General features: G+C 69.4%; 211 protein-coding genes, 3 tRNA genes, 1 pseudogene and 1 riboswitch (1 of these 216 only partly in view). Of the genes and pseudogenes, 112 read left to right on the top strand and 103 right to left on the bottom strand.

Going from position 1 to position 225,975, the window contains the following annotated elements:
* On the top strand, positions 1–187 hold a 187-nt coding region (locus tag KYX17_RS23580; RefSeq protein WP_243229951.1), incomplete at its 5' end, for a hypothetical protein.
* A gap of 48 nt (positions 188–235) precedes the next feature.
* The gene (gene rpoC, locus KYX17_RS23585) at positions 236–4,111 is read left to right on the top strand and encodes a DNA-directed RNA polymerase subunit beta' (protein WP_243229961.1); all 3,876 of its coding nucleotides are present in this window, start codon (positions 236–238) and stop codon (positions 4,109–4,111) included.
* A 168-nt stretch (positions 4,112–4,279) separates the two neighbouring features.
* On the opposite strand, the gene KYX17_RS23590 is transcribed toward rpoC, so the two are convergent.
* Complete coding sequence (locus KYX17_RS23590; protein ID WP_243229963.1) at positions 4,280–4,915, bottom strand: hypothetical protein; 636 nt, start codon at positions 4,913–4,915, stop codon at positions 4,280–4,282.
* Positions 4,916–4,984: 69 nt separating this feature from the next.
* On the opposite strand from KYX17_RS23590, the gene KYX17_RS23595 reads away from it, so the two are divergent.
* From KYX17_RS23595 to KYX17_RS23640, 10 genes are all read left to right on the top strand, one after another.
* Entirely contained in the window at positions 4,985–5,908 is a 924-nt protein-coding gene (locus KYX17_RS23595) for a PfkB family carbohydrate kinase (protein WP_243229975.1), read from the top strand.
* Between the two features lie 86 nt (positions 5,909–5,994).
* Positions 5,995–6,079: transfer RNA gene (locus tag KYX17_RS23600), tRNA-Tyr, on the top strand.
* A 128-nt stretch (positions 6,080–6,207) separates the two neighbouring features.
* Positions 6,208–6,702, top strand: a complete 495-nt coding sequence (locus KYX17_RS23605; RefSeq protein WP_243229976.1) for an FBP domain-containing protein — start codon at positions 6,208–6,210, stop codon at positions 6,700–6,702.
* Between the two features lie 58 nt (positions 6,703–6,760).
* Positions 6,761–7,555 carry an enoyl-CoA hydratase/isomerase family protein gene (locus tag KYX17_RS23610; RefSeq protein WP_243229978.1) on the top strand — a complete coding sequence of 265 codons (795 nt, stop codon included), beginning with the start codon at positions 6,761–6,763 and terminating at the stop codon, positions 7,553–7,555.
* Between the two features lie 80 nt (positions 7,556–7,635).
* A complete protein-coding gene (locus tag KYX17_RS23615; protein ID WP_243229981.1) occupies positions 7,636–8,847 on the top strand; it encodes a hypothetical protein in 1,212 nt (403 codons plus the stop codon).
* The gene (locus KYX17_RS23620; protein ID WP_243229982.1) at positions 8,844–9,650 is read left to right on the top strand and encodes an inositol monophosphatase family protein; all 807 of its coding nucleotides are present in this window, start codon (positions 8,844–8,846) and stop codon (positions 9,648–9,650) included. Before KYX17_RS23615 ends, KYX17_RS23620 begins: the two co-directional genes overlap by 4 nt.
* 194 nt (positions 9,651–9,844) lie before the next feature.
* Positions 9,845–11,158: a M23 family metallopeptidase gene (locus tag KYX17_RS23625; RefSeq protein WP_243229984.1), complete on the top strand. Its 1,314-nt coding sequence runs from the start codon at positions 9,845–9,847 to the stop codon at positions 11,156–11,158.
* A gap of 51 nt (positions 11,159–11,209) precedes the next feature.
* A tRNA-Thr gene (locus KYX17_RS23630) sits at positions 11,210–11,281 on the top strand.
* A 35-nt stretch (positions 11,282–11,316) separates the two neighbouring features.
* A tRNA-Met gene (locus tag KYX17_RS23635) sits at positions 11,317–11,390 on the top strand.
* A gap of 206 nt (positions 11,391–11,596) precedes the next feature.
* Positions 11,597–11,812 (top strand): AlpA family transcriptional regulator, encoded by a 216-nt coding sequence (locus KYX17_RS23640; protein ID WP_243229986.1) that lies wholly within the window; start codon positions 11,597–11,599, stop codon positions 11,810–11,812.
* Between the two features lie 45 nt (positions 11,813–11,857).
* Here KYX17_RS23640 and KYX17_RS23645 read toward each other — a convergent pair whose 3' ends face one another.
* Positions 11,858–12,076: a hypothetical protein gene (locus KYX17_RS23645; RefSeq protein ID WP_243230910.1), complete on the bottom strand. Its 219-nt coding sequence runs from the start codon at positions 12,074–12,076 to the stop codon at positions 11,858–11,860.
* A gap of 80 nt (positions 12,077–12,156) precedes the next feature.
* Between KYX17_RS23645 and KYX17_RS23650 the strand changes: the two genes are divergently transcribed.
* Entirely contained in the window at positions 12,157–12,642 is a 486-nt protein-coding gene (locus tag KYX17_RS23650; RefSeq protein WP_243229996.1) for a hypothetical protein, read from the top strand.
* Between the two features lie 226 nt (positions 12,643–12,868).
* Here KYX17_RS23650 and KYX17_RS23655 read toward each other — a convergent pair whose 3' ends face one another.
* Positions 12,869–13,498: a GntR family transcriptional regulator gene (locus KYX17_RS23655; RefSeq protein WP_243229998.1), complete on the bottom strand. Its 630-nt coding sequence runs from the start codon at positions 13,496–13,498 to the stop codon at positions 12,869–12,871.
* 89 nt (positions 13,499–13,587) lie between these two features.
* Between KYX17_RS23655 and KYX17_RS23660 the strand changes: the two genes are divergently transcribed.
* The 7 genes from KYX17_RS23660 (at position 13,588) to KYX17_RS23690 (ending at position 20,337) form a co-directional block, all read left to right on the top strand.
* Complete coding sequence (locus tag KYX17_RS23660; RefSeq protein ID WP_243230001.1) at positions 13,588–14,427, top strand: phosphoenolpyruvate hydrolase family protein; 840 nt, start codon at positions 13,588–13,590, stop codon at positions 14,425–14,427.
* Between the two features lie 43 nt (positions 14,428–14,470).
* A complete protein-coding gene (locus KYX17_RS23665) occupies positions 14,471–14,950 on the top strand; it encodes a cupin domain-containing protein (protein ID WP_243230013.1) in 480 nt (159 codons plus the stop codon).
* Between the two features lie 353 nt (positions 14,951–15,303).
* The gene (locus tag KYX17_RS23670) at positions 15,304–16,515 is read left to right on the top strand and encodes a sugar ABC transporter substrate-binding protein (protein WP_243230016.1); all 1,212 of its coding nucleotides are present in this window, start codon (positions 15,304–15,306) and stop codon (positions 16,513–16,515) included.
* On the top strand, positions 16,499–18,064 hold the full coding sequence (locus KYX17_RS32365) for a GMC family oxidoreductase (protein ID WP_243230018.1): 1,566 nt from the start codon (positions 16,499–16,501) through the stop codon (positions 18,062–18,064). Before KYX17_RS23670 ends, KYX17_RS32365 begins: the two co-directional genes overlap by 17 nt.
* Positions 18,061–18,573 carry a nuclear transport factor 2 family protein gene (locus KYX17_RS23680; RefSeq protein ID WP_243230020.1) on the top strand — a complete coding sequence of 171 codons (513 nt, stop codon included), beginning with the start codon at positions 18,061–18,063 and terminating at the stop codon, positions 18,571–18,573. Before KYX17_RS32365 ends, KYX17_RS23680 begins: the two co-directional genes overlap by 4 nt.
* Positions 18,570–19,520, top strand: coding sequence for a carbohydrate ABC transporter permease (locus KYX17_RS23685; protein WP_243230022.1), 951 nt, complete (start codon positions 18,570–18,572; stop codon positions 19,518–19,520). The genes KYX17_RS23680 and KYX17_RS23685 overlap by 4 nt, the downstream gene beginning before the upstream one ends.
* Positions 19,507–20,337 carry a carbohydrate ABC transporter permease gene (locus KYX17_RS23690; protein WP_243230023.1) on the top strand — a complete coding sequence of 277 codons (831 nt, stop codon included), beginning with the start codon at positions 19,507–19,509 and terminating at the stop codon, positions 20,335–20,337. The genes KYX17_RS23685 and KYX17_RS23690 overlap by 14 nt, the downstream gene beginning before the upstream one ends.
* Here KYX17_RS23690 and KYX17_RS32370 read toward each other — a convergent pair.
* The 6 genes from KYX17_RS32370 to KYX17_RS23720 are packed head-to-tail and all read right to left on the bottom strand — an operon-like array spanning position 20,330 to position 25,421.
* Positions 20,330–21,265, bottom strand: a complete 936-nt coding sequence (locus tag KYX17_RS32370) for a DMT family transporter (protein WP_243230025.1) — start codon at positions 21,263–21,265, stop codon at positions 20,330–20,332. The two genes, KYX17_RS23690 and KYX17_RS32370, sit on opposite strands and share 8 nt — an antisense overlap.
* Positions 21,262–22,512: a Tm-1-like ATP-binding domain-containing protein gene (locus KYX17_RS23700; protein WP_243230026.1), complete on the bottom strand. Its 1,251-nt coding sequence runs from the start codon at positions 22,510–22,512 to the stop codon at positions 21,262–21,264. Before KYX17_RS23700 ends, KYX17_RS32370 begins: the two co-directional genes overlap by 4 nt.
* Before the next feature lie 9 nt (positions 22,513–22,521).
* Positions 22,522–23,643, bottom strand: coding sequence for a Gfo/Idh/MocA family protein (locus KYX17_RS23705; RefSeq protein WP_243230028.1), 1,122 nt, complete (start codon positions 23,641–23,643; stop codon positions 22,522–22,524).
* A gap of 46 nt (positions 23,644–23,689) precedes the next feature.
* A complete protein-coding gene (locus KYX17_RS23710) occupies positions 23,690–24,469 on the bottom strand; it encodes an amidohydrolase family protein (RefSeq protein ID WP_243230039.1) in 780 nt (259 codons plus the stop codon).
* A complete protein-coding gene (locus KYX17_RS23715; RefSeq protein WP_243230042.1) occupies positions 24,466–25,113 on the bottom strand; it encodes an NADPH-dependent F420 reductase in 648 nt (215 codons plus the stop codon). The genes KYX17_RS23710 and KYX17_RS23715 overlap by 4 nt, the downstream gene beginning before the upstream one ends.
* Positions 25,110–25,421: an antibiotic biosynthesis monooxygenase family protein gene (locus tag KYX17_RS23720; RefSeq protein ID WP_243230044.1), complete on the bottom strand. Its 312-nt coding sequence runs from the start codon at positions 25,419–25,421 to the stop codon at positions 25,110–25,112. Before KYX17_RS23720 ends, KYX17_RS23715 begins: the two co-directional genes overlap by 4 nt.
* Before the next feature lie 217 nt (positions 25,422–25,638).
* Here KYX17_RS23720 and KYX17_RS23725 point away from each other — a divergent pair, with 217 nt between their 5' ends.
* The 3 genes from KYX17_RS23725 to KYX17_RS23735 are packed head-to-tail and all read left to right on the top strand — an operon-like array spanning position 25,639 to position 28,775.
* Positions 25,639–26,946 (top strand): sugar ABC transporter substrate-binding protein, encoded by a 1,308-nt coding sequence (locus KYX17_RS23725; RefSeq protein WP_243230046.1) that lies wholly within the window; start codon positions 25,639–25,641, stop codon positions 26,944–26,946.
* Positions 26,939–27,892, top strand: coding sequence for a carbohydrate ABC transporter permease (locus KYX17_RS23730; RefSeq protein ID WP_243230047.1), 954 nt, complete (start codon positions 26,939–26,941; stop codon positions 27,890–27,892). Before KYX17_RS23725 ends, KYX17_RS23730 begins: the two co-directional genes overlap by 8 nt.
* A 7-nt stretch (positions 27,893–27,899) precedes the next feature.
* Positions 27,900–28,775: a carbohydrate ABC transporter permease gene (locus tag KYX17_RS23735; RefSeq protein ID WP_243230049.1), complete on the top strand. Its 876-nt coding sequence runs from the start codon at positions 27,900–27,902 to the stop codon at positions 28,773–28,775.
* 3 nt (positions 28,776–28,778) lie between these two features.
* Here the strand turns inward: KYX17_RS23735 and KYX17_RS23740 are convergent, their stop codons facing one another.
* From KYX17_RS23740 to KYX17_RS23790, 12 genes and pseudogenes are all read right to left on the bottom strand, one after another.
* A complete protein-coding gene (locus tag KYX17_RS23740; RefSeq protein ID WP_243230051.1) occupies positions 28,779–29,804 on the bottom strand; it encodes a LacI family DNA-binding transcriptional regulator in 1,026 nt (341 codons plus the stop codon).
* A 100-nt stretch (positions 29,805–29,904) separates the two neighbouring features.
* Positions 29,905–30,669, bottom strand: coding sequence for a triose-phosphate isomerase (locus tag KYX17_RS23745; RefSeq protein ID WP_374208985.1), 765 nt, complete (start codon positions 30,667–30,669; stop codon positions 29,905–29,907).
* On the bottom strand, positions 30,669–31,139 hold the full coding sequence (locus KYX17_RS23750; RefSeq protein WP_243230067.1) for a ribose-5-phosphate isomerase: 471 nt from the start codon (positions 31,137–31,139) through the stop codon (positions 30,669–30,671). Before KYX17_RS23750 ends, KYX17_RS23745 begins: the two co-directional genes overlap by 1 nt.
* Before the next feature lie 62 nt (positions 31,140–31,201).
* Complete coding sequence (locus KYX17_RS23755) at positions 31,202–31,921, bottom strand: hypothetical protein (RefSeq protein WP_243230070.1); 720 nt, start codon at positions 31,919–31,921, stop codon at positions 31,202–31,204.
* A gap of 437 nt (positions 31,922–32,358) precedes the next feature.
* Positions 32,359–33,120, bottom strand: a complete 762-nt coding sequence (locus KYX17_RS23760; RefSeq protein WP_243230878.1) for an SOS response-associated peptidase family protein — start codon at positions 33,118–33,120, stop codon at positions 32,359–32,361.
* Positions 33,035–33,712: a hypothetical protein gene (locus tag KYX17_RS32375; RefSeq protein WP_243230082.1), complete on the bottom strand. Its 678-nt coding sequence runs from the start codon at positions 33,710–33,712 to the stop codon at positions 33,035–33,037. Before KYX17_RS32375 ends, KYX17_RS23760 begins: the two co-directional genes overlap by 86 nt.
* Positions 33,709–34,281: a helix-turn-helix transcriptional regulator gene (locus KYX17_RS23770; RefSeq protein WP_243230084.1), complete on the bottom strand. Its 573-nt coding sequence runs from the start codon at positions 34,279–34,281 to the stop codon at positions 33,709–33,711. Before KYX17_RS23770 ends, KYX17_RS32375 begins: the two co-directional genes overlap by 4 nt.
* A gap of 58 nt (positions 34,282–34,339) precedes the next feature.
* Positions 34,340–35,380: a PIN domain-containing protein gene (locus tag KYX17_RS23775; protein ID WP_308220946.1), complete on the bottom strand. Its 1,041-nt coding sequence runs from the start codon at positions 35,378–35,380 to the stop codon at positions 34,340–34,342.
* 61 nt (positions 35,381–35,441) lie between these two features.
* Positions 35,442–35,954 carry a hypothetical protein gene (locus KYX17_RS23780; protein WP_243230098.1) on the bottom strand — a complete coding sequence of 171 codons (513 nt, stop codon included), beginning with the start codon at positions 35,952–35,954 and terminating at the stop codon, positions 35,442–35,444.
* A gap of 125 nt (positions 35,955–36,079) precedes the next feature.
* Entirely contained in the window at positions 36,080–36,727 is a 648-nt protein-coding gene (locus tag KYX17_RS32455; RefSeq protein WP_374208986.1) for an IS3 family transposase, read from the bottom strand.
* Between the two features lie 219 nt (positions 36,728–36,946).
* Positions 36,947–37,264 (bottom strand): transposase, encoded by a 318-nt coding sequence (locus tag KYX17_RS32460; protein ID WP_374208987.1) that lies wholly within the window; start codon positions 37,262–37,264, stop codon positions 36,947–36,949.
* Positions 37,265–37,345: 81 nt separating this feature from the next.
* Positions 37,346–38,502, bottom strand: a pseudogene (locus KYX17_RS23790) (IS3 family transposase).
* Between the two features lie 85 nt (positions 38,503–38,587).
* Here KYX17_RS23790 and KYX17_RS23795 point away from each other — a divergent pair.
* Positions 38,588–38,758, top strand: coding sequence for a hypothetical protein (locus tag KYX17_RS23795; protein ID WP_243230100.1), 171 nt, complete (start codon positions 38,588–38,590; stop codon positions 38,756–38,758).
* A gap of 382 nt (positions 38,759–39,140) precedes the next feature.
* Here the strand turns inward: KYX17_RS23795 and KYX17_RS23800 are convergent, their stop codons facing one another.
* Complete coding sequence (locus tag KYX17_RS23800) at positions 39,141–40,145, bottom strand: LacI family DNA-binding transcriptional regulator (protein WP_243230102.1); 1,005 nt, start codon at positions 40,143–40,145, stop codon at positions 39,141–39,143.
* 246 nt (positions 40,146–40,391) lie between these two features.
* Between KYX17_RS23800 and KYX17_RS23805 the strand changes: the two genes are divergently transcribed.
* The 6 genes from KYX17_RS23805 (at position 40,392) to KYX17_RS23830 (ending at position 46,280) form a co-directional block, all read left to right on the top strand.
* A complete protein-coding gene (locus KYX17_RS23805; protein ID WP_243230111.1) occupies positions 40,392–41,669 on the top strand; it encodes an ABC transporter substrate-binding protein in 1,278 nt (425 codons plus the stop codon).
* On the top strand, positions 41,666–42,619 hold the full coding sequence (locus tag KYX17_RS23810; RefSeq protein WP_243230113.1) for a carbohydrate ABC transporter permease: 954 nt from the start codon (positions 41,666–41,668) through the stop codon (positions 42,617–42,619). The genes KYX17_RS23805 and KYX17_RS23810 overlap by 4 nt, the downstream gene beginning before the upstream one ends.
* Positions 42,620–42,627: 8 nt before the next feature.
* Complete coding sequence (locus KYX17_RS23815; protein WP_243230122.1) at positions 42,628–43,458, top strand: carbohydrate ABC transporter permease; 831 nt, start codon at positions 42,628–42,630, stop codon at positions 43,456–43,458.
* A 54-nt stretch (positions 43,459–43,512) separates the two neighbouring features.
* Positions 43,513–44,910: a glycosyl hydrolase family 32 gene (locus tag KYX17_RS23820; RefSeq protein WP_243230123.1), complete on the top strand. Its 1,398-nt coding sequence runs from the start codon at positions 43,513–43,515 to the stop codon at positions 44,908–44,910.
* A 141-nt stretch (positions 44,911–45,051) separates the two neighbouring features.
* Positions 45,052–45,378, top strand: coding sequence for a putative quinol monooxygenase (locus KYX17_RS23825; RefSeq protein ID WP_243230125.1), 327 nt, complete (start codon positions 45,052–45,054; stop codon positions 45,376–45,378).
* Positions 45,375–46,280 (top strand): carbohydrate kinase, encoded by a 906-nt coding sequence (locus KYX17_RS23830; protein WP_243230127.1) that lies wholly within the window; start codon positions 45,375–45,377, stop codon positions 46,278–46,280. The genes KYX17_RS23825 and KYX17_RS23830 overlap by 4 nt, the downstream gene beginning before the upstream one ends.
* Positions 46,281–46,724: 444 nt before the next feature.
* Here KYX17_RS23830 and KYX17_RS23835 read toward each other — a convergent pair whose 3' ends face one another.
* The 7 genes from KYX17_RS23835 to KYX17_RS23865 all read right to left on the bottom strand — a co-directional run bounded on the left by KYX17_RS23835 (position 46,725) and on the right by KYX17_RS23865 (position 53,821).
* A complete protein-coding gene (locus KYX17_RS23835) occupies positions 46,725–47,840 on the bottom strand; it encodes a serine hydrolase domain-containing protein (RefSeq protein ID WP_243230129.1) in 1,116 nt (371 codons plus the stop codon).
* A 71-nt stretch (positions 47,841–47,911) separates the two neighbouring features.
* Positions 47,912–48,088, bottom strand: a complete 177-nt coding sequence (locus tag KYX17_RS23840) for a hypothetical protein (protein ID WP_243230131.1) — start codon at positions 48,086–48,088, stop codon at positions 47,912–47,914.
* Positions 48,088–49,392 (bottom strand): cytochrome P450, encoded by a 1,305-nt coding sequence (locus KYX17_RS23845; protein WP_243230141.1) that lies wholly within the window; start codon positions 49,390–49,392, stop codon positions 48,088–48,090. The genes KYX17_RS23840 and KYX17_RS23845 overlap by 1 nt, the downstream gene beginning before the upstream one ends.
* Entirely contained in the window at positions 49,310–50,281 is a 972-nt protein-coding gene (locus KYX17_RS23850; protein ID WP_243230143.1) for a PDR/VanB family oxidoreductase, read from the bottom strand. Before KYX17_RS23850 ends, KYX17_RS23845 begins: the two co-directional genes overlap by 83 nt.
* Before the next feature lie 29 nt (positions 50,282–50,310).
* Positions 50,311–51,303, bottom strand: a complete 993-nt coding sequence (locus tag KYX17_RS23855; RefSeq protein WP_308220937.1) for an ABC transporter permease — start codon at positions 51,301–51,303, stop codon at positions 50,311–50,313.
* On the bottom strand, positions 51,303–52,820 hold the full coding sequence (locus tag KYX17_RS23860) for a sugar ABC transporter ATP-binding protein (protein WP_243230147.1): 1,518 nt from the start codon (positions 52,818–52,820) through the stop codon (positions 51,303–51,305). Before KYX17_RS23860 ends, KYX17_RS23855 begins: the two co-directional genes overlap by 1 nt.
* Before the next feature lie 23 nt (positions 52,821–52,843).
* Positions 52,844–53,821 (bottom strand): substrate-binding domain-containing protein, encoded by a 978-nt coding sequence (locus KYX17_RS23865; RefSeq protein ID WP_243230157.1) that lies wholly within the window; start codon positions 53,819–53,821, stop codon positions 52,844–52,846.
* 104 nt (positions 53,822–53,925) lie between these two features.
* Between KYX17_RS23865 and KYX17_RS23870 the strand changes: the two genes are divergently transcribed.
* Complete coding sequence (locus KYX17_RS23870; protein ID WP_243230159.1) at positions 53,926–54,999, top strand: LacI family DNA-binding transcriptional regulator; 1,074 nt, start codon at positions 53,926–53,928, stop codon at positions 54,997–54,999.
* A gap of 495 nt (positions 55,000–55,494) precedes the next feature.
* Here the strand turns inward: KYX17_RS23870 and KYX17_RS23875 are convergent, their stop codons facing one another.
* The 5 genes from KYX17_RS23875 to KYX17_RS23895 form a co-directional block, all read right to left on the bottom strand.
* Complete coding sequence (locus KYX17_RS23875) at positions 55,495–56,931, bottom strand: family 43 glycosylhydrolase (protein ID WP_243230167.1); 1,437 nt, start codon at positions 56,929–56,931, stop codon at positions 55,495–55,497.
* Between the two features lie 5 nt (positions 56,932–56,936).
* Positions 56,937–57,797, bottom strand: a complete 861-nt coding sequence (locus KYX17_RS23880; protein ID WP_243230169.1) for a carbohydrate ABC transporter permease — start codon at positions 57,795–57,797, stop codon at positions 56,937–56,939.
* On the bottom strand, positions 57,794–58,675 hold the full coding sequence (locus KYX17_RS23885) for a carbohydrate ABC transporter permease (RefSeq protein ID WP_243230171.1): 882 nt from the start codon (positions 58,673–58,675) through the stop codon (positions 57,794–57,796). The genes KYX17_RS23880 and KYX17_RS23885 overlap by 4 nt, the downstream gene beginning before the upstream one ends.
* A 92-nt stretch (positions 58,676–58,767) precedes the next feature.
* Positions 58,768–60,066, bottom strand: coding sequence for an ABC transporter substrate-binding protein (locus KYX17_RS23890; RefSeq protein WP_243230182.1), 1,299 nt, complete (start codon positions 60,064–60,066; stop codon positions 58,768–58,770).
* A gap of 55 nt (positions 60,067–60,121) precedes the next feature.
* Positions 60,122–61,159 carry a LacI family DNA-binding transcriptional regulator gene (locus KYX17_RS23895; protein ID WP_308220938.1) on the bottom strand — a complete coding sequence of 346 codons (1,038 nt, stop codon included), beginning with the start codon at positions 61,157–61,159 and terminating at the stop codon, positions 60,122–60,124.
* Between the two features lie 419 nt (positions 61,160–61,578).
* On the opposite strand from KYX17_RS23895, the gene KYX17_RS23900 reads away from it, so the two are divergent.
* The 11 genes from KYX17_RS23900 to KYX17_RS23950 all read left to right on the top strand — a co-directional run bounded on the left by KYX17_RS23900 (position 61,579) and on the right by KYX17_RS23950 (position 73,780).
* Positions 61,579–62,904, top strand: a complete 1,326-nt coding sequence (locus KYX17_RS23900) for an ABC transporter substrate-binding protein (RefSeq protein WP_243230184.1) — start codon at positions 61,579–61,581, stop codon at positions 62,902–62,904.
* A complete protein-coding gene (locus KYX17_RS23905; protein ID WP_243230187.1) occupies positions 62,901–63,776 on the top strand; it encodes a carbohydrate ABC transporter permease in 876 nt (291 codons plus the stop codon). Before KYX17_RS23900 ends, KYX17_RS23905 begins: the two co-directional genes overlap by 4 nt.
* On the top strand, positions 63,773–64,609 hold the full coding sequence (locus tag KYX17_RS23910; protein ID WP_243230189.1) for a carbohydrate ABC transporter permease: 837 nt from the start codon (positions 63,773–63,775) through the stop codon (positions 64,607–64,609). The genes KYX17_RS23905 and KYX17_RS23910 overlap by 4 nt, the downstream gene beginning before the upstream one ends.
* 41 nt (positions 64,610–64,650) lie before the next feature.
* Complete coding sequence (locus KYX17_RS23915) at positions 64,651–66,126, top strand: hypothetical protein (RefSeq protein ID WP_243230192.1); 1,476 nt, start codon at positions 64,651–64,653, stop codon at positions 66,124–66,126.
* A 74-nt stretch (positions 66,127–66,200) separates the two neighbouring features.
* Complete coding sequence (locus tag KYX17_RS23920) at positions 66,201–67,208, top strand: LacI family DNA-binding transcriptional regulator (protein WP_243230194.1); 1,008 nt, start codon at positions 66,201–66,203, stop codon at positions 67,206–67,208.
* Positions 67,205–68,770, top strand: a complete 1,566-nt coding sequence (locus KYX17_RS23925; RefSeq protein ID WP_243230196.1) for a glycoside hydrolase family 32 protein — start codon at positions 67,205–67,207, stop codon at positions 68,768–68,770. The genes KYX17_RS23920 and KYX17_RS23925 overlap by 4 nt, the downstream gene beginning before the upstream one ends.
* 5 nt (positions 68,771–68,775) lie before the next feature.
* Positions 68,776–69,183 (top strand): hypothetical protein, encoded by a 408-nt coding sequence (locus KYX17_RS23930; protein ID WP_243230204.1) that lies wholly within the window; start codon positions 68,776–68,778, stop codon positions 69,181–69,183.
* 112 nt (positions 69,184–69,295) lie between these two features.
* Positions 69,296–69,874, top strand: a complete 579-nt coding sequence (locus KYX17_RS23935) for a hypothetical protein (RefSeq protein ID WP_243230206.1) — start codon at positions 69,296–69,298, stop codon at positions 69,872–69,874.
* A 324-nt stretch (positions 69,875–70,198) separates the two neighbouring features.
* Positions 70,199–71,206 (top strand): sugar phosphate isomerase/epimerase, encoded by a 1,008-nt coding sequence (locus tag KYX17_RS23940; RefSeq protein WP_243230208.1) that lies wholly within the window; start codon positions 70,199–70,201, stop codon positions 71,204–71,206.
* A gap of 81 nt (positions 71,207–71,287) precedes the next feature.
* Complete coding sequence (locus KYX17_RS23945; protein ID WP_243230211.1) at positions 71,288–72,775, top strand: HNH endonuclease signature motif containing protein; 1,488 nt, start codon at positions 71,288–71,290, stop codon at positions 72,773–72,775.
* Between the two features lie 30 nt (positions 72,776–72,805).
* Positions 72,806–73,780, top strand: coding sequence for an SDR family oxidoreductase (locus tag KYX17_RS23950; RefSeq protein WP_243230213.1), 975 nt, complete (start codon positions 72,806–72,808; stop codon positions 73,778–73,780).
* Between the two features lie 33 nt (positions 73,781–73,813).
* On the opposite strand, the gene KYX17_RS23955 is transcribed toward KYX17_RS23950, so the two are convergent.
* A complete protein-coding gene (locus KYX17_RS23955; RefSeq protein WP_243230215.1) occupies positions 73,814–74,629 on the bottom strand; it encodes an SDR family oxidoreductase in 816 nt (271 codons plus the stop codon).
* Between the two features lie 103 nt (positions 74,630–74,732).
* A complete protein-coding gene (locus KYX17_RS23960; RefSeq protein ID WP_243230217.1) occupies positions 74,733–75,587 on the bottom strand; it encodes an SDR family oxidoreductase in 855 nt (284 codons plus the stop codon).
* A gap of 93 nt (positions 75,588–75,680) precedes the next feature.
* Between KYX17_RS23960 and KYX17_RS23965 the strand changes: the two genes are divergently transcribed.
* The 6 genes from KYX17_RS23965 (at position 75,681) to glmM (ending at position 80,197) form a co-directional block, all read left to right on the top strand.
* Positions 75,681–76,046: a helix-turn-helix domain-containing protein gene (locus tag KYX17_RS23965; RefSeq protein WP_243230219.1), complete on the top strand. Its 366-nt coding sequence runs from the start codon at positions 75,681–75,683 to the stop codon at positions 76,044–76,046.
* Positions 76,047–76,086: 40 nt separating this feature from the next.
* On the top strand, positions 76,087–76,953 hold the full coding sequence (truA, locus tag KYX17_RS23970; RefSeq protein WP_243230228.1) for a tRNA pseudouridine(38-40) synthase TruA: 867 nt from the start codon (positions 76,087–76,089) through the stop codon (positions 76,951–76,953).
* Positions 76,954–77,019: 66 nt separating this feature from the next.
* The gene (locus KYX17_RS23975; protein ID WP_243230230.1) at positions 77,020–77,688 is read left to right on the top strand and encodes an endonuclease/exonuclease/phosphatase family protein; all 669 of its coding nucleotides are present in this window, start codon (positions 77,020–77,022) and stop codon (positions 77,686–77,688) included.
* Positions 77,689–77,865: 177 nt separating this feature from the next.
* Entirely contained in the window at positions 77,866–78,312 is a 447-nt protein-coding gene (rplM, locus tag KYX17_RS23980; RefSeq protein ID WP_243230238.1) for a 50S ribosomal protein L13, read from the top strand.
* 25 nt (positions 78,313–78,337) lie between these two features.
* Entirely contained in the window at positions 78,338–78,823 is a 486-nt protein-coding gene (gene rpsI / locus KYX17_RS23985; protein ID WP_243230247.1) for a 30S ribosomal protein S9, read from the top strand.
* Positions 78,824–78,838: 15 nt separating this feature from the next.
* Positions 78,839–80,197 (top strand): phosphoglucosamine mutase, encoded by a 1,359-nt coding sequence (glmM, locus tag KYX17_RS23990; RefSeq protein WP_243230263.1) that lies wholly within the window; start codon positions 78,839–78,841, stop codon positions 80,195–80,197.
* A gap of 40 nt (positions 80,198–80,237) precedes the next feature.
* Here the strand turns inward: glmM and KYX17_RS23995 are convergent, their stop codons facing one another.
* The 3 genes from KYX17_RS23995 to KYX17_RS24005 are packed head-to-tail and all read right to left on the bottom strand — an operon-like array spanning position 80,238 to position 82,646.
* Positions 80,238–80,687: a VanZ family protein gene (locus tag KYX17_RS23995; RefSeq protein WP_243230265.1), complete on the bottom strand. Its 450-nt coding sequence runs from the start codon at positions 80,685–80,687 to the stop codon at positions 80,238–80,240.
* 20 nt (positions 80,688–80,707) lie between these two features.
* On the bottom strand, positions 80,708–81,652 hold the full coding sequence (locus tag KYX17_RS24000; RefSeq protein WP_243230267.1) for a Ppx/GppA phosphatase family protein: 945 nt from the start codon (positions 81,650–81,652) through the stop codon (positions 80,708–80,710).
* A gap of 28 nt (positions 81,653–81,680) precedes the next feature.
* The gene (locus KYX17_RS24005) at positions 81,681–82,646 is read right to left on the bottom strand and encodes an acetylxylan esterase (RefSeq protein WP_243230269.1); all 966 of its coding nucleotides are present in this window, start codon (positions 82,644–82,646) and stop codon (positions 81,681–81,683) included.
* A 173-nt stretch (positions 82,647–82,819) separates the two neighbouring features.
* Here KYX17_RS24005 and KYX17_RS24010 point away from each other — a divergent pair, with 173 nt between their 5' ends.
* Genes KYX17_RS24010 through KYX17_RS24020 form a run of 3 tightly spaced genes read left to right on the top strand, consistent with a single transcriptional unit; the run spans position 82,820 to position 86,576 of the window.
* Complete coding sequence (locus KYX17_RS24010; protein ID WP_243230279.1) at positions 82,820–83,818, top strand: sugar ABC transporter permease; 999 nt, start codon at positions 82,820–82,822, stop codon at positions 83,816–83,818.
* A 10-nt stretch (positions 83,819–83,828) separates the two neighbouring features.
* The gene (locus tag KYX17_RS24015; RefSeq protein WP_243230281.1) at positions 83,829–84,791 is read left to right on the top strand and encodes a carbohydrate ABC transporter permease; all 963 of its coding nucleotides are present in this window, start codon (positions 83,829–83,831) and stop codon (positions 84,789–84,791) included.
* Between the two features lie 30 nt (positions 84,792–84,821).
* On the top strand, positions 84,822–86,576 hold the full coding sequence (locus KYX17_RS24020) for an ABC transporter substrate-binding protein (RefSeq protein WP_243230283.1): 1,755 nt from the start codon (positions 84,822–84,824) through the stop codon (positions 86,574–86,576).
* Between the two features lie 68 nt (positions 86,577–86,644).
* Here KYX17_RS24020 and KYX17_RS24025 read toward each other — a convergent pair whose 3' ends face one another.
* The 3 genes from KYX17_RS24025 to KYX17_RS24035 are packed head-to-tail and all read right to left on the bottom strand — an operon-like array spanning position 86,645 to position 90,776.
* Positions 86,645–87,247: a YesL family protein gene (locus tag KYX17_RS24025; protein WP_243230285.1), complete on the bottom strand. Its 603-nt coding sequence runs from the start codon at positions 87,245–87,247 to the stop codon at positions 86,645–86,647.
* Complete coding sequence (locus KYX17_RS24030; protein WP_243230287.1) at positions 87,244–88,245, bottom strand: LacI family DNA-binding transcriptional regulator; 1,002 nt, start codon at positions 88,243–88,245, stop codon at positions 87,244–87,246. Before KYX17_RS24030 ends, KYX17_RS24025 begins: the two co-directional genes overlap by 4 nt.
* Entirely contained in the window at positions 88,239–90,776 is a 2,538-nt protein-coding gene (locus tag KYX17_RS24035; RefSeq protein ID WP_243230289.1) for a glycoside hydrolase N-terminal domain-containing protein, read from the bottom strand. The genes KYX17_RS24030 and KYX17_RS24035 overlap by 7 nt, the downstream gene beginning before the upstream one ends.
* A gap of 62 nt (positions 90,777–90,838) precedes the next feature.
* Here KYX17_RS24035 and KYX17_RS24040 point away from each other — a divergent pair, with 62 nt between their 5' ends.
* From KYX17_RS24040 to tsaE, 8 genes are all read left to right on the top strand, one after another.
* Positions 90,839–92,905, top strand: coding sequence for a beta-galactosidase (locus KYX17_RS24040; RefSeq protein ID WP_243230291.1), 2,067 nt, complete (start codon positions 90,839–90,841; stop codon positions 92,903–92,905).
* Entirely contained in the window at positions 92,902–95,223 is a 2,322-nt protein-coding gene (yicI, locus tag KYX17_RS24045; RefSeq protein ID WP_243230302.1) for an alpha-xylosidase, read from the top strand. Before KYX17_RS24040 ends, yicI begins: the two co-directional genes overlap by 4 nt.
* A complete protein-coding gene (locus KYX17_RS24050; RefSeq protein WP_243230312.1) occupies positions 95,223–97,709 on the top strand; it encodes a glycoside hydrolase family 3 C-terminal domain-containing protein in 2,487 nt (828 codons plus the stop codon). The genes yicI and KYX17_RS24050 overlap by 1 nt, the downstream gene beginning before the upstream one ends.
* Positions 97,710–97,822: 113 nt before the next feature.
* Positions 97,823–98,776: a type I pantothenate kinase gene (coaA, locus tag KYX17_RS24055; RefSeq protein ID WP_243230319.1), complete on the top strand. Its 954-nt coding sequence runs from the start codon at positions 97,823–97,825 to the stop codon at positions 98,774–98,776.
* 162 nt (positions 98,777–98,938) lie between these two features.
* Positions 98,939–100,786 carry a glutamine--fructose-6-phosphate transaminase (isomerizing) gene (gene glmS / locus KYX17_RS24060; protein WP_243230335.1) on the top strand — a complete coding sequence of 616 codons (1,848 nt, stop codon included), beginning with the start codon at positions 98,939–98,941 and terminating at the stop codon, positions 100,784–100,786.
* Between the two features lie 70 nt (positions 100,787–100,856).
* Positions 100,857–101,216 carry a holo-ACP synthase gene (locus KYX17_RS24065; RefSeq protein WP_243230344.1) on the top strand — a complete coding sequence of 120 codons (360 nt, stop codon included), beginning with the start codon at positions 100,857–100,859 and terminating at the stop codon, positions 101,214–101,216.
* Positions 101,213–102,319 (top strand): alanine racemase, encoded by a 1,107-nt coding sequence (alr, locus tag KYX17_RS24070; RefSeq protein WP_243230355.1) that lies wholly within the window; start codon positions 101,213–101,215, stop codon positions 102,317–102,319. The genes KYX17_RS24065 and alr overlap by 4 nt, the downstream gene beginning before the upstream one ends.
* Positions 102,316–102,801: a tRNA (adenosine(37)-N6)-threonylcarbamoyltransferase complex ATPase subunit type 1 TsaE gene (gene tsaE / locus KYX17_RS24075; RefSeq protein ID WP_243230364.1), complete on the top strand. Its 486-nt coding sequence runs from the start codon at positions 102,316–102,318 to the stop codon at positions 102,799–102,801. The genes alr and tsaE overlap by 4 nt, the downstream gene beginning before the upstream one ends.
* Here the strand turns inward: tsaE and csrA are convergent.
* The 13 genes from csrA to KYX17_RS24140 all read right to left on the bottom strand — a co-directional run bounded on the left by csrA (position 102,779) and on the right by KYX17_RS24140 (position 112,952).
* Positions 102,779–103,030 (bottom strand): carbon storage regulator CsrA, encoded by a 252-nt coding sequence (gene csrA, locus KYX17_RS24080; protein ID WP_243230366.1) that lies wholly within the window; start codon positions 103,028–103,030, stop codon positions 102,779–102,781. The genes tsaE and csrA overlap by 23 nt on opposite strands.
* A 9-nt stretch (positions 103,031–103,039) precedes the next feature.
* Positions 103,040–105,112, bottom strand: coding sequence for a flagellar biosynthesis protein FlhA (locus KYX17_RS24085; protein ID WP_243230371.1), 2,073 nt, complete (start codon positions 105,110–105,112; stop codon positions 103,040–103,042).
* Complete coding sequence (locus tag KYX17_RS24090) at positions 105,109–106,200, bottom strand: flagellar biosynthesis protein FlhB (protein WP_243230373.1); 1,092 nt, start codon at positions 106,198–106,200, stop codon at positions 105,109–105,111. The genes KYX17_RS24085 and KYX17_RS24090 overlap by 4 nt, the downstream gene beginning before the upstream one ends.
* Positions 106,197–106,958, bottom strand: coding sequence for a flagellar biosynthetic protein FliR (locus KYX17_RS24095; RefSeq protein ID WP_243230375.1), 762 nt, complete (start codon positions 106,956–106,958; stop codon positions 106,197–106,199). The genes KYX17_RS24090 and KYX17_RS24095 overlap by 4 nt, the downstream gene beginning before the upstream one ends.
* A gap of 1 nt (position 106,959) precedes the next feature.
* Entirely contained in the window at positions 106,960–107,235 is a 276-nt protein-coding gene (gene fliQ / locus KYX17_RS24100; RefSeq protein ID WP_243230376.1) for a flagellar biosynthesis protein FliQ, read from the bottom strand.
* Positions 107,232–108,107 (bottom strand): flagellar type III secretion system pore protein FliP, encoded by an 876-nt coding sequence (gene fliP, locus KYX17_RS24105; protein ID WP_243230385.1) that lies wholly within the window; start codon positions 108,105–108,107, stop codon positions 107,232–107,234. The genes fliQ and fliP overlap by 4 nt, the downstream gene beginning before the upstream one ends.
* Positions 108,104–108,556 carry a flagellar biosynthetic protein FliO gene (gene fliO, locus KYX17_RS24110; RefSeq protein ID WP_308220947.1) on the bottom strand — a complete coding sequence of 151 codons (453 nt, stop codon included), beginning with the start codon at positions 108,554–108,556 and terminating at the stop codon, positions 108,104–108,106. Before fliO ends, fliP begins: the two co-directional genes overlap by 4 nt.
* Positions 108,553–109,215 (bottom strand): flagellar motor switch protein FliN, encoded by a 663-nt coding sequence (fliN, locus tag KYX17_RS24115; RefSeq protein WP_243230398.1) that lies wholly within the window; start codon positions 109,213–109,215, stop codon positions 108,553–108,555. Before fliN ends, fliO begins: the two co-directional genes overlap by 4 nt.
* Positions 109,212–110,132: a flagellar motor switch protein FliM gene (locus KYX17_RS24120; RefSeq protein WP_243230400.1), complete on the bottom strand. Its 921-nt coding sequence runs from the start codon at positions 110,130–110,132 to the stop codon at positions 109,212–109,214. Before KYX17_RS24120 ends, fliN begins: the two co-directional genes overlap by 4 nt.
* Before the next feature lie 48 nt (positions 110,133–110,180).
* Positions 110,181–111,014, bottom strand: coding sequence for a flagellar motor protein MotB (locus tag KYX17_RS24125; protein WP_243230402.1), 834 nt, complete (start codon positions 111,012–111,014; stop codon positions 110,181–110,183).
* Positions 111,011–111,814: a motility protein A gene (locus KYX17_RS24130; RefSeq protein WP_243230409.1), complete on the bottom strand. Its 804-nt coding sequence runs from the start codon at positions 111,812–111,814 to the stop codon at positions 111,011–111,013. Before KYX17_RS24130 ends, KYX17_RS24125 begins: the two co-directional genes overlap by 4 nt.
* Positions 111,814–112,077, bottom strand: coding sequence for a flagellar FlbD family protein (locus KYX17_RS24135; protein WP_243230411.1), 264 nt, complete (start codon positions 112,075–112,077; stop codon positions 111,814–111,816). Before KYX17_RS24135 ends, KYX17_RS24130 begins: the two co-directional genes overlap by 1 nt.
* Positions 112,078–112,247: 170 nt before the next feature.
* Positions 112,248–112,952, bottom strand: coding sequence for a GntR family transcriptional regulator (locus KYX17_RS24140; RefSeq protein WP_243230412.1), 705 nt, complete (start codon positions 112,950–112,952; stop codon positions 112,248–112,250).
* A gap of 403 nt (positions 112,953–113,355) precedes the next feature.
* On the opposite strand from KYX17_RS24140, the gene KYX17_RS24145 reads away from it, so the two are divergent.
* Positions 113,356–114,366 (top strand): Fic family protein, encoded by a 1,011-nt coding sequence (locus KYX17_RS24145; protein WP_243230428.1) that lies wholly within the window; start codon positions 113,356–113,358, stop codon positions 114,364–114,366.
* A 59-nt stretch (positions 114,367–114,425) separates the two neighbouring features.
* Here KYX17_RS24145 and KYX17_RS24150 read toward each other — a convergent pair whose 3' ends face one another.
* The 16 genes from KYX17_RS24150 to KYX17_RS24225 form a co-directional block, all read right to left on the bottom strand.
* Positions 114,426–115,583 (bottom strand): flagellar hook protein FlgE, encoded by a 1,158-nt coding sequence (locus tag KYX17_RS24150; protein ID WP_243230430.1) that lies wholly within the window; start codon positions 115,581–115,583, stop codon positions 114,426–114,428.
* A gap of 15 nt (positions 115,584–115,598) precedes the next feature.
* Complete coding sequence (locus KYX17_RS24155; protein ID WP_243230440.1) at positions 115,599–116,021, bottom strand: flagellar hook assembly protein FlgD; 423 nt, start codon at positions 116,019–116,021, stop codon at positions 115,599–115,601.
* A gap of 14 nt (positions 116,022–116,035) precedes the next feature.
* Entirely contained in the window at positions 116,036–117,490 is a 1,455-nt protein-coding gene (locus KYX17_RS24160) for a flagellar hook-length control protein FliK (RefSeq protein WP_243230459.1), read from the bottom strand.
* Complete coding sequence (locus KYX17_RS24165; protein ID WP_243230461.1) at positions 117,487–117,909, bottom strand: flagellar export protein FliJ; 423 nt, start codon at positions 117,907–117,909, stop codon at positions 117,487–117,489. Before KYX17_RS24165 ends, KYX17_RS24160 begins: the two co-directional genes overlap by 4 nt.
* Positions 117,906–119,201, bottom strand: coding sequence for a FliI/YscN family ATPase (locus KYX17_RS24170; RefSeq protein ID WP_243230471.1), 1,296 nt, complete (start codon positions 119,199–119,201; stop codon positions 117,906–117,908). The genes KYX17_RS24165 and KYX17_RS24170 overlap by 4 nt, the downstream gene beginning before the upstream one ends.
* On the bottom strand, positions 119,198–119,803 hold the full coding sequence (locus tag KYX17_RS24175; protein WP_243230473.1) for a FliH/SctL family protein: 606 nt from the start codon (positions 119,801–119,803) through the stop codon (positions 119,198–119,200). Before KYX17_RS24175 ends, KYX17_RS24170 begins: the two co-directional genes overlap by 4 nt.
* Entirely contained in the window at positions 119,793–120,797 is a 1,005-nt protein-coding gene (gene fliG / locus KYX17_RS24180; RefSeq protein WP_243230481.1) for a flagellar motor switch protein FliG, read from the bottom strand. The genes KYX17_RS24175 and fliG overlap by 11 nt, the downstream gene beginning before the upstream one ends.
* Positions 120,794–122,443 carry a flagellar basal-body MS-ring/collar protein FliF gene (gene fliF / locus KYX17_RS24185; RefSeq protein ID WP_243230482.1) on the bottom strand — a complete coding sequence of 550 codons (1,650 nt, stop codon included), beginning with the start codon at positions 122,441–122,443 and terminating at the stop codon, positions 120,794–120,796. The genes fliG and fliF overlap by 4 nt, the downstream gene beginning before the upstream one ends.
* The gene (gene fliE / locus KYX17_RS24190) at positions 122,443–122,775 is read right to left on the bottom strand and encodes a flagellar hook-basal body complex protein FliE (RefSeq protein WP_374208988.1); all 333 of its coding nucleotides are present in this window, start codon (positions 122,773–122,775) and stop codon (positions 122,443–122,445) included. The genes fliF and fliE overlap by 1 nt, the downstream gene beginning before the upstream one ends.
* The gene (locus tag KYX17_RS24195; RefSeq protein WP_243230484.1) at positions 122,775–123,167 is read right to left on the bottom strand and encodes a flagellar basal body rod protein FlgC; all 393 of its coding nucleotides are present in this window, start codon (positions 123,165–123,167) and stop codon (positions 122,775–122,777) included. Before KYX17_RS24195 ends, fliE begins: the two co-directional genes overlap by 1 nt.
* The gene (locus KYX17_RS24200) at positions 123,164–123,508 is read right to left on the bottom strand and encodes a flagellar basal body rod protein FlgB (protein ID WP_243230485.1); all 345 of its coding nucleotides are present in this window, start codon (positions 123,506–123,508) and stop codon (positions 123,164–123,166) included. The genes KYX17_RS24195 and KYX17_RS24200 overlap by 4 nt, the downstream gene beginning before the upstream one ends.
* A 109-nt stretch (positions 123,509–123,617) precedes the next feature.
* On the bottom strand, positions 123,618–123,905 hold the full coding sequence (locus KYX17_RS24205; RefSeq protein ID WP_243230487.1) for a hypothetical protein: 288 nt from the start codon (positions 123,903–123,905) through the stop codon (positions 123,618–123,620).
* On the bottom strand, positions 123,902–124,288 hold the full coding sequence (fliS, locus tag KYX17_RS24210) for a flagellar export chaperone FliS (RefSeq protein ID WP_243230497.1): 387 nt from the start codon (positions 124,286–124,288) through the stop codon (positions 123,902–123,904). The genes KYX17_RS24205 and fliS overlap by 4 nt, the downstream gene beginning before the upstream one ends.
* Before the next feature lie 2 nt (positions 124,289–124,290).
* On the bottom strand, positions 124,291–125,673 hold the full coding sequence (fliD, locus tag KYX17_RS24215) for a flagellar filament capping protein FliD (RefSeq protein ID WP_243230508.1): 1,383 nt from the start codon (positions 125,671–125,673) through the stop codon (positions 124,291–124,293).
* Positions 125,674–125,733: 60 nt separating this feature from the next.
* Positions 125,734–126,609: a flagellin gene (locus KYX17_RS24220; RefSeq protein ID WP_243230511.1), complete on the bottom strand. Its 876-nt coding sequence runs from the start codon at positions 126,607–126,609 to the stop codon at positions 125,734–125,736.
* A gap of 94 nt (positions 126,610–126,703) precedes the next feature.
* A complete protein-coding gene (locus KYX17_RS24225) occupies positions 126,704–127,522 on the bottom strand; it encodes a sigma-70 family RNA polymerase sigma factor (protein ID WP_243230517.1) in 819 nt (272 codons plus the stop codon).
* 195 nt (positions 127,523–127,717) lie between these two features.
* Here KYX17_RS24225 and KYX17_RS24230 point away from each other — a divergent pair, with 195 nt between their 5' ends.
* From KYX17_RS24230 to KYX17_RS24270, 9 genes are read left to right on the top strand one after another with little or no spacing between them, the layout of a single operon-like run.
* The gene (locus KYX17_RS24230) at positions 127,718–128,200 is read left to right on the top strand and encodes a flagellar protein FlgN (protein WP_283818216.1); all 483 of its coding nucleotides are present in this window, start codon (positions 127,718–127,720) and stop codon (positions 128,198–128,200) included.
* Positions 128,201–128,212: 12 nt separating this feature from the next.
* Positions 128,213–129,619 carry a flagellar hook-associated protein FlgK gene (gene flgK / locus KYX17_RS24235; protein WP_243230528.1) on the top strand — a complete coding sequence of 469 codons (1,407 nt, stop codon included), beginning with the start codon at positions 128,213–128,215 and terminating at the stop codon, positions 129,617–129,619.
* A gap of 13 nt (positions 129,620–129,632) precedes the next feature.
* Positions 129,633–130,514, top strand: coding sequence for a flagellar hook-associated protein FlgL (gene flgL, locus KYX17_RS24240; protein ID WP_243230531.1), 882 nt, complete (start codon positions 129,633–129,635; stop codon positions 130,512–130,514).
* The gene (gene fliW, locus KYX17_RS24245) at positions 130,511–130,882 is read left to right on the top strand and encodes a flagellar assembly protein FliW (protein ID WP_243230532.1); all 372 of its coding nucleotides are present in this window, start codon (positions 130,511–130,513) and stop codon (positions 130,880–130,882) included. Before flgL ends, fliW begins: the two co-directional genes overlap by 4 nt.
* A 23-nt stretch (positions 130,883–130,905) precedes the next feature.
* Entirely contained in the window at positions 130,906–131,529 is a 624-nt protein-coding gene (tsaB, locus tag KYX17_RS24250; RefSeq protein ID WP_243230535.1) for a tRNA (adenosine(37)-N6)-threonylcarbamoyltransferase complex dimerization subunit type 1 TsaB, read from the top strand.
* Entirely contained in the window at positions 131,526–132,008 is a 483-nt protein-coding gene (rimI, locus tag KYX17_RS24255; RefSeq protein ID WP_308220943.1) for a ribosomal protein S18-alanine N-acetyltransferase, read from the top strand. The genes tsaB and rimI overlap by 4 nt, the downstream gene beginning before the upstream one ends.
* On the top strand, positions 132,005–133,075 hold the full coding sequence (gene tsaD, locus KYX17_RS24260) for a tRNA (adenosine(37)-N6)-threonylcarbamoyltransferase complex transferase subunit TsaD (protein ID WP_243230539.1): 1,071 nt from the start codon (positions 132,005–132,007) through the stop codon (positions 133,073–133,075). Before rimI ends, tsaD begins: the two co-directional genes overlap by 4 nt.
* Positions 133,072–133,527, top strand: coding sequence for a hypothetical protein (locus KYX17_RS24265; RefSeq protein WP_243230540.1), 456 nt, complete (start codon positions 133,072–133,074; stop codon positions 133,525–133,527). Before tsaD ends, KYX17_RS24265 begins: the two co-directional genes overlap by 4 nt.
* A gap of 5 nt (positions 133,528–133,532) precedes the next feature.
* Positions 133,533–134,645 (top strand): hypothetical protein, encoded by a 1,113-nt coding sequence (locus KYX17_RS24270; RefSeq protein ID WP_243230542.1) that lies wholly within the window; start codon positions 133,533–133,535, stop codon positions 134,643–134,645.
* Between the two features lie 6 nt (positions 134,646–134,651).
* On the opposite strand, the gene KYX17_RS24275 is transcribed toward KYX17_RS24270, so the two are convergent.
* Complete coding sequence (locus tag KYX17_RS24275) at positions 134,652–135,920, bottom strand: SAM-dependent methyltransferase (protein WP_243230543.1); 1,269 nt, start codon at positions 135,918–135,920, stop codon at positions 134,652–134,654.
* A 158-nt stretch (positions 135,921–136,078) separates the two neighbouring features.
* On the opposite strand from KYX17_RS24275, the gene groES reads away from it, so the two are divergent.
* From groES to KYX17_RS24290, 3 genes are all read left to right on the top strand, one after another.
* On the top strand, positions 136,079–136,375 hold the full coding sequence (gene groES, locus KYX17_RS24280) for a co-chaperone GroES (protein WP_017203655.1): 297 nt from the start codon (positions 136,079–136,081) through the stop codon (positions 136,373–136,375).
* A 139-nt stretch (positions 136,376–136,514) separates the two neighbouring features.
* A complete protein-coding gene (gene rarD / locus KYX17_RS24285) occupies positions 136,515–137,444 on the top strand; it encodes an EamA family transporter RarD (protein ID WP_243230545.1) in 930 nt (309 codons plus the stop codon).
* Positions 137,445–137,577: 133 nt separating this feature from the next.
* A complete protein-coding gene (locus tag KYX17_RS24290; protein ID WP_243230552.1) occupies positions 137,578–138,834 on the top strand; it encodes an ABC transporter substrate-binding protein in 1,257 nt (418 codons plus the stop codon).
* 54 nt (positions 138,835–138,888) lie between these two features.
* Here the strand turns inward: KYX17_RS24290 and KYX17_RS24295 are convergent, their stop codons facing one another.
* The 4 genes from KYX17_RS24295 to KYX17_RS24310 are packed head-to-tail and all read right to left on the bottom strand — an operon-like array spanning position 138,889 to position 143,013.
* Positions 138,889–139,686: an ABC transporter ATP-binding protein gene (locus KYX17_RS24295; protein ID WP_243230554.1), complete on the bottom strand. Its 798-nt coding sequence runs from the start codon at positions 139,684–139,686 to the stop codon at positions 138,889–138,891.
* Complete coding sequence (locus tag KYX17_RS24300) at positions 139,683–140,690, bottom strand: ABC transporter ATP-binding protein (protein ID WP_374208989.1); 1,008 nt, start codon at positions 140,688–140,690, stop codon at positions 139,683–139,685. Before KYX17_RS24300 ends, KYX17_RS24295 begins: the two co-directional genes overlap by 4 nt.
* Entirely contained in the window at positions 140,680–141,657 is a 978-nt protein-coding gene (locus tag KYX17_RS24305) for a branched-chain amino acid ABC transporter permease (RefSeq protein ID WP_243230556.1), read from the bottom strand. The genes KYX17_RS24300 and KYX17_RS24305 overlap by 11 nt, the downstream gene beginning before the upstream one ends.
* Before the next feature lie 3 nt (positions 141,658–141,660).
* Positions 141,661–143,013 carry a branched-chain amino acid ABC transporter permease gene (locus KYX17_RS24310; RefSeq protein ID WP_243230558.1) on the bottom strand — a complete coding sequence of 451 codons (1,353 nt, stop codon included), beginning with the start codon at positions 143,011–143,013 and terminating at the stop codon, positions 141,661–141,663.
* Between the two features lie 219 nt (positions 143,014–143,232).
* Here KYX17_RS24310 and guaB point away from each other — a divergent pair, with 219 nt between their 5' ends.
* Positions 143,233–144,735, top strand: a complete 1,503-nt coding sequence (gene guaB / locus KYX17_RS24315; RefSeq protein WP_243230567.1) for an IMP dehydrogenase — start codon at positions 143,233–143,235, stop codon at positions 144,733–144,735.
* 87 nt (positions 144,736–144,822) lie between these two features.
* Here guaB and KYX17_RS24320 read toward each other — a convergent pair whose 3' ends face one another.
* Entirely contained in the window at positions 144,823–145,221 is a 399-nt protein-coding gene (locus tag KYX17_RS24320; protein ID WP_243230569.1) for a hypothetical protein, read from the bottom strand.
* 141 nt (positions 145,222–145,362) lie between these two features.
* Between KYX17_RS24320 and KYX17_RS24325 the strand changes: the two genes are divergently transcribed.
* The 3 genes from KYX17_RS24325 to KYX17_RS24335 all read left to right on the top strand — a co-directional run bounded on the left by KYX17_RS24325 (position 145,363) and on the right by KYX17_RS24335 (position 149,935).
* Complete coding sequence (locus tag KYX17_RS24325) at positions 145,363–146,721, top strand: MFS transporter (RefSeq protein ID WP_243230571.1); 1,359 nt, start codon at positions 145,363–145,365, stop codon at positions 146,719–146,721.
* Complete coding sequence (locus KYX17_RS24330) at positions 146,718–148,169, top strand: aspartate aminotransferase family protein (protein ID WP_243230573.1); 1,452 nt, start codon at positions 146,718–146,720, stop codon at positions 148,167–148,169. The genes KYX17_RS24325 and KYX17_RS24330 overlap by 4 nt, the downstream gene beginning before the upstream one ends.
* 77 nt (positions 148,170–148,246) lie before the next feature.
* Positions 148,247–149,935 (top strand): ABC-F family ATP-binding cassette domain-containing protein, encoded by a 1,689-nt coding sequence (locus KYX17_RS24335; RefSeq protein ID WP_243230578.1) that lies wholly within the window; start codon positions 148,247–148,249, stop codon positions 149,933–149,935.
* Here the strand turns inward: KYX17_RS24335 and KYX17_RS24340 are convergent, their stop codons facing one another.
* The gene (locus KYX17_RS24340; RefSeq protein WP_243230896.1) at positions 149,936–151,021 is read right to left on the bottom strand and encodes an FAD-dependent oxidoreductase; all 1,086 of its coding nucleotides are present in this window, start codon (positions 151,019–151,021) and stop codon (positions 149,936–149,938) included.
* A gap of 94 nt (positions 151,022–151,115) precedes the next feature.
* Here KYX17_RS24340 and KYX17_RS24345 point away from each other — a divergent pair, with 94 nt between their 5' ends.
* The 3 genes from KYX17_RS24345 (at position 151,116) to KYX17_RS24355 (ending at position 157,897) form a co-directional block, all read left to right on the top strand.
* Positions 151,116–152,234 carry a GuaB3 family IMP dehydrogenase-related protein gene (locus tag KYX17_RS24345; RefSeq protein WP_243230898.1) on the top strand — a complete coding sequence of 373 codons (1,119 nt, stop codon included), beginning with the start codon at positions 151,116–151,118 and terminating at the stop codon, positions 152,232–152,234.
* 54 nt (positions 152,235–152,288) lie between these two features.
* The gene (locus KYX17_RS24350; RefSeq protein WP_243230899.1) at positions 152,289–153,044 is read left to right on the top strand and encodes an SURF1 family protein; all 756 of its coding nucleotides are present in this window, start codon (positions 152,289–152,291) and stop codon (positions 153,042–153,044) included.
* Between the two features lie 227 nt (positions 153,045–153,271).
* On the top strand, positions 153,272–157,897 hold the full coding sequence (locus KYX17_RS24355) for an ExeM/NucH family extracellular endonuclease (protein WP_243230583.1): 4,626 nt from the start codon (positions 153,272–153,274) through the stop codon (positions 157,895–157,897).
* Positions 157,898–157,954: 57 nt separating this feature from the next.
* Here the strand turns inward: KYX17_RS24355 and KYX17_RS24360 are convergent, their stop codons facing one another.
* A complete protein-coding gene (locus tag KYX17_RS24360; RefSeq protein ID WP_243230584.1) occupies positions 157,955–158,563 on the bottom strand; it encodes a glyoxalase in 609 nt (202 codons plus the stop codon).
* Between the two features lie 108 nt (positions 158,564–158,671).
* On the opposite strand from KYX17_RS24360, the gene KYX17_RS24365 reads away from it, so the two are divergent.
* Together KYX17_RS24365 and guaA are read left to right on the top strand one after the other, a co-directional pair.
* Positions 158,672–159,205: a DUF3817 domain-containing protein gene (locus KYX17_RS24365; RefSeq protein ID WP_243230586.1), complete on the top strand. Its 534-nt coding sequence runs from the start codon at positions 158,672–158,674 to the stop codon at positions 159,203–159,205.
* Positions 159,202–160,779 (top strand): glutamine-hydrolyzing GMP synthase, encoded by a 1,578-nt coding sequence (guaA, locus tag KYX17_RS24370; protein ID WP_243230588.1) that lies wholly within the window; start codon positions 159,202–159,204, stop codon positions 160,777–160,779. Before KYX17_RS24365 ends, guaA begins: the two co-directional genes overlap by 4 nt.
* A 76-nt stretch (positions 160,780–160,855) precedes the next feature.
* On the opposite strand, the gene KYX17_RS24375 is transcribed toward guaA, so the two are convergent.
* The gene (locus KYX17_RS24375; protein WP_243230590.1) at positions 160,856–162,832 is read right to left on the bottom strand and encodes a TPM domain-containing protein; all 1,977 of its coding nucleotides are present in this window, start codon (positions 162,830–162,832) and stop codon (positions 160,856–160,858) included.
* Between the two features lie 198 nt (positions 162,833–163,030).
* On the opposite strand from KYX17_RS24375, the gene KYX17_RS24380 reads away from it, so the two are divergent.
* Positions 163,031–163,456, top strand: coding sequence for a YciI family protein (locus tag KYX17_RS24380; RefSeq protein WP_243230591.1), 426 nt, complete (start codon positions 163,031–163,033; stop codon positions 163,454–163,456).
* A 1-nt stretch (position 163,457) separates the two neighbouring features.
* On the top strand, positions 163,458–164,738 hold the full coding sequence (locus tag KYX17_RS24385; protein ID WP_243230593.1) for an RNA polymerase sigma factor: 1,281 nt from the start codon (positions 163,458–163,460) through the stop codon (positions 164,736–164,738).
* Positions 164,739–164,814: 76 nt separating this feature from the next.
* On the opposite strand, the gene KYX17_RS24390 is transcribed toward KYX17_RS24385, so the two are convergent.
* Together KYX17_RS24390 and KYX17_RS24395 are read right to left on the bottom strand one after the other, a co-directional pair.
* The gene (locus KYX17_RS24390; protein ID WP_243230594.1) at positions 164,815–165,087 is read right to left on the bottom strand and encodes a GlsB/YeaQ/YmgE family stress response membrane protein; all 273 of its coding nucleotides are present in this window, start codon (positions 165,085–165,087) and stop codon (positions 164,815–164,817) included.
* Between the two features lie 126 nt (positions 165,088–165,213).
* Entirely contained in the window at positions 165,214–166,128 is a 915-nt protein-coding gene (locus tag KYX17_RS24395; protein ID WP_243230596.1) for a Bax inhibitor-1/YccA family protein, read from the bottom strand.
* Between the two features lie 87 nt (positions 166,129–166,215).
* Between KYX17_RS24395 and KYX17_RS24400 the strand changes: the two genes are divergently transcribed.
* Positions 166,216–167,202, top strand: a complete 987-nt coding sequence (locus tag KYX17_RS24400) for a glycerophosphodiester phosphodiesterase family protein (protein ID WP_243230598.1) — start codon at positions 166,216–166,218, stop codon at positions 167,200–167,202.
* 9 nt (positions 167,203–167,211) lie between these two features.
* Here KYX17_RS24400 and KYX17_RS24405 read toward each other — a convergent pair whose 3' ends face one another.
* The gene (locus tag KYX17_RS24405) at positions 167,212–167,610 is read right to left on the bottom strand and encodes a YccF domain-containing protein (RefSeq protein ID WP_243230600.1); all 399 of its coding nucleotides are present in this window, start codon (positions 167,608–167,610) and stop codon (positions 167,212–167,214) included.
* A 97-nt stretch (positions 167,611–167,707) separates the two neighbouring features.
* On the opposite strand from KYX17_RS24405, the gene KYX17_RS24410 reads away from it, so the two are divergent.
* The 3 genes from KYX17_RS24410 to KYX17_RS24420 all read left to right on the top strand — a co-directional run bounded on the left by KYX17_RS24410 (position 167,708) and on the right by KYX17_RS24420 (position 172,970).
* Positions 167,708–168,754, top strand: coding sequence for an ABC transporter ATP-binding protein (locus tag KYX17_RS24410; RefSeq protein WP_243230602.1), 1,047 nt, complete (start codon positions 167,708–167,710; stop codon positions 168,752–168,754).
* Positions 168,751–169,770, top strand: coding sequence for an ABC transporter permease (locus KYX17_RS24415; RefSeq protein WP_243230604.1), 1,020 nt, complete (start codon positions 168,751–168,753; stop codon positions 169,768–169,770). The genes KYX17_RS24410 and KYX17_RS24415 overlap by 4 nt, the downstream gene beginning before the upstream one ends.
* A 119-nt stretch (positions 169,771–169,889) precedes the next feature.
* On the top strand, positions 169,890–172,970 hold the full coding sequence (locus KYX17_RS24420; protein WP_243230606.1) for a lamin tail domain-containing protein: 3,081 nt from the start codon (positions 169,890–169,892) through the stop codon (positions 172,968–172,970).
* A 61-nt stretch (positions 172,971–173,031) separates the two neighbouring features.
* Here KYX17_RS24420 and KYX17_RS24425 read toward each other — a convergent pair whose 3' ends face one another.
* On the bottom strand, positions 173,032–173,430 hold the full coding sequence (locus KYX17_RS24425; RefSeq protein ID WP_243230607.1) for a pyridoxamine 5'-phosphate oxidase family protein: 399 nt from the start codon (positions 173,428–173,430) through the stop codon (positions 173,032–173,034).
* Between the two features lie 70 nt (positions 173,431–173,500).
* Between KYX17_RS24425 and KYX17_RS24430 the strand changes: the two genes are divergently transcribed.
* The 3 genes from KYX17_RS24430 to ligD all read left to right on the top strand — a co-directional run bounded on the left by KYX17_RS24430 (position 173,501) and on the right by ligD (position 178,260).
* Positions 173,501–175,918 carry an ATP-dependent helicase gene (locus tag KYX17_RS24430; protein ID WP_243230615.1) on the top strand — a complete coding sequence of 806 codons (2,418 nt, stop codon included), beginning with the start codon at positions 173,501–173,503 and terminating at the stop codon, positions 175,916–175,918.
* A 54-nt stretch (positions 175,919–175,972) separates the two neighbouring features.
* Entirely contained in the window at positions 175,973–177,124 is a 1,152-nt protein-coding gene (locus tag KYX17_RS24435) for an SseB family protein (RefSeq protein WP_243230617.1), read from the top strand.
* 83 nt (positions 177,125–177,207) lie between these two features.
* On the top strand, positions 177,208–178,260 hold the full coding sequence (ligD, locus tag KYX17_RS24440) for a non-homologous end-joining DNA ligase (RefSeq protein ID WP_243230619.1): 1,053 nt from the start codon (positions 177,208–177,210) through the stop codon (positions 178,258–178,260).
* A gap of 12 nt (positions 178,261–178,272) precedes the next feature.
* Here ligD and KYX17_RS24445 read toward each other — a convergent pair whose 3' ends face one another.
* A complete protein-coding gene (locus tag KYX17_RS24445) occupies positions 178,273–179,313 on the bottom strand; it encodes an ATP-dependent DNA ligase (protein ID WP_243230622.1) in 1,041 nt (346 codons plus the stop codon).
* A 141-nt stretch (positions 179,314–179,454) separates the two neighbouring features.
* Positions 179,455–180,903: an NAD(P)/FAD-dependent oxidoreductase gene (locus tag KYX17_RS24450; RefSeq protein WP_243230624.1), complete on the bottom strand. Its 1,449-nt coding sequence runs from the start codon at positions 180,901–180,903 to the stop codon at positions 179,455–179,457.
* Positions 180,904–180,968: 65 nt separating this feature from the next.
* Between KYX17_RS24450 and KYX17_RS24455 the strand changes: the two genes are divergently transcribed.
* Positions 180,969–181,466 carry a hypothetical protein gene (locus tag KYX17_RS24455; protein ID WP_243230625.1) on the top strand — a complete coding sequence of 166 codons (498 nt, stop codon included), beginning with the start codon at positions 180,969–180,971 and terminating at the stop codon, positions 181,464–181,466.
* 15 nt (positions 181,467–181,481) lie between these two features.
* On the opposite strand, the gene KYX17_RS24460 is transcribed toward KYX17_RS24455, so the two are convergent.
* The gene (locus KYX17_RS24460; RefSeq protein WP_243230627.1) at positions 181,482–182,717 is read right to left on the bottom strand and encodes an acyl-CoA dehydrogenase family protein; all 1,236 of its coding nucleotides are present in this window, start codon (positions 182,715–182,717) and stop codon (positions 181,482–181,484) included.
* A gap of 67 nt (positions 182,718–182,784) precedes the next feature.
* Positions 182,785–183,447, bottom strand: a complete 663-nt coding sequence (locus KYX17_RS24465) for a TetR/AcrR family transcriptional regulator (protein WP_243230629.1) — start codon at positions 183,445–183,447, stop codon at positions 182,785–182,787.
* Between the two features lie 130 nt (positions 183,448–183,577).
* Here KYX17_RS24465 and sucC point away from each other — a divergent pair, with 130 nt between their 5' ends.
* Positions 183,578–184,744: an ADP-forming succinate--CoA ligase subunit beta gene (gene sucC / locus KYX17_RS24470; RefSeq protein WP_243230634.1), complete on the top strand. Its 1,167-nt coding sequence runs from the start codon at positions 183,578–183,580 to the stop codon at positions 184,742–184,744.
* A gap of 19 nt (positions 184,745–184,763) precedes the next feature.
* Positions 184,764–185,666, top strand: coding sequence for a succinate--CoA ligase subunit alpha (sucD, locus tag KYX17_RS24475; RefSeq protein ID WP_243230636.1), 903 nt, complete (start codon positions 184,764–184,766; stop codon positions 185,664–185,666).
* Between the two features lie 82 nt (positions 185,667–185,748).
* Here sucD and KYX17_RS24480 read toward each other — a convergent pair whose 3' ends face one another.
* Positions 185,749–186,318: a TetR/AcrR family transcriptional regulator gene (locus tag KYX17_RS24480; RefSeq protein WP_243230638.1), complete on the bottom strand. Its 570-nt coding sequence runs from the start codon at positions 186,316–186,318 to the stop codon at positions 185,749–185,751.
* Between the two features lie 76 nt (positions 186,319–186,394).
* Between KYX17_RS24480 and KYX17_RS24485 the strand changes: the two genes are divergently transcribed.
* Positions 186,395–186,802 carry a VOC family protein gene (locus KYX17_RS24485; RefSeq protein ID WP_243230647.1) on the top strand — a complete coding sequence of 136 codons (408 nt, stop codon included), beginning with the start codon at positions 186,395–186,397 and terminating at the stop codon, positions 186,800–186,802.
* A gap of 60 nt (positions 186,803–186,862) precedes the next feature.
* Here the strand turns inward: KYX17_RS24485 and KYX17_RS24490 are convergent, their stop codons facing one another.
* Positions 186,863–188,287, bottom strand: a complete 1,425-nt coding sequence (locus tag KYX17_RS24490; RefSeq protein ID WP_243230649.1) for an NCS2 family permease — start codon at positions 188,285–188,287, stop codon at positions 186,863–186,865.
* 91 nt (positions 188,288–188,378) lie between these two features.
* Here KYX17_RS24490 and KYX17_RS24495 point away from each other — a divergent pair, with 91 nt between their 5' ends.
* From KYX17_RS24495 to KYX17_RS24530, 8 genes are all read left to right on the top strand, one after another.
* Complete coding sequence (locus KYX17_RS24495; protein ID WP_243230651.1) at positions 188,379–189,770, top strand: DUF6350 family protein; 1,392 nt, start codon at positions 188,379–188,381, stop codon at positions 189,768–189,770.
* A gap of 9 nt (positions 189,771–189,779) precedes the next feature.
* Positions 189,780–190,367 (top strand): phosphoribosylglycinamide formyltransferase, encoded by a 588-nt coding sequence (gene purN / locus KYX17_RS24500; protein WP_243230654.1) that lies wholly within the window; start codon positions 189,780–189,782, stop codon positions 190,365–190,367.
* Between the two features lie 35 nt (positions 190,368–190,402).
* Complete coding sequence (gene purH, locus KYX17_RS24505) at positions 190,403–192,010, top strand: bifunctional phosphoribosylaminoimidazolecarboxamide formyltransferase/IMP cyclohydrolase (RefSeq protein WP_243230665.1); 1,608 nt, start codon at positions 190,403–190,405, stop codon at positions 192,008–192,010.
* A gap of 134 nt (positions 192,011–192,144) precedes the next feature.
* Entirely contained in the window at positions 192,145–193,611 is a 1,467-nt protein-coding gene (locus KYX17_RS24510) for an Ada metal-binding domain-containing protein (protein ID WP_243230670.1), read from the top strand.
* Positions 193,608–194,099 (top strand): methylated-DNA--[protein]-cysteine S-methyltransferase, encoded by a 492-nt coding sequence (locus KYX17_RS24515; RefSeq protein ID WP_243230672.1) that lies wholly within the window; start codon positions 193,608–193,610, stop codon positions 194,097–194,099. Before KYX17_RS24510 ends, KYX17_RS24515 begins: the two co-directional genes overlap by 4 nt.
* Before the next feature lie 271 nt (positions 194,100–194,370).
* Entirely contained in the window at positions 194,371–196,278 is a 1,908-nt protein-coding gene (locus KYX17_RS24520; protein WP_243230673.1) for an ABC transporter ATP-binding protein, read from the top strand.
* On the top strand, positions 196,275–198,083 hold the full coding sequence (locus tag KYX17_RS24525) for an ABC transporter ATP-binding protein (RefSeq protein WP_243230675.1): 1,809 nt from the start codon (positions 196,275–196,277) through the stop codon (positions 198,081–198,083). Before KYX17_RS24520 ends, KYX17_RS24525 begins: the two co-directional genes overlap by 4 nt.
* A gap of 50 nt (positions 198,084–198,133) precedes the next feature.
* Positions 198,134–198,937 carry a hypothetical protein gene (locus KYX17_RS24530; protein ID WP_243230676.1) on the top strand — a complete coding sequence of 268 codons (804 nt, stop codon included), beginning with the start codon at positions 198,134–198,136 and terminating at the stop codon, positions 198,935–198,937.
* A 98-nt stretch (positions 198,938–199,035) separates the two neighbouring features.
* Here the strand turns inward: KYX17_RS24530 and KYX17_RS24535 are convergent, their stop codons facing one another.
* Complete coding sequence (locus KYX17_RS24535) at positions 199,036–199,494, bottom strand: GNAT family N-acetyltransferase (RefSeq protein WP_243230678.1); 459 nt, start codon at positions 199,492–199,494, stop codon at positions 199,036–199,038.
* A gap of 129 nt (positions 199,495–199,623) precedes the next feature.
* On the opposite strand from KYX17_RS24535, the gene KYX17_RS24540 reads away from it, so the two are divergent.
* Complete coding sequence (locus KYX17_RS24540) at positions 199,624–201,840, top strand: NADP-dependent isocitrate dehydrogenase (RefSeq protein ID WP_243230685.1); 2,217 nt, start codon at positions 199,624–199,626, stop codon at positions 201,838–201,840.
* A 65-nt stretch (positions 201,841–201,905) separates the two neighbouring features.
* On the opposite strand, the gene KYX17_RS32380 is transcribed toward KYX17_RS24540, so the two are convergent.
* On the bottom strand, positions 201,906–203,369 hold the full coding sequence (locus tag KYX17_RS32380; RefSeq protein WP_243230686.1) for a L,D-transpeptidase family protein: 1,464 nt from the start codon (positions 203,367–203,369) through the stop codon (positions 201,906–201,908).
* 111 nt (positions 203,370–203,480) lie between these two features.
* On the opposite strand from KYX17_RS32380, the gene KYX17_RS24550 reads away from it, so the two are divergent.
* Positions 203,481–204,062, top strand: coding sequence for a putative glycolipid-binding domain-containing protein (locus tag KYX17_RS24550; protein WP_243230687.1), 582 nt, complete (start codon positions 203,481–203,483; stop codon positions 204,060–204,062).
* Positions 204,063–204,139: 77 nt separating this feature from the next.
* Here KYX17_RS24550 and KYX17_RS24555 read toward each other — a convergent pair whose 3' ends face one another.
* On the bottom strand, positions 204,140–204,625 hold the full coding sequence (locus KYX17_RS24555) for a hypothetical protein (RefSeq protein ID WP_243230689.1): 486 nt from the start codon (positions 204,623–204,625) through the stop codon (positions 204,140–204,142).
* Positions 204,626–204,738: 113 nt separating this feature from the next.
* Positions 204,739–205,146 carry a RidA family protein gene (locus KYX17_RS24560; RefSeq protein WP_243230691.1) on the bottom strand — a complete coding sequence of 136 codons (408 nt, stop codon included), beginning with the start codon at positions 205,144–205,146 and terminating at the stop codon, positions 204,739–204,741.
* A 25-nt stretch (positions 205,147–205,171) separates the two neighbouring features.
* Between KYX17_RS24560 and KYX17_RS24565 the strand changes: the two genes are divergently transcribed.
* From KYX17_RS24565 to nagB, 5 genes are all read left to right on the top strand, one after another.
* On the top strand, positions 205,172–206,389 hold the full coding sequence (locus tag KYX17_RS24565; protein WP_243230694.1) for an alanine racemase: 1,218 nt from the start codon (positions 205,172–205,174) through the stop codon (positions 206,387–206,389).
* A complete protein-coding gene (locus tag KYX17_RS24570; RefSeq protein ID WP_243230699.1) occupies positions 206,380–209,622 on the top strand; it encodes a family 20 glycosylhydrolase in 3,243 nt (1,080 codons plus the stop codon). The genes KYX17_RS24565 and KYX17_RS24570 overlap by 10 nt, the downstream gene beginning before the upstream one ends.
* Positions 209,623–209,701: 79 nt before the next feature.
* Positions 209,702–210,889, top strand: a complete 1,188-nt coding sequence (locus KYX17_RS24575; RefSeq protein WP_243230701.1) for an ROK family transcriptional regulator — start codon at positions 209,702–209,704, stop codon at positions 210,887–210,889.
* A gap of 52 nt (positions 210,890–210,941) precedes the next feature.
* A complete protein-coding gene (locus KYX17_RS24580) occupies positions 210,942–211,919 on the top strand; it encodes an ROK family protein (protein ID WP_243230703.1) in 978 nt (325 codons plus the stop codon).
* Entirely contained in the window at positions 211,912–212,691 is a 780-nt protein-coding gene (nagB, locus tag KYX17_RS24585) for a glucosamine-6-phosphate deaminase (protein WP_243230712.1), read from the top strand. Before KYX17_RS24580 ends, nagB begins: the two co-directional genes overlap by 8 nt.
* Before the next feature lie 182 nt (positions 212,692–212,873).
* Here the strand turns inward: nagB and KYX17_RS24590 are convergent, their stop codons facing one another.
* From KYX17_RS24590 to KYX17_RS24615, 6 genes are all read right to left on the bottom strand, one after another.
* Positions 212,874–213,275 carry an NUDIX domain-containing protein gene (locus tag KYX17_RS24590; RefSeq protein ID WP_243230714.1) on the bottom strand — a complete coding sequence of 134 codons (402 nt, stop codon included), beginning with the start codon at positions 213,273–213,275 and terminating at the stop codon, positions 212,874–212,876.
* Positions 213,268–214,632, bottom strand: coding sequence for an FAD-binding oxidoreductase (locus KYX17_RS24595; protein ID WP_243230716.1), 1,365 nt, complete (start codon positions 214,630–214,632; stop codon positions 213,268–213,270). The genes KYX17_RS24590 and KYX17_RS24595 overlap by 8 nt, the downstream gene beginning before the upstream one ends.
* Positions 214,629–215,000: a YrdB family protein gene (locus tag KYX17_RS24600; RefSeq protein ID WP_243230719.1), complete on the bottom strand. Its 372-nt coding sequence runs from the start codon at positions 214,998–215,000 to the stop codon at positions 214,629–214,631. The genes KYX17_RS24595 and KYX17_RS24600 overlap by 4 nt, the downstream gene beginning before the upstream one ends.
* A gap of 9 nt (positions 215,001–215,009) precedes the next feature.
* Complete coding sequence (locus KYX17_RS24605; RefSeq protein WP_243230722.1) at positions 215,010–217,163, bottom strand: sigma-70 family RNA polymerase sigma factor; 2,154 nt, start codon at positions 217,161–217,163, stop codon at positions 215,010–215,012.
* 413 nt (positions 217,164–217,576) lie between these two features.
* On the bottom strand, positions 217,577–218,728 hold the full coding sequence (locus KYX17_RS24610; protein ID WP_243230727.1) for an N-acetylglucosamine-6-phosphate deacetylase: 1,152 nt from the start codon (positions 218,726–218,728) through the stop codon (positions 217,577–217,579).
* Positions 218,725–220,224 carry a beta-N-acetylhexosaminidase gene (locus KYX17_RS24615; RefSeq protein ID WP_243230728.1) on the bottom strand — a complete coding sequence of 500 codons (1,500 nt, stop codon included), beginning with the start codon at positions 220,222–220,224 and terminating at the stop codon, positions 218,725–218,727. Before KYX17_RS24615 ends, KYX17_RS24610 begins: the two co-directional genes overlap by 4 nt.
* Positions 220,225–220,287: 63 nt before the next feature.
* Positions 220,288–220,372: riboswitch (ZMP/ZTP riboswitch) on the top strand.
* Positions 220,373–220,404: 32 nt separating this feature from the next.
* Between KYX17_RS24615 and glyA the strand changes: the two genes are divergently transcribed.
* Together glyA and KYX17_RS24625 are read left to right on the top strand one after the other, a co-directional pair.
* Positions 220,405–221,679 carry a serine hydroxymethyltransferase gene (gene glyA / locus KYX17_RS24620; protein WP_243230730.1) on the top strand — a complete coding sequence of 425 codons (1,275 nt, stop codon included), beginning with the start codon at positions 220,405–220,407 and terminating at the stop codon, positions 221,677–221,679.
* Positions 221,676–222,563 (top strand): bifunctional methylenetetrahydrofolate dehydrogenase/methenyltetrahydrofolate cyclohydrolase, encoded by an 888-nt coding sequence (locus KYX17_RS24625; protein ID WP_243230733.1) that lies wholly within the window; start codon positions 221,676–221,678, stop codon positions 222,561–222,563. The genes glyA and KYX17_RS24625 overlap by 4 nt, the downstream gene beginning before the upstream one ends.
* A 173-nt stretch (positions 222,564–222,736) precedes the next feature.
* Here KYX17_RS24625 and KYX17_RS24630 read toward each other — a convergent pair whose 3' ends face one another.
* The gene (locus tag KYX17_RS24630) at positions 222,737–223,282 is read right to left on the bottom strand and encodes a hypothetical protein (protein WP_243230735.1); all 546 of its coding nucleotides are present in this window, start codon (positions 223,280–223,282) and stop codon (positions 222,737–222,739) included.
* A 118-nt stretch (positions 223,283–223,400) separates the two neighbouring features.
* Here KYX17_RS24630 and KYX17_RS24635 point away from each other — a divergent pair, with 118 nt between their 5' ends.
* Positions 223,401–224,744 carry an anaerobic C4-dicarboxylate transporter gene (locus tag KYX17_RS24635; protein ID WP_243230736.1) on the top strand — a complete coding sequence of 448 codons (1,344 nt, stop codon included), beginning with the start codon at positions 223,401–223,403 and terminating at the stop codon, positions 224,742–224,744.
* Between the two features lie 13 nt (positions 224,745–224,757).
* Here KYX17_RS24635 and KYX17_RS24640 read toward each other — a convergent pair whose 3' ends face one another.
* Both KYX17_RS24640 and KYX17_RS24645 read right to left on the bottom strand, forming a co-directional pair.
* A complete protein-coding gene (locus KYX17_RS24640) occupies positions 224,758–225,855 on the bottom strand; it encodes an N-formylglutamate amidohydrolase (protein ID WP_243230737.1) in 1,098 nt (365 codons plus the stop codon).
* A gap of 39 nt (positions 225,856–225,894) precedes the next feature.
* Positions 225,895–225,975 carry the final stretch of a DUF6882 domain-containing protein gene (locus tag KYX17_RS24645; RefSeq protein ID WP_243230738.1) on the bottom strand. Its footprint extends 648 nt past the window's final position, so only the last 81 of its 729 coding nucleotides appear in the window; its start codon lies beyond the right edge, outside the window; its stop codon occupies positions 225,895–225,897.

The raw sequence follows: 225,975 nt of genomic DNA on the forward strand, positions 1-225,975 counted from the left end.
CATCCCGGAGTCGTTCAAGGTGCTCATGAAGGAGATGCAGTCGCTCTGCCTGAACGTCGAGGTCCTCTCGGCCGATGGCACGGCGGTCAACCTCCGCGACACCGACGACGAGGCCTTCCGTGCAGCTGAGGAGCTGGGGATCAACATCTCCAGCCGCTTCGAGTCCGCTTCGATCGACGAGATCTGATCTCGTCGCATCGCCTGATTCCTTAAGAATTTCGACACAGGAGAACTAGTGCTCGACGCAACAACCTTCGATGAGCTTCGCATCGGCCTCGCCACCGCAGACGACATCCGCGCATGGTCGTACGGTGAGGTCAAGAAGCCCGAGACCATCAACTACCGCACCCTCAAGCCCGAGAAGGACGGCCTCTTCGGCGAGCAGATCTTCGGCCCGAGCCGTGACTGGGAGTGCGCCTGCGGCAAGTACAAGCGCGTCCGCTTCAAGGGCATCGTCTGCGAGCGATGCGGCGTGGAGGTCACCAAGAGCTCCGTCCGCCGCGAGCGGATGGGCCACATCGAGCTGGCGGCCCCCGTCACCCACATCTGGTACTTCAAGGGCGTCCCGTCGCGCCTGGGCTACCTGCTGGACATGGCGCCGAAGGACCTCGAGAAGGTCATCTACTTCGCCGCGTACATGGTCATCTCGGTCGACGAGGATGCTCGTCACCGCGACCTCGCCACGCAGGAGAACAACATCCGTCTCGAGCTGAAGACGCTCGCGGACCGTCGCGACTCGAAGATCGCGGCGCGGATGGCCAAGCTGGAGGAGGAGCTCGCCGCTCTCGAGGCGGAGGGTGCCAAGGCCGACGCCAAGAAGAAGGTCAAGGACGCCGCCGAGAAGGAGATGGCTCAGCTCCGCAAGGGCACCGATGAGCAGATCGCCAAGCTCGAGCGCGTGTGGGAGGACTTCCGCACGCTCGAGGTGGGTGCGCTGCGCCCCGAGGACGACGTCTTCCACGAGCTGCAGGACCGGTTCGGCCAGTACTTCGAGGCCTACATGGGCGCGGAGTCGATCCAGCGCCGCCTTCGCGACTTCGACCTGGCCGCCGAGGCGGAGAACCTGCACCTGCAGATCGCCGAGGGCAAGGGCCAGCGCAAGATCCGCGCGATCAAGCGCCTGAAGGTCGTCAACTCGTTCCTGGAGACCGGCATGAGCCCGGCCTCGATGGTGCTGGACGTCGTCCCGGTGATCCCGCCGGAGCTGCGCCCGATGGTGCAGCTGGACGGTGGCCGCTTCGCGACCAGCGACCTGAACGACCTGTACCGCCGCGTCATCAACCGCAACAACCGTCTTCGTCGTCTGATCGACCTCGGCGCCCCCGAGATCATCGTCAACAACGAGAAGCGCATGCTGCAGGAGGCCGTCGACGCTCTGTTCGACAACGGCCGCCGCGGTCGTCCCGTCACGGGCACCGGCAACCGCGCCCTGAAGTCCCTGAGCGACATGCTCAAGGGAAAGCAGGGTCGATTCCGCCAGAACCTGCTCGGAAAGCGCGTGGACTACTCGGGCCGTTCGGTCATCGTCGTCGGTCCGCAGCTCAACCTGCACCAGTGCGGTCTGCCCAAGCAGATGGCTCTGGAGCTGTTCAAGCCGTTCGTGATCAAGCGCCTGATCGACCTGGGTCACTCGCAGAACATCAAGGCCGCCAAGCGTGCCGTGGAGCGCACCCGTCCCGAGGTCTGGGACGTGCTCGAGGAGATCATCCGCGAGCGCCCGGTGCTGCTGAACCGTGCACCCACCCTGCACCGACTGGGCATCCAGGCCTTCGAGCCGCAGCTCGTCGAGGGCAAGGCGATCCAGCTGCACCCGCTCGTCTGCGCCGCGTTCAACGCGGACTTCGACGGTGACCAGATGGCCGTGCACCTGCCGCTGTCGGTCGAGGCCCAGGCCGAGGCCCGCGTGCTGATGCTCGCGTCGAACAACATCCTGAAGCCGTCCGACGGCCGCCCGGTGACCCTGCCCTCGCAGGACATGATCATCGGCCTGCACCACCTGACCACGGTCAAGGAGGGCGCAGCCGGTGAGGGTCGTGCGTTCGGGTCCGTCGCCGAGGCGCTGCTCGCCAAGGACGAGGGCTCCCTCGACCTGCAGGCGAAGGTCCGCATCCGCATCCCGGGTCTGACCTTCCTCGAGGGCGAGGCTCCGGAGGGCTACGAGCGCCACGGCCTCGTGGACGCCTCGCTGGGTCAGGCGATCTTCAACGACACGCTCCCCAAGGGATACCCGTTCGTCCGCGAGCAGGCCGACAAGGGCAAGCTGTCGCAGATCGTCAACAAGCTGGCCGAGGAGTACCCCAAGGTCGAGACGGCCGCCACGCTGGACCGCATCAAGAACGCCGGCTTCTACTGGGCCACGCGTTCGGGTGTGACGGTCGCGCTCAGCGACATCCTCACGCCGCCGAACAAGGGCGAGATCGTCGCGGGCTACGAGAAGCAGGCCGCGAAGGTCCAGTCGCAGTACGAGAAGGGTCTCACCACCGACGCCGAGCGTCGTCAGGAGCTCATCAAGATCTGGACCGAGGCGACCGACGAGGTCCAGGCCGCGATGCGCGAGAACTTCCCGGCGGACAACACCATCAACCGCATGGTGTCCTCGGGTGCTCGTGGTAACTGGCTGCAGATCCGCAACATCGCGGGTATGCGAGGCCTGGTGAACAACCCGAAGGGTGAGATCATCCCTCGTCCGATCATCTCCTCGTACCGCGAGGGGCTGTCGGTGGCCGAGTACTTCATCGCGACGCACGGTACCCGTAAGGGTCTGGCCGACACCGCTCTGCGCACCGCCGACTCGGGTTACCTGACCCGTCGTCTGGTGGACGTCTCGCAGGATGTCATCATCCGCGAGGAGGACTGCGGCACGTCCAAGGGCCTCGAGCTGCCGATCGCCGCGCCGAACTCGGCCGGCGAGCTGGTCCGCGACGCGAACGTGGAGAACTCCGTGTTCGCCCGTACGCTCGCCTCCGACGTCATCGACGCGAAGGGCGACGTCGTCGCCACCGCCGGTGAGGACGTCGGCGACGTCCTGATCGACAAGCTCGTCGAGCTGGGCGTGGAGACGATCAAGGTCCGCTCGGTGCTGACCTGCGACTCGGCTGTCGGCGTCTGCGCGCAGTGCTACGGCCGCTCGCTGGCCACCGGCAAGACGGTGGACATCGGTGAGGCCGTCGGCATCATCGCGGCCCAGTCGATCGGTGAGCCCGGTACCCAGCTGACGATGCGTACGTTCCACACCGGTGGTTCGGCGTCGGCGGACGACATCACCCAGGGTCTGCCCCGCGTGCAGGAGCTGTTCGAGGCGCGTACCCCCAAGGGCGCGTCCCCGATCGCCGAGGCCGACGGCCGGATCACGATCGACGAGACCGACAAGGCCAAGAAGGTCATCCTCACGCCCGACAACGGCGACGAGGCAGTGGTCTACCCGGTCCTGAAGCGTGCCACCCTCCTCGTCGAGGACGGCCAGCACGTCACGGTCGGCCAGCCTCTGCAGGTCGGTACGCTCGACCCCAAGGAGGTCATGCGCGTCATGGGTGCCCGCGAGGTGCAGAAGTACCTCGTCGGCGGAGTCCAGGGCGTCTACCGCTCGCAGGGTGTGCCGATCCACGACAAGCACATCGAGGTCATCGTCCGTCAGATGCTGCGCAAGGTCACCGTGGTCGACCACGGCGACACGACGTTGCTGCCCGGTGAGATGGTGGACCTCAAGCGCTACCAGCAGATCAACCGCGAGGCCGTCGGCGAGGGCAAGCGTCCCGCGTCGGGCCGTCCGGAGCTGATGGGTATCACCAAGGCGTCGCTCGCCACGGAGTCCTGGCTGTCGGCCGCATCCTTCCAGGAGACGACCCGCGTTCTCACGCAGGCCGCCATGGAGGGCAAGCGCGACCCGCTGGTCGGTCTCAAGGAGAACGTCATCATCGGTAAGCTCATCCCTGCCGGTACGGGTCTGTCCAAGTACCGCAACATCACGGTGGAGGCCACCGAGGAGGCCAAGAGCGAGCGCTACCCGAACCGGATCTTCGCATCCGACGGTGCGTACGCGGACGGCGACTTCGGCTACGTCGACTTCGACGCGTTCTCGACCGACGACATCACGCCCGGTACCTACAACTGACGCGGCTGGGCTCAATGCTGCGAAGCAGCGTTGAGCCCAGATCGGGTCAGGATTGAGCGAGCGCCAGCGAGTCGAAAAACTGATCAAGGCCTGATCTGAAGGCCCCGGTCCCGCAAGGGATCGGGGCCTTCGTCGTGCCGGGTTCCGGATGCCCGGGGCAGCCGTCTCTCAGGTTGCTGGCGTCTGAGTGGGGGTCGGAGTAGGCGTCGGGACGTCGGCGAAGAGGTGCGCGACGATGTCCGCGGTGTATCCGGGCGGGGCGAGGTTCGAGTATCGGGTGTCGATCAGCACATCGTCGCGCCAGTACAGCGTCCTCCCGTCCGTGACGGGATACTCCTCGTTCTCCCAGGTCTTCTCGCAGCGCGTGCCGGCGTCCGGCTCGTAGCACGTGAAGCCCTCGTCTTCGATGAGTTCGTTGAGCATCTCGAACGCGGGTTCACGGGGAACGACAGAGATCCAGGTCACGAGACGCGTGGTGTCGGCGCGCGGGTCCGCCCACGTGCAGATGAGCGTGCCGTCCTCCTGGACGCCGTTCGGGGCGAACGCCTTGTCGTTGAGCGGGTGGTCCGACAGCAGGTCGAGGGTGGAGTCGGAGAGGATCGCGCGGCAGTCCGTGGGCATCGTGATCGTGGACGGCGTCCGGACGGGTCCGGGCGTCGCCGTGTACGTGGGCCCCGGGGCAGGCGCCGACGTGCCGGACGGGGCCGGCGATTCCTCACCGGTGGACGGGGCGGAGGAGGTGCACCCGACGAGCAGCGCCGTCAGCAGCAGTGCCGCGGCGATCGGGGCGGTGCGCGGGATCATGACGTCACGGTATCGCGGCGCAGGAGCGGCGCTCGATCGGCGCGCTGGGCGACGCGGTAGGTTCGTCACGTGAGTGCAGAGACGGCGGAACAGGTGGTCGTGATCGGCGACGCGCTGATCGATGAGATCCGCGATGAGGCCGGCATCCGGGAGCTCGTCGGGGGAGCGGCCCTCAACGTCGCTGTCGGCCTGCGGCGGATGGGTGTGCGCACAGCGCTCATCGCGATGGTCGGCGAGGACGAGGCCGGCGATCACATCCGCGAGTACCTGCGGGATCATGGCGTGCGGCTGATCGAGACGCCCGCGCCTCATGGATCGTCCCGCGCGATCGTCACGCGGTCGGCGGGCGGCGAGCCGACCTACGTGTTCAACCGCGCCGCGCAGCAGCGCACCATCCGCTACGGCGCGGAGGCGCGCGAGGCCATCGCCGAGGCCTCCCTCGTGGCGATCAGCTGCTTCCCGTTCGATGTGACTGCCGAGGTGGACGCCCTCGCCTCCGCGATCCGCGGTGCCCGGGTGGCGATCGATCCGAATCCGCGCGCAGGGATGCTCAGCGACCGCGACGCGTTCGTGACCGGTTTCGAGTCGCTCGTGGGCGGCACGGAGATCGTCAAGGTCGGCGCCGATGACGCCGAGCTCCTCTACGACGGCGATCTCGAGGCGCTGCGCCGGCGTCTGCGCGGGCTCGGTGCGCGCGCCGTGCTCGCCACCGCCGGCGCGGATGGCGCGGTGCTGGAAGCAGATGCCGGAATCGTCGATGCTCCGATCGCGGCGCTTCCCGGGCGGGTCATCGACACGGTCGGTGCGGGCGATGCGACGCTCGCGGCCGTGGCCGCAGGGCTTGTCCACGGCATTCCGGACGGTACAGACGAGTGGCGCGAACTGCTCGAGCGCGCCATGGCGGTGGCCGCCGCGACCTGCCGTTCCGAGGGCGGTCTGCTGCGCACGCCGGAGTCGCTGGAGGCGCGCGATGGGGCAGGTCTCTCGACCTGATCGCCCGATTTCGTCCCCTCGCCCGACGCGGGTATTATGGATCTTCGCGCCCCCGGTTGGCTGGACAAGCCGGACGGGTGTGCACTGGCGAGTTACCCAAGCGGCCAAAGGGATCTGACTGTAAATCAGCCGTCTTAGACTTCGGGGGTTCGAATCCCTCACTCGCCACCAGATGTGTGAAGGGCTCCGCGCAGCGGGGCCCTTCACACATTTATCGGATTGAGGGGGATTCGGGGAGGAGCACGCCGCACCCCGCATCCCATTTGCGCGATCCGAACCGTGCGCGTGAGACTGGAACGATGCGAGCGCTCACCGAGGCAGAGGTCCGCGCCAGTTTCGTCAACGCCGAGCAGGAGGAGCTCCGGGTCATGGAGCTGCCGCACGATTTCGTGCTGACGGACTGGGACTATCTCGACTTCTTCGCGTGGCGCGATCCGTCCATGGCGCGGCGCGGATACATCCTGGCGCAGATCGACGACGGCGTGGTCGGCATCGTGCTTCGTGCGACGGACCCCGGCCGCACGCGGTCCGGCATGTGCAACATCTGCCACACCCTGCAGCCGGGGAACCAGGTCGCGCTGTTCTCGGCGCGGCGCGCGGGAGAAGCCGGACGTCGCGGAGACGCGATCGGAACCTACATCTGCGCGGACCTGTCCTGTCATGAGAACGTCCGGCTGGCGCATCCGCTCGCCCCGAACGAGATCCGCGCCGCCGGGCAGGCGGACATGCGCCTGGACGGCACACGCCGGCGCATGGAGCGCTTCGTCGCACGCGTGGTCGCGGACGCCGCCTGATCGGCGCGGCCGTTACGCTGAAGTCGACGAACCCGTCCTGCGCATCGAGGGAGACGCCATGAGCGAGGCCATTCTGCTGTCCGTGACCGAGGGGATGGCGCGCCTGACGCTGAACCGTCCGTCGAGGCTCAACGCTTTCAACGCCGACCTCGCCCACGCCTGGCGCGATGCCGCGACCGAGGCCACGACGCGTCAGGACGTCGGGGCGATCCTCATCGACGGCGCCGGGCCATCGTTCTGCGCCGGGGGCGACCTGATCGACATGGCGGCGACCATGGGATCGGGCGCCGAGATCTCGGCGCTGGCAGAGGTCATCAACGCCGGCATCCGGGCCCTGGTCGAATCCTCGGTACCGGTGGTCACGGCCGCGCACGGCACGACCGCGGGCGGCGGCCTCGGCATCCTGCTCAGCGGGGACTACGCCGTCGTCGGCAGCCGATCCAAGCTCGGCAGTCTGTACGCCAACATCGGTCTCACCCCCGACCTGTCCGTCTCAGCCCAGCTCGCCCGCGCCGTGGGCGAGCGCCGCGCGCTGCAGCTGGTTCTGCAGGATCGTCTGCTGTCGGCCGAGGAGGCCAGGGACTGGGGGATCGTCGCCGAGATCGTGGACGGATCGGATGCTGCGGACGAGGCCGACCGCGTCCGAGCGCGTGCGGAGGAGATCGCCCGCTTCTGGCTCGCGGGTGCGGCCGCGGCCTACGGCCAGGCCAAGCGGCTGGTGCGGTCCCAGCCGTCGCGTTCCTTCGCTGAGCAGCTGAGCGAGGAGGCGCGGTCGATCGGCGCATCCTTCGACACTGCGGACGCGAAGGCACGCGTCGCCGCCTTCGCCGCGGCATCCGCCCGGCGGGGCTGAACGCGCCGCCCGTCGACCTCTCCCACGGGTCGGAGGGGCATGGCAGGATGAGAGCAGCGCAGACCGACGAGAGGATCGCCATGTCGCAACCGGGGGACGTCACCGCAGCCAAGCCGAACGCATCGCTGCTCATCAGAGGGGCCATCTGGATCGCGATCGGGGCGCTGATCGCCGCCGCGCTCGTGTGCGTGGTGTGGGTGCTCATCGGCGACCAGGACGGTCTGATCGGCCGCGCGTTCCTGACGATCCTGCTGCTCGCGGCCTTCGCAGGCATCGCGATCCTCGAGGCGGGCCTCGCGCCGAACCGCCCGGACTGGCTCGCGCTGTCCAGCATGATCACGTGGATCATCGCCCTGCTGGTGGGGGCCGTGAAGATCTGGCTGCCGGAGGAGCCCGGGTCCTATGGAGTCGGTGCGGAGCGCTTCTTCCAGCTGCTGCTCGTCGTCGGCATCCTGCAGCTGACGCTGCTGCACGTGCGCTTGTTCAAGCCCGCTGCCGAGCGCTACATCACGGTGTTCACGCGGGTCATCTATTACCTGACGCTCGTCTTCCTCGTGGCGCTCGCCGGGATGCTGGTGTTCTACCTGACCTTCTCGCACACGTTCGTCTACAACGACCTCTACTGGCGGATCGTCGTCGCACTCGCGATCCTCACGGCTGTCGGGACGACTCTGATTCCGCTGCTGAACGCACTGTTCGCGCCCAAGAAGCAGAAGCCCGCTGTCGCTCCGGCAGCCACCTCCTGGCCGACGTACGGCGACGGCGTCACGCCGCTGCCCGTGCTCGCCGACGGCTCCCCGGACTGGAACGCGTACTACACCGGTCACCCGACCGTGCAGGCCGCGGCGCTCCCCGCGCCGGCGTATCCCGTGCTCGGCGGCGCGGTGGCCGCGCCGGCCGCCCACCCGCAGGAGCCGCAGGCTCCGGTCTGGCCCCCGCAGGATGCCGGTCCCACCGCGGCAGCGTGGCCGGCCGACCCGGCGCAGTCCACGTTCCCGGAGCCCCCGGCTCATCCGACGCCCCCGACGCAGCCTCAGCCTGAGCCGTCCCCGGCCCCGCAGCCGGAACCGTACCCCCGGCCGCAACCGGAGCCCTACCCCCAACCGCAGCCGGAACCGTACCCGGTGCCCCAGCCCGGGCAGCCCGAGCCGCCGTCTGCTCCTGCCGCGCCGGTGGCGCCCGAGCAGACCGGCGCGACCCCTCAAACAGCCGCGCCCGCCCCGCAGGAGTTCCCGCCGCCTCCGCCGGTGCCGCCTCTCCCGCCCGTCCCGCCGACGCCGTCGCAGCAGTGACGGCGCCCGTCGCCGAGTCCGAGGGGCTGCGCGCCCTCGCCGTCGACATCGCGTGCGAGGCAGGCGAGCTGGCGAGGAGTCGTCGCGCGGTCGGCGTGTCCCTCGCCGCGACGAAGTCCACGCTCGCGGACATCGTCACGGAGGCGGATCGCGAGGTCGAGGAGCTCATCCGAGCCAGGCTCGCGAATGAGCGTCCGGGCGACGGGTTCCTGGGGGAGGAGTCCGGATCGGATGCCGGGACCACCGGCGTGACCTGGGTCGTCGACCCCATCGATGGCACCGTCAATTACCTCTACGGCATCCCCTCGTACAGCGTGAGCATCGCCGCCGTGCGCGGCCCGGCGGTACCGGGTTCCTGGGCGTCGCTGGCCGCCGCGGTCTTCGCGCCGGGTCTCGGCGAGATGTTCTCCGCGGCCCGCGGCGGTGGCGCGTGGCAGGACGACCGCCGTCTGCGGGTCACCGATTCCACGCCGGCGGGGGCGCTGCTCGCGACCGGCTTCGGGTACGACCCGGCCACGCACGACGGCGATCTGCTGACAGTCCGCCGCGTGATGCCGATCGCGCGGGATCTGCGACGCGGCGGGTCCGCGGCGCTCGATCTGGCGTACGTCGCTGCGGGACGTCTGGACGGCTTCTTCGAGCGAGGGCTGAACGCGTGGGACTTCGCGGCGGGCGCGCTCCTCGTTGAGGAGGCCGGCGGCCGGGTGAGCCGCTTCGACACGGATTCTGCGCGGCCGATGCTCATCGCCGGCGGAGTCGACGTCCACAGCCGACTGCGTGACCTTCTCGACACGGAGAAGTGAGTGCCGCTCATGGCATTCTCAGACACGACAGGGTACTGTTTATCCATTCGTTACCTTCGTCACCCGAAGACGCAGGTGTAAGCGCCCCCGAGCTTGACCGAAAGATCCCCGTTTTGCCCTTCGATACCCCTGAGGCTGAGAGTGCGCCCACGCGCCGCTCGAGCCGCCACCGCATCGCGGCCTCCGCGACCCCGGTGGATGAGGTGACAGCCGGTGAGATCCCCGTCCCGTCATCCGCGGATGCCGTCAGCGTGCCGCTGTCGCGACGTGCGGCGCGCCGGCGTCCGACCGCGCCGGTCGTGGCCCCGCAGAGCGGCGTCGACGCCCCGGCCATCGACCTCTCGCCGATGCCGGCCAGCAGCCGCCGAGCGCAGCGTGCGAACGCTCCCCGCATCCCAGTCGCCGATGTTCCGGTCGAGGAGATCCTGGCGGAGTCCGTCGTCATCGTCACGTCCGAGACCGCTCCGGTCGACGTGGCCGAGCACGACGATGCGATGACCGAGGCTCCCGTCGTCGACGAGCCCGTGGCGCAGGAGCCGGCCATCGAGGTCCCGGTCGCCGAAGCGGCTTACGACGCTTCCGACGCCTCCGTCGACGAGGATCCCTTCACCGCGGCATCCCAGGTCTTCCGGACGCACACGGTGTCCGCCCCCGCGGCCGAGCGCGCCGAGCCCGCCGCCGACGAGACGGCCGGTGCCGAAGACGCCGAGCCCGCGACCGAGTCGCACGTCGTCCCGCGGCGCACGCGTCGCCCGAAGGCGCGCCGGATCGTCGCGGCCGGCGCGACCGTCGGCGTCATGGGGATCGCGGGTCTGCTCGCCGTGTCGATGACTCTGCCCGCCGAGGCCGTCGCCGCGGCGCAGGGCGTCCAGGCGACGTCCGCGATGTCGCTGGTCACCTCAGCATCCGAGGTCGCCGGCGAGGCCTCCGACGAGGAGATCCAGGCCTTCGTGTCCTCCTCCGACGTGGCCGACCCGAACCTGCAGCGCAGCGAGGACTACTCGACGGTGTCCCTCGTGGACCTCGCCGCCGAGCAGGGCATTCAGTACTCCGACACGCTCTACACGAACGACCCGGAGGCCGCCATCCAGTGGCCGTTCGTGGTCGGCGTCGCGATGAGCTCCGGCTACGGGCAGCGCTGGGGGCGTCTGCATGCCGGCATCGACCTCGTGCCGGGGAACGGCGCTCCGATCCAGGTCATCGCCGACGGCACCGTGCGCATCGCGACCGAGTCGGGCGGGGCCTACGGTGTGACCGTGTACGTCGATCACATCATCGACGGCGAGGTCGTGACGAGCCACTACGCGCACATGCAGTACGGCTCGCTGCGCGTCAAGGCCGGTGACAAGGTCAAGGTCGGCGACATCGTCGGACTGGTCGGGAACACCGGCCGCTCCTACGGCGCGCACCTGCATTTCGAGATCATCATCAACGGCTCGACGGTCAACCCGCTGCCGTGGATGCAGGAGAACGCCGGACGCCACGAGGGGGTCACCCCGGTTTCGTGAGAGGCCGGGAGATCTGGTATTCTCGTGTGGTTGCCTGAACAGGGCAGCAGCGCCCCGATAGCTCAGTGGCAGAGCACTTCCATGGTAAGGAAGGGGTCGTCAGTTCAATCCTGACTCGGGGCTCGCAGCATCCGCCTCTGGCGAGATGAATGCCGTGCGGCAGGGTAGCTCAGTTGGTGAGAGCGCACGACTCATAATCGTGAGGTCGCGGGTTCAAGCCCCGCTCCTGCTACTTAGTTCCACCTTGATACACGCGGAATTCCGCGGAAATCGAGGACGTGTATGTGGAACACAGATGGGCCCCGACAAGGGGCCCGATCCGTTTTTGGTCCGTTTATCGCCGAGAACGAGGTCGATCGCGAACCTGCTGCGCAGGTGCTACCGGTTCGTACGAGCACCCCCGAACACGATTCGGTTGGCACCGGGTATGTGCTCGCCATGACGGACATCACGATCGCTCGACTGCTCACCACTGACGAGGTCGCGGAGATCCTCCAGGTCTCTAAGCGGACCCTCGAAGCCTGGCGGATTACCGGAGACGGGCCTGCTTGCATCAAGGTCGGCAAGCACGCGCGATACCGCGAGGCTGACGTTGCCGACTGGATCAACGCGCAGACCCCGATCGCTCCGACGGCGAGCAAGGGCGCAGCCTGATGGGTCGCCGGCCACTGAAGGTCGGCGAGCTCGGGAGCGTGACCTTCACCCCCGTCCGCGGTGGGTTCCGGGCACGCTGCCGAACTCGAGACGCCGGCGGAAACGATCGGCCGCCCAGCCGTTCATCGAGCCGTAGCCGGTGGCGTACACGACGAGGTCGGCGGGCAGGACCGTGCCGTTCTTCAGCACCACGGCATCCTCGGTCAGGTGATCGACGTCGCCCTTGGCGAGCTTGACCTGGCCGTCGCGCTCCTTCCGTCGCACGGGCGGAGGCCCGGCTGTGGCGGCAGCACGGAGAGCACCTGGACAGGCTCCGGCGATCCGCGCAGCCTCTGCTGGCGGGGATGACCGGTCCGCTGCTCGTGGTCGACGACCACGGCTGGGTCGCGACGCAGCAGGGCGTCTCGGTGCGCGACCGCGTCGAGGCGCCGCAGCCCGACCACGCCATCGCGGTGCCGGGGCTCGGGGTCTGCCTGCCCGAGCGGCTGCGCGGGGGCTGCCTGATCAGCCCCCGCGGCGAGGACGCACCCCTCACCGCTCTGCTGGACCTTCGCGGGGCGCAGGCGCAGCTCGTGGTGAGCTCGGCGGACTCAACCTGGCGCACGTCGCTCAGCCGCCGTCACGCCGACATCCTCGCGGCGCTCGCGGATGCAGGGCCCGCGGGCACGTCGGCGGAGCGACTCAGCCGCGCGCTCTACGGCGACGCGGAGCATCAGGTGACGGTGCGCGCCGAGATCCCCCGCATGCGCCGGACCCTGGGCGCGCTCGTCGCAGGCAATTCGTACCGGGTGTCGGAGGGCGTCGCCCTCACCGTGGTGCGGACGGAGTAGAGCAGGGACTCACCGGCCGTGCCGACATCCTTGCTCCTGGACGAGCCGACCGCTGCCCTGGTCGCCTCCCATCAACGCCGACCCCGGGATCCGGCTGCGGTGTGAGCGGCGGAGCATAACTGAGGTGCGATCGCGATGCGGATCATTCTTGGACGACGCTTGTCGGCACCGAGATGGAGACGAGGCGGTCGGGCCGAACGCCTCGTCTCGGTCGTCGATGCCCCGTCTACGATGGTCCCTGGTTGAAGAGTTGCTCAAGCTTCAAGCGTGTGTTCTCGAGGTGCTCGCGGAAGAGCGACGCCAAGCGCTCGGCGTCGCGTTCGGCGATCGCGTCCACGATTTGAGCGTGCGCGTCATCGGAGCGTGAGCGGCCGCCCAGCTGCTCGACGTTCTGAATGGAGTAGGGCTGAACGGAGGAGAGCAGGGAGTTCAGGATCCGCTCGGTGTGCGGCCGATCGGCGAGGCCATAGATCATCTGGTGGAAGCTGAAGTTCAGCCTGAGCCATTCCCCTGTGGAGGATGCATGCTCCATCTGCTCGATGAGCCGGCGGAGAGACTGCAGGGCGCGTCCTGTTGCCCCCTCGACGATGTGCGGTGCGATCTGGAGTTCGAGGACGAGCCGAATGTCGTAAAGCTCGTTGAGCTCCTCGGCTGAGAGTTTCCGGACGGCCGCCCCGTTGCCCTGGGTGATCGTGACGAGTCCGTCAGACGCCAGCATGCGCAGCGCCTCGCGCACCGGGTTGCGGCTGACGGTGAATCGCTTGGCAAGGTCTTCCTGAATCAGCGGCGCACCCGGCGGGAACTCCTGCTCCCGGATGGCCTGGCTCAGCGCCTCGGCGATCTGCTCTGGGGTCATCGCGTCACTCCTTCTTCTTGACAACCTTACTCGGCATCAATAGCGTACTCACTGTCCGCAATGAAGACATTGGAGGCAATGTGGCCGGAATGAGTCGCGCAGAAGTACGAAGCAGGCTGCAGGCGAGAGTTGACGCGCGTCAGCCGCTCGTGCTCGGCGGAGCGGGGGTGGGACTTATCGCAAAGGCCGCCGATCGGGCCGGCATCGATGTATTGATGGCATACAACACCGGGCCGTTCCGGATGGACGGCCACGGTTCGCTGTCCGGGTATCTTGCGTACGGCGACTCGAACGGGATGACGATCGGCCTGGCCGGCCAAGTGCTTCCGGCCGCTCCGCACACGCCCGTGGTGGGTGGCATCGGAGCGGCGGACCCCTACCGGCCGTTCGACAGGCTCATCGGCGAGTACGTCGATCTGGGATTCTCCGGCATCACCAACGTACCGACGGCGGGCATCTATGACGGTTCGTTCCGCGCCCACATCGATGCGACGAATCTCGGCTACCCGCGCGAGGTCGAGCTGATCGCCGAGTGCGACCGGCGTGACGTGTTCACCGTCGCCTATGCGTTCAGCCCGGGTGAGGCGGCAGCGATGGCGCGGGCCGGCGCCGATGTCATCGGCGCCCATGTGGGGTTGACCGTCGGCGGCTACATCGGGGCGCAGGACGCCGTGAGCATCGATGAGGCCTGCGATCGGGTCGCCGCGATGACCGAAGCCGCTCGCCGCGAGAACCCCGGCGTCTGGGTCGTCGCCCACGGTGGTCCGTTCGACGTGCCCGAGCACGTGCAGACCGTGTACGACCGCGTCGACGTCGACGGTTTCCTCGGCGCGTCGAGCATCGAGCGGCTGCCGGTGGAACGAGCCGTGGAGGAGACGATCGCGCAGTTCCGCGAGCTGAGCCTCCAGGCTCGCACCGAGAAGGCCTGACGAGAGCGCCCGGCGCCCGACACGAGAGAGACGAGAACAGCCCATGACCGCGAAGAACCCGATCAAGCCCGCCGACCGCGAGACCGAGGTCGTGCCCTGGGGGCCGAACAAGGTGATCATCTCCGAGGAGACCCACCCCGGCACGCAGCTCACCGTCATCGAGACCGTGGTGCTTCCCGGCCACTCGCACGCGTGGCATGTGCACGAGGACTCCGACGAGGTGCTCTACGTCATCTCGGGCGACGGGCACGCCACCGTCGGCGCCGGGAACCGGATGAGCATCACGCGCGGCGACTACGTCCACATCCCGCGCGGCACCTACCACGACACCCACAACAAGGGCTGGGCTCCGCTGCACATGCTTGTGTTCTACGGGCCCGGCCTGCGCATGGATCCGCGCGACGCGGAACTGCCGTTCCGTCGCGTGTTCCTGCCGGCCGACGCCGGCCTGAACTGGGAGACCTCGTTCGAACCGGCTGACCCGTCGTTCCGGACCTACCACGGTGAGGGCGCGGAGGCGTGACCCGCCCCACGGCCGGCCCTGGACCACACCCACATCTTCTCTCCATCTCTCTGCGCGGCACCGGCGCCGAAGCGGTGGTCACATCGGTGCGGCCGCCGACGGAAGGCCTGCCGACCGCGTGAAACCTTCAGATCGATTGGATGATCATGTCCCCTTCCTTTTCACGCCGTCCCCTCCAGATTCCGACCAGGTCCGGCGTCTCCAGGCGGACGTTTCTGCAGGCGGCCGGGCTCTCCGGCATCGCCCTATCGTCCGGGGCCCTGCTAGCCGGCTGCTCTCCATCGGGATCGGGAGGCGGCGGAGATGGCGCGCTCGACTTCTGGCAGTTTTACGCTCCCGCTCCGACCGGAACTGTGCAGGGCACCTCGACGAGCACCCAGGCCGACTGGTTCGTGAAGAACGTCGAGGCGTGGAACGCGAACAACGACAAGCAGGTCTCCCTCACCTACGTCCCGACGTCCAACTACCTCGCCGGTGACAAGCTCGCGACGCAGTTCGCGTCGGGCCGAGGTCCCGACATCTTCCTGATCAGTTCGGCGCTCTTCCTCGAGTATTACAACGCGGGCGTCATGCTCGACCTGACCCCCTACCTCTCGAAGGAGGCGCTCGCAGACCTCGACGCGGGCGGGGTCATGGGGCCGCGGATGGTCGACGGCAAGGTCTACGGCATCCCGCTCGAGTCAGAGCCCGTCCTCATGTACTACGGCCACGCGGCGTTCGAGAAGGCCGGCCTGAGCGAGGCGGACGTGCCGCGCACCTGGGACCAGTTGCTCGACGTGGCCGACAAGCTGACCGGCTCCGGGTCGTACGGCGCTCTGTGGGAGACCACCCCCGGTGCGCTCCAGAACTTCGAGTGGCAGCCGTTCATGTGGCAGGGCGGGAGCGACGCGGTGCGCGACGGCAAGGCCGTCTTCGACAGCAAGGGCACCATCGACGCCCTGCAGTTCTGGCAGGACTCGATCAAGCGCGGGATCGCACCCCGCACCGTGAAGAACGGCAACTCGGGCGACATCCTGGGCAACCTGGGCAGCGGCTACACGGCCATGCAGCAGATGGTCTGCTCGGTCATCTCCATCCTCAACGAGAACGCACCCGACTTCGAGTACGGCACCTTCAAGCTCCCCGTCCCTCAGGGCGGCGAGTACTGGACGACCTCCGGAGGATGGGCCGCCGTCGTGAACAAGAACGGCAAGGATCCCGAGGCCGCGGCGAAGTTCGTCACCTGGCTCTTCGCTTCGACCGATCAGGAGGGGATCGAGCGGATGGCCGACTGGGTGACGGTGGCGAAGAACGGCGACATCGCCACACGCGCGTCGGTGAACGACTACGCACGCAGCCAGGGCTACTTCGACGACCCGAACCTCAAGTACGTGCTCGAGGAGGTGGTCGGCGACGGCACCCGCGTGCGGGGGGAGCCCCGCTATCCCGCCCCGATCTTCAAGGCGATCAGCGACGCGATCCAGGGGTCGATGCTCAACGGCACTCCTGCGGCGGACGCGGCCGGAGCCGCCCAGCAGACCATCGAGACGTATCTGAAGGGCTATCAGGGTGGCGAGATCGTCTGAGTTCGGCAGTGCTGTGACGCACGAGGAGGAGTACGACTACATCGTGCTCGGCGCGGGGACGGCGGGGACGGTCGTCGCGTCGCGACTCAGCGAGGATCCGGGCGTCAGGGTGGCCCTCGTCGAGGCCGGCGGCCCGCACACTGACCCGATCTACAGCACCCCGGCGCTGTGGCCGTTGCAGCAGGTGACGGGCTCGGACTGGAACTACGACACGGAACCCGAGCCCGGGCTGAAGGACAGGCGCCTCGGCCTCTCCCGCGGCAAGGTCCTCGGCGGCAGCTCGTCGATGAACGGGATGATCTTCCTGCGCGGCGCGCGGGAGGACTACGACTCCTGGCGCTCCCTCGGCCTCCCGGGGTGGGGCTACGACGACGTGCTGCCGACCCTGCGCGCGATGGAGTCGAGCAGCCGCGGCGAGGACGCGCTGCATGGTGCGGACGGGCCGATCGCCGTCGCCGAGACGAGTCGCCCGCACCCCGTCGCATCCGCCTGGGTGGATGCCGCCGTCGCGGCCGGGCATCCCCGCAACGACGACTTCAACGGCGCGAGCCAGCGGGGCGCGGGGTACTTCCCCCTGAGCCTGGCCGGGGCACGCCGGGTCTCGTCGGCGACGGCCTATCTGGACCCGGCCCGGAACCGGGCGAACCTCGACGTGCTCACGCACACGCAGGCGCTGCGCGTCGTGATCGAGCACGGCCGCGCCGTCGGCGCGGAGGTCGAGCACCTCGGCGTGGTGCGCACGCTGCGTGCGCGGAGAGAGGTGGTCGTCTCGGGCGGCGCCTACAACTCGCCGCAGTTGCTGATGCTCTCCGGCATCGGGCACGGTGACCACCTGCGCTCGCTCGGCATCGAGGTCGTCGCCGACCTCCCCGTGGGCGATGACCTGCAGGACCACTCGGGCGTCGGCCTCTACTGGTACTCGAACACCCCCGGGGTGGACGAGGGCTCCGCGCTCGGCGAGGCGGGCGGATTCTTCACCGCGCTGGACGAGTCGGGGCCGCCCGACACCGAGACCATGGTCTACCCGTTCTACAACGGGCCGGGCAACACCTGGGCCGATCGCCTCGGCGGGAGCTTCTCGGTCATCGCGCAGGTGCTGCGGCCGCGCAGCCGCGGAACGGTGCGGCTGCGATCCCCCTATCCGACCGCGCATCCGCTGATCCGCCATGACCATTTCGCGGATCCGCACGACCGTGCGCTCATCATCGCGGCGGTGCGGCTCAACCTCGAGATCGCCAGGCAGGCACCGCTGCGGGAGATCATCGCCGGCGAACGGCTGCTGCCGGCGTCGGAGTCCGACGACGACATCCTCGACCACGTGCGCACGTACGGGCACGGGATCTGGCACCCCATGAGCGGCTGCGCCATGGGCGCGGTGGTCGACGAGCGCCTGCGCGTCCTCGGAGTCGAGGGACTCCGGGTCGCCGACGCCTCCGTCGCGCCGACCGAGGTCGGAGCGAATCCGAACGCCACGGTCTTCCTCATCGGGGAGCGTGCCGCGCAGTTCATCCTCGAGGACGCCGAGGTCGTAGCAGGGAGCAGAGCATGAGTGATGACCGAATCGTCGACCTGGCGGAGCGGATCGGGCGTCTGGAGGCGCTCGACGAGATCCGCCGGCTCAAGCACGTCTACCAGGACGGCGTCGACACGCGATGGAACACCGAGCGGGAAATCGACGTCGCGGGATTCGTCGACCGCGTCTTCACCGACGACGTGGTGTTCATTGCGCCGATCGACGACGAGGGGACCATGGCGCGCGTCGAGGGGCGTCGCGCCATGGTGGACTTCCTCACCGAGCATCACCGGCGTTCGGTGTTCTCGATACACATCGTCGGGAACGACATCCTGCAGGTCGACGGCGACGAGGCGCACGGGCAGTGGAGCGTGCTCGTGCCCGGCGCCGGCCCCGAGGGATCGTCCTGGTACGCGGCCCGGTACGTGGAGACGTACCGGCGCACCTCCTCGGGGTGGCGCATCGCGTCGTCCGAGCAGTTCGTCGCGCTCAACACCCCGACCGCGCCGTGGCGGTGCATGCCCGCGAGGGGGTCGCTGCGATGACGATCACGACCGACTCCACCGTCACCCTCACCGTCCCGCCCGAGTCGCGCCGCCGGAACCCCGTTACGCTGCGCGGTGACGGGGCGGCCGCAGTCGGGTTCCTCTCGCCCATGGCGATCGGTGTGCTGCTGTTCATCGCGCTGCCGGCCGGCCTGTCGATCGTGATGTCGCTGTGCGAGGTGACGTTCGGCGGGGTCACCTTCGTGGGTCTCGCCAACTACCAGCGGATGCTCGGAGACCCCCTGTTCTGGCAGAGCCTGGGCGTCACCGCGGTGTACGCGCTCGCCTTCGTCCCCGGCCTCACGATCCTCTCGCTCTCGCTCGCGCTCCTGGTGCACACCGAGTACCTCGGGGTGGGGCTGTGGCGGGCGCTCCTGCTGGCGCCGAACGCCATCAGTCTCGTCGCGACGGCACTCGTGTGGCGGTTCATCCTCGCCGACGGCAACGGCACGATCGCGATCGTCGCCAACGCGCTGGGCGTTCCCGCCCCCTCCTGGCTCGGCGACCCGGGGTGGGCGCTGTTCACGGTCATCGCGATCAGCCTGTGGTCGTTCATGGGGTTCTACATGCTCGTCATGGTCGGCGGAAGACAGGACATCCCCGCCGAGCTCTACGAGGCCGCGCGCATCGACGGCGCGGGGGCGTGGGCGCAGTTCTGGCGGATCACCCTGCCGATGATGCGTCCGACCGTCTTCTTCGTCGTGCTGATGGGCACCGTCATCGGGCTCACCGGCCTGCAGTCCTTCGACCTCGTCTTCGTGATGACGAAGGGTGGGCCCGCGAACGCGACGTCCCTGACGATCTACTACATCTACCAGCAGGCGTTCCAGTACGGGCAGTTCGGGTACGCCGCCGCGATGAGCACCGTGCTCACGGTGATCATGTTCACGACCGCCGCGGTCTTCTTCCGCGTGACGAACTCCGGGAGGTTCGATGTCGACGGTTAGTCACGCCGGGGCCGCGGTGACGAGGCGCCGCAGCAGGGTGGGGGCGTCGCAGATCGCGCGGCCAGTCGTCGCCGGTCTCATCTCGATCGTCGTGGTCTCGCCGCTGATCATCATGGTGCTGCAGTCGCTGCAGACGGATTCGGGCGAGTGGACGCTCGAGAACCTGCGCTTCGCGCTGACGGACTCGCAGGTGTTCCGATGGCTCCTGAACAGCGTCATCGTGTCGGTGTCGTCGACCGCGCTCGTGCTCGTCATCCATTCGCTCGCCGGCTACGCGCTCGCGCGGCTCCGCTTCCGCGGACGTGAGATGGTGTTCCTCGGCGTCGCGGCGACCATGTTCGTCTCACTGCCGGTCGTGCTCGTGCCCCTGTTCGTCATCGTGCGCGAGATGGGGCTGCTCGACACGTACGTCGGGATCGTCGTCCCCACGCTCTTCGGTGGCTTCGCGACGATCCTCATGCGGCAGTTCTTCCTGACCGTCCCCAGAGAGCTGGAGGAGGCCGCGCGCATCGACGGCTGCGGCCACTTCCAGACGTTCCTCCGGGTCTTCCTGCCGATCGCGAAGCCCGCCTTCGTGTCGGTCGCGGTGATCAACTTCCTCGCCAGCTGGAACCTGTTCATGTGGCCGCTCACGATCACCTCCGACTCCCGTCTGTGGGTCGTGCAGGTCGGCATCACGAGCTTCCAGACGCAGTACCAGGGCTCGTGGGGCTACATGATGGCGGTGACGTTCCTCTCGGCTCTGCCCACGCTCATCGTCTTCTTCATCCTGCAGCGGTACATCGTCGCCTCGCTGAAGACCTCGGGCATCAAGTAGCGCTCGGCTCGGCCCTCGGGCTCGGCGCGCGAAGGGTCATCAGGACGAGGGCCAGCAGCATGAGGGCCGCGCTGACCACCGTGAGCCAGCTGAACGTGCCGGGACGCAGTGCGTCGAGGGCGATCGCCGTCGCGAGCTGACCGATCGTCCAGCACACCGCGAGCCCGAGGACGCCCAGCCGGACGACGAGGAGGGTGGAGACGCTGATCGCGACGATGCCGAGCACGGCGGCGGGGATCAGCCGGAGGTCGAGCAGCGCGGAGGGCACCATCGCCCCCTCGCCGAGCGCGACGGTCGCGATGATGAGGCCTGTCGCGCCGACCGCGAAGTTGAGGAGCGCGGCGGCGGGCAGGGATCCGGTGGCGCGGTGCACGCGTGAGCTCGCCGCGCCGACCCAGGCGCCGACGACGCCGCCGCCGATGGCGAGCCCGAGCATGACGGGCGAAGGGGCTTCGGCGCCGTTCGCCGAGCTGAGGGCGACCGCGATCAGCACGAGGGCTCCGGAGAGCAGCCGGACGGGACCGATCGGAATCCGCCGTCCGGTGGCCCCGATCGCGTCGAGCGCCAGGCCGCCGCCGATCTGGCCGCCGATCATCCCGAGCGTGAACATCGCCACGCCGAGCGGGCCGACCGCCACGGCCTGGACGATGATCGTCGCCGCGCCGCCCAGCCCGTTGAGCAGGTCGCGCCCCGCGATCCGGTGCCGCCGCGCCGTCGCGGGGAGGCGCAGAAGGGCCACCCGCGCCCGCGGGGTGCAGAGCACGGCCACCGCCAGCACGAAGGTGCCGATCAGGAACATCGCCGTCGACGTGGGCAGCGCCGACCGCTCGGCGGCCACGTCGCCCATGAGCCCGGCCTGGAACGCGACACCGCTTCCGCCGAGGACGGCGCAAGCGGTGTACGGAAGGGCGCGGAGGAGGCGTCTCACGGGATCGCCGGAGAGACATCCTCACCGGCCAAGGCGAGGTAGCGATCGGCGACGAGATCGGCGAAGCCGGGGTCGTTGACGTCCGTGTCCGCCCACACGACCGGGATGCCGGCGCGAAGCCGGCCGGCGAGACGCTCCCCGAACGCGATGTCCGAGGCGGCATCCGCGAAGGGGCCGTCGTGCGCGGCGTAGCTGTCGAAGCCGGCGCGGGGGATCAGGACCTCGATCCGCCCGGTCGCCTGGTTCAGACGATCGGCGATCTCATCGGCGACCCGGAGCAGCTCCTCGCGCGTGGCGCGCACGGCGGTCACCTGCTCGTTGTGCCGGATGAGCGGCCGGGATCCGTCCCGCAGCTCCTCGGGGACGGTGTCGAAGGCACCGAAGTTGATGACCTCCACGGCACCGGGCACGACGACCTGCGGCAGGCCCCGCCGGCCGGCCGTGCGCATCCGCTCGGGTCCTGCGACGAAGACGCCGCCCAGGAGGTCGTCGGTGATCTCCTTCACCGTGAGGTCGATCACCCCGGTGAGGACGCCCGAGGCGAGCAGCGACTCGAGGGCGCGCCCGCCCGAGCCCACCGTGTGGAAGACGACCGCATCCATCCCCGCCTCGTCGAGACGGTCCACGACGCGCAGCGCGCACGGCGTGGTCACCCCGAGCATCGTGACGCCGACCGCGGGGCGATCGCCGGTCATCCGCTCGGGCGGCGTCGCGAGCATGCCGGCGAGGGCGCCGGCGGCGTTGCGCAGGATCGGCCGGGAGATCCGGTTGAGGCCGGCGATGTCGGTGACCGAGTGGATCAGGCACAGGTCGCTCACCCCCACGTAGGAGCTCACGTCACCCGATGCCATCGTGGAGACGAGCACCTTCGGCACGCCGAACGGGAGGGAGCGCATCACCGCGCTGAGCAGCGCGCTCCCTCCCGACCCTCCCAGGCCCAGCACGCCGTCGCAACGGCCGGCCTCGCGCAGCCGCCGGACGATCTCGATCGCGCCGCGGCGCATCGCGTCCAGGGCGGCCGCACGGCCGTCGGCATCCTCACTCCCGCCGCGCAGCGCGGCGAGAGCGATGCCGGCGGCCGCGGCGACCTCCGTCGCCGGGATGTCCGGCGCGGTGCCGGGTTCGCGGAGGACGCCGACGTCGACGAGCACCACATCGACGCCGGAGGCGGTCAGGATGTCGCGGACGTAGGCGTACTCCCGCCCCTTCGTGTCCAGTGTGCCGATGAGCACCGCCGATGCCGTCATGATCGGGCCCTACACCGCGACGTGGGACGTGACGGCGGCGAAGGCGGCGGCGACGTCGTCCGGCACCTCGACGGCGACCTCCTCGCGCCGGACCAGGCTCTGTGCGAGCGCCTCCAACGCGATCGTGTTCACGACCGTCTCCGCAAGGGAGATCCGGGGGGCGGCCGTCCCGCGGACGACCGCGGCGACGTTCAGGAGCTGGTCGCGGAAGGCGTTCGAGCGCGGGATCGCGAAGCGGTCGTCGATCGTCCGGAAGTGCCGCTCCGGGTCGCGGTGACTCGTCGGGATCGAACGGCGGATCGTGATCTCGGTCTCGTCGAAGATCGTCCAGGCGAACGGCAGGTACAGGGTGCCGCCGTCGCCCGAGATCTGCAGCTCCTGGGTGGAGTCCGAGACCTCGCTGGCCTCGATCATCCCCACCACGCCGTTCGCGTAGTCGATGATGCCGTGGATCCTGTCGCTCGTGCCGAAGACGTTCTCGGCCCGGCCGAAGGCGGCGACCCTGGTCGGCACGGCGCCGGCGACGTGCGTGCAGGCGTTGATCGCGTAGGCGCCGATGTCGTACAGCGCCCCGCCGCCCTGATCGGCGCGGAAGCGCCACGGCCGGTTCGGGTCCTTCGGGTCGATGCCGAGCTCCGCCGAGAGGTTGACGTAGGTGAAGCTCGCCCGCACGTGATCGATGGTGCCGATCTCGCGCCGGCCGAGCATTCCGTCGATCCGCGTGATGGCGGGGTGGTGGCGGTACATGAAGGCCTCGGTGATGACAGCGCCGCTCTCGGCGGCGAGCCGCCACACGTCCAGGGCCTGCTCGCCGGTGAGGACGAAGGGCTTCTCGCAGAGGATGTGCTTCACCCCCGCCTCGACGCACTGGTGGATGAGCTCGAGGTGGGTGCTCGGCCAGGTCGCGATGATGACGACGTCGAGCTCCTCCTGCGCGAGCATCTCGGCGACGTCGCCGTAGCTCCGGGGCCGGCCGAAGCGGGCGGCGAGCGCCTCGGCCGCGGCGAGGTCGGCGTCGGCGATCGCGACGATCTCCACCTCGCCGGGGATGGTCGCGGCGGCGGTGCCGTGCACGCCGGCGATGTAACCGGCTCCGATGACGCCGAGCCGGACGGGGGTGTGTTCTGACATTTCTCTCTCTTCGTTCTTGCGGGCTCTTCGTTCTTGCGGACAGCGTTCAGTGGCGGGCGTCGAGGATGCGCTGCACGTTCGCGTACAGCACGTCGTCCTTCGCCTGCTCGGAGATCTCGGCATCGAGCACTGACTGCCGCACCAGCGCGCTGTCGAAGAAGGGCGTGTCGGTGCCGAAGACGACCTTCTCCGAGCCGACCTCCTCGACGAGGGAGGCGGTCATCGCGGGATCGGACTGGTAGGCGACGTCGAAGTACACGTGCGGGAACTCGCGCACGATCTCGATGGACGCGCTCTTCTGGTCGGGGGTGAGGAAGGCGTGTCCGAGGAACGTGGTGACGCGGGGGAAACGGCTGACCACCGAGCGCACCGCGGCGGGCGCCTCCCCGGAGCCGGGGTCGGGGGAGGAGTGCATCAGGCACAGCGCGCCGCGGTCGTCGAGCACCTCCCACAGCGGATCCACCCGCAGCGGGGTGTCCAGGTAGTAGCCCTCCAGCGTCGGATGTACGGAGATCCCGGCGAGTCCGAGGTCGTCGATGATGCGCACGAGCTCGTGGACCGCGTGCTCCTCGTGCCGCACCTCGACGAGCCCCAGGCCGGCGGGGAACCGCTCGGGGTGCTCGGCGACGGCGGCCGCGACGAGATCGTTCATCCGGCGGGTGTCGGCGATGCCGTCGACCTGCCGGTCGGCGGCGGCAGGCGAGGGCAGCGCCTCGCTGATCCCCGCGCGGTCCATGCGGGCGATGAGCTCGTCGACGCTCTGACCGATGCCGTTCGCGACGGTCCTGCCGATGTGCGCGTGCACGTCGATCGTGCGTCGCGTCATCGCAGGCCCTCGACGCCGGCGGGGATCCCGAAGAAGCGCCAGCCGGTCTTCATGGTGAAGTCGCAGTAGGTGCGGTCGAGGATGAGCATCAGCGAGACCATGCCGTCGATGAGGCGCGCGTTGTGCAGCGGGCCGCAGTCGATCACGCGGTGGTCGAGGTCCCGCGCGAGAGCAGCGACGACGGCCTTCGCCTCCGGGTCGTCGCCGGCGAGCTTCACGTCGGGCCGCTCGCCGTCGGCGGCACCGGGCGCGTTGATGGTCGCCGCGAAGTTGTCCTTGAACGCCGCGACCAGACCCGTCGTCGTCCCGAGGGCGTCCGCGGTGTACTCCGCGGCAGCGCGCTCGTTGTGCGGCAGGTGGTCGAAGGGGTTCGAGATGTCGACGATCGTCTTCCCCTTCAGCGAGTCGCCGAGCTCGGTGACGAGCGGGGCGACGGCGGGGAACGGGATCGCGAGCACAACGACGTCCGCCGTCGCCACCGCTTCGGCGGGCGACCCGACGAAGCCGGGCTCGAAGCCGAGCAGCTCGGCGGTGGCGTGCTCGGCCGTGCGGGCGCCGATGCGCACCGTGTGGCCCGCGCGTGTCCAGCCGGCGCCGAGGGCCCTCGACATGAGGCCGGTGCCGATGATCGCGATCGTGCTCATCGGACGACCTCCTCGATGTCGGCGCCCTCGACATGGGTGACCTCGGGGGCGGCGAGCAGGAACGGGCCGATCAGGCTCTCGAACCTGCCGAAGGCCTCCGAGCCGGCGAACCTGTCCACGTGGTCGGCGAGGTCATCCCACCTCACGAGGAAGAGGTAGGTGCCGGGATTCTCCACATCGCGCGCCAGGCGCGATCCGCGGTGACCCTGCGCGGCCTGCACGAGGGCGATCGCCTCGCGGAAGACCTCCTCGAACTCCTGTGAACGGGTGGGGTCGATGGTGACCCGAGCTACTTCCAGAACGCTCACTGACGGCATCTCCTTTGGTTGCCAAATGGTTTTGTCCGACTATAGCGATGGGCTAACGGTCGGTCAAGCGCCCTGATTTCAAGGGTTGACAGGCCGGATCGTGGGATGCTTTACTCGGATCCGGGCACCAAAAGGTTTTGGCAGACGCGCAATCCACTGCCTCCCCGCCCGTCACGGACTCGCCACTCCCGATGGCGAGGAGATGCAAAGGAGCACCATGAAGCGAACGTGGCACCGGATGGCGGCGACCCTGCTCGGAGCAGGGCTCATCGTCGGAATGGCCGGCTGCGCAGGCGGCACCCAGGGAAACACCGGTTCGACCGGCGAGTACAAGGCCCCCGAGTCCGACATCAAGGCCGAGCTGACCGTCTCGAACTGGGGCAATCCCGGTGATGAGGACCTCTACGACGAGGCGATCGCCCGGTTCAACGAGAAGTACCCCAACGTCAAGGTCACCCACAACTTCACGCAGGTGACGGTGTGGAGCGACTACATCAACAAGATCCTCACGTCGATCGCGGCGGGTGACGCTCCCGACGTCATCAACCTGGCGACGGAGGGCGTCGAGTTCGCGCTCAGCAAGGACCTGTTCCTGCCGCTGTCCAACTACGTCGACCAGGACGACGACGTGCAGAGTCTCATCGCCGACATCGATCCGAAACTCATCGAGGGCTTCACGAAAGACGGCGAGACCTACCTGATGCCCAACAACTGGAACACCATGGTCCTGTACTACAACAAGAGCATGTTCGACGCCGCGGGGATCGAGCGACCGGGCGACGACTGGACCTGGGACGACTTCCGCGAGATCAGCAAGAAGCTGACCGCGGGCAGCGGGTCGGCGAAGACGTACGGCTTCGCGTTCCAGACGTACGCCTTCGCGTACATGCCGTGGCTGTACTCGAACGGCGGCTCGACGGCCAGCGCGGACCTCTCCGAGCCCGCTCTGGACAGCCCGGAGGTGATCGAGTCGGTGCAGTTCCTGCAGGACCTGGTCATGAAAGACCGCGTGGCGCCCGACCCGAGCGGGTCTGACGCGAACCAGCTGTTCCAGGCCGGCAAGGTGGGCATGACGGCGGCGCCGGCGAGCGTCTCCGCGATCCTCGCCAACGACTCGCCCGATCTGGACTACGGCATCCTGCCGATGCCGCAGAAGACCGAGAAGAAGACCGTCTACGGGGCGGCCGGGTTCGCGATCTACAAGCAGTCGCCGAACCAGGATCTCGCGTGGGAGCTCATTAAGGAGCTCTCCAGCCAGGAGACGCAGATGGGCATCGCCGAGATCGGCGCCAACAACCCGACGACGAAGACTGCGGCGAAGTCCGAGGCCTTCACCGGTCGCAACGAGGATGCCGCGCTGCTGTACGACGCGATCGAGTACGCCGAGCCTGTGGCGGCGCCGACCTTCTTCACGACCCTGGAGCCCGCGTTCCTGCGTGCGCTGCAGGCGGTCTTCGCCGGCGGAGACCCGGCCGAGGAGCTCGGGAAGGCGCAGGCCGAAGTCGAGAGCGTCGCCAATGGCTGATCAGTTCACCGCTGATCCCCCACGGTCCCGGCTGGGCACGAGGCGCTCGCGCCCCGTGCCCAGCCGGGCCGCGCGCCGCGAGACCAGAACCGCCTACCTGTTCATCGCACCCTCCGCGATCGGCTTCATCGTGTTCTTACTCGGGCCGCTCGTCGCCGCGCTCTGGTTCAGCCTCACCGAGTACGACATCATCTCGCCTCCGAGGTTCGTCGGGCTGGACAACTACATCCGGCTCTTCTCGGACAGCCGCCTCGGCGCCGTCTACGTGAACACGATCATCTACGTTGTCGCCGCGGTCGTGCTGATCAACGGGATCGGGCTGCTCCTCGCGGTGCTCATCAACCAGCACATGCCGCGATGGCTCACGTACGTCTTCCGCTCGGTGTACTTCTTCCCCTCGCTGGTGGCGCTGGCGTACATCGCCATCATCTGGCAGGCGCTGTTCCAGAAGGACACTGGCATCGTCAACTACTACCTGGGCTTCCTCGGGATCGAGCCGGTCAACTGGCTGAACAGCAGCGGGATGTCGCGCACCAGCGTGATCATCGTCGACGTCTGGCGCAACGTCGGCTTCACGATGCTGATCTTCGTGTCGGCGCTGCAGGAGGTCCCGAAGGAGCTCAACGAGGCGGCGGAGATCGACGGAGCGGGACCGATCACCGTGTTCCGTAGGATCACGGTGCCCATGATCAGTCAGGCGATCTTCTTCAACGTCACGATCACCGTCATCGGCGCCTTCCAGATCTACGAGTCCGTCATCGTGCTCACCAACGGCGGGCCGGGCGATTCGACGCGTTCCGTTGTCATGTACCTCGCGGAGAAGGCGTTCTCCGATTTCGACATCGGATATGCGTCCGCGATCTCGATGACGCTTTTCGCCGTCATCCTCGCCGTCACGATCGTGCAGTTCCGGGTGAGAAGGGCATGGGTGCACTATGAGCAGTAGCAGCACGATGACATCGACAATCGTGACACGAGGGGCGCCGCCGCGATTCAGGCCCAGCACGGGGAAGATCGTCTCCATCGCGCTGCTCGCGATCGGGGGCGCGGGCATGGTGGCGCCCTTCCTGTGGATGTTCGTCACCTCGCTGAAGTCCGGCGCGAACGTCTACGACCTGCCGCCGAACTGGATCCCGCTCGAGTTCAACTGGAACAACTACGTCGTCGCCCTGAACGGACCGCTTCCGTTGCTGAAGAACCTCTGGAACAGCGTCTTCATCGCCGTCCTCGGCACCGCGGGGGTCGTCATCACCGCTCCGATGGCGGGTTACGCGTTCGCGAAGATGAAGTTCGCCGGACAGAACGTCGTCTTCATGGTGCTGCTCGCCGCCCTGATGGTCCCGGTCCAGGTCACGATCATCCCGCTGTTCCTGATCATGCGGAATCTCGGGCTCGTCAACACCCCCTGGAGCCTCATCCTGCCCGCAGTGACCTGGGGCTTCGGCGTCTTCCTCATGCGTCAGTTCTTCCTCACCATGCCGAACGAGATCCTCGAGGCCGCGCGCATCGACGGGGCGGGTCCGTGGCGCACCTACTTCTCCGTCGCACTGCCGCTGGTCAAGAACGGGGTGAGCGCCCTCGCGATCATCACCTTCCTCAACAACCCGTTCCTGTGGAACGCGTACTTCGCACCGTCGATCTTCCTGAACAGTCAGGACACGGCGACCATGCCGCTCGCGCTGGTGCTCATGCGCGGGCCGTTCGCGACGGGCCAGATCAACGTGCTCATGGCGGCGACGGCGATGATCGTGATCCCCGCGCTCATCGTGTTCCTGCTCGCGCAGCGATGGATCATCGCGGGGATGACGCAATCCGGGGTGAAGGGGTGACGATCAGACCCGCTTGACCGACTGCCGCCTCACGACCGGACTGGGAAGGGCGAGTTGCCGTGGAATAACGAGCGGCTCGCCTTTCAGTTCTGCGACGAGGGCGTCCACGGCCGTAGCACCCATCTGGTAGTACGGGAGCGCGAGCGAGGAGAGCGTGGGTGAAAGCGCCTCGGCGATGATCTCCTGGTTGTCGAAGCCGATGATCGACAGGTCGTCGGGGATTCCTAGCCCAAGTTCCCTTGCGGCGCGGTACGTCCCCATCGCCATTCGATCGTTGAAGCAGAACACCGCAGTGGGACGCTGTTCGGAGAGAAGCCTGATGGCGGCCTCGTAGCCGTCGGGTGCGAAAGTGAGGCGGCCGGCGGCGACAAGCGCTCTGCGAAATCGGATTCCTGCATCCTCGAGAGCCGCGCGGTATCCTGCGAGCCGCCCGTCCCGTGCGGGTATCGGGGTCTGCGTGTTGATGAACCCGATGGACGTATGGCCCGCGAAGATCAGTTCTTGCGTTGCGGCGTACCCGCCCTGGAACTCGTCGGGGAACACACTGCGATCCTGAGAGTTCGAAGATTCCCCGTTCGCGACGATGAACGGCTTGCCGCGAAGGGAGTCGGGTACATCGACTGTGCGGTGGTGCGCCGCCGCATAGAGGACGCCGTCGACCTGATGCTGCCATATTGCCTCGATCTCACGCTCCTCCACATCCTTTCTTCCGCCCGTGCTCATTATCATGAGCAGCCAGCCGTGCCGTGATGCGGCCTCCTGCGCTCCGAGAATAAGTTCGCCGGCATACGGCGTGGTCGCGATCTCGTCGCTGATCAGGGCGAGGGTATTCGAACGGTGAGTCCGCAGGGCTCTGGCCAGGCCGTTGGGCCGGTAACCCATCTCGCTCGCGGCCTCCTCCACCCGCTCTCGGGTGGCGTCGGCGACCCGAGCGCTTGCGACGTTGTTGAGGACGTGCGATACGGTCGTTGGCGAGACTCCCGCGCGTTGTGCGATGTCCAGGATGGTGGGCCGTCGACTCTTCGGCATGAGGCCTCCTCACGGTGCGTCCTCGAGTGCGCTCTTGCAGGAAGCCTAACGCGGCGAGGCGACCGAACCTCGCGCTCTGGCCAATGACGCGTCGGATCCCTCAGATGCACGCGGCTGCGAGCGAGGCGCCCTCGTCGAGGACCTCGATGAGGGCATCTGGATCGTGAGCAAATCGCCCGAGGAACAGCCCGTCGGCCGAACCGGAGAGGCGGGTGAGCAGCCCGGGTCCCGCGGAGCCGCCATAGATCACAGAGGATCCGCGACGTTCGGGAAGCTGATCGATCGAGTCGCGGAGCGCGTCGATCATGACTTGAATATGGCTGATCGGCGCCGGATGCTGGGCGCCGATCGCCCAGACCGGCTCGTAGGCCACGACGACGCCCCCGTCGGGGGCGTGCGTCAGAGCCGCGCGAAGTTGCGTGGCCACGGTGGCCACGGCTTCATTGAGCCCGATCAGTTCGGACTCGCCGACGCAGAGCACGGGAGTGAGGCCGTGGCGGAGCGCCGCCGCTGTCTTCTGCGCGATAAGGTCATCGGTCTCGCCGAAGAGGCGCCGACGCTCAGCGTGACCGATCTCCGCCATGCTCGCCCCGATCTCGGCCAGCTCGGACGCAGAGACCTCGCCCGTGAACGCGCCCTCGTCGGCGGCCGCAACATCTTGGGCGCCGACCCGGACGGGCGCGCCGTGGAAGGCCGTGAGGGCCGCAGGTATCTGGAGGTACGTGGGCAGGATGAAGAGCTCCACACGCCCGGACATCACCGCCTCGTGCTCGCGAACCCGCGCGGCGACGGCGTCGAACCAGGCAACGGCCTGCTTGTGACTGAAGTACATTTTCAGGCTGACGCCGACTCGCACTCGTCGCATCAGCAGGCGCCGGTGCTCTCATAGACGTCGATGAGACCGACCTTTCCCGCCGATGCGCTCGCAGGGTCGAATCTGTAGCCCAGCCACTCCCGGACCAGCCGGCGTGCAAGTTCGATGCCGATGACACGTTGGCCCATCGCGAGCACCTGTGCGTCGTTCGAGAGAATGCCTCGCTCGACGGAGAAGCTGTCATGCGCAGTGACCGCGCGGATGCCGGGAACCTTGTTTGCGGCGATGGCCACACCAAGGCCGGTGCCGCAGATGAGCAGCGCGCGATCAGCCGCGCCGCCCGCCACACGGCTTGCCGCCTCGATGGCGATCGTCGGGTATGGCGTATGTCCGTCCTCATCAACCCCGACGTCGACCACTGAGGCGACGCCCGCGTGCTGCTCCAGATCGCGCTTGAGGATCTCCTTGTAATCGAAACCTGCGTCATCGCTCCCGATCACGATGCGAAGCCGGTCTGCCATGGCGTTCTCCTTCTGTTTTCCTCGAGCGCACCCTACGCGCGGGTGCGGCACTCAGCGGCGTCCTAGTGCGGACAGTGGGCACACCGTGCACAATGTCCGCACCATGTAATCACAGCAAACTCGTATCGGTAAAGGCCCAGCGTGCTGACGTGTCCGGCCTCTAAGCGTCGGATGACGGCTATATCGGCACGTCGTTCACGCCGTGAGGTGTCGGGGTCGGTGTCCGGATCGTCCCACGCGAGCGGTGGCAACCATCCATGACGTTCCGCAAGCCGGCGTGCCGCATCGTGCATCGGGCCCTCGGGGCGCTGATCCCAGAGGGCGTCGAAGAGCGCCTTGACAGCATCGTGGGTGCCCACAGTCACGATCTGCCGTCGACCGTGCACGAGGGGCGACACGTTGCCGACACTGCGGCCGAGGAGCTCGGCGATCGTGCTCTGGGTCTGCCCGGTCGCCACGAGCGCCTGCAGCCGCCGCGTGGTCCCCGTCGCGGGCACCGTGCTCGTCGAGATCGCCTGAGGCTCCAGACGGAGGAGCGCTTCGGCGACGACAGCCTCGATGGTCTTCAGATGAACGCCGGCGGCGCCACGACGTCCGAATCGGAGGGTGGTGAGCGTGGAATTGGGCACGCCGGCGGCGATGGCGATCCGCTCGAGCGCGAACCCCGAGTCCAGCAGGCGCTGAAGGACAGTGCGTGCTGGCGCTGCGTCCACCCGGCGTGGGCGGATCTGATCCTCGCGTCCGTACGCACGGAGCCGGGAGCGCATGCGCTGCCGCTCCATCTTGCGCGAGTGTCGACAAGGGGAGCAGCGACATCCATGAAGGGTCCAGCATCCCTCGACGGTGTGCATGTGATGGGGGCCTGGCGGGCACTCAGGGAGAGGTGCGCGAGATGAACCGTGTTCGGTCAGGGTCTGGTCGCGCCACGCTTGCAGATAGTGCTTCCGGCAGAGTCCTCGGGCACAGACCGGTCGGTCGCAGTCATCGGCTGTGCAGCTGCTCATCGCTCACCCCGCGTGCATTCAGCCTCGTGGCCGTGAGCCCGGCGGGCTTCCTCGGCCGCTGCTTTCACCAGCTGCGGAACGCGTACGACGTCCTGCCCGCAGGTGCGGCAGACAGCAGTCCACTTCTTGACCCCATCGATGTCCACGGCCTTCAGGGGCGGGTATGAGAGCGGCATGTGTGATCCTCCGTGGGGATCACATACCCGGTGCGTCGCCTAGGAGAGAGGCTCCGCGGCCGCTCCTTGCCTCGTGCCGACGATCGCGGTCGCGAGCTGCTGCGATGCGCCACGCGCAGCGTCGATGAGTTGCCCGGCCGGAGCCAGGCTGGTCAGCCATTCCTCGGCGAAACCGGCGGGTATGAGCAGAGGCATCCGGTCGTGGATGTCGGAGATGTGGTCCGCTGCGGGCTGCATGACCAGGGAATAGCAGGTGTACTCCTGGCCGTCCGCGGTGCGGCCCCGCCTGGTGACGGCGGCGAGCCCGAGGAGATCGTTTCCCGGCAAGGAGAGGTGGTGGAGGGCCTTACTCGGCTTCTGGAACTCTCGCCAGTAACTCGCCGGCACGATAGCCCGGGAACCGATCGGTCCCTTGTCAGCCGCCAGGCGCTCCGACTTGGTGTTGATCGAAGGGAAACGGGCAGTCGCGCCGTCGACGAGGTAGCCCCACCAGCCCAGCGTCAGCGTGGAAAGGCCGGTGAAGATGGGGTTGAGGTTTCGCGCCTTGATGCCGGTCGGGAGCAGAGTCTTCCCGGCGTTCGACGCCGACCAGGTGCGGAGCGCGTCGATGACGGCATGGTCAACGACGCCCTGGTAGTCAGAGCTGTGAACGCGGGGATCTAGACCGTAGGAGGCACACTGGGCCAGCGTAGCCCTGAGCTCTGACAGCAGATGCTCACTCGAACTCGGGCGCCCGCACCTCAGGGTGTTCGGGGTTCTCCAAGGCGATCCCGAGGATCCGGTATGCGGTGTCGTTGAGATCGTCGCCGGGGTAGAAGTCCTCGAACAGAGCCTCTGCTTCCGCCTGGGTGCGTACACCGCGTTCAGCAAGCAGGACGCGGAGGTCCTCATACTCGCGTCGGGCGCGCCGCTGAGCGGAGTACAGCTTCATCGCGATCAGCATGTCCAGGGAAGCGACCTTCACGGTCACTATCCCGCTCGCGTACACGGTCTCCCATTCCTCACCTCGGGCGCCCATGCCGCTCGGGAGGAAGATCTGCGCCTTATCGTTCACCCAATCGTCCGGCCAGCCCTGCTCGACTGCGACCTCCTTGGCGACATCCAGGACCGCGTCAGCGGGGGAGAGCGCGGCGTCGATGTCCTGCGTCGCCCCGCGAGCGGCGTTGTGCCAGAGGGATATCGCCGCACCACCGACGATGCGGAGCTCTGCGGGCTCGCCCCGTTCCTCGAGGCGCTGGACGATCTCCTTCAGACCGAACTCGAGCTCGTCCCTGGTGAGCCGAGCCGCAGGGGTCTGCAACCGTGTCTCCGGTTCCGTCCGGTGCCTGCCGACGAACTGCCCGGCGTTGTCCGCGCCACCGCGCGGATGGTCCTCGGGTCGCCAGCTGGTCACGCGGAGACCAGCTCACCGGCTTCGATGTAGACGCCACGGCGGCGCAGCGGCTCCGGCACCTGGTCGACATCGACCAAGTCTGCGAGCTCAGGGGCCCATGGGCTCCACTTCGCGTTCGGATCACCGGCGGTCTCGGTTGCCCACAGAGGCGTGGGGATGCCTCGTGCGGCAGTCTCCTGCTCGACAACACCCGCGACTGCCCAGGACCATCCATCGTCGAACAGCTCCGGCTCGTCGACGGTGAGCGCAGCCACGGCGAGGATGTCGCTGGCGCGGAGGCTATTCACGAGCTGGAGGAGCGACTGCGCGGCCGCGTTCCTGTTGCCGTGGACGAGCGCGTTCCGGATCTGGGCAGCGGTCTCCGCAGCGCTCGCACGACCGAGCGTATCGACGACGAGCAGCCGGGCGCCAAGTCCGCGTGCCCACGTCTGCGCCGTCGAGGTGCGCGGATCCCGCCGACCGTGCTCGAAGGCATAGATCGCGCTCGTGTCGATGCCCGTGCGCGCGCCAAGGGCCGTCGCGGGGAGTCCGCGCCGGCGACGGAGCTGCGTGAGCTGATCGGTGAGCATGCTTCCATGGTAGGGCGCTTTCGCCCTACTGGCCAGGGGTGGCGGGTGAATCGACGTGTCAGCGGTACGGCTGGCGTCGTTCCTCGACGCCGAAGACTTCGAGGGTGCCACTGCTCTCCAAGCGCGTACGCTCGCCCACAGTCGCACCGCGCCATCGGAAGCTTAGGTCCCAACGCGCCGACATCTGGGAGATTTCGGGTTCCTCTCCCGGCCCGTCAAAGATCAAGAGGACAGTTGCATCGATATCTGCGATGCCGTCCGCGCTGATCTCATAGACAGATTCGCCATAGCGCTTCTTCACCTTGATCGTGTCCGCTTGCACGTCAACTCTGCCCACCTGCTCGACCTGTGCATGATCGGGACCCGGAGGGCTCCAGCGAGAGATGTCCAGACCGACGAGGGCATGAGCGATTTGCTCAACGATGTCAGCAACGGTGAGGTCCAACACAGACAACCCGAACTCGCCGGGCTCGTATTCTCCGGGGAACTCCATCGCGGCTAGCGAGCCGACAACGACCACGGAGGCACCAGTTTCCCGGCGGCTCTCCTCCTCAAGCACACGCTTCTTCTTGCCGAAGATCGAGTCTTTGGACAGGATGGTCAGATCGTCGAATGGGTGATCTTCGACCTGCTCAAGTGCGGTCAACCAGATCAAAGAATCCCGGTACCCGCCACCCGTTTCGTTGAACGGCGGTATGCGGTCGATGGCGCGTTGGGTGAGGTCTGCATGGTCGATGTCCGGCAGAGGGGCAACTTCGATCCCGATCGCCTGAATGCGAGCATCAAGGATCGACTCGTACCCGGCCTTTTCGGTCTCGTATGTCTGGATCAACGCGTCGGCGGCGTTCTTCGCCCTGCTCGACGATTTTCTCAGAACTGCCTTGACCTGCCGAATCTTCTCGTCGTGACTTCTCTGGAATCCGCCGATAGCCTCCCGCCTCGCGAGCTCAGGTAAGACAAGCCTCAGACGGCCTGCGCTGATTGCGGCTTCTGCCGCGTTCCACTTTCGATCACGCAGAAGCGGGTCCTCCATGAGGATGTTCGTATCGACGATGACAAGAATTGGAGCCCCCTCAAATGCAACGACAAAGCCGCTGATCTTCTGAACGCTTCACAACTTAGCGGTTCCACCGGCCCTGGTGCCGGGGCTTAGGTGCTCGTCACACCGAGATGCGGCTGAGCGGCACGCTGAACGTCTCGGGCGCCGACTGCGGCTTGCCGTCGGAGCCGATGAAGACATAGAAGTACTGGGTTGTGAGCCTCGGCACCTCGCCACGCCCTCCCGTAGTGCTCAGCGCGCCGGCTGCATATGCGTGCGCAGACCACTCCTCCCCGAGGACCTCGTTGATCCAGGCCGCGGCCTCGTCGCGGTCCACGCGCAGCCGCGAGTGCAGCTGCCTATGGTGCGCAGCCACCGACAGCGTGACGATCACGCCATCCCGGGACGGGTCACTCAGCATCGCCGACTGATCCGTCGTATCCCCGACGACGGTCAGTTCTGCATGACGGTCAGTCACCGACTTGATCGGCCCAAGGTGTCGAAGATGCGGCATGAGCTCAGAGTCACCGCTGCTTACCCATGCGCTGGAGTCCGAGGCATGAGAGAAGAGAGAACGCCGGAAGAGACGGATGTCTGTAGCGTGCTTGCGTGCCTGAGTGCTGACGTCGACCATGCCGACACGGTACCGCCGGCTTCAGACGTTGAGGCGATGCACGCGTGAGGGCCGTCATGACGGCGCGGACAACGGCACCTTGGCGATCAGTAGGGTCTGCTGCACGGATAGGTGACAGGGGTTAGTCAGGCCGCGAGGGCCAGGGTCTTGGTCATCATTGTCTCGAACTCGACGGGCGTCAAACGGCCCAGGCGATCTTGCCGGCGTCGGCGGTGGTAGGTCCGCTCGATCCAGGTCACGATCGCGATGCGCAGCTCCTCGCGGGTGGCCCAGGAGCGTCGGTTGAGGACGTTCTTCTGCAGCAGGCTGAAGAAGCTCTCCATGGCGGCATTGTCGCCTGCCGCGCCGACTCTGCCCATCGATCCGGTCATGCGGTGGTGGGCGATCTCGCGCAGGAACTTCCGGCTTCGAAATTGACTGCCCCTGTCGCTGTGGACCACGCAGCCGGCGACGTCGCCGCGCAGCGCGACGGCGTTGGCCAGTGCCCGGACGGCCAAGCTCGATTTCATCCGAGAGTCGATCGAGTAGCCGACGATCTTGTTGCTGAAGACGTCCTTGATCGCGCAGAGGTAGAGCTTGCCCTCGCCGGTGCGGTGCTCGGTGATGTCGGTCAGCCAGAGCCGGTTCGGTGCGTCCGCAATGAACTCGCGTTGCACGAGGTCGTCGTGAACGGGCGGGCCGGCCTTGCGGCCCTTCCCGCGGGCGCGTTTCTTGCCGAACGCCGACCACCAGCCGTTGGCCGACGCGATCTTCCACGCGGTCCGGTCGGCCATCGGCCATCGGCTGTCCGGCTTCGCGGGCTTCGTCGGCCAGGAAGCGGTGTCCGAACTCGGGGTCGTCGCGGTGCGCGTCGAACAGCGCGTTCGCGCGATACGCCTCCACCAGTTCCGACTCGGTGATGGGCTGTTTGAGCCAGCGGTAGTAGGGCTGGCGGGCGAGCTTGAGGACCCGGCACGTCACCGTGACAGGGATCCCGTCACAGGCGAGCTCTTTCACGAGCGGGTAGAGCCTTTTCCCGGCAGGTGCGCTTGCGACAGATACGCCGTCGCCCGGCGCAGCACCTCGACCTCCTGCTCCAGCAGCCGGTTGCGCTGACGCAGCTCGCGGACCTCGGCGTCTCGATCACCCGGCGACGGAGTACCGGTTTCGGCGGCGGTCTTCTCGGCGCGCGAGCGGGCGAGCCACTTCGTGAGCGTCATCGGGTGAACCCCAAAGTCAGCGGCGACCCGCTCGATCGTCACGCCGGGCTCTCGGTTCTCCGCGACGCGCACCACGTCGTCACGGAACTCCTTCGGATAGGGCTTAGGCACGAAGGCATCCTTCCAGGCCCACCCCCACGGGCAAGCCAGATCAGATGACCTGCCTCACGGATTTGGTGCCAGTCGCGGTCGCTAACTCGCGGCGGGGATGTCGTTGATTTCGAGTGTCTCGTATTCGATCGGCGTGCGGTAGCCGAGGGCGGAGTGACGGCGCTGACGGTTGTGGAAGATCTCGATGTACTCGAAGATCGCGTTCGCGAGTTCGACTCTGGTTTTCCACTTCTTCCGGTTCAGGAGCTCGATCTGCATCGATGACCAGAAGCTCTCCATCATCGCGTTGTCCAGCCCGTCACCGACGGACCCGAACGAAGGCAGCAGCCCGGCGGAGCGGATCTTCTCCCCGAAGAACCACGAGGTGAATTGCGTTCCGTGATCCGCGTGAACGATCCCACCCGGTCCAGGGCGACGGTTCCGGATGGCCATGTCGAGCGCGTTGATGACGAGTGTCGTGTCCTGCTTCGAGTCGATCGACCAGCCGACGATGCGGCGGCTGTAGGTGTCGAGGACTGCGGCGCAGTAGACCCAGCCTTCGCGCGTGCGATGCTGCGTGATGTCCGTCACCCAGAGCTCATTCGGGCGCGGTCGGGCGAACTTCCGGTTCACCAGGTCATCGGCCGTGACGACGCCGCGGAGTCGTTTGGTGCGGATCGGGCCGGGGAGCCCGTAAATCCCGGCCAGGCGCATCAGCTTGTGGACCGTCCGCTCGCTGACGCTGACTCCCATCGCCATGGTCAGCTCGGCGTGGACGCGGCGGTATCCGTAGGTGCCTCGCGAGGTGACGTGCACTTCCCGGATCAGGCCGGTGAGCCATTGCCTGCGCAGCTCGGACTGGGTCAGCGGCTTCCGTTTGACGCGGTAGTAGTGCTGCCTGGCGACACCAAGAACGCGGCAGCAGCGGTCGATCGGGATCCCGGCGTCGGCGAGTCGGTCGATCACCGGGAAGAGTCTTTTGGGCGGGGACGCTCCTCGTCGAGGAACTTCGCCGCTTGCCGGACGATCAGCAACTCGGTCTCGAGCTCACGGATGCGGCGTCTCGCTGCACGCAGCTCCGCCGATTCCGATGACGGGACACCGGGCCGGCGGCCGTTGTCGATGTCGTCCTGGCGGATCCAGTTCGAGAGCGTGACGGGGTGGATGCCGAGTTCGACGGCGGTCTGTTTGGCCTGCTTGCCGGCACGCACGAGCGCGACAGCGCGAGCACGAAACTCCGGCGGGTAAGGACGGGGCATGATGGTGAGCTTTCCGGATCGGGCCACCAATTAGCCACCGAAACTGGAACCTTTTCCGTGGGGCAGGTCAAGATGTCACCTACTCGTGCAGCAGACCCCGAAGATCAAGGAGGGGTTCGCGGGCATGGTCCGAGAGGTCGTCCACATCCCGTTCGATCCCGCGATCGTGAACGGCGTCCTGCGGTTCGACGCACTTCGGCCGGAGACCCAGCGAGCTTGCCTGGCGATGGGCGCCGCGGTGGCGCGCGGGCTCTGACATGGCCGAGGCGGTCACCAGGCCCAGCCGCACGGGGGTGCGCGAGCTCGCCTCGCGGCATGGGTTCGTCGAGATCCCGGACTCGATCTGGTGGACACGGACCGCGCCGGACGGCAGGATCCAGAGACTTCGCATCGTGGTGTGGGGCGTCTCGGGACGGACACCGAAGCCAGGGGCACAGCTCACGATCGAGGCGGTCAGATGCCGGTTTGAACAGTGGGAGGCACTTCTGCGCCGCGGCTCGGCACCCAAAACAGACATGCCGCCATAGCGGCTGGTTGGCCGGGATTAGATACTCTGCCGGGGGATGTCAGGCCGGCGGCTGCGGCAAGAACGTACCGCAGTCGGCGGGTGCCCTCCAGGCCCAATTTGGATAGCAACGTCAAGATCCCGGGGGAGTTTCGTGTACGGCATGGGATCTGATGACGAGTCGTGTTCCGATTCGCGTGGTTTTCACCGGTGCAGCGTCGTTGTCGATGCGTCGGAGCAGGGTATGTACGGCTTCGGTTCCCAGTGCGTCGGGATCTTGGGCGATAACGTTGATTCCGCCGCCGAAGACGTCGGCGAGCGGGAAGTCGTCGAAGGCGATGAAGGATGCGGAGGCGACGTCGAATCCGGCGTGGATCATCGCGAGGGTGGTGAGCGAGTTCCCGGAGACGAATGCGGTTGGCGGTTCGGGTGTCTGGCTGAGCCAGGTGAGTTGTTTCGCGATGCGCGGGCTGTCGGGGGTGTGCTGGTAGATCAGTGACGGGTCTGGTGTGATTCCTGCTTCGAGCAGTGCGGAGCGGTATCCGGCGAGTCGTTCGCGTTGGGTGAAGACGTCTTCGGCGTCGCCGAGGTAGGCGATGCGCTCGTGTCCCTTGGCGATCAGGTGGTTGACGGCTGCGGTCATGCCGCCGACGTTGTCGGAGAGGACGACGTCGGTCTCGTGTCCTCGGGCGGGGCGGTCGAGACAGACGATGGGTGTGCTGTGCAGGAGCCGGGCGAGGTATGGCTTCGGTGCGGGGGTGGGGCCGAGGACGATGCCGTCGACGTGTCCGGCGGCCAGGGATTCAAGCGTCTCCCGTTCCCGTTTGGCGTCGCCGAGCATGGATGCGATGATCACGACGTACCGGTCGCCGACGGCGTGTTCGATGCTGAGCGCGAGCTGTGCGGCGAAGGGTTCTGAGATGTCTTCGCAGACGAAGGCGATGGATCCGGACGATGAGCGGCGTAGGCCCTGCGCTGCGGGATTGGGGCGGTAGGAGAGGTCTCGCATCGCGGCTTGCACCCGTTCGCGGATGCTGTCGGAGACGTACACTTCCTTGTTCAGCACGCGGGAGACCGTCTTCGTGCTCACGCCCGCGTGTCGGGCGACGTCCTTCATGGTCGCGCGGTCCCCGCTCATCCCGTCCTCCTGTGTCGTGCGATCGCCGTTCGGAATCACAGTCTAGAGGTCCATTTTTCTGTCATCGATGTCAGATGCGAAATGACGCGGACTTCGGCCTCCGGGCAGCAGTAGTTCATGGGGTTTGCGGCCGAATCCCGATGGATCCGTGCTGGCGGTGGAATCTATCGTGTGTGGGAGCGACGGATGAGCGTGGCGATGTGTGCGACTCATCCTGACAACGTCGTCAGAGAAAGGGGCATCGCAATGCAGCGACGTGAGTTCCTCCTCGGCGCAGGGTTGGCTGGTCTCGGGCTTGTGCTCGCCGGCTGTACCGGTGCCGAGTCGCCTTCGCCGGGTAAGGGTGGTGCGATTCAGTTCTTCAACGATGCGGCATCCTGGGGCCCGGGGTATGAGTCTGCCGGTGCCGAGCTGGTGAAGAAGACGGGATGGTCGATCGATCCGCAGACGATCCCGAATGCCACCGCGTACGAGCAGGTGGTCCGTTCGCTGTTGCAGACGAAGAATCCGCCGGATCTGGTGAAGTGGGGCAGCGGCTTCCGGATGCAGGATCTTGCCCGCACGGGAGGTCTGGCCGACCTCACGAGCGCGTGGGAGGCATCTGTGGCGCAGGGCTGGCTCGACGATTCGTTGCGGTCTGCGTTCACGTTCCGTGATGGCGTGTACGGGCTGCCGTTGATCCAGGGCTTCTACGTGATGTTCTACAACGTCGCGGTGTTCGACAGGTTGGGGCTGTCTGTTCCGACGACGTGGGACGCGTTCATCGATGTCTGCGAGACGCTGAAGGCTGCGGGTATCACGCCGATCGGGACCACACAGGTGAACATCTGGCCGGTCGCGAACTGGTTCAGCATGCTCTCCACCGCGTACGACCCGGAGTGGTTCGTTCGGCTGTGCGAGAACCGGGCATCGTTCCAGGACGAGGAGGCCGAGGGCCTGATGGCCCTGTGGCAGGAGATGATCGGGAAGGGATATCACACCTCCGCGGACTCGCTCAGCGACAACTTCGCGGGCATGTTGCAGAACGAGAAGATCGGGATGTGGCCGACGCCGGTGAGCTGGAGCTCCCAGAATCTGCAGAAGCTCGGCATGAAGTCCGGTGAGGACTACGACGCGTTCCTGCTGCCGATGGTCAACGGTGACCCCCAGGCGGTGGTGACAGAGGTCGCCGGCCTGGTCGTTCCGCGGCGGTCCCCGCACGTTGCCGGTGTGGCCAAGGCGATGGCGTCGTGGCTGGATCCGCAGGTGCAGCAGCCGTGGTCGGACTTCCTGTCGGGTTCCTCCGCGAATCCGACGGTGAAGTGGACGGACAAGATCAGCCAGCGCCTGCAGACCGAGATTCGCCGCGACCAGGTTCAGGTCGTCAACCGGTACTGGGAGGCCTCACCGCCTCCCCTCGTCGTCGGCGTCACGCAGGACCTCGGCGGCTTCATGGCGAATCCGACCGATCCCGCCGGCGTGCTGCGCTCGCTGCAGCAGAAGGCGGAATCCGAATGGTCCTACTGGACGGAGGCCACGCGATGAGCGCACCCAGTGAGACCCGAGCGCTGGTGACCGGCACCGGGCGGCGCGGCCGCGCCCCGCAAGGCGACAACGCTGCCGCGCTGCGCCGGCGTGATCGGATCACCCGAGGTCGTCCGCGGCTGCTGTTCCTGCTGCCCGCGGTCGCGCTGGTCGGGATCCTGAGCCTGGTGCCGTTCTTCGCGACCGTGTGGCGCAGCCTCTTCGACGACGCGATCATCGACCCGCAGTTCAACTGGCTCGCCTCGTATGTGCGTCTGATCTCCGACCCGGTGATCGTGAAGTCGCTCGTCAACACCCTGATGTGGCTGGTCGGAACAGTGATCATCCCCGTCGGCCTGGGCCTGGCGATCGCGGCGCTGACCAACTCCGTGAACTGGGGCAAGTGGGCCCGCCTCGCGATCGTGCTGCCGTATGCCCTGTCGGGGACCGCGGTCGCGGTGGTGTGGAACTTCGTGCTGCAGGACTCCGGCGCACTGAACTCGTTCCTGCGGGGCATCGGCCTCGGCGCCCTGGCACAGCCATGGCTGCTGGAGTGGCCGGGGAACACGATCATGCTGATCCTCGCGAACTCCTGGCAGGCGTCGGGTGTGGCCGTGATCCTCTACCTCGTCGGCCTCCAGGGCATCCCCCGCGAGACACTCGAGGCAGCCTCGCTGGACGGCGTCGACGGCGCGAAACGGTTCTTCCAGATCGTGCTCCCGCAGCTGCGCGGCACCACCGCCGTGGTGATGGGCATCAGCCTCGCCAACGGGCTGAAGTCCTTCGACCTGATCTGGGTGCTCACCAACGGCGGTCCCGGCCGGGCCACCGAGACGCTGGCCGTGTCGATGTACTGGCAGAGCTTCGTGCTGCAGCGCCCCGGTTCCGGCGCCGCCATCGCCGTCGTCCTCACGATCGTCGTCGTGGCCGTCTCGGTCACCTACCTGCGCAAACAGCTCAAGAACGATTGAGACCCATCATGAAGACCACATTCCGCGCGGGTACCGCGCTGCGCTCGGCGCTGATCATCCTGATCGCCGTGCTCTGGTTCATTCCGACCTACCTGATCGTCGTGAACGCCTTCACGTCCAACCAGGCCTACAACGGCGAAGTCGCCTGGTTCCCGAAGGACTTCGCCCTGTTCGAGAACATCGCCATCGCCTGGCAGGCGGTGGACCTCGGACCATCCCTGATGAACTCCCTGCTGTACGCCGTCGTCGCCGGCGCGCTCGCCGTCCTCGTCGCGGCCCTGGCCGGGTTCGCCGTCTCGGCCATCCCGGGCGGGTGGCGCACGTTCTGGTTCTGGCTGATCTACTCGGGCGCGCTGTTTCCCGCCCAGGCATTCCTGCGTCCGCTGTTCACCGGCTACGCCGAGACCGGGCTGTATGACACCCGGTGGGGCCTGTTCCTGATCTATGTCGCGACCTGCGTGCCGTTCTCGTTCTTCATCATGCGCAACCACATGCTGTCGGTCCCACCCGAGATCAACGAGGCTGCGCAGCTGGACGGCGCGAACTGGTGGACCGTGTTCACCCGGTTCTTCCTGCCGCTGTCGAAGTCGGCGCTGGCCGCGGCGTTCATCTTCCAGTTCGTCTGGGTGTGGAACGAGCTGCTGTTCGGCATCACTCTCAGCTACTCCGAGGAGATCCGCCCCGTGATGGCGGCGCTGGCTGGTCTGCAGTCGAACTACGGCACCGTCGGCCCGCCGGTGGTCCTCGCCGGGGCCCTGTTCGTCTCACTGCCCACCGTGATCGTGTTCCTGCTGTTCCAGCGGGTGTTCGCCTCCAGCCTCGGCGGCGCCAAGATCTGACCCTCGTCCCCGCACCCATCTCGATCTGTCCCATCACCCCACAAAGGAGAATCCATGCCCGAGGTCTACTACCAGCATCCCGGAACCTGGTTCGGCGACTGCATGCCGATCCATCATGACGGCGCGTTCTATCTCTTCCACCAGAGAGATCTGCGCAATCCGGGACCGTTGCCGAACTGCGAGCCGTTCGGCTGGGCGCTGGCACGCACCACCGACTTCGTCACCTACGAAGACCTCGGCGACGCCATCGTGCGCGGCGGAGACCACGACCAGGACCAGTTCATCTTCGCCGGATCCGTCATCCGCGCGAACGGCAAGTTCATCGCCATGTACACCGGCTACAACCGCGACCACTTCGAAGCCGCGGGCAAGCCCTCCCAGGTGCTCATGATCGCGGAGAGCGACGACCTCATCCACTGGACCAAGACCGACAAGGCCGTTGTCGCACCGCAGCCCGGGTACGACCCCGACGACTGGCGAGACCCGTGGGTGATCTGGGATGCCGAGCGCGGTGAGTACCTGATGATCCTCGGCGCCCGCAAGGCCGGTCCGAAGACGCAGGCGACCGGAAGCACGGTCGCGTTCACCTCGAAGGACCTGGAGACCTGGGAGTTCCAGGGAGACTTCTGGGCGCCCGGGCTGTACACAATGCACGAGATGCCCGACCTCTTCCGTGAGGGCGACTGGTGGTACCACCTGGTCACCGAGTACTCCGACAAGTCCAAGACCATCTACCGTCGCGCGCGATCGCTGGACGGGCCGTGGGAGGCGCCCGTCGACGACGCCTTCGACGGGCGCGCCTACTACGCCGCCCGCTCGGTCTCCGACGGCGAGCGCCGCTACCTGGTCGGCTGGGTGCCCACCCGCTGGGACGACGACGACACCAAGACGTGGCAGTGGGGCGGCACCCTGGTGATCCACGAGATCGTCGTGCGGCCCGATGGGACGCTGGGGACGAAGATCCCCGACGCGGTCTCGGCACACCTCGCATCACGAACCGTGTCGACCACCCCTGGGTTCGCTCTCGACCGTCGCGACGGAGCCGCGCAGGAGGTGCTCGCCGCCGATGTTCCGCAGACGGCGCTCGTCTCGACGACACTGCGCGTGGACCCCGGCACACGGGTGGTGAACATCCGTTTCGGGGAAGACCCGACCGCGCAGGCCGGCTACCAGTTCGCGTTGCGCGCCGCCGAGGGGCGTCTGGAGTTCGACCGGTTCCCGAACTGGCCGTGGGGGCAGTTCGACAACCGCGATCTGGACCGCCCGCTCTCCATCGACGACGGCGCAGAACACGATGTCGCGCTGGTCTTCGACGGTGACATCGCGACGCTGTACATCGACGACGTGGCCCTGAACGCACGCTTCAACGCTCCCGCAGGTTCGCAGCTGTCGATCGAAGTCGCCGACGGTGCGATCGCCGTCGGGGACGTCGTCATCTCCACCACCCCGTGAACACATGCGGGAGGCCACGGCCCGTCGTTGGCACCGTGGCCTCCCGCCGTTCGCTTGCACGCCGTCGCACACGCAGACCCGTCTGGTGCACACCCAGACCCGTGGGGTGTGCACCAGCAGAATCTTCACGAGAGGACGAAGATGCCCACAGTCGATCACCCCGTTGTCCTGCACGCCGAGTTCACCGCCCGTCCCGGATCCGAGGACGAGGTCATGCGGCTGATCGGTGACTACGCCGAGCGCGTCCGCGACGAGCCCGGCAACATCGTCTTCGACGTGTACCGGAGAGCGGACTCGCTTGCGGACTTCTTCGTGTTCGAGGTGTACCGCGACCAGGAGGCATTCGACGCGCACCTTCGCGCGGACGCGGGAACGACATTCAACGCGCGTCTCGCCGACCACATCGTCGGAGAGGGCAGCACGCTCAGCTTCCTCACTCCTGCCTCGGTCTCGGGATGGCGGCCATGATCGCCCCCCGAGTCCTCGTCATCGGCGAAGCTCTGATCGACGTCGTCCACCGTGCCGACGGCACGATCGACGAGAACCCCGGCGGCAGTCCCGCGAACGTCGCGATCACCCTTGGCCGCCTCGGACGATCCCCCCAGCTGCTCACCGCGCTGGGCCACGACGACCACGGTCAGCTCCTGCGGAAATGGCTTGCCGAGTCCGGCGTCACAGCCGTGCCCATCGAGATCGCACGGACAGCGACCGCGACCGCGGAACTGGACGCGGCAGGAGCGGCCACCTACGTCTTCGATATCGAATGGACCCTCGCCGGCGCCCACCCGGATCGAGTGGATCTCGTGCACGTCGGATCCATCGCCGGCCTGCTCGAGCCCGGGGCAACAGACCTGCTCCGGCTGCTTGACCAGCAGCACGATGACACGCTGATCACCTACGATCCCAACATCCGCCCCGCCCTCATCCCCGATCACGACATCGCACGGCAACAAGTGGAAGCACTCGTCCGGCGCGCAGACGTGGTCAAAGCCAGCGATGAAGACCTTCGGTGGCTCTACCCCGACCGTGACCCTCGCGCATCCGCCCGCGCCTGGCACCGATCGGGACCTGCGATCGTCATCGTGACGGAGGGTGCGAACGGCGCCTTCGCCATCACGGAATCAGGGGAAGCCCACGTGCCGGGCCGTCCAGCCGACGTCGTGGACACCGTCGGAGCGGGAGACACCTTTATGGGCGCCATCATCGACGGACTGATCGACGTGGGCTGGGCAACCGGCAACGCTCGCGCAGCTCTGCGAACCACAGACACGAGCCACCTCACATCGATCCTCGACTGGGCCGCACGAGCAGCAGCAGTCACCGTCTCCAGACGCGGAGCGAACCCACCACGCCGGAACGAACTCATCTGAGCGGCGGCTTGGGGGAGGGCCGTTCGCTGCACGCCCGCGCCGCCCACGGAAGAGGCAGAGGATGAGAACTCGGAGGCGCAACGCCCGCGGGGCGGGGCTGTTGTGGGAGGACTGTTTCTCACCTCGCTGGTAGCGCATTATGCACGGTCTCGTCGGGTTACAGGAATGCCTGGAGCACAGTGAAGGCGCTGGTTGTTCCAGGAGCACTCCCATTCGATGAGCGCCGGGTCGACCTGTTGGGCCCGTGTGTCGCGGGCCGCGCTGCCGGATCAGCTCTGTTCTCTGTAGGGGTGTTGATCAGCCGCGCCGTGGAGCCGGTTGGCGATCGGTGCCGTCGACTGGACGAGGCCGAGCCCAGGATCGGCGAGTTGACTCGGCACGCCAACCACGCAACGCCGGCCGCGTGCTCTTCCCGGGCCATGAGGCCACGGTGGCCAGCGTATGTCAGCCTTCCAAGACGCTGCGGAGAGCGTGGACAATGCTGTTGGCGCGTTGATCGCGGCTATCGCTGAGCCAGTTCGTCACGAAACCGAACCCCACGCCGTATTTGGGGTCGGCGAAACCCAACTGGCCGCCGGCGCCGTCGTGCCCGAACGACTGTGCGCTGAGGAGTGGCCGTCGATCCGAGGTCAGCATGTATCCTGAGGCCCACCGAGGCCAGGGGCCTGGAACGGCGAAGTAGGGCTGTCCCTCGCTTTGCGGTCTTGTCTGCTCCGCGATGGTCGCGTCGTCGAGCAGGCGCACGCCATCCGTGGTTCGGACAGTTGCTGACCACACCTTCGCAAGTCCTCGCGCCGTCGCGACGCCACCGGCGCTGGGAATACCAGCGACAAGCACGTCGTCACGGTTGAACCCGGCGCGTTCGCCCACGAGGTCCACAGGCAGGGCCCCACCCAGGGTCAGCGTGAGCCGTTCCCAGTGCTCGTTCTCGCTGCGTGGCTCATGGGCGAACGAGCTGCGGCCGACCTCGACATGAGCGCGATTGGGTGTGGCGGCTGCAGCGCCGAGGGCAACCTCTGCACCCAGCCCCTGCGAGAAGATGTCATCGAATAGCGCGTCGACGGTCTCGCCCGTCACCCGACGCAGGACTTCACCGATCAGCCAACCGTAGGTGATCGCGTGGTATGAATGGGCGCTGCCGGGCGTCCAGAGCGGCTTCTGAGCCTCCAGCCGGGTGATCATCCGCTCCCAGTCCAGCAGTTCCTCGAACGTCACCGACGTGTCGAAAGCCGCGAGTCCGGCACGGTGGGTGAGCAGGTCGCTTACGCTGATCTTGGCCTTTCCCGCTGTCATGAACTCCGGCCAGTACGTCGCGACAGTCGCATCGAGGTCGAGCAGGCCGCGCTCGACGAGCCGATGCGTGAGGATCGCAAGAAGACCCTTCGTACAGGAAAACACGACAGAGGCAGTCTCCGCTGCCCACGGCCGATCGTGCCGACGGTCCGCCAAGCCCGACCAGGCATCGAGCACGCAGTCGCCGTCGATGTAGATGGCGACAGCACCACCTCCGCCAGGTGATGCATCGATGGCCTGTTCGAAGGCGCGCAGGACTGGAGCCATGTGCGGCTCGCACGTCCGCCATGACGCCCGCTCGACAGGGCTCACGTCGTCGCCGGGCTCCGAGGACGGGGTCAGTATGCCATCCACAGGATGTCCTCCCGATCGTATGCCTCGACGAGGTGCGGATGGTCAGCTGCGAGATGGGCCTGTGCGAGGTGCACCAGCGCTTCGGAGTCCTCGGCGTGGAGGTACTTGCCGCAGGGGCAGTGCAGACGGGACTTCGGCGCGAGCGCCGCACTTCCCGCCATCAGAACACCACCGGGACCGAGCGCAGTCCGTGCGACGGGCCGCCCTGATGCCACCCGACCGGTGACTCGGGGTCCAGAGCGAAATCGGGGAGCGCGGTGAGGAGCTCCGTGAGCACGGCCACCACCTCGACGCGGATGAGGTTCGCGCCGAGGCAGCGGTGCGGACCGTTCGAGAGCGCAAGATGCGGGTTGGGTGTGCGATCGGGGACGAAGTCGTCTGGGTGATCGAACTTGCGCGGATCCCGGTTGATCAGCGGTGCATAGATGAGGATCTTCTGTCCCGCTTTCACCTCTTGACCGGCGATCTGGACATTCTGTGTGGGGATCCGTGCCTGCCCGTGGCCAGGGCTCAGGAAGCGGAGGAACTCGTCGACTGCGGCCGGCAGCAGAGCAAGGTCGGAACGTAGACGTTCCTGCAGCTCCGGGTTCTTCGCGAGGATCCACGATGCTCCGCTGAGGAGTAGGGATGTGTTCTCCACGGTCCCGAGTAGCAGGATCGTGAAGTAGTCCTGTAATTCCTGGTGGGTAAGCGGCCTGCCCTCCACCTTGCCGTTGCAGATCAGATCCGACATGACGTCGTCGGTGGGGTTCTTGCGCTTGTCCTGGACGTAGTCGGCGAACCATGCCTGCATCGCATCGAGCTGCTCCTGCGTGCCTGCGACAGCTGATCCGGCACCCTGCGCCATGGCACGGATCCACGGGGAGAAGAGGTCACTGTCCCGCCAGTCGACGCCGAGGATGCGCGCCACGGCGTGAAAGGGCACCAGCCAGGCCAGTTCCGCACCGAGATCAGCTCGGCCGCGGGCGGCGAACGCCTCGATGAGCGAGCGGGCGCCTTCGCGCAGCGCGTCGGACATCGTCGCGACCTGCGGCGGGTTGAACCACGATTGCACCAGTCGGCGATAGTTCTTGTGCGTCTCGCCGTCGTAGCCTGCCAGCATCAGTGGTCGCCCGGATGGCAGGGTGAACGGTGGGAGTTGGGCGTCCTTGATGCGGAACGTCTCTGGATCGCGGTAGATCCCCCAGGCCTCGTCCCAGCCGGCGACGACCCAGTGGCCGCCCTGTCTATTCGTCCAGCCGATGTAGGAGTTCTCGGCGGCGATCTGATCGCGCAGCGCTGTAAGCGTCGCGAAGGGCGTGCCGTCCTCGCCCAGTTGAAGTTCGCGGTTGTCGAAGTCTGCGAATGCCTCGGTCATGTCGTTCTGCCTTTCCTCGATTCGGTCAAAGATCCAGCGTGAGCCGCTTCGATCTGGCGCGGGACACGCAAACGTACATTCGGTCGTTGCGTTGCTTCTCCGCTTCATCGAGCAGCCAGTCGCGATGATCGACGTCGCCGCCGAGCACACGCACCTCGCAGGAGCCGCAGGTGCCCTCCCGGCAGGACGAGAGGATGAAGTGCCCGGCGTCCTCGAGGACATCCAATGCCGACTGATCGGCGCTCACTGGCAGGATCTGGCCGGATTGCGCGAGTTCCAGCTCGAAGGACTCATTGGCCGGGTGGTCTCGCGGCACGTCCGGCACGGAAAAGTGCTCGACGTGCAGTTCGACCTGCGGACGGGACGCGACAGCTTCCTGAAGCGCGTCGAGCATGCGTGACGGGCCGCAGGCGTACACGCTCGTCCCGTTCGGCAGCGCCCCGATCAGGTCTGCGAGGTCTGCACGATCCGGAGGTGTGTGGATCTGGATTCTGCCTGGGAACGCGTCCTCCAGTTCCGCCGCGTAAGCCATCCTCTCCCGTGACCGACCGAGATAGTGCAGAACCCAGCGGTCTCCGCGACGATCCAGCTCATTCGCCATGGCCACCATCGGCGTCACGCCGATCCCGCCGGCGATGAGGAGGTACTCCGGTGCCTCCCGGAGACGGAATGTGTTGCGCGGAGCTCCCACGCGCAACATGTCGCCGACGCCGACCCTGTCGTGCAGATAGGTCGAGCCTCCCCGCCCATCCTCCTCGCGCAGCACCGCGATCCGCAGCACCGTAGAGTCGGTTGGACGCACCAGCGAGTACTGGCGGCAAGTCCCGTCCTCCACGTATACGTCCAGATGCGCTCCCGCCTCGTAACGGACCAGAGCGTCCGCTGCGCGCAGCGGCGCCAGCTCGAACTCGACGACATCCTCTGCGAGCTCGTGCCGCGCGACCACTGTCACCTCGAACGTTCCCTGGAACGCTGTGTCGTGGTTGTCCCCGCTCATGACCCACTCTCCGCTCATGATGACCCTGTTCATCGTTTGTCCTTCCGCTGCCAGACGCTGATCAGGACAGCGAGTAGGACGACGAGGCCACGGATGACTTCCTGCGCGTAGGGGTTCACACCCAAGAGCACCATGCCATTGCCGAGGACCGTGATGAAGATCACCCCAATGAATGTGCCGAGGACGGAGCCGCGGCCTCCCGACAACACCGTGCCGCCGATGATGACGGCAGCGATCGCGTCGAACTCGACACCGGTGCCGATGCTTGCCGTACCGGAGGACAGCCGGGCGCTCTGCAGGATGCCGACCATCGCAGCGGCGAGCCCCGTGAGGATGAAGACGAGCACGCGCACCTGGGCGACGTTGATGCCGGAGAGCCGTGCAGCCTCCGGATTGCCGCCTACGGCATACACCGATCGCCCGAACGGCGTCTTCGTTGCGACGAAGGCGATGGCCGCGAAGACGAGCAGGAAGACGATCGCAGCGACAGGGACGCCGAACGGCCGTCCCGAACCGAGAAACACCAGAAGCGGATCCTTGAGCGGGATGGGGTAGGCGTTCGTGATCAAAAGTGCGAGGCCGCGCAACGCGCCATACAGCGCCAGCGTCACGATGAACGACGGAACCCCAAATCGGGACCGGACCCAGCCGGCGAACGCACCTATGAGTGCGCCCTCGCAGAGGACCACGAGAATCGCGAGCGGAACAGGCAGACCCCACTGTCCCACCGTCACGCCGAGCAGCGCGGACCCCAACGCGACCGCGCTGCCAACGCTGATGTCGATCTCGCCGGCGATGATCACGAGCGTCATCGCCATCGCCACGATGCCGACGAACGCCGCATTCTGCAGCATGTTCAGCTGATTCCCGACACTTGCGAAGTTCGCGGCCGTGAGCGCGAAGCACACGTACACGATGCCGAGGACACCCAGCAGGGCGACAGTCTGAATGTTGGAACGGCGCGAGAACCACCGCTGCACGGAGGTTCGCGGCCGGTCTGTCGTCGAGTCGGTCACAGTCATCAGATCGAGTCCTTCATGGAGAGGGCGAGCAGTTCGTGTTCGTCGGTCTCGTCGTGGGCCAGCGTCCGTACGATGGCACCACCGCGCATGACCGCGATCCGGTGGCACACTTCGAAGAGCTCCGCGTTCTCGGAGGAGACGAAGACAACGCTCTTCCCAGCGTCGGAGAGGTGGCGGACGAGTGCGTAGACCTGTTCCTTGGCGTTGATGTCGACTCCGCGGGTGGGTTCGTCGAGCAGATAGATTTGGGCGCTCGCGGCGAGCCACCGGCCGAGCACCACCTTCTGCTGATTACCTCCGGAGAGGTCTCCGACGTCTTGTTCGACGGAGGCTAGTTTGATGGCGAGCTGACCGACTGCGCGTTGCGCGATCGTCCTCTCCTCGCTGGCGCGAATGACCCCGCCGGGCGCGACGTGTCGAAGCGACGCCAAGGTGAGGTTCTCGCGGATGGAGCGCGTCAGCACCAATCCCTGTGCTTTGCGTTCCTCCGGAGAAAGGGCAAAGCCCGCGGCGATCGCGGCACGCTCGTTCCACCGTGCCTGCACAGCCCTCCCACGCACCCGAATCCTGCCCGAATCGATGCGGTCCCGCCCGAACAGGGCGCGGAGAAGTTCGCTTCGGCCCGATCCCATGAGTCCGGCGATGCCGAGCACTTCACCTTCGCGCAGCTCCAGGTTGACACCCTGAAGGATCGCTGTCCGAAGGTGCTCGGCTGACAGTACGACCGGCGCGTCGGGTGCCACCTCCCGCCGGACGCCCGAGTTCTTGCGCGGGGCGTGCCCGATCATCCGCTCCGCGATCTGCCGAGTGGTGAGCTCGCCGACAGCATGCGTCCCGACGATCGCCCCATCGCGCATGATGGCGATGGAGTCCGCCACTTGCGGGATCTCGTCCATCCGGTGCGACACGTATAGCACCGTCATCCCCGTCGCGGCCAGTTGGCGCACGAGCGTGATGAGGCGATCGGCATCATGTGCTGTGAGTGCGCTTGTCGGCTCGTCGAGAATGAGGACACGCGGCCTCTTCCGCAGCGCTTTTGCGATCTCGACCAGCTGCTGCTCGCCGAGGCTGAGGTCGTACACCTCCCGCAACGGATCGATGTCCACGCCGAGCATCGAGAGCGCCGACTGCGCCTCAGCCAGCATCCGCTGCCGGTCGATCGCCCTGAGCCCAGCTGCTGAGTGGCGCGGCCACTGACCGAGCATGATGTTCTCGGCGATGCTCAGCCCGGGCACGAGACTGAGTTCCTGATAGACAACTGCGATGCCGTCCTCCTGATCGTGCATCAGGGCGGGATCGTGCTCCCTGTTGTTCAGGACGATCCTCCCGGCGTCGCGCGTCTCTGCACCGCTGAGGATACGGATCAGGGTCGACTTGCCAGCGCCGTTCGAGCCAAGGAGAGCGCGTACCTCTCCGGGCGCGACGCTCAGGTCGATGCCCCGCAGCACTTGGACGGGCCCGAAGGACTTGCTCATGCCCCTGATCTCCAGCATCGGCGTGCTCGATCCGGTGTTCATCGGTGCACTCTCCCGGTTCGGACTCACTCGGGACGGTCCGGCGTGAAGAGCACACCGGGAACGAGCACGTCGAAGGGGTCCGACTTCTCGCCGCCGATCGCGGCGAGACCGGCGTCGTATGCGGCCTTCGCAATGGCCTTGGTGTCCTGGCCGGTCGTCGCCAGCAGGATCCCGTCGTCGGCGGTAAGGAACTCCGTGATCTGAGGGCTGATGTCAGTGCCGAACACGACGGTCTTGCCGACGTTGTCGGACGCGGCGATCGCTGAGCGGGCACCAACGGTGCCTCCTTCGTTGACGGCCCAGATAATGTCCACGTCGGGGTGCGCTGTCAGGATGTCCTGCGCGACGCCCACGGCCTTGTCGGCCAGGAAGCCCTCCTGGTCCGCGACGTACGTGATCTCCAGTCCCTCCAGTGCCTCCTTGAAGCCGGCCTTGCGGAGTTGGCATTCGACGTAGATGTCGCAGTTCAGCAGAGCGATGGAGGCAGTTCCTCCGAGCTTGCTCTCGACGTATTCGGCCGCCGCCTCGCCGGTGGTGGCCCCCAGTGACCTGCCGTCGCTGCGGATGAAAGCGCTGACGATGTCCTCGCTCGCGTCGCCGATGCACTGGTTGTAGCAGACGACGGGGATGCCCGCGTCGACGGTCGACTTCACGGCGGTCGTGTCGCTGTCGCCAGACAGAGCGGGGACGAGCACGACGTCGACATCGCGTTGCGCGTAGGTCTGCATCGCCTGGGCGAGTTGTGCAGAGTCGTCATTGATGTTGGTGACGATCACCTGCCCTCCGCTGGCCGAGGCCAGCGTCTCGATCTCGTCCTGGATCCCCTGGAAGAAGAACTGGGCGTTCTGGACGACAAGTCCGATGACGGGGCCCTCCTTAGAGTCGCCGCCTGGGCTCGTGGTACCGGGTGCGCTGGCGCATCCGGCGAAGGCGACAACGGAGACGATGCCGAGGATCGACATCAACGTGCTGCGCTGAGCGCGCCTACGGAAACGGGGCATTTGGTCCTCCTTGACGGTGCCGGGCAAGCCTGTTTCAGCGACGATAGTCAGCTGTTGTCAACGTTGTCAAGACTTGTTGTTATGGATTTTTCAGGGCTAGAGTCATGTCATTCGACAACGAAAGACAAGGTGCGAGCACAGTGAATCGACGCAAGGCAACGATGCGGGACGTCGCGATGCTCGCCGGAGTATCCGTCAAAACGGTGTCCCGGGTGGTCAATGACGAGCCCAACGTCTCGGAAGCGGTGCGTGCCCAGGTGGTCTCGGCTATCGACCGCCTCGGGTTTGAGAAGAATCTCATGGCCAGCAGCGTCCGCCGATCCGATGGCCGAACGCACTCCATCGGACTCCTCGTGCCCGACATCTCCAACCCGCACTGGGGCCGTCTGACGAGGAAGATCACGGATCTGCTGCAGGAGCGGCGCTACGCCCTCCTAACCGGTTCGAACGACCGGGACAGTGAGATCGAGGAGGCACTGCTCCGCGCATTCACTGCGCGACAGGTCGATGGTCTGATCATCGTCCCGTCGGTTTCGGAGACCACGAGTCGGCAGCGGCAGCTTATCGCCAACATCCCGACCTTGTACATCGATGGACTGCCGCGTACTGGAGGCGCGGATGCTGTCATCAGCGACAACGAAGGCGGAATTCGTCAGGCGGTGGAGCACCTGTGGAAGATTGGCCATGTCGACATCGCCTACATCGGCGACGAGCAATTCATGTCCTCCGCGCGGGAGCGATCCCACGGTTTCCGTGAAGCGATGCTCGAACGCGGAGTGATCCCGCGCCCAGACCGTTTCATATTGAACATCGCCAGTCAGCAGTCCGCGCGTGAAGCCGCAGCCTCGCTCCTGGGATCCGATACACCCCCTACCGCAGTCATATGCGGGAACAACACCGCGATGCTCGGTGTCCTGCACGAAGTGCACGCGCGTGGCGAACAGGACTCTGTTGCTCTGATCGGTTTCGATGACCACGAGATGGCGAGTGTCGTTCGACCAGGCATCACCGTCATCGCTCAGGACGAAGTCGCGCTCGCCCAGACAATTGTCGATTGTCTCCTGCGCCGCCTGGACGAGTCGGACTCCTCGCACGAGGGGGAGATCGTGCGCATCCCCGTATCGCTCATCTGCCGCGGATCCGGCGAGATCCCCCCACGATCGCAGGCTCCTCTTTGAGCTCGATCGTGATATCGAGACTCTCCGCGATGCAGACGTCGATTGCGAGGCGGCGGTTCTGGTGGCCGCCGGTTCGGCAGTCTGGCTCCGGTAGATGAGCGTCGCACTCCCATCAGTTTCTCCCTCCTCCGCGCTGCAAAGGCGTCTTGGGAACGGAGGTCGCCTGGGGGCGAGCTGTCGAGCGGACGCGCGCGCTCGGCGAGTGCGCGCTCGGTCGCGCCAGCAAGTCCATCGAGGCCTTCACCGGATCCGTATCCAGAAGCGCGCTGGTGCGGCGCGGTGCGGGCAACGCATTCCATGCGTCCATGGAGCCCGATCAGCATCTCGGGCCAGCCCGCGGTCACGGAGCCGGTTGATCTGGGGGGGTGGCCGGCTCTGATCGGCCGGGAGGGTCGTCGATGGGCTGCTGGAGACCTCGTGGTCGACGTCGCCGAACGCCTCGCGGCGCCGAGGCGCGCTGGGTATTGCGGGAGGCAGGTTCACCAACCATGTGGTTCATTCTGCGCGGATCGTGCGATCTCGGTAGACGAGGTCGCGCACCGCGACCGATCCGCTGTTGACGTACAGCTTGACCTGTTGCCCGGGGCGGCGCGTCATCCGGCTGCTCAGAGCGATGTCGTCGACGTAGAGCACGCACACGTCGTCATCCACGATCAGCGTCACTACATGCACCGAGCCGGCCGGCTGCGGGACCGGACGCGACAGGCCCACGTTCTGCACCTGGAACCAGGGGTAGTTGGGCATCATGTCGAATCGCACCCGGTGCTCGCCCGGACTGAACAGGTAGACATATCCCTGATCGGCGTCGCTGTTCTCGTACAGCTTCAGACCGAACTCGAACGTGTCCTCGACGAACTCCAGGGTGAAGTCCACCCGGAACCTCGTGGACGAGTCGGCTACCACGACCTCTTCGGTGTAGCCGTCGGCGCGCGAGAGCACGAGCGATCGAGGTTCGGCATCCGCCGCCTCGAACGCGCCGTCGAGCAGTTCGGGGTTCGGGCGCACTCCGAGGGTGCCGTCGGGACGCTGCACCACGTCGTGCGTGACGAGGTTCCCGCCCCACACCCACGGGCCCAGATCGTCGCCGTGCGCACGCGTCGGATTCCAGCCGAAGATGACACGACGGCCATCGACATCCACGGTTCGTGCCGCATAGAAGGCCCGGCCGTCGAAGCAGTCATCTTGCGGGGCGATCCACGGTCCGTCGGCGCTGCGGCTCATGCGATAGCGCGTGCGGCGCTGGTCGTCGTACTCGGAGTATAAGAGGTACCACCAGTCGCCGATGCGGAAGAGGTCGGGCATCTGCAGCAGGTGGTGCGTGTGGGGAGACCAGAGCACTTTCTCGATGCTCCACTGCCGCAGGTCGGTGGAGCGGTACTCCAAGAGGCAGCCGCGGCGCACGCGCGGTCCGGAGTCGTGACGGCCGGCCACGAGCAGCCGGTACGCCCCGAGGTCGGGATCGAACATGACTACCGGGTCGCGGAAGTAGTTCTTTTCGAACCCGTCCGGGCTGTGCATCGTGAGCTCCGGGTGCTTCGTCCATTCGATGCCGTCGGGGCTCGTCGCGATCCGGAAGGTCTCGGACGGCGCGTCGGTGTCGTCGAAAGCGCGGTTCGCGCCCGTGTAGAACGCCCAGAAGCGCCCCTCGGCGTGGATGACCGAGCCCGCGTAGAGGAAGCGTTCGGCCCCGTCAGGGTCGCCCTTATGCAGCACTTCGCCGAAGTCAACGCCCGAGCGCAGGTCGTCCGTCAGGAAGAGCGACCACCCGAAGGGCGCCCCGTTGGGATACGGGGCTGGGTCGCGCCGATCGCACTGGTAGTACACGTAGAACCGGCCGTCGTGATAGCACGGCATCGGGTCGCCGAGCCACCCGCCCTCGGGGCGGTAGAAGAGCAGATCGGTCGCGGTCATCGACTCGAGGCTTTCGGTCATTCGGGTCACTCCTTCGTCGCGCCGTCTGCGAGGCCGGCGATCATGTACTTGTTGAGCAGGATGTATGCAAGCAGCGCGGGTAGCACGCTGAAGGTGATGGCTGAGAACATCGGTCCCCAATTGACGAGTCCCTCCGCGCCGATGAAGTCGTTCAGGCCGAGCACGAGCGTGAGATTGTTTCGTGAGCTGATGAACGTGTATGCGAAGAGGTACTCGTTCCACGCGAAGATGGCACGCAGGATCGCGATCGTGATGAGCACGTTCCGCGATAGCGGCAGGATGATCGTCCAGAAGATCCGGCCGGCGCTGGCGCCATCGATGACCGCTGCTTCGATGACGCCCTCCTCGAGTTCGCGGAAGAACCGCAGCAGCAGGAACACGGAGAACGGCATGCCGAACGCGACCATTGGGACGATGACGCTCCAGTACGTGTTCAGCAGGTCGGTCTTGGCGTAGGTGAGGAACAGCGGCAGCAGCACGACTTGGTACGGGATCATCAGCCCGAGGATGAAGAGGGCTTCGATGAGTCCCCGGGTGCGGAAGCGGAAGAACGACAGCGGATAGGCGACCATCGCCGACAGCACCAGCGTCGCGATCACGGTGATCACGGTGATGATCAGGCTGTTGAGGAAGAACCGCGGGAAGCCGCTCTCGAACACACGCGCGTAGTTGTCGAAGGACGGGAACCCGCCCTGCTCATCTGCGTCGCGCGACGGGGTGACGCTGCCGATCAGCGTGTATATCAGGGGTGAGACGAAGCTGGCGAGCGCGAGGAGCGCGGCGATCGTGATGACGATCACCACGAGCACTCGGCGTGGGGTCCAGCGGCGACGTGTAGACCGGACGGGTGGGGCGGTCGTGGTCATCGGACGATTTTCCGATCAGTCGAGCGCGTGATGACGAAGCCGAGCACCATCGACATGACGACGATGAGCATCGCGATCGCGCTGCCATACCCGTAGTTCTGGTTCTGGAAGAGCTGCTTGTACATGTAGAGCGACTGCACCTCGGACGAGCTGATCGGTCCTCCGGCGGTCAACAGTGCGGGGATGTCGTAGGCGCGCAGTGCGTCGTTGAGCACGAGGAACGCGACGGCGCCGACGATCGGCAGGATGTAGGGGATCTGGATGCTGACGAAAGTGCGGAACGCGCCTGCTCCGTCGATGCGTGCCGCCTCCATGAGGGTCGGTGGCACGTTCAGTAGCGCGGCGTAGAAGATCAGCATGTAGATGGGCACGTCGCGGTAGCTGGTGACGAGCGCAACCATCGCGAGCGAGGTATCAGGGTTCGTCAGCCATTCCAGATCGATCCACGCGGGGTTGATCTGGGCGAGCAAAGAGTTCACGATCCCCGGCGGCCGTACCGAGAGGAAGATTTTGAACATCTGCGCCATCGCCGCTGTCGAGACGATGATCGGGACGCAGTAGAGCACGACCAGGGTCTGGCGGAACACGTAGATCTTGGTCAGTAACCACGCGAGCAGAAGCCCCCCGCCGACGACAAGCACGAGTTCCGCTACCGTGAGCAGCAGCGTGTTGACGATCGCATTGCCCAGCGCCGCATCCGTGAACATTCGCATGTAGTTCTCGATACCGACGAACTCCGGGTCGCCGATGCCGCTCCAATCCACGAGCGAGTAGTACGCCGACGAGCCGATGGGCACGAGCACCGTCGCGATGTAGAGGGTCAGCCCGGGAACCAGGAACCACAGGAGGGTGCTTCTGTTCTGGAGTAGTCGATGCATGGAGTCTTTCCGGCCGAACGAAATCAAGGGGGTGCGCGCCCGGCGAACGAGATCGAATGCCGGGCGCGCGGATCGGACAGTGGGAGTGGACGTCACTGATCAGCGATGGCCGCGTCGACGGCCTCAAGGAACGCGTCGGGCGTCGTCTGGTCGGCGATGAGGCGGCTGGCCTCGTCGCCCATGGTTGTCAGCACCTCGGGATCGAGCTTGTCGTCCCACGAGACCCATCCCGTGGTCTGGCTCTGGATCTCGGTTCCGAGGTCGACCAGAACGGGAGGCAGCGCGTCGGCGGGGATCGGGGTGTCGAACCACGACAGCAGACCCTGTTCGTACAGCACCTCGTCGATGTGGGCGAGGTAGTAGTCGAAGAAGTCGCGGAACGACTCGTCGGCCTCATAGGTCTCGGCGTTCAGCGCGATGCCCTTGCCGCCGTGCACAGGGAAGGTGCTCCCGGTGCTCTCCTTCTCGGCGCCATCGACCGGGATGCCGAAGTAGCCCACGGTGCCGGCGTCGTACTGCTCGGAGAAGGTCGCGGCGAAGTTGGTGTTGCCATAGGTGATCGCACCCTCGCCCGACGAGAAGGCGTCGATCGCGTCGCCCAAGGTCATGTTCTGGAAGCCGGGCACGAAGTACCCGCCGGTGCCCAGGTCGTGGAGGAGTTCTGCTCCCGCGCGCCCGAGCCGACCGTCCGAGAACGTCTGGTCGCCGCTCTGCACGGCGTCGATGAACTCGCTTCCCGATGTCGTCCATGCCGGGAACGACAGGAAGCGCAGCAGCATGACGCTGTCGGCCCCACGCAGCACATAGGGGGTCACGCCCGCGTCGGCCAGCGTCTGGCAGGCGTCGAGGAAGGCCTCCCATGTCTCGGGTACGTCGATCCCGTGCTGTGCGAAGAGGTCTTTGCGGTAGAGGAACATCTCACCAGCGCGGTAGGAGGGCACCATGTAGAGGTTGCCGTCGGGCGAGACGAAGAAGTCTTTAAGTGCGGCGTTCATCTGGTCGTAGACGCCGGCTTTTGTGAGCACCTCGGTCATGTTCACGACCTTGTCCTGGCTGATCAGCTCGTTGGCGATGGGCCCGTTTGCGAGGCTGAACATGTCGGGAAGGGTATCGGCGACGAGGTACATCCGCAGCTTCTTCCACAAGTCGTCGGTGTCGGTGATGGTCTCGTACTCGACCTCGAAGTCGGCATCCACCTCGTCTTGGTACATCGCGACGATCTGCTCCAGCGCACGGAACTCGCCCGTGTCGGGACCCGACCCGGTGAGAATGCGCAGCGGCCCGCCTTCGGGTCGCTCGCCGCCTCCGGCGGAGCCGCAGGCGGCCAGGGAGGCGATCGTCGCGGCGGCGATGAAGGCGGCGGCGATGCGGGTGGTTTTCGTTCTTCTCATCTTTGAGTTCCTCTCGGGTGACGTGTGTGGCGGAGGGGGTAGGTGGCGGTCGGCATCACGCCGGCGGGATCTCGCCGCTGCCCCGAGTGACGAGACGAACGGGAACGACGTGGGTCGCTGTGGCGGAGCGGTCGCCGTCGAGCCGCGCGAACAGCCGCTCGGCGGCGAGGGATCCGATGCGCTGGGAATCCTGGGCGATGACCGTGATGGCGGGGACGAGAAGGTCGGCGAGCAGAATGTCGTCGAAACCTATGAGCGCGACGTCGTTGTGCATGTCGAGGGCGCGCAGAGCGCGGATGGTGCCGATTGTGATCGAGTTCTGCGCGCTGAACAGTGCCGTGGGCCGATCGTGCCCGTTCATCAGCGCGCGCACCGCGTTCTCAATGACGTCGGCGCTGTGCAGCTCGGTGACCACCCTGGCCGCCGTCGTGGGAATTCCTGCGTAGCCGAGCGCCTCGCGGAAGCCTGTGAGTCGCTGCTGCGTGGATTGGAGCGTTGTGAGGTCGCCGAGGAAGGCGATGCGGCGGTGGCCGACCTCGATCAGATGCGATGCCGCCATGCGCGCACCTCCAGTGTGATCGCTGACGACCGCGTCGGCGTCGACGCCGACCGGTTCCCGATCGATGAAGACCATTGGGGTGCCGTACTTCTGCTCGGTGCGCAGGTAGGACTGGTCGCGCGAGACCGGCGCCGCGATGAGCCCGTCAACGCGACGGCGCAACAACCCCTCCACGACACGGGGCTCGCGCACGGGAACGTCGTCGGTGCTCGAGGCGAGCACAGCGACGCCGCGAGCGACCGCCGCGTCTTCGATGGCACGGTGCACCGCCGCCGAGAACGGGTTGTCGACGTTGTTGATGGCGAGCCCGATGGTCTCGCTCCGCTGACCGCTGCGCCGGAGGCTCCCGGCGCGCGGGTCGGGGCGGTAGCTCAAACGCTCGATCGCTTCACGCACTCGCTGCTGGACGACGGGCGAAACGCGAGGTTCGTCGTTGATCACACGCGAGACGGTCTTGCTGCTCACGCGAGCGAGGGCCGCGACGTCGCTCATGGTCGGACGACGGACAATCTGCTCCGTGCGGGAATCCTTCACGTCTGCTCCTTTGCGATGACAACCATGTCATCATCGACAGCATCGACACGGGATGTCAACCAATTTTTTATCCACTGAGCTGGAGTTTCATCACATTCAGCAGGACCATGACATCGATAAACTCCTGGTCGTCCACCGAATCACCATCGGACACAATCCGAACCCGTAGCGAGGCGGCCAACTCGTCGTCGAAATGGCCGGCTACGACATCATTTGGTGATCCGGTTGCAGGTACCGACGCTCGCTGTGACTGTTCAAGGCCTCATCTCGTTCGGGACCTGCAGGGCGCCGTTCTGAACGGCGTATCAAGATCTGCGGGTGCTCTTGACACTGGCGATTCTCGCCGCTTTACTCGACGTAAGCGATTACGTAATCGCTTACGTAGCGGGCGAGCTCGACCAAGCCAATGGAGGATTGAGATGAGACGAGCGATGTGCGGCGTCGCCGCCGTGATCACGGCGGGCGTGTTGCTGACCGGATGCACTGGTAACGCAGGGCAGTCCGGGGCGGACGATAAGACGATCAACTACTGGGGTTACGAGGGTGGGATCTCGACGGAGACCGCGAAGCAGGTGATCGCGGAGTTCGAGGACGCGCATCCGGGGTACACCGTCAACGCTGTGGTGATGGATACCGCTGATTTCGACGTGAAGCTCCCGAGCACGCTCGGGAAGGCGTCGGGTCCCGATCTGGTGTATACGGGCACCGAGCCGAACCACCTCGGGCGTTACGTGAACGTGGGGCAGGTGTCCGCTCTCGACGATGTCTGGGAGGAGAACGGGTGGGATGACCTGGTGCCCTCGACCCAGCAGCGGCTGACGTATGGGGGTACGCCCTATGCGGTGGGCAATGAGCTGGAGACGGTCGGGCTCATGTACAACAAGGTGATCCTCGACAGGCTCGGGATCGCGGTTCCGAAGACGCTGAAGGATCTGGAGGCCGCGATGGACACGGTGCGGTCGTCCGGCGAGGGCACGACGCCGATGGTGCTCGCGTGTGGTGGTCCCTGCTATGCGGGCCTGCACATGATGCATGCGCTGGGGTACGCGACCATCCCCACCGACACGATCGTCGCTACGACATCGGACGGAGACGGGGCGTACACGGACGATGGCTGGCTGGAGATGCTCCAGAAGTTCCAGGAGTGGAATGACGCTGGGTACTTCACCGCGGATGCCAGCGGCATCCCGGACGAGAACCACACGGCAGACTTCTGCTCGGGCGGGACCGCGTTCATGGTCAAGGGCCCGTGGATGTTCAATGCGATGACCGAATGCGAGAAGGCCAACCCGGACGCGTTCGCGTTCGGGTTCACCGGGTTCCCTGTCGCGGACGGCATGCCGTTCCAGGCGTACGTCGGCACCGGAAAGGCCTGGTTCCTGTCGTCCTCGCTCGACGGCAACGATGAGAAGCGTCAGGCTGTGCTCGACCTGGTGAAGGGCTTCACCGACGCTTCGACGTTCCCGTCCTGGATCGAGAAGGATCAGCGGTTCCCCGCGATGGCGTTCGACCCTGCCGACTATACGATGACCGGGCCGCAGCAGGAGGCGATGCAGATCATCCAGGACGCCGGTGACAACGGCGGCCCGGTCGATATCGGGTTCAACAACAGCGCGGAGGAGACGCAGGTGTGGGTTTCCGGGTTGCAAGGGATCCTGGGCGGTACGGCAACACCGCAAGAGGTCGTCGACCAGCTGCAGGCACAGCTGAAGAAGGATCAGGCCGCGTGGGCTGAGGCGAAGTGAATACGCGTCGTTGGCAGCTGACGCCCTACCTGTTCATCCTGCCGGCTGCGGCGATCTACGGTGTCTTCCTCCTCGCGCCGCTCGTTCAGACGGCGGTGATGAGCTTCTGGAAGTGGGACGGACTCTCGGCCGGGTACGACTGGGTCGGCCTGGATAACTACGTGCGGATGTTCACCGATGGTTCGGTGTGGTCGGCGGCGTGGAACAACCTGAAATGGGTGCTGCTCGCGGTCTTCCCGATCGTGATCGGGCTGGCGCTGGCGATTATCCTGCAACAGGCGAAACCTCGAGGGCGGACGGCGTACCGGGCGATCTACTTCCTGCCCTACGTGCTGCCGACCGTGGTCGTGGCGCTGGCGTGGGGGTGGATTTATCACCCGTCATTCGGCACCCTGAACGCCGGATTGCGGGCAGTCGGGTTGGACGCGTTCGCTCAGAACTGGACGGGTGACCCCCAGCTTGCACTGTTCGCGCTGGCCACGGCGGCGAACTGGACCGGGTACGGCTTCTGCATGACGCTGTTTCTCTCGGGGCTGAATGCGGTTGATCCGTCGCTGTACGACGCGGCGAAGGTCGATGGCACATCGGCGTGGCAGCGGTTCCGTTACGTGACGCTGCCGGCGATCGCGAACACGACGAACATCGTGGTGCTGGTGGTCTTCATCAACACGGTGCGCGTGTTCGACATCGTGTTCGTGATGACGGCTGGTGGTCCGGCCGGCGCCACGGAGGTGCTCGGAACGAAGATCTACCGCGAGACCTTCCAGAACCTCAGCATCGGGTACGGGTCGGCGATCGCCATGTTCATGGTGCTCATCATCCTGATCACCACTGTCGTCTACCTGCGGTCGAGGGAGCGTGATTCCGCATGAGTGGTACCAGCATCAAGAAGGGGGCCGGGCGGGTCGGCCTGCAGGTCATCCTCGTGCTCGTCGCGTTCGTGTCGCTCGCACCGGTCGCGGTGATCGTGTCGATCGCGCTGAAAAGCAACACCGAACTCGCGACGAACCCGCTGGGACTGCCCAACGACTGGCTCTTCAGCAACTTCGTCGATGCCTGGAACGAGGCCGGTATCGGCCGGTACATCCTGAACAGCATCGTCGTGGCGGTCCCGACCTTGGTGATCGTCGTCGCCGCCTCGAGCCTCGCCGGGTACGCGTTCGCGCTGATGCGATTCCGGGGACGGGAGGCGATCTTCCTGGTCTTCCTCATCGGGCTGATGTTGCCGGCGGTGAGCATCGTGACGGCGTTGTCGTTCATTGAGCAGAGCCTGGGCCTGTACAACACGCTGCCCGGACTCGTGCTCGCGGAGTCGGCGATATGCCTGCCCCTTGCCGTGTTCATCATGCGCGCCGCGTTCAAAGACCTTCCCGGCGAACTGCGCGAAGCGGTGTTCATCGATGGCGGCAGCGAGACGACCGCGTTCTTGCGCGTGATGTTCCCGCTGGCACGCCCCGCCGTCTCCGCGACCGTCGTGCTCACCTTCCTGACGGTGTGGAACGACTACCTCATCCCGCTCGTGCTCATCAACACGGAGCAGCTGCGAACCGTGCCACTGGGGCTCGCGTTCTTGAAGACCGCGTTCACCTCCAACACGGTGCTGGTCGCCGCGTCGACCGTGCTCGCCGCCATCCCGAGCATCATCATCTACGTGCTGCTGCAGCGCCAGTTCATCCAGGGCATCGCCCAGGGATCCATCAAGTAGCCCCACCCTTCACCGCGAACGACAACCGAAAGGCACCAGCAATGCTCTTCTCGTCCACCACGAACTCGACGCTCTGGGACGTGTGGCTGTACCACGAGAACGGGATCCACCACCTGTTCTACCTTGCGAACTCCCGCCCCGATCGTCCGTGGGACGGAATCGGCCTGGCGACCTCCACGGACGGAGTGCACTTCGCCGATCACGGGATGATCATCACCAAAGCCCCCGACGCGGAGTACCTCGGCGCCGGACACACCTGGAAAGCCGGCGACAAGTACGTCTTCAACTTCTCCGAGAGCAGGAACGGCCGGCTGGAGATCTTCTTCGCCGAATCGGACGACCTCCTGCACTGGCGGCGCATCCCGGCAGAACGTTCTGTGTCACAGGCGAGCACCGAGTGGTACGCCGACGAGACGGAGATCTCCCAGCAACGCTGGGACAACATCTGGGTGAACCCGGATGCCAGCGGAGACGGCTTCTTCGGATACGTGACCGCCGTCGCCAAGGACGGCCCGGCCGGCCTGCGCGGAACCTGCGCGTCGGTCACGTCCCCCGACGGCATCGTCTTCACCACGGGCGCCCCGGTCATCGAACCCGGAACCTGGCCGGACCGGCTGGAGATCGGCGGCACCACCCGCGTGGGAGAGCAGTACTTCATGTTCGCCGCGCTCGCGGAGATCCCGCTCGGGCTCGACTGGGCCAAGCATCACTCCCAGGCAGTGGGGGGTGTCTATGTCCTGCGGGCCGACGCCCAGGAGGGCCCGTTCGAACTCGACCCGAACCAGCCCCCCGTGCTCGTGTCGTCAATGGGACACCACACCTACTTCGCGCGCTTCTACCCCTGCGGCGAGGAACTGCTGGTCGCCCACCACTCGTTGGAGTCGCGCCGGTTCATCGCGACGGTCATGCCGAAGATGGGAACCTGGATGGCGCCGCTGAAGAAAGCGGAGATCACGGACGGCATCCTCTCGCTGCACTGGTGGACCGGGAACGACGCGATGCTCGGGCGTGACCTGCCCCGCACCGTGGACCTGGTCGAAGCCCGACTCGCACAATCTCTGACGGTCGGCTCCGAGGGCTCGGTGACCGTCGAAGCGCCGCTGTACGCTCACGCCATGATGCCGTTCCGGTATGACTTCGCCCAGGGCGCGTGCATCGAAGCGACTCTGCGGGGCACCGCATATGACGAGCGTCCCGTGGCGGCGGGGATCATCCTCGAGGGGGATCAGTCCTGGCATGGGACAGTCCTGACCCTGGACGCTGCCGGACGCTTCGAGATCGGCCGCACGAACGGGTACTCGTTCTGGGACGAGGACGGCGTCAGCACGACACCGCTGCGCGCCGACGGGAGCCGATTCCGGGTGCTGGTGCGCGGCACCTTCGTCGAGGTCTACATCGATGACGTGCTCACCCAGTGCTTCGCGCTCGACGATGTGCCCCGGGGCCGGCTGGGATTCGTCGCAGCCGCAGGAACCGTGACCGTGTCGGATATCCGTGTGCGAGAGCTGAGCCTGTGACACGCGATGTGAGCCCCTGGCCGAGTAGGCTTCACCCGAAGGCGTCCGCGCGACGCACGCACGGGAAGGACACCATGCCCACGTCGCTCGCGGATGTCGCCCGAATCTCCGGGGTGTCCACCGCGACGGTGTCCCATGTCATCAACGGCACCCGGTACGTCCGCCCCGAGACGGTGGAGAAGGTGCGCAACGCGATCGCGAACACCGGATACCGTCCCAACCCGTACGCGCGGGCATTGCGGACGGCGACATCGGAGTCGATCGGCTTCGTCGCCTCCGATGTGTCGAACTCGTACTCGACCGCGGTGATGCGAGGCATCGCCAGCGCACTGCGCAGCCGCGGATACACGCTGCTCGTCGCCGACGCCGACGAGAACCCGACGCTCGAGCACGAAGCGATCGACGCGCTCGTGGAGAGAAAGGTCGACGGGCTGATCGTCGCCCCGACCACATCGACGGATCCGGTCTCGTTCGAGCAGATCGAACAGATCGGCGTGCCCGTCGTCCTCGTCGACCGGGCGGTCCCCCTCGAACTGGACCAGGTGCTCGTGGAAAACGTCGGCTCCGTGGCCGACGTCGTCGGGCAGATGCTCGACGCCGGCCATCGACGCGTCGCCGTGGTCGGAGGTCGCGCCGGTCACAGCAGCACCGTCGAACGGTTGCAGGGATGGAGGAAGGCGCACACGGAACGCGGTCTCGTCTGCGACGAATCCCTCGCCATATTGGACGTCTTCGACGCAGGGCAGGCGCGTCAGGCCACTACGCGGCTATTTGACCGGCCGGACCGGCCGACAGCGATCTTCTCCCTGTCGAACGTGATGAGTCTCGGCATCCTACGGGCGCTGTCCGATCTCCACCTCGTCGTTCCCAGCGACGTCTCGTTCGCGGCATTCGACGACATCGAGTGGGTCGACCTTCTCGATCATCCCGTGACCTGCCTCGCCCAGCCGACCGAGCAGATCGGTTCCACCGCCGTCGAACTGGTACTGACACGCATCGCCAACCCCGACGTCGACCACCGGGTGGTGCGCCTGGCACCGTCGCTGTGCGACCGCGGATCGATCGCGGAGCCGCCACGATGACTGCACCTGCCACCGACCTCCGCCAGGCGGCACTCGCCGACCCGCTCCGGCCCGCGTTCCACTTCACCTCCCCAGCCGGGTGGCTGAACGACCCGAACGGCGTCGCGCAACACGACGGCGTGTTCCACCTCTTCTATCAGTACAACCCGTTGGCTGCAGAGCATCATCGCATCCGCTGGGGGCATGCGATCAGCACGGACCTGGTGCGCTGGCACGACCGACCGATCGCTCTGTCTCCCAGCGATGGCGGTCCCGATGCCGACGGATGCTGGTCGGGAGTGCTCGTCGACGACAACGGAACCCCCACCATCGTGTACTCCGGCAACTCCGCCGCGACGCCGACGCAGACCGCCTGCGTGGCGCGCTCCGACACATCGCTGGATCGGTGGCAGAAAGAACCGGGCAACCCGGTGATTGCCGCCCCGCCCGCAGGATACAACGTCACCGGATTCAGGGATCACTGCGTATGGCGTGAGAACGGGGCGTGGCGCCAGCTCATCGGCAGCGGTCTGCACGGCCGAGGCGGGTGCGCATTCCTCTACGAGTCCGACGACCTCATCCGCTGGCGCGAGCTCGGCCCGCTCATCATCGGCGACGCCTCCGCACTTCCCGAGAACGACGACGCCTGGCCCGGCACGATGTGGGAATGCGTGGACTTCTTCCGCTTCACACCCGACGGCACCTCCGCACCACCCGACGCCAGAACGCACGACCCGCATCTGCTGATCTTCTCGGCATGGCACGAGGACGTCACCCGTCACTCCCTGATCGTCCGCGGCACCTACCGTGACGACCGGTTCGACGCGCACGCGTACCAGCGCCTCGACCTCGGCGGCCGGCACGCCTACGCACCCCAGACGTTCGCCGATGAATCCGGCCGACGGGTGCTGTGGTCCTGGATGCAAGAAGCCCGCCCCGCGCAGGCACAGCACGCCGCCGGGTGGTCGGGCGCCATGGCCATCCCGCGGCGGCTCTGGCTCGACGACACGCTCACCGTGCGCCAGGAGCCGGTCGCGGAACTCGCCATGCTGCGCGAAGCACCACTAGCGTTCGAACCGCACGGCGCAGGGTTCGCCGCGTCATCCGTGCAAGCCGAAGCAGAGCTCTCGGTGGACCTACCGGACGCCGGTGCCGTGCAGATCGACGTGTTCGCCACCGACGACGAGGCCGAACAAACAGTCATCACCCTGCGGCGTTCCCCGTCCACCATCGAGGTGAGCGTCGACCGGTCGCGATCATCCCTGGACGACAACGTCGACGCCTCCCCGCACCGGGGCGAGGTACCCGGAGCCGGCGCGACCATCGACGTCCGCATCCTCCTCGACCACTCCTCACTCGAAGTGTTCGTCGACGGCATCGCGCTGACAACGCGGGTCTACCCGACTCGCGCTGACGCGACGGGCATCCGCGTCGAGCCCAGTCATGGCGCCACCGTGCGCGACGTGAAGGGGTGGCATCTCGCCCGTGCTGAAGCACGCGATCGGACACCTGAGCCAGGTGCTGAGAGTCACGCGGCGTCGAGACACCATGATCCTCGCCATCGCGCGAGATCGGGTACATGAGAACCATGACCGACACGCCCTTGGTAAGACAGGTAACCCTGCGCACCGCCGGCGATGTGATGGCGAACGTGCAAGTGGAGACCCTCGCGCGTGATCAGGTCCGCGCGCTCCTCGCGAAGGCGATCGAGGAAGATCGGACACGGCGCGCGGGGCGCTTCGAGGATCTCCACGCCTACCGGCACACCATAGAGTCGAGGATCTTCTACACCGTCGTCCAGATCGACACGACCGGTGACGACCAGGATCAAGCACGCATCTACGTGAACGACGGGTACATCTTCGATGGTGACCCGATCACCGCCGCTGACGAGATGCGACAGCTCGTCCAGCAGTACGACAACGACGAGCCCCAGGGCCGGCCGTACGGGGCCTGCGAGTGGATGGCGGAAGGGCATCCGTGGGTACATCGGTGAGGGTGATCGCGACGGTGGATGATCATGCCCGCCCTTTCCCCGACGCTCGGTCTTCAACGTCTCGAGACGAGTCGGTGGCACCTTCACCACCTCGACTCCGGAGCCGGAAGCGGTGACCGCACCCACGCCGCAACTCACGGAGAACGACGCGGAGATAGCCCGGCTGAGACTGCAGGTGGAAGGTCTTGCGATGGAGCTCACCGCCGCGCGCCAGCAGATCGAAGGACTCAGCAAAGAGCTGAGCACGGCCCGGCAGCTCGCGTCGAAGACCCGAAAGCAGCAGCGCACCGCGGATATCCCGATGAGGCTTGGCCGCTACTTCATCGACACGTGCGAGGTCATGCACTACCGAATCACGACGACGTGGGCAGAGCAGGTCCCCGCCGAGCAGAAGGTCGAGCTTCCCCTCGCGCCGTTCACCTTCTCGGGGAGCTTCGCGGCATCCGTCGAAGAGGTCGCGGGTGCAGATCCTGCGTTGCGTGACAAGATCGCGCGGGCCTGCGTGCGAGTGCTGACCCGGCAAGATCGAGACGCCCACCGGCTAGGTCCGGAGCGCGAGGAAGGCGCCTCCGCGTGGCGCTCGTACGTCGAGCAGAAGGCCGCATCTGCGCGGCGCCTTCACTACTGGGCGATGCCCGGCGGGGCAATCGAACTGGCCCGCGTGGTCCTCCACGACGACTACCGAATCTGAGCGCAGACAGCCCCGGAAGGTCGTCCGTTTTGTGTCCGGAAATCCGCTTTGTGTCCGTGTATCTACCCGTAGGAACTCGTAGCAACAGCGAGTCGGTGCCATAGAATCAGGGGCATCAGGTGGAAACAGGACCTTGCGCCATTAACGTGAGGTCGCGGGTTCAAGCCCCGCTCCTGCTACAGAATGAAACCCCCGGTGATACCGGGGGTTTTCTCGTCTCCGGGGCGCGACGAGGCGGGCGTCGCGGATTCCGTCCGAAGTGGGTGATCCGTGGCGCGTCGACCCGTCGTGGGCCAGACTGATGCCGAGCAAAGGAGCTGAAGGATGACCCGACCGATCACGCTGTTCACCGGCCAGTGGGCCGATCTCCCGTTCGAAGAGGTCGCGCGCCTCGCCGGCCAGTGGGGCTACGACGGGCTCGAGATCGCCTGCTGGGGCGATCACATCGACGTGTCGCGCTGGGACGACGACGCCTACGTGCAGTCGCGTCGCGACACCCTCGAGCGCAACGGACTGAAGGTATGGACGATCTCCAACCACCTCGCGGGGCAGGCCGTCTGCGATGACCCGATCGATGAACGGCACCGCGACATCCTGAGCGACCGAGTATGGGGCGATGGCGATCCTGAAGGCGTGCGCCGTCGCGCCGCCGAGGAGCTGAAGGACACCGCCCGGTTCGCCGCGAAGCTCGGCGTGACGACCGTGACCGGGTTCACCGGGTCGTCGATCTGGAAGGCCGTGGCGATGTTCCCGCCCGCCTCGGAGGAGTTCATCGCGGCGGGCTACCGGGACTTCGCCGACCGCTGGAACCCGGTCCTCGACGTGTTCGAGGAGGTCGGCGTGCGCTTCGCGCTCGAGGTGCACCCGTCCGAGATCGCCTACGACTACTGGACGGCCAAGGCGACGCTGGAGGCTATCGGTCACCGCAGGAGCTTCGGGATCAACTTCGATCCGTCGCATTTCCTGTGGCAGCAGCTGGACCCGGTCGCGTTCGTCCTGGACTTCGCGGACCACATCTTCCACGTCCACGTGAAGGAATCGATCACCAACCTCGACGGTCGCAACGGCGTGCTCGGGTCCCACCTGCCCTGGGCGAATCCGCGCCGGGGCTGGACGTTCGTCTCGACCGCGCACGGGAAGGTGCCGTGGGAGCCGCTCTTCCGCGCCCTCAACGCGATCGGCTACGACGGGCCGACCTCGGTGGAGTGGGAGGACGCCGGCATGGACCGGCTGCAGGGTGCCCCGGAAGCGCTGGCGTTCGTGCGCAGGCTCAACGCCATCACGCCGCCGGATGCCGCGTTCGACGCGGCCTTCTCGACTCGAGCCGACTGAGATACGACAGCGCCGGAAACCCGTCCTGACCGGCGAAATTCCGCACCGGTCGATGTCGGTGGTCCCCGTCATGATGGAGGCATGGAGAACAGTCCCGCCGACATCCTCGATCAGGTCGCGACCGGCCTGCGCGAGCTGCTGAGCGGCGACGCGCTGGCGGGATCGTCCGACGCCGAGCGGGCCGGAGTGCTGGCGGGTCTGGGGCTGCTGTCCCGGCTGATGGATGCCGCGATCATCGAGACGGTGGCCACCGCTGACGTGGACTTCGGGCATCGGTACGGATGCCGGGGCATGAACGAGATGTTGCAGCGGACGCTGCTTGCCGATGCTCCGACGGCGTCCCGGCTGACCCGGGCGGCGGGCCTCGTTCAACGTGACGTGAATCTGCTGTCCGGGGAGAGGCTGCCGGCCCGGTGGGCGGCGCTGCGCGAGGCGATGCTCGACGGCGCGATCGGGGTGACGGGGCTTCTCGGCGCCACCGCCCCCTTCGAGCAGGCGGGAGACCGGATCGCTCTCGACGAGCGGATCTGGGCGGACGCGATCCTGGCCGCGATGGCACGCGGCCGGCGGCCCGACACCGTCGACGCCGATGCGAACAGCGCCGACCTCGCGGACGCTGATCCGTCGAGCGCGGACGACGAAGCGGGCCCGCCGGCGACGGCGGAAGACCTGCGGCAGTTCGCGCAGGTTCTAGCGACCGTCCTCGACCCCGACGGCGCCGAGCCCACGGACTGCCAGGCGCAGTCGCGGCGCTTCCTGCGTGTCGGGCGGCTGACCAGGGGAACGCACCCGCTGCACGGGAACATCACGCCGGAGATGGCGGCGCAGCTGCAGCTGATCTTCGATGCTTTCGACAATCCGAAGGTCGGCGGGGCGCCGGATCCGGGGGTGCTGTTCCGCCCGACGGGCGACGAGGCCGGAGAGCTCTCGGACGAGGATCCGTTCAATTCCGATCCGCGGAACGTGATCGACCCGCGCACGCGCGGCCAGAAGCGGCACGACGCACTCGCGGCAGCGCTGGGCGTCGCGGCCCGCCACGAGGAGATGCCGTCGCTGGGCGGAGCGGCCCCCACGCTCGTGGTGACGGTCGACGCGAAGGACCTGGCCTCCGGAACGGGCTGGGCGACGATGGCCGGTTCCGAAGCACCTGTCCCGCTGCACGTGGCCGCACACACGGCGTGCGCGGGCGCCATCCAGCGAGTGCTGTTCGATGAGGGCCGCATCATCGGGATCACGGTCAGCGATCGTGTGTTCACCGTCCACCAGCGCCGGGCGATCGTCGCCCGCGACAGGGAATGTCTGATCCCCGGCTGTCACGTCCCTGCGACCTGGTGCGAGATCCATCACGTGACCGAGCATGCCCGCGGCGGGCCGACGCACACCGACAACGGGGTGCCGCTGTGCTGGTGGCACCATCGGTCTCTGGAGCATTCCGGCTGGGAGATCCGCATGAACGGCGGCGTCCCGCAGATCCGGGGCCCCGAGTGGTGGGATCGGGAGCGGAAGTGGCGGACGCCGCGCCTTTCGGTGCCGACCGGACCGCCCCGACGAAGGCTCCTGCGGACCTGACGGGCATCGGGTCTGAGTAGAGTGCTGAGCATGTCAGCGACGAAGGTGTTGTTCATCGGCGGAACGGGGATCATCTCCTCTGAGGCGAGCGTTCTCGCGGCGCAGCGCGGGATGGAGGTCACACTGCTGAACCGCGGACGCTCCCGTCGAGTGCCCGCCGAAGGGGTGGAGGTGCTCACGGCCGACATCTCGGACGCCCGCGCCGTGGACGAAGCCCTCGCCGGGCGCCAGTTCGACGTCGTCGCGGACATGATCGCGTTCACCCCGGACGAGGTGCAGCGCGACATCGATCGCTTCGAGGGGCGCACCGGACAGTACGTCTTCATCAGTTCGGCCTCCGCTTACCAGAAGCCGGTCGCCCGCCCGCCGATCACAGAGTCGACTCCGTTGCGCAACCCCTACTGGCAGTACTCGCGCGACAAGATCGCCTGCGAGGACCTGCTCGCCTCGGCCTACCGTGATCGCGGGTTCCCCGTGACGGTGCTGCGCCCGTCGCACACGTACGACCGGTGGACGATTCCGGCCTTCGGGGGCTGGACGGCGATCGACCGCATGCGGCGCGGCAAGGAGATCGTGGTGCACGGCGATGGGACGTCCCTGTGGACGCTCACGCACTCCCGCGACTTCGCCGTCGGGTTCGTCGGGCTGCTGGGCAACCCCCTGGCCGTCGGGGACACGTTCCAGATCACGAGCGACTTCGTGTACACCTGGAACGAGATCTACACGACCCTGGGGCGCGCTGCGGGGGCGGAGCCGCGGTTGCGCCATGCGACCAGCGCGGCCATCGAACGGGCCCTCCCGGAGCGCGCCGGGCAGCTCACGGGCGACATGGCGCATTCCGTCGTGTTCGACAACACCAAGATCCGGCGCCTGGTGCCCGAGTTCGATCCGGTCATCGGCCTGCATGTCGCCGCGCGCGAGATCATCGAGTGGCACGACGCGCATCCCGAACTGCAGCGCGTCGATCCGCAGCTGGACGCGCTCTTCGATCGCCTGATCGACTGAGCGGGGGCCCGCGGAACCGGGCCCCCGAAGTCATCAGCGGAACGCCGCGGCGTTCTCCCGCGCCCACTGCGCGAACGTCCGCCCCGGCTGCCCGGTCAGGCGCGTCACGGTGTCCTGCACGACCTGACCGATCTCGGGTGGGTTCTTCGCCAGCTCGAGACCGAACTCGACATACTCCTCGTCGTATCCGTAGCCGCGCAACCGCTCGCGCTCTTCCTCCTCCGAGAGCTGCACCCACGTGACCTCCTCGCCGAGGGCATCGCCGATCCGGGACGCACGCTCGGCGGGCGTCAGCGCCTCGGGACCGGTGAGGTAGTAGGTCCGGCCGTCGTGGTCGTCCTCGGTGAGAAGCACGACCGCAACGGCGGCGATGTCGGCCGGATGGACCATGGCGCTCGGCCAGGCCGCGAGCGTGCGCACCCGGCGGGTGCCGGCGATCTCCGGCGCCCACTCGAGCGCGTTCGTCATGAACTCGACCGGTGCGAGCTGCGCCCAGGGGATGCTCGCTGCGCGCAGCGCCGGTTCGAGCGTGCTCTCGTCCCAGCCGCCGAGGACGCTGATGCGTCGGATGCCGGCCGCCTCGGCGAGCTCGACCAGTTCCGGTCCGTTCTGCAGCGTCGTGCCGAAGGCGCCGTCGAAGGTGATGAAATGCACCGCATCGCAGCCTTCCATCGCGGAGCGCATGCTCTCGAGGTCCGTCAGGTCGCCGCGCACGGCATCGACGTCGCGGGGGAGCCGGGCCCGGGCGGGGTCACGGGTCAGTGCCCGCACCCGCTCGCCGCGTTCCACCAGTTGATCCACGATGTGCCTGCCGACACTGCCCGTCGCCCCGGTAACCAGAATCGTCATGAGAATCGACCTTTCGTTCGTCGTGACGCCCAGTCTCGCGGGCTATCCGGACAGATCGTGTCCGGATAGCCCGCATCCGCGGGAGATCGCCAGGGGTGCCCCGTCAGGCGAGAGCGCGCAGGCCGTCGACCAGTGGCGTCGTCGGGCGACCGATCAGCCGCGCGAGCGTGCCGTCCGTGTCCGCCAGAGCGCCGTCGCGGATGCCGGCGTCCAGAGCGGTGACGAACCCGATCGTCCCGGCATCCAGGCCCGCGGCCTCGAGCGCGGCGGCGTGCTCCTCCGTGCTCAGTGGCGTGTAGACGACCGGACGCCCGACCACCTCCGAGATCGCCGCAGCGAGGTCGGCATACGTCCAGGCGATGTCGCCGCCCAGTTCGTACACCTCTCCGATGTGGCCGTCCTCCTGAAGCACGACGGCAGCGGCCTCGGCGAAGTCCCTGCGGCCGGCCGACGCGACCCGGCCGTCCCCGACGCTCGCCGCGAGGACACCGGTCGAGGCCGCACGCGCGAGGTCTGCGGCGTAGTTCTCGGTGTACCAGTTGTTCCGCAGGATCACGGCGGGAACACCCGAGGCGGCGATGAGCTCCTCGGTGGCCTTGTGCTCCGGAGCGAGGACGAGATCGCTCGTCGTCGCCTTCGGCGCGCTCGTGTACACGAGCTGCGAGACCCCGGCCGCGCGCGCGGCATCGATCACGGCCCGGTGCTGAGGGACGCGCTGCCCGACGTCCGAGCCCGAGATCAACAGCACGCGATCGACCCCGTCGAGTGCGGCCGTCACGGTCTCCGGTCGGTCGTAGTCCAGCTCGACGACGCGCACGCCGCGAGCCTCGAGATCGGCCGCTCTGGCGATGTCGCGCGCCCCGGCGACGATCGCCGCGGGGTCGGCCCCGCGCTCGAGGAGGCTGTCGATGACGAGGCGGCCGAGCTGTCCGGTCGCGCCGGTGACGAGAATGGTCATGGGTGTCCTTTCATCGGTGACATCAAGCCCAACTCGGCGGCGATCTCGATGCATTCCCGAACACGGGTACCCACTTTGACGTAAGGTACACACATGACGGTGAGTTTTGCGCAGATCAAGGCCTCGATTCCCGGCGCCTTCGAGGAGGGCTGCAGCACGCGGGTCGTGCTCGACCATGTCATGAGCAAGTGGGGCGTGCTGGTGCTGTCGGCCCTGTCCGAGGGGACGCTGCGCTGGGGAGAACTCCGCCGGACCGTGGCGGGCATCAGCGAGAAGATGCTGGCGTCGACGCTGCGCACGCTCGCCGACGACGGGCTGGTGCATCGGGAGTCGTTCCCTACCGTGCCGCCGCACGTCGAATACAGCCTCACACCGCTGGGGGAGGACCTGATGGCGCGCCTGCTCCCCCTGGTGGAATGGGTCGCCGACAATTCCGAACGGATGCTCGCACGATCCTGAACGTCCGAGCGCGGCTGCGCCCCGCGGATAGGCTGGCCGAGTGAGAATCCGCCTGGACATCGCCTACGACGGCACCCATTTCCGCGGGTGGGCCAAGCAGCCGGGGCTGCGCACCGTGCAGGGCACGCTGGAGGCGGCGCTGGCGCGCATCGTCGGCTCCGAGGTCCAGTTCGTCGTCGCGGGCCGCACGGATGCCGGAGTCCACGCCAGCGGGCAGGTCGCTCACGTCGACCTCGACGACGCGCAGTGGGCGCGCATCGAGGCACGGCACGGCCGGGCCGCGCACGATCCCGCGGGATCGATCGCCGGGCGCATGCGCGGCGTCCTCGGGGCCTATCCGGATGTCACGGTCACATCCTCCGCGCTCGCCCCGGACGGCTTCGACGCCCGCTTCTCCGCCGTCTGGCGTCGATACCGCTATCGCCTGGCGGACGAGGTCGCGGGCTTCGACCCGCTGCGCCGCGCCGACACGACGAGCATCCGGGGACGCCTGGATGCCGAGGCGATGGATGCCGCGGCGCAGACCCTCATCGGCCTGCACGACTTCGCCGCCTACTGCAAGGCGCGCGAGGAGGCGACGACCATCCGCACGCTGCTCGACTACCGCTGGCGACGGGACGAGCAGGGCGTGCTCGTGGCCGAGGTCAAGGCGGACGCGTTCTGCCACAGCATGGTGCGGGCGCTCGTGGGGGCGTGCGCAGCGGTGGGGGAGGGGCGGCTCGACGTCGAGGACCTCGCCGTGCTCCGGGACGCCCGTACCCGCACCAGCGAGTTCAAGGTGCTGGCGGCGCGCGGACTCGTCCTCACCGAGGTCGGGTATCCCAGCGACGAGCTGCTCGCGGCACGGGCCGAGCAGACCAGGGCGCGGCGCGACCGGGACGGCTCGGTGCGGTCCGGCGACGAGTGAGCCGTTCCCCGGCCGGTCGCCGGATCGACACCTGGCGCACAGTCGGAAGGTCTAGCGTGAGAGGGGATGAAGGTCATCTCCTACAACCTGCGCAAGCACCGCGCCGCCGGCGAGCTCGATGCGCTCGTCGACGAGCACGGCGCGGACATCCTATGCCTGCAGGAGTGCGACGTCGCAGCTCTCCCGGACCGGGTCGGAGATCTCGTGCTCGCCCAGGCGACGCAGGGCAACCGCCTGGGCCTGGCCGTCTTCTACCGGGAGAACACCTTCCGCCTCCACTCGCTGCGGGCGATCGAGCTGAAGAAATCGCTGCACGACCGGATGCTCAAGCCGGCCCACGAGCGGGTGCTCGCCGTGCGGCTGCATGACATCGACGACGGGCGGGAGATGATCGTGGCGTCGTTCCACGCCGCACCGCTCACCGCCCTGAACTCGCTGCGGCGCACGCAGATCCGAAGCGCGCTGACCGAGCTCGAGGCGTTCGGCCCCGGCATCCCGATCCTCATGGTGGGGGACTACAACTATCCGGTCTTCAAGGAGAACCTGGGCCAGACCGTGCGCGACCACGGGTACACGCTGACGCTCTCGGACGAGCGCACCTACACGCGCTATCGCGTCTTCAAGGGGCACTACGACTTCGCCACCTCCGAGGGGTTCGACATCGACAGCATCCGCACCCTGCCTCAGCGCGCGAGCGACCACCGCCCGATCCTCATCACCGCGCAGCTGTCCTGAGGGACGAGGTGTCAAGTTGGGCAAAGCCGCCCTGATGGCGTAAGCTAACCCTTTGGTGCCCGACTGCGGTACCGCGAACGTGAGCCCTCCACTGGCGTGTTCTCCTTCCTCGAAGGCGGAACCACCCCGGAGTGGGATTCACGAACTCCTCCGTTCGAACAAGAAAGCAGCACTATCGTGACGCGCACTTACACCCCGAAGGCCGGGCAGGTCCAGCGTGACTGGGTCGTCATCGACGCCACCGACGTCGTTCTCGGTCGTCTCGCCTCGCACGCCGCAGCGCTCCTGCGCGGCAAGCACAAGGCGACCTTCGCCAACCACATCGACTCGGGTGACTTCGTCATCATCGTGAACGCCGACAAGGTCGCGCTCACGGGTCAGAAGCTCCAGAAGAAGATGGCCTACCGCCACTCGGGCTACCCGGGCGGCCTCAAGGCCGTCTCGTACGCCGAGCTGCTCGAGAAGAACCCCGTCCGCGCCGTCGAGAAGGCCGTCCGCGGGATGCTCCCGAAGAACAGCCTCGGACGCCAGCAGCTGGGCAAGCTGAAGGTCTACGCCGGTGCCGAGCACCCGCACGCCGCTCAGAAGCCCCAGACGTACACCCTCGACCAGGTCGCCCAGTAAGCGCCGCAACGAAAAGGACATACTCGTGGCTGACATCCAGGACTCCACCGAATTCCCTCAGAACTACTCGACCGCGACGCCTGAGACCGAGGTTGCGGAGGCGGCTCCCCGTCCCGTGCTGAGCGTCCCCGGCGCTGCCGTCGGCCGCCGCAAGCAGGCCATCGCCCGCGTGCGCCTCGTCCCCGGCTCGGGAACGATCACGGTCAACGGCCGCACGATCGAGGACTACTTCCCGAACAAGCTGCACCAGCAGCTGATCAACGACCCGTTCACGGTCCTGAACCTCGCCGGTTCCTACGACGTGATCGCGCGCATCTCCGGCGGCGGCCCCTCGGGCCAGGCCGGTGCGCTGCGCCTCGGCATCGCCCGTGCGCTGAACGGCATCGACGTCGAGAACAACCGTCCGACCCTGAAGAAGGCCGGCTTCCTCTCGCGCGACGCTCGCGTCAAGGAGCGCAAGAAGGCCGGTCTCAAGAAGGCCCGCAAGGCGCCTCAGTACTCGAAGCGCTAAGCCGCACAGCCCTTCATGGCACTGTTCGGCACGGACGGCGTGCGAGGTCTTGCCAACGGCATCCTCACCGCCGACCTGGCGCTCTCCCTGGCCCAGGCGACTGCAGTCGTCCTGGGCCAGGGCCGTACCGCCGAGGCGCGCAAGGCGCAGGGCAAGCGGCTCACCGCCGTCGTCGCCCGCGACCCGCGCATCTCCGGCGAGTTCCTGGCCGCCGCCGTCTCGGCCGGCCTGGCCTCCTCCGGCGTCGACGTCTTCGACGCCGGAGTGATCCCGACCCCGGCACTGGCGTTCCTCGTGGCCGACCGCGACGCCGACTTCGGCGTGATGGTGTCGGCCTCGCACAACCCCGCGCCCGACAACGGCATCAAGATCTTCGCCCGCGGTGGCGTGAAGCTCCCCGACATCGTCGAGCAGCGCATCGAGGCCGCCATGACCGGAGACAAGCTGCTGCCGACCGGGGAATCCGTCGGCCGCATCCAGCGGTTCTCCGACGCCGAGGACCGCTACGTCGTCCACCTGCTCGGCTCCCTGCCGCACCGCCTCGACGGCATCCACGTGGTCCTGGACTGCGCGCACGGCGCGGCATCCGGGGTCTCGCCCGAGACGTTCCGGGATGCCGGGGCCGAGGTGACCGTCATCGGAGCCGATCCGGACGGCATCAACATCAACGACGGCGTCGGATCGACGCATCTCGACCAGCTCGCGGAGGCCGTCGTGCGCCTGGGCGCCGACGTCGGCATCGCCCACGACGGCGACGCGGACCGCTGCCTCGCGGTGGACGCCACCGGCAACGTCGTCGACGGCGACCAGATCATGGCGATCCTCGCGATCGCCATGAAGGAACGGGGAGTCCTCACCGACGACACGCTCGTGGCCACAGTCATGAGCAACCTCGGGCTGCACATGGCCATGCGCGAGCACGGCATCACCGTCCGCCAGACCGCGGTCGGCGACCGGTACGTGCTCGAGGACATGAACGCCAACGGCTTCGCGCTGGGCGGCGAGCAGTCCGGTCACGTCATCATGAGCGAGTACGCCACCACGGGAGACGGCCTGCTCACCGGTCTGCACCTCGTCGCCGAGATGGCGCGCCAGCAGAAGTCGCTCGCCGAGCTCGCGAGCGTCATGACGGTGTACCCGCAGGTGCTGATCAACGTGCGCGGCGTCGACAAGGACCGCGTCGCCGACGACGAAGGCGTGCAGGATGCCGTCCGCGCCGTCGAGCAGGCGCTCGGCGACTCCGGGCGCGTCCTGCTGCGCAAGTCCGGCACCGAGCCGCTCGTGCGCGTCATGGTCGAGGCCGCGGACGCGGAATCGGCGAAGACCTTCGGGCAGCAGCTCGCGGACGTCGTCTCGCAGCGCTTGGCGCTCTGAGACGCCGGGCTGATCGGGCCTCATCCCTTCACAGGAGCGCTCACGCCTCGACGGAGGCGCGGGCGCTCCGGGGCCTCCGCACGACCGCGGCAGCGACCCGTCCGGCCGCCGTCCCGAGCGTGTTGGCGACGACATCCGACACGGTCGGGAAGCGGCCCGGGAGCAGGATCTGCACGAGCTCGATCGTCGTGCTCGTCGCGCACCCGAGCAGGATCACCTGCCACCATCGCAGTGCGGGGAAGCTCAGCATGACCAGCGCGCCGAACGGCACGAACAGCACGACGTTGGCAAGGAACTCGAGCACCGGATAGCCGATCTCGAACGGCAGCCCCCACGCGGCCAGCAGCCGCGCCGCCGTCTCCACGATCCCGGTGGCCTTCTCGGCATCCTCACCCGGCAGCCACACGACGAGCGCGAGCGCGAAAAGGTACGGCACGAGCAGCACACGGGCGACCACTGCGCGCCGCGGCCGGGGCGGAGGAGCATCCATCCGGGACAGCGTACCTGCGCTCAGATACCGGTGCCGCTCCAGCTCAGCGACTCGATGTAGCGCAGCAGCACGCCCTCGCGCAGCGCCCAGGGCGAGACCTCGAGCTCCTCGACGTCCAGCATCGTCATCGCGGTGTGCAGGGACACGGCCGCCGCGACGATCTGGAACGTGCGATCGGGTGTGATGCCGGGCAGTTCCTGGCGGGCGGACGCCGGCAGCCGCGCGAGACGGGGGATCCAGGAGCCGAGGGCGTCGCGGGGGAGCAGCATCCGATCGATGCCCGACCAGCCGGGAACCGGGTACCCGACGAGGCGGGCGAGGGAGCGGATGGCCTTTGACGACCCGACGACGTGATCGGGCCGCGGCAACGCGCGGAAGGCCGGCGTCACCGAAGAGAGCACGGTCGTGGCATGCGCGCGCAGCCGTTCGACGGCGTCCTCGCCCGGCGGATCGTCGGGCAGAAACTCCACCGTCATACGCCCGGCCCCCAGCGGGACGGATGCCGCGGCCTCCGGGATCTCGTCCGCTCCCGCCGCGATCTCCAGCGAACCGCCGCCGATGTCGAGCAGCAGCAGCTGACCCGCCGACCAGCCGAACCACCGGCGGACGGCGAGGAACGTCAGCTCCGCCTCGGTCTCGCCGTCCAGCACCTGCAGCGGCTGACCGAGCGCGGCTTCGATCCGCGCGATGACCTCGACGCCGTTCGTCGCCTCGCGGACCGCGCTGGTCGCGGTCGCGAGCAGGGCGTCGACGTTCTCGGAAGCGGCCACGGTCCTGGCGCGCGTGACCGCGTCCGCGAGCGCGCGCACGCCCTCGTCGGAGATCGCACCATCGGGGGTCAGGAAGCGCATGAGGCGCAGCACGGTCCGGTCGCTGGTCGTCGCAAGCGGCCGCCCGCCGGGGCGGACATCGGCTGCGAGCAGGTGGACGGTGTTCGATCCGATGTCGATGACTCCCAGGCGCACGGAGAAATCGTACCGGCGGCGCGGGTCCCTAGACGCGCTCGGCGAGCCAGCGCGCCTGGCGCACCCACTGCGCGATCTGACCGCCCTCGTGGCCGTTGAACAGGTACGGCTCGATCTCGGCATCCGTCGAGGCGAGGTGGTTGTAGGCGGCGTACACGCTCGAGGGCAGCACGATGCCGTCCATGAGGGCGGCCGAGAACAGCGCGGGCTGGCGGATCCGGCGCGCGAAGTTCACACCGTCGAAGTACGACAGCGTCTCGAACACCTGAGCCACCCGGTCGCGGTGCACCGCGAGGTAGCGCTCGATCTCGGCGTACGGATGATCGGGGGTCCGCTCGACCGACCGGCGGAAGAAGCAGAGGAACGGCACGTCCGGCATGACGGCGAACACGTCGGGATGCAGGGCGCCGGCGGCGATCGAGATCCCGCCGCCCTGGCTCGCGCCGGTGACCGACACCCGGTCGGGGCGCACGAACGGCAGCTCGCGCGTCGTGTCCACGGCACGGACGGCATCCGTGAACAGCCGGCGGTAGTAGTACGTCTCCGGGGATTCGATGCCGCGGGTCATGAAGCCGGTCGCGGCGGAGGCCGAGCCGTGCGGGTCCGGGGTGTCCCCGCCGGAGCCCCAGTTCGCTCCCTGGCCGCGCGTGTCCATGAGCACGTGCACGTATCCTGCCGAGGCCCACTGCAGGCGTTCACCGGGGATGCCGCGGCCGCCGCCGTATCCGATGTACTCGACGATCGCCGGAAGCGGCTCCTCGGTGCGCGGCCGCGTGACCCACGCGCGGATCGGGTCGCCGCCGAAGCCGCTGAACTCGAGGTCCTCGACGACGAGCTGATTCACCGGAGTGTCGGCCGGCCGAAGGGTCGCGGGAGCCGCCGCCTCGCGGGCCTCGCCGAGGGTGCGCTGCCAGAACGCGTCGAAGTCCGCGGGCTCATCGACGTCGGGACGGAAGACCTCGAGTTCGTCGAGGGGGAGATCGGTCAGAGCCACGGCAACACGGTAGCGGTTCGATCCCGGGTTGTCGAAACGCTTCCCCGCACGGCTTGCGTCGACGCGGATCAGCCCCTATCGTGATGTCGAAGCGTTTCGACGTCCTTTCCGGATGGGAGCGCTCTCAACAGACAACCGTGGGCGAGGACGCCCCCGACCCAAGGCATGGCACGATGACGACCACGACCCTGACCGAGACCATGGTCACGCAGCTCGACGAGGTCGAGAACCCGTCGCGCCGGCGTCGTCGACGCCGCGACCGGCAGCAGACGGGTGGACGCAAGTCCTACGGCATGTTCCTGTGCATCCTGCCGTTCATCGTCCTCGCCTTCCTGTTCTCCTACTTCCCGCTGTACGGCTGGATCTACTCCCTCTACGACTACAAGCCCGCCCTCGGGCTCGAGGGTAGCGAGTTCGTCGGACTGCAGTGGTTCCAGATGCTCGTCAGCTCACCGACTCAGGTCGCCCAGATCGCTCAGGTGATGATGAACACCCTCGCGATCAGCTTCCTCGGAATCGCCACGAGCGTCCTGCCGCTCGCCTTCGCGATCTTCCTCAACGAGATCCGCGCGCCCTGGTTCCGCAACGCCGTGCAGACCCTCACGACCCTGCCGAACTTCATCTCCTGGGTGCTCGTCTACATGATCGCCTTCTCGCTGTTCTCCAGCTCGGGCCTGGTGAACAACGTCCTCGGCGACTGGGGGCTGATCACCGCGCCGATCAAGTTCCTCGACACCAATGAGAACGTCTGGCTCACCATGACCCTCTGGAGCATCTGGAAGGGCCTGGGCTGGGGCGCGATCATCTACCTCGCCGCGATCGCCGGCATCGACCAGTCGCTGTACGAATCGGCGGAGATCGACGGCGCCGGGCGCTTCCAGAAGATGTGGTACATCACCCTGCCGCAACTCATGCCGACCTACCTCGTGCTCCTGCTGCTGTCGATCGCGAACCTCCTCAACAACGGCATGGAGCAGTACTACGTGTTCCAGAACGCGTTCAACAAGGAGTGGATCCAGGTCCTGGATCTGTACGTCTACAACATCGGCATGACGGGCAACAGCCTGTCGATGGCGACCGCGATCGGGATGCTGAAGAGCATCGTCTCGGTCATCCTCCTGTTCACCGTCAACGCCATCGCCAAGCGCGTGCGCGGCGAATCGATCGTCTGAGAGGCGCGACATGACCGCCCTGACCGCACCCCCGAAGCGCCCCGTCCGCCCGCAGCGGCCCACCCGACGTCCCGCCGAGCACCGTCACGGCGGCGACGTCCTCTTCGCGATCATCAATTACACGGTGTTCGCACTGCTCGTCGTGATCTGCGCCTACCCGTTCTACTACCTGATCATCAATTCCATCAGCGCGAACGACGTGTCCGCCCTCGGCGACGTCCGTCTGTGGCCGGTCGGACTCCATCTCGACAACTACAAAGAGGTCTTCCAGCTGAACGGCCTGCCGCTGGCGGCCGCGGTCAGCGTCGCGCGCACCGTGATCGGCACGGTCGCGACGGTGCTGGCATCGGCCTTCCTCGGCTTCATGTTCACGCAGAAGCGGATGTGGGCGCGCCAGTTCTGGTACCGCTTCGTCATCATCACGATGTACTTCAGCGCCGGCCTCATCCCCGTCTTCATCATCATGAAGAACCTCGGACTGACCAACAACTTCTGGGTCTACGTGCTGCCGTTCATCGTGCAGCCGTTCTTCATCATCCTCGTGAAGACGTTCGTGGAGTCCATGCCCGAGTCCCTGCAGGAGGCGGCGGAGCTGGACGGGGCGAACATCGTGCAGATCTTCTTCCGCATCTACCTGCCGAACATGACGCCGATCCTGGCGACCGTCGCGATCTTCTCCGCCGTGGCGCAGTGGAACAGCTTCCAGGACACCCTGATCTACATCACGGACCAGAGCCTGTACACGCTGCAGTACCTGCTCTACATGTTCATCAACCAGGCATCCAGCCTCGCCCAGGCCGCGCAGAACGCCGGCGGCGACCTCAGCGGCATCGTGTCCGCCGCGACCTCCCAGACGCCCACCTCCATCCGCATGACCGTGTCGGTGATCGTGGTCCTCCCGATCATCTTCATCTACCCCCTGTTCCAGCGCTTCTTCGTGAAGGGCATCATGCTGGGCGCCGTCAAGGGCTGACGGCGCTTCGCGCACCGAGAAAGGAAAGCAATGAAGCTGAAGAGGAAAGCCGCGCTCGGAGTGGTCGCACTCCTCGCCGTCGGCTCCCTGGCCGCCTGCACCGGCGAGCCGGCCGAGACCGACGAGGCGCAGGTCGACGCGTTCCCGACCGAGTGGGAGGAGGAGATCACGATCGACGTGTTCGACGGTCTCGCCAACTACATGGGCATGCAGGAGGGATGGTTCGGCGCGCTCGTCAAAGAGAAGTTCAACATGAACCTGAACATCATCGCCCCGAACGTCGCCGGCGGCGGCGACACGCTCTACAACACCCGTGTGTCCGCCGGAGACCTCGGCGATCTCATCGTCACCGACAAGGGTGAGAAGCTCGACGAGCTCGTGCAGGGTGGTCTCGTCCTGGATGCCGCGAAGTACTACCCCGCGATGGGCAACCTCGAGCGCTTCGACCGGGCCGTCGACCGACTCAATGACGGCAAGGACGGCGTCTACGCGTTCCCCGGCCAGGTCTCCAGCATCCCGCCGACCGAGCCCAGCGAGGGACTCGAGCCGACCTTCGGGGCCTATCTGCGCTGGGACCTCTACGCGGAACTGGGCTATCCCGAGATCAGCACTCTCGAGGACCTCCTCCCCGTTCTGAAGGGCATGCAGGACCTGCAGCCGACCGCCCCGAACGGGAAGAAGGTGTACGCCCTGAGCCTGTTCAAGGACTGGGACGGCAACATGATGAACAACGTCAAGCAGCCGATCACCTACTACGGCTACGACGAGCTCGGCTTCGCCCTCGCGAAGGCCGACGGGTCCGACTACCAGGGCATCCTCGACGACGACGGCGAGTACCACCGCGTTCTGGAGTTCTACAACGAGGCCTACCGCATGGGACTGGTCGACCCCGAGTCCACGACCCAGAACTACGACACGCTGTGGTCGAAATTCCAGAACGGCCAGGTGCTCTACTCGTGGTGGCCGTGGCTGGGCCAGGCCGCGTACAACACCGAGGACAACATGAACGCCGGCACCGGCTTCATGCTCGCCCCGATCGAGGACCAGACGATCTTCTCGTACGGCGCCGAGGCGTACGGCGGCAAGCAGGTCTTCGCGATCGGCTCTCAGGCCGAGGACCCCGAGCGCATCGCCGCCTTCATCGACTGGCTGTACTCCACCGAGGGCACCTACACCAACAACAGCCAGACCCAAGGCGCCGCAGGCCCCGAGGGACTCACCTGGGAGATGGGCGACGACGGCCAGCCGCAGCTGACCGAGTTCGGCCAGGAGGTCTTCCTCACCGGTGACGCCACGGTTCCCGAGGAGTGGGGCGGCGGCAGCTACATCGACGGCACGTCGACACTGAACATCAGCGCAGTGCTGCCGAACGACGTCGACGAGAACACCGGCCTGCCGTACAACTACCAGTTCTGGCCGCACTACCAGGAGCTCACGCAGAACGACCTGCGCGCCGACTGGTCCGCGCACATGGACGATGCGACCTCGACCATGGAGTACCTGAAGGCCAACGACCAGCTGCTCGTCGCGCCGGGGGCGAGCTACACGGCTCCGGCCGACGATTCGCAGACCGAGGCCCTGCGCAACCAGGTCAAGGCCGTGATCGTGCAGTACTCGTGGCAGGCGACCTTCGCCGAGAGCGAGTCGGACTTCGACAAGCTCTGGTCCGAGCTGCAGGAGACCGCCAAGGGACTCGGCTACGAGGACGTCCTCGCCGTCGATCTCGAGCGCGCCGAGGAGCAGAACGACGCCCGCATCGCGGTCGCGGAGGAGTTCGCCGAGTAAGAACGGCGTCACCTCACGAGAAGGGGCCGGGCGCACGCTCGGCCCCTTCGTCGTGCCCGAGGCCCTGTTCAGCTGCGACGTGCGAACACGGAACGGAACAGGAACGCCGTCGCGTACGCGCCGACGGAGAAGCCGATCGTCACGAGGATCACCCCGAACAGCGGGAACACGATCGTGATGCACACCAGCGCGATCGGGATGAGGAGGATCCCGAGCATCCGCACCGGCTCGGCAGCGGGCAGCAGCAGTGCGTTCTTGAGCGTCTGGCGGAACGGCGCGGCGTACACGGCCGTGAGCGCCATGGCGAACAGGAAGGCCGCGAACAGGTACACCGCCGCCAGAGTGGCGACGACCGTCGCCGCGCCCGCGAGCACACTCGGATGCGACGCCCAGAAGATCGCGCTCGCCGCGAGCAGCAGAAACGGCACGCCCAGGCACAGCCCGAGCAGCGTCGCGCGCACGAAGTTGCGTCCGAACGCCGGGAAGAAGTCCTTCACCGGACGCCCGCTCTCATCGTCCGAATAGCGGATCGTGACCTCGTACAGGGCGCTGGTCGCGGCCGGGATCGTGACGACCGGCAGGCACGTCACGAGGTACATCACGTTGAGCGCGACGAAGCCGAGGAACGACGACATCCCCTGCAGAGACCTGCTCTCCGGATCGATCCTCATGCGCCCGTGGCGGATGCTGCGGCATCCGCTGCCGATTCCAGCTGGGGTGCGAGCAACTGGACGGGCGGGAGCTCCTCGCCCTCCAGCAGGCTCATGATCGCGCGCGTGGCGGTCGCGCCGAGCTCTTCCGCCGGGATGTCGATGCTGTCGGTCAGCGTCGGCACGGTGCGCGCCACGTCGGCGGGGCACAGGGCGATGACGTCCAGCTCCCGCCCGGTCTCGCCCGAGCTCAACCGCCCCGCGACGTAGGGGAGCGCGCCCTCGTTATGGAACAGGATGCCGGTGACCTCTGGCCGCTCCGCCAGCACGGCGTCCACCACGGCGACCGCCTCCTGGCTGCTCGGGCAGGCGTGCACGCGGGCCTCGAGTCCGAGCTCCTCGGCGGCTGCGAGGAAGCCGCGATTCAGGCGATCCGAGTAGGACGTGTGGCGCGCCATGACCTCCGCAGGAGCGCCCAGCAGGGCGACGTGCTTGTGCCCGAGCCGCGCGAGCCGCTCCGCCGCCAGCCGGCCGGCGGCCTCGAAGTCGAAGTCGACGCACGCGATGCCGTCCGCACCGGCGGGGAGGCCGATGAGCAGCGCGGGAGCGTCGAGCTCCTCGAGCGTCGCGATGCGCGGGTCGTCGGATTCGACGTCCATCACCAGCAGGGCGTCGACCATGGACGCCCGCGCGGCGCGGCTGAGGCCCGCGGCGTCGTCGCTCGTCAGCAGCAGGATGTCGTACTGGTGCGCTCGGGCCTCCCGCACGACGCCGGCGACGATCTCCATGATCACGTGCACGTCGACGCCGGCGCGCAGCGGCGCCTGCAGGCCGATGACGTTGGTCGAACGGGACGCGAGGGACCGGGCGCTGGCGTGCGGGCTGTACTTCAGGTCCGCGATGGCCTGCTCCACGCGCTCCCTGGTCTCCTGCGAGATCGTCCTCTTCCCGCTCATCACGTAGGACACGGTGGATATCGACACACCGGCGGCGTGTGCGACATCGGCGATGGTCACCATCTCGGCTCCTTCGGCTCGATGATCGTCGGTTCTTCCGGATGCAGCGTGAGCTCGGTCTCGGGCAGACCGGGGCCGGACAGCATCACGGCGCGCTCGGCCTCGGATCGCAGCTGCACGCGCACGACGCGGTGCTCGCGCCATTCGACGTCCACGCGGATGCCGCCCCGGCCGCGGAGCCCGCGCACGGCGCCGTCCGGCCAGTCCGGCGGCAGCGCGGGCAGCACGTGGAGCCGGCGCCGCGCGCCGTCGAGCTCGTGCGAGTGCAGCAGCGCCTCGGCGACGCCGGCGGTGAGGCCGAGGTTCCCGTCGATCTGGAACGGCGGATGCGCGCTGAACAGGTTGTCGTAGAGTCCGCCGCGCTGGCCCACGGCGTCCTGTGCCGGACGCAGCGAGAGTCCGAGCTGATCCTGCACACGCTCGCCGTCGCCGAGGCGCGCCCACATCGCCAGGCGCCAGGCCAGCGCCCACCCTGTCGATTCCGCTCCGCGCGACAGGATGGTCGTCGCGGCGGCCTCGGCAAGCTCGGGCGTGCGCCGGGGCGTCAAGGTCCCGAGGGGATACAGGCCGACCAGATGCGACAGGTGCCGGTGCCGCGGCTCGGCGTCGACGAGGTCGCGATCCCACTCCGCGAGTCGGCCGTCCGGCAGGACGCGCGGGTCCGGGAGCATCGCCGTGACCCGGTCGAGCTCGGCGAGCCAGGAGGGCGAGAGACCGAGCACGCCCGCAGCCTCCGCGCACGCAGCGGCGAGGGCGCGCAGCAGGGCGACATCCATCGTGGTCGACTCGCCCAGCGCGCGGGGGATCCCCGCGGCGTCCAGGAACCGGTTCTCGGGCGACGTGGACGGACTCGTCCACGCCCGCGATCCGTCCGTGCGGATCCAGCTCAGCGCGAAGCGCGCGGAGCCCTCGAGTACGGGCCAGATCTCCGTGGCCAGGCGCTCGAGGTCCTCATCGAACGCGTAGGCGTCCCACAGCTGAAGACTCAGCCACACGCCGCCCATCGGCCAGAACGCCCAGGCGGGATCGCCCGAGCCGGCGCCGACCGGTGCGGCGTGCCCCCAGGCGTCCGAGTTGTGGTGGAGCACCCAGCCGTCCGCCCCGTGCAGTTCGCGTGCGACGACGCGCCCCGTGGTCGCCGCGACCCGTGCGACGAAACGGCGCAGGGGCGCCCCGCACTCCGAGAGGCCCGTGACGTCGGCCGGCCAATAGGCCATCTCGAGGTTGATGTTCGAGGTGTACGCGCTCGACCAGGGGCCGGGCAGCTCGGCGTTCCACAGCCCCTGGAGGGTCAGCGGGACCGACGCCTCCCGGGAGGACGAGAGCAGCAGATAGCGACCGTAGTGGAACGCCAGGGCGGCGAGGCCCGCGTCCGGACGCTCCTGCGCCCTCGCGATGCGTTCGGGGGCGGTGAGCTCGCGGGCCCCGTCCGCGGACGGCAGTTCGAGCGCGCACCGTGTGTACAGCGCCTGATGCGCGCGGACATGAGCGGCCCGCAGATCCTCGATCGCGGCATCGCGCGACGGCACCGCCGCCCGCGCGAGCGCATCGCGCTCGTCATCCGGTTCGCCGGGCAGCGACGGTGCTGTCGCGGTGCCGATGAGCAGGACGTGCTCGCGCGCGGGTTCTGTCGTCAGGATGCCGTCGGACGATGTCGCCGCCACGGCGGAGCGCACGGTGACGGCGCCGGTGCGCCCCCGTTCCTCGTCGTATCGGATCGGCTCGGGGGGATGCTCGTGCCCGGGGGCGACGTCGACCGGAAGGTGCCACTCGACGACCAGGGCGTTCGCGACGTGATCGGTGCGGCGGTGGCGCAGCTCTCCCGCGATGCGGACCCGCAGCTGGACGGGCTGCTCGGCGATCACACGGTGGACGATCGCGTTCGCCGCGGCATCCGTCCAGGTCTCGTGACGCACGGAGCCGGTCTCCGAGCGGTATTCGTGCGCGGCGACGGCGGTGCGCAGATCCAGTTGGCGCCGGAGGGAGGCGTCGTCGGCCCGGATACCGAGCACCTCCACGTCCACGTGCCCGAGCGGCAGGAACGCCTGCACCCACGGTGTCTGCTGGGACTGCACCAGGCGCTCGGCCTCGTCGGCGTCGCCGCGGGCGATCGCCTCGGCGGCTGCATCCAGCGCGGACCGGCCCGGAGCGCCGATGCCGCGCAGCGGGTCGGCGTCCGCGACGCCGGACCACGCGGTGATGTCGTTCAGCCACAGCCGCTCGCCCGCGAGGCGGCCTTCGCACATGGCACCGCGCGTGCCGTCCCCGACCGGGTACGCGTCTGTCCATCGCGCGGCGGGCCGGTCGTGCTGCAGGACGTGGAGATCGTCGCGAGCCGCGATGCGCTCCGCGTCGGTGGGGTGGGGGAGGTCGTCGGTGGCGTCGGCCTGCGGGGCACGGCGGGGATGTGAGAGGTCGTCGGTGGCCTCGATGTGCGGGGTGCGGGCAGGAAGGGGGAGGTCGTCGGTGACCTCGATGTGCGGGGTGCGGGCAGGAAGGGGGAGGTCGTCGGTGACCTCGATGGACAGCAGCACGTGGCTAGTATATGGTCTCGTTGTTGAAACGCTTCGACAACTCGATCCAGAACCGGAAACCCATGTCAACGACGACTTCGGCACGCCGTGCCTTCGACACGCTGATCGCCGAGCGCGGACTCGGCTTCGGCGGCGACTACAACCCCGAGCAGTGGCCGGCGGAGGTGTGGCGCGAGGACGTGGCACTGATGCGGGAAGCCGGCGTGAACCTCGTCACCGTCGGCGTGTTCAGCTGGGCCGTGATCGAGCCCGTCCCCGGCGCCCGCGAGTGGGCGTGGCTGGACGAGGTGCTCGACCTGCTGCACGCCGGAGGCATCGCGGTCGACCTCGCGACGCCGGTCGCCTCTCCGCCGCCGTGGCTCGGCATCCGGCACCCCGAGACCCTGCCGGTGGACCGGGACGGTGTGCGTCTGATAGCCGGCTCCCGCAACCAGTTCTCCCCGGCGTCCCGGGTGTACCGGGAGCACGCCGCGGCCCTCACGCGCGACCTCGCCGAGCGGTACGCGCAGCATCCGGCGGTGCGGATGTGGCACGTCGGAAACGAGTACGGCCAGATCGATCACGGCGACGAGGCGGCGCGCGAGTTCCGCCGCTGGCTGCGCGATCGCTACGGCACGATCGCGGCGCTCAACGAGGCCTGGGGGACCGCATTCTGGTCGCAGCGCTATGCGGAATTCGAGGAGATCCTTCCTCCGCGCCGCATGCCGTACCTGGTGAACCCGACGCAGTCCCTGGACTTCCGTCGGTACAGCTCCGACCAGCTGGAGGACTGTTATCGGGAGCTGCGCGATGTCATCCGCGCGGCCGGCGCGACCCAGCCGATCACGACCAACTTCATGGGCTTCCACGCGCTCACCGACTACTGGTCGTGGGCGGGCGAGGTCGATGTGGTCTCGGACGACCAGTACCCGGACCCGGCTTCCGCCGACTCCCCGGCATCCATAGCGCTCGTGCAGGACCTCATGCGATCCCTCGGCGGCGGGCGGAGCTGGGTGCTCATGGAGCAGGCCATCAGCGCCACGTCGTGGCGCGAGCACAACCTCCCGAAATCCCCGCTGCGCGCACGTCGCGATTCGCTGCAGGCCGTGGCGCGCGGCGCAGATGCCGTCTGCTACTTCCAGTGGCGTCAGGCCAGGGCGGGCGCCGAGCGCTTCCACTCGGCCATGCTCCCGCACGCCGGCGCCGATTCCGACGTGTTCCGCGGAGTCGTGCAGCAGGGGGAGGATCTGCGCCGTCTGGCGCCCGTCGCGGGTGCAGGCATCCAGGCCGAGGTCGCGATCCTGTTCGACTGGCCGTCCTGGTGGGCGGGCGAGGAGCCGGCCCGGCCGACCGAGCGACTGAGCACGTTGACCGAGCTCGGACGCTGGTACCGAGAGCTGTGGCGTCGCGGCGTCGCGGCGGACCTCGTGTCCCCGGCATCCGACCTCTCGCGCTACCGCGTCGTCCTCGTGCCGCACTCCTACATCGTCCGGCCGAGTACCGCGACGGCACTGCGCGATGCGGTCGGCTCGGGGGCGCAGATCGTCGTCGGGGCGTTCAGCGGCGTCGCGGACGAGAACGCGCACGTGCTCACCGGGCGCTCGCCCGTGCTGCTGCGCGAGCTTCTCGGCGTGAGCGGGGAGGAGTGGGGCGCGGTCCCGGATTCCGGCAGCGCACTGGTCTTCGACGAGAGCTGGGCGGCCGGTCGAGACGTCGAGGCCCCCGGCGCGAGCATCCTCGCGGAACGCCTGCGAGTGGACGGGGCCGACGTCCTCGCCCGGCACGCCGACGGCGACCTCGCCGGGGTCCCCGTTCTCACACGGCACGGCGTCGGCGACGGAACCGCCTGGTACCTCGGCGCGATCGTGGACGACGGCAGCCTGTCGGCCCTGATCGGAGACGTGCTCGGCACCGCCGGGATCAACTCGGCGCTCGGGGGCCGGGCGGAGATGCTTCCGGACGGCCTGGAGGCCGTCCGGCGCGGGGACGTCCTGTTCCTGCTGAACCACTCCGATCGTCACATCGACATCGACATCGACATCGCGGAGGGCGGGACGCGCGTCGACCTGCTCACCGGAGAGAAGACCGACCGCACCGTGGGCATCGCGCCCGGCGACGTGCGGGCACTGACAGAAAGGCGCACCTGGTGAAGTTCACCGACGGCTATTGGCTGACCCGACCGGGGCTGACTCCCCTCTACGCGACGCAGGTCGACGACATCCGCATCGATCCGGATGCCGGGACCCTCACGGTCTTCGCGCCGACGACCGTGATCCGCCACCGTGGAGACACCCTCAACCGTCCGATGCTGACCGTGACGTTCTCGTCCCCGGCATCCGGGGTCGTGAAGGTGCGCGTCCAGCGGCATGCCGGGCGCGTCCACCGGGGCCCGGACTTCGAGACGTTCCCCGAGGCAGGGTTCGTGCCGGCGGTCTCGGTCGACGACGCCCAGGGCGTGCTGGAGACCGGCGATCTGCGCGTGGTCGTCTCGCGCACCGGCGACTGGGAGGTGCGCTTCGAGCAGGGCGGGCGCGTGCTCACCCGGTCGCTGCCGCGCTCCATCGGTCACTTCACGGCCGACGGCTCGTTCCGTCCGGACAGCGGGCCGGCGGCCCAGGCCGGAGACACCTGGATGCATCAGCAGCTGTCCATCGAGCCGGGCGAGCGCGTGTACGGGTTCGGCGAGCGCTTCGGCGCCTTCGCGAAGAACGGGCAGGTCATCGATTCCTGGAACGCGGATGGCGGCACTTCCAGCGAGCAGTCCTACAAGTCGGTGCCGTTCTATCTGACCAGCCGCGGCTACGGCGTCCTCGTGGACACCCCCGACCGGGCCTCGTTCGAGGTCGGCAGCGAGGTCAACTCCCGCGTGCAGTTCTCGGTGCCGGGGGAGACCCTGGACTACTACCTGTTCGCGGGTCCGACTCCCAAGGACGTGCTCGAGCGGTATACGGCCTTCACGGGCCGGCCCGCGCGGGTCCCCGCCTGGTCGTTCGGCCTGTGGCTGACGACCTCGTTCACCGCCGAGTACGACGAGGCGACGGTCAACGGGTTCATCGACGGCTTCGCCGAGCGCGACCTGCCGCTGAGCGTGTTCCACTTCGACTGCTTCTGGATGCGCGAGTTCCAGTGGACCGACTTCGAGTGGGACCCGCGGATGTTCCCGGATCCGGAGGGGCAACTGGCCCGGCTGCACGAGCGCGGCCTGAAGGTCTCCGCGTGGATCAACCCCTACATCGCGCAGCGTTCGAAGCTGTTCGCCGAGGCGGCCGAGAAGGGATATCTGCTCAAGCGGACCGACGGCGGCGTCTGGCAGTGGGACCTCTGGCAGGCGGGGATGGGGATCGTCGACTTCACGAATCCCGAGGCGGCGGACTGGTACGTCGGTCACATCGAACGGCTCATGGATCAGGGCGTCGACACGTTCAAGACCGACTTCGGCGAGCGGATCCCCGCCGAGGGCGTCGAGTGGTTCGACGGATCCGATCCCGCCCGCATGCACAACCACTACCCGCGGCTGTACAACGAGGTCGTCTTCCGCGCGCTCGAGCGTCGGCGCGGCACCGGGCAGGCCGTGCTGTTCGCGCGCTCGGCGACCGCGGGCACGCAGCAGTTCCCGGTGCACTGGGGCGGGGACAGCGACTCCAGCTTCCTGTCGATGGCCGAGTCGCTGCGCGGCGGGCTGTCGCTCGCGATGAGCGGGTTCGGGTACTGGAGCCACGACATCGGCGGCTTCGAGGGGACGCCGGACGCCGGGCTGTTCAAGCGGTGGCTGGCGTTCGGGCTGCTCTCCTCGCATTCGCGGCTGCACGGCTCGAGCTCGTTCCGCGTCCCGTGGCAGTTCGATGAGGAGGCCGTGGAGGTCACCCGTCTGTTCACGAAGCTGAAGATGCGGCTCATGCCGTATCTCGCCGGGGCAGCCGCGCAGGCGGCGTCGTCGGGCATCCCGATGATGCGCCCGATGGTGCTGGAGTTCCCGGACGATCGGAGCGGCTTCGACGCCGACACGCAGTACATGCTGGGCGACGCGCTGCTGGTCGCGCCCGTCTTCGACGCGGCGGGCGACGTCGAGTACTACCTGCCCGCTGGGGCATGGACATCCCTCATCGACGGATCGGTCGTCGACGGACGGCGCTGGGTGCGCGAGACGCACGATCACCTCTCGGTACCGCTGCGCGTGCGCCCGGGGACCGTACTGCCGTGGGGCGCGGTCGACGATCGCCCGGACTACGACTGGGCCGACGGCGTCACGCTGCGCTGCTTCGAGCTGCCGGACGGTCATGACGCCGTGACGACCGTGCCAGGGCACGACGGTGCTCCGGCGACGACGTTCCGGGTCCGTCGGTCCGGGAACCGCATCACGGCGAGCAGCACGGATGCCACGGCATCCTGGTCTCTGTCGGCGGGCGGTGCATCGGCGACCGCTCAGGGAGCAGGCGAACTGGAGATCACGATCGGGGAGGAGAGCTGATGCTGTTCCGCGATGTCACCGCGTCCGTCGCCGACCGGGCGGCCGACCTGCTCGCGCGGCTCACCCCCGAGGAGCGTCTCGCGATGCTCCACCAGGCGGCGCCCGCGATCGAACGGCTCGGCGTCCCGGAGTACCGCACGGGCTGCGAGGCGCTGCACGGGGCCGCCTGGCTCGGCACCGCCACCGTCTTCCCGCAGCCGGTCGGACTGGCCGCCACCTGGGACACCGACCTCGTCGAGCGCGTCGGAGAGGTCGCGGCGACCGAGGTGCGCGCCAAGCGCGCCGAGAACCCGCTCGTGAGCCTGAACGTGTGGGCGCCGGTCGTGAACACGCTGCGCCACCCCGGGTGGGGCCGCAACGAGGAGGGCTACTCGGAGGACCCGCACCTCACCGGGCACTTCGGGGCGGCGTACTCGCGCGGACTGCGCGGATCGCACGAGCGGGTGTGGCGGACCGTCCCGGCGCTCAAGCACTTCCTCGCGTACAGCAATGAGACGGACCGCTCGGCGACGTCGTCGAACATGTCGCTGCGCACCCTGCACGAGGAGGAGCTGCCGGCGTTCCGCGAGCCGATCGAATCCGGAGCGGCCGGCAGCATGATGCTGGCCTACAACCAGGTCAACGGCACCCCCGCGCACACGCAGCCCGAGCTGGTCGCCGAGGCGCGCAGCTGGGCTCCCGGATCGCTTGCGGTCGTGTCGGATGCCGGGGCGCCCACGTTCGTCGTCTCGGTGCAGGGAGCGCAGCCCGACATGACGCACGCGGCCGCCGCGCTCGTGAGAAGCGGCATGGACTCGTTCACGGACAACGACGCGGATGCGCGGCCGACCTTGACCAATCTGGGGGCGGCGCTCGAGGCCGGGCTGCTGGACCGGTCCGACTTGGACCGCGCGGCGCTGCGCCTGCTCGAGATGCGCGTGCGCTCCGGCGAGTTCGACGGCGATGACGATCCGTATGCCGGAATCGGCATGGACGCGATCGACACGCCCGGTGCCCGGGAGCTTGCTCGCGAGGCGGCCGCGGCGGGCGTCGTCGTGCTGCGCGACGACGCCGGCGTGCTCCCGCTGGCCGCGCCGAGATCGATCGCCGTCATCGGCCCGCTCGCCGACCTCGTGCTCACCGACTGGTACTCCGGGACGCCGCCGTACGCGGTCGGCGTCGCCGCCGGTCTCGCGGAGCGGTATCCGGACGCCGAGGTGACGATCGAGACCGGCGCCGACACCGTGGCCCTGCGGGCGACGGGCGGCGGCGGATTCCTGACCTCGGACGCCACCGGCGCGCACGTGGCCGCGGTGGGCGCATCCGCGTCGGAGGAGGCTCTGTGGGACGTCACGGACTGGGGCGACGGGATCCTCACCCTGCGCTCGCACGCGTCGGGGCGCCTGCTCACCGGCGGTGCCTGGCCCGTGCGCGCGGATGCTGAGCGGGTCGGTGGCTGGGTCGTGCAGGAGAGCTTCCGCAGGCACGTGCACGCCGACGGCACGTGGTCGCTGCTGCACCTCGGGTCCGGTCGCTGGCTGCGCGTCTCGCGCGAGGTCGGGATCGTCCTCGCCGAGGGCGTGACGTTCGACGCCGCCGAACGCTTCGCCGTGCGGACGGTGCGATCCGGGGCGCAGGCGGTGGCGGATGCCGCAGCATCCTCGGACCTCGCCGTGGTGGTGGTCGGCAACGACCCGCACCTCGCCGGACGCGAGACCGAGGACCGCCCGCACCTGTACCTTCCCGAGGCGTCGACGGGCATCTGGCGCACGGCGCAGGAGACCGGGACGCCGACCGTGCTCACGATCGTGTCGAGCTATCCGTACATCCTGGGCGACGCGGATTCCGCCCCGACCGTGGTGTGGTCGAGCCATGCCGGGCAGGAGCTCGGGCACGGCATCGCGGACGTGCTCAGCGGCGACGTCTCCCCGACAGGGCGGCTCGCACAGTCCTGGCCCGCCGACCCGGCTCAGGCGGGCGACCTGTTCGACTACGACACGCAGCGGCAGCGGGCCACCTACCGGCACCAGCCGGAGCCCTACGCGTTCGCGTTCGGTCACGGGCTGACGTACGCCGACGTCGCGTACCTGGAGGTGTCGCTCGATGCGGCCTCGGTGCCGGCACCGGCGCCGACGCATCGGCATCCGGCGTTCGGGCGCCCCGGCGAGGTCACCGCGACCGTCCGGATCGCGAACCGCGGCGAACGGGCGGCCGAGGAGCTCGTCCAGGTCTACGGGCTGGCGCCCGAGGGGCTGCCCGTGCCGCCGGCGCGGAGACTGCTGCTCGGATACCGTCGCGTGCGGATCGAGCCGGGGGAGACCCGCGAGGTCGAGATCTCCTTCGAGGTCGCACGCCTCGCGGTGTGGGACGAATCGCTGCGTCTCGAGGGCGCGGTCGACGACTGGCTGCATCGCGGCGCGCTGCGGGTGCAGCCGGGTGAGTACCGCATCGCCGCCGGTCCGTCGGCCGATGCCCTGTCGGCGGAGGCCGTCCTCGCCATCCGATGACCCGCCCAGGGGTTCTGCGACACTTCTCCGCGTATGCGACAGGAACGAACTGGCGCGGATGCCGAAAGGTGGCGCGGAACCCTCGAGCGTGCTCGGGCACGGGCGCGGATAGCATGGATGCCGTGACCACCGTCGAGCCCACGCGTCCGCTGTCCCCGTACCGGGAGATCGATCGGGCGGAGTGGGCGAGACTCGCCGCCGATCTCGACCAGCCGCTGAGCGAGACCGAGGTCGTCGAGATCCGCGGGATCGGGGACCGCCTCGATCTCACCGAGGTGCGCGAGGTGTACCTGCCGCTCAGCCGGCTGCTCAGCCTGTACGCGACATCGACCAAGCGCCTCGGCGCCGCGACCAGCGCCTTCCTGCAGGAGGAGGACACCACCACGCCGTTCGTCGTCGGCGTCGCGGGATCCGTCGCCGTGGGCAAGTCGACCATCGCGCGCCTGCTGCGCGAGCTGATGAGCCGCTGGCCCGGCACGCCGCGGGTCGAGCTCGTGACCACCGACGGGTTCCTCTATCCGAACGCCGAGCTGGAGCGCCGCGGGCTCATGGAGCGCAAGGGCTTCCCGGAGTCGTACGACCGGCGCGCCCTGATCTCCTTCCTGACCGAGGTGAAGTCCGGAGCAGCCGAGGTTCGTGCCCCGTTCTACTCCCACATGCGGTACGACATCGTGCCCGACGCGCACGTCGTGGTGCGGCGTCCCGACGTCGTGATCGTCGAGGGTCTGAACGTGCTGCAGCCCCCTCCGGCACCCAACGACGTCGCCGTGAGCGACCTGTTCGACTTCTCGATCTTCGTGGACGCCGACACCGACCACATCGCGAGCTGGTACGTCGATCGCTTCCTGGCGCTGCGCCAGGGGGCGTTCAGCAACCCGTCCTCGTACTTCAACGTGTTCGCGCACCTCACCGACGAGGAAGCGGTCCAGACTGCGATGGGGTACTGGAACGACATCAACATGCCGAACCTGGTCGAGAACGTCATGCCGACCAAGCACCGCGCGACCCTCGTGCTGAGCAAGGGCGCCGACCACGCCGTGGAGAGCGTGCTGCTCCGCAAGGTTTGATAGGCGACGGGTCAATGCGCGCAGCGCGTTGAGGCGTCGCCTATCAAGGTTGAGCGAGCGCCAGCGAGCCGAAACCTGTGTCCTGTGTCGAGGTCGAGCTTCACACACCGGGGCTCATATTGTTCGGAACCCTCGCAAAAATCCCCGCTTACCCTTGTCCTCATGTGTGGAATCGTCGGATACGTGGGCCCGCGCCCCAGCCAGGACATCCTTCTCGCCGGTCTTGCCCGTCTCGAGTACCGCGGCTACGACTCCGCGGGGATCGCCGTCATCGATGAGGACGGCGCGCTCGGCATGCGCAAGAAGGCCGGCAAGCTCGGCATCCTGCGCGATTCGCTGTCGGACAGCCCGCTCGCCGACGGCACCACAGGGATCGGGCACACGCGCTGGGCCACCCACGGCGGCCCCACGGATGTCAACGCGCACCCGCACCTCGCCGACGACGACCGCCTGGCGGTCATCCACAACGGGATCATCGAGAACTTCGCGGCTCTGCGCGACGAGCTCGCCGCCGAGGGCGTGAGCTTCCGCAGCGAGACCGACACCGAGGTCGCCGCTGCCCTCCTCGGTCGGGAGTACGCGAGCAACGGCGGCGACCTGCAGCTCGCGTTCCGCAACGTCGTCAACCGCCTCGAGGGCGCGTTCACGCTGCTCGCGATGCACCAGGATCAGCCGGGGCTCGTGGTGGGCGCGCGGCGCAACTCGCCGCTCGTGATCGGGCTCGGCGAAGGGGAGAACTTCCTCGGATCCGACGTCGCGGCCTTCGTCGAGCACACCCGCAAGGCGCTGGCGATCGGTCAGGACCAGATCGTCGCGATCACGCCGGACGCCGTCACCGTCACGGACTTCGCCGGCACCCCGGTGGAGGCCGAGCCCTTCGAGGTCTCCTGGGATGCCGCGGCCGCCGAGAAGGGCGGCTGGCCGAGCTTCATGGCGAAGGAGGTCGCCGAGCAGCCCGAGGCCGTGGCGAACACGATCCGCGGACGCATCCAGGACGGGGCGGTCGTCATCCCCGAGCTGGACGGCCTGGACGACCTGTTCACCGGCATCAACCGCGTCATCATCACCGCGTGCGGCACGGCGTCCTACGCCGCCCTCGTCGGCAAGTACGCCATCGAGCAGTGGGCGCGCGTCGCGGTCGACGTCGAGCTCGCGCACGAGTTCCGCTATCGCGACCCCGTGATCGGCGCCGAGACGCTCGTCGTCTCGATCAGCCAGTCGGGCGAGACCATGGACACGCTGATGGCCGTCAAGTACGCGCGCGAGCGCGGCGCGAAGACGCTGTCGATCTGCAACACCCAGGGGGCGACGATCCCGCGCGAGTCCGATGCGGTCGTCTACACGCACGCCGGTCCCGAGGTCGCGGTCGCCTCGACGAAGGCGTTCTCGGCGCAGATCACGGCTCTGCTGCTGCTCGGGCTACACATGGGACGCGTGCGCGGCGCGATCGCGGACGCCACCGCCGACGTCGCCGAGCTGCAGGCGCTGCCGGAGAAGGTCGCCAAGGTCCTCGAGGAGGAGCAGGAGCACGTCGCCCAGCTCGCGAGCTGGATGGCGGACACCCGCTCGGTGCTGTTCCTGGGACGCCACGTGGGCTATCCGATCGCGCTCGAGGGCGCCCTCAAGCTCAAGGAGATCTCGTACATCCACGCCGAGGGCTTCGCGGCCGGCGAGCTCAAGCACGGACCGATCGCGCTGATCGAGCCCGGTCAGCCGGTGTTCGTGCTCGTGCCGTCGCCGCGTCACTCGGCGCTGGTGCACGCCAAGGTGGTCTCGAACATCCAGGAGATCCGCGCGCGCGGCGCCCGCGTGATCGTCGTGGCCGAGGAGGGCGATGCAGCGGTGCTGCCCTTCGCCGACGAGGTCATCCGCATCCCGCTGGCCGGCGCGCTGTTCGAGCCGCTGCTCGCGGTCGTGCCGCTGCAGATCTTCGCGATGGCGCTGGCCACGGCGAAGGGCCTGGACGTCGACCAGCCGCGCAACCTGGCCAAGTCCGTCACCGTGGAGTGACCCGGCCCGGCCCCCGGAGTGACGGGGACCGCGGGGCGTGGGCCGACGGCGTCCCGGGTAGGCTGAACCGGTGATCATCGGGACCGGCATCGACATCGTCGACATCGCGCGATTCGAGCGCACGGTCACGCGGACTCCGCGGCTCATGGAGCGCCTGTTCGCCCCGGCGGAGCGGACGCTGCGCCTGCCGTCCCTGGCGGCGCGCTACGCCGCGAAGGAGGCGCTGATCAAGGCCCTCGGCGGCTCGGACGGTGTGCACTGGATCGACATCGAGATCGCCTCCGAGGCATCCGGCCGTCCGCGCTTCGACCTCAGCGGCACCACCGCCGAGGTCGTCGCCGACCGTGGCATCCTCACCCTCCACCTGTCCCTGAGCCACGACGCCGGTCTCGCCGCCGCGTTCGTCGTGGCGGAAGGAGTGCCGTTGTGACCGTTCCGTTCCGAGAGGCGAGGATCGACCTCGACGCGATCGCCGACAACGTGCGCCACGTGCGGGCGCTCACCGGGGTCGAGGTCATCGCGGTGGTCAAGGCGGATGCCTACGGGCACGGCGCTGCGACGGCAGCCGTGGCGGCGCTGTCGGGAGGCGCGACGCGGCTGGGCGTGGCCGAGATCGCCGAGGCCCTCGACCTCCGGCGGCAGGGTGTCCACGCCCCGATCCTGGCCTGGCTGCACAAGCCGGGGGAGAGCTTCGTCGAGGCGGCGGCGGCCGGCATCGAGGTCGGGATCTCGTCCTTCGACCAGTTGGAGGCGGCGGCGACCGCGGCATCCGTCGACCGGCCCGTCGGCATCCATCTCAAGCTCGAGACCGGGCTGAGCCGCAACGGCATCGCCCCGGGCGACTGGTCGCGCGTCTTCGCGGAGGCCGCCCGGCTGGAGCGCATCGGCCGAGTCCGCATCGTCGGCCTCTTCAGCCACCTCTCCAACACCTCCCCGCAGGACGACAGGACCGCTCTGGGCCGCTTCGAGCAGGGCGTGACGGCGGCCGCGTCCTTCGGCATCCATCCCGAGATCCGGCACATCGCGGCCACGGCTGCCGCGATCGACCTCCCCGAGACGCGCCTGGACGCGGTCCGCATCGGCATCGGGCTGTACGGACTGTCTCCGTTCGACGACCGTTCCTCTGGCGAGCTGGGACTGCGGCCGGCGATGACCCTGCGTGCCTCGGTCGCCGCGGTGCGTCGGGTTCCGGCCGGCACCGGCGTCTCGTACGGATACGCGCACCGCACGGACCACGACACCACCCTCGCCCTCGTGCCGCTCGGCTACGCGGACGGCGTGCCGCGGCAGGCGTCCGGCCGCGGTCCGGTGACGATCGGCGGCCGGCGCTTCACCGTCGCCGGCCGCATCGCGATGGATCAGTTCGTCGTCGACGTCGGCGACGCGCACGTGGCCGTCGGCGACGAGGTGGTGCTGTTCGGCGACCCCACGCTCGGCGTCCCGTCGGCGACCGAGTGGGCGAACGCGGCGGGGACGATCAACTACGAGATCGTCACACGAATCGGTCCGCGCGTGCCGAGGCGCGGCGCATGAGCGTGGATCCGGCCTTCCTCGGCCGCCGAGAGATCGCCACGGCGGACGACATGGAGCACCTGGGGCTGCGTATCGGGGAGCAGCTGAAGCCCGGCGACCTGCTGGTCCTGACGGGCCCGCTCGGCGCGGGCAAGACGACCTTCACGCGCGGTCTCGCCGAGGGGCTCGGCGTCCGCGGGCCGGTGCAGAGCCCAACCTTCGTGATCGCCCGCACCCACCCGTCGCTGGTCGGGCGGGCGCCGCTCGTGCACGTGGACGCCTACCGGCTCGGCTCCGCCGCCGAGCTCGACGACCTCGACATCGACTTCGCGCGCTCCGTGGTCGTGATCGAGTGGGGCAGGGACATGGCGGATGCCGTGGCGGATGCATGGTGGGACATCGAGCTCTCCCGCCCCGTCGGCGGGGCCGACGGCGTCGCGGATGACGAGCTGGACGCCGACGCGCCGCGCATCGTCGAGATCAGCCGCGTCGAGCGCGCCTGATCGCCTCGGCGAGTGCGGCTTCGACGGCCGCTCCTCCCGCTCCGGCGTCGGCGGCGGAGGACGCGTTCTCGACGCCGACGGCGTCCACGATCTCGGCGCGCTGGATGCGGGTCTCCCTCGGAGCCTGGATGCCGATGCGCACGCTGTCGCCCTTCACGTCGAGGATCGTGACTTCGATCTCGTCGCCGATGAGCACGCTCTCGCCGATCCGCCTCGTCAACACCAGCATCAGATCAGCCTAGTGCGCGTCGGCGGCGTCGGTGCCGGCGACCGGCGCGGCCGCGAGCACGGACTGGTCGCGCACGACGCCGATCGTCTCGATGCGCAGCGCGGCCGAGGTCGCCTCGGTGTACGACAGGACGGGGAGGCCGTCGGTCTGGGCGGATACAAGCCGCCGCACCGCCGAGCGCAGGTTCGGCGCGCAGACGAGGACCGGTTCGACGCCGTCCGCGGCGCCCGCGACGGCCTGCTTGACCGATTCGATCACGGCCTCGAGGCGCTGCGGCTCGAGGATGATCTGCGGGCCGTCCTCGCTCGCGCGCAGGCTCTCCAGCATCGACTGCTCCAGCAGCGGATTGATCATGATGACGCGCAGCACGCCCTCATCGGCGAAGCGGGTGGCGACGGCCGGACCGAGAGCCGCCCGCGCGGCCTCGATCAGACCGTCCGCATCCGTGGAGACCTTGGCCCGCAGCGCCAGGGCCTCGTAGATCCGGCTCAGGTCGTTGATCGGGATGCGCTCGGCCAGCAGCCCCTGCAGGACGCGCTGGATCTCGGCGAGCGACAGCAGCGCCGGGGTGAGCTCCTCCACGGCGGCGGGGGAGGCCTGCTTGAGCGAGTCGGTGAGCTGACGGACATCCTCCCTGCTGAGCAGCCGGGCCGCTCCCGACTGGATGACGCTCGACAGATGCGTGATGATGACGCTCGCCCTGTCGATGACCGTGGCACCGGCGAACTCCGCGCTGTGGCGCATCTCCGCGGGGATCCACTTGCCCTCCAGGCCGAAGACCGGATCGACCCCGGTCGGCCCCGGCAGGGCGTCCAGTCCCTGGCCGAGCGCCAGCACGGACCCCGCGGGGGCTGTGCCCCGTCCGGCCTCGACGCCGGCGATCCGGATCGCGTACGTGGACATCGGGAGTTCGAGGCTGTCTCGCGTGCGCACGGGCGGCACGACCAGACCCAGATCCAGCGCGATGCGCCCGCGCAGGGTGCGCACGCGTGCGAGCAGGTCGTCCGTTCCGCCGGTCACGAGATCGACCATGTCGGGGGCGAGGAGGACCTCCAGCGGGTGCACCCGCATCCGCTCGATCAGATCCTCCGGATTCTCCGGCGCGGGGCCCGTCGGCTGCTCCTGCGTCTTCTGCGCGGCGGAGCGCGCCTCGGCCGCCTTGATCCGCTGCGACGCGAAGATCAGCAGGGCGCCGATCACGAGGAACGGCAGCATCGGCATCCCGGGGATCAGCGCCATGACGATCGCGGCGAAGCCGGCGATGCTCAGCGCTGTGCGGCTCTGCGCGAGCTGCCGCGAGGCGGCCAGGCCCATCTCCGTCTCGGCGTTCGACCGGGTCACGATCATGCCCGTCGACACGGCCATCAGCAGGGCGGGGATCTGGGTGACCAGCCCGTCGCCGATCGTGAGCAGGCTGTACGTGCTCGCCGCCTCCTCGATCGACATGCCGTGCTGGACGATCCCGATCGCGATGCCGCCGACCAGATTGATGATGATGATGACGATGCCGGCGATCGCGTCGCCCTTGACGAACTTGGACGCGCCGTCCATGGCGCCGTAGAAGTCCGCCTCGGCCGCGACCTCCGCTCGGCGCTCGCGCGCCTGCACGTCGGTGATGAGTCCCGCGTTGAGATCGGCGTCGATCGCCATCTGCTTGCCGGGCATGGCGTCGAGCGTGAACCGCGCGCCGACCTCGGCGACGCGCTCGGCGCCCTTCGTCACGACGACGAACTGGATGACGACGAGGATCAGGAAGACCACCGCGCCGATGATGATCGATCCGCCCACCGCGATGTGCGCGAAAGCCTCGATCACCTGCCCGGCGTAGGCCTCGCCGAGCACGAGTCTCGTCGAGGCGACGTTGAGTCCGAGCCGGAACAGCGTCGCCACCAGCAGCAGGGACGGGAACACCGAGAAGTCCAGCGGCTTCTTCACGAACATGGTCGTCAGCAGGATCACGAGCGCGAACAGGATGTTGACGATGATCAGAACGTCCAGGAGCGCCGGCGGTACCGGCACCACGAGCAGCAGCAGGATGCCGACCACGCCGATCGGAACGGCCAGTTTGCTCAGCATTCTCATGAGGGCCTCCTCGGGGGAAGGGAGTGGATGCCGCGGGCGGCGCCGCGTCGTCGCAGGGCGTCGACGAAGATCAGCACGCGCGCGACGGCGGTGTACAGGTCCTCCGGGATCTCGTGTCCCAGGTCGCACGCAGCGTGCACGGCTCTGGTGAGCGCGATGTCGCGCACCATCGGCACGCCGGCCTCGGTCGCCTTCTCCCTGATGCGCTCGGCGATCACGCCGCTGCCTTTGGCGACGACGCGCGGCGCGGAACGACCCGGCTCGTAGCGCAGGGCGACGGCCACGTGAGTGGGGTTCACGAGCACGACGTCGCTGTCGGCGACGGCGGCGATCATGCGGTTGCGGCTCATCGCGAGCTGGCGCGAGCGGCGCTGCTGACGGATCAGCGGGTCGCCTTCGGTGTTCTTGTTCTCGTCCTTGACCTCGCGCTTGGTCATCCGGGTGTGCTTGCGGTTGCGGCGCATCACGACCGTGACGTCGATCACCGCGAGGGCGAGACCGACGATGACGGCCGTCTGGATCAGTGCGGTCGTGCTGTCCGACGCCGTGCCGAGCAGCCAGGTGAGCGAATGCGAGCCGCTTGCGGACAGGACCGGGACGAGGCCCGCCACGACGATCCACAGGGCGATCGCGATCGCGGCGGTCTTCAGCAGCGCCTTGGCGCCTTCCCAGAGCGCCTGCAGCCCGAACACCCGCCGCAGGCCGTTGACCAGGTTGAACTGCTCGTACCGGCCGGCGGGCTTGCGCAGGTGCACGCCTCCCTGGATCACGGCGCCCAGGAGGGTGACGACCGTCACGACCGCGAGCAGCGCGCCGATCGTCGGCAGGACGGACGCCAGACCGAGCCGCAGCACCTCGAGGGCGCCGGACGGCGACGGCGACGCCGACACCGCCGTGATCGTGATCATCTGCTCGATGCCGGCCCCCGTGCCCAGGGCGATCGCGGTCGGCATCGCGACGGCCGCGGCGCCGATCGCGATCCAGGCGGTGAGGTCCTGACTCCGGGCGAGCCGCCCCTTCCTGCGCGCCTCGCGCAGGTGGCGGTCGGTGGCCTGCTCGGTGCGCTCGCCGCTGTCGGCGGTGCTCATCCGCTCACCCCGCGCATCATCCGGAAGGCGAGCGAGGAGAGCGCGTCGACGACCCCGGGCAGCGTGGCGTAGACGAATCCGGCGAGCAGCAGCGTCAGCAGGATCTTCACCGGGAAGCCCATCGCGAAGGCGTTCAGCGCCGGGGCGACGCGCGTGATGAGTCCGAGACCCGCATCGGCGAGGAACAGGACGAGCACGAGCGGACCGGCGATCTGCACTGCGGCGAGCATCATCTGCGAGACGCCCTCGACGAGCGCCTGCGCGGGCGCCGTGATCTCGAGGATCCCGTTCACCGGCACGGCCTCGAAGCTGCGGGCGAGGCCGGCGATGATGAGCTGGTAGCCGCCCGAGGCGAACAGCAGCGCCAGGACGGTCATGTGGAACAGCCGGGTGAACTGGGCGCCGTTGACGAGCGACTGCGGGTCGAACGCCTGCGCCAGCTGGAAGCCGCCGAAGACGTCGATCAGGCCGCCGGCCGCCTGGACGGCCGAGAAGCAGAGCAGGACGAGGAATCCCAGCAGGGCGCCGGTGAGGACCTGGATCGCCAGCGCGCCGAGGAACGGCCCGGTCTCCAGCGGCTGGTAGCCCGGAGCGACCGCGGCACCCATGGTCAGAGACAGGGCGACGGCGAGCATCGCCTTGACGCGCATCGGGATCGCGCCGTAGGAGAACGGCGGGGCGATCACGAGGAACGCCGCGATGCGGACGCCGGCGAGCGCGGTCGCCTCGAGCCAGACGAAGTCCACGGGGACGTGCACGTCATCCTCCGCTCAGCAGCATCGGGATGCGGTCGAACATCTCGTTCGTGAAGGCGATGATCTCGGCGATCATCCAGTTGCCGGCGATCAGCAGGGCGATGCCGACGGCGATGAACTTCGGCACGAACGAGAGCGTCACCTCCTGCACCTGCGTGATCGACTGCAGCAGCGAGATCGCGAAGCCGACGACGAGGGCGGTCACGAGCATGGGCGCCGCGAGCTTTGCCGCGATGAGCAGACCCTGCGCGCCGATGTCGAGGACGGCCTCCGGACTCATCCGACACCTCCGTAGCTCTCCAGCAGCGACGTGATGATCAGCCCCCATCCGTCCACGAGGACGAAGAGCAGGATCTTGAACGGCAGCGAGATCATCACCGGCGGGAGCATCATCATGCCCATCGACATCAGCGCCGCAGCGACGACGATGTCGATCACGAGGAACGGGACGAAGATGACGAAGCCGATGATGAAGGCCGCGCGCAGCTCGGAGATCATGAAGGCGGGGATCAGCATGTACATCGGGACGCTCGCCGGATCCGCCGGGTTGTCCTGCCCCGCCGCGCGCGCCATGAGGGCGAGGTCCTCCTCGCGCGTGTAAGCGAGCATCCACTCGTGCAGGGGCCCCTGACCGATGTCGACCGCCTGGGCGAAGGTCAGCGAGCCGTCCATGTAGGGCTGCACGGCGACCGCGTTGATGTCGGTCAGCACGGGCCACATGAGAAACAGCGACAGGAACAGCGAGAGTCCGGCCAGGACCTGGTTGGGCGGGATCGTGGGGAGAGAGAGAGCGTTCCGCGTCATGGCGAGCACGACGAAGATCTTCGTGAACGAGGACATCATCAGCAGCAGTGCCGGGGCGACCGACAGGACGGTGATGCCGAGCAGGGTGAGGATGGACGCGGAGGGAGAGCCATCGACGCCGTCGATGTCGATCGTGACGCCCGTCCCGTCGGTGCCGTCCTCGGAGCCGTCCGGGTCCTCGGGGGCTGCCGGGGCGGTCGGTGCGGTGGGAGCATCCGGCTCGATCGGATCCGCGTGCGCCGGCGCCTGGACCAGGACCACCAGGGCCGCCGTGAGCAGCAGAATCGCTCCGATCAGGAGGATGCCGCGCAGCAGGCGCGGCGGGGAGGCCGCGGCCGGACGGCTCATCGGACGCGCCGGAGCGCCTCGGCCGTCTGCCGCCACGTGCTGGGAGACAGGATCGAGCCGTGCAGCGGATCGTTGCGGTGACGTACGCGGAGGCGCTGAGCGGGCGCCGCGTCCTCGGCATCCGCTTCGGCGACCGCCGAGGCGAGCAGCCGGTCGAAGTCCTCGGCCGTCGGTGCGGGCTCCGGCGCGGCGGGTTCGTCCGGGAGACGGTCGATCAGGGTCACGCCGTGCTCCGTGACGCCGAGGACGTAGCGCGCATCCTCCGTCCGCACGACGACGACCTGCGCCTTCGCCCCGAGCCCCTGGCGTCCCAGCACGGTGATGGCCGGGGACTCCTTCGTGCGCGCGGTGGTGCGGGAGAGCCGGCGGTGCAGGAACCAGAGCAGGCCGAGCACCGCCGCGAGCGAGACCGCGACGCGCAGCAGGAGGAGGATGTCGTCCAGGATCAGGCCTCGGCGTTCTCGAGGATCCGCGTGATCCGCACGGCGTAGTCCTGGTCGACGACGACGATCTCCCCGTGCGCGATGATCCGGCCGTTGAGCTTCACGTCCGCCGGCGCGCCGGCCGAGCGGTCCAGCTCGACGATGCGGCCGGGCTCCAGATCCAGCACGTCGCGGACCGCCATGCGGGTGCGTCCGACCTCCACGGTCAGATCCATCTCCACGCCGGCGATGCGGTGCAGGAGCCGCGACGGCTGTCCTGCCGAGGCTGCGGGAGCCCGCGTGATCCGCACCGCGAGTCGGCCGATCGGGCGACCGGACTCGTCCTGCAGGTCGAAGACCTGCCCCAGCGGATCGGCGAAGACGGAGGAGGCGTCCTGCACGGTCGCCTCGCCGAGCGTCCCCGCACCGAGTGCCCCGGCGGCGGCCTCCAGCGCCGAGCGCAGGCGGTCGGGCAGCGCAGCGTCCGCGAGACCGTCGACGAGGGTCTCCGGGTCGAGGATCCGGACGGCGAGGCGTCCTGACGACTCCCCGACGTACGACACGACCACGGCGTCGCCGTTGTCCCCGGACGGCTGTGCGGCGCGTGTGATCGTTACCCCGGCCGTGGGCAGGGCGGCGGCGAACGCGGCGGCGACGGCGGACTCGTGGGCGGGTGTCAGGGTCACGGGCGCTCCTCAGCGGGGATGTCGGGGGTGATGGCGGTCACGACGCAGGCCAGGCGCGCGCCGCTGGTGCCGACGGCGGCGGTCGCGACCGTCTGGCGGTCGACCACGAGGTCGAGCGGACGGTCGGCGGAGTGCGGCAGGGCGATGATGTCGCCGACGGCCAGCGCGAGCACGTCCGCGGGCCGGACGGTGTGCGGGGTCAGGCGCAGGGCGACGTCGACCGGAGCCGACTCGACCTGGCGTCTCATGAGGTCCGAGATGGCGGCGGGCGTCGCGCCCGAGTCGCGCGTCGAGAAGCCGTCGATGACGACATCGGCCGGGAGCATGACGCTCGCGGGGATCGTGCGCCCGCCCAGCCGCATCGACAGCCGGGCCACGATGACCGGTTCGGCGTCGGCAGCGACCTGCGCGAACTGCGAGCTCTGCTGGATGCCGATGACGTCGAGCCCCGGCGGCAGCAGGTCTCCCAGAGCTCCGCCCAGCTGCGCAATGGCCTCGAGCATGAGCGCCCGCACGAGCGCCTGGTCGATCGCCGTCAGAGTCCGGTCCTCGATCGGCGCGATCGGCCGCCCGCCGACCATCTGCACGATCCATCCGCTGGCGACCGAGAGCGGGAACTGTATCACCACGCGGCGATCGGAGTCGGCGAAGCCGCAGATCACCATGGTCGTCGTGGCGGGCAGGGACGCCGCGTACTCCGCGTAGGTCTCGGTCGCCACCTGCTCGACCGCGACGTGCGCGCGTCCGCGGATGCGCGCGGACAGCTCAGGAGCCCACTGCCGGGCGAAGGTCTCGAACGCCACTTCGAGAGCGCGCGCGTGTTCGCGGGACAGCGAGGCGGAGCGGCCGAAGTCGTACACCGCGACCTCGCCGACGGCGTGCTCGGCGCTCGGCCGCGCGCTGTCCTGGATCACCACGACCTCGACTATCGGGTGACTGCGGACTCTCGTAAGCAGCGGTGCGGTTCAGAATCGGGGCTGGGCCCCCTGGAGATCGGGGAGCAGTCGGCGCACCTCCTCATCGGCGGAGGAGAGGACGACGACGTCCACGCGTCGGTTCTGCGCCATGGCCTGCTCGGTGCTTCCCTCGGCGGCCGGTCTCGCGTCGCCGAATCCGACGGACCGGATCTGGCCGGGATCGATCCCGTCGACCTCCACGAAATGCCGGAGCACCTGCGTGGAACGCCCCACCGACAGCTCCCAGTTCGTCGCGAACGGCGCGACGGCCGAGCGCTGATCCGCGTGGCCCTCGATCGAGATCTCGTTCGGCACATCCACCAGCACTCCGCCGAGCGCGTCCAGCAGCGTCACCGCTTCGGGGGTCAGCTGCGTGCTGTTGGTGGCGAAGTACGTCTCCGCGCTGACCAGGCCGATCGTGAGTCCCCGTTCGTCGATCGTGAACGTCGCCGCGTCCGCGAGGTCGTGCTCGACCAGCGCCTGACGCAGTCGATCGCGCAGCGCCGTGAGCTCGTCGAGCTCGGCTTCCGCGGCATCGAGCTCGGCCTCCGCGGCGTCGATCTCGGCCTGCATGAAGCCGGCGCCGTCCTCCTCGAGGAGTTCGGCCGGGACGACGACCCCCTCGGAGACGTCGCGCACCTCGGAGGGGTCCTGCCCGAACCCCGTCGCGAGCGACGCGCTGAGCTGCTCGAACTTCTCCTTGTCCACGGTGGACATCGCGAACAGGACGATGAACATGCACATCAGCACCGTGATCATGTCGAGGTACGAGGCCATCCACCGCTCGTCCGGCCCCTCCTCGCCCTCGGCGGAGGCCAGGTGGCGCCGTGCCCTGACGCTCACGACTCGAGCACCGTCTCGTCCGCGGTCGACGTGGTCCGGGACCGGCGCGGTGCCCGTCGATCGGAGACCAGTGCGCGCAGGCGCTCGCCGACGAAGTGCGGGGGAGAGCCGGCCTGCACGGCCAGCATGCCCTCCATCATCACCGTCATCCGCTCGATCTCCAGCTCGCCGAGCCGGCGCAGGCGGCCGCCGATCGGGAGCCAGATGAAGTTGGCGGAGAGCAGGCCCCACAGCGTCGCGACGAACGCCGCGGCGATGAGGGGTCCGAGCGTCGACGGCTCATCCAGCTTCTCGAGGACGTGCGTGAGCGAGACGACGGTTCCGATGATGCCGACGGTGGGCGCGAACCCGCCCAGCGTGCTGTAGAAGCGGGCGGCGGTGCGGCTGCGGGCGGCCGCGGACGCGATCTCGTCCTCCATCACGAGACGGAGCTCCTCGGCATCCGTCCCGTCCGCGATGCTCTGCAGCGACTGCTTCAGGAAGGGGTCGGGCTCGTCGTCCACGAATCGCTCCAGGGCGAGCAGCCCCTCGGCACGGGCCGTCTCGGCGAAGCCGACGATCGTGTCGATGACGGCCTGCGCCGTCCGGCGTTCGCCGCGGAACGCGCGCGGCAGAGCCTTCACCGCCACCACGGCGTCGCGCATCGTGCCGCTGGCGATGCCGACGGCGATGGTCCCTCCGAACACCAGCACCATGGGGGCGGGCAGCAGGAGGGCGGCGAAGGAGGCGCCCTCGAGCGTGATCATCGCCAGAAGCGCCCCGAAGGCGAGGACGAGTCCGAGCAGCAGTGCGGGATCCATCAGGCCTCCTCGCGGGGGTCGGTCGGCCCGGCGATCGCACGCTCGGTCGCGCCGTCGTCGGATGCCTGCCGGCGGGCCGCAGCGGCGAGCACGCGCGCCCTGAGGTCGATGATCTGCTCGATCACCTCGTCCATCGTCTCGGTGATGACGAAGGTGGCGCCGTCGACCATGATCAGGGTGGTGTCGGGGGATGCCTGGATGCGCTCGATGAGGTCGGGATTCACCGCGAACCGGGTACGGTTCAGGCGCGTGACGACGATCATGGGCGATTCCATCCTGGAAGGTGCGTCCGGGCGGGGCCGGACCCGACGGCCCGTCCTGGGCCATCGGTGATCACTGTCGGCAGGAGGAGGCGCGGCGTTAGCCGGGGACGGAAGCTCGTGTGCACGCACGGGGTCCGCAGCGGCGGATCGCCCGAAGCGAGCCCATCGGCCTACGCGGCGGCGTCGATGGCGAAGCCGACGCCGGCGGCCCCGATCAGCCCGCACTGCACGCGGAAGAGGCGCTCTGCGGCATCCGCATCCCGCGTCAGCATCGCCAGGCGCAGGCGGCGGTAGGTGCCGCGGCGCTGCTCCGGGGTGCCGAGGTCGACGCGTGCTCGGCGCAGGTCGCGCTCCAGCACCGCGTTCTCGTTCGCGAGGACGCGGGTCAGGAAGGGGTTGCCGGCATGACGGATGATGAAGACCACGAATTCCCGCGACGAGAGGACGAGGGCGTCGGCGTCGTCGCGATCGGATGCCTCGATCATGCGGTCGAGCAGCGCGACGGCGTCCGTCAGCTCGGTCTCGCGCATCCGGCCCACCGCCAGCTGCAGGGCATTGCCCGCCTGCAGCACCGCGTACTCGAGTGTGCTCGCGGCCTGCTCGGGAGTGACCTCGGTCACCCGCGTATAGCGGCTGGCGGCGACCTCGACGAGGCCGACGACCGTCAGACGCCGCAGCGCCTCGCGGACGGGGGTCCGCGAGATGCCCAGCGCCTCCGCGATGGCCTTGTCGTTCAGCTGCTCACCCGCCTCGAGACGTCCGTCGACGATCGCGGCGCTGAGCTCCTCGTGCACGCGGTCGCTGAGCGAATGCTGACCGCTCGCGGGAAGACTCAGAATGTCTTCCCAGTGCACGTTCTCTCGTTCTCTTCCCATGTCCTCGGCCTTCTTGCTCGCCGTGAACCCCCCAGTTCACCTCCCAGCCTACGCCTCGTGCCGAGCACGGAGCGCACGCCTGCCTCCCGCTACTGTCGGCATCCCGGCTCGTGCGGTCAGCAGAGGTGAGGGTGTCGACCTCTTTACTCAGGTTTGGACGCCCTAAACCTGAGTAATTCGTGGAATACTCGCGATTATGGCAATTGAGAGAAGGGGATCTGGGCAGGATTCCTGGCCTGCGCACACGGTCGATACGCTGCCGTGGCGTCAGCAGGTGCGCGGGGGCACCCGCGCTGATCGCATGCTGTCTTCGGTGGACACGATGACTCCGCCGATGATCTCGTCCCTCGATTACATGCCACCGATCGCGACGATGGTGATGTCGGAGTCGGCCCTGCTCGCCGTGGCGCAGGCGGACACCGAAGCTGAGGGGCATTCGGCGGCGATGAGCCGGTTCATGATGCGGACTGAGTCGGTCGCTTCGTCGAAGATCGAGCGCATCACCGCCACGGCAGTCGACTATGCCAAGGCACTTGCGGGGAATCGATCCAACAGCTCGGCTACCAGCATGGTGGCCGCGAGCACCGCTCTTCATGATCTCGTGACGGGGGTCGCCGACCACGGCCGGTTCTCGCTGGACGGTCTCGTCGCCGCTCATCGAGCCCTGATGAAGGACGACCGCTACGAGTCCGACTACGCGGGGCGGCTCAGGGACATGCAGAACTGGATCGGCGGCGGTGACCACTCACCCCGTGATGCCCTGCACGTGCCACCGGCGCCGGAACGGGTGCCGGCGCTGATGGAGGATCTGATCGATTACCTGAACCGCGACGACGTTCCTGTGATGGTGCAGGCGGGCATCGGGCACGCGCAGTTCGAGTCGATCCACCCGTTCGCCGACGGCAACGGGCGCATCGGCCGCGCTCTCGTCTCGGCCGTGCTTCGAAGACGCGGCGTGACGCGCAATGCCGTGGTGCCTCTTGCCAGTGGGCTGCTTGCCAGGCGCGAGGACTACTTCGCAGCTCTCGGGGACTACCGCCGGGGCGATCCTGCACCGCTGATCGACCTGTTCGCGAGCTCGGCGCGCGCGGCCGCCGTGTGCTCCCGTGAATCGATCGCCCGCATCAAGGCTCTGCCCGATGAGTGGGCAGCCGAACTCAAGCCGAGATCGGGTTCTGCCGTCGCGGCGCTCATCCCTGCCTTCTATGATCACCCTGTCATGGCGGCCGCCGAGATCGAGCGGCGCGCGGGTGCGTCGGAGCAGCAGACATACCGCGCGATCGCGCACCTTGCCGAAGCCGGGTTCATCCAGGAGATCACCGGACGCAAACGAGACCGGGTCTGGGTCGCAGCCGAGCTGCTGGCAGAGCTCGACGACCTCGACCGGCGGATCCAGGCGGAGATGGCGGGCTGAACCGCGGCGAGACCTCTCGCGCCCGAACACCGGTCCGATGCCCTTGCGCGCCCCGAGCGTCAGCGCTTGAGGTTCGTCAGCTCCTGCAGGACCTCGTCGCTCGTCGTGATGATGCGCGCGTTCGCCTGGAACCCGCGCTGCGCCACGATGAGGTTCGTGAACTCCTGCGACAGGTCGACGTTGGACATCTCCAGCGCCCCGCTGACGATGCCGCCGATGCCGTCCTGACCTGCCGCGCCGACCGTGGGCTCGCCCGAGTTGGCGCTCGGACGGTAGTGCGAGGATCCGGCCTTCTCGAGGCCGCCGGGGTTGACGAAGCCGGCCAGCGCGAGGCGCGCGAGCACGGCGGTGTCGCCGTTGCTGAAGGTGCCGACCAGGCTGCCGTCCTCGGTCAGGGCGTAGGAGAGCAGTGTGCCTGCGGGGGCGCCGTTCTGTTCGCCCAGCGCCGCTGTGCTCAGCTCGGCGTACCCGGTGAGACCGGACAGGTCGACCGTGACGCCGCCCGAGACGATCGTGCTCGCGCCGGTCTGCTCGCCGTTCACGAACGCGAGAGAGGTGGTGGAGGTGCCGTCGGTGACGTCCCAGCCGGTCGCCGTGCGCGTGAAGGTCAGCTGCAGCTGTCGTGCCGCACCCTCGGCGTCGTAGACCTCGAGCTCGCGGACGATCGTCTCGCCCACGGCCTTGTCCGAGGGGAGGTTGCCCGCGGCGGATGCTGCGGTCGTCGCGCGCCCAGGAGCGATCGCGCCCACCGGCAGCGTGATGGTTCCGACACCCTGACCCGGGACGATCGCGCCGTCCTGGGCCGTCCAGCCCTGAACGAGTGCGCCGTCCGCCGTGACGAGCCGACCGGCCGCATCGAACGAGAACGCGCCGTTGCGGGTGTACAGCGTCTCTCCGCCCGCGCGCACCATGAAGAATCCGTCGCCGGCGATCATGAGGTCGGTCGGCACGCCGGTCGCCTGCCGCGACCCGGAGGCGAAGTTGGTGGTGATCGCCGAGATCTGCACGCCGAGGCCGACCTGAGCGGGGTTGGAGCCTCCGGCGTCGGCCTGGGGCAGGGTGGAGTTCTGCACGAGCTGGGCGAGGGACTCCTGGAACTGCACCGAGGAGGCCTTGAATCCGACGGTGTTGACGTTGGCGATGTTGTTGCCGGTGACGTCCAGCATGGTCTGGTGCGAGCGCAGGCCGGAGATGCCGGCATAGAGGGAACGGAGCATGATCTGCCTTTCGTTTCAGGACTTCAGGGTGAGGCCGGACACCGCGTCGAGCGCGACCGGGGTGTCCCCGATCGTGACGATCGGGATGGGACCGGCGAAGGACACGGAGCTGACGATGCCGGACTGCTCGACGCCGTCGGCGTCGACGTACTGCGCCTCCTGGCCGATGAGCGCGGCGGCCGTCTGACGCATGCTGAGCGCGAAGCTCTCGGTGGTGGTGGCCGCCAGCGCGGTCAGCTGCTCCATCGAGGCGAGCTGCGTGGTCTGCGCGATCATCTCGTTCGTGTCCATGGGGGAGCTCGGGTCCTGGTTGGACAGCTGCGTCACCAGCAGCTTCATGAACACGTCGGCGTCGAGCGTCTGCTTCGGCGCGGGGGTGCTCGCGGCGCTGTTCGCGTCGACGGCGGCGGTTCCGGTGATCGGGGGGATGGTGGTCATGGGGCTCCTCGTTGTCAGGCGAACACGTCGATGCCGGTGGTCGGTGCGGATACCGGGGGCAGCGCGGGAGTGTCGAGGCCCGTCTCCGCACCCGTGGCGGACGCGTTAGCGCCGGGAACGACGCGGCCTCCCGCGGCACCCGGCTCGGGCGATCCGTCTCCGCCCTGGTCCGTCCGGCCCGACGGAGCGTCGTCGGCGGCGGCATCCTGTCCGCCCAGGGACAGGGAGGAGGACGGGGTCGCCGCGGCGAGGTCCCGCCGCAGGTCGGTGAGGATCGCGCGCAGGGCCTCGCGCCCGGCATCCGTCGCCGAGGCGAGCTCGACGTGCAGGACGCCGCCGGCGACATGGGCGCGCACCGTCACGGGTCCGAGGTTCTCCGGCGAGACGGTCAGGGTGATGGTGTGCTCGCCGTCCGGGGCCTGGGCCAGGGCGATGACGGGCGCGGAGAGCTGCGGCAGCAGGCCGGCCCGCGCCGGGGCGGATGCCGCGGCCGCCGTCGTGACGGCCGGTGAAGCGGATGCCGGTGCCGGGGATTCCACGGGCAGGGCGGCAGGGAGCGGGTCCGCGGCGACCGCCGGCCCCGTCGCGGCCGGGCCGGCGGGCGCCGCCGATGCGGGAGAGGATGCCGGGAGAGCGGGGTCCGCGGTCGTCGGCGCCGCGGGTGTGAACGAGGCAGGAGACGGCGCCCCGGAAAGGGCGGCAGGCCGGTGAGCCTCGGGTGCGGTTGCCGATACTGTCCCACGTGGCGCGAGGACGGCGTCCCTGGTCGTCGCCCCCTCGGGCGGAGCCGCGTTCGTCGGCGTCGAGGCGGCCGCGGTCTCCTGACGCGTCGCAGTCCTCGATGCCGAGGCGGCAGCCGCGCCTGTCGCGGGAGCGGTGGCGACCGCCGGAACCGGTCCGGGGTCTGGGACCGCTGCCCGACCGGATGCCGATCCGGCGGGGCTCGCAGCGGAGACCGCGGAGCTCTCGCCGCCTTCGATGGGGGGCCCTGCTGCGCCCGGAACCGTCGCGGACGCGTCGGTGACGGACGCGGAGGGCGCGGGCGAAGCACCCTCCGGGACGGCGTCCGTGGTCGATGCGGACGGGGCGCCGGTCGGCGGGATCGTGTCCGCCACGGCTTCACCGGTGGGGAGCGCCCCGGCGGCGAACGCGGGAGCGAACACGACGCTCGCCTCGCCGCCGATTCCGCTGATCGGGGAGGGAACCGGTGCGACGGCCTCGGGGCGTCCGGCGTCGCCGCTGCCGAGGCCGACGCCGGACACGTCGCCCTCCGCCGGTCCGGCCTCGAGGCCGGACGACCCCGTGCCGGCCGGAACCCCATCGGCGGCGATCCCCTCCGGGGCGGGACCCGCGAGTTCCTTGCGCACGGTCTCGGCGAAGGCGCCCGCGCCCGACGGCGTGCCGCCGCGAACCGGGTGAGGCACGGAGGCCGCGCCGCCGAGTGCGGGGAGCATTCCGAGCAGCGTCATGTCGCACCCTCCGCCCTGGCGCGACCGGCGATCTCGTCGATGTCGTTCTGCTCCTGTCTCAGCGTCTCGGCCTCCTGCCGCGCGGCGTGAGCGTCGGCGAGGCGCTCCAGCGCCCGCACCTGGCGACGGGCCTCGCGATGCGCGTCGCGGGCGTCGGCCAGCGCGGCCGAGCGCAGGTCGGCGAGCGAGGCGAGGTCGCCGAGCTGCCGCCGAGCCGAGACGCGCGCCGCGGCGATCGCGGCCAGCGTGCGCACGTCGATCGCGTCGGATCCCGACGCGTCCAGCGCGGCGCGGGCGACGCGCTCGCGGGCCTTGGCCTGATCCGCGTCGATGACCGCGCGCGAGAGCCGCTGGGCGGCCGCGCGCTCCTGGATGCCGCGGACGCGCAGCAGCCCCGACAGCGAGAACCCCCGGCTCATGAGACGTCCCCGAACGCCGTGACCAGCGCATCCAGCCTTCGCCAGGACTCCTCGAACCTGCTGGACTCGTCCAGATCCTGGGTGAGGAAGGCGGTGATGGCCTGTTCGTGCTCCAGCGCGGCGTCCACGCGCGGATTCGCCCCGGCATGGTACGCGCCGATGTCGATGAGGTCGTCGGCTCCGCGGCGGGCGGCGAGGACCGCGCGCAGACGCCGGACCTGCTCCCGCTGCGCGGCCGAGGTGATCTTCCCGGCGACGCGGGAGATCGAGCCGAGCACGTCGACGGCGGGATGGTGGCCGGAGACGGCGAGCCGCCGGTCGAGCACCACGTGCCCGTCGAGGATCGAGCGCGCCGCGTCCGCGATCGGCTCGTTGTGGTCGTCGCCGTCGACGAGCACCGTGTAGATGCCCGTGACGGAGCCCGAGCGGCCGGTGCCGGCACGTTCGAGCAGGCGCGCGAGCGTCGAGAACGTCGAGGGCGGATAGCCGCGGGTCGCGGGCGGCTCGCCGGCGGACAGCCCGATCTCGCGCTGGGCCATCGCGACGCGCGTCAGCGAGTCCATCATCAGCACGGCGTGCGCCCCGTCGTCGCGGAACGACTCCGCGATGCGGGCGGCGGTGAACGCGGCGCGCAGGCGCGCCATCGCCGGCTGGTCCGAGGTCGACACGACGACCACCGACCGCGTGAGGCCTTCCGGACCCAGGTCGTCCTCGATGAACTCGCGCACCTCGCGGCCGCGCTCGCCGATCAGGGCGATGACCGCGGCATCCGCCTGCATCCCGCGCGCGATCATCGACAGCAGGGAGGACTTGCCGACGCCGGAACCCGCGAACAGGCCCATGCGCTGACCGCGGCCCACGGTCGCGAGAGTGTCCAACACGCGGATGCCGAGCGGAAGCGGCGCTGTGATGCGTTCCCGGCCGATCGCCGACGGCGGCACGGCGTGCATGCTCACGCGGGGGGCGCGCAGCGGGCCCTTGCCGTCGATCGGGTTCCCGAGGCCGTCCAGGACGCGGCCCAGCAGGGCCGGTCCGGTCGGCACGAGCGGTGCTCCGCCGCGGCGGCGGACCGGGGCGTCCAGAGCCAGGCCGTCGATCGGTGCGAGCGGCATGCACCTCGCGCCGTCGCGGTCCAGCGCGACGACCTCGGCCAGGGCGTCATCGCCCAGCTGGACCACGTCTCCGACGGCGCACTCCACGCCGCGCACCTGGACCCCCAGGCCCCGCACCTGCGAGACGCGTCCGATCCGCTCGGGGCGGGCCGCCTCCAGCACGTCGGACCAGCCGCTCATGACTCCTCCTCGAGGATGCTCCGGCGGGCGCGCTCGAACGCGGATCCGATGCGTGCGTCGATCAGGCCGTCCGCGACCACGACGATCGCATCGCCGCGCGCGAGATCGTCGTCGGCGCGCAGCGGGACACCGTCGGGCAGGGCACCGGAGAGTTCGAGGGCCTCCAGATCCTCGGGATGCAGACGGACCTCGAACCCGTCGTCCGTCCGTGCCGCGGCCAGGGCGCGCTCGACGGCGGCGATCGCCGCCCGCCCTGGGCCCGTCAGTTCGCCCGCGACGATCAGCTCGGCCAGCTCGATCGCCCGGCGCAGGAGCAGCTGATCCTCCTGCGCCGCGACGGCGTCGCGATGAGCGGCGAACTGCGCCGCAGCGGCCTCGACCGCCGACACGACCCGCCCCAGGCTCGCGTCCGCCTCGGCCTCGCGTGCGCGCCTCACCGCGTCCTGCCGGCGCGCCAAGGTCTCGACCGCCGCTGTCGCGACGCGGAACCCCTCGGCGTGCCCGTCCGCGTAGCCGCGCCGGCGCGCCCTCTCGCGTTCCCGCTCGGAGTCCTCACCGAGCAGGCGCGGGTAGGCCGACGGGCGGAAGGCGTCAGTAGACATACTCGTCCTCGTCGGAGCGCTGGACGGTGATGTCGCCGGAGGCCTCCAGGGTGCGGATCAGCCGCACGATCTCGGCACGCGCCTCCTCGACCTGGGACATCCGCACCGGTCCCAGCGCCACGGCCTCCTCCGCGAGGTTCTCGCGGTTGCGCTCGGAGATGTTCCGGTTGATCACGTCGAGGATCGCCTGGTGCGCCCCCTTCAGGGCGATGGCGAGCGAGCGGATGTCGATGCTGCGCAGGACGCGCTGGGCGTCGCGGTCCTCGAGCTTGACGATGTCGGCGAAGGTGAACATCCGGGACCGGATGTCCTCGGCCAGCACGCTGTCGCGATCCTCGATGCTCGCCAGCAGCGCCTTCTCGATGGTCGCGTCGGAGCGGTTGATGATCTCGACGAGCGGCTGCACTCCGCCGAGCGCGTCGGGGCTGTCCTTGCTGGAGAACAGGCCGGTGCGCGCCTTCAGCGCCTCCGCGACCACGGTGATCGCCTCCTGTGTCGCCGTCCCCATGGTGGCGATGGCATGGGCGACATCGGCGCGTGCGGCATCGGGCAGCGCCGCGAGGACGGACGCCGCCTGGTCGACGGGAAGGTGCGCCAGCACGAGCGCGACGGTCTGGGGGAGCTCGCCGTCCAGCAGCGTCGCCAGCTGCGCCGGCTCCGCCGCGCCGAGGAAGTCGAAGGCGGAGTTCGACAGGGTGGCGCTGGCACGGCCGAGCACGGCGGCGGCCCGCTCGGAGCCGAACGAGGCCTGCAGGAGCACCTCGGCGACGTCGCGTCCGCCGCGGGCGGGCGGCAGGTGCCCGGTGGCCACCCGCTGGAACTCGGCGAGGGCCCTGGCCGTGGTCGCGGCGTCGAGATCCTGCAAGCCGATGATCTCGGCGGCGACCGTCTCGGCCTCCGCCTCGGACAGGTGCTTCATGACCTCGATCGCATGCGCGCGATCGAGGTTCATGAGGACGATGGCGGCGGTCTGCGGACCGGTGAGGCCGGTCATACCGCTGCCCTGTCGTCGAGGAAGCTGCGCATGAGCTCCGCGGTGCGCTGCGGATCGCTGCGGGTCAGGGCATCCAGTTCGGCGCGGCGGCGCTCGAGGCTGACCTGGGCCGGCTCCGAGTTCAGCTCCCGTTCGAGTTCGGGGTCGGGCTCCGGCGGGGTGACCTCCAGGACGGCCGTGGGCGCCTGCTGCTCCAGCGCCGTCTGCGCCGTCCGGAACGGATCCGTGGCCGCAGGCAGTTCGGACAGCGGCGGCGGACGTTCGCCGAACAGCGAGTCGAACTCGTCCTGCTTGCGTGCGCGTCGCCGGGTGCGGACGAGGTGCGCGATGACGCCGGCGAGCAGGGGGACCGCGATCGCCGCGGCGATGATGAGCGCCGTCGTCAGAGCCGACAGGCGCTCGGCCTCGGCGGCCTCCTTCGCCGACTGGAGGGCGGCCTGCGCCGCGTCGGCATCGGTCTGGCTGAACGAGACGAGCTCCACCGACAACCCGTCGCCGCGCTGCGGGTCGATGCCGGCGGCTGCCGCGACCAGGTCCTCGAGCTGGGCCACCGTGATGTCGGTCGCCGCGTCCGCGTCGACCGCCACGGACACCGACTGGCGGGTGATCGACCCGGCGGGCGTCGTCGTCGACTCGACGAGCTTGTTCACGACGTTGTTGCGGGTCTCCTCGGTCGATTCGTACGCGCCGTCGCCGGCGCCGTCGGGCACGGCGATGTTGTCGGGGCCCAGCACGCCCGCGTCGGTGTCGCCGCCGTTGCTGGTCTCGGTGCGGGTCTGCTCGGACAGCGGAGGGGCTCCCTCCGCTGGCGTGTAGGTCTCCTCCAGCCGCTCGCTGACCGACCGGTCGATCTCGGCCACGACGGACACCTTCGCGTTGCCCGCGCCCACGACGGCGTCGAGCATCTGCTGGACGGCGGCCGTGACGCGTGCCTCGTGCTCGCCGGACTGCTGGTCGACGCCGCCGACGGTCCCGGTGCCGACGGCCGACAGCGTCGTGCCGGTCTGGTCGATCACGGCGACGTTCTCGGCCTTCAGGCCGGAGACGGATGCCGAGGTGAGGTGCACGATCGCCTCCACCTGATCGGCGCTCACCGCGGTGCTCCCGTCCGTCTCGACGAACACCGAGGCCGTCGGATCGACCGTCTCGGAGACGAAGACGCTCTCCTCGGGGATCGCGAGCTGGACCGACGCCGCCGACACGCCGTCGAGCGCGGCGATGGTCGCGGCGAGTTCGCCTTCGATCGCGCGCTTGTAGGTGACCGACTGCTGGAACTCCGAGGAGGTGACCCCCATCTCGTCGAGCAGCGTGTACCCGCCCGAGCTCGCGCTGGGGATGCCCGCGGCCGCGGCCGTGAGGCGCTGGTTGTACACATCCGCCTCAGGGACGAGCACGGTGCCTCCGCCGTCCGTGAGCTCGTAGGAGACGCCGGCCGAGCGCAGCTGCTCCACGACCGTGTTCGCGTCGGTCGCGCTCAGGCCGGAGAACAGCGGAGTCATGTGAGGGCGGCTCATCCAGCTGACCAGCGCGATCGCGCCCAGCAGCACGGCGGCGATGCCGATGATCGCGAACGTGCGCTGAGCGAGGGTGAATCCGGCGACCGCGCGGCCGAGCCGCTGGAAGACGCCGGTGACGGCCTTGGGCATCAGGCCTGCATCCGCATGATCTCATTGAAGGCGTCGACGCCCTTGTTGCGCACGGCCGCCACGAGCTCGAGTGTGACGGCGGCGCGGCTCGAGGCGATCATCGACGCATGGATGTCGTTCAGATCGCCCGTGACGGCCGCGACCTTGAGGGAGTCCGACTCCTTCTGCAGGCCCTGCAGCTCGTCGACGGCGTCGGCCATCCGCGTCGCGAAGCCGGAAGCGCCGTCTGTACTCTCCGGCGCCCCCGGGACCGAGATGCGATCCGCGACGGTCGGGACGGCGGAGAGGCCGGACGCGACTCCCGCGATCGACTCGATGCCGCCCAGCGCCATCAGCTGCGTCCGATCTGGAGCGCGGACTCATACGTGTTGCGGGCACGGTCGACCACGGCGGCGCTGGCCTCGTATCCGCGCTGAGCCAGGATGAGCTGGCTCATCTGGTCGCCGAGGTCGATGTCCGGAAGCCGCACGAAGCCCTCGGCGTCCGCGAGCGGGTGATCGGGCTGGTAGGCGAGCCGCCCCTCGGCGTCGCCGAGAGCGGTACCGGCGACGTAGACGCCCGGTGAGGCGTCGCTGGTCTGCACGAGCACGTAGCGTTCGCGGAACGCCGCACCGTCGGTCGCGGAGACGGTATTGATGTTGGCGATGTTGTCGCTGAGGGCGTCCAGCCACTTGCGGTGGACGGTCAGCCCGGTGCCGGCGATGCCGATCGCGTCGAAGGTCATGACGTCGTCCGCATCGCCGTGCGCAGAGACGAGAAGGAGCCGTTGATCGCCTGCGTCGCGAACTGGTACCGCAGCATCGTGTCGATGCCGGACAGCGTCTCGGTGTCCAGGTTGACGTTGTTGCCGTCCAGGCGCGTGGGCTCGAGGGACCGCGCGGTCGTGGCCGTGACGTCTCCGTCGCCGGCCGCCACCGAGGACGCCAGCGCCTCTTCGAACAGCACGCGCTTGGCGTGATAGTCGGGGGTGTTGATGTTGGCGATGTTGTCGGCGATCGCGCGCTGACGCAGCGCGAGGCCGTCCAGGGCGCTCGAGAGCGCCGTCATGGTCACAGAATCGAACACGAACTCGGTTCCCGTCGGTGGCGAGGTGGCCGATCCCTGGCCGCATCTGGCGAGCTATCCCTGCTCGGAATGCTCTATCGGACGCCGCGTCCGGTTCGTAAGCCGCCGCTCACGCCTGCGTGTCGAGATACGCCGAGCCTCCGCGTGCGGCCGGGATCCGTCCCAGCGCGTCCCGCTGGCCGCGGAGGTCGCGCAGCACGGCGCGAGTGCGCGCGCGCTGCGCCCTCTGCCGATCGAGCAGCCGGCGCACGCGGCCTTCGAGCTCGCGAGGCAGCGGCGCCGCGGGCGGCTCCCAGGGGGCGAGCACTTCGCCGGAGGCCTCGTCCCCGGCCGCCGCGATCGTCTCGAGATCCCGCTCGAACCGCTCCAGTAGGGCGACCCACGCAGGATCGGTCATGCGGATGCCGCCCCGAGATCGGCGGACGCCGCATGCCACGCGTCGCGCAGCGGTGCGACGAGTTCGCGGCACGCGTGCGCCTGCTGGGGGTCGCGATCGACGTTGGCGGCGATGAGCGTCCGGGTCAGGAACGCGTAGATGTCGCGCAGTCCCTGACTGCCGCTCCACGCGTCGGTGAGCGTCGCGGACAGTTCGGCGACGATGGCCTGCGCGTGCTGCAGCTGCCGGTTCGCGTCGGCCCCGTCGCCGCGGCGCAGCGCGGCCTCCCCGCGATCGATGTCCAGCAGCAGCCGGTCGTAGAGCATTGTGAGGAGGCGCTGCGGTGTGGCCGACAGCACGGCCTCCTCCTGATAGCGCTGCTGCGCGCGGACGGCGGCGTTCATGCTCAGGCTCCCTGCTTCGACGGGGACAGGCTCGCGAGCTGCGAGGTGAGGTAGTCGGACTGCGACTGCATCTGCGACAGCATGGTCTCCAGCCGCGCGTAGGTGCGCTCCAGGGTCGCGCGTCGCTGTTCGAGGCGTACGTCCCAGCGTTCGATCTGCTCGCCGAGCGAACGCACCTCGCTCTCCTGTCCCAGGATGCGGGCCGTGAGCAGGCCGTCGTAGCGGTCGGAGTAGGTCTCCGCCGTCTCCTGGACCCGCGCGGCGATCGCGGAGACCAGGCTCTGGACGGCATCCGGGTCCTTCGCGAGCGCTGCCGTGAAGGTCTCCTCGTCGAAGGACAGCGCGCCGTGGCGGTCGAGGGAGATGCCGATGGATGAGGGAGACGTCCCGCCGACGGGGTGCTGCACGGCACCCGCGAGCGCCTGACGCAGCGCGCGCACCGTGCTGTCTCCGGTGAAGACTCCGAGCGTCGTGGCCGTGCCCTGCCCGTCCGCGACGGTCGCCTTCGAGCCGTTGTCGATCCGGGTGAGGAGGCCGGCGAGCTGCGAGACGAAGTCGGCCGTGGCCTTGGTGCGTCCCTCCACGTCGGTGTCGACGCCGACGGTCACCGGATCCGCGGATGCCCGGGCGATCGTGACGTCGACGCCGGCGAAGAGGTCCGTGAAGGTGTTGGTGGAGCTCGTGACGACCTGCTCCGCCGCGGTCCCCGCCCAGAGGCGGATCCGGGCGTCGGCGCCGGTGGTGATGACGGCGCCACCGGGCTCCGCAGCGAGGTCGACGGCGGTGCCGGCGGCCACCGAAGCGGCATCGCCGCGATGGATCCGGAACGCGGCGTCCTGACCGGTGTCGGCCGAGGTGAACTGCAGGCGCTGCAGCGGGGCTCCTGCGGCGTCGGTGCCGGCGGACACGACCATCGCGGAGATCCCGAGTCCCGCACCGTTGACCGCGCGTGCGATGTCAGCCGCGCTGCCGGAGGCCGCGGAGATCTCGGTGAGCTCGCCCGCGGCGTTCTCGATCGTGAGGACGGCGGGCGCCTCCGGCCGCTGCGCGAACGCGGCGGTGACGACGGAGTGGCGCGTGGCGACGCGGTCGACGACGATGTCGGTCGTGAGAGGAGACGCCTCGGGGCGGGCGGTCACCGCGACGGCATCCGAGGAGGACGTCGCGCGCATCCCCGCGAGCGCCGAGCCGTCCGCGGCGGCCTTCGCGCGCGTGGCGAGGTCCTGCAGGGAGCTGTTGAGCGTCTGCAGCTGCGAGATGATCAGGCCCTTGTCGTCCGCCTTGGCCTTGAGCAGCGTGCGCGGGATGGCGTGCACGTCCATCAGGGCGTCGATGAGGGCCGTGGTGTCGAGGCCGGAGACGAGCCCGTCGAGTGAGAGTGCCATGTCGACCTTCCGGAATCAGCCGGTGCCGGGACGGCGGACCGCCCCGGCACCGGAACGGGATCAGCGCAGCAGCTGCAGCACGCCCTGGTTGACCTGGTTCGCCTGAGCCAGCATGGCCGTGCCCGCCTGCGACAGGATGTTCGCAGCCGTGAACTTGACCATCTCGGACGCCATGTCAGTGTCGCGGATGCGGCTCTCGGCGGCGGCGAGGTTCTCGGACGAGACGTTCAGCGAGTTGATCGTCGACTCGAAGCGGTTCTGAGCGGCACCGAGGCCTGCACGGGCCTCCGAGACGCTCGTGATCTGCGCGTCGATCGTGCCGATCGCCGCGAGTCGTGCCGCAGCCGCGGCATCCGCGTCCGCCGCACCGGCCTGCTCGAGGTCGAGAGCGCTGATCGCGGTGGCCACGGCCGTGATGTCGGCGCCGGTCAGGTCCACCGCGATCTGGTCGTTCGCGGCCGTCGCACCTGCGCCCACCTGGAAGGTGAGCTTGCCCGTTCCGTCGCCGGCCGTCGCACCCGTCAGCAGGTCGATGCCGTTGAAGTTCGTGCCGGAGGCGATACGGCTCAGCTCCTCGCCGAGGGCTGCGACCTCGGTCTGGATCGCGGCGCGCGAGTCCGCATTGTTCGAGTCGTTGCCGGCCTGCACGGCGAGGTCGCGGACCCGCTGCAGGATCGAGTGGACCTCGGTCAGGGCGCCTTCTGCGGTCTGGATGACCGAGATGCCGTCCTGGGCGTTGCGCGCGGCGACGTTCAGTCCGTTGACCTGCGAGCGCAGGCCCTCGGAGATCGCGAGGCCGGCGGCGTCGTCCGCCGCGCGGTTGATCCGCAGGCCGCTGGACAGCTTCTCCAGCGACTTGGACAGGTCGTTCTGCGTGTTGGACAGGTTGCGGTAGGCGTTGAGCGCCGACACGTTGGTGTTGATCTGCATACCCATGGTGTTCTCCTCCGTGACTGGGTCGAGCAGGAGCCCGTCCGTGGGCTCCGATCTCACCTATCGGCAGTGCGGAGGCAGGCGTTAGGGCAGCGGTTCAGAGTGCCGCCGGAACCGGCGCGGGGGCGACGGCGGCGAACACGCGCGCGAGCCGCGGGCCGCCGATCTCGGCGACCCGCGCGTAGAAGCTCTCCCGCACCGACACCGACACGCGGGACACCGGATCCGGCGGCGTGTCCTCGGCGAAATAGCGCGACAGCACGTCCCGCAGCATGCGGACGGCTTCGGCCCGCTGCTGGGAGACCGCGGAGTGAGAGACGCCGAGCTCCTCGGCGATGTCCTTCACGGGACGCTCTTCGAGATAGACCGCGATGACGATGCGGCGCATGCGCTCCGGAAGGGCCGCGACCGCGGACTCCAGCACGTGACGACGCTCGCCGAGCGCCGCGGACTCCTCGGGCAGCGGCAGGTCGGTCGCGAGGTCCGCGGTCGCCGGATCGTCCAGCGTGGTCACGATCCGTGCGGAGTCCGCCAGCGCCCCCGCCACGACGTCCTCGCCCACGCCCATCGCCGTGGCGATCTCGGTCACCGTCGGGGTGCGCCCGAGCGATGCGGCGAGAGTGTCGCGAACCGATACCGTCTCCTTGATGCGCGTGCGCGTCCCGCGGGACGCCCAGTCCATCGAGCGCATCTCGTCGGCGAAGGCCCCGAGGATGCGACGGCGCGCGTAGGCTCCGAACGGGACGCCGAGCGTGGGGTCGAAGGCGTCCGCCGCTGTGACGAGGGCGAGCGCTCCGACAGCCGCGAGCTCCTCGCGGGGGATGTGGGTGGCTCGGGCATGTGTTTCGGATGCGAGGTAGCCGACAAGGGGGAGATTGTCTTCAACCAGGCGGTTGCGTTCGGCGCGCGGTGGCACGGGGGACTTCCACCTCTCAGGAGTTCCGACCGGGGGATCGGGGAATGACGAGAGCAGATGCACATATCATGAGGTACACGATCTGTCCATGGGGAGTACTGCCCATCACCAGTCCACATAGTAACCATATGGTGGCGATGGCCGACAGTGATACATGGATTCTCGATCGAGAGTCAGTGCGGGGATTGGGGAACCATGGGAGCCAATGAGCTGTCGATGCAGCTGTGGCGTGAGCGAGAGCTGCTGGAGATGCTGCTGTTCAAGCTGGACGAACAGCAGCTGCTGCTCGCCGCTGGGCGGTCGCGCTGGATCCATCTCGCCGCGCGCGAGATCGAGCAGGTGCTCGAGCGGCTGCGGGCGAGCGGAATGGCGCGCGTCGTCGAATCGGACATCGTCGCTCTGGAATGGGGCGCGCCGGAGGGCGCGACGATCCGGGAGCTCATCGCGGTCGCGCCGCAGGACGCCTGGCGCGACCTGTTCGAGGACCACCTCCGGGCACTGACCCGTCTCACCGGCGAGATCGGTCAGCTCCGGGACGTGAACGACCAGCAGCTGCGAACGGCTCTGCGCGCGACCCAGGAGACCATCGCCGACCTCTCCGGCGACACCGGCGAGTACACCACGCGGGGCGATCGCGCGCGCAACGACGCTGCACGCATCATCGACACCCAGATGTGATCGGAAGGAAGCATGTCGACTTTCAGCGGACTGAACACCGCGGCCAGCGCCCTCGCCGCCGCGCGCCGGGGCATGGACGTGGTCGGTCAGAACATCGCCAATGAGCGGACCGAGGGCTACACCCGGCAGCGCGTGACGCAGTCGTCGATCGCCGCCGTCGCGCAGTCCGGGCGCTTCTCGACCGGAGCGGTGCCCGGAGACGGGGTCGCGGTCACCGGGATCGCCCGCCTCGGCGACGCCCTGCTGGACGCTCGGGTGCGCGACGCGCTCGCGTCATCCGGCTTCTGGTCGAGCAGGGCCGTTGCCGGAGCGACCGCCGAGGTCGCACTGGCCGAGCCGACCGAGAACGGTCTCGCCTCCGGGTTGTCCCGCTTCTGGGCGGGATGGCAGGACCTCGCCAACACGCCGGACTCGGCCGCGGCGGCCGGCGCCGTGCTGCAGTCGGCAGCGCAGCTCACGGGCCAGATCGCCGGCGGATACCGTGCCGTCGCCGCCCAGTGGAGCGATGCCCGGTCGGCAGCCGACCGCACGATCACCCAGGTCAACGCGAGCGCCGACCAGATCGCGTCGCTGAACCGCGCCATCCGGGACGCCCAGGCGTCCGGGCGCTCGGCGAACGAGCTGATCGACCAGCGATCCGTGCTCGCACAGAACGTCGCACGGGCGGTCGGCGGCGTGTCGACCATCGAGGCGGACGGCACCCTGACGGTCCGCGTCGACGGCAACCCGCTGGTCGCCGGCACCACCGCCCGGCACCTCGTCCTGGAGGGGCCGCGCAGCATCGACGCCGGCGGGCGGCTGACGGTGACCTGGGCGGACTCGGGGGCCTCGGCATCCATCGCCGCGGGAGAGCTCGGAGGGACGCTGTCCGTGCTCGCGCCCGCCGACGAGGACGGCACCCTCGCGCAGCTGGCCGCCGCGTACAACGCCGTGGCGGAATCCCTCGTCAACACCCTGAACGCCCAGCACCGTGCCGGAGTGACGTCCGGCGGCGCGGCCGGCGGCGACTTCTTCACGCTGTCGGCGACCGGCCCCGCGGCGCTGGGGATCGGGGTCGCGGTGACCTCGGCATCCGATCTCGCCCTGGGCGCTCCCGGCGCGGGTGCGCGGGATTCCACGAACGCCGACGCGATCTCGCAGATCGGGGAGCGCGACGGCTCCCCGGACGCCCTGTGGGTGGATCACATCACGCGACTGGGCGTCGGCGTGGCAGCGGATGCGCAGCGTGCGCGCCTGGCCGAGGCCTCCGCGGTCTCCGCCGTGACGGCGCAGCAGTCCGTCGCCGCGGTCGACGGCGACGAGGAGACGATCAACCTGCTCACCTACCAGACCGCGTATCAGGCGGCCGCCCGCGTCATGACCGCGGTCGACGAGGCGCTCGACGTCCTGATCAACCGCACGGGCGTCGTCGGACGCTGATCGGAGGACCCGCATGATCTCCCGAGTCACCTCGTCCTCGATGACGCAGTCCAGCCTGCGGCAGCTGCAGGCGAACCTCTCCGAGCTCGCCCGGCTGCAGGAGCAGGCGTCGTCCCAGCGGGCGTTCGCGACGGTGTCGGACGACCCGGCCGCTGCGGCGACCGCGCTGGGCCTGCACGCCGCTCAGCGCCGGGGCGAGCAGCACGCCCGCAATATCGACGACGCGCTCGCGTGGGTGACGACCGCGGACTCCGCGCTCGCCTCCGCCACCGCGCTCATGAACCGGGTGCGCGATCTCACGGTCCAGGGTGCGAACGACGGAGCGCTCGACGCCACCGCGAAGGAGGCGATCGCGGTCGAGCTGGAGGGGATCCGCGAGGAGCTGCTCTCGGTGGCGAACACGAGGCTGCTGGGACGGTCCGTCTTCGCCGGGACCTCGGACGAGGCCGCGTTCGATGCCGCCTACGCGCACTCCGGAATCCCCGGGGCCGAGGTCGTCCGCAGGATCTCGGACGGCGGCTCGGTCCGGGTGGACGTGGACGGGGCCGAGGCCTTCGGCACGGGAGCCGGATCCGCGTTCGCCCTGATCGACTCGATCGTCGCCGACCTGCGATCGGGCACGAACGCGGGCCCTCGGCTCGCGGAGATCGATGACCGTCTCACGGCCCTCCGAGGGGCCCACGCCGCGGTCGGAAGCCGGCAGGCGCAGGTCGAGCGAGCGAAGGAGGTCGCCGTGCAGAATTCCGTGTCGCTGGAGGCGAGGAGGGCGGCCGTCGAGGACGTCGACTCCGTGGAGGTGCTCGTGCAGCTGCAGGCGCAGGAGCTCGTGTACCGCTCGGCGCTGTCCGTCACCGCGCGCGTTCTGCAGCCGTCGCTGATGGACTTCCTGGCATGAGCGTCGCGCTGAGCTTCGTCTCGCCGCCGCCGGGACTGGCGCCGCACACGGACTTCGCCCTCACGGCGATCGACGAGGCCGAGGGGCTGTTCGCCCTGCGCGCGGTCGCTGTGCCGGACCTGCGGCTGTACGTCGTGGATCCGCGGACCGTGATCGCCGGCTACGAACCCGTGCTGACCGACGAACAGGTCGCGGATCTCGGGCTGCATGCGCCGGAGGACGCGATGCTGCTCGTGGTGGCGCATCCCGCCACCGCGGGAGTCAGCGTCAACCTGCTCGCCCCGGTCGTCGTGAACCGCACGACCGGACGCGCAGCCCAGGTGATCCTGGACGGTCAGGACTACGACGTGCGCACTCCGCTGGGATGACCGCGAGCAAGTAGCCTGGGAGGGTGATCCTCGCTGTCGACACCTCGCTGGGCTCGGCCGTCGCCATCGTCGACGGCGACGGAGCGCTCGTCTCGGACGCCTCCAGCCCCGACCCGCTGGGGCACGCCGAGGTGATCGGGGATCTGCTCGCGTCCGCGCTGGACGAAGCGGGCGGAGGCGAGATCGCGCATGTCGTCGCCGGCATGGGGCCTGGGCCCTTCACGGGTCTGCGCATCGGCATCGCCACGGCTCGGGCGTTCGCGCTCGGACGCGGCATCGACGTCATCCCCGTCCCCAGTCATCTCGCCCCCGCCCTCACGGAGATCGAGCGGAACGGTGCGGAAGGCCGATTCGCCGTCGTGACCGATGCGCGCCGTCGCGAGGTCGCCGTCACGGTGTTCGAGGGGCTGGACGCCGACGGCATCCCGAACGTCGTCGCCGGGACCGTCCTGGTCCCGCGCGCGGACGCCGAGGCGCATCTGGACGGCGTCCGTGCCGTCGAGGTCGCCGTCCTGGATGCCGCGTCCCTCGCCCGCGTGGGCCGGCGGGCGGTAGGTGCGGGACGCGTCCTCGCCGGTCAGGAGCCGCTGTACCTCCGTCAGCCCGACGTGACGATGCCCGGAGCGCCCAAGAAGGTGAGCGCGTGATCCGGCCGGCGACCGCCGACGACCTCGTGGCGATCATGGCGGTCGAGAACGCCTCGTTCCCGACCGACGCCTGGAGCGCCGAGACCATGGCCGCGGAACTGGCGGGCGAGCACAGTCACTACATCGTCGACGAGGAGGGCGGCGTCGTCATCGGCTACGCGGGACTGCGCGGCGTGCGGGGGGCGGCGGACGCCGACGTCCAGACGATCGCCCTGCTCGACGCGCACCGTGGCGCCGGGCGCGGGCGCGCCCTGCTGAGGACGCTGCTCGCCGAGGCATCCGCTCGGGGCGCCAGGGAGGTGTTCCTGGAGGTCCGGGCCGACAACCCCGCGGCCGAGGGACTCTACACCTCCGAGGGCTTCGTGGAGCTCGGCCGCCGGCCGCGCTATTACCAGCCCGACGACGTCGACGCGATCGTGATGAGGCTCGACCTCCGTGCGGGCGCCGCCCGCGCTGCGACGAAGGAGGAGACGGCATGAGCGGACCGCTGGTGCTCGGCATCGAGACGAGCTGCGACGAGACCGGGATCGGCATCGTGCGCGGGCGCACCCTGCTGTCGAACACGATCGCGTCGAGCATGGACGAGCATGCCCGCTACGGCGGCGTCGTACCCGAGGTCGCCGCCCGGGCGCACCTCGAGGCGCTGCAGCCCTCGATCGAGGCGGCGCTCGCCGAGGCCGGTGTGCGGCTGGAGGACCTGGACGCCGTCGCCGTCACCTCCGGTCCGGGGCTCGCGGGTGCTCTCATGGTCGGGATCGGCGCCGCGAAGGGCCTCGCCGTGTCTCTCGGCACGCCCCTGTACGCGGTCAACCACCTGGTCGGGCACATCGCCGCCGACATCCTGACGCCGGATGCCGAGCCGCTGGAGTACCCGACGATCGCCCTGCTCGTGTCGGGCGGGCACACCTCGCTCCTGCATGTGCGGGATCTCACGACGGACGTCGAGCTGCTCGGCGAGACGATGGACGACGCGGCGGGGGAGGCCTTCGACAAGGTGGCGCGCCTGCTGTCGCTTCCCTACCCGGGCGGTCCGGAGATCGATCGGGCGGCGCTCGAGGGCGATCCGGACGCGATCCGCTTCCCGCGCGGTCTGTCGCGGGCGTCGGACCTGGCGAAGCACCGCTACGACTTCTCCTTCTCGGGGCTGAAGACGGCGGTCGCCCGCTGGGTGGAGCGCTGCGAGGCGGAGGGACGGCCGGTGCCGGTCGCCGACGTCGCGGCGAGCTTCCGCGAGGCGGTCGTCGACGTCCTCGTCACCAAGGCTCTCGCCGCCTGCGCGGACCGCGGCGTGCCACGACTGCTGCTCGGCGGCGGCGTCATCGCGAACCGGCGGCTGCGCGAGGTCGCGCTCGAGCGCGCCGCCGCGGCGGGCGTCACGGTGCGCATCCCGCCGCTGTCGCTGTGCACGGACAACGGCGCGATGATCGCCGCACTGGCCGCAGAGCTGATCTCGTCGGGGCGGCAGCCTTCCACTCTGGCGTTCGGTGCGGACTCGACGCTGCCCGTCACCGAGATCCAGGTGGCGCGGGCGGGGGTCGCGGCATGAGCGACGAGACGAGAGCGCCGCGCGTCGAGGGGGCGAGCCCCGAGGTCGAGAAGCCGGCGGGAACGGCCCGTCTCCCCGGCGCACGCCGTGAGGGGTACACGAAGCTGCCCACCGGTCCCGTGGGCATCGAGCCCGTGGTGGCGAGCGGGCCGGATGCGGACGCGGTCGGTTCCTGGGCGCCGAGCACGTCGGAGCAGCCGATCGAGGAGGACACGGCCCGGCTCGGCCCCTGGGCCCTGCTGGCCGCGATCGTCGCGTTGATCGCCTCCTTCTTCGTGGGGTGGGGGATCCCGGTGGCGATCGTCGCCGTCGTCGCGGCGATCATGTCGCTGCGACGGCCGTTGGAGAGCCGAGCTCTCGCGGTGTGGGCGCTCGTGCTGGGGATCATCGCCACGGTGTACAGCGCCGGGTGGCTCGTCTGGGCCGCGATGCAGCCCGGGGTGTTCGGGTAGCCCCGATGCTGTCGCCGGAGGAGTCCGCGGAGCTGCGGGAGCTGCAACGGAAGGCGTACGCGCCCGGAGCCGAGCCCTCGGATGCGGATGCCGCGCGCCTGCGCGCCCTCGAGGAGCGCCGGGTGGCGCCTCCCGCGCCCGCCGACTCCTCGCGAGGCGGTGACGACGAAGGATCCGCCGTCGCGGAATCTCCCGTCGACGGCGCAGCGTCCCCTGGAGCGGCACCGGCGCACGCCGCCGGTGGCACCGGGGAGGAGGTCGACCGTGCGAAGCCCGCAGAGCACGAGGCGCACGCCCCAGAGGAACAGGCCGCCCGCCCGCGATGGCGTCGCTGGGTGCCCTACGCCGCGATCGGCCTGGCGCTGCTCGTCGGGTTCGGGGTCGGGTTCGCCGTGTTCGGTCAGACGGTCGTGCGGTCGATCGCGCTGTCGCTCGCCGTCGGCGCGGAGCAGGCCGAGCTGGAGGCGAGCGACGACTACGATCCCGGTTCGATCACCGCAGTGGGACAGGCGCACGGCGTGACGATCTGGCACGCCACGAGAGGCGAGGGCGCCGAGCAGTGCGTCATCGTCACGCACGACGCCGGGCGCGATGGCGGCTGCGCCACGAGTGCGGAGTTCGAGGACCGCAGCAGTGGCCTGTACGCCTCCGTGATCCTGTCCGGCGACGGGGACGAGGCGGGAGCTCAGCTCAGCGTCAGCCTCGCGCGCACCGTCGATGGCGAACTCGCCGTCATCGCGGAGGTCTGGACGCAGGACATGTGGGACTGGCGTTCGCAGTACACCGAGGATGAGCTCGCGATCCTGGAGCGCATCGAGCGGGAGACGGGCGTCGACGGGGGAGTCCTCCAGATCGTCGGCTACGACGACACGACACCGGTGTGGCTGGAGTACAGCGGCGTCGGGGTGTGCGCGATCGTCGTCGCCGAGGACGTCGAACGGGCCTGCGCGGACGATCCTGCCGCGCCGGTCGTCCTCGAGGTCCGCGCGGCGGACGGCGGCGTGACCGCGTACCACGTGTCGGAGTCGTCGATGCGGGGTCCGGTCCTCACGATCGAGCGCACGCCGGCGGTCGTGGACGTGACGATCGACGACACGACCGGGGACGTCGACGGCTGACCCGGGTCACACCCGATCGGCGAGCACGGCCATCCGCCGGTTCCCGACGCGTGTGAGGATGAGCGTGGCGCTCTGCGCGCCGTCGAGCCTGAGCTTCTTGCGGAACGCGGCCGGATCGATGTCCATGCCGCGCTTCTTGATCTCCAGCGAACCGATGTCCGCCGTCCTCAATGCGGCGTTGATCGCCTTGGGGTTGGCCGGCATCGTCTCGCGCACCCGGAACGACTGCACGAACGGGCTCGTGACGGCGGCATCCCCGGTGAGATAGGCGATGCGCTCGTCCAGCATCCCGGCATCCAGGCTCCGCGCCACATCGCCGATGAGGCGCGCGCGGATCACCGCCCCGTCCGGTTCGTGCAGGAAGGCGCCGAGCGGGCGCACAGCGGCGTCCTCGGCATCCGCGCCCGCGGTGAGCTCGTGGACGGAGTCCCCGCGCATCACCAGCGCCGCGCGGCGGACGCCGTGGCGCGCGAGCGACCCGCTCCACAGCACGAGCTCGACGACGCTGCCGTCGGCGCTGACCCACTGCGCCTCGGCGTCCTCGGGCAGCGCCTCGCGGTCGTGGCCGGGGCCGAGCTTGATGCCGGCCGGCATGCGCGCGGCGAGGTCGAACGCCCAGTCCAGTGGCGGCGAGTAGTCGGATGCCGTCAGGCGCCGGGTCTCGCCGTGACCGGAGGTGCGGCGGGCCGGATCCATCCACACCGCCGTGCCTTCCGCGCGCGGATTTCGCAGAACGTCACGGAACCCGTCCGTCTCCGCGGGATCGCTGCGAGATCCGTGCGTTTCTGCGAGAAGCGTGCGCGCGGCGTCCTCGGCCGTGCCGTGCGCGACCGAGGCTTCCTCCCCGAACGCGGCGAGATTGTACGCGGCGATCGCCGCCGTGACCTGATCGGCGTCCACGGCGCTCACGCGCAGCCCCGCGCCTGCGAAGGCCAGGGCATCGCCGCCGATGCCGCAGCCGAGGTCCGCGACCCGGGTGAATCCCGCCTCTCGGATGCGTCCGGCATGACGTGCCGCGACGGGCAGCCGCGTGGCCTGCTCGAGTCCCGCCTGAGTGAACAGCATCCGATCGGCGAAAGGGCCGAACTTCGCGGATGCCCTGGTGCGAAGCCGGGCCTGGCCGACCACGGCCGACACGAGATCGGGGGAGTGCCCCGCGGCCCGCAACCGGCTGACCACGCGGGCGACATCCGTCGTGGAATCGATCCGCCCGACCTCGTCCAGCAGGCGAAGCCCGTCCGGGGTGAGCAGGGCGGTGAGCTCGGTCATCTCCACCGGTTCAGCCTACGCGCCGCGCGTTCGACCTCCGTGTCGCGCCGACTGGCACTCGCATTGCGTGAGTGCCAGCCGACGTCCTACACTGGCATTAGCACTCTCGGGTTGAGAGTGCGAACGAGTCTTTCGTGTCAGCGTCAAGAAAGAAGAGGTAGACCGTGTCGGTTTCCATCAAGCCGCTCGAGGACCGCATCGTCATCAAGCAGGTCGAGGCCGAGCAGACCACCGCGAGTGGGCTGGTCATCCCCGACACCGCCAAGGAGAAGCCCCAGGAGGGCGAGGTCGTGGCCGTGGGCCCCGGCCGCATCGATGACAACGGCAACCGCGTCCCGCTCGACGTCGCCGTCGGCGACCGCGTGCTCTACAGCAAGTACGGCGGCACCGAGGTGAAGTTCGGCGCCGACGAGTTCCTCGTGCTCTCCGCGCGCGACGTCCTCGCGGTCGTCGTCCGCTGATCGCAGCGCACATAGCCTCGAAGGCCCGGACGCATCAGCATCCGGGCCTTCGTGCATCCCCGGACGCGCGTCGCGCGATTCCTGCCGATCTCGCCGGCGGCGAGCATCCGGCATCCGGAGCCGGTCATAGAGTTGATCGGTGAGTACGCAGAGAACGCCCCGCACCGAGACCGCCGGGGTCGCCTACGCCCTCGGCGCCTACCTGCTGTGGGGTGTCCTCCCGCTGTACTTCCTCCTGCTCGCCCCCACCCAGGCATGGGAGGTCGTGGCGTGGCGCGTGCTGTTCTCGCTCGTGTTCTGCGTGATCCTGCTCGCCGTGATGCGCGGCTGGCAGCGGCTGTGGGCGATCGTGCGGCAGCCGCGACTGCTCGGGCTCACCGCCCTCGCGGGGCTGCTGATCTACGTCAACTGGCAGGCCTTCCTGATCGGCACCCTCGACGACAAGGTCGTCGAGACGGCGCTGGGGTACTTCATCAACCCGATCACCACCGTGCTCCTGGGAGTGTTCGTCCTGCACGAGCGGATGCGCCGCCTGCAGTGGGTCGCCGTGGGCATCGCGGCGCTCGCGGTGATCGTCATCATCGTCGCGTACGGGACGGTGCCGTGGATCGCGCTCACCCTGACGCTCTCATTCGGCGTGTACGGGCTGATCAAGAAGAAGATCGGCCCGTCCGTGGACGCCCTCAGCGGTCTGACGCTGGAATCGTTCTGGCTCATCCCGATCGCGGTCGTCCAGCTGATCGCGGTCGGCGCGACGACCGGCATCACGATCGGGAACAACGGGGTGTGGCACACGGTGCTGCTGGGCTTCGCCGGCGTCGCCACCGCAGTCCCGCTGCTGCTGTTCGCGGCCGGGGCCCGGCGCATCGACCTGACGGTGATCGGGATGATCCAGTTCATCACGCCGATCATGCAGTTCCTCATCGGCGTGGTCGTGCTGCAGGAGCCCATGCCGACCGAGCGCTGGATCGGCTTCATCCTGGTCTGGGCGGCCGTCGCCGTGTTCATCGTCGACCTGCTCCTCGCCGCCCGACGTCACCGACGCGTCGCCCCCGTCGAACCGGTCTGAACCCGCCAGGAACACCGTCATCTCCGCGAAACAAGATCGTTAGCGCACCGATACCCGCGGGCGCGCGGCCCGGTCTTAGTGTTAGAGCACCCGAACGTGGTACCGCCACGTCCGCTGTTGTCGAAGGAGCAATATGAACGGTTTGCAGGGTTCGCGCCCCAAGCTGCTGGCAGGAATCGCACTGCTGGGAGCGACGGCGCTGGTCATCGCGGGGTGCAGCACAGGCACCCCCGCTCCCGAATCATCGGAGCCGACGAACGAGCGTCCCGAGAACGTCGATCTGTCGCTGACTCTGGGTTCGCTCCTTCCTGCGACGGGAACGCTGGCGTTCCTGGGGGCGCCGATGGAGGCGGGCGTCCAGCTCGCGGTCTCCCAGATCAACGAGGCGGATGCCGGCATCCAGGTCGAGCTCGTCAGCGAGGACGAGGGCGACCTGGACAACAAGGCGTACGAGACCTCGATCACCAACCTCCAGAGCGCCGGGATCAACGCCATGGTGGGCGCCGCCTCCTCGAGCGTCACGAAGCTGATCCTTGACGGCAACGCCGGCGCCGGCATCCTCACCGTGTCGCCCTCGAACACGTCGCCGGACTTCACGGGCATCAACCCGCTGTACTTCCGGACCGCCCCGAGCGACAACCTGCAGGGCGAGGTGCTCGCCAACCAGATCGCCGAGGACGGCCACAAGACCCTCGGCATCATCTACCAGAACGACCCGTACGGCACCGGACTGTTCGAGGCCATCAAGACGACGTTCGAGGGCACGGGCGGCGAGGTCGTCGCCGAGGCCTCGTACAACCAGGGCGACGGACAGTTCAACGCGCAGGTCCAGACGATCGCGGCCGAGAACCCGGACGCCGTGGCCGTCGTGTCCTACGACCAGTTCGCGACCATCGCGCCGCTGCTGGGCAACGCGGGCGTCGACACCGGCGCGCTGTACCTCGTCGACGGCAACCTGAAGGACTGGCCGGACCTGCCCGTGAGCCTCGAGGGCTCCAAGGGCACGCGTGCGGGCGCCGAGCTGCCGGATGACTTCATCGACCAGCTCAACGAGGTCTGGACGGCGGGCGGCAACGAGCCGATCGACGCTCTGACCTACTCGGCCGAGGCCTACGACGCCGCGACGCTCATCGCCCTGTCGGCGCTGTACGCCGTGTCGGTGGAGGGCGAGGACATCGCGGGCGCGATGCGCCTGGTCTCCGGCGGCGAGGGCGAGGGCGAGAAGTGCACGAGCTTCGCCGACTGCGCCGAGATCATCAACGCCGGGGGGACCCCGGACTACGACGGCTACTCCGGTGAGATCACGTTCGACGAGAACAACGATCCGAAGGGCGCGGCCATCGGCGTCTACGAGTTCGACGCGGAGAACATCCAGTCCCGCATCAAGTGAGACGACGGAAGGGCTCCGGATGCTCGGCATCCGGAGCCCTTCTTCGTGCGTCGGTTACGCCGCGTCGGTGCCCAGGGTGCCGAGGTACAGGCCGATGACCTTGGGGTCGTTCAGCAGATCGCGCCCCGTTCCCTCGTAGGCGTCGCGTCCCTGATCGAGCACGTACCCGCGGTCGCAGATCTGCAGGCAGCGCCGGGCGTTCTGCTCCACCATGATCGTCGTGACGCCGGCCTTGTTGATGTCCGAGACGCGGATGAACGCGTCGTCCTGACGCACCGGCGAGAGACCCGCCGACGGCTCGTCCAGCAGCAGCACCGAGGGATCCATCATCAGCGCCCGCGACATCGCGACCATCTGGCGCTCACCGCCGGACAGCGATCCCGCACGCTGCTTGAGGCGCTTGCCGAGCTCCGCGAAGATGCCGGTGACGAATTCGAGCCGCTCCGCGAACGCCTTCGGGTTCTGGTACAGGCCCATCTGCAGGTTCTCCTCGATCGTGAGCGAGGGGAAGACGTTGTTCGTCTGCGGCACGAACGCGACGCCGCGCGCCACCAGCTTGTCGGCCTTCAGGCCCACGATGCTCTCGCCGTTGACGGTGATGTCGCCCTGACGCACCTGCACCATGCCGAAGATCGACTTCAGCAGCGTCGATTTGCCCGCGCCGTTCGGGCCGATGATGCCGATGAGCTCTCCTCGGCGCGCGGTCAGATGCGCTCCGTTGAGGATGTTCACTCCGGGGAGATACCCGGCGTGAACATCCGTCAGCTCGACGACGACGTCCTCTCCGGCGTGGACGCTCGGCGTCGCCTGCCCCGAGTCGGGCGAAGGGACGCCGCGGGTGTCCTCGGTCATGACTTCTCCTCCTGCGTGTCCTCGGGCGCGGGTCCGCCCTCGATCTCCGCCTCCGCCTCGGTCTCGATCTGCTCGCGGAGGCGGGTGGCCGCGGCATCCGAGACCACCGAGATGCGCCCGGTCACCGCGCCCAGGTCGACGTCCTGGTGCGCGCCCAGGTAGGCGTCCACGACAGCCGGGTCCTCCATGACCGTCTCGGGCGGGCCCTCGGCGACCACGCGCCCCTCGGCCATGACGATCACCCAGTCGGCGATATGGCGCACCATGTGCATGTCGTGCTCGACGAACAGCACGGTCATGCCGAGGTCCTTCAGGCCCAGGATGTGGTCGAGCAGCGACTGCGTGAGCGCCGGGTTGACCCCGGCCATCGGCTCGTCGAGCATCACGAAGCTCGGCTCGCTCATCAGCGCGCGCGCCATCTCGAGCAGCTTGCGCTGTCCGCCGGACAGCGAGGCCGCGAAGTCCTTCTCCTTGGCGTCCAGCTTGAAGCGCACCAGCAGCTCGCGCGCCCGCTGCTCGATCTCTGCCTCCTGATCGCGCCACAGGAACGGGAAAAGACTCGCCCAGAACCCCTCGCCCCGCTGGTGCGGGGCGCCGAGCTTCATGTTCTCGAGCACCGTGAGCAGCGACAGCGACTTGGTGAGCTGGAACGTGCGCACCTGCCCGAGCTGGGCGACCTTGAACGACGGGACCCCGGAGAGGTTCTTCCCGTCGAACGACCACGTCCCCGCGTTCGGCTTGTCGAACCCGCACAGCAGGTTGAACAGCGTGGTCTTGCCCGCGCCATTGGGGCCGATGAGCGCGGTGATCGCGCCGCGCGGGATCTCGACGTGGTCCACGTCGACGGCCGTCAGGCCGCCGAAATGACGGGTCACGCCGTCCGCGACGAGGATCGGGTCGACCTTCGCGACCCCTGGTGCCGCCGGGCCCTTGGCCAGGCCGGTCGTCTTCTGCCGCGGGGCGCTCGGCGTCGTCGGCTGCGACGGATTCACTTCACTTGACAAAGGTCATCTCCCTCTTGTTCCCGAGGATGCCCTGTGGCCGGAAGATCACGATCAGCATCAGGACGACACCGATCAGGATGTACCGGACCATGTCGGCCTGGGCGGCGCTCATGGGCAGCAGTCCGGCGTCGGCCATCGCGGGCAGGAGGCTGCCGAGGAAGGCGAACACCACCCAGAAAAGCACGGCGCCCAGCGTCGGCCCGAGCACGGTGGCCGCTCCGCCCAGCAGGAGGATGGTCCACAGGAAGAACGTCAGCGACGTCGAGTAGCTCCCGGGCACCACGGCCGAGGGAAGCACGAACACGATGCCGCCGAGTGCTCCGAGCACACCGCCGACGACGAGCGCCTGCATCTTGTACGCGAAGACGTTCTTGCCCAGCGAGCGCACCGCGTCCTCGTCCTCGCGGATGCCCTTGAGGACGCGGCCCCACGGGCTGCGCATCAGGGCCCACACCAGGAGCACCGCGAGCGCGAGCACGATGAGACCGAACACGCGCACCCACAGGTCGTTCGCGTTGTAGGTCCACGGACCGAAGCCGTAGGTGCCCGGCGGGAACGGGTTGATGTCGCGGAAGCTCTGGTGGTAGCCCGACAGTCCGCCGGCCGAGTTCGTCCACTCCTTGAACAGCTCGGTGAGGAACAGCAGGCGGACGACCTCGGCGGCCGCGATGGTCGCGATCGCGAGGTAGTCGGCGCGCAGGCGCAGGGTCGGGATGCCGAGGACGAGCGCGAACAGCGCACCGCCCGCGAGGCCGGCGAGCATGCCCGCCCACCACGGGGCGCCGAAGCTGAGGATCGCGATGGCGTAGCCGTAGCCGCCGATGGCCATGAAGGCCGCCATGCCGAAGTTCAGCAGGCCCGTGTAGCCGAAGTGCACGGCGAGGCCGGTCGCGGCCAGCGCGTAGGCCATCGTCGTAGGGCTGAACAGGTACGAGGCGGTGTTGCCGAAGATGTTGCCGAAGTCCATGCGTCAGCCCAACCTTTCCTTGCGGCCGAGCAGGCCCTGGGGCCGTACCAGCAGGATCACGATCAGCGCGACGAGGGCGCTGGCGTACTTGAGGTCGCTCGGCACACCAAGCAGCGTCGACACCTCGACCGCGAGGCCGACGATGATCGATCCGATGAGCGCGCCGATCGCGGAACCGAGCCCGCCCAGCGTGATCGCGCAGAAGATGAGCAGCAGCATCTGCATGCCCATGTCCCACTTCACGCCGGGCCGGAAGTACGCCCACAGGATGCCGGAGATCGCGGCGAGCACGCCGGCGAGGATCCACACGATGCGGATCACCTTGTCGACGTCGATGCCGGAGGCCGCGGCCAGCTGCGGGTTGTCCGAGATCGCGCGGGTGGCCTTGCCGACGCGCGTGCGCGTGAGGAAGAACGCGACGCCCAGGATCACGACCAGGCTGATGGTCATGCCGATGATGTCGATGTACGACAGCGAGATCGGCCCGAGCTTCATCGGCGTGGGGCTCGCACCCGGCAGCTGCTGCGTGCCGCCGCCGATCAGGTACTGCAGGCCGTAGCGCAGTGCGAGCGACAGTCCGATGCTCACGATCATGAGCTGCACGACGCCGAGCCCGCGACGGCGCAGCGGCCGCCACAGCCCGGCGTCCAGCGCCCAGCCGAGCAGGCCGCCCGCGGCGATCGCGGCGATGACGCCGAGCCAGACCGGCAGGTCCCAGTAGGCCGTGACGATCAGCGCGACCACGGCGCCCCACGTCACCATCTCGCCGTGGGCGAAGTTCGACAGCCGGGTCGTGCCGTAGATGAGTGCGGCACCCATCGCGGCAAGTCCCAGCAGCAGGCCGAAGTTCAGCCCGCCGACGATCCGCGACAGCAGCTGGTCGAGGAACGACGTGGTCTCGCGCACGCCCTCGCCGAGGAAGAGGTTGACGATCTTGGTGCCGGTGAGTCCGAACTCGACCTCGAACGACGCCGTCGTCCCCGACACCGGCTGCATGCCCTCGGGCAGCTGCGACGCATCCACGATCACGCCGTCCGGCAGCGTGTCCTCATCGACGGTCAGTGTGTACACCGCCCTCTCGGGCACGTACAGGCGCCACCGGCCCTCGGCATCCGTCTCGGTCTCGGCCTCGAAGCCGCCGCCCTCGACGGACATCGTGACGTCCGCGACGGGCTCGTCGTCGAACGTGATGACACCGGCGAGGTAGAAGTCGGTGACCTCCTGGCCGTCGTCGGTCTCGTCCGCCGCTGCGGGCGGTGGTGGCTGCAGCACCAGGAAGGCGAAGGCGAGGAGCGTACCGATCAGGGCGATGGCCCATCGGATTCCGCTCCGTTTCGCCGAGATCGTCGGACTCACAGAACCTCCTGTCCAGTACACAGACCAAGACGGAGTTGTTCATCGGCCCTGATGTACGACGGTACGAGCGTAGTGTGTCGATTCTGTTTCGGCCAAGGCACGATATGGCCACGGTCCGTCGCGGGCACCGGCGAGCCGCGCTCCGGGAATTTTCCCACCCCTGCGGCGCTTAGAATTGGTACACCCTCGCCGCCCGTCGCCCCCCCAGGAGGATCATCCATGGACCAGCACGATCCGTTCGGCTTCGTCGGACTCACCTACGATGACGTGCTGCTCCTGCCGGGGCACACCGACGTCATCCCGAGCGAGGCGGACACCTCCTCGCGGATCACCCGGCGCATCTCGGTCGCCACCCCGCTGCTCTCCAGCGCCATGGACACCGTCACGGAATCGCGCATGGCCATCGCGATGGCACGCGAGGGCGGCATCGGCATCCTGCACCGCAACCTCTCCATCGCCGACCAGGCCGCGCACGTCGACCGCGTCAAGCGCAGCGAGTCGGGCATGATCACCGACCCGATCACGACGACGCCCGAGGCGACCGTCGAAGAGGTCGACGCGCTGTGCGCGAAGTACCGCATCTCCGGTCTCCCGGTCGTCGACCCCGACGGCAAGCTCGTCGGCATCGTGACCAACCGCGACATGCGCTTCGTGTCCGGCTTCGAGCGCCAGACAACGTTCGTCAAGGACGTCATGACCAGCGAGGGTCTGGTCACCGCGCCCGTCGGCGTCGCCGCGGGGGAGGTCATCGCGCTGTTCGCGAAGCACCGCGTCGAGAAGCTGCCGCTGATCGACGGCGAGGGCAAGCTCGCCGGTCTCATCACCATCAAGGACTTCGACAAGAGCGAGAAGTACCCGCTGGCCACGAAGGACGACCAGGGCCGCCTGCGCGTCGGCGCGGCGATCGGGTTCTTCGGCGACGCCTGGGAGCGCGCCGAGGCGCTGCGCGATGCCGGAGTGGACGTGCTCGTGGTGGACACCGCCAACGGGCAGTCGCAGGGAGTCATCGACCTCGTCAAGCGGCTCAAGGCCGACCCGACGTTCGAGCACATCGACGTCATCGGCGGCAACGTCGCCACCCGCGAGGGCGCTCAGGCGCTCGTGGACGCCGGGGTGGATGCCGTGAAGGTCGGCGTGGGCCCGGGGTCCATCTGCACCACGCGCGTGGTCGCCGGTGTCGGCGTCCCGCAGGTCACCGCGGTGTACGAGGCCTCGCTGGCCGCCGCCCCCGCCGGGATCCCGGTGATCGCCGACGGCGGTCTGCAGTACTCCGGCGACATCGCCAAGGCCCTGGTCGCCGGCGCGGACGCGGTCATGCTCGGTTCGCTCCTGGCCGGCACGGACGAGTCGCCGGGCGAGATCGTCTTCCAGTCGGGCAAGCAGTTCAAGCAGTACCGCGGCATGGGCTCGCTCGGAGCCATGCAGACGCGCGGCAAGCAGACCTCTTACTCGAAGGACCGCTACTTCCAGGCCGACGTCCCCAGCGACGACAAGCTGATCCCCGAGGGCATCGAGGGCCAGGTGCCCTACCGCGGCCCGGTCTCGGCCGTCGCCTATCAGCTCGTCGGCGGGCTGCGTCAGTCGATGTTCTACGTCGGGGCCCGCACGATCGAGGAACTCAAGCAGCGCGGCCGGTTCGTTCGCATCACGGCCGCGGGTCTCAAGGAGTCGCACCCGCACGACGTGCAGATCGTCGTCGAGGCGCCCAACTACAAGCGCTGAGCGTCCAAGCCGAAAGACACCACGACGTCGCAGGAATCCGGGTCGGATCCTGCGACGTCGTGCTCTGCGGCGGGAACGAGGAGCGGGTCAACCGCAGGTGTAGGTGACGCCGCCCACGTCCCACACGCCGGGGCCGAGCTCCGCGCACGTGGCGAAGATGCCGGCGAACAGCGTGATCAGCGCGATGCCGACGATGATCCCCACCACGGTGAGGATCGCGCCGATGATGATGCCCGCAATCGAGAGGCCCTTGGGGGCTCCGGCCTTGCCGAGCTTCACGGTCGCGATGATGCTGATGATGAGTCCGATGAACGGCAGCACGAACGCGAGCACGAATCCGGTGATCGCGAGTCCGCGACCGGGGACCGGCGCGGGGGCCGCCGCGGGGTCGGGATAGACCGGGTACCCGGATGCCGCGGGCGCCGGCTGCCCGGTGGCGGGCGCGGGCGGGGTGTAGTTCGGCTCGGGGCTCGTGGGGTTCGTCATGTCGCTCCTGTCGAGGATGTGTTCGTGGAATGCTCCGGCCTCCGAGGGTAACGAGCGGTGCCCTGCACCCGCCACCGCCGAGCATGGGCACCTCTTCCCCGGATGCGCTGCCCGGCCTGCCGGACGCCCTAGAGTGAGCCCATGGATTCACCGGGGAGTTCTGCGCTGACCAGGGGGCAGGTCGCCCGCTACGCCATCGGGTCGCTCGGCACGGGCGGGTTCGCCACGCTGCCGGGTCTCGTCCTCGTGTATTACCTCACTGATTCCCTCGGTGTGACGGCCCTGGCCGCGGGCGCGATCGTCACGGCGGCGAAGATCTGGGACGTGCTCATCGATCCGGTCATCGGCGGCCTCAGCGACCGCTCGTATGCGCACGCCGGGTCTCGGCGTCGCTTCATGGTCCTGGGCGGCATCGGACTGCCGGTCGCCTTCGTCGCGACGTTCGCCGTGCCGGGCGGGCTGGGGCCGGTGCCCTCCGCGCTCTGGGTGCTCGTGGCCTTCATGCTCGCCGCCACCTGCTTCAGCCTGTTCCAGGTGCCCTACATCGCGTTGCCCGCCGAGCTCACCGACAGTTACCGCGAGCGCACGCGACTGCTGAGCTGGCGGGTCGTCGTGCTGACGCTGGCGATCCTCCTCTTCGGCGCGGGCGGGCCCGAGCTGCGCGGTCTGTTCCCCGACGATCCGCTGCGCGGCTACCTGGTCATGGCGCTCGTCGCCGGGATCGTGCTGGCGGCGGGGATGCTCGTGGCGGCATCCGTCGCGCCGCAGCGACCACCGCTGCCCGTCGTCGCCGGCCTGTCGATCGGTGCGCACTACCGCGCCGGGATCCGGGTGCTGCGCGAGAGCGGCCCGTTCCGGGCGCTGCTGGCGACGTTCATGATCCAGGGACTCGCGACCGGGCTCATGCTCGCCGCCGCGCAGTTCGTCGCACGGTGGATCCTCCACGACGAGGGCGCCGTGACCCCGTTGTTCGCGGCCCTCATCGCTCCGGCGCTGCTGATGGCCCCGGTGTGGAAAGCCGTCGCCGATCGCGTGGGGAAGGAGCGGGCGCTCCGGCTCGCCAGTCTGGTCTTCCTCGTGGCGACGCTCGTCCTGGTGGGGATGGCGTGGCTGCCGGGCTGGTGGATCCTCGCTCCCGTCGCGCTGGCCGGCGCCGCGTACGCCGGGATGCAGACGCTGCCGATGGCGATGCTGCCGGACGTCATCGCGCACGACCGTTCCGCGCAGCGCGGCGAGAACCGCTCCGGCGTCTTCAGCGGCGTCTGGACGGCGGGGGAGACCACGGGCATGGCGCTGGGGGCGACCGTGCTCTCGGTCGTGCTCGCCGCCACCGGGTATGTCGAGTCGACCGCCGGCGTGTCGGTCGATCAGCCGGGGGCCGCGGTCGCGGGGATCGCGGTGGCCTTCAGCGCGCTGCCCGCCGCGCTCATGGTCCTCAGCCTCGTGACCCTCTCCGGGTATCGTCTGCGCGAGCGCGACATCGTCGGGACCTCGGCGTGACCGGCATCCTCGACCGCCTCCGGAATCTGCGTGCGGCCGACGCGCCCACGCACGGCGGCCGCGTGCTCGCCTATGTCTACGACGCCGGGGTGCCCGAGCTGGACGAACTGGCGGATGCCGCGGCATCCCTCGCCCGGCCCGTGAACGCCCTCGACCCCACGGTCTTCCCGTCCGTGGCCGTCATGGAGCGGGAGGTCCTCGGATTCGTCCGTCGGGCGCTGCACGGGCGGCGCGATGTCGTCGGCTCCGTGACGAGCGGCGGCACGGAGAGCTGCCTGCTCGCCGTGAAGACCGCGCGCGACCTGTGGCGGGCCGAGCACGGGTCGACGGCGTCCGGCCGCCGTCCGCGACTGCTGGTACCGGCCACCGCGCACGCGGCGTTCCAGAAGGCGGCCAGACTGTTCGACCTGGAACTCGACACGGTTCCGTGCCGCCCGGACGGCGCGGTGGCCGCCGAGGACGTCATCGCCCGGATGGACGGGGACGTCGCGCTCGTCGTCGTGTCCGCGCCGGCGTACCCCAGCGGCGCGCTCGATCCGATCCGCGCCGTCGCCGCCGCCGCGCAGGCGCACGGCATCCGCTGTCACGTCGACGCGTGCTTCGGCGGTCTGGTGCTGCCGTGGTGGACGGATGCGCCCGCGTGGGACTTCCGGGTCACCGGCGTGACGAGCATCTCGGCGGATCTGCACAAGTATGGGTACGCCCCGAAGGGCGTCTCGGTGCTGCTGCACCGCGGGCGGCGTCAGCATCGCGCGCAGTTCTTCGCGACCACGCGATGGCCGGGCTATCCGGTCGTCAACCCGACCCTGCTCGGATCGAAGTCGGCGTCTCCGCTCGCGGCATCCTGGGCGATCGTGCAGCGGCTGGGGGACTCCGGATTCGCCGAGCTCACCGCATCGATCCGGCGAGTGGCGACGGGCATCCGGTCGGAGGTGGACGGCATCCCCGGTCTCGTCGTTCTCGGCGACCCGGTCGGCCCCGCCCTCGCCCTGATCGCGGATCCCACAGCGATGCCCGCGCTGAGGGTCGACCCGCATCGGCTCGCCGACGAGCTCGCGCGGCGCGGCTGGCGCATCCAGCATCAGCCCGGCTTCGTCCAGGCGGACGGAACCCGGCTGCCGCGCAGCGCCCACCTCACGCTCACTCCTGTGCTCGAACGGGAGCTCGGCGGGTTCCGCCGCGCTCTCGTGCAGGCGGCGGATGCCGTGCGCGGGCGTCCCCCGGCCGACGGGCGCGCGCTCGCGGCGGCGGTCCGCGCGCTCGGGTACGGGGCGCGGCGCGTCCCGGGGCCCGCCGCAGCCTGGCGGCTGCTGCGACTTGCCGGAGCGGCCCGCGCGACCTCGGACCGCCCCCTGGCGGGGCTGATGGCGCTCGTGGAGGAGCTGCCGGCGCCGGTCGCCGAGGCGCTGCTCACCGAGCTGCTCGCCCGTCTGTCCGAGCCGCGGTGAATGCCGAGTCCGCCCGCGCCCGGCGACGCTGATAAGCTGGCTGGCTTGCCATGCGGCGGGCGGAAGGACGACCCACCGTGGGCTACATCGATGTCTCGGCGATCTCGCTGACCCTGCCGGACGGCAGGCCGCTTCTCGACGAGGTGACGTTCCGCGTCGGCGCGGGATCCACCAGTGCCCTCATCGGGCCGAACGGCGCCGGCAAGACGACACTGCTGCGCATCATCCGCCAGGACACCCCCACCGACTCCGGCGTGGTCACGATCGACGGCGGGCTCGGCGTCATGGACCAGTTCATCGGGCACGGCGAGCCGGGGCAGACCGTGCAGGACCTGCTCGTGCGCGTCGCCCCGCGACGCATCCGCGCGGCCGCGGAGGGACTGGAGGCCGCCGAGAACGCGCTCATCGAACGGGACGAGAACGACACGCAGATGGCGTACGCCGCCGCCATCGCCGAGTATGCGGACGCCGGCGGCTACGAGCATGAGACGGTGTGGGACCAGTGCACCATCGCGGCGCTCGGGGCGCCGTTTGAGCGCGCACGTTATCGCGAGCTCGTCACGCTGTCGGGAGGCGAGCAGAAGCGGCTCGCACTCGAGGCGCTGCTGCGCGGACCCGACGACGTGCTGCTGCTCGACGAGCCGGACAACTACCTGGACGTCCCCGCCAAGCGCTGGCTCGAGGAGCAGTTGCGCCTCACGCCCAAGACGGTCCTGCTCGTGTCCCACGACCGCGAGCTCCTGGCACGCGCCGCGGACAGGATCGTCACGCTCGAACCCGGCGGAGCCGGTGCGACGGCCTGGGTGCACGGCGGCGGCTTCGCGACATACGCCCAGGCGCGCGAGGACCGGATGGACCGGCTGGACGAGCTCCGTCGGCGCTGGGACGAGCAGCACGAGAAGCTGCGCACCCTCGTCGCGACGCTCAAGGTGAAGGCCGAGGCGAACGACGGATTCGCGTCCCGCTATCGTGCGGCGCAGACCCGGCTGCGCCGCTTCGAGGAGGCGGGGCCGCCGCAGGAGCGACCGCCGTCGCAGGACTTCGACATGCGGTTGCGCGGAGCCCGCACCGGCAAGCGCGCGGTCGTCGCCGAGCGACTCGAGCTCACCGGGCTCATGCGGCCGTTCGATGCCGAGATCTGGTTCGGCGACCGCGTCGGCGTGCTGGGATCGAACGGCTCGGGCAAGTCGCACTTCCTGAGGCTGCTCGCGCGCGGCGGGACCGATCCGGACCCGACGCTCGGGCACGCGACCTCGACGGGGGAGCAGCTGGCCGAGGTCGCGCACGCCGGCCGTGCCACCCTCGGCGCCCGTGTCGTCCCCGGGCTCTTCGCCCAGACCCACGCGCATCCCGAGTTCGCCGGACGCACGCTGCTGGAGATCCTGCATCGCGGCGATGACCGGCGTGCCGGCCTTCCGAGGGATGCCGCGAGCAGCGCCCTGGACCGGTACGGCCTCGTCCGGCAGGCGCAGCAGAGCTTCGACTCGCTCTCCGGAGGACAGCAGGCCCGGTTCCAGGTGCTGCTGCTCGAGCTGTCCGGGGCGACGCTGCTGCTGCTCGACGAGCCCACCGACAACCTCGACCTGGAATCGGCCGAAGCGCTGGAGGAGGCGCTCGCGCGGTTCGACGGGACCGTGCTCGCCGTGACGCACGATCGCTGGTTCGCGCGCTCCTTCGACCGGTTCCTCGTGTTCGGGTCGGACGGCGAGGTGTACGCCACCGACGAACCGGTCTGGAACGAGCGCCGGGTGGCCCGCGCCCGCTGATCAGGGAAGCCGGAACGGGTCCGCCGCCCGCGCGGACGGATCGAGAGCGAGGTCGGCCAGCACCGCGCCGACCCCGGTGGCGAACTTGAACCCGTGCCCGGAGAAGCCGGCGCCGACGACGACGCGCCCGCGGCGATCCAGGACGAAGTCGCCGTCGTCGGTCGAGGTGTAGGTGCAGCTGAGGTGCACGGCCGAGTCCGGGTCGAGTCCCGGCATCCATTCCCGCACGTACTCGCGGAGGGACTCGGCGTGGGTCGTGCGGTGCGGTCGGGCATCCGGATCGACCTCATCGCCGACCTGGTGGAAGCCGACCTTCACGCCCTCGCCGGGCGTGGGCATTCCGTACACCGTGGCCGGATACGTCCCGGCGGAAACGTAGTGGTTGAACGACGGCCAGGGAACATCCGCGCGGGGACGGAAGTGCGCCGGGGTCTCCTCCGTCACCCGCAGAGGCGGGAGCCCGATGCCGCCCAGAAGCTTCGCGCTCCAGGCGCCGGCCGTGACGACCACCGTGCCGGCGCGCAGCGTCGTCCCGTCGGACAGCGCGAGCACCGCGCTCGCCGGATCCTGGCCGATGCGCTCCACGGGCGTCTCCCAGCGGACCTCCCCGCCGCCGGCGAGGATCCGCCGCTCCAGCTCCCGCAACGCGTCCGCCGCGCGCACGACGCCCGCGTCCGCCGACCAGAGCACGTCCGTGGCGAAGCGGATGCCCGGCCACCGGAGCGCGGCCTCAGATGCCGTCAGCAGCTCCGCGGGAATGCCGCGCGAGACGAGCGCGGCCTGCACGGATGCCACGTCGACGTCGCCGTGCGTCACCAGGCCGTGCAGCCGCAGCAGAGGCGCGCCGTCCACGGGCCCGAGGGCGTCCCACCCGGCGCGGGCCAGGGTCAGCAGATCGAGGTAGTGCTCCTCGGCGTAGGCGTTGTTGAAGTTGCGGGTCGCGCCGTGCGATGCCCCATGTGTGTGACCGCGCGCGAATCGCTCCAGGACGACGGGACGGTGCCCGCGCCGCACCAGCTCCCACGCGGTCGCGAGTCCCATCACGCCGCCGCCCACGACGGCGACGTCCACGGCATCCTGCGTCATCTCGACCTCCAGCTCGCTGCCAGTCTGCCAGCCGCGGTGCGCGCCGAGCCGCGAGAAGGCGGTCGCGGGGTCCGGGTAGGCTGGACGGGTGACCATGGACATCGAGCTCGGCCGAGGCAAGCGCGCGCGCCGCGCGTACACGTTCGACGACATCGCGGTGGTGCCCTCGCGACGCACGCGCAATCCCGAGGACGTCTCGACGGCTTGGACGATCGACGCGTACGGCTTCGACATCCCGGTACTGGGCGCACCGATGGACTCGGTCGTGAGCCCGGCGACCGCCATCGCCCTCGGGCGTCTCGGCGGCCTCGGCGTGCTCGATCTCGAGGGTCTGTGGACGCGGTACGAGGACCCGGAGCCGCTGCTGGCAGAGATCGCGGGCCTGGCCCCCGAGAAGGCGACGCAGCGCATGCAGCAGCTGTACAGCGAGCCGATCAAGCCCGAGCTCATCAAGGCGCGTCTGGCCGAGATCCGCGCGGGCGGTGTCACGGTGGCGGGATCCCTGACTCCCCAGCGCACCCAGGAGCTGTACGAGACCGTCGTCGCGGCGGGCGTCGACCTGTTCGTGATCCGCGGGACGACGGTGTCGGCCGAGCACGTCTCGAGCGCCGCCGAGCCGCTGAACCTGAAGAAGTTCATCTACGACCTCGACGTTCCCGTGATCGTGGGCGGCGCGGCCACCTACACTGCTGCCCTGCACCTGATGCGCACGGGTGCCGCCGGCGTGCTCGTGGGCTTCGGCGGGGGCGCCGCGTCGACGACGCGGGCGACCCTCGGCATCCACGCACCCATGGCCACGGCCGTCTCCGACGTCGCGGCTGCGCGCCGCGACTATCTCGACGAGTCCGGCGGCCGTTACGTGCACGTGATCGCGGACGGCGGCGTCGGCACGTCGGGCGACATCGTCAAGGCCCTCGCGATGGGCGCGGACGCGGTCATGCTCGGCGTCGCGCTGGCACGCGCGACCGATGCGCCGGGGCGCGGCTTCCACTGGGGCCCCGAGGCGCACCACCCCAAGCTCCCGCGCGGTCGCCGCGTGGCGGTCGACGGCATCGCTCCGCTGGAGGAGATCCTCTACGGGCCGGCGCCGGTCGCCGACGGCACGGCGAACCTCATCGGGGCGCTGCGCAAGTCCATGGCGACGACCGGGTACTCCGATCTGAAGGAGTTCCAGCGCGTCGAGGTCGTGCTCGCCCCCTACGAGCAGGGCTGAGTCCGTTCCGCCGTGACGACACCCGAGGTCTTCCCGCCGACTCTGCGCGAGGTCATGCTGCGTCCGCGCTGGATCGGCGTGCTCGGGCTGTGCCTGCTGGTCGCCGGCGTGTTCGCGTTCCTCGGCCAGTGGCAGCTCGGTCGTGCGATCGAGACCGACCCCCCACCGGCCGGCGTGACCGAGGAGCTCCGGCCCCTCGCAGACGTCGTGGAGCCCGGCGCGTACCTGCCCGAGCCGTACGTCGGACAGCGCGTCGAGACGAGCGGCACCTGGGTCGGCGGCGACTTCCTCGTCGTCTCGTCCCGGTTCAACGACGACGTCGAGGGGTACTGGGTCACCGGTCAGCTCCGCGTCGCCGACGGCGTCTCGATCGCGGTCGCCCTCGGGTGGGCTCAGGATCGGGAGGACGCGGATGCCGCGGCCGCCGTGCTGGAGCAGCAGGCCGCGGGCGCCGAGGCGTCGATCACAGGACGACTCATCTCGGACGAGGGCGTGCAGGTGCCCCCGCCCGGCGACCCGCAGCGCATGGACCGGATGTCTCCGGCGGCGCTGCTGAGCCACTGGCACGACACCGAGCGCCTCGAGGTGTACCGTCCCTACCTGGCCAGCGCGTCGGCTCCGGAGGGGCTCGTCGACATCTCATCCCCGGCCCCGGACGAACTGTCCCCGGTGAACTGGCTCAACGTCTTCTACGCGGCCGAGTGGGCGATCTTCGCCGGCTTCGCGTTCTACATCTGGTACCGGCTCGCGAAGGACGCCTGGGAGCGCGAGAGCGAGGACTTCGAGGACACGGTCGCCGCGGCATCCTGAGCGGGTCTGCCGAGCCGGCTGCGCATCCGAGCACCGGAGGCCGCGCATCCGAGCGGGTCCGCGGCCGATCGATGCAGCTCCGGTGAGCAGTCGGTGACCAATCGGCGAACATCATTGATCCTGTCCCTGCCTCTCCGTATGCTCCAGACATGTGTGCGCGCTGTGAGCGCTCACCGCGGCGCTTCACAAGAGCCGCCGCCGCATCCCGACCCGAGGAGACAGCAACGATGATGCCCGCCCCCGGCGCTGAGAACCACGCGGTTCCGGCGTCATTCCGCAGCAGGGGGCGCGTGCGCGTCCTCGCCGTGACCTGCGTCGCCGCTCTCGGCGCCGGCGCTCTGGTCACCACTCCCGCATTCGCGAACACGACCGGCACCGGCATCGTCATCAACGAGGCCTACCTCTCCGGCGGCAGCGCGGGGGCGGCGTTCACGAACAAGTTCGTGGAGCTCTACAACCCGACCAGCGAGCCCGTCACCCTCGACGGTCTGTCGCTGCAGTACCGGTCGGCGACCGGAACGGGCCCCTCGCACGGCGTCGCCGCGCTGACCGGGGTCATCCCGGCGGGCGGGTACTTCCTCGTGCAGGGCGGCAGCAACGGCTCGAACGGTCAGGCGCTGCCGACGGCCGACGTCGTCGGCGCCCTCAACCCGAGCGGCACCAACGGCACCATCGCGCTCGTGGAGGGCACCGCGGCCGTGACGCTCACTCCGGGATCCTCCGTCGGCGCGCAGGGCGTGATCGACCTCCTCGGCTACGGCAGCTCGAACACCTTCGAGACGGCCGCGGCCACTGCGCCGGCGGGCAACACCGACGTCAAGTCGCTGAACCGCACCGACGGCGCCGACACCGACGACAACAGCGCCGACTTCACGCTCTCGGCGACCATCACGCCGCAGAACTCCGGCGGCACCGAGCCGGAGGAGCCCGAGGAGCCGGAGGAGCCCACCGCGGTCTCCATCGCCGAGGTGCAGGGCACCGGAGGCACCTCTCCGCTGGACGGGCAGACCGTCCAGGTGACCGGCGTCGTCACCGGCGACTACCGCACCGGCGGCTACCGCGGCATCACGATTCAGACCGAGGGCTCCGGCGGGGAGGACCACGCCGCGGGCGACGCCTCCGACGGGGTGTTCGTCTTCCTCGACGCGCTGACCGCGGATGCCGAGATCGGAGACCTGGTCTCGGTCACCGGCGTCGTCGGCGAGTACTACGGCCAGACGCAGATCTCGCCGGCCGCGGCATCCCACGTCGAAGTCGTCACGCCGGACGCGGGCGTGCCGGCGACGACGCCGCTGCCGGACACGGTGACGGGCGACGCGCGCGAAGCGTACGAGAGCATGCTCGTCGCTCCGACCGGCACGTACCTCGTCGCCTCGAGCCACCAGCTGTACAACTACGGCACGCTCTGGCTGAACCCGGGAGAGCTCAACGTCAAGAGCACCGAGACGACCCGTCCCGGCGACGCAGCGAACGCGATCGCGGCCGAGAACCGCGCCGAGCGCATCCTGCTCGACGACGGCTGGTCCTCCCAGGTCACCAGCAACGCCCACCCGGGCGAGCAGCCGTACTTCACCGCGGACACCGTGGTGCGCAACGGCGACGCCGTGGACTTCGCCGACGCAGGGTACATCCTGCAGTACGGCTTCGACGACTGGAGGCTGCAGCCGGTCATCCCCATCGACGACGCGAGCGACGAGTCGTACACCGCGACCTTCACTGCGCAGAACCCGCGCACCGAGGCCGCGCCGGAGGTGGGCGGTGACGTGCAGGTCGCGGCGTTCAACGTCTACAACTACTTCACGACGCTCTCCAGCGAGAACCCGGACGCCCGCGGCGCCGAGACCGCCGAGGAGTTCGCGATCCAGAAGTCGAAGATCGTCACCGCGATCAACGCCCTGGACGCCGAGGTCGTGTCGCTGATGGAGATCGAGAACTCGATCCACTTCGGCAAGCCGGCCGACGCGGCGCTGGCCGATCTCGTCGACGGGCTCAACGACGACGCGGGCTCCGAGGTGTGGGACTACGTCCCGACCCCGGATGCGCTTCTCGAGACCGACACCGACGTGATCACGAACGCCATCATCTACAGGAAGGATGCCGTGACCGCCGTGGGCGACAGCGCCACGATCGTCGACGAGACGGTGTGGGACAACGCCCGGGAGCCGATCGCGCAGACGTTCGACGTCGACGGCAAGCTCGTCTCGGTGGTCGCGAACCACTTCAAGTCGAAGTCGCCGCCGTCCGGAGGCGGCACCGAGCCGGCCGACGGTCAGGGCTTCTTCAACGCCGACCGCGTCGCGCAGGCGCAGTCGCTGCTCGCCTTCACGGAGACGATCGCCGACACGAGCGGCAGCTCCGACATCCTGCTGCTCGGCGACTTCAACGCGTACGGTCAGGAGGACCCGATCGACGTGTTCGCGCAGGCCGGCTGGACCGACCTGGTCCCCGCGCAGGCGGAGGGGCAGTACACGTACACCTACGACGGCGAGCTCGGCTCGCTCGATCACGCGATCGCATCGCCGTCACTGGCGGCATCCGTGACCGGCACCGGCGTGTGGTCGATCAACTCCCCGGAGTGGAGCGACCGCGGGTATGCGTTCGGCGCTGCCGAATCGGGCACGCCGTACCGCTCCAGCGACCACGATCCTGTCATCGTCGGCATCTCGAGCGAGATCCCGCCGGTGTCGATCGACATCGTCACGATCAACGACTTCCACGGTCGGATCGAGGCGGACGGCGCTGCCGCCGGGGCCGCGGTGCTCGCCGGAGCCGTGCAGCAGTTGCGCGAGGCGAACCCGAACACCGTGTTCGCGGCGGCGGGCGATCTCATCGGCGCCTCGACGTTCACGTCGTTCATCCAGGACGACAACCCCACGATCGATGCGCTCAACGCCGCCGGCCTCGACGTCAGCGCGGCGGGGAACCACGAGTTCGACCAGGGCTGGGACGACCTCGAGGGTCGCGTCCAGGACCGGGCGGACTGGGAGTACATCAGCGCGAACGTGTTCGTCACCGAGACCGGCGAGCCGGCGCTCGCTCCGAGCTGGGTCACCGAGCTCGACGGGGTGAAGGTCGGCTTCATCGGAGCGGTGACGGAGGAGCTCGACTCCCTCGTCTCGCCCGAGGGCATCGCCGATCTGGAGGTGCGCAGCGTCGTCGACTCGGTCAACGACGTCGCAGCCGACCTGACCGACGGCGAGGCCGGCAACGGCGAGGCCGACGTGCTCATCCTCCTCGTCCACGAGGGCGCCACGAGCACCGAGGTCGAGAGCATCACGCCGGAGTCGGCGCTCGGCGAGATCGTCGCCGGCGTGGACGACAGCGTGAGCGCGATCGTGTCGGCGCACACTCACCTCGCCTACAACCACGTCATCGACGGCCGGCCGGTCGTCTCGGCGGGTCAGTACGGCGAGAACTTCGGGCTGATGAACCTCCAGGTCGACCCCGAGTCGAAGGAGCTGCTCTCCATCACCAACGAGATCAAGCCGCTCACCCAGGACGGCGAGCCGCTCTACCCGGCCGTCACCGAGGTCCAGGACATCGTCGACGCCGCGAAGGCGGAGGCCGATGTGCTCGGAGCCGAGAAGGTGGGCGAGATCACGGCGGACTTCAACCGGGCACGTCAGTCGAACGGCTCCGAGAACCGCGGTGGCGAGTCCACGATCGGCAACTTCGTCGCGGACGTGCAGAAGTGGGCCACCGGTGCCGACCTGGCGCTGATGAATCCCGGCGGCATCCGGGCGAACCTGTCCTACGCGAGCACCGGGGTGACGGATCCGGACGGCAACGTCACCTTCCGGGAAGCAGCGACGGTCCAGCCGTTCGCCAACACGCTCGTGACGCTGGAGCTCACGGGAGCGCAGCTGAAGAGCGTGCTCGAGGAGCAGTGGCAGCCGGAGGGCGCGAGCCGGCCGTTCCTGAAGCTCGGCGTCTCGGAGGGGCTGGTCTACACCTACGACCCGTCGGCGGCGCAGGGCGAGCGGATCACGTCGATCACGCTCGACGGGACGGCGATCGATCCCGCGGCGACCTACGTGGTCGCGGCGAACTCGTTCCTCGCCGCGGGCGGTGACAACTTCGCCACCTTCGCCGACGGCGCGAACAAGGCCGACACGGGCAAGATCGACCTCTCGTCCATGGTCGACTGGTTCGACGCGAACGGCACGGCCACTCCCGACCTCGCGCAGCGCGCCGTCGGCGTGACCCTCAGCCCCGCGGATGCCGACGGCTACAGCGCCGGTGACCAGGTGTCGATCGACCTGTCCTCGCTCGCGTTCAGCGCCGGAGAGGCGAACGGCACCGAGGTCGCCGTCTCGCTCGGAGACACCGTGCTCGCCTCCGGGCCGATCGATCCGGCGATCGTCGACACGACCGACGAGGCCGGCCGTGCGAGCCTGTCGTTCACGGTGCCCGATGGTGTGACCGGCGACCAGGCTCTGACGGTCTCCGTGGCCGAGACGGGCACGACCGTGCAGGTGCCGTTCACCATCGCGGGTGAGGAGCCGGCGGAGTTCGCCGGAACGATCGACGCGGACCGGAAGGTCAGCGCCGGCAAGAAGCTCGGCATCACGGGTGCCGACTTCGAGCCGGGCGAGACCGTCAGCATCCGCCTGCAGCCCAAGAAGGGCGAGGCGATCGAGCTCGGTGAGGTCGTCGTGGCGCAGGACGGCACGTTCGAGGCCTCCGTCACGGTGCCTCGGAGCGCGCAGCCGGGGAAGTACACCGTCGAGGTGTCGCAGGCCGACGGCGACACGGCGACCGACACGGTCACCGTCAACCGTGGCGGCGGCATCGGCGGAGCCATCGGGGACATCCTCGACTGGCTGTGGGACCTCATCACCGGCTGGTTCTGACATCGAACGACGAAGGCCGTCGGGGCGATCCCGACGGCCTTCGTCGTGTGCGCGCGCTCAGGCGGGTGAGGACCAGGTGAAGCCGTCCGGATCCGTGACGTCGCCGAGCGAGCCGCCGATCACGAGGCGATGCGATCCGGAGCCGTCCGCGTCGACGCCGGCGGATTTCGCGAGGGCGGCTCGCTTGTACAGCCCGAGGCCGATCGACCCCGTGGGGGTGTCGAAGTCCACGTAACTGCCGAAGCTCTTCTTCACGGCGAAGCCGCGGTCGACGTAGAACTGCTTGCTGATCGAGACCTTCTCGACGCCCAGGAGCAGCACGAACTCCTGGAACGCGCGGCTCGGGGGCGCGGCGTCCTTCTTGGCGGAGGTCGCGATGTTCCACACCGATCCGTCCGGAGCCTGCACGGTGCCGCCGAACCCCCACAGCGATTTCGCCGCGGGCTTGAGGCCCGTGGCGCCCGCTGCGATCGCATCGTCCAGCAGCAGCCGGGCGTCGGCGGGCTGGGCCACGATGAGTGACAGGGTGTATCCGCGGAACCCCGATGTCTCGGCATCCGTCGCGTGCAGCCGCAGCCGGTCGCCGATCCCGAAGGCCCGGGAGTAGAACGTCTCGGCCGCTGCCGGATCCGAGACTTCGAGGGTGATGCTGTCGATGGTGTTCATGCCGACGACGTTACGAGGGCGGTCGCGCCCGCGCTTCTCGATTCCTGACGGATTCAGCGTGAACCGGCGCGCCGGGGCCGGCGTTCCGGCGCGGGTAGACTGGACCCCATGCCCGAACCGAAAGCCGCCTCGTTCCCGAAGATCCGCGGGGCGCTGAGGTTCTATCAGATCGCCTCGATCATCACGGGTGTCATGCTCCTGCTGCTGCTGGCGGAGATGATCCTCAAGTACAGCCCCACGCATGTCGAGCTCTTCGCGGGCGGCTCAGGCGGGTTCCTCTGGTTCGCGCCCGTCATCGTGGGCGAGGGCTGCCAGTGGTACTCGCTGTTCGTGCCCGGGGGGATGGGGTGCGAGCTCGACTCCACCGGCCAGACCGCCGGCGGGCTGAACCTCTCGCTGTTCGTCCTCGTCGCGCACGGCTGGTTCTACGTCGTCTACCTCTTCGCGTGCTTCCGGGTGTGGAGCCTGATGCGCTGGCCGTTCCCGCGCTTCATCATGCTCGCGCTCGGCGGCATCGTCCCGCTGCTGTCCTTCTTCATGGAGGCCAGGGTCTCCCGTGAGGTGAAGACCTATCTCGCTTCCCGCGAAGCCGCGATCGCGGCCGACGCATCCGACACCACCACCCAGGAGGCCGCGCGATGAGCGCTGACACCGCCCAGCGTCCCGTGCTCGTCGTCGACTTCGGCGCCCAGTACGCGCAGCTGATCGCCCGCCGCGTCCGCGAGGCCGGCGTGTACAGCGAGATCGTCCCGCACACCGTCAGCGCGTCGGAGATCGCCGAGAAGAACCCGGTGGCGCTGATCCTCTCCGGCGGCCCGTCGTCGGTGTACGAGGCGGGCGCGCCGGATCTGGACGGCGGGATCTTCGACCTCGGCGTGCCCACACTCGGCATCTGCTACGGCTTCCAGGTCATGGCGCGCGCGCTCGGCGGCGAGGTGGCCAACACGGGCCTGCGCGAGTACGGCGCCACGGATGCCGCGCTCACCGGAGACGGCGGCGTGCTGCTGGGTGGGCAGCCCGCCGCTCAGAACGTGTGGATGAGCCACGGCGATCAGGTCGCGCGCGCGCCGGAGGGCTTCGAGGTGCTGGCGTCGACGGACGCGACGCCGGTCGCCGCCTTCGGCAGCGACGAGAAGTGCTTCTACGGCGTGCAGTGGCACCCCGAGGTGAAGCACTCCGACCACGGCCAGGAGGTCATCGAGAACTTCCTGCACAAGGCGGCCGGACTCGCGGCGGACTGGAACAGCGGCAACGTCATCGAGGAGCAGGTCGCGCGCATCCGCGAGCAGGTCGGCTCGGCGCGGGTCATCTCGGCGCTCTCCGGCGGTGTGGACTCTGCTGTCTCGACCGCGCTGGTGCACCGGGCGATCGGCGATCAGCTGACCGCGGTGTTCGTCGACCACGGGCTGCTCCGCAAGGGGGAGCGCGAGCAGGTCGAGCGGGACTACGTCGCCTCGACCGGCGTGCGCCTGATCACAGTGGATGCCGCCGAGACGTTCCTCGGGCACCTGGCGGGCGTGACGGATCCGGAGCAGAAGCGCAAGATCATCGGCCGCGAGTTCATCCGCGCGTTCGAGAAGGTGCAGCGCGAGCTCGTCGACGAGGCGAAGGCGTCCGGTGAGCCGGTGCGCTTCCTGGTGCAGGGCACGCTGTACCCGGACGTCGTGGAATCCGGCGGAGGCACGGGCACGGCGAACATCAAGTCGCACCACAACGTCGGCGGACTTCCCGACGACCTGGACTTCGAGCTCATCGAGCCGCTGCGCACGCTGTTCAAGGACGAGGTGCGCGCGATCGGACGCGAGCTGGGGCTTCCGGAGGCGATCGTCGCGCGTCAGCCGTTTCCGGGCCCCGGCCTCGGCATCCGCATCGTGGGCGAGGTCACCGCTGACCGTCTCGAGGTTCTGCGCGAGGCCGACGCCATCGCCCGTGAGGAGCTGACGAAGGCGGGCCTGGACGGGGAGATCTGGCAGTGCCCGGTCGTGCTGCTGGCGGACGTGCGCTCGGTGGGCGTGCAGGGCGACGGTCGCACCTACGGGCATCCGATCGTGCTGCGGCCGGTCTCGAGCGAGGACGCCATGACGGCCGACTGGACGCGGCTGCCCTACGACGTGCTCTCCAAGATCTCGAACCGCATCACGAACGAGGTGCGCGAGGTCAACCGGGTCGTGCTCGATGTCACCTCGAAGCCCCCGGGGACCATCGAGTGGGAGTGAGCTGAAGGAGCGGATGCTGCGGCATCCGCTCCTTCGTCGTTTCGCCTGGGGTCTCCGCGGCTCGCGGTGCCGGATCCTAGAACCGGCGGCCGCCGGAGCGTCCGGACGACCTGCTGCCGCCCGAGGACCGGCTTCCGCCGAAGGATCCGAACGACCGGCTGCCGGACGATCGGGACGAACCGCCCCAGGAGGAACGCGATGACCCGCCCCACCCGGAGGAGCTGCCGCCGTCCCGGCCGAACGCGCCGGAGAGCGCGCCGAGGACGACCCCGCCGATCACGAACATCACGATCACGCCCGGCTCGTCGCCGGCGACCCCGATGCTGCTGACGAATCCGGCGACCCCGCCGACGACGCCTCCCCACACAGCCTTCCCGCCGCGCCCGTCATCGTCGGAGGCGTACGAGCGCCGCCGATCCGAGGCGCCGCTCACGCCGGAGGAGGGCGGATCGAACATCACGGCTTCCCGCTCAGCGGACGCAGACGAGCGCGCGTATCGGCGCCGTTCCGAGGCGACCGGTGCACTGATCAGACTCTGCACCTGTTCGGCCGCGGCGAGAGCGGAAGCGGCCAGTCTCTCGGCCTCCTCCGTCTCGGCGGCCGCCGTGGCCGCGGCCAGCTGACGTTGCGCGAAGTACAGACGACTCAGCGGGAACGAGCTCACCCCGCCCGCACGGGCCCGCACGGACAGTTCGGCGGCATGCACGGCGGCCTCGGCCTGCGCGAGAACCGAGGCGGTCGACGCCGTCGGTGCGGCGGCCTCGGCCGCCTCCGCTGCTCGTGCGGCCGCCACGCCGGCGCGCGCGGCGAGGGCTTCCGCCTCCGCGCCGACGGCGTCGCGCAGGTCCTTCGCCTCGGCCAGCAGCCGCTCGATCTCGTGCACCGCACGCGTGATCGCCTTCGCCCTGCGCGCGTCCACGGCCTTCTGCAGCGCCGCGAGCTGCTCGTCGGCGGCCTCCAGCCGGTCCGTGATCTCGGCGGGGTTGTCCGCCACGCCCGCCAGTTCCGCGGCGGAGAAGACCTCGGTGAGGGATGCGAGACGATCTGCGGCCTCACCGGGGAATGCCGCAGCCGCAGCGCGCTCGGATCGCAGCCGTGTCAGGGTCTCCGTCGCCGAATCGGTCAGAGCGCGCAGGGAGGCCAGTTCGCGCTTGCGTCCCTCGAGGTCCGCATCCACCTCACCGCACAGCCGGATGATGGTGTCGGTCCAGGAACGGGTCTCCGCGGGACTGTCCTCATCGGCGTCCTGGAGCTTCTCGAGGAGTTCGAACGCCTCCTGCAGGCGCGAGCGGCAGGCGGACAGCACCGTGGCGAACTCGGTCGTGGTCTCCTCTCCGAACTCGGCCGTGACGAAGCCGAGCTCCTGTTCGCTGGTGCGCACCGCCTCGTCCGTCCGGACCAGTTGCCGGGCGGCGCGCTTCTTCTGCCCTTCCAGCGTCCGCAGCTCCGCGGCCAGTGCGGCCCGGCGCCGCAGGAACAGCACGAGGCGCGTGACGAGGAAGATGATCAGCGCCAGGATGGCGAGGCCGAGCAGCCAGACCCACCACGGCCACGGGACCTCGTCGAACTCGTCGGCGACGAAGGCGATCCCGCCCGCCCAATCGTCGTCGGCGAGGTGCTCCGCCCCGAGCTCGTCCTCGATGCCGAGCACGCGCGACTCGGAGAGCGGTCCGGCGGCGACGCCGTCGCCTCCGTATTCGGCTGAGATGGCGAGGCTGCGTCCTTCCGTGGCGATCGCCAGCAGGTACTGATCCGAGCCGAGGTTGTTCCGCCTCGCCGTGGCATCCGCCCAGGCGAGCGCGTTGCTCGGATCCTCGAAGTCGGGCACCAGCACCACGAACAGCTCCGGCCGACCGTCCGCGGATGCGAGCTCCGCGAGACGCTCCTCGAGCCGGGCCTCCTCCGTCTCGGCGAGCACATCGGACACGTCGGTGATGTGCCCCGGGTCGAGATCGAGCGGAGTCGCGGCCCGCGCCGCGACTCCGGGGCCGAGGATCAGGCCGAGGAGCAGCGCCATCGTTCCCGCCGCGGCCAGGGGTCGTCTCGATCTCATCGTTCCTCCGCCCTCGAAGATCGTCCTGGGTAAGCATGGCATGCCGTCAGGGCGCTTCCCACGCGCCGGCGCGCCAGACCCGGGGCATACGCGCAGAAGGATTTCGGAGAAATTCCGGATGCCGTGTCGATCCGGCGTCTTCCGGTTCGACGTCTTCAGTGAGAGGGTCGAGACACGACCCGGACGAGGAGAAGAGAAATGAAGTACATGCTCATCATGCGCGCGGACGACTCGGGCGTCGAGGCGTACAACGAGATCCCCTTCGAGCAGGTCATCGAGGCGATGGGGAAGTACAACGAGTCCATGATGAAGGCGGGCGTCCTGCTCGCCGGAGAAGGTCTGACGGATGCCGCTGAGGGATTCGTCGTCGACTACTCCGCCGAGGCCCCGCTGGTCACGGACGGTCCCTACGGCGAGACCAAGGAGCTCTTCAACGGCTTCTGGATCATCGAGGTGTCCTCCCGGGAAGAGGCGGTCGAATGGGCCAAGCGCGCCCCGCTCGGTCCCGGTGCCTTCCTCGAGGTGCGCCGCGTGACGGAGATGGAGGACTTCCCGGCCGACAACGAGTGGATCCAGAAGGAAGAGGGCTGGCGCGAGGAGCAGGCGCAGCGCGCCCAGAAGTGACATGCCGGAGATCGAACGCGCGCAGGGGACGCGCTCCGCGGATGACGTGGAGCGCGCCCTCGCCGCCGTGTGGCGGATCGAGTCGGCGAAGATCACCGCGACGCTGACCCGCATGGTCGGCGACTTCGCCCTGGCCGAGGACCTCGCGCAGGAGGCGCTCGTCGAGGCGCTGAGGCAGTGGCCCGCCGAGGGCGTTCCCCGCAATCCGGCGGCCTGGCTCACCGCCGTCGCGAAGCGCCGGGCGATCGACACCTGGCGCCGGCAGGAGCGATACGACGATCGGCTCTCGGCGATCGCGCACGATCTGGAGCGCGAGCAGGCGGATGCCGCGACCGCCGATCCCTGGGATCCCGATGAGATCGACGACGACGTGCTCCGACTCATCTTCATCTCCTGCCACCCGGTGCTCTCGCGCGAAGCGCGGGTGGCGCTCACCCTGCGGGTCGTCGGAGGCCTGTCGACCGAGGAGATCGCGCGCGCGTTCATGATCCCGGTCGCCACCGTGCAGCAGCGCATCGTGCGTGCGAAGAAGACGCTGTCGGCGGCGAACGTGCCGTTCGAGGTGCCGCCGCGCGACGAGCAGGCCGCGCGCCTGGGGGCGGTCCTCGGCGTGCTGTACCTCATCTTCAACGAGGGCCACGCCGCCACCAGCGGAACCGACTGGATGCGTCCGGAGCTGAGCATGGAGGCCATCCGCCTGGCCCGCGTCCTGGTGGCGCTGCTGCCGAAGGAGCGCGACGCGCTGAGCATCCTCGCCCTCATGGAACTCACCGCCGCCCGGTTCCCGGCGCGCGTGGACGCGAAGGGCGATCCGATCCTCCTCGCCGACCAGGACCGGCGTCGCTGGGATCGGGGCCGGATCGCGGCCGGGCGCGCGGCACTCGCGCGGGCCGACGCGCTCGGCGCGCGTACCGCGTACGGGCTGCAGGCCGCGATCGCGGAGTGCCATGCGACCGCGGCCTCCGTCGAGGACACCGACTGGGACCGGATCGTCGTCCTCTACGAGGCGCTCGGGCGCATCGCGCCGTCGCCGGTCGTCGAGCTCAACCGGGCCGCAGCGATCACGATGGCGACCGGGCCGGCGTCGGCGCTGCGCGAGATCGACCGGCTCGCGGCATCCGGTGCTCTGAAGGGATACCACCTGCTGCCGGCGACGCGCGGGGAACTGCTGCTGCGACTCGGCCGGGACGACGAGGCCCGGTCCGAGTTCGCCGTCGCCGCCCGGCTCGCCGGCAACGAGCGGGAACGCGCGATCCTGGCGGCGAAGGCCGCCGGTAGCTGAACGCTGACATGCCGAGAGGGCAGAAACGCACGGTGTCCGGCTTGCGGACTGTGCGTTTCTGCCCTCTCGGGGTCGGTCAGTCGTCGACCTTCTGACCCCGCCCGACGATCAGGCCGTAGATCAGCAGGACGAGGATCGCGCCGCCGATCGCGAGCAGCCAGGTGCCGAGGTCCCAGAACTCCGTCAGGGGACGGTTCAGCAGCAGGCTCCCGAGCCAACCGCCCAGGATGGCGCCGACGACGCCGAGGAGAAGGGTCACGAACCAACCGCCGCCCTGGCGTCCGGGCAGGATCAGCTTCGCGATCGCTCCGGCGATCAGTCCGAGGAGAAGGAATCCGAGGAAGCTCATGAGGGGCCTCTTTTCTGTAGTCGGTCGTCCCAGACTGGCGGTCCGTCGACGGGAGGACAAGGCCTTGACAACGTGAAACGACCCGCCTCCGAGGAGACGGGTCGTTCACGTGAATGAGGGTCGGAGTCAGTCGCTGCCGCGCACGATCGCGATGATGCGCAGGATCTCGACGTACAGCCAGACGACCGTGACCATGATGCCGAAGCCGCCGAGCCAGCCGTACTGACGGGGAGCGCCGTTGCGCACGCCCTGCTGGATCTGGTCGAAGTCCAGCACCAGCGAGTACGCCGCCATGAAGACGACCAGGACGCCGATGATGAGACCGAGCGGGATGCCCATGATGGGCTGGCTGTACAGGCCGAACGCCTGGTCCTGCGGCAGGACGCCGGTCCACATCAGGATGAGGTTCAGCACCGAGAAGACCAGGTAGCCGACCATCGCGATCATCACGATCTTGGTCATCTTCTTCGACGCGCGGATCTTGCCGCTGGCGAAGAGGGCCAGCGTGACGCCGACGACGGAGAGCGTCGCGAGCGTCGCCTGCATGACGATGCCGGGCCAGATGATCTCGAAGAACGCCGAGATCGCACCGACGAAGAGCCCCTCGAACGCGGCGTACGCGAAGATCAGCGCCGGGCGGACCTTCTTGCGCGACGTGAACGTGACGACCATGGCGAGCACGAAGCCGCCCAGGGCGCCGACCATCCACGGCAGGAGGTTGGCCTGGCCGGTGTTGTAGAAGCTCGTGGCGGTCCAGATCCAGCCGACCGCGGCCGTGACGAGGAGGATCGCGAACAGGCCGACCGTCTTCCAGATCGTGTCCTCGACCGTCATCCGGTCGGTCTCGACGGCACCGGCGGCGGGAGCCGCGTACATGCCCTCGAGCTGCGCGTTGGTCGCGGCGTCGATGCTCGCGTGCTGGAACGAGGCGGCCTGCGCACCCTGGCCCGCCTGCGCAGCCTGCGGTCCACCCGGGTAGGTCGCGACGTTGCGCGGATCCTGCTGCTGGAACGCCGGGTTGTTGAATGCGAAATTGCTCATAAGGCCTCACTCCAAGGGGGTCTTGATATCGCTTGCGTCCAGACTACCCGCCCGGGTGATATCCGTGCGCTGTTCTACGCTGAGAGCATGCCCAGGAAAGCGCCCCTCGTCATCGGCCATCGCGGCGCACCGGGGTACCGCCCGGAGCACAGCCGGTCGGCGTACGAGCTCGCTCTGGCGATGGGGGTGGACGCCGTCGAGCCCGATGTCGTCGCGACCAGGGACGGCGTTCTCGTGGTCCGGCACGAGAACGAGATCTCCGGCACCACGGACGTCGCCGACCGTCCGGAGTTCGCCTCCCGCCGCACGACGAAGACCGTGGACGGGCAGGCGCTCACCGGCTGGTTCACCGAGGACTTCACGTGGGACGAGCTGGCGACGCTGCGCGTCCGCGAGCGGCTGCCGGAGCTGCGCACCTCGAGCGCGACCTTCGACGACACGCAGCCGATGCTGCGGCTCCTCGACGTGCTCGACATCGTCCGCGCGGGGTCCGTCGAGCACGGCCGCGAGATCGGCGTCGTCCTCGAGATCAAGCACGCGACATACTTCCAGGGCATCGGCCTCGACCTGGCGCCCCTGATCGCGCGCGACCTGCGCGCGGCCGGCTGGGCGGACGGCGAGCTGCCGCTGATCATCGAGTCCTTCGAGTCCACCGTGCTCGCGCACCTGCGGGCGGCCGGCATCGCAGCATCCTACGTCTACCTCATCGAGGCGAAGGGGCGTCCGTTCGACCTCGTCCAGGCGCAGGGCCGCGCCGCGCTGAGCTACAAGGCGACGGTCCTGCCCGCCGGGCTCGACGCCCTCGCGGGGGTCGTCGACGGCATCAGCGTCAACAAGCGGATGCTGCTGGCCCGAGGGAACTCGATCGTCGCGGACGCGCACGCCCGCGGGCTCACCGTCTTCACGTGGACGTGCCGCCCCGAGAACGCGTTCCTCGCGCCGGAGTATCGCGGGGTCGGCGGGCGCTCGGACCATGGCGACTACGAGGCCGAATGGGATGCGATCGCGCACACCGGGGTCGACGGCGTCTTCGTCGACCACCCCGATCTCGGCGTGGCGTTCTTCCGCGACTGACCGCCGCACCTACAGGGTGCGGTCGAACGCCCCCGACCCGGTCTTCACGATCTCCTTGCCGAGCGGCATGAGCGACACCGGCACGAGCTTGAAGTCCGCGATCCCCATCGGGATGCCGATGATCGTGATGCACAGCGCGATCCCGGACACGATGTGGCCGATGGCCAGCCACCAGCCGGCGAGAATCACCCAGATGACGTTGCCGAGGAAGGAGCCGACGCCCGCGGTGGGCTTGCTGACGACCTCGCGCCCGAAGGGCCAGATCGCGTAACCGGCGATGCGGAAGGAGGCGATGGCCCACGGGATGGTCACGATCGGGATGCACAGCAGGATGCCGGCCAGCACGTAGCCCAGGAACAGGGCCCAGCCGGCGAGGATCAGCCAGATGATGTTCAGGATCGTGCGCATGCTCCGATCATGCCAGCGCGTGCTGAGCATCCGCCGCGCGCTGTGCGTCGCCTGCGAGTTCCCCGGCCGCGGAGCGAACGGATGCCATGATGACCGGATGACCGGAATCATCGCCGAAGGCGTCAGCAGATCGTTCGGCGAGGTCCACGCCGTCCAGCACGCGAGCTTCCATGCTCAGGCGGGGCGCGTGACAGGACTGGTCGGACCGAACGGAGCCGGCAAGACCACTCTGCTGCTCATGCTCGCCTCCCTGCTCGCCCCCGACGCCGGCAGCATCCGCATCGGCGATGTCGACCCGCTGGTCGATCCCCTCGCGGCTCGGCGGATGCTGGGCTGGATGCCGGACGCGCTCGGCGCGTGGCCGTCGCTGACCGCGAGAGAGACGGTCGCCACGACCGCCCGGCTGTACGACCTGTCGAAGCCGGATGCCGCCGCACGCGCGGCGGAGCTGCTCGCATTGGTCGGGCTGCAGGAGCTCGCCGACGCGCCGGCCAAGGTGCTCTCGCGCGGGCAGAAGCAGAAGCTCGGGCTCGCACGCGCCCTCGTGCACGACCCCCAGGTGCTGCTGCTCGACGAGCCCGCCTCGGGTCTGGATCCGGAGGCACGCGTGCAGTTGCGCCTGCTTCTGCGACGGCTGGCGGGCGAGGGGCGCACGATCCTGATCTCGAGCCACATCCTGTCGGAGCTCGAAGAGGTCGTCGACGACGCCGTGTTCCTCGTGGCCGGATCCGTGGTCGAGGCGGCACCGGCCCCGTCGACCGCGCGCGCGTGGCGGATCCGGTTGGCAGGGGCCGCGCCGGAGCGCTTCGCCGCCGACGCCTGGCAGGTCGCATCGACTCTCGGCCTGCCCGTCGAGTCGCTCGGAACTGACCGAGGGGCGATCCTGGTCGCGTTCCACGGCGAGGACACCGCGGCGGACGCGCTACGGAGGCTGGTCGAGGCGCAGCTGGCCGTCTCGGAGTTCGCGCCGGCGCAGAGCGAGCTCGAACACGCCTTCCTCAGCATCCGCAGCGCAGCGCCTCGAGCCGTGCCGCCGACGGACGGCTCGCGCCCGCCGGTGCCGCCGCCCGCATCCGCAGCGCCGCCTCCGGCCTCCTCATCGCCGGCGACGCAGCCCTCGACCGGGACGGAGACCGAGGCATGAACGCCGCGCACATCGGCACCATCGCCCGACTCGAACTGACGCAGCGGCTGCGCAGCGTCGGCTGGTACATCCTGCTCGGCGTGTACGCGCTGCTGCTCATCGGCATCACCGCTCTGGCTTTCCTGGTCTACTCGTGGGGCGATGCGACCGGCGCCGGGGTCTACTCGATCGTCGTGAACGTCGTGCTGCTGCTCGTCGTGCTCGTGTCGCCGACGTTGAGCGGCAACGCCATCAACGGCGACCGCGACGCGGCGACCCTCGCCGCCATCCAGGTGACGGCCGCTTCGACGGGCGACATCATGCTCGGCAAGCTCCTCGCGGCCGTCGCGACCGGCGGGGCGTTCCTGCTCGTGGCCGTGCCCTTCCTGGTGATCTCCCTGGTGGGCGGCGGCGCGAACGCGCTCGTGCTGCTCGTCTCCTTGGTCGTGCTCGCCGTCGAGATCGTCATCGTCGCGGCGATCGGGGTCGGCCTCAGCGGCCTCATCGCGCGTCCGCTCTTCTCCGTCGCGGCGACCTACCTCGTCGTTGCGGCGCTCACGATCGGGACGCTCATCGTGTTCGGCCTCGGCGGCATGGCGCTGCGCAGCGAGGCCACGAGCTACAGCCGTCCGTACGACGCGCAGGGCGAGGTCATCTGCGACGAATGGGACACCTACACGTATGAGGTGCCGCGGTTCGACCGGGTGTGGTGGGTGCTGTCGGCCAACCCGTTCGTCGTGCTCGCGGACGCCACGCCCACCGAGTTCGACGACGACGGCTACCCGGTGGACCTCTTCGGGCAGATCAAGTACGGCGTCCGCATGGCGCAGCAGCCGCCGATCGAACAGCGCTGGGACGAGTGCGACCGCGGCTACGAGGCCTACCCGACGCCGCAGGAATCGATGGACGGCACCGTTCCGAGCTGGTTCGTCGGTCTCGGCGTCCAGATCCTCGTCGCCGGCGGGCTGTTCGCCGGCGCGTGGGCGCGGACGAGGACTCCCGCGCGCCGGCTGCCCCCGGGAACGCGCATCGCCTGAGGCCGTCGCGCCGAAACGGCCACGTGCTGTTCACCGGCGGTACACCGGTGCGTCGTCGTGCGGCCATGCGGCATCGCTGATCTGAGGGGGCACCCGTTCCTCTCTGACCCAGGAGTCCCATGTCCCGCCTGCTCCGCGGGGCGGCGCTCACGGCGGTCGGCGCGCTCAGCGCCGCCACCCTGCTCGCCGCACCTGCTGCCGCCTCCGGCATCCGTCCTGCAGAGGTCGTCGCGTCGCCGACGATCGTCCTCAACGAGATCGTCTACGACGACGCCTCGACCGGCCTCGCCGACCAGGTCGAGCTGTACAACGCGGGCACCGAAGCGGTCTCGCTCGACGGCTGGCGCATCGCCGACGACAAGCGCGACTCGTACGGCCAGGCGCCGGCGGGCACCGTCCTGGAGCCCGGCGGGTTCCTCGTGCTCGAGAAGGACGTGGACTTCGACTTCGGGCTCGGCAAGGGCGACGAGGTCGTGCTGTTCGACCCGACGGATGCCGAGGTCGACGCCTACGCGTACGAGAACACCGCTCCGCTCGCGGTCTGGGCGCGCTGCCCCGACGGCACGGGGGAGTGGGCGCACGCCACCGCGGCGACGCCGGGAGCGGCGAACGACTGCACGGTCGCGCCGGTGCCCGGTGCGATCCTGATCAACGAGGTCGACTCGCAGCCGGCCGACTGGGTCGAGTTCCACAACCCGGGCACCGAGGCGCTGGACATCTCGGGATACGAGATCCGCGACAACTCGGACGATCACCGCTGGAGGTTCCCCGCCGGCACGCAGCTCGAGGCTGGAGCCTTCCTCGTCGTCGAGGAGGGGACGATGGGCATCGTCGACGGCGTCGAGACGGCGTTCCGTGACCCGATCGGCATCGGCAGCGCCGACCGCATCCGCCTGTTCGACACGAGTGGAGCGCTCGTCGACGACACCGAGCCGTGGGACGGTCACGCCGCGATCGACGGCGACTTCGCCGCGGCCACGCTGGCGCGGTGCCCCGATGGCCGCGGGGCCTTCGTGCTCGCGCACCCCACGCCGGGGACCGCCAACTCGTGCGTGACGCCGGATGTCGCGATCAACGAGATCGAGTCGAACGGCGACACCACCGACTGGGTCGAGGTCGTGAACCTCGAGAGCACGGCCGTCGACATCTCGGGCTGGAGCGTCATGGACTCCGACCCGGTCGGTCACGCGGCAGAGACCACGCCCTTGCCGGCCGGCACGGTCCTCGAGCCCGGCGCCTACTTCGTCTTCGATCAGCCCGCGGACTTCGTGTTCGGTCTGGGGGGCGGCGACACGGTGACGATCCGGGACGCCGCCGGCAGCACCGTGGCTGAGCACGTGTACGCGGATCACGCCGACGGCGTCTGGGCGCGCTGCGCGGACGGCACCGGCGAGTTCACGGACCTCGCGACCTCGACCAAGGGCTTGCGCAACGCCTGCGGGAACCCGGTCCGGATCAACGAGGTCGAGTCCGACGGCGGCTCTCCGGACGACTGGATCGAGCTCGCCAACCCCACGGCATCCGACCTGGACGTCTCGGGCGTCGTCGTGAAGGACGACGACGACGCGCACGCGTACGAGATCCCCGCCGGCACGATCATCCCCGCCGCCGGCCACCACGTCATCGAGCGGGAGGAGCTCGGCTTCGGCCTCGGTGATGGCGACGTCGTGCGGGTGTTCGACGGCGACCTCCTGGTCGACGAGACGAGTTGGGGCGACGGGCACGCCGCGACGACGTGGGGACGCTGCCCCGACATCACCGGCGCGTTCGCCGCGACGGCCGAGGCGACCAAGGGTGCGGCGAACGTCTGCGCGGGCGAGATCGCGGTGTCGCCGTGGCCCGGTTCGGCCGAGGTCCGGGTGCTCGACGCGGTTCCGGCCTTCCTCGAGGACAGTTCCGGTCTCGACATCCAGGAGACCGAGGACGGCGCATTCCTGTGGGCGGTCGACAACGGCGAGGGCCGCATCTGGAAGCTCGAGGCGAAGGCGGACGGATCGGTCGCGAAGGCCGACGGCTGGGACGAGGGCAAGCGCGTCCGGTTCCAGAAGGACGCGGCCGATGCCGGTGCCGCGGGTCCGGACACCGAGGGCATCACGGTCGACGGTGACGGAGCGGTGTATGTCGCCAGCGAACGCGACAACGCGGCCAAGGGCGTCAATCAGAACGTCGTGCTGAAGGTGGACCCGGATGCCTCGGCATCCGATCTGGTGGCCGAACAGGAGTGGGACCTCACCGCCCTGCTCCCGGCGGTCGGCGCGAACCTGGGCATCGAGGCCGTCGAATGGGTCTCGGATGAGGTGCTCGAGGGCACTCTTTTCGACGACACCACCGGCGCCGCCTACGACCCCGCGGCGCATCCGGGTCACGGAGACGGACTGTTCTTCACCGCGGTCGAGGACAACGGCCACGTGTACGCGTTCGCGCTCGGCGCGGACGGATCCGCGACGCTCGTGTCGGAGATCGCTCCGGGACTCGCCGGCGTCATGGCGCTGGACTACGACAGCGTGCGGGGCGTGCTGTGGGCGGTGTGCGACGACGGCTGCCAGGGCCGTTCGGCGCAGATCGCGCTGAACGGCACCGCACAGCCCGGCATCGCGCACTTCGCGCGTCCGGCCGGGATGCCCGACATCAACAACGAGGGCTTCGCGACGGCACCCGCCTCGCTGACGGTCGACGGCCAGCGGCCGGTGTGGTGGTTCGCCGACGGCTTCGCGTCCGAGGCGCTGCGCGTGGGCACCCTGCCCGGCGAGGGCGGAGAGAACCCGGGCGGCGAGAACCCGGGCGGTTCGACGCCCCCGCCGTCCGGCACGGACCTCGTCGAGGGCAACCGCAACGGCGTGACCGTGAATCCGTCCACGGCCGCCGCAGGCGATGAGGTGACCGTGACCGCAGGGGCGGAGCAAGCGGGCGCCGAGATCGCGGTCTGGATGTTCTCCGACCCGGTGCGCCTCGCGACCGGCACGCTCGATGCGGAGGGCGAGATCACCGTCACCATCCCGGCCGATGCGGCCGCGGGCGCGCACCGGATCGCCGTGTACGACGCCGACGGACAGCTCATCGGCTGGGCTGACATCACGATCACCGCAGCGGGCGGCCTCGCGGCGACCGGTGCCACGCTGCCCGTCGCCGCCCTGGTGCTGGCCGTGCTGCTGCTGGCGGCGGGCGCGATCGCGATCCGGCGCCGGGCCGCGGCGGTCTGACACGGCTGGGGCGCGGGAGACGGAATCCGTCTCCCGCGCCCCTCGTCGTGACGGCCGCGGATCAGTCGCGCGGATCACGGCGAACGCGTCGTCCGCTCACCTCGGACACGGCCAGGCGCAGGGCGACGTCGCGGTCCGCTCCCGCCCACGGGGACACCTGGACCCTGGCCGCGCTCTTCTCGGCGGGCGTCGCGAGGGCGAGGGTCGCCTGCAGCAGGACGCTCCAGCCGGATCCGGCGAGGTCCGTGTGATGGTCGACCTCGAACGCCACGGCGGCCCCCTCGTCCGCCAGCGAGCGCAGGATGCCGTCCGGTGCGGTGTGGAGGATCAGGTCCCGCCCCGACAGGGCGTAGTTGACCGGAATGATCTCCACCCGCGCGTCGCGGACGAATCCGATGCGCCCCACGGTGGTCGACCCGAGCAGGTCGTAGCACTGCTTCTCGTCCAGGGTGCCGATCATCCTCTGCCCTCCCGTGCGTCGTTCCCGATCGTACTCCGGTGTCGGATGCGCGGCCTAGACTCGAAAGGACATGACCGACGCACCTCTCATCGTCCCCGGAACGGCAGGCCCCGGAGCGCAGGACGACCTCCTCGCCGGCCTCAATCCGCAGCAGCTCGAAGCCGTCACCTATCGAGGCCCCGCGCTGCTCATCGTCGCGGGCGCCGGCTCCGGCAAGACCAGCGTGCTGACCCGGCGGATCGCGTCACTGCTGCGCGGGCGCGAGGCGTGGCCGAGCCAGATCCTCGCGATCACGTTCACGAACAAGGCGGCCGGCGAGATGCGCGAGCGCGTCGGGGCCCTCGTCGGCGAGGCGTCCCGGGGCATGTGGATCTCGACGTTCCACTCGGCGTGCGTGCGGATCCTGCGGCGCGAGGCCGAGCAGTTCGGCTTCACCAAGACGTTCACGATCTACGACTCCGGCGATTCGCGCGCGCTCATCAAGAGGCTCGTCAAGGAGCACGAGGCCGACGCGTACGGCCTGACGCCGGCATCCGTGCAGTCCCGCATCTCCAAGCTCAAGAACGAGCTGTCGGATGCCGACGCATACGCCCGGCAGGCGAACATGTCCGATCCGGCCGAGCGTCTCTTCGTCGAGATCTTCGGCGACTATCAGCGCCAGCTGCACAGGGCCAACGCCTTCGACTTCGACGACCTGATCGCGCAGACCGTGTTCCTGTTCCGCGCGTTCCCCCAGGTGGCCGACACCTACCGCCGCCGGTTCCGCCACATCCTGGTCGACGAGTACCAGGACACGAACCATGCGCAGTACGCACTGATCCACGAGCTCACCCGACCCGTCTCCGCCAGCGCGCCCGACCCGTATGCCTCGAACGGCATGATGATCTTCGAACCAGAGACGGCCCCCGAGGTCGAGGCCGCCTCGCTCACCGTGGTGGGCGACTCCGATCAGTCGATCTACGCGTTCCGCGGCGCGGACATCCGCAACATCAGCGAGTTCGAACGCGACTTCCCGGGTGCCAAGGTGGTTCTGCTCGAGCAGAACTACCGGTCGACACAGAACATCCTGTCGGCCGCCAACGCCGTGATCGGCAACAACTTCGACCGCAAGGACAAGAAGCTGTGGACCGACCGGGGCGAGGGCGAGAAGATCGTCGGGTTCACCGGCTACTCGCAGCACGATGAGGCGCAGTTCGTCGCGGACGAGGTCGAGGCGCTGCGCCGCGCCGGCGTGCCCTACTCCGAGATGGCGGTGTTCTATCGCACGAACTCGCAGTCGCGTGCGCTGGAGGAGATCTTCATCCGCGCGGCCGTGCCGTACAAGATCATGGGCGGTACGAAGTTCTACGAGCGTGCCGAGATCAAGGACGCCCTGGCGTACCTGATCGCGGTGGCGAACCCGGCAGACGAGATGTCGTTGCGCCGCATCCTGAACCGGCCGCGCCGGGGGATCGGCGACGTCACGGCGGCGTCGATCGCGCGGTTCGCGGAGGAGCACGGCATCACCTTCCGCGAGGCGCTGTCCCGCCCCGCCGAGCTCGGTGTCGGCCCGAAGCTGCAGGCGGCGATCGGCCAGCTGGATGCCGTGCTCACCGAGGCGTCCGAGATCCTGCTTCCCTCCTCGGGGGAGGTGCCGCCGGCCACCTCCGTCGCCGACGGGCTCACTCTGCTGCTCGCCAAGAGCGGCTACCTCGACGCCCTGCGCGCCAGCCGCGACCCGCAGGACGAGGCCAGAGTCGAGAACCTCGACGAGTTCGTGGCCGTCACGCGCGACTTCGCCCGGAACAACCCGGAGGGGACGATCGTCGACTTCCTGACCGAGGTGGCGCTCGTCTCGGACGCGGACGATCTGGACGACGAGTCCGGCACGGTCTCGATGATGACGATGCACACCGCCAAGGGGCTGGAGTACGACGCCGTGTTCGTCACCGGCGTCGAGGAGGACCTCATCCCGCACCGGATCTCGGCGGGGGAGCCGGGCGGACCGCAGGAGGAGCGCCGGCTGTTCTACGTCGGCATCACCCGTGCGCGCAAGAGGCTGCATCTCTCCCTCGCGATGACGCGCGCCCAGTTCGGCGAGGTGTCGGTCGCCATGCCGAGCCGCTTCCTGCAGGAGATCCCCGCGGACCTCATCGACTGGCGCCAGTCGCCCGGTGATGTGAACTCGCGCGGCGGCACCCAGTCCCGTGCGCTCAACGCGCGGCGTCCCGGCGGCGGAGGCGACCGCTTCGCCGTGAAGCCGCTGGGCGGCGCGCTCAAGCCGCTGTCGACGTCGATGGACCGCTTCCCGAACAAGGTGACAGCGAAGGTTCGCGACAACGGCGATCTGGAACTCGCCCCCGGAGATCGCATCCGGCACGACGACTTCGGCGAGGGCCGGGTGGACGCCGTCACCGGTGAGGGCGCGAAGCGGATCGCGCACGTCAGGTTCGACGCCGCGGGGCAGAAGAAGCTCCTCATCAAGATCGCCCCGATCGAGAAGCTGTAGTCCGGATGCCTGCGCGGACCCGGCGACGGGTGCGCGGCGATTAGGCTGACTGGCATGGCCTTGTTCTCCCGCCGCAAGAAGTCCGCCGACGACGCCGTCCCGGTCACCGAACCGGCATCGGTCGACGACGACGCCACCGCTGCGGCGGCGGACGCCGTCGACGAGACGCCCGAAGCCGCAGCCGATGTCGCGCCCGAGGCCGAGGCCGCAGCGCCGAGCGTCGGAATCTCCGTGCAGGCGTTCCGCGGGGTGGGGGCAGACGCCGGTCCAGAGGTCGCGCTCCCGACCGAGCAGGAGTCGGCGCGCCCGGCCGCCGCGCCGAAGCCGCCGTCCTCGGCGCCGACCACGCCGGCGGCCCCCGTCAAGCGCTCCCTGCCGCTGGCTGCCGCGCTGCCCCCGGAGCAGACCGAGACCGTCCCGGGGATGAAGGACAACGTTCTGCTGCGCGAGGCGCTCGCGGAGCTCGCGGAAGGGGCGACGAACGAGCAGCTGCTCGGCGTGCTCCGCCAGGCTCTGCAGGGTCACCTGTACCTGCGCGTGAGCGGTGATGCGCGCGAGCAGATCAGCGAGGGCAAGCCGCTGTCGATCGCCGTCGTGCGCGACGAGGACCGCTCCTTCCTGCTCGCGTTCAGCAACGCCGCGTCGGTCAGGGACTCGGTGCAGCGCGAGACCGATCCCACCGCGACCTCCGCGGTGGCACAGCCGGTGACCTCGGTGATCCAGCAGGTGATCTCCGGCGGCTTCACCGGGATGATCCTGGACAACGCCTCCGGCGCGCACCGCGCGGTGTTCCCCACCGAGGTGCTGCAGAAGGCACTGGACCAGGCGGACGAGAACCTCACGATCAAGACGCTTCTCGCCGGGCCTCGCGAGGCGGACACGGCGGCCAGGGTCGGTGAGGCGCTGGCCGCGACGAAGGCGTGGGTGGCCGTCAACGACGGCAGCGGCAGCGGCCAGGTCGGCATCGCCGAAGCGCAGACGCCGGACGGCAAGCGCTTCCTGCAGCTGTTCTCGCACCCGCTCGAGGTCGTGGCGCTCGGGCGGGGAGACCGCCCGATGCCGTTCGCCCCGGAGCAGCTGGCGAAGGTGCTCTCCACGCACCCCGAGATGGCCGGGGTCCTGGTGGACGCCGCGGGCCCATCGATCATCGTCGAGCGCGATGCGCTCGCTCCGGTGCTCGTGCTGGCCGTCGACCTGGGGGACTGAGCCCCGGGGCGTCGGAGCCGGCATTCCGGCGCGATGCGCCGTCGCCCCTGGCCCCGGCCGACGGTTCGGCATAGGGTCGACGCATGGCCTCCGAACGCGTCACGCTGACCGTGTCCGACCCTGAGGGGGAGCGCGAGATCGCGCTGTCCAGCCCGAACCGGGTGGTGTGGCCCGAGCTCGGCATCACGAAGGCCGAGCTGGCCGAGTACGTCCAGCTCGTCGCGACGCCGTTCCTCACCGCGAACGGCCACCGCCCGGTGTCCCTCGAACGTTTCCGGGACGGCATCGGCGGAGAGAGCTTCTTCTCCAAGAACCCGCCCAAGGGCACCCCGGACTTCGTGGACGCCGTGACCGTCACGTACAACAGCGGTCGCCGGCATCCGCAGATCGTCTTCAACCGGCCGAGCGCGATCGTCTGGGCCGTGCAGATGAACACGATCGTCTTCCATCCGTGGGCATCGCTGGCCGACGAGCCCGACAACCCGGTCGAACTGCGCATCGATCTGGACCCTCAGCCCGGCACGGACTTCGCGGATGCCGTGGTCGCCGCGCACGGACTGCGCGAGGTCCTGCGCGAGGGCGGACTCGAGCCGTTCATCAAGACGAGCGGCAACCGGGGCCTGCACGTGTTCTGCCCGATCGTCCCCGAGCACGAGTTCCTCGACGTGCGGCACGCCGTGATCGCCGCCGGGCGCGAGCTGGAGCGCCGCATGCCGGACCGGGTGACGATGAGCTGGTGGAAAGAGGAGCGGGGCGAGCGCATCTTCGTCGACTTCAACCAGGCCAATCGCGACCGCACGATGGCCGGCGCCTACAGTCCGCGCGCCCTCCCGGCTGCGACGGTGTCGACGCCCCTGGACTGGGACGAGCTCGACGACGTGGACCCGATGCGCTTCACGGTCCGCAGCATCCCGGAGCGGCTCGCCGAGGTGGGCGATCCGTGGGCCGAACTGCAGGCCGCACCCGGCCGGATCGACACGCTCCTGGGATGGTGGGAGCGCGACCTGGAGAACGGGCTGGGTGAGCTCTCCTTCCCGCCGGAGTTCCCCAAGATGCCCGGCGAGCCGCCGCGCGTGCAGCCGAGCAAGAAGGTCGCGGAGAACTGGGACGAGGACGGCGAGCGGGTCGACGGCTGAAGCCGTCTCCCCTCAGGCCAGCACGTCGTCCAGGTCGTAGCCGGCGACGGTCTCGAGCTGCGCGTAGGTGCAGGAGCGGGCGTCCCGGTCGGGCCGCCAGCGCTCGAACTGCACGGTGTGCCGGAAGCGCGCGCCCTCCATCTGGTCGTAGCGCACCTCGAGCACGCGTTCGGGGCGGAGCCGCACGAACGAGGTGTCCTTGGCTCCGCTGAAGCGGCTGCGCTCGCCCTCGCCGGTCACGGCCTCGCCGTCGGCATCCCGCTCGACGAACGGAGCGAGCTCCTCGACGAGCTCCTGGCGGCGGACGTCGCTCCAGGCGGCCACACCGCCGACCTGCCGCAGCGTCCCGTCGGCGTCGTACAGCCCCACCAGGAGCGACCCGACGCCCGAGCCGGACTTGTGGATGCGGTAGCCGAGAGCGACCACGTCCGCGGTGCGCGCGTGCTTGACCTTGATGAGCGTGCGCTTGCCAGGCGCGTACGGCTGGCCGAGCGGCTTCGCGACGATGCCGTCCAGGCCCGCCCCCTCGAACTCGGCGAGCCAGCGCTCGGCGACGGCCTGTTCGCGTGTCGTCCGGGTGAGGTGGAACGGATGGGGGACATCGTGGAGCAGCTGTTCCAGGCGGTCGCGGCGTTCGAAGAACGGACGCTCCTGCAGCAGGTCGTCTCCGTCGGCGAGCAGGTCGAACGCGACGAACATCGCGGGCGTCTCCTCCGACAGCCGGGTGATGCGCGACGCGGCGGGGTGGATGCGCTGGCTGAGCGCCTCCCAGTCCAGGCGCTGCGCGCCGGGTTCGCCCGTGGCGACGACGATCTCACCGTCGAGGAGGCACGGTCGGGGGAGAGCGGATGCCGCGGCATCCGCCAGCTCCGGGAAATAGCGCGTCAGCGGCTTGGCGCCACGGGAACCGATCTCCAGCGTCTCGCCGTCCCACGCCAGGAGCCCGCGGAACCCGTCCCACTTCGGCTCGTAGAGCAGCCCTCCCGGCGTCTTGGCGGGGTCGGGGACGGCGGAGGCGGCCTTCGCCAGCATCGGCGCGGGGATGTCGTACATGCAGCCATCCTGCCCGGTGCGGCTGCCCGCCGGAAGGTCCGCCGTGGATGGTGCGCGTGTCGAACTCCTGCAGAACCCGCGCGGCGGCCGCCCGCGGCGGCGCGGGAGAGCGATCGTGCCGGAGTCCGGAACGGCGGTGGCTCAGAACAGGTCGGCCAGGGATGCCGGAGCCCCGGCATCCTTGAGGGCGGTGCGTGCCGCGTGCCAGCCGGACAGCCCGTTCACGCCGGGACCGGGGGGAGTGGAGGCCGAGGCGAGATACACGCCGGGCATCGGTGTCCGCCAGGGGGCGGTCGACAGCGTCGGGCGTCGGATCGCCTGTCGGATCGTGAAGGCGCCGCCGAGGATGTCGCCGCCGATCTCGGCCGGATTGATGGCCTCCCGCGCGGAGGCCGGGACGGCGTGGTGGGCGAGGATGCGGTCCCGGAAGCCGGGGGCGAACCGCTCGATCTGGCGCGTCACGAGTTCCGTGGCGTCGAGGTCCGAGCCCTGCGGCACGTGGATGTAGGCCCAGAGCACGGCCTTGCCCGCGGGGGCGCGGGAGTCGTCCAGCACGGACGGCTGCGACGTGAGCACGTACGGCCGTTCGCTCACGCGTCCGTGTGCGACGGCGTTCTCGCTCGCCCACACCTCCTCGCGCGTGCCGCCGACGTGCACGGTCGGCGCCAGGGCGACGTCGGGATTGGTCCACGGCACGGGCCCGTCCAGTGCGAAGTCGACCTTCGCCGCCGCCGGTCCGTACCGGTATCCCTCGACCGCTCTGGCGTAGCGCGAAGGGACGTCGGGGTGCGACAGCAGCAGCCGCGGGGAGGTGTCCAGCAGCAGCACGTCCCCGCGGGCGGGGTCTCCCCAGTCGAGCGCGCCGAGATCCGTGACGTGCACGCCTGTCTCGATCTCGCCGCCGTGGGCGCGGAGATCGGCGGCCAGCGCATCGGCGATGCGCTGCGCGCCCCCGCGCGGGTACATCCACCCTCCGGCGTGGGCCTGTGCGGCCAGCAGGAGACCCGCCGCCGCGCCGGCGAGCGAGGGAAGCGGGGTGTTGGCATGCGCGAGCACGCCGCTGAGCAGGGCGGCCGCCTCCTCGGTGCGGAAGGTGCGCTTCGCGAGCGGGGTCCCCTGGTCGAGCATCCGCAGGGCGAACCGCACTGCGGTCACGGGATCGCGCGGGATGCGCAGCATCTGATTGCCGGTGAAGTCGACCACGCCGCCGATGTGTGCGCTGAGCGGGCGCAGGCGGCTGAGCCATGCGCGTTCGTCGACGCCGAGGCCCGCGGCCGTACGCTCGACGTCGCGCCAGGCGACGCCGGCGCGGCCGTCGTCGAGCGGGTGCGCGTACGAGATCGCCGGGCGGATCCAGTCGATCCGGTCGGCCAGTCCGAACGCCTGGAAGAACGGCGAGGCGAGAGCGGCGGGATGCACGGCGGAGCAGATGTCGTGGACGAAGCCCGGGAGCGTCGACGCCTCGCTGCGCACGCCGCCGCCGATCGTCGCCGCCGCTTCGAGGACGCGCACCCGGTAGCCGGCCCGTGCCATCGAGACGGCCGCCGCGAGTCCGTTCGGACCGCTCCCGATGATCGTCGCGTGCGCCATGCCGCCAGTCTTGCACGCGCAGAAGCGGTCTGCAGGACGTCGGCGCGCGTGCGATCCTGGTAGTGATGAACGAAGTACAGGGGCCGACCCCCGCAGGCACCTCCCGTCCGTACCGCAACCTCGCCGAGGCGCTGCGCGCTCACCGCATCGATCCGGTGAACCACGCGTTCATCACGCAGATCATGGATGCCGTCGGCATCACCTCCTACATCGACCGCGGCCGCTACATCGAGGCCATCCGCCGGGGAGAGGGCGCCGCGCTGCACATCGGTCGGACGTACACCAACGGCTTCACCGAGGACGAGGTGGTCGTCGTCGGCTCGGCGCCGCTGCGGCTGGTGCCGAGCGAGGGGCGCGCACCGTACTTCTACGCGGTCCATCCCAGCGAGTTCGCGCCGGCGACCCCGGCGAGGGCGTCGCGGTCGCGCACGTCCACGCCTCGGGCGGCTGCCGCACCGCGCCCCGATCGGGCCGCCAAGCCGAAGCCCGTCGAGCGCGACTACGGCGTGTGCGACGTGTGCTTCATGACGCGCACTCCCGCAGGTACCTGCGGCTGCAGCTGACCCTCGCGGCAGGCGTCACGCGAACGCCGAATGACCGGTGATGTCGCGACCCAGCAGCAGCGCCTGCACGCTCTCGGTGCCCTCGTAGGTGTGGATGGCCTCGATGTCGGCCATGTGCTGGATCACGCCGTTCTCGAGCAGGATGCCGTTTCCGCCGAGCAGGTCCCGGGCCGTCGCGGCGATGCGGCGGGCGGCCCGCGTGTTGTGGAACTTCGCCAGCGACGCCTGGGTCGGGCGCAGCTCGCCGGCGTTCTCGAGATCGGCGAGTCGGCGGCAGTACAGCTGCATGGCGGTGAGGTCCTCGAGCATGTGCGTGAGCCGCTCCTGCACCATCTGGAACTTCGCCAACGGCTTGCCGAACTGCACGCGCTGCAGCGCGTAGGACAGCGCCGCCTCGTAGCAGGCCGTCGCGTGCCCGAGCGCCGACCAGGCGACACCGGATCGCGTGGCGTACAGCACGGTGGAGGCGTCCTTGAAGCTGCGGGTCCCCGGCAGGACGGCATCGGCGGGGACGCGCACGTCGTCGAGGACGATGTGCGCCTGATGGATGCCGCGCAGCGAGCCCTTCCCCGGGATGACGGTCCCCGTGTACCCGGGGGCGGACTGCTCGATGAGGAAGCAGCGCACCGCGCCGTGCTCCGCGGCATCCGGATCCTCCACCCGCGCCCACACGAACGTGATCCCTCCGGAGGCGCCGTTGCCGATCCACTTCTTGGCGCCGCGGATGACCCAGCCGTCGCCGTCGCGGCGCGCGACGGTCTCGAGCGACACCGAGTCGGACCCGTGGTCGGGTTCGGTGAGCGCGAACGATCCCAGCACCGAGCCGTCAGCGAGCGCCGTCAGCCACCTCTCCTGCTGATCGTCGCTGCCGAACAGTGCGAGGGTGCGCAGCGCGAGTCCGCCCTGCACGGCGAGCACGGTGCCGAGCGATCCGTCGCCGCGGGAGATCTCCATGTTGACCAGTCCGGCCGCGAGCGGCGAGAGGCGCGTGAGCAGCGGATGGTCGATGCCATCGACGACGAGGTCCATCTCGCCCATGCGGCGGGCGACGTCCAAGGGGTACTCGCCGCGGTCCCAGGCCTCGGCCATGCGGGGACCGACCTCGTCGATGTACGCCCTGGCGCGATCCCACGCGGCGCGGTCGGCGTCCGGGATGTCCGCGAACACGGCGTAGTAGTCGCTGTCGCGGCGGGTCGTCGTGTCGTAGCGGGAGACGCGCTCGCCGGGGAGGAGGGTGGCTTCATCGCTCATGCGCGCCACTCTACTCCGATGCGGCACTCGGTTTCACGTCGGGAGGCACCGAGTGCCACGGAGGTCATCAGCCCAGTTCGGCACCCAGACGGCGGGTGATCTCGGCGACCGGCATCGACCGCGGGAACACAGCGACGACCACGTCGTCAGCTGCGGACGCCGCGGCGTCCTCCTGCACGCCGTAACGCCGACGGACGTCGGCGAGGGCCGTCTGCAGGGTCGTCAGCGGCACCTTCTTCGTGCCGCGCAGCAGGCGGCGCAGCACATGGTTGTGCACCGCGGTGACCAGAGCGGCGAACCCGACCGCGTCGAGCGGATCGATGCCGGGAAGGGCGCCGCGCAGGTACTCGTCGAACAGGCGCTCATAACGGAACACCGTGATGATCTCGCGCTCGCGCAGCACGGGGACCTGCCGGACGATCTGGTAGCGCTGTCTGGCCATCTCGGGATCGTGCGCGAAATGCGCGTAGACGTGCTCGGATGCCTCGCACACCGCCGTCCAGGGGTCGTCGTGCCCCTCGGCGAGGAAGGAGCGCAGTTCTTCCAGCAGCACCTCGTGGTCGGCGAAGACGACGTCCTCCTTCCCGCCGAACTGACGGAAGAAGGTCGAACGGCTGACCCCGGCGGCCCGGGCGATCTGCTCCACGGAGGTCTGGTCGTACCCCTGCGCCTGGAACAGTTCGAGCGCTGCGGCGACGACGGCGGAGCGCGGTTCTGCGGATTCGTGCATAGCGAGAAGCCTAGACCGGCGCGAAAGCACGATGACAGACGGTAGTAGGCTGGGGGATCGGGTCGATTCAACAATCGGCAACCGACAATCTTGTCGCGTCCCACCCGCCGCAACCAGCGAAGGACTGCACGTGGATCTCTACGAGTACCAGGCACGAGACCTTTTCGAGAAGTACGGAGTGCCGGTCCTCGCCGGCATCGTCGCGGACACTCCTGAGGAGGTGAGAGCGGCAGCCGAGAAGATCGGCGGCGTGGTCGTCGTCAAGGCGCAGGTGAAGACCGGTGGCCGCGGCAAGGCCGGCGGCGTGAAGGTCGCGAAGACGCCGGACGAGGCGTACGAGGCCGCCAAGGCGATCCTGGGTCTGGACATCAAGGGCCACGTGGTCAAGCGCGTCATGGTCGCGCAGGGCGCCGCGATCGCCGAGGAGTTCTACTTCTCCGTGCTGCTCGACCGCGCCAACCGCTCGTACCTGTCGCTGTGCTCCGTCGAGGGCGGCATGGAGATCGAGCAGCTCGCCGTCGAGAAGCCCGAAGCGCTGGCTCGCGTCGAGGTCGACCCGCTGACCGGCATCGACAAGGACAAGGCGGTCGAGATCGCCCGTGCGGCGAAGTTCCCGGAGGATCTCGTCGAGAAGGTCGCCGACGTCTTCGTGAAGCTCTTCGAGGTCTACAAGGGCGAGGACGCCACGCTCGTCGAGGTGAACCCGCTGGTGCGCACCGAGGACGGGTCGATCATCGCCCTGGACGGCAAGGTCTCGCTCGACGACAACGCCAGCGAGGTGCGCCACCCGGAGCACGAGGAGCTGGAGGACAAGGACGCCGCCGACCCGCTGGAGGCGAAGGCCAAGGCCGAGGGCCTCAACTACGTCAAGCTCGACGGCGAGGTCGGCATCATCGGCAACGGCGCGGGTCTGGTCATGTCCACGCTGGACGTCGTCGCGTACGCCGGCGAGAACCACGGCGGCGTGAAGCCGGCCAACTTCCTCGACATCGGCGGCGGCGCGAACGCGCAGGTCATGGCCGCGGGGCTCGACGTCATCCTCGGCGACGCGCAGGTCAAGAGCGTGTTCGTCAACGTCTTCGGCGGCATCACCTCGTGCGTCGCGGTCGCGGAGGGCATCGTCAAGGCGCTCGAGATCCTCGGCGACCACGCGACGAAGCCGCTCGTCGTCCGCCTCGACGGCAACCAGGTCGAGGAGGGCCGCGCGATCCTCGCGGACGCGAACCACCCGCTCGTCACGCTCGCCGCGGGCATGGACGAGGGCGCCGACAAGGCCGCTGAGCTGGCGAACGCCTGAGACTGAAGGAATCAGAGAAATGTCGATCTACCTCAACAAGGACTCCAAGGTCATCGTCCAGGGCATCACCGGCGGCGAGGGCACCAAGCACACCGCGCTCATGCTGAAGGCGGGCACGAACATCGTCGGCGGCGTCAACGCGCGCAAGGCCGGCACGACCGTCACCCACGAGAAGCCGCACGAGGGCGAGGTCGACCTCCCCGTGTTCGGCACGGTCGCCGAGGCCATCGAGAAGACCGGGGCGGACGTCTCTGTCGCCTTCGTCCCGCCGAAGTTCGCCAAGGACGCCATGATCGAGGCCATCGACGCCGAGATCCCGCTGCTGGTCGTCATCACCGAGGGCATCCCGGTGGGCGACAGCGCCGAGGCGTGGGCGTACGCGAAGTCCAAGGGCAACAAGACCCGCATCATCGGCCCGAACTGCCCCGGCATCATCACGCCCGGCGAGGCGCTCGCCGGGATCACCCCGGCCAACATCACGGGCACCGGACCGATCGGCCTGGTGTCGAAGTCGGGCACGCTGACGTACCAGATGATGTTCGAGCTCAAGGACATCGGCTTCTCCACGGCCATCGGCATCGGCGGAGACCCGGTCATCGGCACGACGCACATCGATGCGCTCGCCGCGTTCGAGGCCGACCCCGACACCAAGGCGATCGTGATGATCGGCGAGATCGGCGGCGACGCCGAGGAGCGCGCTGCGGAGTACATCAAGGCCAACGTCACCAAGCCCGTCGTGGGTTACGTGGCCGGCTTCACGGCTCCGGAGGGCAAGACCATGGGCCACGCCGGTGCCATCGTCTCCGGCTCCGCCGGCACCGCGCAGGCGAAGAAGGAGGCCCTTGAGGCCGCCGGGGTCAAGGTCGGCAAGACGCCGAGTGAGACCGCCGCTCTGATGCGCGAGATCATCGAGTCGCTCTGACGCGCTAAGCTGTAGACGAAGGCCCGGGCTCCACCCCGGGCCTTCGTCATGTCCGGGGACATCGCGCGTGCCGCCGGCGGGTTCAGCGGATGCCGTCGAGCAGGGTGTCCAGGGCCTCGTGCGCCTGCGCGCGGGCGGCGGCGTCCTGAGGGTTCCTGGTGAGCAGGAGCGCGAGTTCGTTCATGGCCCCGGACAGCGCGGCGGTCATGGCGTCGATCAGCTCGGGGGCGATCCCCGCTTCGGCGAGGCCCGCGCGCAACTCCGTCTCGGGTCCCGCAGCGTCCATACGACGCCAGTCCTCCCAGGTCAGCACCGCCGGTCCGTCGACCAGCAGGATGCGCGCCGCGGCGCCCTGCGTGATGGCATCGAGGAAGGCATGACTGCCCTCGCGCAACGCGTCCTGCGGGCGCGAACGCTCGGTACGCGTCGCGATCGCCTCGGCGACCGTCTGCTGCTGTGCGGTCGCGACGGTGGTGAACAGGCCGCGTTTCGAGGCGTAGTGGTGATAGACCGCGCCGCGCGTGACTCCGGCGGAGCGGGCGATGTCGTCGACGGACGCCGCCGCGAACCCGTGCTCGGCGAAGTGATCGGCGGCCACGGCGAGGATGCGACGCGCCGTCTCGGCGGCCTCGGCGGCGCTGGCTCTGGGCATGGACTTCCCTTACGTGCAGTGTGTATGTATTCTAAACCGAGGAAATACAAACAGCGTGTATGTAAAGGAGGATGACATGGAAGTCACGAGCTTCTACCCGGTCCTGATGGTCGACGACGTTCCTGCGAGTGCGCGGTTCTACCGCGAGGTCCTCGGCTTCGAGACGGCGTTCGAGACGAACTGGTACGTGAGCCTGCGTTTCGCCGGGGGAGAGCTGGCCGTGCTCGATCGCTCGCATGAGACGATCCCGGACGGATTCCGCGAGCCCGTGCGCGGGCTGCTGCTCAACGTGGAAGTCGAGGATGCCGCGGCCGAGCATGCGCGGATGGTGGGGGAGCTGGGCCTGAGCGAGCGGCTCCCGCTGCGGGATGAGGCCTTCGGCCAGCGCCACTTCATCGTCGAGGCACCCGGGGGCGTGCTGCTCGACGTCATCGAGCCGATCGAGCCGTCGCCGGAGTTCGCCGCCGCCTATGCGGCCGACTGAACGCGCGGGAACGACGGAGGGTCGGATGCCGGGGCATCCGACCCTCCGTCGTGTCCGAGGTCAGGCGACGCCGAAGGCCGCCTCGATCGGGCCGCGGGCGAAGAACAGCACGAAGCCGACGCCGACGATCCACAGCAGCGGGTGGATCGTCCTCGCCCGGCCGGACAGGGCGTTGACGACGATCCAGCTGACGAAGCCCGCACCGATTCCGTTGGCGATCGAGTACGTCATCGGCATGACCGTGACGGTCAGGAACACCGGCAGCAGCACGCGGAAGTCGCTGAAGTCGATGTTCTTGATCTGCGACAGCATCATGGCCCCGACGAGAACCAGTGCGGCGCCGGCGATCGCGCCGGGGACGAGCGAGGTCAGCGGCGTGAAGAACATCGCCAGCAGGAAAAGACCGCCCGTGATGACGGTCGCGAAGCCGGTGCGCGCGCCCTCGCCGATGCCGGCGCCGGACTCGACGAACACCGTGGCCGAGGAGGACGAGGTCCCGCCTCCCACGATGGCTCCGACGCCCTCGACGACCAGGGCCGACTTGATCCGCGGGAAGTCGCCCTTCGCGTCGGCGAGATCCGCCTCCTTGGCGAGCCCCGTCATGGTGCCCATGGCGTCGAAGAAGTTCGAGAAGACGAGGGTGAAGACGAACATCACGAGCGCGACGAAGCTGACCTTGCCGAGATCGAAGGAGAAGTCCACCGCGCCGATCAGACTGAGATCCGGCAGGGACACGATGCCGCCGGAGAAGTCGAAGCCGAGGCCCTCCACCTTCCAGATGAGGTTGATGAGCGCGCCGATCACGGTGCCGCCGACGAGGGCGATGAGGATCGCGCCCTTGACGCGCAGGGCGATGAGCACGCCGCCCAGCAGCAGCGTGATGACGAAGAGCAGGGTCGGCACGCTGGCCACGGAGCCGCCGATGCCGAGGTCGACGGGAGGAGACGCGTTGCCCGTCGCCGTCACGAAGCCGGCGTTCACGAACCCGATGAACGCGATGAACAGGCCGATGCCGACCGTGATCGCGAGCTTCAGCTGCACGGGCACGGCGTCGAAGATCATCTTCCGCAGCCCGGTGGCCGCGAGCAGCACGATGACGATTCCGTTGATCATGACGAGGGCCATGGCCTCGGCCCATGTGACCGATCCGACCACCGTGAACGCGACGAACGCGTTGATGCCGAGGCCTGCGGCGAACGCGAAGGGCAGGCGTGTGATGACGCCGAACAGCACGGTCATGACGCCGGCCGTCAGCGCGGTGGCGGCGGCGACCGCGGGTCCCGGCAGCGTGTCGCCGGCGACGTCCGGCGTGGACAGGATGATCGGGTTGAGGATCACGATGTACGCCATCGTCACGAAGGTGACCAGGCCCCCTCGGATCTCGGTGCCGATCGTGGATCCGCGGCGGGTGATCTCGAAGAACCGGTCGAGCGCGTTCTTCGGCTCCGCTGTCTGTTCAGGCGCGGGAGCAGGGGCAGTTGTCATCGGGGGAACCTCCGCAGAAACGTTATCGTGTGGCGGGCATCGCGCGCGCCCCCGGAGGACTGTCGGGAACTCGTCGTAGTCTCGTTGAGTCATGCAACGCCTCCTCGTCGCGCTCCTCGCCGCCGTCGATGCCGCTATCGCGGCCGCCGTGGGGCTGACGGTGCTGCTCGCGCCGCTGACGCTGCTGTGGACGTTCGCGTTCGGTGCCGCGGCGGACTGGGGCGCCCTGTGGCCGGCCACCGGCGTGCTGTGGCAGTTCGGGCACGCGGTGCCTCTCGACATCCTGCTGCCCGACGACATGCGCGTCGCCGTCGGGATCCCGCAGGAGGCCGCGGCCTTCACGCTCTCCGTGACGCCGATGGCGTTCCTGCTCTTCACCCTGCTGTTCGCCGCCCGCTCCGGGCGCCGTGCGGCGCGGTCGGGCGCGTGGGCGGCCGGTGTGCTCGCGGGGACGCTCGCCTTCGGAGCCATCGCGGCCGGTGTCGTTCTCAGCTCGCACATCGCCGGAGTGACCACCTCTCCGGTGCTCGGCATCCTGCTGCCGACGGCCGTGTACCTCGCCGGCGCCGCGGGCGGAGCCGTCGTCGAGGCGTGGCGCGAAGGAGACGACGGGCTCGTCGATCGTGTCCACGACCTCCTCGACGACCACGGCGACCACGGTGCCGTCGTCGCCGAGACCGCGCGGGGCACCGCCGTCGTGGTGGTGGCGCTCACGGCCGCCGGTGCTCTCAGCGTGGCCCTCATGGTGCTGCTGCGCGGCAGCGAGGTCGTCACGCTGTTCGAGGCGGCCCGCGTGGACGCGCTCGGTGCCACCGTCATCACGCTGGGCCAGCTCGCCTATCTTCCGACGATCGTGGTGTGGGCGGTGTCGTGGCTCGCCGGACCCGGGTTCGCCGTCGGGGTCGGCACCGCGGTGTCCCCGGCGGGCACGCAGCTCGGCGTCCTCCCCGGCATCCCGATGCTGGGGCTGATCCCCGAGAACGGATCCATCTGGATGCTCATCGTCGTGCTGGTCCCGGTGGCGGCCGGAGCGGTGGCCGGGTGGATGGTCCGGTCGCGTCTCGTGTGGGAGCAGACCGCGGTGAACTGGAGGCCCCGCGCCGTCATCGCCCTCGGGATCGCCGCGCTGTCGGCGTCCGTCGCGGCTCTCGCGGGGTGGGCCGCATCGGGGTCTCTCGGTCCCGGACGGCTCGCCGAAGCAGGGCCTCACCCCGGCCTTTTCGCACTCGCGATCGGCGTGGAGGTCCTCGTCGGCGCCGGCATCCTGCTGCTGTCCCCGCGCAACCGCGACGAGCTGGCGGAGGAGCGCACCGATCGCTGGACCGCGCAGATGGGGATGTCGCCGGTCGAGGTCGACGCCCCGATCGCCGCCCCTCACGCGGCGGGCGCGGTCCCGGGAGACGACGACGAGACGGCGCCGATCGAGGGATCCGACTTCTTCCGCGATCGTCACGGCGATTCGGGCGACTCCGGCCGCCGGTAGACTGGCCGGGTGCTCACGGTCGCCGTCCTCATCTCGGGTGCGGGCTCCAATCTCGCTGCCCTCCTCGAAGCCGCTCGTCACCCCGATTTCCCCGCTCGGATCGTCGTGGTCGGCGCGGACCGCGAAGCCGACGGACTCGCGCACGCCGAGGCGTTCGGCATCCCGAGCTTCACGGTGCCGTTCCGCGCGCACCCCGACCGCGAGAGCTGGGGCGAGGAGTTGGGCCGCCAGCTCGAGGTCTGGTCCCCGGACCTCATCGTGCTCTCCGGCCTCATGCGCCTGCTGCCGGCGTCTCTCGTCGCCCGCTACGCCCCGCACATCATCAACACCCACCCGGCGTATCTGCCCGAGTTCCCGGGTGCGCACGGCGTGCGCGACGCCCTCGCTGCCGGAGTCACCGAAACAGGGGCGAGCGTCATCGTCGTCGACGACGGCGTGGACTCAGGGCCGATCCTCGCGCAGGAGCGCGTCCCCGTGCATCCGGGCGACGACGAGCACTCCCTGCACGAGCGCATCAAGCCCGTCGAACGACGGCTGCTGATCGACGTCGTCCGCGGCATCGCCACCGGCTCGATCGACCTGACCACCGCAACCTGAACACCCGAACGCCCCGACGCACGAAGGAGCCCTCCATGGCCGGCCCCCGCCACGACCCCTCTCTCTACCGCGACCGCGACATCGTCCCGATCCGGCGCGCGCTGGTGTCGGTGAGCGACAAGACCGACCTGCTCGTGCTCGCCGAGGCCCTCGCCGGCGCCGGGGTCGAGATCGTGTCCACCGGCTCGACGGCGGCGACCATCCGGGATGCCGGATACGACGTCACCGACGTCGCCGCCGTCACCGGGGTCGACGAGATGCTCGACGGTCGCGTCAAGACCCTCCACCCCAGCATCCACGGCGGCCTGCTCGCCGATCTGCGCCTGGCCGACCACGAGCGCCAGCTCGCGGAGCTGGAGATCGCGCCGTTCGAGCTCGTCGTGGTGAACCTGTACCCGTTCGTCGAGACCGTCGCCTCCGGCGCGGTCGGCGACGACGTCGTCGAGCAGATCGACATCGGCGGTCCCGCGATGGTGCGGGCCTCCGCGAAGAACCACGCGAACGTCGCGATCGTCGTCTCGCCCGAGTCGTACCCCGCGATCATCGAGGCGGTTGCGGCGGGCGGCACGACGCACTCGCAGCGCCGGGAACTCGCCGCCAGGGCGTTCGCGCACACCGCCGCATACGACACCGCCGTCGCCGCCTGGTTCGCCGAGGGGACGCTCTCGGACGGCGGAGAACTGCCCGCGCACCTGACGATCAAGGCCGAGCGCCTCGCCACGCTGCGTTATGGCGAGAACTCGCACCAGCGCGGCGCCATCTACACGCGCGTCGGCGGTCACGGGATCGCCCAGGCCGTGCAGCTGCAGGGCAAGGAGATGTCGTACAACAACTACGTGGACGCGGATGCCGCGCTGCGTGCCGCGTTCGACATGGTGCTGCCTGCCGTCGCGATCGTGAAGCACGCGAACCCGTGCGGAATCGCGACCACGGCGCCCAACGCCCTCGACCCGATCGCCAGCGCGCACCTGCGCGCCCACGAATGCGATCCGGTGTCGGCGTACGGCGGCGTGATCGCCGCCAACGGCACCGTGACGCTGAAGATGGCCGAGAACCTCAAGGACATCTTCACCGAGGTCATCGTCGCCCCGGCTTTCGAGCCCGCGGCGCTGGAGGTGTTCAAGACCAAGAAGAACCTGCGTCTGCTGCAGCTGCCGGCCGACTGGCGCCAGGAGCAGATGGACGTGCGCCTCGTCTCCGGCGGTCTGCTGCTGCAGGACGCCGACCGCTTCCCGGACGACATCGAGTCCGTCGCGAAGGACTGGGAGCTCGTCTCGGGCGAGCGTCCGGCCGAGGAGGAGATGCAGAACCTCATCTTCGCGTGGAAGGCGTGCCGCGCGGTGAAGTCGAACGCGATCGTGCTGGCTAAGGGCAACGCGACGGTCGGCATCGGCATGGGGCAGGTCAACCGGGTCGACTCGTGCCGTCTCGCGGTCGAGCGCGCGGGAGACCGGGCGGCCGGTTCGGTCGCGGCATCCGACGCCTTCTTCCCGTTCGCCGACGGGCCGCAGGTGCTCCTCGACGCCGGAATCACGACGATCATCCAGCCGGGCGGCTCGGTGCGCGATGACGAGGTCGTCGCCGCGGCGAAGGCCGCAGGCGCCACGATGTTCTTCACCGGCGAGCGTCACTTCTTCCACTGATCCTCGCGCCCGGGCTCAGCGCATCGCTTCGCGTCGGTCTGAGCCCGGGAGCGCGGCGGAGAGACGCAGCGGGACGGAACCGTGATGTCCGATTTCCGCGCGCCCGCGGCATCCGGACATGTCAGAGTGGAGGCATGAGCCTCCCCGTGATGACCTTCGACGAGCGGTACCGCGCGATCGACGCGCGCGACGTCCGCTTCGACGGCCAGTTCGTCACCGCCGTCCGCTCCACGGGGATCTACTGCCGCCCGAGTTGCCCTGCACGGACGCCGAAGCGCGAGAACGTCACCTTCTATCCGACCAGCGCCGCCGCCCACGAAGCAGGGTACCGCGCCTGCAAGCGATGCCTGCCAGAGGCGGCACCCGGATCGCCGCAGTGGAACCTCCGCGGGGACGCGGCGGCCCGCGCGATGCGGCTGATCGCCGATGGAGTCGTCGAACGCGAGGGAGTGACGGGCCTGGCAGCCCGACTGGGCTACTCCAGCAGGCACCTGACTCGGATGCTCACGGCCGAGCTCGGTGCGGGGCCGCTCGCCCTCGCGCGAGCGCATCGTGCGCACACGGCGCGCATGCTCCTCGTGGGCACCGACCTGCCCATCGCCGACGTCGCGTTCTCGGCCGGCTTCGCCAGCATCCGGCAGGCGGGGGACACGATCCGCGAGGTGTTCGGCCTGACGCCGACCGAGCTGCGCGCGCGTCGTCACCGCGCAGGACTCGCAGCCCCCGGCGAGATCGATCTGCTGCTGCCGCACCGCGAACCGCTGGATGCCGCAGGAGTGTTCGCCTGGATGGCGGCTCGAGCTCTGCCCGGCGTCGAGCGCGGGAGCGCCGAGGCGTTCGCGCGGCACCTGCGCATGGCCGGCGGACCGGCGTGGTTCGAGGTCCGCGCGGAGCGGGGGCGGTTGCGCCTGCGCGCTCGCGTCACGCAGCTCGGTGATCTGGCCCCGCTCGTCGCGACCGCACGCAGGCTGTTCGACCTCGACGCCGACCCTGTCGCGGTGGATGCCGCGCTGGCCGCGCATCCCGAGCTCCGGGACGCCGTGGCGCGGACTCCCGGCATCCGTGTCCCGGGTGCCGCCGACCCGCACGAGATGCTCATCCGCGCGATGGTGGGGCAGCAGATCACGGTGGCGGCCGCGCGGACCGCGCTCACGGGTCTGGCCGAGGCGCTGGGAGAGCGCGTCGACGACGGACTGCTCTTCCCGACCATGGCGACGATCGCCGAGCGCGGCGCCGAGGTGCTGCGCGGGCCGGCGGCTCGCATCCGGGCCCTCACCGGTGCCGCGGCGGCGCTCGCGGACCGATCGCTGCGGCTGACGGTCGGCGACGATTCGCGCGACCAGCGGGCCGCGCTGCTCGCGATGCCCGGAATCGGACCGTGGACCGCCGACTACGTGCGCATGCGCGTGCTCGGAGACCCCGACATCCAGCTGCCCGGCGACGTCGCCGTGCGCGCCGGGGCGGCGGCCCTCGGTATCCCGTCGGATCCGTCGGGGCTGACGGCCTGGGCCGCACGCACGGCGCCGTGGCGCAGCTACCTCACCGCCCACCTGTGGCGGGCCGCCCCCGTGCGCCCGTCCCGCACGAAGGAGAAGCCATGACCGCCACCATCCAGACCATCGACACCCCGGACGGCGCCTTCACGATCCTCGCCGACGAGCGCCAGCGGGTGCTGTCCTCGGGATGGACGGACGAACCGGTGCGGATCCTCGGTCGTCTGTCGGCGAAGACCCGTCCCGTCGCCGTCCGGGAGGGGGAGACGGACGCCGCGGCCGCCGCCCTGGCCTATTACGGCGGCGACGTGACCGCGATCGACGAGGTCGCCGTCGCTCAGCACGGGACCGAGATGCAGTTGCGCGGCTGGGCCGCGCTGCGGAGGATCGCGGCCGGTGAGCCGCTGACCTACACGGGATTCGCGGCGGCCCTCGGTCAGCCGAGCGCGGTGCGTGCTGCGGCGTCGATCTGCGCACGCAACGCCCCGGCGCTGTTCGTGCCCTGTCACCGCGTGCTGCGCACGGACGGCTCACTCGGCGGCTTCGCGTGGGGTCTGGGTGTGAAGGAGTCGCTGCTCGGGCGCGAGTCGCGCTGATCGCGCCTGAGACGATTCATTCACTCGAAACGACCTGTTGCACTCAGGAGGTTCACAGGCATAGGCTGGAGGGCTGTCGCGCCGACCGGGCGACGACGCCGAAACCGAGGAGGACACCATGATCTCGATCGCCGTCGCACAGGTCTTCACTCCGGGTGTCCGCGTGGCGCACAGCCGCGGGTAGATTCCACCCCCGCCCTCACGTCTTCCCCGTCGTCCGCATCGGACGACGGCCTTCGCCTCCCTTCTCGCCTCGTCACTTCTGAGAGTCATGTCTGCCACGCCTACGCACATCCCTCCCTCATCCGCCTCCCTCTCCACTCCGGCCGCCCTGTGGCGGCTGAAGCCCTTCGTCCGCCCGATCATCTGGCGCCTGGTCGGCGGGGCGGGCAGCGCGCTCGCCGCGGCCATCCTCGCCCTGATGATCCCGATGGTGCTCGAGCAGATCGTGCGCGGTCTCGGTGCCGAGACCGTGAACATCGGCCTGATCGTCGGCGGCGCCGCCGTCGTGCTCCTCCTCGGACTCGGCGAGGCCGCCATGGTGTGGCTGCGCCGCTGGTTCGTGCTGACTCCGGCCACCGAGGTCGAGTTCCGCATGCGCAGCGAGATCTACGCGCGCCTGCAGACTCTGCCGGTCGCATTCCACGACCGCTGGCAGTCCGGTCAGCTGCTGAGCCGGATGATGCAGGACATCGGGCTCATCCGGCGCTGGATCGCGTTCGGTCTCATCCTGCTCGTCGTCAACGTCCTGACGATCATCATCGGCTCGGTGCTGCTGTTCCAGTGGCACTGGATGCTGGGGACGATCTTCCTCGTCACCGGCATCCCGATGTGGATCCAGGGATTCCTCTTCGAGAAGCGCTACGGCGCGCTCGCGCGGCAGAGCCAGGACCAGGCCGGCGACCTCGCGACCAGCGTCGAGGAGAGCGTGCACGGCATCCGCGTGCTGAAGGCGTTCGGCCGCGGCAAGCACGCCCTCAGCCGATTCAGCCGTCAGGCCGAGACGCTGCGCGAGACCGAGCTCAGCAAGGCCCGCGCAGTCGGCACGATCTGGTTCTGGCTCGATCTCATGCCCCAGATCGCCTTCGGCCTCAGCCTCATCACGGGGATCTGGCTGATCTGGCAGGGCGCGATCGAGCTGCCGGAGATGTTCGCGTTCTTCGCCATGGCGACCGTGCTGCGCTGGCCCATCGAGTCGATCGGCTTCCTGTTCTCGTTCATGCTGGACGCGAGGACCGCGACCGACCGCGTGTTCGACATCTTCACCGAGACGAACTCGATCACCGACCCGGAGAACCCTGTGCACATCGCCGAGCCGCGCGGAGAGCTCGCTTTCGAGAACGCGCACTTCCGGTATCAGGACGCCGGGGCTTCGGAGCGGGACCTGCTGGACGGGATCGACCTCGTGCTGCGCCCCGGAGAGACCATGGCGCTCGTCGGGCTCACCGGCTCGGGCAAGACGACGCTCACGACGCTGCCGGCGCGCCTGTACGACGTGACCGGCGGACGCGTCACGCTCGACGGCGTCGACGTGCGCGACCTGCCGCTGGCCGAGCTGCGCACGCACATCGCCATGGCCTTCGAGGACGCCACGCTGTTCTCGGCGTCCGTGCGGGAGAACGTGCTGCTGGGACGCGCGGACCTCGATCCGCACAGCGAGGAGGGCGAACGCGTCATGCGCCAGGCCCTCGAGGTCGCCCAGGCCGGGTTCGTCGACACCCTCCCGGAGGGCACCGAGACGATCATCGGCGAGGAGGGCCTGAGCCTGTCCGGCGGGCAGCGGCAGCGGCTGGCGCTCGCACGCGCCGTCGCCGCAGCGCCCAAGGTGCTCGTGCTGGACGACCCGCTGTCGGCCCTCGACGTCGACACGGAGGCGCTCGTCGAGGAGGCGCTGCGTCACGTGCTGGCCGAGACCACGGCCCTGATCGTCGCGCACCGGCCCTCGACCGTCGCGCTCGCCGACCGCGTGGCGCTGCTGGAATCCGGCCGCGTCACCGCGGTGGGCACGCACGCCGAACTCCTGAAGACGAGTTCGCATTACCGTCACGTGATCTCGAGCCTGGAGGCCGAGGAGGCGGCCAGGACCGGGACGATCCCCATCATCACGGACGAGATGCTCGCGGCGGAGGCCCCCGCCACGAAAGCCCAGGCCGCCGAGGACGAGGAGGTGCAGGCATGACTCTCACGGGAACCCAGGACGAGGACCGCTCTCAGTACACCCGCGAGGAGAGCCGCGCCATCCGGCGGCGCTCGCTGCGTCTGCTCGGATCGCTCATCACGCCGCTGCGGGCGCAGATCACGCTCGCCGCGATCGTGCTCGTCGTCTCGACGGCGCTGCAGGTGTCCGGCCCCATCCTCATCGGCCTCGCCCTCGACAACGCCCTGCCGGTGCTGCTCGAGCAGGCCGACTGGATGCCGGCGCTGATGGTGACGGGCGTCTACCTGCTCGCCGGGGCGACGGCTGCGGCGCTGATCGGCTGGTACGTCGTGGTCGCCGCGCGCATCACCCAGGCAGTGCTGCTGGATCTGCGCAAGCGCATCTTCCTGCACACCCAGCGACTCAGCCTCGAGTTCCACGAGTCGTACACGTCCGGCCGTATCATCTCGCGCCAGACCAGCGACCTGGACTCGATCAGGGAGCTGCTGGACGGCGGACTCAACAACCTGGTCTCCGGCGTGCTGTTCGGCGTCTTCACGTTCATCGCGCTCGTGATCGCCGACTGGCAGTCCGGCCTCATCCTGCTGGTCGCGGGCGTCCCGCTCGCGTTCCTGATGCGGTGGTTCTACTCGCGCTCGCAGCTGGTGTACCGCGAGTCGCGCGTCATCAGCGCGAAGGTGATCGTGCAGTTCGTGGAGACGATGACCGGCATCCGTGCCGTGAAGTCCTTCCGCAAGGAGCCGCGCAACGACAAGACGTTCCGCAAGCTCGCCGGTGACTACCGCGACGTGAACCGCCGGTCCATGGTCCTGTTCGGCACGTTCGAGCCGGGACTGATGGCGGTCGCCGCACTCACCACCACGTTCGTCGTGCTCTGGGGAGGGTTCCGGGTCTCCACCGGCGCCCTGGGCGTCGGCGTGCTGCTGAGTGCCGTGCTGTACGTGCGCAACTTCTTCGCGCCCATGCAGGAGATCGCGATGTTCTTGAACTCCTACCAGTCGGCGACGGCCGCCCTGGAGAAGGTGTCCGGTGTCCTGGAGGAGGTCCCGACGGTACCCGATCCGGCCAAGCCCGTGGACCTGTGGGAATCGCGCGGGCACGTCTTCTTCGACGAGGTCACGTTCGGGTACAACGGCGACAAGACGATCCTGCCGAACTTCTCCCTCGACATCCCGGCGGGGCAGACGATCGCCCTGGTCGGGACGACGGGCGCGGGCAAGTCCACGCTCGCGAAACTGATCTCGCGGTTCTACGATCCGTCCGAGGGGCGGGTCACGCTGGACGACGTGGATCTGCGCTCGCTGCACCCGAAGGACCTGCGTCGTGCGATCGTCATGGTGACCCAGGAGGCGTACCTGTTCAGCGGAACCGTCGCCGACAACATCGCCCTCGGAAAGCCCGACGCGACGCTGGACGAGATCCGTGCGGCGGCGAAGGCGGTCGGTGCGGACGAGTTCATCTCCTCGCTGCCGGACGGCTACAACACCGACGTCAACAAGCGCGGCGGTCGCGTGTCGGCCGGACAGCGCCAGCTGATCTCGTTCGCGCGCGCGTTCCTCGCCGATCCTGCGGTGCTGATCCTCGACGAGGCGACGGCCTCGCTCGACATCCCGTCGGAGCGCCTGATCCAGGATGCCCTGCAGACGCTGCTCGCCGACCGGACCGCGATCATCATCGCGCACCGTCTGTCCACCGTCGCGATCGCCGACCGGGTGCTGGTGATGGAGCACGGCCGCATCATCGAGGACGACACCCCGGAGGCCCTCATCGGCGGCACGGGCAAGTTCGCCCAGCTGCACGCCGCCTGGCAGGAGACGCTGGTCTGATCCGAACCGGGACGGATGCCGAGGCATCCGTCCCGGTTAGCATGAAGGACATGGACCCCCTCACGCTCGCGGAGTTCTGGTGGGCGGTGCCGGCGGCTGCCGGCGCCGTGGGGGCCGGAGCGTGGGGAGCCCATCGCATGAACGCCGAACGACGGCTCGGATACGACGCCGCCAGGCTCGAGTTGCGCCAGGCCGTGGCGGACGCGACGGCGAAGCAGAACGCGGCGCGGGTCGCACGCGCCGATCTCGCCCGCATCACGGCCGAGCGCGCGGCCTCGCGGGCGAGCGCGGAGGACGTCGGCCGCGCGCGGCGCGAGTTGCAGGCGGCGCAGCGCGAGGCGAAGGCGGCCGCCGCCGCGGTCAAGGCGCTGCGCACCCGGGTCGCCGCTGCCCGCGCCGAGATCCCCGCGCGGTCGGAACCGACTCCGCTGGACCGCCTGCGTGCCCAGCACGACACCGTGCTGGTGCGGTGGATGCAGTACGAGACCGATCCGGCCAGGGCGATCGCCTATCCCACCATGAGCGACGGGCACGTCCCGGCGACGGCGGCGTTCCTCGGGGCCCTCGAAAACGCACAGGCCCGTCGTCCGGCGGAGGGCAAGGTCACCCCCGCCGAGTTCACGGAGTACCGCCTCGCGGTCGTGCGGCTGGAGCAGGCGTTCGACGACGCCGAGCGTGCGGCCCGGCTCGCGGCCGGGGAGCGGCCGACCGCAGGGCCCGGGTGGCAGGACGCGGCGCAGCAGGTGATCACGCTGTCCGCGGATGTGCTGGATCGGGCGGCGGGTGTCGCCGCATCCGCGATCGCCGCCTGGCGCGACCGATCCCGCCCCGACGGAGGTCAGAGCGCACGCTGATGCGGGACGAGCGACGGCCGTGAGCTCGTCGTCGCAGGCGCGCCGGTGAAGGCGACGGGGTCTCGGTGGGGGAGGGGATCCGAGGCCCCGCCGCCGGTCTAGGACGCGATCCGGATCTCGGCGATGACCTCGCCGTACTCCGTCTCGCCGACAGGGGAGAAGCCGACGCGGTTGAAGAATGCCTCGGGGCCGCCCTCGCCCGCCTCGTAGATGACGTCGACGTGGTCGAAGCCGCGTGCGCGGGCCTCCTCGACGAGCGCCTCGACCGCGAAGCGCCCGACTCCGCGGCCCTGGTCGTCGGCATCCACGTTGATCCGCCACAGTACGGAGCGGAAATGCTCCTCGGGGGCATCCGGGTCGAAGTTCGCGCTGACGAATCCGACCACCTCGTTGCGGTCGAGCACCACGCGCTGCCAGGAGGTCTTCGGGTTGATCACCGTGGCGGCGATCCCGTAGGAGACCGGAGCGAGGAACTGCTCCTGCCCGGGCTTCAGGGACAGGTTGTTGACCGCGACGATCGTCGCGGCCGAGAGTTCGACCACACGCAGTTCCGACATAAGCCCAGGGTAACCGCTCCCGGTGGTTCTGACACCAGAGCGCGTCTCGAATCCTCGCGATCAACGCCGCGACGAGGCCTCAGGTATCTTGGAATCGAGACAAATGACCTCGTGAACGGAGATCTCCCGGTGACCGACGACGCCATCATCTACACCTACACCGACGAGGCGCCGGCTCTGGCCACCGCCTCGCTCCTGCCCATCGTCCAGGCGTACGCCGGGAAGGCGGGGATCGAGCTCGAGACGCGCGACATCTCCCTGGCCGGCCGCATCCTGGCCGCGTTCCCGCAGCGCCTGAGCGCCGAGCAGGAGGTCTCCGACGCACTCGCCGAGCTCGGCGGGCTCGCCACCACCCCCGAGGCCAACATCATCAAGCTGCCGAACATCTCGGCATCCATCCCGCAGCTGAAGGCCGCCATCGCCGAACTGCAGGGCAAGGGCTTCGACGTCCCGGACTTCCCCGATGAGCCGTCCACGCTCGAGGAGAAGGACGTCCGTGCACGCTACGACCGCATCAAGGGGTCTGCGGTGAACCCGGTGCTGCGCGAGGGCAACAGCGACCGTCGTGCGCCGCTGGCCGTCAAGAACTACGCCAAGAAGCATCCGCACCGCAACAAGGCGTTCGCCGAAGGGTCGAAGACGCGGGTCGCCACGCTCGGTCACGACGACTTCAAGTCGAACGAGCGCAGCTGGGTCGCCCCCGGCGACGACGTGCTGACGATCCAGCACGTCGCGGAGGACGGCACCACCACGGCGCTCAAGGAGAACCTGAAGGTGCTGCCCGGAGAGATCGTGGACGCCACCTTCCTCTCCGCCGCCGCCCTGGACGCCTTCCTCGCCGAGACGCTGACCGCGGCGAAGGCCGATGACGTGTTGTACTCGGTGCACCTGAAGGCGACCATGATGAAGGTCTCCGACCCGATCATCTTCGGTCACGTCGTCAAGGCCTATTTCGCCGACGTGTTCGCTCAGCACGGCACGGCGCTCGCCGAGGCCGGCCTCAGCGCCAACGACGGGCTCGGCTCGATCCTCGCGGGTCTGGCCGACCTGCCCGGTGGCGAGGCGATCGCCGAGGACTTCTTCCGCGCCATCCAGAACGGCCCGCGGCTGTCCTACGTCAACTCGGACAAGGGGATCACGAACCTGCACGTCCCCAGCGACGTCATCGTGGACGCCTCGATGCCGGCGCTCATCCGCAACGGCGGCAAGCTGTGGGGCGCCGACGGCGGCGAGGCGGACACGATCGCCGTGATCCCGGATTCCTCCTACGCGGGCGTCTACCAGGCGACGATCGACGACGTGATCGCGAACGGTCCGCTGGACCCCGCCACGATCGGCACGGTGCCGAACGTGGGTCTCATGGCACAGGCGGCCGAGGAGTACGGCAGCCACGACAAGACGTTCGAGGTCACCGAGCCGGGGCGCATCCAGGTCGTGACCTCCGCGGGCGACGTCGTCCTGGAGCACGCTGTGCAGCCGGGGGACATCTGGCGCGCCACGCAGACGAAGGACGTCGCGATCCGCGACTGGGTGAAGCTGGCCGTGACGCGCGCCCGCGCCACGGGAGCGCCTGCCGTGTTCTGGCTGAACAAGGAGCGCTCGCACGACGCCGCGCTGATCGCGAAGGTGAACGAGTATCTGAAGGACCACGACACCGAGGGCCTGAAGATCGAGATCCTCGCCCCCGAGGACGCGACACGCTACTCGCTGGAGCGTCTGCGCCGCGGTGAGGACACCATCTCGGTGACGGGCAACGTGCTGCGCGACTACCTGACCGACCTCTTCCCGATCCTCGAGGTGGGAACGAGCGCCAAGATGCTCTCGATCGTCCCGCTCCTCGCGGGCGGCGGCCTGTTCGAGACCGGTGCCGGCGGATCCGCCCCGAAGCACGTGCAGCAGCTCGTCGCGGAGAACTATCTGCGCTGGGACTCGCTGGGCGAGTTCTTCGCGCTGGCCGCCTCGCTCGAGCACTTCGCGGAGCGCACGGGCAACGAGAAGGCGCGCGTGCTCGCCGAGACGCTGGATGCCGCGACCGGCACGTTCCTCGAGGAGGACCGTTCGCCCGGCCGCGCGCTGGGCACGATCGACAACCGCGGCAGCCACTTCTACCTCGCCCTCTACTGGGCGCAGGAGCTGGCGAAGCAGACGACGGATGCCGAGCTGGCCGCCGCGTTCGCCCCGATCGCGGAATCCCTCACGGCTCAGGAGCAGACGATCGTGGCGGAGCTGAACGCCGTGCAGGGCTCGCCCGCCGACATCGGCGGCTACTACCGTCCTGACGCTGCGAAGGTGGCGGCGGTGATGCGTCCGTCCGCGACGCTGAACGGCGTGATCGACGCCCTCTGATCCGGGCAGAGGAAAGGGCGGATGCTTCGGCATCCGCCCTTTTCCGTATCGGTGCTGTGCTCAGGTCAGTTGTGGACCCAGACCTCGACGCCGTCCGGCGCCCATTCGTAGACCCACTTGGCGGCCGAGATCGGCATGTTCACGCATCCGTGGCTCATGACGTTGCCGTAGTTGCTGTGCCAGTACGTGCCGTGGAAGGCCTGGTTGCCGTTGAAGTACGTGACCCAGGGCACGTCCTTCGTGACGTAGTCCTCGCCGACCATGTCCTGGATGCGCACGTGGGCGCGGATGGTGAAGTGACCGGTCTCGGTCTCGTGACCCGCGCGTCCAGAGGAGATGTACCAGGAGTTGACGAGCTTGTCGTTCTCGAAGAAGTACGCGCGCTGCTCGCTCAGGTCGACCTCGGCGCGGCGGACGAGTCCGGTGGTCTCGAACGGCGTCTCTGTGACCGAGAGTGCGAAGTTCGCGTTGCCCTCGGCGAGCTGAGCGGCGAAGTCGTCGGCGACCGAGGAGGTGTCTCCCACGGTGCGACCCGCCTGTCCGCCCGTCAACTCCCGAAGGACGTCCCCGCTGGAGTTGACCACGTTCGTCGCGTTGACCGGAGCGCGATCCACCGCGGCTGCCAGGCCGTCGACCGTCTTCTGGATCGCTGCCGGGTCCGCCTCGATCACGAGGGCGCCGTCGACGTTCTCGACGCTCAGCCAGGTGGCGGCGACGGTCGGCGCGACCGGCACGGTGCGCTCCTCGCCGACGTAGAAGCCGATCGTGGAGAGCATCGTGTTCAGTTCGCCCGCCGTGGCCTGGGCGTCCTCGGTGGAGATCTCGGGGAGCGCCTCGGTGGGGTCGCCGGAGAACTCCAGGTCCGACTTCCCGTCGCCGATCGCCTCGACGAAGGCGTCAGACAGCGACGCGACGTCGATGCCGGTGCCCGATTCGGCCGGCGTCACGGTGTAGGTGCCGGATGCCGCGTCGAACACGACCGTGGCGTCGGTGGCGTCGCTGAAAGAGGTCGGAACGGCGGCGCGCAGCGCGCTCTCGGCCGTCTCGGTGTCGAGCGTGATGGTCGCGGGGATGGGATCGGCGCCCCACTGCCCGACGTTCCACAGCGGGCGGTCGGCGAAGGCCTGCTCGGCCAGGGTCGTCGCATCGACGGAGGCTCCGAGGTCGGCACCCGTGACGACGACGTCATCGCCCATGCCGGTGAGCGTGATCTCGGTCTCGGCCAGACGCGCGCTGATCGTCTCGGCGGCCATGCCGGGGGTGAGCCCGCCGACCTGGATGCCTGCCACGCTGGTGCCGGGGGCGATGAGGACCATCGACGCCGCTGCGGCACCGAGAACGACGACGCCCGCACCGATGCCGACCCACAGGCCGACGCGCTTCTTCCTGGGTGCGGGCTCACGCGGAGCCCACTCGACGGGCTGCTCGCCGGGAGGCAGCTGGCCTGTCCCGAGCGCACCGGAAAGCGTCTCCGGGACCACCTCTGTCTTGGCGGTGTCGGAGCCAGGTGCTGCAACAAGATCGGTCACGATCTCACCCCCCGTGATCGGCGTGACGCGCTTCGTCCCTCTATCGTACGGGATCGCTTATCACGGAATGGCAACGGTCGGCAACTTCGCAGGGCGTCTAGGTTCGTCGGCATGAGACTCTCCGCTCTCCCCGAGGCCGCGAGCTGGAATCACCACAGCGGTCGGGTCGGATTCGAAGTCGCGTTCTTCCGCGCGGCCCAGGACGGGCATCGTCTGACCGGTCACACGACGGCGCACGAGTCGCCCGTCTGCTGGTCCGTCGGCTACGACATCCGGGTCGATCGCGCATGGAGGACGCGCGCGGTCTCGGCGATCGGGCTGTCAGTGGCGGGCGAGCGCACGGTCACAGCGGCCCGTGACGAGGAGAATCGGTGGACGGTGGACGGGGTGCGACGGCCCGACCTCGACGGATGCGTCGACGTGGATCTCGAGTCGTCAGCCGTCACCAACACGTTGCCCGTGCACCGCATCGACTTCCGCGTGGGGGTGGGCGTGGACCTGCCGGCGGTGTTCATCAGGGCCGACGACCTGCGGGTGGAACGGCTCGATCAGCGCTACACCCTGATCGATGCCTCGGCCGATCGGCCGGTGCTCCACTACGAGTCGTCGACGTTCGACGTCTCGTGCGAGCTGCAGCTCGACGGTGCGGGGCTCGTCCTGGCGTATCCCGGGATCGCCACCAGGGACGGTTGAGTGCCGCGCCCAGGCCCCGCACACACGGATGCCCCGCGGCCGAGCGGCCACGGGGCATCCGTTCGATCAGCTGGGATTCAGCCGGCGCAGAGCGTCGACAGCTCCGTGGCGGAGTCCATCAGGTCGGTCGTGAGCGTCGACATGTCGGACGCAGCAGAGGCATCCTGATCGATGAGCACGGCCGACAGCAGGTCGCCCAGCTTGGTGTACTGCTCGTGGAGAGCGGTGGCCGCTTCCTTGACCTCGGCGTTGGTCACGGAATCGGCGGCCTCGCCGATGGAGGCGACCGTCTCATTGAATGCGTCGACGGTGCCCTGCGGGTCGCTGGCGGCCGCCTCCATGTCGGACAGGCCGGACATCGACGAGCTGGCCTCGGTGAGAGCCGGGACGACGACGGCGCAGGCATCCGCGACCGACTGGTCCGTCGTGGTCTCCGCGGGCGCCTCTTCGCTGGTCGAGGAGTCGTCGGTCTCGGGCTCCGACGCGCTCGGGGATCCCGAGCAGGCGGTGAGGCCCAGGACGGCGACGACCGCGATGGTCCAGGCAGCGATGGTGCGGTTCATGTATTCCCCCTGTGTGGACGCACCGCGATGCGGTGCTCGTTTCTCCGGTCGCGTCCAGTCAACCACAGCGCGGCACTGCTCCCCGACGGGGAGAAGTGCCCATGCGCCGCGAATCAGCCCTCGACGATGGCGATGCCGTCGATCTCGACGAGCATCTCTTCGCGGGGAAGCCCGGTGAAGACCGTCGTGCGCGAAGGGAGCACACCGCTCGGCGTGTTCGCCTCGACGAAGGCGCCGTATGCCTCGTTCATGATCGCGAAGTCCTCGCGCTTGGTGAGGTAGACGCGCAGCATGACGACGTCGTCGAACGTGGCGCCCGAGGCTTCGACGATCGCCTTGACGTTCTCGAGCGTGCGCGTGGTCTGCGCCGCGACATCCCCGGGGAAGAGGTACTCGTTCGTCGCGGGGTCCACCGGCCCCTGACCGGAGACCTGCACGAACGGGCCCTTGCGCACGCCCTGGGAGAAGGTGTGCGCGGGGGCGGGAGCGGCGTCGGTCGTGATGCGGGTCTTCGAGCTCATGGCTTCAGCCTAGTAGCCTTGTTAGGTGCCTCTACAAATTCCCGATCCCGTTCTGGGCCCCTGGGCCAAGGCGTTCCCGGCCCGAGCGCACGGGCTCCGCCTGTCCGAGGTCGCGAATGCGGATCTGCGGCTGTCGGAGTTCTCGACGCCGGTCATGACGGTTAGTGAGCCGGCGCTGGTTCACAACGAGAGCACCGTCTTCGAGTGGGCGCGCGAGCAGGGTGTCCTCCTCGCACCGCACGGCAAGACCACGATGGCCCCTGCGCTCTGGCAGCGGCTGCTGGACGCCGGCGCCTGGGGCCTCTCGGTCGCCACGCCCTGGCAGGCCGGAGTCGCCGCCGAGGCCGGTGTGCGACGCATCCTGATCGCGAACGGTGTGACGGATGCCGCGGCCGCCGCCCGTCTCGGCGATCTGCTCGCCGGCGACGACGGCCTGCGCATCCTCTGCTGGGCCGACTCCGAGGCGACGGTCGAGATCCTCGCCTCCGCCGTCTCCGACGCGGCGCACCCGCTGGACGTCCTCGTCGAGATGGGCGGCCTCGGCGGGCGCACGGGTGCCCGCACGGTCGACGAGGGCACGCGGGTCGCCGACGCCGTCTCCCGCGCGGCGGGGCTTCGCCTCGCGGGCGTCGCCGGCTACGAGGGCCCCTTCGGACCCGACCGCACCCCGGCATCCGTCGCGGCCGTCGACGAGTACCTGCAGACCCTCGTCGACCTGCACGAGCGACTCGAGTACCCGCAGGGTCTCCGGCCGGTGCTGTCCGCGGGCGGAAGCGCGTTCCCGGATCGTGCCGCCGCCGTGCTCGCACCGCACCGCGATCGTGCGGACGTGGTGCTGCGCTCCGGCGCCTTCCAGATCCACGACGACGGCTTCTACGCGCGCATGTCCCCGTTCGGCTCCGCCGTTCCGACGGCGCCGCTGCGCTCCGCCATGCACGCGTGGGCACGCGTCGTCTCGCACCCGGAGCCGCAGCTCGCCCTGCTGGATGCCGGTCGGCGCGACGTGCCCTTCGACATCGACCTCCCGGTGCCCCAGACCGTCGCCGGAGAGATCACCGCCTTGAACGACCAGCACGCGTTCCTCCGGTGCGCGCCGGAATCCGCGCTCGCTGTCGGGCAGGTGGTGCGTCTCGGGCTCTCGCATCCGTGCACCGCCTTCGACAAGTGGCGGGTGGTGCCGGTGATCGACGATCCGGATGCCGCGGACCCGCGCGTCATCGGGGCGGTGGCGACATGCTTCTGAGTGCGGAGAAGGCAGCGGCGGGCCTCGTCCGGGTGTACCGCGATGCCGGCGTCGTCGACGGCACGGGCGCCGATCGCTTCACGGCCGACGTCGCCGTCGAAGGGGCGCGGGTCGTCGGCATCCGCCGCGGCGGGGATGCCGACTTCGAGCTGCCGGACGGGACGATCGAGGTCGACGCGGCGGGGCTGGTGCTCGCCCCCGGGTTCATCGACATGCACGCCCACAGCGACCTGGCCGTGCTGCGGGGCGCCGAGCACACCGCGAAGATCCTGCAGGGCGTGACCTGCGAGGTGATCGGACAGGACGGACTCGGCTACGCCCCGCTCGACGATGCCGCGGCCCTCACGATCCCGGCGCAGATCGCCGGATGGAACGGCCCTGCGGACGTGCCGTGGCGGACGATGACCGAGTTCCTGGTCGCGGTGGACACCGCCACCGCCGCGAACGTCGCCGTGCTCGTTCCGCAGGGGAACCTCCGGCTGATGGTCGTCGGCCACGAGGACCGTCCCGCGACGCCGGAGGAGATCGCCCGCATGGCCGAGCTCCTCGGCGCCGCCCTCGACGCGGGCGCGTTCGGGATGTCCAGCGGGCTGACCTACACGCCGGGGATGTACGCCTCGACCGCCGAGCTCGAGGCGCTGTGCCGCGTCGTCGTCGAGCGCGGCGGCTACTGGGCTCCGCACACCCGCAGCTACGGGGGCGCGGCTCTCGACGCCTACCGCGAGGTGCTGGACATCGGGCGGCGCACGGGGTGCCCGATCCACCTCACGCACGCGACCATGAACTTCGCGCCCAACCGGGGGCGCGCCGACGACCTGCTGGCGCTCGTCGACGAGGCGGTGGCCGACGGGGTGGACGTCACGCTCGACACCTACCCCTATCTGCCCGGCGCCACGACCCTCGCCGCCCTGCTGCCCAGCAGGCTGGCCGCGGGCGGCGACCTGCTCGGCGCCATTGCGGACCTCGACGCCGACGGCCGCGAGCGGGTGCGAGCCGAACTGGAGGACATCGGCTGCGACGGCTTCCACGGTGAGCGCGCGGACTGGTCGCGGATCGAGATCTCGGGTGTCGCGGATCCCGCCCTGGTCGGTCTCGTCGGTCGGCGCATCGACGAGATCGCCCGGTCTCAGGGTCGCAGCGCCGTCGACGTGGTGCTCGACGTGATCGTTCAGGATGCCGGGGCCACCGGCATCCTCATGCACATCGGCGATGAGCAGAACGTCCGCCGGATCATGCGGCATCCGCGTCACAGCGGCGGCAGCGACGGCATCCTCATCGGCGACAAGCCGCATCCGCGCGGATTCGGGACGTTCCCGCACTACCTCGGCCACTACGTGCGCGATGAGGGGGTGCTCAGCCTGGAGGAGGCCGTGCGTCATCTCTCGGCGACGCCGGCGCGCCGGCTGGGGCTCGATCGAGGGGACGCTCCGCGCGGCGTGATCCGCACGGGGGCCACGGCGGATCTCGTGCTGTTCGATCCGGAGCGGATCGCTGCCGGCGCGACCTTCGACGACCCGCGCGCCGAACCCGTCGGGATCGTCGAGGTGCTCGTCGGGGGAGTGGCCGTCGTGTCCGGCGGCCGGGCGACGGGAGCGACCCCAGGAGCGGCGCTGCTCATGCCCGCGCCGGCCCATCGCGCCACGGTCCCCGCGCTCAAGGCGGACATCGACCCGCAGGCGCCCCCGTTCGTCCTGGACCCGCGAGTGTTCATCGATGCGCCCGACGCCTTCGCCGGCGTCGGCCAGTGGCTGCAGGAGCTTCTGGAGCTGACGGGGTCGCAGGATCCGGATGCCGGCACCATCGCGCTCGTCCAGGACGCCGCGTTCGAGAACCCGGAGTCGTTCCGCATCACCGTCGGGCGCTCGCGCGTCGAGGTGCGTGCGGCGCAGGCGATCGGCGCGTTCCGGGGAGCCACCGCGTTGCGGCAGCTGCTGCCGCCGGAGCGAACGCTGGGCGCACGTCTGCCTGCCGGCACCTGGGAGGGCACCCCCGCCTTCGGATGGCGCGGTGCCATGCTCGACGTCGCGCGGCACTTCCACCCCGCGGCCGACATCCGGCGGCTCATCGACGTGCTGGCGGCGCACCAGCTCACCGTCCTGCACCTGCACCTCACGGATGACCAGGGATGGCGGTTCGAGGTGCCCGGCTACCCGCGCCTCACCGAGATCGGCGCGCACCGCGAGGCGACCCAGCGCGGCCACGGGCCCTCCGCGACGGTAGAGCCCGGCGTCCACGAGGGGCACTACACGACCGAGGAGCTGCGCGAACTGGTCCGCTACGCCGCCGATCGCTTCATCACCCTGGTGCCCGAGGTGGAACTGCCCGGACACGTGCAGGCCGCTCTCGCCGCATACCCCGAACTCGGCAACCTCGACGCCTCCGAACCCGCGACGGGACCGTGGGAGCGGTTCGGGGTCAATGAGCGCACGCTCGCGCCGACCGAGGAGTCGCTCGCCTTCGGGCGCGCGGCGATCGACGCGCTGTGCGACGTGTTCGACTCGCCGTGGATCGGCATCGGCGGCGACGAGGTGCCGGTGACGGAATGGGCGCGCAGCGCGGCGGCGGCCGAACGCATGCGCGAACTGGGCATCGACTCCGCGCACGGCGTCCAGCCCTGGTTCACCGCGCATCTCGTGGCGCACGTCCGCTCCCGCGGGCGCACGGCGCTGGCCTGGGACGAGGTCCTCGAGGGGGACGTCCCCGACGGTGTGGAGATCCTCGCCTGGCGGGCGCCCGTCGCACTCGACGAAGCGCTGGACCGCGGCATCCCGGTGATCGCGTGCCCCGACCTGGAGGTGTATCTGGACTACCGGCAGTCGGAGTCCGCGGACGAGCCGGTCCCCGTCGGACCGCCGCTCACCGTCGAGCACGCGTACACGCTGCGCATCGACGAGCGCGCCCTGGGTGGGCAGGCGAACACGTGGACCGAGCATCTGCCCACGCGGGACCGAGTCGACTACGCGATGTTCCCCCGGCTCTCGGCCATCGCCGAGCGGCTCTGGGTCGGCGGCGAACCCGCGCCCTTCGACGATTTCGCCCGCCGACTGCCCGTGCAGCTGCGCCGGCTCGCAGCGGCGGGAGTGCGGTATCGTCCCCTCGACGGCCCGTCTCCCGACCAGCGGCGCCCCGGCGTCCCCGGTAAGCCCATGACCGTCGATGCCCGCCGCGAGATCGTCGCGGATCTGGTCGCGGGCATCATCGCTCGCCGGGGAGCGGAGGAGACCCCGCGGTAAAGTAACGTTTCGGTAACCCTGCCCGTCGCGCAACTGACAGAGGTTGCGTAAATTTTGTTCGTAAGGTCTACTAACAAACATGTCCGAATCGGATGGGATGCGTGCACCGGCCACGGCCGAGTACACCGGCGCGACCGCGCACGGATTCGCAGGTGCGCGGCACCTCCGCTCGCGCGCCAAGGTGCTTCCCGAGCACGCGCGGGGTCACAACCGCGCCCTGGTCCTGCAGACGCTGTACCACGCCGGTGCCATGAGCCGCGCCGACCTGTCCCGGGAGACCGGACTCACGCGCGTCACGATCTCGGATCTCGTCGCCGAGTTCATCGCGGACGGCATCGTCGTGGAGAAGGGGATCCGCGAGACCGCCGGTCCGGGCAAGCCGCCGATCCTCATCGACATCGACCGCGACGGGCATCAGATCATCGGGCTCGACCTGTCCGGACCCGAGGCGTTCCAGGGCGCCGTGCTCAGTCTGGACGGCGAGGTCCTCGAACGTCGTGAGGTGCCGCGTCCTGCCACGCCCGACGGCGCCGCGACCTACGACGCCATGCTCGGACTCGCCCGTGAGCTCATGGCGGCGTCCACGACGACCCTCCTCGGCGTCGGCGTCGGCACTCCCGGCATCGTGCGCCCCGACGGCGTCGTCATCGAGTCGCCGAACCTGGGCTGGACCGATTTCCCGCTCGAGGCGCGCCTCGGCCTGGATCTGGACCTCCCCGTGACCGCGCGCAACGACGCGAATGCCGCCGTCCTCGCCGAGTACACGTTCGGCGAGGCGAAGGCCGACGTCATGCTCATCAAGATCGGGCGCGGCGTCGGCGCCGGGCTCATCACCGGCAGTCAGCCGCTGTTGGGCAGCCGGTTCGCCGCCGGCGAGATCGGCCACGTCGTCGTCGGGACGGACGGCGGACCGCGATGCGTGTGCGGAAAGGACGGATGCCTCGAAGCCTGGCTCAGCGGCAGTCGTCTGGCCGCGGCCATCGCCCAGGCGCCGGACTCCCGTGACGAGCTCCTGCGCGACGCCGGCACCCGCATGGCCGTCGCGATCGCCCCGATCGTCAGCGCCCTGGACCTCTCCGAGATCGTCCTGTCCGGCCCGGCCGACCTGCTCGACGACACCTTCTTCGACGCGGCCACCGAGACCCTGCGCGCGCGCACGCTCGAGGGCGTGTTCGACGACGTCGTGATCCGCCCCACGCTGCAGGACGACATCGTGCTGCGCGGAACTGCGGTCATGGTGCTGTCCGGGCAGCTGGGGGTCTCCTGATGCGCCGCACACCGCCCGCCTCCGTCCTCGCCGACCGGCAGCCCGTCAGCCGATGACGCGGCGCAGGGACACCGACACGCGCGGTCGGGCGATACGCGTGGGCCTGGACGTCGGCGGCACGAAGACGGATGCCGTCGCCGTGGGGCTCGACGGCGAGATCCTCGCACGCGTGCGCCGGCCGACCGGGTGGGGGGACGACGCCGTCATCGCCAGCATCCTGGACAGCGTCGCCGCCCTCGCGGAGGAGGGCGGGTTCGTCGCGTCCGCGATCCGCTCCGTCGGCGTCGGGATCCCCGGCCTCGTCGAACCCGGCACCGGACGCGTGCTGCACGCCGTCAACCTCGGCGTCGAGTCGCTCGACATCGAGGCGCGCGCGGGCAGCCGTCTGCAGGTGCCCGTCACCGTCGAGAACGACGTCAAGGCCGCTGCTCTCGGCGCGGCCGCACTGCGCCGTGACACCGCGACCATGGCGTATCTCAACCTCGGCACGGGGGTCGCGGCCGGAATCGTGGCGGACGGGCGCATCTGGCGCGGGGCGCGCGGCACGGCGGGAGAGGTGGGACACCTCAGCGTCGATCCGGCCGGACGGCTGTGCGGCTGCGGCCAGCGCGGCTGCGTCGAGACGCTGTGCGGTGGCGGCGCCCTGGCGAAGGCGTGGGGACGCCCCGGTGCCCTTCCCGTCCGTGACATCTTCGACGCCTCCGAGACCGGCGATCCCGTCGCGACGGCGCTGCGCGCCGATCTCGCCAGGGGAGCGGCGGCCGCCGTGCGCATCCTCGTGCTCTCGGTCGACGTCGAGACGGTGGTCATCGGCGGCGGGCTCACCGCGCTCGGGGAGCGCCTGCACACGGACATCGTCGCGACCCTGCGGCGCGAGGCCGAGGGGTCGGCGTTCATGCGCTCCCTCCGGCTGGATGAGAGGATCGAGCTGCTGCCGGCGGGTTCCCCGGCGGCGGCTCTGGGCGCGGCGCTCGTGGGTGCCGCCGAGTTCGCACCGGTACCGGACAAGGAGATCGTCACCCATGGCTGAAGTCGTCATCGTCGAGAACAGCGCCGCGGCAGGAGCCCTGGTCGCCGACGAGATCGTCGCGCTCATCAGGGAGCGCTCAGACGCGGTACTGGGGCTCGCGACCGGGTCGACGCCGCTGCCCGTGTACGAGGCGCTGCAGAGCCGGCTCGAAGGCATCGACGTGTCGCACGTCCGCGGGTTCGCGCTGGACGAATACGTCGGCATCGACCCGGCGCATCCCGAAAGCTATCGCTCGGTGATCACGCGCGAGGTCGTGGAGCCCCTGGGCCTCGACCCGCGGCGCATCCACGTCCCCAACGGTGCGGCGGACGGCATCGAACATGCCGGCTCCGACTACGAGGCGGCGATCGCCGAGGCCGGCGGCGTCGATCTGCAGATCCTCGGGATCGGCACCGACGGGCACATCGGATTCAACGAGCCGGGATCGTCGTTCGCGTCGCGCACGCGCGTCAAGACGCTGACCCAGCAGACCCGCGAGGACAACGCGCGTTTCTTCGACACGATCGACGACGTCCCGATGCACTGCATCACGCAGGGCCTCGGTACGATCCTCCAGGCGCGTCACCTGGTGCTGCTGGCGTTCGGCGAGAACAAGGCGCAGGCCGTCGCGGACGCCGTCGAGGGACCGCTGTCCGCCATCCTCCCCGGGTCCGCGATCCAGCTGCACCCGCACGCGACGGTCGTCGTCGACGAGGCGGCGGCGTCGAAGCTGAAGCTCGCCGATTACTACCGGTACACATTCGCGAACAAGCCGGCCTGGCAGGGGATCTAGCGCACCCGTCCGGTCGCAGTTTCTGTCGTCATCGGCCCGTGGGTTCCTTTCCGGTCGCAGTTTCTGTCGTCATCGGACTCTGAGCTCGCTTCCGGTCTCAAATCCGGTCGGCTCAGCGCGCCGATAGAGGCATGGATTGCGACGGGAACGCGGGCGACCAGGCCGAAACGGCAGGCGGGAGCCTAGGCCTCCGGCCAAGCCAGCGGGAGCAGGTGCTCGAGGCTGAGCGGAGCCAGCGGCAGCGCGGCGATGTCGGCCGGGGTGATCCAGCGCAGCTCGGCGAGCTCGGCCTGGACCGCGACGTCGTCCGGCTCGGCGCGCATCGCGAAAGCGGATGCGACGACGCGGTGCCCCGGTTCATTCGCGGCATCCGAGACGAACTCGCCCAGTGGCGTGAGGTCGGCTTCCGCGACCCGTAGACCGAGCTCCTCCTCCAGTTCGCGGGCCAGTGTCTGCGCGGCGCTCTCGCCCGGCTCCGGCTTGCCGCCGGGCTGCATGAAGCGCACCGTACCGTGCTTGCGGACCACGAGCACACGGTCGGCGGAGTCTCTGATGATCGCGGCGCTCACATGGATGTCAGGCATGCGGGGTGAACACCTTTCCGGGGTTGAGGATGCCGAGCGGGTCGAACACGCGGACGATGTCGTGCTGCAGCCGCCACTGATCGTCGCCGAGCTCCTCGGCGAGCCACCGGCTCTTGAGCGTCCCGATACCGTGCTCGCCGGTGAGCGTTCCACCCAGGCGGATCGCGGCGCGGAACAGCTCATCGGCCGCACGCCAGATCTCGGCGGGAACCTCCGCGCCCTCGAAGATGAAGTTCGGGTGCAGGTTTCCGTCGCCCGCGTGCACGACCGTGGGGATGGTCAGATCGTACGCACGCTCGATGCGGGAGATCTCGTCGAACATGGCCGGCAGAGCGCTGCGCGGTACGGAGACGTCCTCGATCAGTGTGGTTCCGAGAGACGCCATCGCGGCGTGCATGGAGCGGCGGATCGACAGGAGGCGCTCGCCCTCCGCCGGGTCGTCCGAGAGTGCCACCTGGCCGCCGTGAGCCGTGAGGATCGCCGCGATGCGCTCGGCCTCGATTCGGGCGGCGGTGCCGTCGGTCTGGATCGTGAGCTGCGCCGCGCCCGCGGCCGGTGCCGACAGCGACAGCAGGGCATGGACCGCAGCGAGGGCGGCGGCGTCCATCAGCTCCATGATCGCGGGCTGCTCGCCCGCCGCCGTCACGGCGGCAGATGCCGTGGCGGCGGTCCGGGCATCCGGGAACACCGCGGCGATCGTGCAGGTGCCGCCCGGGACCAGGCGCCGCAGCTTCAGCGTGGCGCCCACGACCACTCCGAGCCTGCCCTCCGAGCCGATCACGAGAGAGGTAAGGTCGAGTCCGGTGACGCCCTTGACCGTGCGATGACCGAGATGGAGGAGGCGTCCGTCGGCCAGGACGAGGTCCACGCCGAGGACGGCGTCGCGGACCACTCCGTACTTGGCGCACAGCAGCCCGCCGGCGCCCGTGGCGATGTTGCCGCCGACCGTGGAGATGTCCCTGCTCGCCGGGTCCGGCGCCCACCAGACGCCGTGCGGCGCCAGCGCGGCGTTGAGCTCGGCGTTGAGGATGCCGGGTTCGACGACAGCGAGAAGGTCGTCGGGGCGGATCTCGTGGATGCGCGTCATGCGCCGCGTGGACAGCACGATCTCGCCCTCGCCGGCATTCGCGGCGCCGGCCAGACCTGTGCCCGCACCGCGCACCACGACGGGCGTGCGGGTCTCCGAGGCGATGCGGAGCGTCTCCTGGACGTGCGCGACGGTCTCGGCGTGGACGACCGCGAGGGGGCGGCCGGGGGCCGCGTGACCAGAGCGGTCGGCGCGGGCCTGTTCGCGGGAGGCCTCGCTGACGTCGACGATGTCGCCGAGCGCCGCCTGCAGCGCCGCGAGCGCGCTCATGCCAGAGATCGCCGCCCGGCGATCACTCCGGCCGCGATCGCCACCACGGCGAAGACCGATCCGATCAGTGCCTGGCCCATGGACCACCACGCGATCGTGACGCCGACGTAGACGAGCAGCTCCACGGCCGCCCGCAGGAACGGATGCAGCCGCAGCACGGGACGCGGCGACAGGAACAGGGCCCAGACGAGCAGGACCACGACGGGGGTTCCGATGCCGAGGACGATGTTCCATGGCATGTCCCACGACGCGAAGCCCCACAGGGCGAGCGAGGCGAGGCTGACCAGAAGGATGACGACCCGGACGATGTCGAGCGGAGTGACGTTCGGGCGGTTCACGCCCGGTTCGGCCGGAGTGTCGTGGGTCATGCTCCCAGTCTATTCGGCGGGCGGTGCGGCCTCGTCGCCCGGGACCAGTGCGGATGCTGGGGCGACGGCCTCCTCGGCCGCGTCCTTGAGGGGCGCTGCGACCTGGTCGGCTGCGGCCTTCTCCTCGGCGGCGGGCTGCTCGGCGGGGGCGCTCTCCGCCGCGGGGTCCTCAGTCGTCGGCGCCAGCGGCGCGGAGGACGGATCGGCAGGAGCGGGCTCTTCAGCGGCCGGTGCGGGCTCGGTCGGAGCCTGCTTCTGCTCCGGCTCGGACGGCTCGGCCTCGGCAGCCGCAGGAGCGTCCGTCTGGTCGTCGGCGGGGGTGTCCGCGGCCGGGATCTCGTCCGCAGCGGGGTCCTCCGCCGGCGGGTCCTCGGCCGGAACCTCGCCTTCGGGGAGGGTCTCCTCCTCGCCGTCGCAGGCCGGGGCGAGCAGGACGGAGGTCAGGGTCACGCCCAGTGCGGACAGCGATGTCTCATAGGGGTGGACCGGTCCGTCGACGGTGACGTAGTGGAACTCCACGTCGGCGTTGAAGAGGATCTGGTCGAGGCTCGGACGGAGGCTGATGGTCCCGCTGCCGTCCTCACCGAGCAGGATGTTGTCTGCCCTGCTCGTGCTGCCATTGAGCAGCGCCTGCACCTCGGCCTCGGGCACGCCGAGGACGTCGATCGAGACATAGGTGACCGCCTCGTCGCCGAGGCACATCGTGACGTCGACGAGCTCGACGGGCGACGTCGGCACGACCGGGTCCACGGGGTCGACCGGGTCCACGGGATCCACGGGATCGACCGGATCCACGGGGTCGACAGGATCGACAGGGTCCACAGGATCCACCGGAACCTCGGGCACCGTGCCCGTCTCCCCGCCGCTTCCCGATTCCGCCGGGGGAGCGACCTCGGCCGGTGGAGCGACCGGCTCCTCGACCGGCACGGCATCCGCTTCCGGCGCGGGGTCGTCCTTCTCCTCGGCATCCGGGTCGTCGAGGACGAGATCCTCGGCGTCGAGCGCTTCCAGCTCGTCGTCGGGGCCCACCTCGGTCGGGATGGAGGGGGAGTCCGAGACCTCTCCGGCGCTGGGGAGGCTCGTCATCGCGGGCGCCGAGACGAGACCGGGAACGATCGCGGCGGCCGCGACGACGCCCGCGACCACGAGGGCCGCCGAGCCGACGCCGACGAGTGCACCGATTCCCGAGACCGCACCGGCACCGCCGGCTGCACTCGAACCGCTTGCGGCGCCGGCGCCTGCCGTGCCGCCCGCTCCGGCTCCGCCCGCTCCGGCCACCGCCGCGCTCCCGGCACCGGCGATCACCACGCCGCCCTCGACCACGCTCGACGGCATGGCGGCGAGAGCCACGATCGGGGTTCCGCCGCCCTGCAGCGTCGCGAGATAGCCGGCCGCGCCGGAGACTCCGAGGACGAGGGGGAGCAGCACGAGCGCCAGACGCTGGGACACGTCCTTCGCCTCGGCGGCCACGATCATGCAGCGCGCGCAGTCGGCGAGATGCGCGTCGAGGCGCTTGCGGTCGCGGTTGCTCAGGTTCCCGCGCGAGTAGGCGCCGAGGTGCTCGATGGTCCACTGGCATTCGGAACCCGGTGCGGCGCTGCGCAGGTGCGCCTGGATCCACGCCTCGCGCAGGCCCTCGCGGGCGCGGAAGGCGAGCTGAGCGACGGCGCCGGCCTTCATACCGAGCAGCGGAGCGACCTCTGCGGGCTTCATCTGCTCGATCTCGGTGTACCAGAGCACTTCCTGCCAGCGAGACGGGAGGCTGCGGAACGCCTGCGCGGTGAGGCCCCGGTCCAGGGCCTCGTCGGCTGCCTGCTCGGTGCTGTCCGGATCGGCGACGGCCTCCATCTCGTCGATGGCGGTCTCGCGACGCGCCTTGCCCCACCCTGCTGCGGTGTTGCGGATGCTCGTGAACAGGTAGGCACGGAACGAGCCGTTGGGTCCGCCGCCCTTGAGGATCGCGTTGTAGATGCGCGTGTACGACTCCTGGACGAGATCGTCCGGGTCGAGCGTCGAGGTGATCGACCGCGCGACGGCGATGCCGGACGGATAGTGGCGTCTCCAGAGTTCGCCGAAGGCCTCCCGGTCCCCGGATCGGGTGCGGAGGATCAGATCGGCGTCGGCGATCTGCACGTCGTGGTCGTTTTGGTCAGGCACGGTCATCCAGCTCTCGTGGAGCATCGGTTCGGCTCCACAGGAAGAGACGCGTGAATCGGGTCCCCATCACGCGCCCGAACCATTCTCACCCGGTTTTCTCAGCCTGGCCAGCCCTGGGGACAACTCGGAGCGAACTCTCTGAGGGATCACGGCAGAAATCTCCGAAGAATTTCTCTGCATTCGCGTAATGGATCGGTCAGGACGCCGTCTCATCAACCAGAGCATGCTGTCGGATCCCCACCGGGGGGCGGAGATCCGGCGGCACCGGTGCACGGGGCAACCGCGCCGGTACAGGCGGGCTCGGGATCCTCGGGGGAGGAGTTCCCGAGCCGCCTGCTCGTTCCGGAGGGACTGGGGCCGCCGCTGACTGGGGTGCGGCGGCCTCCCCTCGACCCCCGCGATCCGGCACGCGTCGTGCATCACGCAGCGGCCCGGCCGCCGACCCACACGCGGTGTACGCGCAGCTGCGCGTCCAGGAGCACGGCGTCGCCCAGCATCCCTGTGTCGAGTCGTCCCACGCGGTCGCCGGCGCCGATCGCTGCGGCCGGAGTCTCGGTCAGCGCACGGATCGCGGCGGCGAGCGGAACACCGGCCTGCACGGCGCGCTGCAGAGCGACGTCCTGGGTGAGGGTCGAACCGGCGATCGAGCCGGTGTCGTCGGTGCGCGCGACCCCGTCCGAGACCGTCACCTTGACGGCGCCGAGGTCGTAGTGCCCGTCGGCGCTGCCGGCGGCGGCCATGGCGTCGGTGACCAGCGCGACCCGGTCGGGCGCGGCGTCGAACACGAGCTTGATCACGTGGGGATCGAGGTGGACGTTGTCCGCGATGGCCTCGAGCACGACGCGACGATCGGCCGCTGCCGCGAGCACGGGACCCGGGGCGCGATGGTGGATGCCGCGCATGGCGTTGAACGCGTGCGTGAGGATCGTGGCCCCCGCATCGAAGGCGGCCGCTGCCATGGCGGCATCCGCGTCAGTGTGCCCGACCGCGGCGGCGGCGCCCGCCGCGACCACCGACCGGATCGCGTCGATTCCCCCGGGGAGTTCGGGGGCGATCGTGACCTGGCGCACCGTTCCGCGGCCGGCATCGAGCAGCCGCTGCACGTCGGCGGCGATCGGCGCCCGCAGCAGCGACGGCTCGTGGGCTCCCTGATGCCCGGGATCCAGGAAGGGGCCTTCGAGGTGCGAACCGAGGATCTCGGGATCCGCCTCGGTGAGGTCGGCGATCTCGGAAGCGCGGCGAGCGAGGTCGTCCAGCGAGGCCGTCACGAGCGACAGCACGGCGCGCGTGGTGCCGTGCGCGCGGTGCAGGGCACGGGCGGTACGGATCGCCTCGACGCCCTCGTCGTACGACGCACCCGCGCCCCCGTGGCCGTGGATGTCGATGAACCCGGGAGACAGGATCGCCCCGGGACCGGCGATCTGCGTCGCGTCGACGACGACCTCGGCATCCGTCCACGACGAACCCGTGCCGGTCGCGGAGACGAGACCGTCGTCGAAGCGCACCCAGGCGTCCGCGACGTCGGACCCGGAGGAGACCAGTCGGGCGGAATGGATCACGGTGGCGGTCATCGCGGGCTCCAGTCGATCTCGGAGGGGCGATGCCCTCCCCAGCCCTCCGCGTCCCACACGGCGCCGAGCCCACCTACGCGGTCGCGGAACGACGCCCAGTCCTTGGCGGATGCCGGAGACCATCCGATCTCAGCAAGCGCCGCCGCCCGCGGGAAGAACAGCTGATCGATGTCCGCGAGCGACGGGATCGTCTCGGACCACAGCGGTCCCTCGACACCCAGGATCGCCTCGGCATCGAGTCCGGGGACGATCTCCTCCGGCTCCCAGGAGTAGGCGCTCTCGAGGTCGATGATCGCCGCCCAGGTGAGTCCCAGCGGGAAGTCCGCGGTGTACTTCATGTCCAGATATGCGCGGGTGGACGGCGACAGGATGACGCGGCCGCCGCGCTCGGCGAACCGGCGGGTGTGCTCGGCGTGCTCCGCGGTGGGCGTGCTGCTTCCCCAGAACTGGCCGACGGTGCCCTCGGCGACCTGCGCGGATCCCGCCTCGTGCCAGGCCACCGGCGTCTTCCCGAGCTCGGCGGTGAGGGCCGTGACGCGTTCGATGAATGCGTCGAAATCGGCTGCGGGCGTGCCCAGGCACTCGTCTCCGCCGACGTGCAGGTACGGGCCGGGGGCGATCTCCGCCACTTCCGAGAGCACGTCGCGCAGGAACTCCCAGGTCGCGTCCTCGTGGATGCGCACGGAGGAGTGTCCGACTCCCCAGCCGAGGTAGGGCTCACCGGCCACGGGGAGCGGCTGGCCCAGGGACTCGGACTGCGCCAGGAGCATGTCGTTCATGACCGGAGCCTCGACGACATCCGGGTAGGCCAGACCGATCGCGTGCGTGTGCCCTGGGAGGTCGATCTCCGGGACCACGACCATGTGGTGGGCGGCCGCGTATCCGACGATCTCGCGGAAGTCGTCCTTGGTGTAGAAGCCGCCAGGGCGACCGAGCGTGGAGGTCCCCGCAGCCTTCTCCGTCAGCAGCGGGCGGCTGTCGATGTGCAGGCGCCAGCCTTGATCGTCGGTGAGGTGCAGGTGCAGGTGGTTGAACTTCAGCGATGACGCGCGGTCGATGAACGCCTTGACGGTCGCGACGTCGAAGAACGTCCTGGCGACGTCGAGCATGACGCCCCGGTACGCGTAGCGCGGGGCGTCGACGATAGAGGCGCGTGCGATCGACCAGACGCCGTCCTTCACGCGCAGCAGCTGACGAAGGGTCTGGACGCCGTAGAACAGCCCGGCATCCGATCCGGTGATCTCGACGCGGGCGCCGATCTCGAGGCGGTACGACTCGCCGTCGTCGTCGGTGCGGCGGAGGACGAGGTCGCCGTCGGACGGCGGGTCCGTGACGACATCCGGCCGCAGGCCGGTGCGCGCGGCGAGCACATCGGAGAGGACGGATGCCGCGGCATCCGCGCCGTCGACGATGACGATGCGCGTGGCGGGGGAGAGCACGAGCGTTCCGGAGCCCTCGGTCACGGACGCGGGCTGGGGGACAAGAGTAAGGACCATGAACAAAACGTACCGGTGACCGTGACGACATCCAAGCATCCGGACCGATCCGATCCGCTATGCTCGAGACGTCGCGACTGGCGTCTGGGTGGGGTACCACCGGGGAGCGACTTCTCATGGAAATCGACCGCGCGCCTGGGCCGATAGGAAATCCCTTCCGCCGTGAGATCAGGAGCAGCCATGACCGACCCGTACTTCAACGCCCCGCTGTCCGAAGTCGACCCGGAGATCGCCGAGGTCCTCGAGCGGGAGCTGAACCGCCAGCGCGGTTATCTCGAGATGATCGCTTCCGAGAACTTCGTCCCCGTCTCGGTCCTGCAGTCGCAGGGGTCCGTGCTCACGAACAAGTACGCCGAGGGCTACCCCGGGCGCCGCTACTACGGCGGCTGCGAAGAGGTGGACGTCGCGGAGGAACTCGCGATCCAGCGCGCGAAGGATCTGTTCGGCGCCGAGTTCGCCAACGTCCAGCCGCACTCCGGCGCCACGGCCAACGCCGCCGTGCTGCACGCGATCGCCCGCCCTGGCGACACGCTTCTCGGCCTCTCGCTCGACCACGGCGGTCATCTCACGCACGGCATGAAGATCAACTTCTCCGGGCGGCTGTACGACATCGTCGCCTACGGCGTCGACCCTGAGACCTCGCTCGTGGACATGGACGAGGTGCGGCGCCTCGCCCTCGAGCACAAGCCGAAGGTCATCATCGCCGGCTGGTCGGCGTACCCGCGTCAGCTCGACTTCGCGGCCTTCCGCGAGATCGCCGACGAGGTGGGCGCGTACCTGTGGGTCGACATGGCGCACTTCGCCGGTCTGGTCGCCGCGGGCGTGCACCCCTCGCCCGTGCCGCACGCGCACGTCGTGTCCTCCACGGTGCACAAGACGATCGGCGGCCCGCGCTCCGGTTTCATCCTCACCAACGACGCCGACCTGGCCAAGAAGATCAACTCCGCGGTGTTCCCGGGTCAGCAGGGCGGACCGCTCATGCACGTGATCGCGGCGAAGGCCACGGCGTTCAAGATCGCCGGCACGCCGGAGTTCCGCGAGCGTCAGGAGCGCACGGTCCGCGGCGCCGCCCTCCTCGCCGAGCGTCTCGGCCGCCAGGACGTGCAGGACGCCGGCATCCGGGTCCGCTCCGGCGGCACCGACGTGCATCTCGTCCTCGTCGACCTGCGCGATGCCGAGATCGACGGCAAGCAGGCCGAGGACCTGCTGCACGACATCCACATCACCGTCAACCGGAATGCGGTCCCGAACGATCCGCGTCCGCCGATGGTGACGTCGGGCCTGCGCATCGGCACGCCGGCGCTCGCCACGCGCGGATTCGGGGACGCCGAGTTCACCGAGGTCGCGGACATCATCGCGCTCGCGCTGCTGCCCGGTGCCGACGTGGCCGCACTGAAGGCGCGCGTCGACGCGCTCGCTGCGGCCTTCCCGCTCTACCCGGGGCTGACCCAGTGACCGCTGTCGTCCTGGACGGCAAGGCCGCCTCGGCCGAGATCAAGGCGGAGCTCGCGGAGCGCGTCGCGGCGCTGCGCGCTCGGGGCGTGATCCCCGGCATCGCCACGGTGCTCGTGGGGGCGGATCCGGCGTCCCAGTTGTACGTCGGGATGAAGCACCGGCAGTCCGAGGCGATCGGGATGAACTCGATCCAGCGCGAACTGCCGGCCGACGCCACGCAGGAACAGGTCGAGGCGCTGATCGACGAACTCAACGCCGATCCGTCCTGCCACGGCTACATCGTGCAACTGCCGCTGCCGAAGCACCTGGACACCGACGCGATCCTGGAGCGCATCGACCCGGCCAAGGACGCCGACGGGCTGCACCCGACGAACCTCGGGCGTCTGGTGCTCAATGTCAACGCCCCGATCACCACGCCCCTGCCGTGCACTCCGCGCGGGGTGATCGAGCTGCTGCTGCGCAACGACTACGACCTCAAGGGCAAGCACGTCGTCGTCGTGGGGCGCGGAGTGACGATCGGACGTCCGATGGGACTGCTGCTGACGCGTCGCGACATCAACGCCACCGTGACGCAGGTGCACACGGGGACGCCGGACATGTCGCCCTACCTGCGTCAGGCGGACGTGATCGTCGCGGGCGCGGGGGTGAAGCACCTCATCCGCGCCCACGACGTCAAGCCGGGCGCCGCCGTCCTGGACGTGGGCGTCACGCGCGAGACGGATGCCGAGACCGGCAAGACCCGCGTCCATGGGGATGTGCATCCGGACGTGGCCGAGGTCGCAGGCTTCCTGTCTCCGAACCCGGGCGGCGTCGGCCCCATGACCGTCGCGCTTCTCATGACGAACGTCGTGGAGGCCGCGGAGCGTCTCACCTTCGATCGTTGAGCCGCGGTTCGACTCGCATCGCTCGCTCCGCGCAGGTCTCCGTGAGCCGAAAGGCGGTCGTCGTCGATCATCAGTGACCGCGTTTCGACTCCTCGCTCCGCTCGTCGCTCAACGAGCGAGGTGGGTTTCGGCGTGTGAGGCCGGCGAGTCCGGGCCGGCGTTTCGAGTCCGGGCTAGAGCTCGTCGAGCATCCGGCGCTGCTCGGGGGTGAGCCCGTCCTCGGCCTCGCGGCGGGCCTCCGGCGTCGTCTGCGTCGGTGCCGGAGGCGCAGCGGTCTCCGAGGTGCTCCGGCGTCCGCCGGTGACCCGGTCGTACACCTCGCCGGCTTTGCGGTGCAGGCTGTCGTCGATGCGGTCGTAGATCACCCAGCCGAGGAGTAGCAGCAGGGGCGGCAGCACGTACCCCCAGAAGAAGCCGGCGATGCTGACTCCGCTCAGCCACACGGTGAGCGCCCAGACGATGAGCTCGACGAGATAGACGAGCACGTACTGCACGGTCTTCTCGCCCGCCCTGGTGCGATCCGCGGCCGACTTCGCGGTCGCCCTGCGGAACAGCGAACGCAGCGCAGGTTTGATGAACAGGGCGCCGAGGGTGAGGATCACGGCCGCCCAGAGCGCGTTCCAGCCGACCGCGACCGTCGGCAGGAGCAGTCCGATGATGAGCAGGACAGCGATGTTGAAGACATAGAGCGCGCCGAAGCGGATGATGCCGTTCCTCATATGCTCAGGTTCGCATACTTCCTGCGCAGGCGGAACGGGTGTGCCGCCGGGATGATGGCGCCGAGGCCCGCCGACCGATATCCTGACGCCGGATTCGCCGCGACCGGAGGGGGCGTCCATGGAGATCGCGCTGTTCATCCTGCAACTGCTCGTCGTTCTCGGGTGCATCGTCATGGGGACGCGCTCCAGCGGCGTCGGCCTCGGCCTGTGGGGCGGCGCAGGCGTGGCGATCCTCGTCTTCGTCTTCCAGCTCTCACCGGGATCGCCGCCGGTCGACGCCTTGCTCATCGTCCTGTCGGTCGTGCTCGCCGCCTCGATGATGCAGGTCGCGGGCGGCATCGACTGGATGGTCTCGGTCGCAGCCAGGCTCATCGCACGCAGTCCGAAGCAGATCACGCTCGTGGCCCCGCTGGTCTCCTTCCTTTTCGCCGCGGGTGCGGGGACGTCGAACATCCTCTATCCGCTTCTTCCCGTCATCCAGGACCTCTCCTACCGCAACGGCATCCGGCCGTCCCGTCCGCTGTCCCTCTCCGTGGTCGCGACCGGAGTCGCGCTCGCCTGCAGCCCGGTGTCGGCGGCCATGGCCGCCATGGTCACGCTCACCGATGTGCCGCCGTGGGACTTCGAGCTGATCGACATCCTCAAGGTGACGATCCCCGCCGCTGTGGTCGGCATCGTGCTCAGCTCGCTGGTCGTGAACCGCCTCGGCAAGGACCTCGCGGACGACCCGGAGGTGCAGGCGAAGATCGCCAGCGGAGAGCTGGCACCGCCGCGACAGGGGGCGGCGGAGGTGAAGGCGGACGTCACCGTGACCTCCGCCGGGCGCAACGCGGCGCTGATCTTCCTCACCGGTGTCCTCGCGATCGTTGTGTTCGGGCTGTTCAAGGGGATCCGCCCGTTGGACGCGGACGGAGACCCGGTCGGCATGACTCCCATCATCGAGATCATCATGTTCCTCGTGGGAACGGTGATCCTGATCGTGTCCCGGCCCAAGGTCGCCGAAGTCCCGGCGGCGACCGTGTTCCGCGCCGGAATGGTGTCCGCGATCGCCCTGTTCGGTCTCGCCTGGCTCACCGACACCTTCCTCGCGGCGCACGCGGACCTCATCTCGGAGAGCATCGGTGCGCTCGTCGGCGCCGCACCGTGGATCTTCGCTCTGGGCGTCTTCCTCGTGTGCGTGCTCACGACGAGCCAGTCGACCGCGACCAGGACGATCGTGCCGATCGGCCTGGCAGCGGGCATCCCGCTCGGCCTGCTCAGCGGCATGTGGGCCGGTGCGTTCGCGGGCATCTACCTGCTGCCGACCAACGGATCGCAGATCGCGGCGGCGAACTTCGACACCTCGGGGACGACGAAGCTGGGCACGAAGCTCGTCGACCATTCGTTCTTCCTGCCGACTCTGATCCTCGCCGTCACGACGATCGGAGCGGGTGCGCTGTTCGGCGCGCTGTGGGGAGGGTGAGCGGCGGGGTCGTTCAGGACACTCCGCGCTGTCGATAGAGATCCCAGGCGCGGCGGCATGCCGCAGCGACCTCGTCGACGTGCGCCGCGTCCTCGGAGATCCATTCCGTGCCCGGTCGGTGCAGCTCGGCCACGGCGGCGTCTCCGAGCAGGTACTCCCTCAGGAACTCCGCCTGGACCGCATCGAACCGACCTCCGGCCGCAGGGTCCTCCGCGGCGACGGCGCGGAAGCGGGCGCCGGCCGCGAGGATCTCCTGGCTGCCGAGATACGGCCTGTTGAGCGCCACGTCAGCGGCCGAGTCGACGCGGAAGGCGGTGCGATGAGCCTCGGCGAGGGCGCGCAGGCGGGACGGGCCCATGGTCGGCGGGTCCGCGGGGTCCCGTTCCTCGCCGGCGTCGTCTCCGCGGTTCGACAGCGCCACGACCCGCGGCAGTCGATCCTTCTCGTCACGGGGGACGTCCACGGCGCCGTCCTTCGTCGTCGTGGTGTTCATCGTGTCGTGGAACGACAGGCGCGTGAATCGCCCGCCCCTGGTCCGTCGATCCTCGATGAAGCGCTCGGTCAGGTCGTCGCGGATGCGCTCGTAGACGCCCAGCCCGCGTTCGGCGACCTCGACGAACGTGTCGACGAGCGCCTTCAGCTCGGTGGGGGTCTCCGGAACTTCGAGAATCGGGAAGAAGGAGAAGGTCACGGGGCGGATCGCGTCAACGCCGGTCAGGTCGACGCGCTGCCAGGGGCCGGCAGCGCGCGTGCGCTCGATCGCCTCCCTCAGGTCTGCCGCGATGTCGGACGGCTTGGCGCGGTTGGGGTCGCGCACGAGGCGCGGATGGGGGTTGAGGACCGCGACCACCCGGGGGTCTGTCGAGGCCCAGCGCCGGACGATCGCATCGGTCGCGACGTCCGTGAAGTCGTACTGCAGTCGCCGTGTCAGCGCGGGGGAGAGGAAGCCCGCGATCTCCGCGGGGATCGCCGCGCCGGCGTGCGGGCAGCTGATGAGGACGTCCGCCTCGCGGATCGCGTCGTCGAGCGTGCGTCCGCCGGCGTCGGCGTAGACGACGATCTCGGACTCGGTGAACGTCTTGCCAGCGGGAAGGAGATCCAGAGCGGCCATGCGCTCATGCTAGCGACGCGCGATCCGGAACGAACGGACTCAGGCGGCCGCGCCGTCCACAGAGCCCTCGATTCCGGTGATGCGGGCCTGTTCGTCGAAGCGGAAGGTCGCAGACCCGGA

This window comes from Microbacterium sp. CIAB417, assembly GCF_022788845.1.

What these genes read in the sequence shown, in the direction of transcription:
- KYX17_RS23590 (WP_243229963.1), bottom strand. Translation starts at nt 4,915, where the DNA reads ATGATCCCGCGCACCGCCCCGATCGCCGCGGCACTGCTGCTGACGGCG.
- KYX17_RS23605 (WP_243229976.1), top strand. Translation starts at nt 6,208, where the DNA reads ATGCGAGCGCTCACCGAGGCAGAGGTCCGCGCCAGTTTCGTCAACGCC.
- KYX17_RS23610 (WP_243229978.1), top strand. Translation starts at nt 6,761, where the DNA reads ATGAGCGAGGCCATTCTGCTGTCCGTGACCGAGGGGATGGCGCGCCTG.
- KYX17_RS23615 (WP_243229981.1), top strand. Translation starts at nt 7,636, where the DNA reads ATGTCGCAACCGGGGGACGTCACCGCAGCCAAGCCGAACGCATCGCTG.
- KYX17_RS23640 (WP_243229986.1), top strand. Translation starts at nt 11,597, where the DNA reads ATGACGGACATCACGATCGCTCGACTGCTCACCACTGACGAGGTCGCG.
- KYX17_RS23650 (WP_243229996.1), top strand. Translation starts at nt 12,157, where the DNA reads ATGACCGGTCCGCTGCTCGTGGTCGACGACCACGGCTGGGTCGCGACG.
- KYX17_RS23655 (WP_243229998.1), bottom strand. Translation starts at nt 13,498, where the DNA reads ATGACCCCAGAGCAGATCGCCGAGGCGCTGAGCCAGGCCATCCGGGAG.
- KYX17_RS23660 (WP_243230001.1), top strand. Translation starts at nt 13,588, where the DNA reads ATGAGTCGCGCAGAAGTACGAAGCAGGCTGCAGGCGAGAGTTGACGCG.
- KYX17_RS23665 (WP_243230013.1), top strand. Translation starts at nt 14,471, where the DNA reads ATGACCGCGAAGAACCCGATCAAGCCCGCCGACCGCGAGACCGAGGTC.
- KYX17_RS23680 (WP_243230020.1), top strand. Translation starts at nt 18,061, where the DNA reads ATGAGTGATGACCGAATCGTCGACCTGGCGGAGCGGATCGGGCGTCTG.
- KYX17_RS23685 (WP_243230022.1), top strand. Translation starts at nt 18,570, where the DNA reads ATGACGATCACGACCGACTCCACCGTCACCCTCACCGTCCCGCCCGAG.
- KYX17_RS23690 (WP_243230023.1), top strand. Translation starts at nt 19,507, where the DNA reads ATGTCGACGGTTAGTCACGCCGGGGCCGCGGTGACGAGGCGCCGCAGC.
- KYX17_RS23700 (WP_243230026.1), bottom strand. Translation starts at nt 22,512, where the DNA reads ATGACGGCATCGGCGGTGCTCATCGGCACACTGGACACGAAGGGGCGG.
- KYX17_RS23705 (WP_243230028.1), bottom strand. Translation starts at nt 23,643, where the DNA reads ATGTCAGAACACACCCCCGTCCGGCTCGGCGTCATCGGAGCCGGTTAC.
- KYX17_RS23710 (WP_243230039.1), bottom strand. Translation starts at nt 24,469, where the DNA reads ATGACGCGACGCACGATCGACGTGCACGCGCACATCGGCAGGACCGTC.
- KYX17_RS23715 (WP_243230042.1), bottom strand. Translation starts at nt 25,113, where the DNA reads ATGAGCACGATCGCGATCATCGGCACCGGCCTCATGTCGAGGGCCCTC.
- KYX17_RS23725 (WP_243230046.1), top strand. Translation starts at nt 25,639, where the DNA reads ATGAAGCGAACGTGGCACCGGATGGCGGCGACCCTGCTCGGAGCAGGG.
- KYX17_RS23730 (WP_243230047.1), top strand. Translation starts at nt 26,939, where the DNA reads ATGGCTGATCAGTTCACCGCTGATCCCCCACGGTCCCGGCTGGGCACG.
- KYX17_RS23735 (WP_243230049.1), top strand. Translation starts at nt 27,900, where the DNA reads ATGACATCGACAATCGTGACACGAGGGGCGCCGCCGCGATTCAGGCCC.
- KYX17_RS23740 (WP_243230051.1), bottom strand. Translation starts at nt 29,804, where the DNA reads ATGCCGAAGAGTCGACGGCCCACCATCCTGGACATCGCACAACGCGCG.
- KYX17_RS23745 (WP_374208985.1), bottom strand. Translation starts at nt 30,669, where the DNA reads ATGCGACGAGTGCGAGTCGGCGTCAGCCTGAAAATGTACTTCAGTCAC.
- KYX17_RS23750 (WP_243230067.1), bottom strand. Translation starts at nt 31,139, where the DNA reads ATGGCAGACCGGCTTCGCATCGTGATCGGGAGCGATGACGCAGGTTTC.
- KYX17_RS23755 (WP_243230070.1), bottom strand. Translation starts at nt 31,921, where the DNA reads ATGGAGCGGCAGCGCATGCGCTCCCGGCTCCGTGCGTACGGACGCGAG.
- KYX17_RS23770 (WP_243230084.1), bottom strand. Translation starts at nt 34,281, where the DNA reads ATGCTCACCGATCAGCTCACGCAGCTCCGTCGCCGGCGCGGACTCCCC.
- KYX17_RS23780 (WP_243230098.1), bottom strand. Translation starts at nt 35,954, where the DNA reads ATGGTCGACGTCAGCACTCAGGCACGCAAGCACGCTACAGACATCCGT.
- KYX17_RS32455 (WP_374208986.1), bottom strand. Translation starts at nt 36,727, where the DNA reads ATGGCCGACCGGACCGCGTGGAAGATCGCGTCGGCCAACGGCTGGTGG.
- KYX17_RS23800 (WP_243230102.1), bottom strand. Translation starts at nt 40,145, where the DNA reads ATGAGCGGGGACCGCGCGACCATGAAGGACGTCGCCCGACACGCGGGC.
- KYX17_RS23805 (WP_243230111.1), top strand. Translation starts at nt 40,392, where the DNA reads ATGCAGCGACGTGAGTTCCTCCTCGGCGCAGGGTTGGCTGGTCTCGGG.
- KYX17_RS23810 (WP_243230113.1), top strand. Translation starts at nt 41,666, where the DNA reads ATGAGCGCACCCAGTGAGACCCGAGCGCTGGTGACCGGCACCGGGCGG.
- KYX17_RS23815 (WP_243230122.1), top strand. Translation starts at nt 42,628, where the DNA reads ATGAAGACCACATTCCGCGCGGGTACCGCGCTGCGCTCGGCGCTGATC.
- KYX17_RS23820 (WP_243230123.1), top strand. Translation starts at nt 43,513, where the DNA reads ATGCCCGAGGTCTACTACCAGCATCCCGGAACCTGGTTCGGCGACTGC.
- KYX17_RS23825 (WP_243230125.1), top strand. Translation starts at nt 45,052, where the DNA reads ATGCCCACAGTCGATCACCCCGTTGTCCTGCACGCCGAGTTCACCGCC.
- KYX17_RS23830 (WP_243230127.1), top strand. Translation starts at nt 45,375, where the DNA reads ATGATCGCCCCCCGAGTCCTCGTCATCGGCGAAGCTCTGATCGACGTC.
- KYX17_RS23835 (WP_243230129.1), bottom strand. Translation starts at nt 47,840, where the DNA reads ATGGCTCCAGTCCTGCGCGCCTTCGAACAGGCCATCGATGCATCACCT.
- KYX17_RS23840 (WP_243230131.1), bottom strand. Translation starts at nt 48,088, where the DNA reads ATGGCGGGAAGTGCGGCGCTCGCGCCGAAGTCCCGTCTGCACTGCCCC.
- KYX17_RS23845 (WP_243230141.1), bottom strand. Translation starts at nt 49,392, where the DNA reads ATGAAGCGGAGAAGCAACGCAACGACCGAATGTACGTTTGCGTGTCCC.
- KYX17_RS23850 (WP_243230143.1), bottom strand. Translation starts at nt 50,281, where the DNA reads ATGAGCGGGGACAACCACGACACAGCGTTCCAGGGAACGTTCGAGGTG.
- KYX17_RS23855 (WP_308220937.1), bottom strand. Translation starts at nt 51,303, where the DNA reads ATGACTGTGACCGACTCGACGACAGACCGGCCGCGAACCTCCGTGCAG.
- KYX17_RS23860 (WP_243230147.1), bottom strand. Translation starts at nt 52,820, where the DNA reads ATGAACACCGGATCGAGCACGCCGATGCTGGAGATCAGGGGCATGAGC.
- KYX17_RS23865 (WP_243230157.1), bottom strand. Translation starts at nt 53,821, where the DNA reads ATGCCCCGTTTCCGTAGGCGCGCTCAGCGCAGCACGTTGATGTCGATC.
- KYX17_RS23870 (WP_243230159.1), top strand. Translation starts at nt 53,926, where the DNA reads ATGTCATTCGACAACGAAAGACAAGGTGCGAGCACAGTGAATCGACGC.
- KYX17_RS23875 (WP_243230167.1), bottom strand. Translation starts at nt 56,931, where the DNA reads ATGACCGAAAGCCTCGAGTCGATGACCGCGACCGATCTGCTCTTCTAC.
- KYX17_RS23880 (WP_243230169.1), bottom strand. Translation starts at nt 57,797, where the DNA reads ATGACCACGACCGCCCCACCCGTCCGGTCTACACGTCGCCGCTGGACC.
- KYX17_RS23885 (WP_243230171.1), bottom strand. Translation starts at nt 58,675, where the DNA reads ATGCATCGACTACTCCAGAACAGAAGCACCCTCCTGTGGTTCCTGGTT.
- KYX17_RS23890 (WP_243230182.1), bottom strand. Translation starts at nt 60,066, where the DNA reads ATGAGAAGAACGAAAACCACCCGCATCGCCGCCGCCTTCATCGCCGCC.
- KYX17_RS23900 (WP_243230184.1), top strand. Translation starts at nt 61,579, where the DNA reads ATGAGACGAGCGATGTGCGGCGTCGCCGCCGTGATCACGGCGGGCGTG.
- KYX17_RS23910 (WP_243230189.1), top strand. Translation starts at nt 63,773, where the DNA reads ATGAGTGGTACCAGCATCAAGAAGGGGGCCGGGCGGGTCGGCCTGCAG.
- KYX17_RS23915 (WP_243230192.1), top strand. Translation starts at nt 64,651, where the DNA reads ATGCTCTTCTCGTCCACCACGAACTCGACGCTCTGGGACGTGTGGCTG.
- KYX17_RS23920 (WP_243230194.1), top strand. Translation starts at nt 66,201, where the DNA reads ATGCCCACGTCGCTCGCGGATGTCGCCCGAATCTCCGGGGTGTCCACC.
- KYX17_RS23925 (WP_243230196.1), top strand. Translation starts at nt 67,205, where the DNA reads ATGACTGCACCTGCCACCGACCTCCGCCAGGCGGCACTCGCCGACCCG.
- KYX17_RS23930 (WP_243230204.1), top strand. Translation starts at nt 68,776, where the DNA reads ATGACCGACACGCCCTTGGTAAGACAGGTAACCCTGCGCACCGCCGGC.
- KYX17_RS23940 (WP_243230208.1), top strand. Translation starts at nt 70,199, where the DNA reads ATGACCCGACCGATCACGCTGTTCACCGGCCAGTGGGCCGATCTCCCG.
- KYX17_RS23945 (WP_243230211.1), top strand. Translation starts at nt 71,288, where the DNA reads ATGGAGAACAGTCCCGCCGACATCCTCGATCAGGTCGCGACCGGCCTG.
- KYX17_RS23950 (WP_243230213.1), top strand. Translation starts at nt 72,806, where the DNA reads ATGTCAGCGACGAAGGTGTTGTTCATCGGCGGAACGGGGATCATCTCC.
- KYX17_RS23955 (WP_243230215.1), bottom strand. Translation starts at nt 74,629, where the DNA reads ATGACGATTCTGGTTACCGGGGCGACGGGCAGTGTCGGCAGGCACATC.
- KYX17_RS23960 (WP_243230217.1), bottom strand. Translation starts at nt 75,587, where the DNA reads ATGACCATTCTCGTCACCGGCGCGACCGGACAGCTCGGCCGCCTCGTC.
- KYX17_RS23965 (WP_243230219.1), top strand. Translation starts at nt 75,681, where the DNA reads ATGACGGTGAGTTTTGCGCAGATCAAGGCCTCGATTCCCGGCGCCTTC.
- KYX17_RS23975 (WP_243230230.1), top strand. Translation starts at nt 77,020, where the DNA reads ATGAAGGTCATCTCCTACAACCTGCGCAAGCACCGCGCCGCCGGCGAG.
- glmM (WP_243230263.1), top strand. Translation starts at nt 78,839, where the DNA reads ATGGCACTGTTCGGCACGGACGGCGTGCGAGGTCTTGCCAACGGCATC.
- KYX17_RS23995 (WP_243230265.1), bottom strand. Translation starts at nt 80,687, where the DNA reads ATGGATGCTCCTCCGCCCCGGCCGCGGCGCGCAGTGGTCGCCCGTGTG.
- KYX17_RS24010 (WP_243230279.1), top strand. Translation starts at nt 82,820, where the DNA reads ATGACGACCACGACCCTGACCGAGACCATGGTCACGCAGCTCGACGAG.
- KYX17_RS24015 (WP_243230281.1), top strand. Translation starts at nt 83,829, where the DNA reads ATGACCGCCCTGACCGCACCCCCGAAGCGCCCCGTCCGCCCGCAGCGG.
- KYX17_RS24020 (WP_243230283.1), top strand. Translation starts at nt 84,822, where the DNA reads ATGAAGCTGAAGAGGAAAGCCGCGCTCGGAGTGGTCGCACTCCTCGCC.
- KYX17_RS24025 (WP_243230285.1), bottom strand. Translation starts at nt 87,247, where the DNA reads ATGAGGATCGATCCGGAGAGCAGGTCTCTGCAGGGGATGTCGTCGTTC.
- KYX17_RS24030 (WP_243230287.1), bottom strand. Translation starts at nt 88,245, where the DNA reads ATGGTGACCATCGCCGATGTCGCACACGCCGCCGGTGTGTCGATATCC.
- KYX17_RS24040 (WP_243230291.1), top strand. Translation starts at nt 90,839, where the DNA reads ATGTCAACGACGACTTCGGCACGCCGTGCCTTCGACACGCTGATCGCC.
- KYX17_RS24050 (WP_243230312.1), top strand. Translation starts at nt 95,223, where the DNA reads ATGCTGTTCCGCGATGTCACCGCGTCCGTCGCCGACCGGGCGGCCGAC.
- coaA (WP_243230319.1), top strand. Translation starts at nt 97,823, where the DNA reads ATGGATGCCGTGACCACCGTCGAGCCCACGCGTCCGCTGTCCCCGTAC.
- glmS (WP_243230335.1), top strand. Translation starts at nt 98,939, where the DNA reads ATGTGTGGAATCGTCGGATACGTGGGCCCGCGCCCCAGCCAGGACATC.
- tsaE (WP_243230364.1), top strand. Translation starts at nt 102,316, where the DNA reads ATGAGCGTGGATCCGGCCTTCCTCGGCCGCCGAGAGATCGCCACGGCG.
- csrA (WP_243230366.1), bottom strand. Translation starts at nt 103,030, where the DNA reads ATGCTGGTGTTGACGAGGCGGATCGGCGAGAGCGTGCTCATCGGCGAC.
- KYX17_RS24085 (WP_243230371.1), bottom strand. Translation starts at nt 105,112, where the DNA reads ATGAGAATGCTGAGCAAACTGGCCGTTCCGATCGGCGTGGTCGGCATC.
- KYX17_RS24090 (WP_243230373.1), bottom strand. Translation starts at nt 106,200, where the DNA reads ATGAGCACCGCCGACAGCGGCGAGCGCACCGAGCAGGCCACCGACCGC.
- fliQ (WP_243230376.1), bottom strand. Translation starts at nt 107,235, where the DNA reads ATGAGTCCGGAGGCCGTCCTCGACATCGGCGCGCAGGGTCTGCTCATC.
- fliP (WP_243230385.1), bottom strand. Translation starts at nt 108,107, where the DNA reads ATGAGCCGTCCGGCCGCGGCCTCCCCGCCGCGCCTGCTGCGCGGCATC.
- KYX17_RS24130 (WP_243230409.1), bottom strand. Translation starts at nt 111,814, where the DNA reads ATGGATCCCGCACTGCTGCTCGGACTCGTCCTCGCCTTCGGGGCGCTT.
- KYX17_RS24135 (WP_243230411.1), bottom strand. Translation starts at nt 112,077, where the DNA reads ATGATCGTCGTCACGCGCCTGAACCGTACCCGGTTCGCGGTGAATCCC.
- KYX17_RS24140 (WP_243230412.1), bottom strand. Translation starts at nt 112,952, where the DNA reads ATGGGAAGAGAACGAGAGAACGTGCACTGGGAAGACATTCTGAGTCTT.
- KYX17_RS24150 (WP_243230430.1), bottom strand. Translation starts at nt 115,583, where the DNA reads ATGCTCCGTTCCCTCTATGCCGGCATCTCCGGCCTGCGCTCGCACCAG.
- KYX17_RS24155 (WP_243230440.1), bottom strand. Translation starts at nt 116,021, where the DNA reads ATGACCACCATCCCCCCGATCACCGGAACCGCCGCCGTCGACGCGAAC.
- KYX17_RS24160 (WP_243230459.1), bottom strand. Translation starts at nt 117,490, where the DNA reads ATGACGCTGCTCGGAATGCTCCCCGCACTCGGCGGCGCGGCCTCCGTG.
- KYX17_RS24165 (WP_243230461.1), bottom strand. Translation starts at nt 117,909, where the DNA reads ATGAGCCGGGGGTTCTCGCTGTCGGGGCTGCTGCGCGTCCGCGGCATC.
- KYX17_RS24170 (WP_243230471.1), bottom strand. Translation starts at nt 119,201, where the DNA reads ATGAGCGGCTGGTCCGACGTGCTGGAGGCGGCCCGCCCCGAGCGGATC.
- KYX17_RS24175 (WP_243230473.1), bottom strand. Translation starts at nt 119,803, where the DNA reads ATGTCTACTGACGCCTTCCGCCCGTCGGCCTACCCGCGCCTGCTCGGT.
- fliG (WP_243230481.1), bottom strand. Translation starts at nt 120,797, where the DNA reads ATGACCGGCCTCACCGGTCCGCAGACCGCCGCCATCGTCCTCATGAAC.
- fliF (WP_243230482.1), bottom strand. Translation starts at nt 122,443, where the DNA reads ATGCCCAAGGCCGTCACCGGCGTCTTCCAGCGGCTCGGCCGCGCGGTC.
- fliE (WP_374208988.1), bottom strand. Translation starts at nt 122,775, where the DNA reads ATGGCGCTGGGCGGCATCGAGTCGATCGCGGGAGTCGCGTCCGGCCTC.
- KYX17_RS24195 (WP_243230484.1), bottom strand. Translation starts at nt 123,167, where the DNA reads ATGACCTTCGACGCGATCGGCATCGCCGGCACCGGGCTGACCGTCCAC.
- KYX17_RS24205 (WP_243230487.1), bottom strand. Translation starts at nt 123,905, where the DNA reads ATGACCGATCCTGCGTGGGTCGCCCTACTGGAGCGGTTCGAGCGGGAT.
- fliS (WP_243230497.1), bottom strand. Translation starts at nt 124,288, where the DNA reads ATGAACGCCGCCGTCCGCGCGCAGCAGCGCTATCAGGAGGAGGCCGTG.
- fliD (WP_243230508.1), bottom strand. Translation starts at nt 125,673, where the DNA reads ATGGCACTCTCACTCGACGGGCTCGTCTCCGGCCTCGACACCACGGCC.
- KYX17_RS24220 (WP_243230511.1), bottom strand. Translation starts at nt 126,609, where the DNA reads ATGGGTATGCAGATCAACACCAACGTGTCGGCGCTCAACGCCTACCGC.
- KYX17_RS24230 (WP_283818216.1), top strand. Translation starts at nt 127,718, where the DNA reads ATGGGAGCCAATGAGCTGTCGATGCAGCTGTGGCGTGAGCGAGAGCTG.
- flgK (WP_243230528.1), top strand. Translation starts at nt 128,213, where the DNA reads ATGTCGACTTTCAGCGGACTGAACACCGCGGCCAGCGCCCTCGCCGCC.
- flgL (WP_243230531.1), top strand. Translation starts at nt 129,633, where the DNA reads ATGATCTCCCGAGTCACCTCGTCCTCGATGACGCAGTCCAGCCTGCGG.
- fliW (WP_243230532.1), top strand. Translation starts at nt 130,511, where the DNA reads ATGAGCGTCGCGCTGAGCTTCGTCTCGCCGCCGCCGGGACTGGCGCCG.
- tsaD (WP_243230539.1), top strand. Translation starts at nt 132,005, where the DNA reads ATGAGCGGACCGCTGGTGCTCGGCATCGAGACGAGCTGCGACGAGACC.
- KYX17_RS24265 (WP_243230540.1), top strand. Translation starts at nt 133,072, where the DNA reads ATGAGCGACGAGACGAGAGCGCCGCGCGTCGAGGGGGCGAGCCCCGAG.
- KYX17_RS24270 (WP_243230542.1), top strand. Translation starts at nt 133,533, where the DNA reads ATGCTGTCGCCGGAGGAGTCCGCGGAGCTGCGGGAGCTGCAACGGAAG.
- KYX17_RS24290 (WP_243230552.1), top strand. Translation starts at nt 137,578, where the DNA reads ATGAACGGTTTGCAGGGTTCGCGCCCCAAGCTGCTGGCAGGAATCGCA.
- KYX17_RS24295 (WP_243230554.1), bottom strand. Translation starts at nt 139,686, where the DNA reads ATGACCGAGGACACCCGCGGCGTCCCTTCGCCCGACTCGGGGCAGGCG.
- KYX17_RS24305 (WP_243230556.1), bottom strand. Translation starts at nt 141,657, where the DNA reads ATGGACTTCGGCAACATCTTCGGCAACACCGCCTCGTACCTGTTCAGC.
- guaB (WP_243230567.1), top strand. Translation starts at nt 143,233, where the DNA reads ATGGACCAGCACGATCCGTTCGGCTTCGTCGGACTCACCTACGATGAC.
- KYX17_RS24320 (WP_243230569.1), bottom strand. Translation starts at nt 145,221, where the DNA reads ATGACGAACCCCACGAGCCCCGAGCCGAACTACACCCCGCCCGCGCCC.
- KYX17_RS24325 (WP_243230571.1), top strand. Translation starts at nt 145,363, where the DNA reads ATGGATTCACCGGGGAGTTCTGCGCTGACCAGGGGGCAGGTCGCCCGC.
- KYX17_RS24340 (WP_243230896.1), bottom strand. Translation starts at nt 151,021, where the DNA reads ATGACGCAGGATGCCGTGGACGTCGCCGTCGTGGGCGGCGGCGTGATG.
- KYX17_RS24345 (WP_243230898.1), top strand. Translation starts at nt 151,116, where the DNA reads ATGGACATCGAGCTCGGCCGAGGCAAGCGCGCGCGCCGCGCGTACACG.
- KYX17_RS24350 (WP_243230899.1), top strand. Translation starts at nt 152,289, where the DNA reads ATGCTGCGTCCGCGCTGGATCGGCGTGCTCGGGCTGTGCCTGCTGGTC.
- KYX17_RS24355 (WP_243230583.1), top strand. Translation starts at nt 153,272, where the DNA reads ATGATGCCCGCCCCCGGCGCTGAGAACCACGCGGTTCCGGCGTCATTC.
- KYX17_RS24360 (WP_243230584.1), bottom strand. Translation starts at nt 158,563, where the DNA reads ATGAACACCATCGACAGCATCACCCTCGAAGTCTCGGATCCGGCAGCG.
- KYX17_RS24365 (WP_243230586.1), top strand. Translation starts at nt 158,672, where the DNA reads ATGCCCGAACCGAAAGCCGCCTCGTTCCCGAAGATCCGCGGGGCGCTG.
- guaA (WP_243230588.1), top strand. Translation starts at nt 159,202, where the DNA reads ATGAGCGCTGACACCGCCCAGCGTCCCGTGCTCGTCGTCGACTTCGGC.
- KYX17_RS24375 (WP_243230590.1), bottom strand. Translation starts at nt 162,832, where the DNA reads ATGAGATCGAGACGACCCCTGGCCGCGGCGGGAACGATGGCGCTGCTC.
- KYX17_RS24380 (WP_243230591.1), top strand. Translation starts at nt 163,031, where the DNA reads ATGAAGTACATGCTCATCATGCGCGCGGACGACTCGGGCGTCGAGGCG.
- KYX17_RS24385 (WP_243230593.1), top strand. Translation starts at nt 163,458, where the DNA reads ATGCCGGAGATCGAACGCGCGCAGGGGACGCGCTCCGCGGATGACGTG.
- KYX17_RS24390 (WP_243230594.1), bottom strand. Translation starts at nt 165,087, where the DNA reads ATGAGCTTCCTCGGATTCCTTCTCCTCGGACTGATCGCCGGAGCGATC.
- KYX17_RS24395 (WP_243230596.1), bottom strand. Translation starts at nt 166,128, where the DNA reads ATGAGCAATTTCGCATTCAACAACCCGGCGTTCCAGCAGCAGGATCCG.
- KYX17_RS24400 (WP_243230598.1), top strand. Translation starts at nt 166,216, where the DNA reads ATGCCCAGGAAAGCGCCCCTCGTCATCGGCCATCGCGGCGCACCGGGG.
- KYX17_RS24405 (WP_243230600.1), bottom strand. Translation starts at nt 167,610, where the DNA reads ATGCGCACGATCCTGAACATCATCTGGCTGATCCTCGCCGGCTGGGCC.
- KYX17_RS24410 (WP_243230602.1), top strand. Translation starts at nt 167,708, where the DNA reads ATGACCGGAATCATCGCCGAAGGCGTCAGCAGATCGTTCGGCGAGGTC.
- KYX17_RS24415 (WP_243230604.1), top strand. Translation starts at nt 168,751, where the DNA reads ATGAACGCCGCGCACATCGGCACCATCGCCCGACTCGAACTGACGCAG.
- KYX17_RS24420 (WP_243230606.1), top strand. Translation starts at nt 169,890, where the DNA reads ATGTCCCGCCTGCTCCGCGGGGCGGCGCTCACGGCGGTCGGCGCGCTC.
- KYX17_RS24425 (WP_243230607.1), bottom strand. Translation starts at nt 173,430, where the DNA reads ATGATCGGCACCCTGGACGAGAAGCAGTGCTACGACCTGCTCGGGTCG.
- KYX17_RS24430 (WP_243230615.1), top strand. Translation starts at nt 173,501, where the DNA reads ATGACCGACGCACCTCTCATCGTCCCCGGAACGGCAGGCCCCGGAGCG.
- KYX17_RS24435 (WP_243230617.1), top strand. Translation starts at nt 175,973, where the DNA reads ATGGCCTTGTTCTCCCGCCGCAAGAAGTCCGCCGACGACGCCGTCCCG.
- ligD (WP_243230619.1), top strand. Translation starts at nt 177,208, where the DNA reads ATGGCCTCCGAACGCGTCACGCTGACCGTGTCCGACCCTGAGGGGGAG.
- KYX17_RS24445 (WP_243230622.1), bottom strand. Translation starts at nt 179,313, where the DNA reads ATGTACGACATCCCCGCGCCGATGCTGGCGAAGGCCGCCTCCGCCGTC.
- KYX17_RS24450 (WP_243230624.1), bottom strand. Translation starts at nt 180,903, where the DNA reads ATGGCGCACGCGACGATCATCGGGAGCGGTCCGAACGGACTCGCGGCG.
- KYX17_RS24455 (WP_243230625.1), top strand. Translation starts at nt 180,969, where the DNA reads ATGAACGAAGTACAGGGGCCGACCCCCGCAGGCACCTCCCGTCCGTAC.
- KYX17_RS24460 (WP_243230627.1), bottom strand. Translation starts at nt 182,717, where the DNA reads ATGAGCGATGAAGCCACCCTCCTCCCCGGCGAGCGCGTCTCCCGCTAC.
- KYX17_RS24465 (WP_243230629.1), bottom strand. Translation starts at nt 183,447, where the DNA reads ATGCACGAATCCGCAGAACCGCGCTCCGCCGTCGTCGCCGCAGCGCTC.
- sucD (WP_243230636.1), top strand. Translation starts at nt 184,764, where the DNA reads ATGTCGATCTACCTCAACAAGGACTCCAAGGTCATCGTCCAGGGCATC.
- KYX17_RS24480 (WP_243230638.1), bottom strand. Translation starts at nt 186,318, where the DNA reads ATGCCCAGAGCCAGCGCCGCCGAGGCCGCCGAGACGGCGCGTCGCATC.
- KYX17_RS24485 (WP_243230647.1), top strand. Translation starts at nt 186,395, where the DNA reads ATGGAAGTCACGAGCTTCTACCCGGTCCTGATGGTCGACGACGTTCCT.
- KYX17_RS24490 (WP_243230649.1), bottom strand. Translation starts at nt 188,287, where the DNA reads ATGACAACTGCCCCTGCTCCCGCGCCTGAACAGACAGCGGAGCCGAAG.
- KYX17_RS24495 (WP_243230651.1), top strand. Translation starts at nt 188,379, where the DNA reads ATGCAACGCCTCCTCGTCGCGCTCCTCGCCGCCGTCGATGCCGCTATC.
- purH (WP_243230665.1), top strand. Translation starts at nt 190,403, where the DNA reads ATGGCCGGCCCCCGCCACGACCCCTCTCTCTACCGCGACCGCGACATC.
- KYX17_RS24510 (WP_243230670.1), top strand. Translation starts at nt 192,145, where the DNA reads ATGAGCCTCCCCGTGATGACCTTCGACGAGCGGTACCGCGCGATCGAC.
- KYX17_RS24515 (WP_243230672.1), top strand. Translation starts at nt 193,608, where the DNA reads ATGACCGCCACCATCCAGACCATCGACACCCCGGACGGCGCCTTCACG.
- KYX17_RS24520 (WP_243230673.1), top strand. Translation starts at nt 194,371, where the DNA reads ATGTCTGCCACGCCTACGCACATCCCTCCCTCATCCGCCTCCCTCTCC.
- KYX17_RS24525 (WP_243230675.1), top strand. Translation starts at nt 196,275, where the DNA reads ATGACTCTCACGGGAACCCAGGACGAGGACCGCTCTCAGTACACCCGC.
- KYX17_RS24530 (WP_243230676.1), top strand. Translation starts at nt 198,134, where the DNA reads ATGGACCCCCTCACGCTCGCGGAGTTCTGGTGGGCGGTGCCGGCGGCT.
- KYX17_RS24535 (WP_243230678.1), bottom strand. Translation starts at nt 199,494, where the DNA reads ATGTCGGAACTGCGTGTGGTCGAACTCTCGGCCGCGACGATCGTCGCG.
- KYX17_RS24550 (WP_243230687.1), top strand. Translation starts at nt 203,481, where the DNA reads ATGAGACTCTCCGCTCTCCCCGAGGCCGCGAGCTGGAATCACCACAGC.
- KYX17_RS24555 (WP_243230689.1), bottom strand. Translation starts at nt 204,625, where the DNA reads ATGAACCGCACCATCGCTGCCTGGACCATCGCGGTCGTCGCCGTCCTG.
- KYX17_RS24560 (WP_243230691.1), bottom strand. Translation starts at nt 205,146, where the DNA reads ATGAGCTCGAAGACCCGCATCACGACCGACGCCGCTCCCGCCCCCGCG.
- KYX17_RS24570 (WP_243230699.1), top strand. Translation starts at nt 206,380, where the DNA reads ATGCTTCTGAGTGCGGAGAAGGCAGCGGCGGGCCTCGTCCGGGTGTAC.
- KYX17_RS24575 (WP_243230701.1), top strand. Translation starts at nt 209,702, where the DNA reads ATGTCCGAATCGGATGGGATGCGTGCACCGGCCACGGCCGAGTACACC.
- KYX17_RS24580 (WP_243230703.1), top strand. Translation starts at nt 210,942, where the DNA reads ATGACGCGGCGCAGGGACACCGACACGCGCGGTCGGGCGATACGCGTG.
- nagB (WP_243230712.1), top strand. Translation starts at nt 211,912, where the DNA reads ATGGCTGAAGTCGTCATCGTCGAGAACAGCGCCGCGGCAGGAGCCCTG.
- KYX17_RS24590 (WP_243230714.1), bottom strand. Translation starts at nt 213,275, where the DNA reads ATGCCTGACATCCATGTGAGCGCCGCGATCATCAGAGACTCCGCCGAC.
- KYX17_RS24595 (WP_243230716.1), bottom strand. Translation starts at nt 214,632, where the DNA reads ATGAGCGCGCTCGCGGCGCTGCAGGCGGCGCTCGGCGACATCGTCGAC.
- KYX17_RS24600 (WP_243230719.1), bottom strand. Translation starts at nt 215,000, where the DNA reads ATGACCCACGACACTCCGGCCGAACCGGGCGTGAACCGCCCGAACGTC.
- KYX17_RS24605 (WP_243230722.1), bottom strand. Translation starts at nt 217,163, where the DNA reads ATGACCGTGCCTGACCAAAACGACCACGACGTGCAGATCGCCGACGCC.
- KYX17_RS24610 (WP_243230727.1), bottom strand. Translation starts at nt 218,728, where the DNA reads ATGACCGCCACCGTGATCCATTCCGCCCGACTGGTCTCCTCCGGGTCC.
- KYX17_RS24615 (WP_243230728.1), bottom strand. Translation starts at nt 220,224, where the DNA reads ATGGTCCTTACTCTTGTCCCCCAGCCCGCGTCCGTGACCGAGGGCTCC.
- glyA (WP_243230730.1), top strand. Translation starts at nt 220,405, where the DNA reads ATGACCGACCCGTACTTCAACGCCCCGCTGTCCGAAGTCGACCCGGAG.
- KYX17_RS24630 (WP_243230735.1), bottom strand. Translation starts at nt 223,282, where the DNA reads ATGAGGAACGGCATCATCCGCTTCGGCGCGCTCTATGTCTTCAACATC.
- KYX17_RS24635 (WP_243230736.1), top strand. Translation starts at nt 223,401, where the DNA reads ATGGAGATCGCGCTGTTCATCCTGCAACTGCTCGTCGTTCTCGGGTGC.
- KYX17_RS24640 (WP_243230737.1), bottom strand. Translation starts at nt 225,855, where the DNA reads ATGGCCGCTCTGGATCTCCTTCCCGCTGGCAAGACGTTCACCGAGTCC.